This is a genomic window from Janthinobacterium goodfellowi, assembly GCF_051380695.1.
In the GTDB taxonomy this organism is placed as follows: Bacteria; Pseudomonadota; Gammaproteobacteria; order Burkholderiales; family Burkholderiaceae_D; genus Janthinobacterium.
The window spans coordinates 451,240-652,309 of record NZ_JBNYXN010000001.1 but is presented as its reverse complement, the minus strand read 5'-3'; the positions used below and the strand labels follow the sequence as shown (position 1 = coordinate 652,309).

Here is a 201,070-nt window from a genome sequence, read left to right as displayed (position 1 = left end):
CGTCAGGACGTCGCCCTGGACCCGGTCATCGCCAAAGTTCACTTGCGCGCCCGTCGTGCCGTCGTAGGTCTTGTTGATGCCGTTGAAACTTACGTTCAAGGTGCGTGCCGCGATGTCCGCCGTGGTGCTGCCCGCATTGTTGCCCAGCACATAGTTGCCAGCGTCGCCGCCACTCAGCGCCACGTTCGTGACATTGACGGCCTTGCCGACACCCGCGTTCTTGTTGCCAAAGGCAGCATTGCCCGCCACCGTCAGCGCGTCGCCCTGGACGCGGTCGTCGCCAAAATTCACTTGCGCGCCCGTCGTGCCGTCGTAGGTTTTATTGACGCCATTAAAGCTTACGTTCAAGGTGCGTGCCGTGATATCGGCCGTCGTGCTGCCTGTATTTCCATTGAGCACGTAGTTGCCCGCATCGGCGCCCGTCAGGTGGCCCGTCGCCACCTGATAATCGACCACTTTGCCCGTGCCGACATGCTTGTCGCGGAAGCTGCCCTGCAAGCCGGCCATGCCGACCTGGTCGCCCGTCACGAGGCCTTCGAAGTAGCCATTCAGGGCAGCCTGCAAGCTGCCATCGTAGACGCGGTTTTGCGCGCCCGACACGCCATAGTTCAGCACGCGCGCCGTGATGGCCGCCGTGCCATCGGCCGTCGTCGCGGCCAGGCTGTAGTTGCCCAGTTCATTGCCGCCCAGGGCCAGGCCGCTGGCGTGCACGGCCTTGCTGGCGCCCACATTCTTGTCGAGGAAAGCGGCGCTGCCGCTGACGCTGATGTTGTCGCCCGCCAGCACATTACCCAGCACAAAGCTGGCGCCGTCGTAGCCCAGGGTGCCGTCATAGACCTTGCCATTGCCGCCGAGGCTCACCGTCAGCGCGCGCGGCGTGATGGCGAAGGTGGTCGTGCCGCCCATGGTGATGTCGTACTTGGTCGACCACAGGCCCGTCGCTTCGTAGCTGCCCACGTTGCGCGCGTTGCTGCCGTAGCCGAGGCTGCCATTCACGCCAACATCACCGTCGATCAATCCCACATAGCCGATCGAACCGAGGAAGGCGGCCAGCTGGCCATCGTAGACCTTGCCCGTGGCATTGCCCGTAAGGTTCACCTGCAGCGGCTTGAGGAAAGCCTTCAGCATCGGCGTCGTGTAGCCTTCGTAGATGCGCCACACGCTGCTGAAATTGTAGTCGTTGAACATGCCCTGCTGCTGCATCTGCGCCGTGCTGCGGCCGCTGGAGCCGCCGCCATCGGTCTGTACCAGCGACGTTTCATAATTGAAAAAGCCATAGGCGAACGGGGAACCGACGGACACGCGGCCGGCCACCGCGCCCACGGCCGCATAGCCGTTGCCGGTCACGGCGCCGCTGCTGAAGACATGGCTGACGCTGCCCGTGCTTTCACCGACCAGCCCGCCCATATTTTCCTGGGTCAGGATGGGATCGGCAATGCCGGCCCGGCCCACGGCGCCGCTGGCATACGCATCATCGATGCTGCCGCCGTTCAAGCCCACCAGGCCGCCGATGCTGCGCGCGCCGCTGACATTGCCGGTGGCATAAGACTGGCTCAGCGCGCCCTGGTTGTTGCCGACCAGGCCGCCGATCATCTCGCGCGCGCCCGTCACCACGCCGGTGGCGTACGAGGTCGCGATGCTGGCGCCGGACGCATTCGATCCCGCCAGGCCGCCGATGGCGCCGCCGCCATCGGCATTCACGCCGGTGACGGCGCCGCTGCTGGCGGACATGGTGATGGCCCCGCCGTTGCTGCCCACGAGGCCGCCGACATTGCGCTGGCCGCTGACGGCCACGCTGCTGTTCACGCCGGCGATGGTGCCGCTGACGACATTGCCCGCCAGCGCGCCCACGTTGGCCGTGCCGGTGACGCTGCCGCCGCTCAGGGTCAGGTTGCGCAAGGTGCCGCCCTGCACGGTGCCAAACAGGCCTGCCGCCAGGCCAGGCACCAGGCTGCGGTCGATTTTCAAATTGCTGAGCGTAAATCCGCCGCCATCAAACACGCCGGAAAAACCGCTGCCGCCGCCGGCGATCGGCACAAAGCCCTGGCCATCGTTCCAGTTCACGGTGCCGCTGGCGTCGATATTGCCGGCCAGGCGATAGCTGTTGCCAAGACCAAGGCTGGCGACGCCTTGCAAGCCATAGATATCGGCGAGCAGATAAGGTGTCGCGGCACCGTCGCCTCCGGCCACGCGCAGGAAACTGGCGCCGCTGCCGATGGTGAAGTTTCTGGCGCTAAATCCTGGCAGGACCGCCGCGTTTTGCACCCAGCTGCCGCCGTCGAGAGCAAACGTGCCGTCCACCGTCACGGCGCCCGTGGCCGTGATGGCGGAACCGGAATTGAGGTGCAGATCGCCGGTCCTGGCGAGCGCATCCGATATCCGCATGCCGCCCGTATTCGTGCCGTCGCCGATGGTCAGCTTCGCGGCCGAGATGCCAGCGAGCTCAACCGCGCTCAAACTCAGGGCCGTGCCCGATTTGGTGCCCAGGTCGATGTCGCGCGAACTGCTCAGGGGCTTGATGATGACATTCGCGCCGCCGGCCGTGCCGCCGACGTCGATGCCGCCGGCAACGGTGATATTGTCGGCCTGCAGGGTCACCGTCTGGCCGGCGATGCCGCTGCCAGCAAGCTGGCTGGCGCCGCCCGACAGATTGATGCCGCCCAGCGCTTCATTCGCGCGCAAGCTCAGATTGCCGTTGCCAACATGGACCGCGGCGGCGCCCTCGATGCTGGCGCCGGACAGCGAAATATTGCCGCCGTTGCTGGTGATGGCCGCGTTCAGGTTGACGTTCGATCCCAGGCCATAGTTGCCGCCGGTGCTAGCAGGGTCATTCGCCGACAGCGTCACATTGCCGCCGTTGGTGGTGATGGCGGCGTAGACATTGATGGTTTCGCCCGCCTGCGCCGTCAGGCTGACGCCGGAATTGAGCATGTTCACCGAACTGCTGAAATTAATGCGGTGCAGGGCTTGCAAGGTGACATCGCTGGTGGCGCTGGAAATGGTATCGGCGCCGATGCTGGTGCTGCCAGTGGACGGCATGTCGCTGAACTGATCGACATTGGCCAGATTGCCGCCCGCCCCCTGCACCACGTCGATGTCGTACGGATCGAGCAGCCAGTTGCCGCGCTTGCCATGCGCCGCGCCGGTATTGACGCGGATGCCGTCGACGGCCAGGTAATGGCCGGACGTTTCCACGAAGCCGCCGTCGCCCCCTTGCGCGCCGCCGCGCGCGGAAATGCTGCCGTGCACCTGCGCCGATTCATTGCCCCAGGCGATGACCTTGCCGCCGTTGCCGCTGACAATCGCATCGGCATTGACGCTGGCATCCTTGCCGACGAGTACTTGCCGCGCATTCTGCACGGCCGCGTTCTTGCCCTGGTAGTCGCCGCCCAGCAAGACCGTGCCGCCGCCCGTGGCGCCGCTGGCGTCGACCTTCGCATTGCCCAGCAAACCCACTTGCTCGCCGAGCACCTGGATCTGGCCGCCCGTGCCGGCCGCGCCCGTGGCGCTGGTGACGCTGCCCGCTTCGAGCAGCGCCTTGCCGCTGGCCTTGAGCACGATCCTGCCGTTCTCGCCGACGACGGCGCTGTTGGCGTTGAGCATGCCGCGCTGGCTGACCAGCGCGCCGGCCATGCCGATGCTGCCGCCCTGGGCGATGATCTGGCCCAGGTTCAAGGCCTGGTCGGCTGGTGCCGAGACCAGCACGCGCAATTGCGGATTGCCGGCATCGGCCAGCTGCACGCTGCGTCCGGCCGCCAGGATCACTTCGCCATTTGGCGCCGTGATGATGCCCGTGTTTTCCACGTTCGGCGCAATCAGCAGGACTTGCCCGCCCTTGCCCGCGTTGATCAGGCCCGCATTGCTGACGCCGCCGGCCACGCCGCCGGCCGTGAACTGGCGCTTGCCGGCCAGAAAATCCTCATTCGTCATGCCCAGGCTGGAAGCGACCAGCCCGTTCACGTCCACTTTCGCACCCTGGCCGAAGACGATGCCGTTCGGGTTGATCAGGAAGACCTTGCCGTTCGATTCGAGCGCGCCCAGGATCTTGCTGGGGTCTTGTCCCGTGATGCGGTTGAGCACGGCGCTATTGCCGTTTTGCTGGATGAAACGCGTGATTTCGCCCGCATGGATGGAAAAGCTCTGCCAGTTGATGATGGTGTTGGGCGTATTCGTGATCGAGAAGATGTTGCCCTGCTGGTTGAACGTCGCCTGTCCGTTGACCACCTGCGGCAAGGCGGGATTGGCCTGCGCGGCGCCGAAGCAGCCGGCCAGCAGCAGCGCCAGCGCCGTGCGGCGCAGGGGCGGCGCAAGGGGTAATGAAAAGGCAGGCGTCAGGATGAAAATGGAGGCGTGCTGGACGTGGTTGTGCATGGTGTTCATCCTGATGCTAGTAGGCCAAGGCGAGGCGGAAATGCAGGCGGTTGGCGCCCCGCTGTCCCGTGTCGCCGCCATTGACGACATGGGCGTAATCGAGTTGCAGATTGGCGTAGCGGCTCAGCAGCAAACGCAGGCCGAGGCCGCCGCTGCTGATGCCTTGCGACGCGCTTTCGCCGGGCAGCGCATGGTTGCGGCGCAACCAGGCCGTGTCATAGAACGCCAGCGCGCGGCACTGGTAAGCGAGCGCCTGGCCGCACCAGTTCGGCGTGTACAGTTCCAGGTTCAGGTTGACGCCCGAATCGTTCGATACCTCGCGCTCGGCAAAGCCGCGCACGGACGCGGCGCCGCCGGCGCCGAACTGCTCGCCCGGCACCAGCGCGTCCGGCGTCACCTGCGCGTTGGCCAGCGCGCGCCATTGCCAGTCGCCGTCCAGCACGCGGCCCGTGCTGGCGCTCAGGCGCAGCGTGTTGTAGGCGGCCTTGGCATGCGCGCGCACGCGGTCGAAATCGGCTTGCGCGCCGTGCTTGCCGCCAGGGATATTGTGCGCGAACGTCACCGCCACGCTGGTCTCGCCCGTGGGCAAGGTCCAGTTGCCGATGTAGCTGACGCTGAGCGGATGCACGGTGACGTCGGCGCCCAGCTCCATGCCGAACAGCTGCACGCTGTTGCGGTAAGCCTTGAAGTCGACGCCATACACGAGCTTGGGTTCGAAGTCGCCGCTGCGGGCAAAGTTCTGGTTGTAGCGGATGCCGGCCATGCTGCCCTGGCCGCTGACGGCCAGGTCGAAAATGCCGGCCGAGACGCTGCCCGAATCGACGTTCGAATAGCTGGCGAAAAAATCCATCGAGTCGCCCAGCGCATACAGCGGCAAGTGGTAGCCGGCGCCATACACGCTCACCTTGTCCGGCTTTTCCAGACTGCTCGTGTATTGCAGGCTAGCCACATGATCGCGGCCGAACAGGTTCGCATGCTGCAGCACCACGCCCACGTGCGTCTTGCCCGTCTGCGCATTGCCCGTATTGTCCACGTTGAGCATGGCTTTCCAGGGCTTGTCATCGGCTACCGTGACGATGGCGTCGATGGCGCCCGCCGGCTCGTCGGCTTCCAGGCGCACTTCGATCTTGCGCGCCGGGTTTTCATTGGCCAGCTTCAGGCTTTGCGACAGGGCCGGCAAGTTCGGCGTCTCGCCTGCGCGAAGAGACGGCAGGGCGCGCCGCACGTTGGCCTCGTCCACATGCACGTTGCCGCTGATGGCGACCTTGCCCAGCGGCGTCTGCAGCACGCTCAGGCGCACCACGCCCCGCTCCAGTTCCTGCTCGGGCAGTTGCACCTGCACGGCGCTGTAGCCGCGCTCGCGGTAAGCCCCTTCCAGCGCCTCGACGGCGCGGGCGATGTCGGAAAAATCGCGCTGCGCTCCCGTAAAGGGCGCCAGCAAGGCTTGCACCTGCGCGGACGTGAGCAGGGTATTGCCCTGGACGTCGAAGCGGCGGATCTCGAAGCGCGGCACGCCGTCGCCCTGCATGGCAGGAGCAGCTTCATCCATGGAAACAGCGGCGCCGGCGGCGCCGACGGCGAACAGCAGCGCGGAACCCGCAAGCAGGTGCACCAAACGATATGTCATGTGAAGGATTTCTTGTGTAACCGGACAAGCGCGCGGCCCGCAGGCGCCAGCGTGTCCGGCAATGGATTGAAGCCAAATTTTAGACGGCTTTTAGTTTCCAGTCAGAAATTTCTAACATTTCTTCCTGATTTTTATCGCAACGCAACAAACGGCGCGCCGGGAATACTGAAAAATGCCGCCATGGCGGGTATTCCCCGGCGCGATGACAGCTTATTTGCTCTGCAATTCTGTCACGCCATCCCAGTCGGCAGGCGGCGGCAGCTGGCGATACCGCTCCAGGCGCGCCGCGTAGAGCCGGTACAGGCTATCGTCGGGAAAGTCTTCCTGCAGGCGGGCCAGCTGCGCGCCCGCCTGCGCCCAGTCGCGCGCGCGCAGCCGGGCCAGCACCGCGTGCCAGCGTTCCAGCTGCGCCAGCTCTGCGGCTGCGGCGCCGGCCAGCGGGCAGCGCGGCTCGAAGATGGCCACCGCTTCTTGCTTGCCCAGCACCCGGATCCGGTCGAGCTCGCGGTACAGGAAATCCGGTGCGGCCGCGCGCGTGGCCTCGCCCACCACGATGCCCACGCCATACAGTTTGCTGGCGCCTTCCAGGCGCGCGGCCAGGTTGACGCTGTCGCCCATCACGGTATAGGCGCGGCGGATGCGCGAGCCCATGTCGCCCACATGCATGGGCCCCGTATTGATGCCGATGCCGATGCGCAGCGCCGGCCAGCCGCGCGCGCAAAATTGCTGGTTCAGCCGCGCCGCGCTTTGCTGCATCAACAGGGCGCTGGCCACGGCCCGGCTGGCGTGGTCGCCAAAGGCGACGGGCGCGCCCCAGAACGCCATCACGGCGTCGCCGATGTATTTGTCCAAGGTGCCGCCATGGCTGTCGCGGATATCTTCCGACATGGCCGTCAGGTATGCGTTGATGTATTCGCGCAGCGCGGCCGGGGCCAGCTGCTCGGAAATGGCCGTGAAACCGCGCACGTCGGCAAACAGCACCGTCAGTTCGCGGTTCTCGCCTTCCATCGTGTAGCGGCGCGGATCGTCGGCCATCTCGGCCACCAGCTCGGGCGCCACGTATTCGCCGAAGCGCGCCACCAGCGCGCGTCCCTTGCGCACCTCGAAAAAATAACCCCACGCCAGGTTGGCGACGAACAGCGCAAGGATCAGCAACAGCAGCACGGCGCCGCCCAGCACCAGGTCGTGCGCGGCATACAGGTACAGGTTGATGCCGATGGCGGCCGCCAGCGCGCCCACGGTGGCCAGCATCACGCCGGCCGGCGGCAGCACGGCCAGGGCGCCCGCCAGCAGCAGGCCAAACAGCACGATCTGCACCAGTTCGAGCGCCAGCGCGTAGTCGGGCCGCGCCTTGAAGCGCCCGTCGAGCATGGACTTGATCAGGTTGGCGTGCACCTCCACTCCCGGATATTCGGCATTCACGGGCGTGGCGCGGATATCGTTCAAGCCGGGTGCCGTGGTGCCCACCAGCACGATGGCGCCCTTCAGCAGCGCGGGCGGCACCGTGCCGGCCAGCACGTCGGCGGCCGACACGTAGCGGAAGGCGCCGCCATCGGGGCCGCCCGCGCCGCGGTACTGCACCGTGGTCGTCAAGGCTTCGCCGACAGGTATCGCCAGCGCGCCGCGCGGCGTGAACAGCATGATGTGTTCGAGGCCGCCATTGGCCAGTTCGCGTGCCGACAGGGTATCGGCCGTGCCCGTGAAACGGGGGGCGATGGCGCGCGCCTGCAGGTAGACGGCGACGGTGGCCAGCGACAGCGAAGGATAATAGCCGTCGCCGATGCGCTGCAGCAGGGTCGAGGAACGCACGACGCCATCGGCATCGGTCAGCGCCGTGAAGATGCCGGCGCCCTGCGCGGCGTCCTGCAAGGGCGCGATATTGGCTTCGTAGCCGCGCGCCACGTAGGCCGTGACCGTGCGCCCGTTCAAGTCGGCGACGGTGAAGGCGGGTTTGGGCAGCACGCCCTTCCTTTGCTGCCCCGAGACGCTGTAGCCGAGCACCACGGGCTGGCCGCGCATGGCGCCTGCAAACAGGCCGTCGTAGTCCATGGCCGGGCGCAGCTTTTCCAGCTGCGCCGGCAAGCCGGCCACGCCGGCCAGTTCGCCGCGCGCCAAGCCTTGCAGCACGGCGTAACCGGAACTGGTGTCCGCTTCGGGAAACGAGATATCGAAGCCCAGCGCGGCCACGCCGTAATGGCCGGTGAGCTGGCGCACCAGGCGCGCCTGCACGTCGCGGCTCCAGGGAAAACGGCCCACGCGGGCCAGGCTTTGCTCGTCGATGTCGACGATGACGATGCGGCGGTCCAGCTGCGGCGCATCCAGTCGCATGCGCCAGTCGCCCAGCATGGCATCGAGGCGGGCAATATTCTCATTCCCGGCCAGGCACAGCACGGCGGCCGCCACGCTCAGGAGCACGCCCAGCGCGAAACGCGCCCCATGCTTGCGCCAGGCCAGCGACAGCTTCAAGGGGTATAACCCGGAATGGCCGCCTCGTCGACGGCATCGATCTGGCTCGGATGCATGTGCTTTTCAGCGAAGGTCAGATAGACCTTGCTGCGGATGAAAACGTCGAACAGCTCCGGGTCGATATGCCCGTTCAGGCTGAAATTGCCCAGGATGCGCAGCGATTCGGACAGCGACTTGCCCTTTTTATACGGCCGGTCGCGCGCCGTCAGCGCCTCGAAGATGTCGGCAATCGCCATCAGCCGCGCCGGCACCGACATCTGCTCTTTCGTCAGCCCGCGCGGATAGCCCTTGCCATCCATGCGCTCGTGGTGGCCGCCCGCATATTCGGGCACCTTCTGCAGGTGCTTGGGCCACGGCAGCGCTTCGAGCATGCGGATCGACACGCTGATATGGTTGTTGACGATGGCCCGTTCGGCCGCCGTCAGGGTGCCGGCGCGGATGGTCAGGTTTTCCGTCTCGTCGGCATCGAGAAAATCGCGCAGTTCGCCGTCGGCCGCGCGCCAGCGGCGCCGCGCGATCTGCCGCACTCTTTCCTGGTCGGCCTGCGCCATGCTCTCGCCGCCGATGTTGACCCTGCGGATGAAGTCGCGCTCCTCGCGCAGCGCCGCCTGCTCCAGTTCCAGCGCGCGGGCGATGGCATCCTTCTGCTGCGGCTGCGCCGCCTGCTGGCGCAGGGCGGCGATCTCGGCGTCGCGCAGCAGCACTTCGTAGCGCGTGTCGATCAGGGCGATGCGGTCGAAAATCGTTTCCAGCTTGGTGGCCTTGTCGACCACGTGCACGGGCGTGGTGATCTTGCCGCAATCGTGCAGCAGGCCGGCCAGCCACAGCTGCTTGCGCTCGTTGTCGCTGAGCCGGAAATCGGCCAGCGGCCCCGTTTGCGTCGCATGCGCGGCATCGGCCAGCAGCATCGTCAGCTCGGGCACGAACTGGCAGTGCCGCCCCGTGTAGGGCGACTTTTCATCGATGCCGATATTGATCAGGGTAACCAGCGATTCGAGCAGCTCTTCCAGCTGCGCAATGAGCAGCTGGTTCGTCAGCGCCACGCCCGCCTGCGCGGCCAGTGCCTCGATGAAGCGCTGGTCGGTGGAGGAAAAGGCGCGCACCTGGCCCGTCTCGCCATCCTTGGCATTGACCAGCTGCAGCACGCCGATCAAGTCGCCCTCGTGATCGCTCATGGGCACCGTCAGGATCGATTGCGTGTGGTAGCCATGGTGGCGGTCAAACTCGCGCATGCCGGAAAAATTGAAGACCTCGTCGCGGTAGACGTCGGCGATATTCACGCTGCGGCGCATGTTCGCCGCATACGCGGCCACCGACGCCAGGTTGGGCTGGCCCGCGCCATCGAACAGGGCCACGCCCGGCAAGCCCATGTCCGCGCCCTGCGCGATGCCCAGGCTGTCGTTGACGCTGATGTCGAACGCCAGCTGGCGGCCCTCCAGCGCGGGCCGGTACAGGGTCGCGCCATCGGCGCCGCTCATGCTTTTTGCCAGCAGCACGATGCGCTGCAACAGCGCGCCGATATCGTGCCCCTCGCCGCCCAGGCCATGGCCGAGCGCGACACTGAGTTCGGTCAATTGCTCCAGTCTGTGGGCGATTTTCTCAGGGTGCAGCTGAGGCATGTTGGTGGCAATCAGGTAATGGGCAAGCAAAAAAGGGGAAGTCGGCAAGCGCCAGTGTAACGGCCACCCTGCGCACTGTACATTACTTAGTCACAACAAAATGAAATAACTTTCCGTATTGCAACACACACAAATGTTGCCGCCAAACTCATTAATTAGAATAGAATCAACAATAATTACACCGTAACAAGGTACTGAATGAAATTCACGTTCAGGGGCGTGCGCGGCTCCATCCCCTCCCCCGGCCCGCGCACGGCGCGCTATGGCGGCAACACCACGTGCATCGAGGTGCGCACGGACAACGACAGCCTGATCATTCTCGATGCGGGCAGCGGCATCTTCGCGCTGGCGCAGCAGCTGCCGCCGGGCCAGCCCGTCGACGCGCACGTCTTCATCACGCACAGCCACTGGGACCACATCCACGGCCTGCCCATGTTCTCGCCCCTGTTCGTGGCCGGCAACCGCATGCGCCTGCATGGCGCGCTGGACGGCATCAGCGGACGCGGCATCGAGCACGTGATGGCGGTGCAGCTGCAAGGCAGTTATTTTCCCGTCAGCGAAGCGGCCATGGCGGCCAGCATCGAGTACCGCACCCTGGCACCGGGCGAAGCCGTCGACGTGGGCGGCGCGCGCGTGCGCGGCGCGGAAATGAACCATCCCGTGGTCAACCTCGGCTACCGCATCGACTGCGGCGGCGCCTCGCTGTTTTTCAGCGGCGACCATGAACCGTTCTACAACCTGCATCCGCCCGGCCACGCCGAGCACGCGGCCTGCGCGGCGCGCAATGCCCAGCGCCAGGCCGGCATCGATGCGCTGGTCGCCGGCGTCGATGCGCTGATCATGGATTGCTCGTACACGCGCGAAGAATACCCGGGCAAGCAGGGCTGGGGCCACGGCACCTTCGATGCCGCCTTCGACCTGGCCCTGCGCTGCGGCGCGCGGCGCCTGTACTGCACCCACCACGAACCGACCCGCAGCGACGAGCAGCTCGAAGCCGTGTTTGCCGACGTGATGGGCCGCTATGCGAGCCGCCTGGCCGGCCTGCAGGTGTTCCTCGCGTGCGAGGGGCTGACGGTGGAACTGGCCGGCGCATAAAAAAAGGGAGCCGCAAGGCTCCCTTTTTACTGGCGTTGGCTATCCATCACATTATATGGTGGCCAATCCACCAGGCGACCGCGGCGACGAAAGCCGAGGCGGGAATCGTGAAGATCCAGGCCCAGACGATATTGCCCGCCACGCCCCAGCGCACGGCCGACATTTTTTGCGCCGAGCCGACGCCGACGATGGCGCCCGTGATCGTGTGCGTGGTCGACACGGGAATGCCCAGCGCCGTCGAGACGAACAGGGTGATGGCGCCGCCCGTTTCGGCGCAGAAGCCGCCGACCGGTTTCAACTTGGTGATCTTCTGGCCCATGGTCTTGACGATGCGCCAGCCGCCGAACAGGGTGCCGAAGCTGATGGCCGTGTAGCACGAGATGATGACCCACATCGGCGGCATGGCATCGGCCGCGCTCGAGTAGCCGGCGGCGATCAGCAACATCCAGATGATGCCGATGGTTTTTTGCGCATCGTTGCCGCCGTGGCCCAGGCTGTAGGCGGCCGCCGATGCCAGTTGCAGACGGCGGAACCACTTGTCGACCTTGCGTGGCGTCGAACGCACGAAGATCCACGACACGATCAGCATCATGATGGAGCCGAACACGAAGCCCAGCACGGGTGCGATGACGATGAAGGCCACGGTTTTCCACAGGCCGGCCGCGACCAGCGCGCCCGTGCCCGACTTGGCGACGGCGGCGCCCACCAGGCCGCCGATCAGGGCGTGCGAGGACGACGATGGAATGCCGTAGTACCAGGTAAACAAATTCCAGAAGATGGCGCCCATCAGCGCGCCGAAGATCACGTACTGGTCGATCACGGCCGGGTCGATGGTGCCCTTGCCCACCGTGGCGGCCACGGTCAGCTGGTGGAACACGAAGATGGCGACGAAGTTGAACGTGGCGGCCATGGCAACCGCGGTTTGCGGTTTCAAGACGCCCGTCGAGACCACCGTGGCAATCGCGTTGGCGGCATCGTGGAAGCCGTTCATGAAGTCAAACAGCAGCGCCAGGACGATCAACAGGCCTAGCACGTAGATGCTGATTTGTATGGTCATTATAGTTTCTTTTCTGATTCTGGTTCAGGACAGGCCCAACGCTTACGCGTTTTCGACGATGATGCCTTCGATAATATTGGACACATCTTCGCAACGGTCGGTCACGGTTTCCAGAATTTCGTAGATCGCTTTCAGCTTGATCAGGTTGCGCACGTCCGGCTCGTCGCGGAACAGCTTGGACATGGCGGCGCGCATCACGTGGTCGGCGTCCGATTCCAGGCGGTCGATCTCTTCGCAGATGGCGACGATCTTGCGCGAGTTGTCCATGTTGTGCAGCATGGCGACGGCGTCGCGCACTTTCTCGGTACAGGCCAGCACCAGTTCGGCCAGGCGCTTGGCTTCCGGCGTGACGGCCTTCAGGTCGTACAGCGAGACGGTTTGCGCCGCATCTTCCAGCAGGTCGAGGATGTCGTCCTGGCGCGTGATCAGCTGATGGATGTCATCGCGGTCGATCGGCGTGATGAAGGTCTTGTGCAGCATTTCCACGGTGGCGTAGGTGACTTTGTCCGCCTGTTTCTCGATGCTTTCAATCGCGTGCACGCGGTTTTCCAGGTCGTCGAAATTGGTCATCAGGCCGAGCATCTCTTTCGCGCCCTTGACGCACAGTTCCGCGTGCTGGTTAAACAATTCAAAAAACTTGCCCTCAGTGGGCATCAAGCGTCCAAACATGTCATTCTCCGTTAAGCATTGAGTCGTGTTATTTACTACAGAAAGCCGCCCCGTATGAGGGGGCGGCCAATGGAATTGCCAGTGCTGCTGAGTCTTAGTCGCCTTGGTAAAGCGCCAGGCCACCACTGTAATTGCCAAATTTGGTGTACTGCCCCATGAAGGTGAGGCGGATGCTGCCGATTGGGCCGTTACGCTGTTTACCGATGATGATTTCGGCCGTTCCCTTGTCCGGCGAGTCGGGGTTATACACCTCGTCGCGGTAAATGAACAGGATCACGTCGGCATCCTGCTCGATAGCGCCCGATTCGCGCAAGTCGGACATGACGGGACGTTTATTGGGACGTTGTTCCAGCGAGCGGTTCAGCTGGGACAGCGCGATCACGGGACAACCGAGTTCCTTCGCCAGGCCTTTCAAGCCCCGCGAAATCTCGGAAATCTCCGTGGCGCGGTTATCGCCCGGCGTATTGGCCGACATCAGTTGCAAGTAATCGACGATGATCAGGCCCAGCTTGCCGCACTGGCGCGACAGGCGGCGCGAGCGGGCGCGCAATTCGATCGAGTTGAGCGCCGGCGTTTCATCGATGTACAACTGCGCGTCGTTCATCTTCTGGATCGCATTCGTCAGGCGCGGCCAGTCTTCGTCGTTCAGGCGGCCCGTGCGCAGGCGGTGCTGGTCGAGCTGTCCGACGGAGCCGAGCATACGCATGGCCAGCTGGGCGCCGCCCATCTCCATCGAGAACACGGCCACGGGCAAGCCGCTGTCGATGGCCACGTTTTCGCCGATGTTGACGGAAAACGCCGTCTTGCCCATCGACGGACGGCCCGCCACGATCACCAGGTCGCCCGGCTGCAGACCGGAGGTCATGCGGTCGAGGTCGATGAAACCGGTGGGCACGCCCGTGATTTCACTCTGGTTGTCGCGGCTGTACAGCTCGTCAATGCGCTCGACCACCTGCGTCAGCAGGGGCTGGATGGCGGTCCAGCCCTGGGCGCCGCGCGCGCCTTCTTCGGCGATGGCGAAAATCTTCGACTCGGCCTCGTCAAGCATCTGCTTGACTTCCTTGCCTTGCGGGCTGAAGGCCGTGCCGGAGATATCGTCGGCGACGGTGATGAGTTTGCGCAGCACGCCGCGGTCGCGCACGATCTCGGCGTAGCGCCGGATGTTCGCGGCCGATGGCGTGTTTTGCGCCATGGCGTTCAGGTAAGCGAGTCCGCCCACATCATCGGCCTTGCCGAGCTGGGTCAGGGTTTCAAAAACAGTAATGACATCGGCTGGCTTGGAAGCGTTAACCATCTTGACGATTTGCTCGAAGATGATGCGATGGTCATAGCGATAGAAATCCTCCGCATGCATGAAGTCGGCGATGCGGTCATAGGCGGCATTGTCGCGCAGCAGACCACCGATAACGGATTGTTCTGCTTCGATCGAATGCGGCGGAATACGGAGGGAATCCAGTTGCGGATCAGAGGGGGCGTTCATGGCGCGAATTATACCCGCTTCGGCGTGCTGGCAAAAATAAAGGGCTGAAAATGAGCGAAAAAAAGGCCACAAAAAAGCCGGGCGAACCCGGCTTTTCATAGTGCGGCAGCGCTTGCGGGCCAGGCCCGCAGACGATTACGCGTTCGCGTCTGGAACGACAGCGATAACAACTTCCACGACCACGTCGGTGTGCAGAGCAACCGAAACGTTGTGCTCGCCAACGATCTTCAGCGGGCCGGTAGGCATGCGGATTTGTGCTTTTTCAACAGCAAAACCTTGCTTGGTCAGCGCTTCAGCGATGTCGAAGTTGGTGACGGAACCGAACAGACGGCCATCGACGCCAGCTTTTTGAGCGACTTGAACGGTCAGGCCGCTCAGTTTTTCGCCCTGGGCTTGCGATGCGGCCAGTTTGGCGGCAGCAGCTTTTTCCAGTTCGGCGCGCTTGACTTCGAATTCAGCCACAGCGGTTGCCGTAGCACGACGTGCCAGGCGTTGTGGGATCAGGAAGTTACGTGCGTAACCGTCTTTGACTTTGACGACTTCGCCGAGGTTACCGACGTTAACAACTTTTTCTAACAGAATGATTTGCATAGTTCTTCTCCAGGAATATCTGACCGATTAAGCGTGGTGCAGATCGGTGTATGGCAGCAGCGCGAGGAAGCGAGCGCGCTTGATTGCGGTGTCGACTTGGCGCTGGTAGTGCGCTTTGGTACCGGTCAGGCGTGCTGGCATGATCTTGCCGTTTTCCTGGACGAAGTCTTTCAGCGTGTCGACGTCTTTGTAGTCGACTTGCTCAACGTGAGCTGCCGTGAAGCGGCAGAACTTCTTACGTTTGAACAAAGGGTTTTGCTGTTTGCGTTTTTCTTTAAGCTTGAGCTTATTTTTGTCGAACTTTTTACCGAATGCCATGTCAGGCTCCTGTATCTAAAATGCGCTAGTCAGAATTGACTGCACTAAAATCAATGATGTGAAACACCAAACTCTTGCTGTTGCGGCTCTTCCTGGCCAGGAAACCCGTGAACTGATACACCCCGCCCAAGCTTGCCTGGCTGAACCTGCCTGAAATTTCGCCAGCGGCTAGCGCGGCAACATCAAACTCGGTCAAACGGGCAATCCCTGCTTCCATCTGCTGCGAACTGTGTTGCAATACTGCATTCACAATCGGCAGCCCTGCCGGGGTATAGCGCAATATTTCGCGCTCGGCAATGATGGCGGTGACTTGTAGCTGGTTCAGCGCACGATCCTGGTCAAGAATTAAGCTGCTGCTGCGGCTGGAGCGGCTGCTGGTGCTTCGGTGCGGTGGCTTTTGGCCGCGTCTTCGCGTTGTACCGATTTCATCATCGGCGAAGGAGCTGTTTCAGCTTTCTTCATTTTAACGGTCAGGTGACGCAACACGGCATCATTGAATTTGAATGCTGTTTCCAACTCGACCAGGGTCTCGTTGTCGCATTCGATGTTCAGGCAGATGTAGTGTGCTTTAGGCAGCTTTTGGATCGAGTAAGCCATTTGACGGCGGCCCCAATCTTCCACGCGGTGAACCGAACCGCCGCGGGTGGTTACGCTGGCTTTGTAGCGTTCGATCATCGCGGGCACTTGCTCGCTTTGGTCCGGATGGACGATAAAGACTATTTCATAATGACGCATGCAAACTCCTTCAGGTCGGATTGATAATCGCCCACCCCGGCGTCAAGACGGGTGTGGGAAGGTCAGCCGAAGATTATAACCGCCTTTTGCAAACGTTTCAATCATTCCTTCCACCAGCGCGCGAAAAGGCCGCGCGCCACCGCACTTTCCGCCCGTGGACAAGTATTTCTTGCGAAATTCGCCGAAAACACGGAAATCCCCTTGCATAGTGGACGATACTGTACAAAAATACAGACTGTTCATATAGACAGCATTTCAGTATGCACCCACCGCTCATGATCAAGCTGACAGCACGACAAGAACAAATCCTGAACCTGATCAAGGACGCGATTGAAAACACGGGCTTTCCTCCCACCCGTGCCGAAATCGCCAATGAACTGGGTTTCAAATCGGCCAATGCGGCCGAAGAGCATTTGCAGGCCCTGGCCCGCAAGGGCGCCATCGAGATTTCGCCCGGCACCTCGCGCGGCATCCGCCTGATCGGCGCGGCGGCCGAAGCGCCGCCATCGAAAGTGCCGGCGGCGCTGCTGATGTCGCTGCCCCTGATCGGCAGGGTGGCGGCCGGTTCGCCCATCCTGGCCCAGGAAAACCTGGAAGCGAGCTACAACGTGGACCCGGCCCTGTTTTCGGCCAAGCCCGACTTCCTGCTGAAGGTACGCGGCTGGTCCATGCGCGACGCCGGCATCATGGATGGCGATTTACTGGCCGTCAAGAAGGTCGACAGCGCCAAGAACGGCCAGATCGTCGTCGCCCGCATCGGCGACGAAGTCACCGTCAAGCGCTACAAGAAGACGGGCTCCGTCATCGAACTGCTGCCGGAAAACCCGGACTTCAAGGTCATCACCGTGTCGCCGGAAGATGAATTCGCCCTGGAAGGCCTGGCCGTGGGCTTGATGCGCAGCTGGCATTAAACGACTGCACACAAAAAGGGCCGCAACAGCATGACTGTTGCGGCCCTTTTCATTTGTCCGGCGACTTATACATCGAGTGCCTGGCGGAAATCCTCGAGCAGATCCACCTCATCCTCGATGCCGACGGAGACGCGGATCAGCGATTCGGCGATGCCCATGCTGGCGCGCCGCTCGGCACCCATCTCATAGAAGATCGTATGGGCGACTGGAATGACCAGGGTGCGCGTGTCGCCGAGGTTGCTCGCTGGAATGGCCAGATTCAAACGATTGAGGAAATCGAAGCAGTCGATGCCATCCTTCAATTCAAAGCTGAACAGCGAACCATAGCTGCGGAACAAGTCCGTCGCCAGCGCGTGCTGCGGGTGCGACGCCAAGCCCGGGTAATGCACGGCCGCCACGCGCGGGTCGGCGGCCAGCATGGTGGCCAGCGCCAGGGCGTTCGAACAGGTACGGTCCATGCGCAAGGCCATGGTTTCCGCGCCGACGGCGATATGGTGCGCCGCTTCCGGCCCCAGCGAGGCGCCGAAGTCGCGCAAGGCCTTGGCGCGGATTTGCGCGATGCCCCACTGCACGGGCGCCGCCTTCTTGTAATTCTCGAAAATATTCGGATAGCGCGTCCAGTCGAACACGCCCGTGTCCGTCAAGCTGCCGCCCAGCGCATTGCCGTGGCCGCCGATGGATTTCGTCAGCGCATTGACCACGAGGCCCGCGCTCACGGCTTTCGGGCGGAACAAATACGGCGTCGTCATGGTGTTGTCGACGATGTACAAGATGCCCTTCTCGCGGCACAACTCGCCGATCTTTGCCAGGTCGGCGATCTGCGTGCGCGGATTGGCGATGGTTTCCACGAACACGATGCGCGTGGCCGGCGTGATGGCGGCCGCCACGTTGGCCACCTCGGTGGCGTCGACGAAAGACACGCCGATGCCCTGGCCCGTCACCGTTTGCCACAGGCTGTTGGTGTTGCCAAACAAAAAGGCCGACGACACGACATGGTCGCCCGCGCGCAGCAAGGACTGCACCACGGCGCCGATGGCGCCCATGCCGGTGGCGAAGCACAGGGTCGCCACGCCATCTTCCATGTTGTTGACCTTGTCTTCCAGCGCGGACACGGTGGGGTTGCCCTGGCGGCCATAGCGGAAGCCCGGCTCCTTGCCCTGGAATACGGAAGCGAGCTGGCGCGCATCGCCATAGCCGAACGCGACGGAGGTGTGCACGGGCTTGTGCAGCGAGCCATGCTCGATGCCCTTGCGGCGGTCGTTATGCAGGATGGTGGTGGTAAAGCCGTAGTTTTTTTTATCGTTCATGATCGCGGAGCAAAAAAAGCCCGGCGCTAGCCGGGCAAGATGATTACGCTTCTGTCGTTGCCAGGTTCAGGTTCAGCTGGGAACGCGGCGTATCTTCGGGTGCTGCCGCCTTCGGATGGTGGCGCGCATATTCCAGGCGGTCCAGATATTCCTGCGACACGTCGCCCGTCACGTACACGCCGTCGAAGCACGAGGCCTCGAAGTTGGTCAGGGCCGGGTTGACGTCGGCGATCGCCTGCTTGAGCGCGCCGATATCCTGATAGACCAGGTAATCGGCCGTGATTTCGCGGCACACTTCTTCCGTCGTGCGGCCGTAGGCGATCAGCTCGTCGCGCGTCGGCATGTCGATGCCGTACACGTTCGGGAAGATCACCGGTGGCGCGGCCGAGGCGAAGATGACTTTCGTCGCGCCCGCTTCACGCGCCATCTGCACGATTTCACGGCTGGTGGTGCCGCGCACGATGGAATCGTCGACCAGCAAGACCACTTTATCCTTGAATTCGGAGGGAATCGCGTTGAGCTTCTGGCGCACGGATTTCTTGCGCGCCGCCTGGCCCGGCATGATAAAGGTGCGGCCAATGTAGCGGTTCTTGATGAAGCCTTCGCGATACTCGATGTTCAGCGCCATGGCCAGCTGGATGGCGGCCGGACGCGAGGAATCGGGAATCGGCATGACCACGTCGATATGCACGCCAGGCAGTTCGGCGCGGATCTTCTCGGCCAGGTATTCACCCATTTTCAGGCGCGTGGCGTACACGGAGGCGCCGTCGATGACGGAGTCGGGACGGGCCAGGTAGACGAATTCGAACACGCACGGGTTCAGGCTGGCGTTGTCGGCGCACTGGGCGCTGTGCAATTTCTTGTCGGCATCGATAAAGACGGCTTCGCCGGGACCGATGTCGCGCACGAAGCGGAAGCCCATGCCTTCCAGAGCCACGGATTCGGAAGCGATCAGGTATTCGGGACCCTGCTCCGTTTCATTGATGCCCAGGCACAGCGGACGGATGCCGTGCGGGTCGCGGAAGGCCAGCAAGCCCACGCCGGCGATTTGCGCGACGGCCGCGTAACCACCCTTGACGCGGCGGTTCAGCACGGTAACGGCCTTGAAGATGGCTTCCGGGTCCAGGTTCAGGCCCGTCGTCGCTTCCTGGATTTCATGCGCGAGCACGTTGAGCAGCACTTCCGAGTCGGAATCGGTATTGATGTGGCGGCGGTCGTTCTTGAACATTTCCAGCTTCAACTGTTCCCAGTTGGTCAGGTTGCCATTGTGCGCCAGGGTGATGCCGAACGGCGCATTCACATAGAACGGTTGCGCTTCCTCTTCGCTCGACGAACCGGCCGTCGGGTAGCGGCAATGACCGATGCCCGAGTTGCCTTGCAGCGAACGCATGTTGCGCGTACGGAAGACGTCACGTACGAGGCCGTTGGCCTTGTGCATGGAAAACATACTGCTGTGATTGGTCGCAATCCCTGCCGCGTCCTGACCGCGATGTTGCAGAAGCAACAATGCATCATAGAGCAATTGATTGACAGGTTGATGGGAAACGACGCCGACGATGCCACACATGGTGTGCTCCTAAACTGTGCTACTGATTTTAAAAAAAATTCAAAATTTCACATGCTGCGCGTAAGCGGCAGGCAGATAAGGCTTGATGGCGCGCGCGCCCTGCTCCGCGAGCGGGCTGAGCTGCGCGTTTTTCCAGAATGGCTGCTGCGGTATGGACGTCATGCCACACAAGATGACGGCGGTCAGCACGATCACAAGGCCCCGCGCCACGCCGAACAGGCTGCCCAGGGTGCGGTCGGCCAGGCTCAAGCCCGTCACCTTGACGAGCGCGTCGACCGTCATGGACAGCAATCCCATCAAGATGCGCACGCCGATGAACAGCACCACGAAGGCCAGCAATAAACGGATGGCTTCGCCCGGCACGGCTTCCGGCAGGAATTTCGCCAGGGTGGCGCCATAGGCGTTGGCAATGACGAACGCCACGATCCAGCTGACCAGGGACAGTATTTCCTTGACCAGGCCGCGCATCATGCTGATCAGCACGGACGTCACCAGCACGAACAGCACCAGGTAATCGAAGATCGTCACGCGCGTTCAGCCTTGCATCGTCACGCCGGCACCAGCGAGCCGCCCAGGCCCAGCTTTTGCAGCTTGGCGCGCGTCTTTTCCGCGTCTTCGCGGCTGCCGAACGGGCCAACCCGCACGCGGATGCGCTCGCCAGCAGGGCTGGAGACTTTCTGCGTGTACGACTTGATGCCCGCTTCGCGCAGCTTGTCCTGCAATTCATCGACCTTGTCCTGCGTCGCCAGCGCCGCCACCTGCACCACGAACTTGCCGCTGCCGGCATCGTGCGCTTTGTCCTGCACCTTCTCTTGCGGCTTGTCTTGCGGCTTGCCTTCCAGGATCGCCAGCGCGCGCGCGGCATCGTCGGCCGATTGCGCCGGCTTGGCAGGCTTCGGTTCAGGCTTGGCTTCCGGTTTTACCTCATGCTTGGGTTCCGGCTTGGTCTCGGGCTTGGGCTCGTGTTTCGGCTCCGGCTTGGCTTCGTGCTTCGGCTCGGGTTTCGGTTCCGGTTTCGGCTCCACCTTCACCGGCTTGGGCTCAGGCTTAGGCTCGGGTTTCGGTTCCACGTAGGCCGGCTTGAGCGGTGCAGGCTGGGCGGCGGCCAGCACGGGCGCCGGTGTGGGCTTGGCCGCAGGCGGCAACGGCGCGTCGACGATTTCCTCGGACTGGTCCAGGCCATTCGATGCGGCCCGGGCAGGAACGGCCGGCACGGGCGCCGGTGCAGGCGCCGCCTTTTCCTTCGAAGGAATGTCGATGGCGATATCGTTGAACGGCGCTTTCGGCTCGGAATCGAGCAGCATCGGCAAGCCGACAGCCACGCCCAGGGCCAGGGCGATGGCCCCGACCAGACGGCGGCGTGCGCGCTTTTTTTCAGGCAAGACCGGGTCCGGCGCTTCCTTGCCGCCACGGCGCGAACCGCCACCACCGGAGGTGTTGGCGGCGCGTTTGCGGGTCGGCGACTGCGCTTCGCCAGGGACATAAAAGCCGCTGTCTTCGCCAGAGGATTCTTGCTTGTTTTTAAACAGTTTCGAGAACAAGCCCATGCGTGATTTTCAGTCGAGTGCGTTTCAGTGAAGTGAGGATTTTCGGGCCTTCATCACGCCGGCGACGGTGAGGAAAGAACCAAAGACCACAATTCTATCATTCTCACCGGCCCGGCTCATTGCATTTGCAAAAGCTTGTGCCGGATCATCGAAAATAGACACAGTATGTTCGCTGCTGTCGGGCTTATCTTCGAGCATGATCTGCACCTTGGCGGCCAGTTCGGAGGCCGTGGCCGCGCGCGGCGAAGGCAGGCCCGTCAGGCACCAGTGGTCGACGTGCTCGCTCATGGCGGCCAGCACGCCATCGATATCCTTGTCCTGCATGGAACCGAACACGGCATAGGTGTACGGGTGGAACCCCATATTGCCCAGGTTCTGGTTCAGCGCCGACGCCGCGTGGGGGTTGTGCGCCACGTCGAGGATCACGCTGGGGCGGCCAGGCAAGACCTGGAAGCGGCCCGGCAGCTCCACCGTCACGAGGCCCGTGCGCACTTCCTGCGCGCCCACTGGCAGTTTCAGCTTCAGCACTTCCAGCGCGGCCAGCACGGCCGTCGCATTGAGGATCTGGTTGGCGCCGCGCAAGCTCGGGTAGGCCAGCGAATTGCGGCGCTGCTCGCGCCCGCCGTAGTTCCACTGCTGCTTGTCGCCCGAATAGTTGAAATCGCGGCCCATCAGCCACAGGTCGGCGCCGATGGCCTCGGCATGGTCGATCAGCGACTGCGGCGGCACGGGGTCGCTGCAGATGGCTGCCTTGCCCGGACGGAAGATGCCCGCCTTTTCAAAGCCGATCGCTTCGCGCGTGTCGCCCAGGTAATCCGTGTGGTCGATGTCGACGCTGGTGACGATGGCCACGTCGGCATCGATCACGTTGACGGCGTCCAGGCGCCCGCCCAGACCCACTTCCAGGATGGCCACATCGAGCTTGGCCTGCGACAGCAGGTGCAAAATCGCCAGTGTAGTGAATTCGAAATATGTGAGCGGCGTGTCGCCGCGCACGGATTCAACAAAGTTGAAGCTGGCGACAAGCTGTTCGTCGCTGGCCATCTCGCCCAGCACGCGGGCGCGCTCGTTAAAATCGAGGAAATGCGGCTTGATGTACAAGCCCACTTTGTAGCCAGCACGCAACAGCACGGATTCCAGCATGGCGCAGGTGGACCCTTTGCCATTCGTGCCCGCCACCATGATCACGGGGCAAGTAAAAGCGAGCTGCATGCGCGCCTTGACGGCTTGCACGCGGTCCAGGCCCATGTTGATCTGGGTTTCCGAATGGCGGTTTTCCAGCAAGGCGAGCCAGTCCGGCAAGGTGGTGGGGAGGTTTTGCATGGGAGACTTCTTGATGAGGAGACAGTGCGCGAGGCGCGGAGACGGTGTTGCGTGGCAACCGGGCGGGTCCGCAGGACGCCGCCCGGCCTGTTACGTTGGCGTTACGCCAAGACTTCCACAGCCTGGTTTTGCAACAAGGCCAGCAGACGGGCGATTTCTTCGCGCATCTTGCGACGGTCGACGATCATGTCGACGGCGCCCTTGGTGACGAGGAACTCGGCGCGCTGGAAGCCTTCCGGCAGTTTTTCGCGCACGGTGTTTTCAATCACGCGCGGCCCGGCAAAGCCGATCAGCGCTTTCGGTTCGGCGATGACCACGTCGCCCATGAAGGCGAACGAGGCGGACACGCCGCCCATGGTCGGGTCGGTCAGCACGCTGATGAATGGCAATTTCTTTTCCGACAGCTTGGTCAGCATGGCCGTGGTTTTCGCCATCTGCATCAGCGACAGCAAGCCTTCCTGCATGCGCGCGCCGCCGGTGGCGGTGATGCAAATGAACGGCACTTTCTGCTCCAGCGCGATCTGCGCGCCGCGCACGAAGCGCTCGCCCACGACGGAGCCCATGGAGCCGCCCATGAATTCGAATTCGAAGCACGCCACGACCACCGGCAGGCTCATGATGGCGCCGCCCATGACGACCATCGCATCCGTCTCGCCCGTCGCTTCCATGGCGGACTTCAGGCGATCCGGGTATTTCTTGCTGTCCTTGAACTTCAGGGTATCGACGGGCAGGATTTCCTGGCCGATTTCATAGCGGCCGCCCGCGTCGAGCAGGCTGTCGAGACGTTCACGCGCGCGGATGCGCATGTGATGGTCGCATTTCGGGCACACGTGCAAATTCGATTCCAGATCCGTACGGTACAGCACGGCTTCGCACGACGGGCACTTGACCCACAGGCCTTCCGGCATGGTCTTGCGCGCGGCGGCATCAGAACGCTGGATGCGCGGTGGCAGCAGTTTTTCCAACCAACTCATATTTTCTCCTTGGGCCCTTGTAGGGGTAGCGTCGGTGGACGCCCCCGGCAGACGGTCAACGGCGACGCCCTGCGGGGCGCCACCAAAAATTTTATCTATTGCACAATAACAGGCAAATCAGTGGCCGAAGTGTAGCCGTTTATCGCCGGGCTGTCGAACTTTGCCGCCGCCCGAGCTTGCGTAAACAACAAGCTTGCTCAGGCGTCCAGTGCGGCGCGGATGCCTGCCGTAAAGCTGCGCACGGCGTCGACGGCGCCCCCTTCCGGGGCATTTTCAATTTCCTGGATGATGCGGCTGCCGATCACGACGGCATCGGCCACCTTGGCCACGGCCTTGGCCGTGGCGCCATCGCGGATGCCGAAGCCCACGCCGATGGGTAATTTTACATGCTGGCGAATGGCCGCGAGGCGCTCCGCCACCTGTTCCGTATCAATGTTACCGGCACCCGTGACGCCTTTCAGCGACACGTAATAGCTGAAACCGCCGCCAACCTTGGCCACTTGCGCGATGCGCTCTTCGGTCGAAGTGGGTGCCAGCAGGAAAATCAGATCGAGTCCCGCCGCGCGCATGGCGGCCGCGAATTCCTCGCACTCTTCCGGCGGATAGTCGACGACGATAGCGCCATCGGCGCCGGCCGCTTGCGCCGCTGCAATGAAGGCGGCGCTGCCGATGCGCTCGATGGGATTCGCATAGCCCATCAGTACCACGGGCGTCGTCTGGTTCGTTTCACGGAACTGGCGCACGTAGCCGAACACGTCGTGGATGCCGACATTGAATTTCAAGGCCCGTTCGCAGGCGCGCTGGATGACGGGGCCTTCGGCCATGGGGTCGGAAAACGGCACGCCCAACTCGAGCACGTCGGCGCCGCCCTCGACGAGCGCGTGCATCAGGGGTACGGTGGCGTCCGGGCCGGGGTCGCCGGCGGTAATGAAGGTGACCAGGCCGGTCTTGTTATTGGATTTTAATTGGGCGAAGGTGGCGGCGATACGGGACATGGTGAGCTTTCTTTATCGGTGGAGGATGTCGGCTTACGCGCTGGCGCGCTAAGCCGACCTACGTGTTATTGAAAATTGACAGTTGTTTAACTGAAATTCAATCCCATGCGCTCCGCCACGGTATGCATGTCCTTGTCGCCACGGCCCGACAGGTTGGCCAGCACGATCTGGTCTTTCGGCAAGGTAGCCGCCAGCTTGGCCGCATAGGCCAGTGCGTGCGACGATTCCAGGGCCGGGATGATGCCTTCGATATGGCAGCAGTCGTGAAAAGCCTGCAATGCCTCGTCATCGGTGATCGACACGTACTGCGCGCGGCCCGAATCTTTCAGCCACGCATGTTCCGGACCCACGCCGGGATAGTCGAGACCGGCCGAGACGGAATGCGTCTCGATGATCTGGCCGTTGTCATCCTGCAGCAGATAGGTGCGGTTGCCGTGCAGCACGCCCGGGAAGCCGGCCGTCAGCGAAGCCGAGTGCTTGCCCGTGTCCAGTCCCTCGCCGGCCGCTTCCACGCCGATCAGTTTGACCTCTTTCTGGTCGATATACGGGTAAAAGATGCCCATGGCGTTCGAGCCGCCGCCGATGCAGGCCAGCACGTAATCGGGCTGGCGGCCCGTCATTTCCGGCATCTGCACCAGGCATTCCTCGCCGATCACGGACTGGAAGTCGCGCACCATCATCGGGTACGGATGGGGGCCGGCCACGGTGCCGATGATATAAAAGGTGTTTTCGATGTTGGTGACCCAGTCGCGCATGGCTTCGTTCAGCGCATCCTTGAGGGTCTTCGAACCCGACTCGACGGGCACGACGGTCGCGCCCAGCAATTTCATGCGGTACACGTTCTGCGCCTGGCGCTTGACGTCTTCGCTGCCCATGTAGACCACGCATTCGAGGCCGAAGCGCGCGCAGATGGTGGCCGTGGCCACGCCATGCTGGCCCGCGCCCGTCTCGGCGATGATGCGCGGCTTGCCCATGCGCTTGGCTAGCAGGGCCTGGCCGATCACGTTATTGATCTTGTGCGCGCCCGTGTGGTTCAAGTCTTCGCGCTTGAAATAGATTTGCGCGCCGCCCGCCATCTCGGACCAGCGCTTGGCGTGGTAGATGGGCGACGGGCGGCCGACGAAGTGTTTCAGCTCGTAGCGGAATTCTTCGAGGAATTCCGGATCGGCGCTGTAGCGCGCGTAGGCGTCCTTCAGTTCGGCCAAGGCGTGCGTGAGCGTTTCGGCAACGAAGGAGCCGCCATACGGGCCGAAGTGGCCGCGCAGGTCGGGAAACGGGTAATCGGTGGCGTGAAACAATGCGGCGGCTGCGCCGGGCGCTGTGGTACGGTCATTCATGGTGGTTTCCTCTGGCAATGATGGCATCGGCATCCTGCACCGCGGCGATAAACGCGCGGACTCGGGATGCGTCCTTGATGCCCTTGGACGCTTCGACACCACTGCTGATGTCGACGGCGTAAGGGCGCACGCGCACCACTGCGTCAGTCGCGTTTTGTACGCTCAAGCCACCACTTAAAACGACCCGAGGCGCGAGTTCTTCTGGAATGAGGGACCAATCGAATACCTTTCCTGCACCGCCATACGCATCCACATAGGTATCGAGCAAGAGGCTCGAGAACAAGGGACTGGCGGCGCGATAGCGCTGTTCGTATTCTAGCAAATCTTCAAAGCGGGTGTCGGGTTTGACGCGGAACACTTGCGTAAACGGCGTATTCACGGCGCCGGCGAGCGCCGCGCTGTGCTCGGGCGTCTCGTCGCCATGAAATTGCAGCAGAGATAAAGGCGCCACGGCCCTGGCGGCCCGCACTTCGTCCACCGTGGCATTGACGAACAGGCCCACGGTCGTCACGTAGGGCGGCATGGCCGCGATCAGGTCCGCTGCCTGCTGCGGCGTGACGTAACGGGGGCTTTTCGGATAAAACACGAAACCGATGGCGTCGGCGCCCGCCGCCACGACAGCCTGGATGTCTTCGACGCGGGTCAGGCCGCAGATCTTGATGCGTGTGCGTGGCATGTTATTCCTCAAGGTAAAACGTCAGAACCAGGGCAAGGCGCTGCTGCTGTCTTGCGGCAAGGCCCATTTCGGATCGTAATCGATCTGCGCCAGGTACAAGCCGTCCGGCATGAAGGTGGGCGCCGCCGCGTGGCGGTCCTTGCTTTCCAGTAAATGCCCGAGCCAGTCCGGTTTTTCGCGCCCCGTGCCGATGTAGACGAGCGAACCGACGAGGTTGCGCACCATGTGGTGCAGGAAGGCATTGGCCGTAATCGTAAAAATGACGCAATCGCCACGCCGCTCGATGCGGATGTCGTGCATCAGCTTGACGGGTGACTTGGCCTGGCATTGCGCGGCGCGGAAGGCCGTGAAGTCGTGCCAGCCCAAGAGCGGCTGCACGGCCTGGCGCATCAGGTCCACGTCCAGCGGGCGGAAAAAGAAACCGGCGCGCCCCTCCACCAGCGGCGAACGGGTGGCGTTGTTGTACAACACATAATGATAGGTGCGCGCGCGGGCGCTGAAGCGGGCGTGGAAGAAATCGTTGACGGTGGGATCGCCGTCGAGTTCCTTGGCCCAGCGCACGGCGATCGACTTCGGCAGGAAGGCGTTGACGCCGCGCACCCACGAGTGCACGTCGCGGTTCAGTTCCGTATCGAAATGCACGACTTGCTCGAGCGCATGCACGCCCGTATCCGTGCGGCCGGCGCAGGTGGTGGCCAGGCGCACGCGGGCGAACTGTTCCAGCGCGTTTTCCAACTGGTCCTGCACCGTTTGCCCGTCTTCCTGTTTCTGGTATCCATGCCAGGCCGTGCCGTCATACTGCAGGCCGAGGACGATACGCTTCAATGGCGTTGCTGTCGTAATATTTTGCATCGAAGCATTATACCGGCGCAAAGGCGGCCCCGCCTCCCGACGACACCAGCGCCTGAGACGGCGTTCAGGGCCAGGCGCGCGGTCGAAGACAGTACGAATAGTACGGCGAGACCGTGCAACGCCGCCATGGACGTCGTATCAGGTGCTTAGCTCAGAAGTGCCTTCATTGTATTCGCCTTGGCTACTTGCTCTTCGCTACCGCCCTTGATGACCTCATCGATCAACTCACGCGCGCCTTCCTTGTCGCCGATTTCCTGGTAAGCGATCGCCAGGTCCAGCTTGGTATCCATTTCCATGTGGATGGCCGACAGCGGGTCATCCACGCCCACGCTGGCCGTCTTGCCATCGTGGAGGTCCAGGTCGATGCCGGACAGGTCGAACTCCTGTGCGGGCGGTATGGCTTCCGGCAAGGTGGCCGGCGCCTGCGCATCGTCGAACAGGCTGTCGATCGACGGCTCGGCCGCCGCGACGGGCGCGGCTGCCGGCGCCACGGGTTCATCGAGGTCGAAATGGGCCAGATCCACATCCTTCAAGGGATCAGGCAATGGCGTCAAGCCGGCGCCCACGCCATTGACGGGGCCGGCAGGCGGCTCCAGGTCGAGGCCGAAATCCATGCTGGCGTCATATTGCGCATCGTGCGCGGCTGGCTGCGGTTTGCTGTCCGGTCCCGGCATGACGATCGGATCGCTGGTGGAAACGGGCTCGAAATCGAGGCTGTCGAAGTCAAAATCGAGGGGCTCGCGCGCATCGCGGGCCGCCACGGAGGATACCGGCTCGGCCGGCGCCAGGTCGGCCAGCGGCGCAGGCGCCGACAAATCGTCGGGCAAGTCCATGCTGTGGCCATGCACGTCGCCGCCGGCACCCTTGCTCAGGCTGACAACGGCGTCCTCTTCCGTATCGCCATACAGGGGGTTGGTGGGATCGAGCGCCAGGCCCAGCGCGGCGGCCTGCGGCCACTCTTCGCCCTGGCCCCGCGTCAGGCTGTACAGCTCGCTGGCCTGGTCTTCAAACGCGCGCACGTCATTGCGGGCCGAATAGATTTCCAGCAGCTTCAGACGGGCAGCATGACGCTCCGGATGGATGCGCAAGGCTTCCTTGAGGATATCTTCCGCCTGGCCGTCGCGGCCGTAGGCGATATACACGTCCGCTTCGGCGACGGGGTCCGTCTCATTGCCTTCGAACACGCTGGCGCCCGCCGCGGCGGCGACGCCGGCAGCGGCAGCGCCCGTACCGAACAGGTGATTGCTCGCTTCGGACTGCTGCTCTTCCGGCGCCAAGCCGGCCGGCGGCGCGGCGGGCGGCTCCGGCTCGAACACGGGAGCCACGCTCTCCGGCGTGGCCGGCGCATCCTTGCGGCGGCGCGCAACCACCAGCGCGGCCACGGCGGCCAGCAGCGCGGCGATGCCGATGCCGATGGCGCCCAGGTGGTCATTGATCTTGTCCGTAATCGTCGGCTCCAGCGGCGACGGTTTTTTCACCAGCGGCACCGGTTTGGCCTTCGGAACGGGCGGCTGCGCCTCGGCCGGCACGCTGGCGATGGCGCTGGCCGAGGCGCTGGCAGCAGCCTCGGCCGGCTTGGCGGGCGCCGGAGCGCTCTTGTCGGCCATGGCCTTGCTCTTGACCGCCATCAACTTTTCCAGGTCGCTGACGTTCTTTTCCAGCTCCTTGACGCGCGCGGCCGCTTCATCGACCTGTTTCGCCTTGGCGATCTTGTCTTCCTCGCTGGCGACGGCGCTCTTGCCGGCCGACTTGGCTGCCGGCTCCGCTTTCGACAGTTTCAGCTTGTCTTGCGACTCGCTCACGGCCGTCGGCTTTTCCTGCACCTTGGTCGCGCCAATCTTGCCGGCCGTGCTTTGCGTCGCTTGCGCCGCCTTGGCGGGCTTGCTTTGCGACACCTGGCCCGCCAGCTTGTTGCGGTAGGCTTCGAAATCGATGGCGTGCGCCGTCACGATGCCTTTCGCTTCAGCCGCACCGGTGGCACGCACGGCGTCCGCGCCCGGCACGGCCAGGATGCGTCCGGCCTGCATGCGGTTCATGTTCTCGCCCTTGAAGGCATCGGGATTGGCGCGGTACAGGGCGACGAGCATCATGTCGAGCGACACGCCCGAAGGCTTCAGTTCGCTGGCGATGCGGCTCAGGGTATCGCCCGCCTTGACCTTGTATTCACCGGCCGCCTTTTTCGCCGGCGCGGTATCGGCAGCGGCAGCGGCGGCGGCCGGCTTGGCCTTGCCTGGCTCGACTGGCGCCGTCACTTGCGCGCCGCGCGTCTGGCGCGCTTCGGGCGTGTCGAGCACGAATGCGTATTCGCGCACCTGGCGCCCGCTCTTGCCGCTCAGTTCCAGCAGCAGGTCGACCATGGGCTCGGCCACCGGCTGCGCCGAGCTGATGCGGATGAAAGGCTTGCCATTGCGGTTTTCCACAGCAAACGTCAAGGCGTTCAACGCGGGGTTGAATTCCACGTTGGCCTGGCGGTAGGCCTCCGGCGGCGCCAGCTTGGCCAGCAGGCTGGCTGCCTCGCCTGGCTTGATGGCCGATAATTCGACCTCGGCGCGCAGCGGCTGGCCGGCGGCGGACAGCACCGTGATCTTGCCCAGCTCGGCTGCAGATGCCGCCGGTGACAACAACACCGCACAGGCGACAGCGCTGCTGAGTGTTTGAATGGCAAGGGAGGCGACCCGGGGACGAGTGTGTACAGGCATAGTTGGCGGCATCTTAGTTGACATGGGAAAACTGTTACTTTTCCAGAGGTATCAACATATCATCATGCCCAGAGCTATGCAAGCTCCGCATGGTTGAGCCTTGACGGGCTCAGGACGAAAAAAAAGCCGGGAAAACAGCCCCGGCTTGATCTTGATCAGCAATTGATTGCTGATTTATCGCTGTTACGCATCCAACAAAATACGCAGCATGCGGCGCAGCGGCTCGGCCGCGCCCCACAGCAGCTGGTCGCCCACGGTGAACGCGGACAGGTATTCGCCGCCCATGCTCATCTTGCGCACGCGGCCGACGGGAATCGTCAGGCTGCCCGTGACGGCTGCCGGCGACAGGTCGCGCACGGACGCTTCGCGCGTGTTCGGCACGAATTTCACCCATTGATTGTTGCTGGCGATGATGTCGTTGATTTCATCGAGCGGCACGTCTTTCTTCAGCTTGATGGTCAGCGCCTGCGAATGGCAGCGCATGGCGCCGATGCGCACGCACAGGCCGTCGACAGGAATTTCCTTGGTGCCGAAATCGATGCCGCGGCCGAGGATCTTGTTCGTTTCCGCGCCCGCCTTCCACTCTTCCTTCGATTGGCCGTTGCCCAGGTCCTTGTCGATCCACGGGATCAGGTTGCCGGCCAGCGGCGCGCCGAACTGCTTGATCTCGTCCGGGGAATAGCCGTGCTGGGTGGCCAGCACCTGACGGTCGATTTCCAGGATGGCCGAAGCCGGGTTTTCCAGCAGCGCCTTGACGGAGCTGTTGATGGTGCCAAATTGCGTCAGCAGTTCGCGCATGTGCTGCGCGCCGCCGCCCGAGGCCGCCTGGTAGGTCATCGACGTCATCCAGTCGATCAAATCGTGCTGGAACAGGCCGCCCAGGCCCATCATCATGCACGACACGGTGCAATTGCCGCCGATGTAGTTCTTGACGCCCTTGCCCAACGCATCCTTGATGACGTGCAGGTTGACGGGGTCGAGCACGATGACGGCGTCTTTTTCCATGCGCAAGGTCGAGGCCGCATCGATCCAGTAACCGTTCCAGCCGCTAGCGCGCAGCTGCGGGAAGACGGCACTCGTGTAGTCGCCGCCCTGGCAGGAAATGATGATGTCGCATTTGGACAGTTCGGCGATGTTGTTGGCATCCTTGAGGATGGTTTCATTCTTCGCCATGGCAGGCGCCGCGCCGCCCGTGTTCGAAGTGGTGAAAAACACCGGTTCGATGTGGGCGAAATCGCCCTCTTCCTGCATGCGCTGCATCAGGACCGAACCGACCATACCGCGCCAACCTACCAAGCCAACTAATTTCATTACCATTCCTCAAGATGAGACGGCGACTGCCGTCATTGAAATATTTTATCCTAATGCACGCACTACGGCATCGCCCATGGCCTCGGTACCGACCAAAGTGGTGCCTGCCTCGTGGATGTCGGCCGTGCGCAGCCCCTGCGCCAGCACCTTCTTGACGGCACCCTCGATGCGGTTTGCCTGCTCTTCGCGGTTCAGCGAATAGCGCAGCATCATGGCGGCCGACAAGATCGTCGCCAGCGGATTGGCGATGCCCTTGCCCGCGATATCGGGCGCCGAACCGTGCGACGGCTCGTACAGGCCCTTGTTGTTGGCATCGAGCGAGGCGGACGGCAACATGCCGATCGAGCCCGTCAGCATGGCGGCCGCATCCGACAGGATGTCGCCGAACATGTTGCCGGTCACCATGACGTCGAATTTCTTCGGCGCCCGCACCAACTGCATGGCCGCGTTATCGACGTACATATGATCGAGCGCCACATCCGGGTATTCCTTGTGCACGTCGATGACGATGTCTTTCCAGAACTGGAAGGTTTCCAGCACGTTCGCCTTGTCCACGCTGGTCAGGCGCTTGTCGCGCTTTTGCGCCGCCTGGAACGCCACGTGGGCGATGCGGCGGATTTCGCCTTCCGCATAGCGCATGGTGTCAAACCCTTCGCGCTGGCCCTTGAACGGACCGTCCGGGCACTCGCGCACGCCGCGTGGCTGGCCGAAATAAATGTCGCCCGTCAATTCGCGGATGATCAAAATATCCAGGCCGGATACCACTTCCGGCTTCAGGGTCGAGGCGCCCGCCAGTTCCGGGTACAAGATGGCCGGACGCAGGTTGGCGAACAGGCCCAGGTTCTTGCGCAAGCCCAAAATGGCTTGCTCGGGACGGAACTGGCGCTCGAGGTTGTCGTACTGGTAGTCGCCCACGGCGCCGAACAGCACGGCATCGGCCGCTTTCGCCAGCGCCAGGGTGCCTTCCGGCAAAGGATGGCCATGGGCCGCATAGCCGGCGCCGCCCACGGGCGCCGTTTCCAGCTCGAACGATTCGCCCAGCACATTCAAGACCTTGACGGCTTGCGCGACGATTTCTGGACCGATGCCGTCGCCGGGTAAAATTGCAATTTTCATATTTTTATCGATTAAATGACGTTGGCGAGCCACGGTTGGCTATTCAAGTGACGCTCTTCGAAGGCGCGGATATCGTCGGCATGGCGCAGGGTCAGGCCGATATCGTCGAGGCCATTCATCAGGCAATACTTGCGGAAGGCATCGATCTCGAATGGATACGAGACGGAACCATTGCTGGTGCGCACGCACTGCTGTTCCAGGTCCACCACCAGCTTGTAGCCGGGGAAGGCCTTGACTTCATTGAACAGGTGCTCGACCTGGCTTTCCGACAACACGATGGGCAGCAAGCCGTTCTTGTAGCAGTTGTTGAAGAAGATGTCGGCAAACGAGGGCGCGATGATGGCGCGGAAGCCGTATTGATCGAGCGCCCACGGCGCGTGTTCGCGCGAGGAGCCGCAGCCGAAATTCTTGCGCGTGAGCAAGATCGAGGCGCCCTGGTAGCGCGGCTCGTTGAGCACGAACTCGGGGTTCAGCGGGCGGCGGCTGTTGTCCTGGCCCGGTTCGCCATGGTCGAGGTAGCGCCATTCGTCGAACAGGTTGGGGCCGAAGCCGCTGCGGTGGATCGATTTCAGGAATTGCTTCGGGATAATCGCGTCGGTGTCGACGTTGGCGCGGTCCAGCGGGGCGACCAGGCCTTCGTAAATCGTAAATTTATCCATGCTGTTTCTACTCGGTAAGACGCGCGGCGCGGGGCGCCGGCACGTCACGGTTTATTTTCCGCCGGCGCCAGTGACGACCTGGCCGACTTTCTGCACATCGCGGCCGATGCCGGACACGGTGTTGCAGCCGGACAAGATGACGGTGGCGATGAGGAGGGCGAAGAGTTTTTTCATGATGAGTTCTCGATAGGAAATAAGGGACTGGAAACGCTAGTGTAAACCAGCGACGCCAGTCCCAGCCGTCATCGCAATCCCCGCACGTCGACAAAGTGGCCGGCGATGCCTGCCGCCGCCGCCATCGCGGGCGACACCAGGTGCGTGCGTCCGCCCTGCCCTTGCCGGCCCTCGAAGTTGCGGTTCGAGGTCGAAGCGCAGCGTTCGCCCGGTTCCAGGCGGTCCGCATTCATGGCCAGGCACATGGAGCAGCCCGGCTCGCGCCACTCGAAGCCGGCATCCTTGAAGATGCGGTCCAGGCCCTCACGCTCGGCCTGGTCTTTCACCAGGCCGGAACCGGGCACCACCAGCGCCAGGGTGACGTTCGAGGCACGGTACTTGCCGCGTACCACGGCGGCGGCCGCGCGCAAATCCTCGATGCGCGAATTGGTGCAGGAACCGATGAAGACCTTGTCGATGCGGATGTCCGCGATCGGCGTATTCGGTTTCAGGGCCATGTAGACGAGGGCTTTTTCGATGGCGTCGCGCTTGACGCTGTCTTTCTCGTTGTCCGGGTCCGGCACGCGGCCGTCGATGCCGACCACCATCTCGGGCGAAGTGCCCCACGTCACCTGCGGCTCGATCTCGGCCGCGTTGAGCGTGACGACGAGGTCGAAGCGGGCGCCCGGATCCGAATGCAGGGTGCGCCAGTAAGCGACGGCGCGTTCCCAGTGCGGACCTGCCGGCGAAAACGGACGGCCCTTGACGTAATTGATGGTGGTGTCGTCCACGCCGATGATGCCGGCGCGCGCGCCCGCCTCGATGGCCATGTTGCACACCGTCATGCGTCCTTCCATCGACAGGGCGCGGATGGCCGAACCGCCGAACTCGATACAGTAACCGGTGCCGCCGGCCGTGCCGATCTTGCCGATGATGGCCAGCACGATATCCTTGGCCGTCACGCCGGCAGGCAGAGCGCCGTCGACTTGCACCAGCATGGATTTGGATTTCTTTTGCAGCAAGGTTTGCGTGGCCAGCACATGTTCCACTTCGGACGTGCCGATGCCGTGCGCCAGCGCGCCGAACGCGCCGTGCGTCGACGTGTGCGAGTCGCCGCAGACGACCGTCATGCCGGGCAAGGTCGCGCCCTGTTCGGGGCCGATCACGTGCACGATGCCCTGGCGCTTGTCGTTCATGTTGAAGTAGGTCAAGCCGTAGTGCTTGGCGTTCTTGTCCAAGGTTTCCACCTGCAGGCGCGAGACGGGGTCGGCAATGCCGTCGACCCGGCTGGTGGTGGGCACGTTATGGTCGGCCACGGCCAGGTTGGCGGAAATGCGCCACGGCTGGCGGCCCGCCACGCTGAGGCCATCGAAGGCTTGCGGGCTGGTCACTTCGTGCAGCAAGTGCCGGTCGATGTACAAAATTGTCGTGCCATCATCTTCGGCCCGAACAACGTGGGATTCCCAGAGTTTGTCGTAAAGCGTCTTCATCATGATTTATGCAGCGTTGCCACAGCCTGTAGTAAGTGATCAAGTGATACCAGGTCATACGGTGATCCACAAGGATTATGCCATATATTGCGCGACACAGAACCGAAACAGGCAAAAGCGTGGGATTGGCGATACAAAGTTTGGCCACATTGTTGGATATGAGCTGGAAATTGCCGATATCGGCACATTACCGGCATACCGAACCCATCCGCTAACGGACTGCCGAACGAGCCACGGCGGCACCAGAAATTGATATTTTTTCCGCAATCTTTCGTGTATTGTATTTCGACAACAATGACCGGCGCAGCCGCGCCACCACAACTGGGAACTTCGATGACACTGAACTTGTGGGCGCTCGCCGCCCTGACCCTGGCCGGCGCCCATGCGGCGGCGGCCACGCCGGGAGAAACCTGCGTACAGGACTTGCGCGCCATGGCGCCCTTCCTGCTGGAAAACGACACGGGCGCGCGCCAGCACCTGGAGCAAAAGGGACAGGCGTATTTCGACCTGGCGCTGGCCACGGCCGCCACGGCCGCCGCCGGCGCGGCCGACGGCACGGCGTGCGACGCGATCCTGGAAAATTATGCGCGCACGTGGCGCAAGGGCCACCTGCACGTGAAGCCGGGCAGCGCGGTCGATATCGCCAAACCGGGGCCGGCCCGCCCCGCCGCACCGGGGCAGGCGGCGCCATCGAAGGAACCGGCGCTGCGGATATTATCGGACTCGACCGTGCTCCTGACCTTGCCCAGCTTTCACGGCAGCTACCGCGCCGCCGTGGCCAGCCTGCTCGAGACCCACCGCGAGACGCTGGCGGCGCGCCCCAACTGGATACTCGACGTGCGCCGCAACGGCGGCGGCAGCGACAGCACGTATGCGCCGCTGTTGTCCTGGATCAGTTCGGACGAGATAGTGACGATGGGCGCCGAATGGCTGTCCACGCCGGCCAATATCGACGGCCAGGAAAAGGTGTGCGCGCTGCTGGCGCCCGGCGACCAGGCGTGCGCGGCCTTTGCGGCCCAGGCCGTGGCGCAGATGCGTACCGTCAAGCCGGGCCAATACGCGCCGCAGCAAAGCGGCGGCACCATCAGCTATGCGCGCGTGGAGACGCCCCAGCCGCGCCGGCCGGCGCGCGTGGCGGTGCTGGTCGACCGCGACTGCGCCAGTTCCTGCGAAGAATTCCTGCTGGCGGCACGGCAAAGCTTTCACGTGAAATTGATCGGCCGCAACAGTTACGGCGCGCTCGATTATTCGAACATGCGCCTGCACGTCCTGCCGTCGGGCCAGCGCCACCTGCAATACGCCACCTCGCGCTCGGCCCGCCTGCCGCAGCTGCAGGTCGACCTGGGCGGCATCATGCCCGACATCTACCTGCCGCCGCCGAAGGACGAGGCGGAGCGCGCCCAGGAAATCGTGCGCGTGCAGCGCTGGCTGGAAGGCGGCACGCTGCGACCGGACGGCGCATAAAAAAAGCCCGCTGCGCAATCTCCGCAGCGGGCTTGATTTTTCAAGGCAAAGCTTACGCCGCCATGCGTACCGTGCCGCGGCAGCCGTCCATCAGGAAGGACAGTCCCACCACCAGCACCAGTTCGCCTTCTGCCGAACGGGCCGTACCCGTGATGCCTTCCACGGTGATGGCCGTCATCGGCTTGATCACCAGGTCGGCCGTGCCATCGACGGCTGCGACGGCCAGAATATACGGCTGTGGCGCGGCGACGACGATGCCGACGCGCTCGCTGCACGATTCGTAGCCCAGGGCGCCGGCCAGCGACCGCACGGGCAATGGACGGCCCTGGTCTTTCAGCACTGGCGCGCCGCCCACTTCCATGAAGGTTTCCGGCAATTCGACGACGCGCTGCACCACCGCCATCGGCAGCGCCAGCGCGGCGCCCGAGGTCGACACCAGCATGGTCGGCACGATCGACAGTTCGATCGGCAGACGGATGGCGAACTTGGTACCCTTGCCCAGCATGGATTCGATGTGGATGGCGCCGCGGTTTTTCTCCACGGCCGTTTTCACCACGTCCATGCCCACGCCGCGCCCGGAAACGCTGGACGCCACTTCCTTGGTCGAGAAGCCCGGCAAGAATACCAGCTGGAAGCATTCGTCGTTGCTCAACTGGGCGTTTTCGCTGATCAAGCCCTTTTGCTGGGCCTTGCTGCGCAGGAAGACCGGGTCCATGCCCTTGCCGTCATCCTGCAGCACGATCATGACGCTGTTCGCTTCCTGCCAGGCTTTCAGCGAAATATACGATTTGGCGGGCTTGCCGGCGGCCAGGCGCGCTTCCGGCGATTCGACGCCATGGTCGAGCGAGTTGCGCAGCATGTGCACGAGCGGATCGTACAGGCTGTCCACCACGACGCGGTCGACTTCCGTCTCCGCGCCCTCGATGGTCAGCTCGACATCCTTGCCCAGGTCTTTCGCCAGTTCGCGCACCAGGCGCGGGAATTTCTGGAACAGGCGGCCGACAGGCTGCATGCGCGTGGCCAGGGTGGCCCGCTGCAGTTCCGTCGAGTAGCGCGAGGCACGTTCCAGGGTTTCCGCCAGGGTCGCCATCAGGGTGGCGGCCTGGCCTTCGAATTTGAATTGCAGCAGGCGCTCGAGCAGTACGGCAGCCTGGTTGGCAGCCTGCACCGATTCGCCCGCCACTTCCAGCAGCGCGTCGAGCTTGACGGCGTCGACGCGGATGCTGTCTTCCTTGACGGGCGCGGCATGGCGCACTTCCGGACGTTCTTCGCGGCGTTCCGCGCCATCCCAAGCCTTGGCGGCCGGCTTGGCGGCAGCCACGGCAGGCGCGGCGGCCACGGCGGCAGGGGCGGCGACGGCGGACACGGCAGCGATCTGGCTGCCGGCCGGCACGACGGCGTTGTACATGCCCTCCCAGTCCAGGCCATCGGCGCTGGCAGTGGACACGGCGACGGCAGGCGTGGCGACAACAACTTCGGCGACCTCGGCCACGGCCACTTCCGCCACCACGGCGGCGGCAGGCGCCGGGGCGTCCATGCCCTTGCCTTCGATGGCGTTCGTCAGGATGTGTTCCAGCTCTTCCGGCATGGCTGGCAAGCTTTCCGGGGCGGCCCCGTTGGCCAGTTCCGTCAGCTGGTCGGCCACGAAACCGGACGCTTGCAGCGCCGCCTCGATGGCGATCGGGGTGACGGGCGCGGCGCCCGTGCGCAAGGCGTCGAACAGGTTTTCCGTCAGGTGGCAGGCCGCCACCAGCGCGGGCAGACCCATGAAGCCGGCGCCGCCCTTGATGGTATGGAAGGAACGAAACACGGCATTCAGTGTTTCCTTGTTGTCAGGATCGCGCTCGAGGCGCAATAAGTGCTCTTCAACATTAACCGCAAGATCCATCGCCTCAACGACGAAATCCTTGAGCATATCGTCCATTAGAATCCCAAATCCGCAAGAAGGTCGTCTACATTATCCTGGTCCAGCGCCACCGACGGCACGGACGGGCCCTGCATCAGCGGCACCGGCTTTTGCGCCAGTTTCTCGCGCACCTCGGCCGGCGCGTTGTCGCGCAGCAGCTGGGCCAGCTCGTTTTCTACCGTCTTGGTGATGTTGACCACTTTTTTGATCAGCTGGCCCGTGATGTCCTGGAAGTCCTGCGCCATCATGATTTCCAGCAAGCGCGCTTTTTCCGCTTCCGTCGCTTCGGCAACGGCTTGCGCGAACTGACGCGAGTCGCCAGCCAGGGCCTTGAATTCTTCCAGGCTCAGCTTGCCGTCGAACAGGGCCGTCCAGCGGCCATCCATGTCCTTGGCTTTCTTCGACAGCACGTCCTGCGCCGGCATGCCTTCGTCGAGCGTGTTCAAGACCTTGTTGGCGGCCTGTTCCGTCAGGGTGGCAACATATTCCAGGCGGTCCTGGGCGTCGACGATCTGCGACGACGCTTCCGTCAGCGCCTTGTCGTAGCCCAGTTCGCGCAGCGAATCGTGCAGCAGGCGCACGATGCCGCCCAGGCGCTCGAACATCGGCTTGTCGGACTGATCGACGGGGTCGGCCGCGTCGCCGGGCGCGTCGGCGCTGGCGACGGGCGCCGCTTCCGGCGCGGCGGCCACGGGTGCCGCAGCGGCTGCCGGCACGGCGGCGCTGGCCGACACGGAGTCGAACAGCGCGTCGAAATCGTCATCCGCAATCACGGCGGGAGCGGGCGCGGCGGCAGGCGCGGGCTGAGCCGCGGCCGCACTTTGCGCAGATACTTCATCGAATAATGCATCGAAATCATCAGCGGCGTTGGTCATATCCCTGCTTCTCCATAATTTGTCAAAATTCCGCCTGAACTGTGCGTTTTACAGACTGATACCCACAATTTCTCGATTAAGATGATTTGAGGCAATACCGCTGCGATGGTGCGAGTGTAGCAGGGCGCCGCCCTGTTGGTAAATCTCAAAACGCGCTTCCTGGTGCAAAGCAGGTCCACAAGAGCTTTTCCACCAGGAAATAAGTGTTCCTGCTGTTGTATTTTGAAATACTACCATTGGCGTGCGTGCAAGACCACGCGCGGCAGAAGAAATCCTGCCTGCGGGCGCCTGCGCAACAGCTCCACGGACATCGTTGCAGCTAAACACGATCTTTCTGCCAATGTTGTCTATACTGAAGGTGCAGTTGTATTGATAATTATCAAGTCTTTACATGAATACAATGCTGACGCCGCGTCTACAATAAGAGGCGTTGCGCGCGCTGAGTCACCGCCAAAGGACCTGCCATGTATAAGAAAATTCTGATCGCCACGGACGGCTCCACCGTCTCCAACTTGACGGCCTGTGCCGGCGTTGCCTTTGCCGAACAGATGCACGCCGACATCCTTGCCGTGTACGTGGCGCCCGAATACCAGTACCCGGTGTACATCGAGATCATTCCCCCAAGCTATCCCAGCGAAGAGGAATACCGCATCGCCATGCGCAAGGCGGGCGCCGACCACTGGCAGCCCATCCTCGACGCAGCCGCCAAGCGGGGCCTGGAAGCGACGGGCTTGACGGCCTTTTCCGACAGCCCGGCCCTGAAAATCGTGGAAGTGGCGCAATTGCAGCATTGCGACCTGATTTTCATGGGTTCGCATGGCCGCAGCGGCTGGGGGCAGTTGCTGCTGGGCAGCGTGACCAATAAGGTGCTGTCGCACTCGAAATTGCCGGTGCTCGTGCATAGGCTGATCAAGGAACCCGCAACGAAATAGGCGGTCAGATGGCCACGGGGGGCCGCCGCTGCCGGCACATGAAGTAAAAGGCAAACTTGCGGCCATTTCAGTTAAAATGACAACGTTTCTCGTTTCTTAACATTTGCTTGTCCGGCGACGGACATCCTCCAGATTGCCCGCCTATGATACGTATTGTGATTGCCGACGACCACACCATCATGCGAGAAGGATTGAAGCGCATCCTTGACGGCGCGCCGGACATCGATATCGTGGGTGAAGCCATCGACGGTTTTGAAGTACTCAACCACGTACGCCAGGGCGGCTTCGACCTGTTGCTGCTCGACCTGTCGATGCCGGGGCGCAGCGGTGTCGACCTGATCCGGCAAATCCGCAGCGAGGCGCCCAAGCTGGCCATCCTGATCCTCACCATGCACGAGGAAGAGCAATATGCGGTGCGCGCCATCCGCGCCGGCGCGCAAGGCTATCTGACCAAGGAAAGCGCTGGCACCCAGCTCGTGGGCGCCATCCACAAGGTGGCGTCGGGACGTCCCTACATCAGCGCCGAGGTGGCCGAGCAGCTCGTGCTCAACATCATGATGCCGAATGAAAGCCTGTTGCACAAACAGTTGTCGGACCGCGAGTTCGAAGTGTTTTCCCTGCTGGTGGCGGGCAAGTCGATCACGGAAATCGCCAACAACCTGCACCTGAGCGTCAAGACGGTGAGTACGCACAAGACGCGCATCATGCAAAAAATGGGCATGAGTTCGCTGTCGGAAATGGTGCAGTATGCCGTGGCGCACCGCCTGCTCTCCCCCTTCAAGACGTAAGCCCGGCGACGCGCGCCCGCGCGTCCGCTGTAGGAACAATCCTACCTCGCCTACCGTAGCTCTTACTCCCATATTCAGCCACTGCTGATATTAATTGCATACGGTTGTTGGCATACTGAAACCAGTAATCAAGTTGCTGGGAAGTTATTTCATCACACAGCAAGTCGTCAGCGAATTGAGCTTTACCTGCCTGGACGCGCGCCGCCCCTTCCCTGCCCGCCGTCCTGCGCACCCTGTTATTCAACTCTGAACTACCTGTCACCAGGAGATGAACATGCTGTCCACGCAAACGCCTGAAACCCGCGCCGCCGCCCCATCGCTGGCCCCCTCCTCTCCGATGGAAGCAGGGCGCCAGCGCCAGGGGCGGCTATGGTCGAACCTGAAGGAGGTATGCGATCTGCTGCATATCTCCAGCGCCTGCACCATCGCCGCCGACGAACTGCTGTTCCAGCACGTGCAATTCAAGACGGGCCAGCGCGTGCACACCATCGGCCAGCCGTTCGACACCCTGTACATCGTCAATTCGGGCTTCCTGAAAACCGTGCTCATCGACGAATTCGGCAATGAACAGGTACTCAGCTTTCCCATGAAGGGCGACATGCTGGGCGTCGATGGCATCCACTCGCGCCACTACTCCTCGGAAGCGGTGGCCCTGTCCGACTGCGACCTGATCCTGCTGCCGTTCAAGAAGCTGACGGCGCTGGGACGTGTACACCTGGAACTGGAAAACGTCATGTACGGCGTGATGAGCCGCGAACTGGTGCGCGAACAGGCGATGATCGGCATGCTGGGCGCCCTCAGCGCCGAAGCCCGCGTGGCGCGCTTCCTCGTCTCGCTGGCCGACCGCTTCGCGCAGATGGGCTACTCGAGCAAGCTGTTCAACCTGCGCATGACGCGCCATGAGATCGGCAGCTACCTGGGCCTGACCCTGGAAACGGTCAGCCGCACCTTGTCCGCCTTCAATGAAATCGGCCTGATCACGGTTGACCAGCGCACCATCGGCATCAAGGATCCGGACGCCCTGAAAACCCTGCGCCGCCTGCCGCCGTCGCGCTCGCGCGCCAAGCAGCTGGCCGCCGCCAAGCTCAAGGCCGACACCACCGCGGCCGCCACCGCCTCGGCGCAATTGCTGGCCACGATTTAACTCATCCCGATTTCTTCCAGCTTGGCACAGGCTTGACCCGGCCGAGGCGCGCACCGCCTTGGCCGGGTCTTTTTTGCTGCCGCGCCGCGCCCGCGGCCCCCTTTGCGCAGCGCCATCCTCCGCACCGCCATCCCATCGCAAAAAAGCGCGGATTCCGCACAAATAAGCCTTGCTTTTCGGGCCACATTCAACAATAATGCAAATACGAATCATTCTCAACTGAGATAAAGAAAGCCCAACATGCAAAGCTCAAAACCAGCCTTGATCCAGGATGCCGCTACTGCCCACGTCCGTCCTCCCGTCAGCATGGCCCAGCCGGCGCGCCGCATCACCAGCGAAGCGCTGCTGCAGCAGGGCCGCGAAGTGGAGATTGAGCACAGCGGCAAGATCTATCGCCTGCGCGTCACCCAATTGAACAAGCTGATCCTGACTGCCTGAAGCAGCACGGCAGCCAGTCACCACACTCGCCAGCCAGTCGCGCCCCGTGCGCGCAGCCAGCCAAACCACCGCACAGGAGTGTTTGATGGCGAACGACCGACCTTCCCCGATGTTTCCTTCTCCGCAAGGCCAGCAGCCCGAATTGCTGCTGTCGGCCGTGCTGCACCTGATGTCGCACTACCATGCGGACAGTCCCTGCGAGAAACTGGCCGCAGTCATCGAACGCCATCTGCAAGTGCTATCGAATTCGCCCGGCCTGGGCCCCGTGCTGCAAGCAACCTGCCAGCAACTGGCGCAGCAATGGGCCGCCCTCGTGGCGCTGCACCGCCCCGCGCCGCCGAAGGCCACCCTGCTCGAGCGCCTGGCGCGCATGCTGAGCGCCAGGCGCCCCGCCTCGCCGCTGCCGCAATAATCTCTATTGATCTTCCACTGCTGCCCCACCGCCCAACAGGATATCGCCATGTGTGACAAAGACCAGTCCCTGCCCGTCATCAGCAATTGCGCCCACGCCGGCACGGAAACGGCCGCGCTCGCGTCTCGCCGCCGCCGGCTGTGGGAACTGTCGCATACCTGCCATTGTCCGCTGGTTGGCGTGGGCTTGCCATTGGGCTATCTGCGCAAGCTGGTGGGCAAGATGACGGGCGGGCGCGTGCTGGCCGACGACTACGAAGTGCACGTGGGCGCCGTGACGGAATGCGGCGCGCGCAACCGCCTGTCCGAGGCGCTGCAAAAGGAACTCGAACGCCGCTACGCTCCCGTGATCCTGCGCTTTCGCGGCGCCAAGACCACGGAACAGGTAGCGCAACTGTGGCGCACGGCCGTCGCCAACGGCGACGTGTCGGGCGCCTTCTGGGCCGGCCTGACGCACCCGCGCTGCGATGCCGAGCTGGAAGAGCAGATGTGCCGCGACTTGCACATGATCCAGCACCAGGCCGGCGCCTGCGTGCGCGCCGACATGGGCAAGTTTACGGCCTTGCAGGAAGAAAATGCGCGCCTGACGCAGGAACTGGCCAAGCTGCAACAGCGCAGCCAGGCCGCCTTGACGGAAAAGACGGGCGAACTGGAACGCCAGGAGGCCGTGCTGCTACGCACGCGTGCCGAATCGATCGGCAAGGACAGCGTGATCGACGGCTTGCGTTTTGATCTGGCGCAATTGCAGGCCGCCATTCCCGCGCTGGAATCGCGCACGCGCCTGGTCGAGCGCCTGGCGCAAATGGATGAGCGCGAAAAGGAATTGCGCCAGCAAATCGCGGAATTGAAACAGGCCCAGCCGCGCCAGGCCGCCGCCGTGCCGCCACCGGCGCCCAAGCTGGAAGTGCCAACAGGCGGCAAGCTGAAGATGCCGATCCGCCTCGTCGATCAAAGCGTCTTGTGCGTGGGCGGGCGCAGCGGCAATGTCGCCACCTACCGCGCCCTGATCGAGCGCGTGGGCGCGCAGTTCGCCCACCACGACGGCGGCCTGGAAGACAATGCCAACCTGCTCGACTCGAGCCTGGCGGCGGCCGACCTCGTGATTTGCCAGACGGGCTGCATCAGCCACAGCGCCTACTGGCGCGTGAAGGATTATTGCAAGCGCACGGGCAAGCGCTGCGTCTTCATCGACAACCCCAGCATCTCGAGCCTGGCGCGCGGCTTGCAGGAAGTGAGCGGCGAGATGGACACGACGCCGCTGGCCGCAGTCCAGCCGTAAGCCAGCCGTTCCCTATTAATACACGTCGCGCCGGTAACGCCCTTCGGCCGCCAGCGCATCAAGCGCGGGCCGGCCCAGCATCTCCTGCAGGGCCTGGTCAACGCCGCCCGCCATGCCGGCCAGGCTGCCGCAAATATAGATGGCCGCGCCCTGCTCCAGCCACAGCCTGACTTCATCGGCATTGCCGCGCAGGCGGTCCTGCACGTAGGTCCGCTCGGCCTGGTCGCGCGAAAACGCCAGGTCCAGCCGAGGCAAGTCGCCGCTGGCATGCCAGCCTTCAATCTCTTCGCGGTAATGGAAATCGTGGGCCGCATTGCGCTCGCCAAAGATCAGCCAGTTGCGCCGCTGCCCTGCCAGCACGCGGCTTTTCAGATGGCCGCGCAAGCCGGCGATGCCGCTGCCGTTGCCGATCAAAATCAAAGGACGCTGGGCATTGTCTTCCAGGCGGAAGCGTTTGTGCTGGCGCAGGCGCAGCTGCACCACGTCGCCCACCTTGGCCTGCGCCGTGAGCCAGCCCGAGGCCAGGCCCAGGCTGCCGTCGGGATGCGCATGCTGGCGCACCAGCAAGTGCACGCCGCCGTCGCGCGGAATCGAGGCGATCGAATACTCGCGCGGCTGCGAGGGATCGGCGGGCGCCGTCACCTGCACCAGGTCGCCCGACTGCCAGTCAGGCAAGCTGCCCGCTACGGGCGCCAGTTCCACGTGATAGATGGCGCCGCCCGCGCTGCCCGGGTTGAGCAGTTGCCTGTGCGTCAGGCGCCAGTCGCCAAAGGCGGGGGCGCTCCAGTCGGGCGCATCGCTGGTGCCGGCCAGGTGGCTCAGATGCTGGAACCATTGCTCGATGGCAGCGCTGGCGCTGCGGTCCACTTCGATGCGCTCGAACAGGCGCGAGGCGCCCTGCGCCGCCAGCCAGGCATCGAGCGCGCGGCCGAAGCCGCAATAATGGCCATAGCTGCGGTCGCCCAGGGCCAGCACCGCGTAATGCAATTGCGCCAGCGCCAGCCCGCCCGTCATCAGGCGGCCCATGAAGGCGGCTGCATTGTCGGGCGCGTCGCCTTCGCCATACGTGCTGACCAGGAACAAGGCCCGTTCCGCTTGTTGCAGATCAAGAGCCGTAAGTTCGGCCAGCGCACACAGGCGCACGGGGATGCCGGCCAGTTGCAGGCTCTGCGCCGTTTGCGCGGCCAGCTCCTCGGCATTGCCCGTCTGGCTTGCATACGCCACCAGCCAGGCGGGACTGTCGGCCAGCGCCGCCTTGGCAGCGGCGGACGCGCGGCGCCTGGCGCGCGCGCGCAGCCAGGGCGCCAGGCACACGCCCGCGTAACTGAGGGACAGGGCCGCCAGCAAGGCCAGCCGCGTCGTATCGTGCGTAAAAATCATGGAATTAATCGTTCATTCGTCGAGCATGGCCAGCATGTGGCTGCTCAGCGTTTCGTGAAAGCCAGGGCCGTCGCGCTGCAGGAAGCGCGCGGCCAGGCCCTGCTCCTCGGCCAGCGCCATGCCGGCCTCGGTACCGAGCACCGTCAGGGCCGTCGACCAGGCGTCGGCCGCCATGCATTGCTCATGCACGACGGTGACGGAAGCGAGTTGATTGGCGATCGGCATGCCGCTGCGCGGATCGATGGTGTGTGAAAAACGCACCGTGCCGTCCTCGAAGAAACGCCGGTAGTCGCCCGACGTGGCCACGGACAAGCCGTGCAGCGCCAGCAGCATTTCCGGCGGTTGCTGTGCATCGTCGGCACTATCGGCGGCGCCGTCAACCTGCTCCAGCATCACCCACCACGGCTGGCCGTCGGGCTTGCTGCCGGCGCCGCGCAGCTCGCCGCCCACTTCGACCAGGTAATGGCCGATGCCCTGGCTGTCCAGGTAGCGCGCCAGGCGGTCCACGCCATAGCCCTTGGCGATGGCGGATAAATCGAGCTGCAAGCCGCCGGGCTGGCGCGCGCGGCGGGCCGGCAAGTCCAGCTCTAGGCGGCGGCGCTGGCGCTGCGACAGCAGCAAGGCCACCGTATCGTCTTTCGGCGGCAGGAAGCCGGGCTCATCGTAGCGATTGCGGGGGCCGAAGCCCCACCGGTTGACGAGGGCGCCCGCGCACGGGTCGTATGCGCCGCCCGACGCCTGCGAGACGTGCATGGCAAAGCCCAGCACTTCGCAAAACGCGGCGGGCAGGCTGTGCCAGCTGCCGGGTTCGGCCCGGTTGAAGCGGCCCAGGTCGGACTCGTCGTTCCAGTGGCTCATTTGCGCCACGACCAGGTCCAGCTGCTGCTGCAAGCCCTGCTGCAAATCGGCGCTGCCGGCGCGTCCCGGCATGGCGGACTCGAGCAGGCGCACCGACCAGCTGGTGCCCATCGTCAGGCCGCGCACATCCCGGATCGCGGCGCCGGGCGGCGCGACCTGATCGGAAATATGCTGCGGCAGCAGGACCCGGCGCATCAGCGAGCTCGTGACGATGCCGCCGCTTACTGCGGCAGCACTTCCACGGTAGCCGCGTAGGTCATGCGGCGCTCGGGCATGGCTGGCGGCTGGCCGGCCACGGCAGGCGCTGCCGCAGGCCAGGTGCTGCTCAGGTAATACATGCCGGCGGCCGGCACGGTGAACGTGATTTCGCCCTTGGCATCGGTGCTCTGGCGGATTTCACCGAGCACGCCACGGTAGCGCACGCCGCCCGGCACCAGGCTGAAGGCCTGGTTCGCGGCCGGCTTGCCGTCGACCAGGAAGCGCCACGTGGCTTTTTCGCCCGCACGCAAGTCGTTCGGATGGGTCACCGGCACGAATTCCAGGCCCACGCCCGTCGGCTTGAATACTTCCGTGCTGGTTTCGCCATTGCTGAAGAAAGTTTCCAGACGGCTTGCCGTGCGCGTGATTTTCAGCTCTTGCGCATCGGCCGGCACGTCCTTCTTGAACGTCTCTTCGTTGCCGCGGAAACGCTTTTGCTCGCCGTTGAGCTTGTAGCTGGCCATGACGTTCTGCGACACGATGGCGGCCTTGTACGTGCCCGGCTTTTCCATCTTGACATCAAACACGCTGCGCAAGCGGCCCGTGACCGTGTTCGCCGGCGCCACTTTCGCGCCATCCGGGCCGGTCACTTGCAGCGCGTCCAGGCGCAGCGGCTGGTGGTCGATCTCGAACAGGCCGTCGGAGACGGCGGCATCCACCGTTACCCAGGCGTCCTTGCTTTCCACCATCGTGCTCGACGGCACCATCCAGCCGCGGTGGGCGTGGGCGTTCATGGCCAGGCCGGCCAGCGCCAGGGCGATCAGCGGTTTATTCAGTTGCTTCAACATGGTAGAGGCGCCTTAAGGTTTGAGTTGGACGACGACATTGCCGAGTTCTTCCTTGCCCTTGGTCGGTACGGACTGGGCCGATTTCAGCGGCCACTGGAACGGCACGCGCACCAGTTCGCGTCCGCCCGCTTCGCGTGCCGCTTCCACCACCACCTGGTATTCGCCGGCCGGCAGCTTGTCGAGCAAGGCCTTGGCACCGGGGAAAGTCAGCGTATGTTCGCCGGGCGCGCGCGTGGCGCCGCTGACGCCGTCGACAGGCATGGCCAGGTCGCGGCCGCTCTTGCGCCACCACTGGCGCATGTCCTTCAGCCATTTTTCGCCGGCCTTGTCCTTCTTCTTCACGTCATACAGCACCGTCAGATTGCCGACGACCTTTTGATCGGCCGTTTCCAGCCATGCCGCCACGTAGGGACGGTGGTATTCCGCCACGTTCAATTGCGGGATTTCAAGCTTCAGGGTCAGGTCGGCCGCCATCGCCGACGTACCGATCAGGGGAAGGCCAAGCGCCAGGGAGTAGCGTAATTTCATGGTGTGCCTGTAAAAAGGAAAAATAAAAACGATCAGTGAATAAACAGCAAGGCGATCGCGCAGGGTATCAAGATGCCGAGGCCAACCATCGGCCAGGTAAAGGGCCGGTTGGCCGCGTGGAACTTCAAAATCAGCAGGCCCGTCAGGCAAAACACGATGCAGGCGCCGGCAAAGATATCGATGAACCAATTCCAGGCCACGCCCGTGTTGCGGCCCTTGTGCACGTCGTTGAGCCAGGATACCCAGCCCCGGTCCGTCAATTCGTATTCGGCGGCGCCGTCTTCCAGGCCGATGCGCACCCAGGCGTCGCCGCCCGCCTTGGGCAGCGGCAGGTAGACTTCGTCGACGCTCCATTCGGCGGGACGCCCGCCCGCGTTGAGCGACCACTGCTGCTTGAGCCAGGTTTCCGCGGCGGCCGGCATGGGCGCATTCGCGCCATCGTGACTGGCGGCATAGGCGGCCAGTTCCGTGACCAACGGGGCCGGCAACTGCGCCTTCTGGCGCGTAATCGACGGTTTCGACTCGATCTGGCTGGCGTGGTTCAGGGTGATGCCGGTGATGGCGAACAAAAACATGCCCAGCAAACAAAGTGCCGAGCTGATCCAGTGCCATTGATGCAAGTTCTTCAGCCACACGGCGCGGCTGGCGTTGTTCCTGGCCTTGTCGGCGGCGCCCGCACTATGCATGCTCCGCTCCCGGCAAGGGGCGGGCCAGGTGGCGCGACAAGTCAGTGTGCTTCATTCCCATCCTTCAATCAAAGTGCATGCTGATATTTTCAAACAAATGATAATGATTATCATTTATTAAGTCAATACATGGGGCGCCCCGCCAGGCCAGCGTTTTGTAACAGCTTTGAAACAAAGCACCCCCTTGCTACGTAAGCTGCCGTACAGAGCCGCATCCAGCAAGCGCCTATGCTTGTTGTTCAGGACAACCAACAAGGGAGCACCCATGCAATCGTATTCCAGCGAACAACTGGCCAGCATCGCGGCCAAGATCAAGGACGTCAAATTCGGCATGCTGACCACCAGCGACGACATGCGCACCCTCACCAGCCGGCCGCTGACGCAGCAACAGGTCGACAACGACGGGCAGATCTGGTTCTTTGTCTCGGACGAGGCCAGCTACGCGCGCGATTTGCTGAACAATCCGCAAGTCAACGTCAGCTTTGTCGACACGGGCGACAGCCTGTATGTATCCGTCTGCGGCCACGCGCAGCTGCTGAAGGACCGCGCCAAGGCGGAGGAATTGTGGAGTCCGCTGGTAAAAGCCTGGTTCCCGGGCGGGCTCGACGATCCGAAGCTGTCGCTGATCAAGGTGACGATCCAGTCGGCCGAGTATTGGGATAGCAGCGCCAGCAAGATGATGCAATTCTATGAAATGGCCAAGGCCGCCATCACGGGCGAACCGCCGAAAGACATGGGCGAACACGGCCGGGTCGACCTGTAGCAGTCTTGCCCTATTTTATCCGGGTGATATTGACTTTCAATTTAACCCGGGTAAAATTGCCTGCATACTGACTCACTGGAGCAAGCCATGCACGCCCCCATTCAACTGACGGCCTTTGCCGGCCCACACAAAGTGGCCGCCGGCACATTGCATGCCGTGGCGCAAACACTGAAGGAACTGGTGACGCACGATCCCGATGCGCAGATCCTGATCTTCGACGATGCCAGCGGCAGCCAGGTCGACCTGAACCTGCACGGCAGCCTGGCCGAGGTGCTGCAGCGCCTGCCTCGCGTACCGCCCTCCCACGATGACGACGCGCCCCCGGCCATACGCACGGCAGGCCGGCCGAAGCTGGGCGTGGTGGCGCGCGAAATCACCTTGCTGCCCCGTCACTGGGAATGGCTGGCGACGCAGCCGGGCGGCGCTTCCGTCGCCTTGCGCAAGCTGGTGGAACACGCTCAACGGGGCAACAAGGCACACGATGAACAGCGCCAGGCACGCGAAGCGGCGTATAAAGTCATGAGTGCGCTGGCGGGCGATGCGCCAGGCTTCGAGGAAGCGAGCCGCGCCCTGTTCGCCGGCAAGCAGCCAGCGTTCCTGGCGTGCGTGCAGGCATGGCCAGCCGACGTGCGCGAACACGTCTTGCGGCTGGCCCAGCGCGGGTGGTCCGGGAGTGAAGAAAGTTAGGCGACCAGGTCAGACGCCCGTACTGCCCGTGGTGTCGGGCGCATCGTCGGCGCTCTGCCGGCTCTGCCCGGCGGAACCGGACTGGTGATGGGGCAAGCGGTCGGCGCGCCGCACTTCGCCGATGGAAAACAGATCGTCGCCGATATCGAGTCCTTGCCCGCTATCGACCAGCACAAAGTTCTCGGCGGAATCGGCCGTACTTTGCTTGTTGCCTGCCGCGGACGGCGTGCCGCCCTGGCTATTGCCGGCTTGCGGCGTAGTGGAGTTGCCCATCATTCTTCTCCCATCGTGAGTGCGATTTGACTGCGTTGACTGCGCGTGGGCCATGGCCGGCGCAGCTATTTCATCATAGTCCATGCCTGCTGCATTGCATCAAAATTTTGCGCTGACCAGCGCTAGCCATACGCGTGGCCCTGGCCAGCGGCATGCCTGCTTCCCGCCGGCCAGGGCCACTTGCGACTTGCGACTCAGCTAACGCTACTTGTTGCGCGACCCGGAGCTGGAACCGGAACCGCCGCTTTGCTTGTTGCCGCTGTCGCGGTTGCCCTCCTGGTTCATGCTGGCATTGTCGCGCGAAACGCTGGAGCTGGCGGCACTTTGCCGGTTCGCATCGTTCTTGTGGCTTTGGCTGCCTGCGCGGCGTGCCTCTTCCGACGTGAACTCATGCGCCGTGCCCTTTTCATGCGCGGCACGTCCGCCTTCGCTGGCAATTTCGCGCTGCTGGGCCGGGTCCATGGAAGCGAAGCCCCGTTTGCTGGTATCGCTTTGCTTGCTGCCGCCGCTGCCGCCACTGCTGCTGCCGCTACCGGTTTTACTACCTTGCTGTTTATTGTCGCTCGATGTGGCCATGATGATCTCCTTGATCGATAGAATCGAAAACAGTGCAAACCATGCAATTCTTCCCCCTCGCATGGCAAGGGAACAGTCATCTTAGTGCGCGCATGGGGTACAAGAAATAGGAGGATGGCAAGAGCGCATGTAGGATGAGTCCCGCCCACGGTGGCGTAGTTACTTTTAGTTTTACACCAAAAGTACCAGACACTCAGCAGTTGGCGGGGAGCGGAAAAATCGCCGCGTCGGCCGTCACGTACACGCGCTCGCCAGCGGCTGGCCGCACGGCATGGCCGCCCGTAAAGGTGCCAAACGAGGGCAGGATGGCGCGCTGCCGGCCCAGCAGGAAACACGGCAGGCGCAGGCCGCCCCGGTCTGCGCGCAAGTGGAACACGGGATGCACGTGGCCGGCCAGCACATAGCCGGGCGCCACGGTGTCCGGGTGATGGCAGAACGACAGCTTGCCCACCTGGTGCGGCTCGTCGACCATACGGATGCCCAGCGCGGCGGCCGGATCGCCCGCATGCGCGTCATGGTTGCCGCGCACCACCGTCAGGCGCAGGTCGGGATGGCGCGCGCGCCAGGCCAGCATGGCCGCCACGGTGGCCGCCGCATGGGCGGCGCGCGCATGCAGAAAATCGCCGAGAAAGACGATTTCCTCGCAGGCGTAGCTGGCCAGCAAGGCGTCGAGCGCCAGCAGGTTTTGCGTGGTGGTGCCGCGCGGTACGGGCACGCCCAGCGCGCGGAACGCGGCCGCCTTGCCGAAATGGATGTCGGCGATGATCAATATCCTGCGCGCCGGCCAGTACACGGCCTTGTGCGCCAGCAGCCAGACCAGCTCGCCGGCCAGTTCCACCGCGCAATGCGCTTGCTCCTGTCCCGTCATGCGGCCGCCTTTTCCAGCGCCAGCACCAGCCGCGCCACCCGGTCCGACAATTTTTCCGTCGTCAGCTGTTCGCGGAAGCGCTCGACCATCAGGCCGAAAGCAAATGGCGAGGCGCGCTCCAGCGGCTGCAGGCAGATGGTGCGTCCATGCAGCTCGCGCAAGGTGGCGCGCAGGCGCGTCAGTTCCAGTTCCTGCTCCAGCACTTCGCGCTGCGCCTGCGTGAGCAGCAAATTGGCCGCGTCGTGCTTGCGGAACACTTCAAAGAACAGCGAGGACGACGCCTGCAGCTGGCGCGCGCTTTTCGGCTGGCCCGGATAGCCCTGAAACACGAGGCCGGCGATGCGGGCGATCTCGCGGAAGCGCCGCTGCGACAGTTCCGTCGCGTTCAGGCTGGCCAGCACGTCTTCGAGCAGGTTGTCCGTGCTGAACAGGGTAAGATCGGCGCCGCTGGCGGCCGTCAACAGCGGGGCGAAATCGATATCGTCCGCGCCCAGCAATTCAAAGCCGTAATCGTTGACGGCGATCGACAAGGTGGCCGGCTGCACGCGCGCGATGCGGTAGGCCAGCAGGGATGCCAGGCCCAGGTGCACGGAGCGGCCAGCGAACGGATACCCGAACAGGTGATGGCCTTCGCGGCTGGACAAGGTTTCCAGCAAGAGGACAGAGCGCGTGGGCAGGCTGGACCATTTCTGCTGGATGGCCAGCAGCGGCGCCAGCGCGCGCATTTCCGGCCCGCTGGCCTTCCCTTCCTGCGCCAGCTGCAACTGGTCCAGCACGGCGTGCGCCAGTTCCGACGACAGCGGCATCTTGCCGCCCTGCCAGCGCGGCACGGCGCCGCGGCTGCCCGTGGCCCGCCGCACGTACGCCGTCATCTCATGCACGCGCACGAATTCCAGGATGCGCCCGCCAAACAGAAAATGGTCGCCCTGCTTCAGGCGCGCGATAAACGATTCCTCGATGCTGCCGATCCGTCCGCCGCCGAGGAACTTGACCTGGATCGCCGCCTCCGAGACGATGGTGCCGATGCTCATGCGGTGGCGCCGCGCCAGCGCCACATCCGGCACGCGGTAGACGCCTGCATCGTCCGGCAGCACTCTGCGGTATTCCGGGTACACGGTCAGGCTTTGCCCGCCGCGCGCGACGAAATCGAGCGCCCATTGCCACTCGTCCGGCGTCAGCTGGCGATACGACCAGGCCGCGCGCACTTCGCGGTACAGCGCCGGCGAGTCGAAACCGCCGCCCAGCGCGATCGTCACCAGGTGCTGCACCAGCACGTCGAGCGGCTTGTCGGGCACGGGCCGCGCTTCCAGGTGGCCCTGCGCCAGGGCAGCGCGGGCGGCCGCCGCTTCCAGCAATTCCAGGCTGTTGGTCGGTACCAGGGTGACGCGCGAAATGCGCCCCGGCGCGTGGCCGCTGCGCCCGGCCCGCTGCACCAGGCGCGCGATGCCTTTCGCGCTGCCCACCTGCAGCACCCGTTCGACGGGCAGGAAATCGACGCCCAGGTCCAGGCTGGACGTGCACACGACGGCTTTCAGCTCGCCCGTCTTCAGGTGCTGCTCGACCCACTCGCGCACTTCGCGGTCCAGCGAACCGTGGTGCAGGGCGATCAGGCCCGCCCAGTCGGGCCGCGCATCGAGCAGGTGCTGGTACCACAGCTCGGCCTGCGAACGCGTGTTGGTGAACACCAGCGTGGTGGCGCTGCCCTCGATCTCGGCGATCAGCGGCTGCAGCATCTGGATGCCCAAATGCCCGCCCCAGGGAAAGCGCGTGGGATTGACGGGAATCAGGCTGTCGACGAGGATGCGCTTCTTGATTTTGCCTTCGACCAGCACGCCGGCGTTTTCCTCGCCCAGCAAGACGTCCTGCGCCTGCCGCAGATTACCCAGGGTGGCCGACAAGCCCCACGTCATCAAGCTTCCATTCCAGCGGCGCAAACGGGCCAGCGCCAGCTGCACCTGCACGCCGCGCTTGCTGCCCATCAATTCGTGCCACTCGTCGACGATCACCGTTTCCAGCAGGCTGAAGCGTTCCTGCGCGTCCGCCTGGCTCAGCATCAGGGACAGGCTTTCCGGCGTCGTGACGAGCACCTCGGGCCAGGACTTCGCCTGCCGCGCCCGCTGCGCGGCGCTCGTGTCGCCCGTGCGGGCCTCGATGCGCCAGCCGGGCGCCAGCGTTTCGCCGGACGCCTGCAGCGCGCGCACCGTGTCGGCCGCCAGCGCCCGCATCGGCGTGATCCACAGCACGCGCAAGCCCTGCCTTTTCCCCTTGCGCGCCAGCCGCTCGGCGCGCAGCAAGGCGCCGAACCACACGGCGTAGGTCTTGCCGGACCCGGTACTCGCATGCAGCAGGCCGGACTGGCCCTGCGCGCCAGCGCGCCAGACGGCGCGCTGGAAGGGAAAGATCGTCCAGCCGCGCGCGGCAAACCACGCATCGATGCGCTGCGCCAGCATGCTTTTGCTCATGTGGTCTGGGCCAGCATGGCCTTCAGGGTGGCCAGGGTATCGGCGTCGGCGACTGTCTTGTCTTCGCGGCGGCGCAGGATGCGGGGAAAGCGCACGGCGATGCCCGCCTTGTGGCGGCTGGACGCGGCGATGCCCTCGAAGCCGATCTCGAACACCATCGTCGGCTGCACGCTGCGCACGGGACCGAATTTTTCTATCGTCGTCTTGCGGATGGCCGCGTCGACCTGGCCGATTTCCGCATCCGTCAAACCGGAATACGCCTTGGCGAACGGTACCAGCTTACGCTCCCCCTGCTCGCCCTCCTCCACTTCATCCCACACGGCAAACGTGTAGTCCGTGTACAGCGAGGCGCGGCGGCCGTGGCCCGCCTGGGCGTAGATCAGCACGGCATCGATGGCATACGGATCGATCTTCCATTTCCACCACGTGCCCACATCCTTGGTGCGGCCCACACCATACGCGGCCGACACGGCCTTGAGCATCAAGCCTTCCACGCCGCGCGCGCGCGATTCCTCGCGGATGGCGGCCAATGCCTCCCAGCTGGCCGCTTCAACGCGCGGCGACAGGCGCAGCGCGGGAGAGTGCACGCCGGCCACGACGGTTTCCAGCAGCGCGCGGCGCTCCAGCTGGGGCAGTTGGCGCACATCCACGCCATCGAGTTCCAGCACATCGTAGGCCACCAGCACGGCGGGCAGCTCGGCCAGCAACTTGGGCGACACGCTCTTGCGGCCCATGCGTTGCTGCAAATCGGCAAATGGCGCCGGCACGTCGCCCGGCTGCCAGATGAGGATTTCGCCATCGAGCACGGTGCCCTCCGGCAAGGCCAGCTGCGCCAGTTCGGGAAAGCGCTCCGTGATCAATTCCTCGCCGCGCGACCACAGCCAATTCACGCCATCGCGGCGCAGCAGCTGGGCGCGCATGCCGTCGTACTTCCACTCGGCCAGCCAGCCGGCGGGCTCGCCCAGACTCTCCGGCGGCGCCTGCAAGGGGTGCGCGAGGAAGAACGGATACGGCTGGCCGCCGCGCAGCGCATGTTCGCCCTCCGACTGCGCGGCGATCAGTTTCAAGAATCCCGCGCCCGTGGGGTTGACCTTGCCATCGGTCCAGCCCATCAGGCGCTGGGCGATCAGCTTGCTGTCGACGGCGGCGATCGATGCCAGCGCGCGCGTCACCAGCAGTTTCGACACACCCACGCGAAAGCCGCCGCCGATCAGCTTGATCAGCAGAAAGCGTTCGCGCGTTTCCAGCTCGTCCCAGTACCCCAGCAGGGCGGCGCGGATGGCGTCGGGCGCCGCGCCGCGCAACGGTGCGATGCGCTGCTCGATCCACTCTGCCAGGCCGACGTCGCTGCGCCTGGCGGGCGCGGGCAGGATCAGGGCGATGGTTTCGGCCAGGTCGCCCACGGCGTGATAGGCCTCGTCGAACAGCCAGGCATCGAGGCCAGCCCGTTCGGTCGCGTATTCGCGCAGCAATTTGGTGGGCACGGCCTGGCGCGGCTTGCCGCCGGCCAGGAAATACACGGCCCAGGCCGCGTTCTCGGGCGAGGCGCCGCGAAAATAGGCTTGCAGCGCCGCCAGCTTGCGGCTGGTGGAAGTCGTCTCGTCGAGTTCCGCGTACAGCCGGGCAAAGTCACGCATGGCTGACGTCCTCCGCCGCCATGGACGCAACGGGCGCACCGTCATCGGCCTCGTCGTCGCCGTATTCCGTCTCGAAGCCGCCCGCCTGCCAGCCGTTCTGCTGCAGCCAGCGCACCATCACGGGGATCGAGCCATGCGTGACGATGATGCGTTCGGCCTGAGTGGCCGTGATCGCTTGCATCAGGCCGGGCCAGTCGGCATGGTCGGACAGCACGAAACCGCGGTCCACGCCGCGCCGCCGGCGCGCGCCGCGCAGCAGCATCCAGCCGCTGGCGAATGCATCGCTGTAGTCGCCGAAGCGCTTCATCCACGGCGAGCCGGCGGCCGACGGGGGCGCGATCACCAGCGCCGTTTTCAATGCAGCCTTGTCCGTCACCTCGCCCACCATCACGGTGGCGGGCAAGGCCACGCCCGACTCGCGGTAGACCTGCGTCAATGCCTGCGCCGCGCCATGGCAGATGAGGGGGCCGATGCTGGCATCGAGGCCGGCCAGGATGCGCTGCGCCTTGCCGAAGGCATAGCAGAACAGCACGCTGGTGCGCCCTTCGGCCGCATTCCTGCGCCACCACTGATTGATGTCGTCGTAGATTTCCTGCGGCGCCTGCCAGCGGTAGATGGGCAGGCCGAAGGTCGATTCCGTGATGAAAGTGTCGCAGCGCACGGGTTCGAACGGCAGGCAGGTGGGATCTGGCTGCAGCTTGTAGTCGCCCGACGCCACCCACACTTCGCCGCCGTGCTGCATGCGCACCTGGGCCGAGCCGAGCACGTGGCCGGCTGGATGCAGCGACACCTGCACGCCGTGGTGTTCGATGCTGTCGCCATACGCGAGCGCCTGGATGGACACGGGGCCCAGGCGCGCGCGCAGCACTTGCTCGCCGGGAGCGGCGCACAGGTAATGCCGGTGCCCGACGCGCGCATGGTCGGCGTGCGCATGCGTGATGATCGCGCGCTCGACGGGGCGCCACGGGTCGATGTAGAACTGACCCGGCACACAGTACAAGCCTTCCTTGCGCACCACCACCATGTCTGCCATGCCCTGCTCCCTGCGTTAATACGCGTTGGAATGGGCTGATTCTAGCGCTCTTGCGCCAGATCATCTGTCAGACAGCGCACACTGGGTTCACGCCGGTGCGACAAACTCGGCCATGAAGGTGCGCGTGGTGTTTTCCGGAAAGGCAATCGTGACCTGGTCGCCCGCCACCGACAGCACGGTGCCGATCTGGTAACGGGGCACGCGCACGCGGCTGCCGACGGCGATCTGCGGCGCTGGCGGCGGCGATGGCGCTTGGGACGGGACCGGGGGCAACTCGTCGAGGGAAATGGGCGCGGCCAGCGCGGGCGGCGACAGGCAATTGTCGCAGGTGCAGCAGCGCTCGAAATCGCCCGCGTCGCCAAAGTAATCGAGCAGCAGTTTCCAGCGGCACAAGCCGCTTTGCGCATAGCCCACCATTTGTTCGAGCGCCTGCTTGTCGCGCTCCTGCTTGTCGACGTAGATCTGCGCCAGCTGCGCATACGAAGGCGTAGCGACCGAGGGCGCTTTCAGGCTGTAGCCCAGCTTGCGGTCCTGGCGCAGCAGCTTGCCGTCTTTCAACAGTTTCAGGCACACCTTCAGGTGGCCGTCGGAAAACTCGGGCAAGCCCGCTGCCAGCGCGGCAAAAGTGAAGGTGGCCGGCAATTCTTGCGCTGCCGCCACGATGGCGGCCAGTTCTTCCGCCGTCGGGTAATGCTTGACCAGAAAGAATTGCTGGACCCGCTTGTCTTCCTGGAAGTACAGCAAGGTGCAGTCGGCGGGCAAGCCGTCGCGCCCCGCCCGGCCCGATTCCTGGTAGTACGCTTCCAGGTTGGCCGGCACCTGCAAGTGGATGACGAAGCGCGTGTCGGGCTTGTCGATACCCATGCCAAACGCGTTGGTGGCCACCATGATGCGGCGCTCGCCGCCCATGAACAAATCCTGGTTGTGCTTGCGCTCGCGTGCCGCCAGCTTGCCGTGGTAGCAGGTGACGCTCTCGCCCAATTCCTCCAGCCGCGCCGCCAGGTCTTCGACGGCCTTGACGGTGGCCGCATACACGATGCCCACGCCGGCCGTTTCGCGCAGCAGGCGCAGGACCGCATCCTGTTTTTCTCCGGCATTCGTGACCTGGATCACGCGGTAGCGCAGATTGGCGCGGTAGATGCCCGTATTGATGACGTTCAGCTTGCGCGCTTCCAGTTGCGCGTCGATATCGACCATCACTTCCCCGGTGGCCGTGGCCGTCAAGGCCAGCACGGGCGGGCGGCCCAGCGCGCGCAGGGCGGCGGCGATTTCCAGGTAGGCGGGACGGAAGTCGTGGCCCCACTGGGAAATGCAATGGGCTTCATCGATGACGACCAGGCTGGGCGGCGCGCCGGCCAGCAGGGACAGGAAGGCGGTATTGGCGAGGCGTTCCGGCGTGCAAAAGATGATGAGCCGGCCACCTTGGGCGATGCGGGCGATGGCGGCATCCTCGTCGGCGCGCGACAGGCTGCTGTTGAGCTGCACGGCCGTGATGCCCAGTTCGTGCAGCTTTTCCAGCTGGTCTTTCATCAGTGAAATCAGCGGCGACACGACCAAGGTCGCGCCGGGCAGCAGCGCGGCGGGCAACTGGTAGCACAGCGACTTGCCGCTGCCGGTGGGCATGATGGCCAGGGTGTCGCGCCCGGCCAGCACGCTGTCGATGACGTCCTGCTGGCCCGTGCGCAGCCGCGCCACGCCAAACACGGAGCGCAGCAGGCGCTGGATCTTGCGCTGGCGGGCGCTGCCCGTATCTTTCACTGCAGAGGTAGTAATCGCCATCGTCGTCCGGTCCCTGACATGCCGGCGCCAATTGCCAGCTTGCCGCCACTTTACGGCCGGGCCTGGCGCACCGCCATAGGACGGGCACCACCGCTGGCGTAGGAATTCAGGAAGCGAACAGGATGGCCCAGAACAGCATCAGCAGCCCGGCAATCGACACGCACCACACGAGCGTGCGCACGACGGGCACGCCGAATGCGTACAGGGGCAGATACAGCACGCGGGCGGCCAGATACAGGGCCGCGCCGTACAGGGTCAGCGCGCTTTCCTGCGCCGTCACGTGGGCGATCAGCACGGCGGCGGCAAACAGGGGCAGGGTTTCGAACAGGTTCGCCTGGGCACGCTGCAAACGGCCCGTGATCTTGCCCACGGGCGGCCCGTCGCCGTCACGCGCGCTCACGTTATAGGCCGTGCCCGTTTCGCGCGTGCGAAACAGCGCGGGCAGCAGGATTTGCACCAGCGCCAGCACCAGGGTACAGGCCAGCATCGTCAGTTCAGGGGTCATGCCTTACCTCTGCAGGTGAGACGGGCGGGCCGAAGCGGCGCGCGCCCGTCAGGGTTGGTCGAGTGCCGCTTGCAACTCCATCAAATCATAGGGCTTGCGCAAGACGCTGGCGGAAAAGCCCAGCTCATCCATCGATTCCTTGCCATAGCCCGTGGAAAAGATGATGCGCATGCCCGGTTTATCGCGCAGCACCATGCGCGCCAGCGCGATGCCGGACATGCCGGGCAGGCTGACATCCGTAAACAGGATATCGAAGTCTTGCTCGTTAAGCAATTTCCACGCCGCCTCGCCATCGGACACGCCGCTGACCGTATGGCCCAGCATGCCCACCAGTTCGCACACCATCAGCTGCGAATCGAGGTTGTCTTCCACCACGAGTATCTTCATCGATGTCGGCATGTCCCCCTGCGGTTCCGGCACATGGCCCGTCAAGTCCAGCCCCGGCGTGCCGCCTCCCAGCACGCTGGGCGCCAGACTGCCCGTTGCTGGCGTGCCCGTCACGGGCGCGCCGGACCGTTCAAACTGGCGCGCGCGCATTTGCTGCTGGCGGTTGGCCAGCACATGGCGCAGCTTGCGCGCCAGCTCTTCGCGCCGGTATGGCTTGCTGAGCAATTCCACTCCCGCATCAAGACGCCCCTCATGCACGATGACATCCTGCGCGTAGCCCGAGGTAAACAAGACGGCGATATCGGGCTGCAACTCGCGCGCCTGGCGCGCCATCTCCGTGCTGCTGACAGGACCGGGCATGATCACGTCCGTAAACAGCAAGTCGATCTGCGCGCCGCTGTGCAACACGGCCAGCGCGCTTTCGCCATCCTCGGCCTTGAGCACCTTGTAGCCCAGCGCCCCCAGCATATCGACCACGGTGGTGCGCACGCCCACATCGTCTTCCACCACCAGCACGGTTTCCGTGCCGCCCGTGACGACGCCGCTCAATTCCAGTTCCTCGTCCGCCTCGGCCATCAGGGAACGGGGCAAATAGATTTTGACTCCCGTGCCCACGCCAGGTTCACTGTAAATGCGGATATGACCGCGGCTCTGCGTGACGAAGCCATACGCCATCGACAGGCCCAGGCCCGTGCCCGCGCCTTCCGGCTTGGTGGTGAAGAACGGCTCGAACGCGCGCTGCAGCACGGCGCCGCTCATGCCGCGGCCCGTGTCCGTCACCGACAGCATCACGTACTGGCCCGCCGGTACGTCGACCAGGTTGTGCACATACTGTTCGTCGAGCACGACATTGCCCAGCTCGATGGTCAGCTTGCCCACGCCATCCATGGCGTCGCGCGCATTGATGGCCAGGTTCAGGATGACGTTCTCGATCTGGCTGCGGTCGACAAGGGTATTCCACAGCCCGCCGCCGCCCACCAGCACGATGTCGATCGCTTCGCCCAAGGCGCGCCGCAGCAGCGCATCCATGTTGCGCACCACGCGCGCCAAGTCGGCCACCACGGGTTGCAACGGTTGGCGCCGCGCAAAGGCCAGCAGGTGCGACGACAGCTTGGCGCCCCGCTCGACGGCGGCAATCGCCGTATCCAGGCGCTGGCGCATGAGGCCATCCGTGCCCGCCAGGTGCTGCAGCAAATGCAAATTGCCGGAAATGATTTGCAGCACATTGTTGAAATCGTGCGCGATGCCGCCCGTCAGCTGGCCCACGGCTTCCATCTTTTGCGCCTGGCGCAAGGCGTCTTCGGCCTTGGTGCGCTCACCGACTTCCTGTTCGACCCGGTGCTCGAGCGTTTCGTTCAATTCATGCAGCGCTTTTTCCACGCGGCGCCGGTCCGTGATGTCCGTCTTGACGGCGATCAGGGACCGCGTATGACCCTGCTCATCGACGAGGCGGCTGACATTGCTCGACACCCACACTTGCGTGCCGTCGGGCTTCAGGTAGCGCTTTTCCAGCGAGAACGACTCGCCCGTTTCCACCAGACGCTGGAACAGCACGTTGTTGCCAGGCACGTCCGCCGGATGCATGATGTCGTTCATGTTCAGGCTCAGCAGCTCTTCGGCGGAACGCCCCAGCATGCAGCACAGGGCGCCGTTGACCCGCTGGAAACGGCCATCGAGGCCCAGCTCGGACAAGCCCACGGACGCCTGGCCGAAAATGGCCGCCATGCGCTCCTGGCTGGCGTTGAGTTCATCCTCGATCAGGCGCCGCTCCGTCACGTCGAACGACACGCCCACGTAGCGGCGCTGGCCTGGCACGCGGCCGGCCACCACCTCGCCCTGGCGCGCGATCCAGCGCAGCGCGCCATCGGCGGGGCGGCGGATGCGGTACTCCACGTATTCGAGCGGATTGGGCGCCACGTCAAGCTTGCTCGGTCCGACCTTTTGCTGGTCGCGCGCATCGACCAGGCTCACCAGCAGGCGTTCCGTCACTTCCACCTCGTCGGCAATGCCCCACAGGCGGCGGAACGTGGGCGACACCACCATCGCGCCCGTCTCGGGGAACCATTCGAAGGTGCCGATGCCGCCCGCCTGCTGTGCCAGGCGCAACCGCTCCTCGCCTTCCATCCGCTCGGTGACGTCGATGCCTTCGACGAGGATGCCCGTCACCGCGCCCTCGTCATCCTTGATGGGCTGGTAGACGAAGTCGATCTGGCGCTGGCCCGTCTGCCCGTCCGCCGTCTGCAAATCCACCTTCACCTGGCGCCCCTCGAACGGTTCGCCCGTGCGATAGACCTGGTCGAGCAGTTCGATGAAACCTTGCGCCTTAACTTCAGGCAAGGCCGCTTCGACTGTCTTGCCCAGCACATCGCGGTGCCCCACCAGGCGCAGATAATGCTCGTTCGCCAATTCGAACACGTGCTGCGGCCCGCGCAGCAGGGCCATGAAGCTCGGTGCCTGCTGGAACAGGGCGCGCAGCAGCGCGCGCTCCTCGCCCAGGCGGCGGTTGGCTGCGCGCACGGCTTCGCTCTCGGTCTGCAAGGTGGTGTTGAGTTGGCCCAGCTCGGCCGTGGCCAGCTTCAGCTGGCGCCCTTCCTCCATGCGCGCCGTCAATTCCACCGCCGTGCACAGCACGCCGTCCACCTGGCCGTCGGCGCCATGCACGGGCGTGTAAAACAGGTCGAAACAGACGTCCGTGCGCTGTCCGTCGCGCAACAGCGGCAAACAGCACTCGCGGTGCACCTGCGTCTCGCCGCGCAATCCCGCTTCGAGGATGCGCGCGTTCCAGTCCCAGATTTCGGGCCAGACGGCCGGCACCGTGCCACCCAGCGCCGCCGGATGGCGCGCACCGGCGATCTGGATGTAATCGTCGTTGTAAATCATCACGTGCTGCGGGCCCCACATCAGCACCATCGCCATCGGCGAATTGAGCACGATGTCGACGCTGGTGCGCAGGTGGGCGGGCCAGCCATCGATGGCGCCCAGGCTGGTGGCGGACCAGTCGTGCCGGCGCACCAGTTCCCCCATGCCGCCGCCGCGCGGCAAGGCTGGCGCGCTCATGTCGCCCGTCCCGCTTGCACGCACACCTGGCACTGGCGCGGGATGCGCACGGTCGCCAGCGTGCCCTGGGCGGCCGTCGAACTGATCTCGACTGTGCCGCCGTGGGCCTTGACGAACATGTTTACCGTGTACAGGCCCAGTCCCAGGCCCTGCCCCGTCCTGCGCTTCTCGCCCGCCTGCTGGAACGGTTCGAACAGGGTCGGCAACAAGGCGGCGGGGATGACGCCACGATTGGCGATGCGCAACTCAATGCTGTCGGCGGCGCGCCCGTCGAGGGCCAGCTGCACGGGCGAGCCCGCCTCGCCATGCGTGATGGCATTGCTTAACAGATTCGAGATGACTTGCGACAGCAAGCCCGCATCGCATTGCCCGTGCAGCTCGCCCACGCTGCTGACCTCGACCAGCGGCGCCTGGCCGGCCGTCTCGAATTCCTCGACGATGGCGCGCGCCAGCGCCAGGTAGTCGTGCGTGCTGCTGCGCAATTCCATCGTGCCGGAGCGGATGCGCGCCAGGTCCAGCAACTGGTCGACCATGCGCGCCATGCGCTTGGCGCTGCTTTCGATGCGCTGTGCCGTGACAATCACCTTCGGGTGGTCGCTCATCATCGGCAACAGCATGGCGCCATTCATGACCACGGACAAGGGCGTGCGCAAGTCGTGCCCCAGCACGGCCGTGAACAGTTCATTCAAGTGCAGCGCATGCTTGAGCTCGTCGAGCTGGGCCGACAATTCGCGTTTTTGCCGGTACAGCTGGACCAGCACGGCCACCTTGCTTTGCAAGGCTTTCACGTCGATGGGCTTGTACAGGAAATCGACGGCGCCTGCCTCGTAGCCGCGGAAACTGTAGCTCGGTTCGCGCGATGCGGCCGTGAGAAAAATCAGGGGAATGCTGCGCGTGCGCTCGCTGCCGCGTATCAGCTCGGCCAGCTCGAAACCATCCATCTGCGGCATTTGCACGTCGATCAGGGCCAGTGCCACTTCATGCGTCAACAGCAATTCCAGCGCTTCCGCGCCCGAGCTGGCCTTCAGGATGACAATGCCGGGCCGTGCCAGCACGGCTTCGGCGGCGACCAGGTTTTGGGCGATGTCGTCAACGACGAGGATATGAATAGGGGCGGTCACGGATCAGTCTTCAGGCATCGTCAAGGCAGTGCCATAATATTTTGATATGGAAATTAATATTGTTTCAGTCTTTGCATATATTACACGCACTGTCATGCTCCCATTCACTTGTCCCCCGCGTTGTCCAGCAGCGCCAGGCTGGCGGCCATCTGCGGCAAATCGAGCACGCGGTCGGCGCCGGCACGCTTGAGCGCGGCGGCCGGCATGATGCCACAACTGGCCCGCTGCGGGTCTTGCACCCAGGCGCTGCCGCCCAGTTGCCGCACGCGCGCCAGGCCGGCCGCGCCGTCGGCCGAGGCCCCCGTCAGGATGATGGCCAGCATGGCGCGCCGGTAGGCGTACGCGGCCGTTTCCAGCAAGACATCGATGGACGGGCGCGAAAAATACACGGGCTCTTCCTGAGACAGGGAAAAACAGCCATCGGGTTCGACTTGCAGGTGGTAATCGGGCGGCGCGAAATACACGACGCCCGCCTGCAGCGGCTCCTTGTCCTGCGCCTCGCGCAGGGGCAGCTGGCAGCGTTCCGCGTACAGCAGCGGCAACTGGCTCGAGCGGCCCGGCGCCAGGTGCAGCACCACCACCACGGTGGCGCGGCAGGTGGCGGGCAAGGCGCGCAGCACGATGCCCAGCGCTTCCACGCCGCCGGCCGAAGCGCCGATGGCGATGAGGCGCAGGCCGGCCGGCGGCGGCGCCACGTCGCAGCTCGGCAGCATGTCAGGCACGCTGGAAGATGCGTTCGGCCGGGCTCAGCTCGTTAAAGCTGTCCGCATGGCGGCTGAAATGCAGGCTTTCCTTCATGCCCAGGCCCAGGAAGCCCCGGTTCACCAGCGCTTCGTGGAACAGGCCCAGGCTGCGGTCCTGCAAGTCTTTATTGAAGTAAATCATGACGTTACGGCAGGAAACCATGTGCACCTCCGAAAACACGCTGTCCGTCGCCAGGCTGTGGTCGGCGAAGACGAACTGGCGCCGCAGGCGCCGGTCAAAGATGGCGCCCTTGTAGGCGGCCGTGTAATAGTCGGACAGCGAGCGCTTGCCGCCCGCCAGCTGGTAATTCTCGCTGAACTGGGCGATGCGCTCGACCGGATAGATGCCCGCTTCGGCGGCGGCCAGCGCCTCGACATTGATGTCGGTCGCATAAATCATGCTGCGCTCGAGCAAGCCTTCCTCGTCCAGCAAGATGGCCAGCGACCAGACCTCTTCGCCGCTGCTGCAGCCGGCCACCCAGATCTTGATCGAGGGATAGGTGTGCAGGATAGGCACGACTTTTTCGCGCAAGGCGCGGAAATACGCGGGATCGCGGAACATCTCGCTCACTTGCACCGTAAAAAATTGCAGCATCTGCGCGAACATGGCCGGCTCGTGCAAGATGCGGTCCTGCAATTGCGACAGGCTGGCGCAGCCGAAACGCTCCATGGCCTGGCGCATGCGCCGGCGCAGCGACGCCACGGAATAATCGCGGAAATCGTGCTGATAGCGCAGCAGTATTCCCTCAAGCAATAACTTCAGTTCTATATCGAAAATATCGTCATCTAGCACTTGACATCCACCCTTCCATTCATGCTGCATTCCCCGGCCCCGCACCACTTCACGGGTGCATGGGGCCAGCCGGAATGCTAGCAGATCGCCGGGGATTATCCCGCAGGAAAAGCATCAGTTAGGTACGCTGGCGTACGCTAGCACCACTTTTTTCAGGCATCCACGCCCTTCATGCCTTCCTCCGTATAGCGCGCGCCCGCCGCCATGCCCAAAGGAAAGGCCGCGTTCATCGCCGCCAGTTCGGCCCCGTCCAGATGCACGTCCAGCGCGCCGAGGTTGTCGTGCAAATACGCGATGCGCTTGGTGCCGGGAATGGGAATGATGTCGTCGCCTTGCGCCAGCAGCCAGGCCAGCGCCAGCTGGGCCGGCGTGCAATCTTTTGCGCGCGCAATCTCCCTGACCTGCGCGACGATGGCCTGGTTGCGCGCCAGGTTCTCGGCCGCAAAGCGGGGATTGAACTGGCGAAAGTCGCCTGCGTCGAGACTGGCCGCATCGGCGATGGCGCCCGTCAGGAAACCGCGCCCCAGCGGGCTGTAGGCAAAGAAACCGGCGCCCACCTCGCGGCAGGCGGCCAGCACGCCCTGCTCCGGCTCGCGCGTCCACAGCGAGTATTCGCTCTGCACGGCGGCCACGGGGCAGATCGCCGCCGCGCGCCGCAAGGTGGCGGCGCTCACTTCGCACAGGCCCACGGCGCGAATCTTTCCTTCTTGCCGCAATTGCGCCAGCGCCCCCATCGACTCTGCCAGCGGGGTATCGAGGTTCAGCCGGTGCAGGTAAAACAGGTCGATGCTCTCCACGCCCAGGCGCGCCAGCGACGCCTCGCACGCCTGGCGGATGTAGGCGGGGGAATTGTCGACGCGGCGCGCGTAGCTGCCCGCCTCGCGCGCCAGGCCGCACTTGGTGGCGACCAGCGCCTGGCCGCGATGGCCTTGTAAAAAACGTCCCAGCAATTGCTCGTTGTGGCCGAAACCGTAGGCGTCGGCCGTGTCGAACAGGGTCACGCCCGCCGCCAGGGCCGCTTCCAGCGTGGCCAGCGATTGCGCCTCGTCCGTGGCGCCATAGAATTCCGACATGCCCATGCAGCCCAGGCCCAGTGCCGAGCTGCTCAATCCGCTATGGCCGATGCGTCGTTGTTGCAGTTGCATGTTGATCTCCCTTAAGTGTCAATGCGGCCAGTCTAGACCGCGCCGGCTGGCGGGGGAATGCGCAATTTCGTGATACCTTTCTGGTATGAGAGCCCTCGATACCCACGCCCTGACCCTGTTTTGCGCCGTCGCCCGTTGCCTCAATTTCCGCCAGGCGGCAGAGCAATTGCACATGACCCAGCCGCCCCTGTCGCGCGCCATCAAGACACTGGAAGAAAACCTGGGCGCGCGCCTGTTCGAGCGCGACACGCAGGGCGTGGCCCTGACGCAAGCGGGCCGCACCCTGCTGCCGCAGGCGCTGCACATCCTCGACTTGCTGGAGACGGCGCAAACGTCGCTGCAGCGTGATGCCGCCCCGGCACGCCTGCGCCTGGGCCTGACCAGTTCCGTGGCGGCCGGCCTGTTCCGTCCGCTGCTGGCGGCGCTGGAGGCGCAACTGGACAATGTCCGCCTGGAACTGACGGCGGCGCCCTCGCCGCGCCTGGTCGCTAGCGTGCGCAAGGGCCAGCTCGACGCGGCCCTGCTGGCGCTGCCCAGCGCCACGTTCGAACTGGCCGTGCAGCCGCTGGCGCGCCAGCCCATGATGCTGGCCTTGCCCGCCGGGCACCGGCTGGCGAAGAAACGCAAGCTGGGCCTGTCTGATATCGCGCAGGAATCGGTCTACTGGTTCGAACGGGCGCGTCAGCCCGCCTTTTTCGACCATTGCCAGCAAGTGTTTCGCCGCCATGGCTTTGCCCCCGCCTTCCTGCGCGAGGCGCCCGACCACCATGTGCTGCTCGGCGACGTGGCGGCCGGCAAGGGCATGGCCCTGCTGGCCGATTCATTCCGCGCGCTGCGCCTCGCTGGCGTGGCCTACCGGCCATTGGCGGAGGGCGAGGAATTGGCGGCCGGCATCGGCCTGGCCTGGCGGGAAGAGCACGGCCATGCGGCCCTGCCCCTGCTGCGCCGGCTGGCGCAAGAATATCTGACACAGTGAGGGCCGCACGCGGATGCGCCAGACGCGCTACCATAACGCCTTCCCCATTTTGCGCCCGACCACGACCATGACGTTTACTATCAGCGACGCCGCCTACGCCACCGATACCCCCGCCGCCAAGCAAGCCATGTATGCGGACCTGCGTTCGCAGCTGCAAGGCCTGCTGTCGGGCGAAACCGATCTCATCGCCAATACAGCCAACTTCAGCTCGCTGGTCTTCAATACCATGCCCGGTTTGAACTGGGCCGGGTTCTACTTTCTGAAGGGCGAGGAACTGGTACTGGGACCGTTCCAGGGCAAGCCGGCCTGCATCCGCATCAAGAAGGGCCGCGGCGTGTGCGGCACCACCGTGGTCGAAGGCAAGTCCATCGTCGTGCACGATGTGCACGCCTTTCCCGGCCACATCGCCTGCGACGTCAATTCCCGTTCGGAACTGGTGGTGCCCGTGTTTGCGCACGGCCAGATCGTCGGCGTGTTCGACCTCGACAGCCCATTGATCGGCCGCTTCGACGATATCGACGCGCAAGGCGTCGAATCGCTGGTGCGCGTGCTGGAAGCGGCTATCGTCGCAGCGTAATCAATTGCCCGACTTGACGGCGATGAATTCGCCCTTGCCGACAGTCGCCAGGCAGGCCGTGTAGCGGCTGTCGGCACGGATGGCGTCGATAAAGCCAGCCATGTCCGCGTAGTGCGAACTGGCGTTGTCGACCACCAGCACGCCGCCGGCCGCCAGTGCGCGGTCCAGCTGCGGCCACCACTGTTCGTATTGCTGGCGCGCGGAATCGAGGAAGATGAAATCGTAGGCGCCGTCCGCCGCATCGCGCAGCACGTCGCCCGCGTCCGCCAGCAATTGCCCGATCACGCCTTGCAATTGCGCGCGCACAAAGTTGGCATGCGCCATGTCGAACTTGTCCTGCGCCTTTTCCACCGTCACCACGCTGCCGCCCAGCGCCTGCGCCGCGCGCGCCAGCCACAGGGTCGAATAGCCGTTCGAGGTGCCGATTTCCAGCACCCGCCGTGCGCCGCGCGCGTGCACGAGCACGGCCAGCAATTCGCCCGTGTCGCGCGTGATGTTGAGCATGCGGCTGGCGCGTTCCGTGTGCGCCGCATCATTGGTGTTGCCGAATGCTTCGAGTTCGCTCAACAGGGTATCGATGCCATGCATGCTGCCTCCTTATTCAAAGCATCAGCATAGCAAAAAAACTAGGCCGTGGCACGGCGCAAGGGGCGCTTCAGGGTTTGCACCATCACCACGCCCAGCAGCGTGACGCCGCCGCCGATCACATCGTAGCTGTGTAAGGTTTCACCGAGGAACAGCATGGCGATGATCACCGTGAACACGGGCAGCAGATTCATCAGGGTGGTGGCGCGGCTGGGTCCCAGCTTGGCCAGGCCATGCATCCACAGAAACGGCGCGATGATGGACGCGGGGATGCCGGCAAACAGCACCAGCGGCAAGCCGGCGCCGGTGACGGGCGGCGCGGACTGGCTCAGGTAATACACGAACAGCACGGGCACGGCGCACCAGACCTGGATCAGCAAGGAGTGCCAGTTATTCAGGGGAATCTTCCAGCGCTTGAGCAGCACGCCGTAACCGGCATACGACAAACACGCCAGCAGCATCAGCGCGTCGCCCACGGCCGCGCCATGGGCGATCAGGGCGGCCGGGTCGCCATGGCTGAGCAGGTAGCCGAGGCCCAGCAAGGACACGATGCCGCCGAACACGCCGCCCACGGTAGGCGCCTCTTTCAACACCAGCACGGACAGGCCCACGGCCAGCAGCGGCATCATCGACGCCAGAATGCCCATGTTGGTGGCCGTCGTCGTCTGCGCGGCGATGTAGGCGAGACACTGGTACATGACCATGCCCAACATGCCCAGCACAAACAGTTTGCCCAGATACGGTTTCACCAACGAGCGCTGCTTCCACACGGGACGGGCAAACACGAACGCCAGCAGCACGCCGGCCAGCAGCCAGCGGTAGAACGAGATGGCGGCCGGATCGATCACGCCCACGGCCAGCTTGCTGACGATGGTATTGATGGCCCAGATCAGCACGGCGATCACGGGAAACAGATAATGCTTGGCTTGCATGCGGCGGACTCCAGATGTTAATACCGCCATTTTCGCATGGTCCGATTCCATGGATATAATGCATACCGGACAAACGATGCGAAGAACAGGACAAAACAGGAGATACCATGGCCAGCAACCAGCATTTTCCCGCCGTTTCCGACACCCTGCCCTATCCCGTGTACTTTCGCCTCGACGACTATCACGCGCACCAGCAATTCGATTACCAGAGCCATCCGTGGGGCCAGCTCACGTATTGCTCCACGGGCGTGATGGAAATCATGGTGGCGGGCCAGCGCTATCTGTCGCCGCCCCAGTACGCCGTGTGGATACCGCCGGACACCTTGCACGACGGCTATATCCGTCAGGACGTCGTGTTTCACTCGGCCTACATCGATGCCAGTCTGTGCGCGCAGCTGCCGGCGCAGCCGTGCGCGCTGGTCCTCAGTCCCTTGCTCAAAGCCATACTCGGCGACTTCGCCGCAAGGAAAGTCACCACGCCCGCCACCGAAGCCGACCAGCGCCTGGCGCAGGTGCTGGTCGACCAGCTGCAGCTGGCGCCGTGCAGCCGCAACTACCTGCCCGGCAGCGACGACCCCGTCATCGCGGCCTTGCTGGACGCCCTGCAGGCGGAGCCGGGAAGTAAGCACTCGCTGGCCGAGTGGGCCGCGCAATTTCACGTCACCGAGCGCACTCTGGCGCGCCGCTGCCAGCGCGAGCTGGGCATGCCGTTCGGCGAATGGCGCCAGCGCCAGCGTTTCCTGGCCGCCCTGCCCCTGCTGGAACAAGGAGAAACCGTGCAGGCGATCGCGCTGGAACTGGGCTACAGCACGGCCTCCGCCTTCATCGCCATGTTCCGCCGCCAGAGCGGCGGCACGCCCGATCAGTTCCGCCGCGGCCTGCGCTGAAAAAGGGAGCCAGGGGTAGCCGCCTTGTCATATGGGGATGCTAAAATTCAAACATCTTTCCAGAGAGCAAAAGGACGCGCATGAATTCCAGCACCGAAACGGCCCGTGAAACCCCAGGCAGCGAAGATATGCCGCAGGTGACAGAGACGACCGTGACGGCGCCCGCGCCCATCCGCCTCGACAAGGAAGAAACACCCACGGTTCTGGGCAAGCTGCGCACCCTGGTGCAGGACAAGACGCGTTTCGAGCCGCAGGACATCACGCCGCTGGGCGAGGAAGACGTGCTGCAGGATTTTTCGCTGCAGGCCAATTACGCGCTGGAGGCGCGCTTCGAGCAGCGCGTCATCAATGGCTATTTCACGCCCTCGGGCAATGACCGCCACTGCGGGTCCCACGAGGTGGGAGCGCTCGCTCACGCGCAGGAGAAGGAGCGGCTGCGCCGCGCGGCGGGCAAGCTCGACGCTGCCTTGCGCCAGGCGGGCCAGGCCTACAACGGCGTCGAGACGGGCGTCTACCTCCCGCACGCCGTCAAGTACTGGCACCTCGATACCTGCATCCCCTGTTCCGGCAAAGGCCGCATCGGCTGCCACACCTGCCACGGCGCGACGACGGAAACGTGCTGGAACTGCCGTGGCGGGCGCACCGTCAGCTGCGACGCCTATGGCTGCTACGGCAGCGGCAAGGTGTCGTGCGCGTATTGCAGCGGCAGCGGCACGGTGGCCGAGCAAGTCACCGATTACATCACGGTGCAAGTACCCACTACCACCTACAGCAACGGCAGCTCGCACACGAGCTACCACAGCGAAACTCGGCCCCAGTACCGCACCGAACATCGCAATTGCTACCATTGCAGCTACGGCAAGGTCAGCTGCAACAGCTGCCACGGTTCCGGCAACATCAATTGCGGCACTTGCCGCGCCAGCGGCAAGGTCACGTGCCGTACCTGCAGCGGCGTGGGCGACCTGCGCTGCAACCCTTGCGACGGTTCCGGCAAGGTGGGCACGGCGGCCTGGGTCGACGTGCACGTGACGCCCGGCTACAGCGTCAGCCTGCCCAAGCAGGCGCCCGACGACGCTCGCCGCATCCGCGACAAGGAGAGCGTGCACTCACTGGCGGCCATTGCCAGCAGCCTGGCCCTGGCAAAAGTGAGCATTTACAATGAAGACCAGCCGCAGGAAGTCGACGCCCTGTATGCGGCCAAGCTGCGCCTCGTGCGCCTGGACGCATCGTGCAACGCAGAAAAACACCACCTGGTGGCGTACGGCACGGACTTGCGCTGGCTGACCCTGGACTACATCGTGGAAAAACTGCTGCGCGGCGACCTCAAGGCGCTCAGCGACGCGCTGGCCGGCAGCGCCGACGACGGCCTGTTCTCGGCCCACGTGCAGGGTTTGCTTACGCCGCTGCGCGACGTGGCCGCGTCGGAGCTGAATGCGGACGTGATCGAGTCTGTCCTCAGCGGCGACGCGGACCACGCGCACGTCGATGTCGTCTCCGCCGACTATGCAAACAATGTGCGCACCTGTGTGCTCGGTGCCCTGCGCCAGGTCTACACGCGGCTGGCCAAGCAGTTCTGGTGGAAAAGCGCGCTGGCCGCGCTGGCCGCCGCCATCGCCGCCTGGTTCTTCGCCGGGCGCGGGGCGGCCGCCGTCGCCGGCCTGCTCGTCACGGGCGCCGGCTACTGGCTGTTCAACCGCAAGGTCAAAGCCGTGCTGAGCGAAGCGCTGGGCGGCGAGCAGCAAGCCGCACGCGCCATGGGCATCGCCGGCAAGGGCCGCCGCAACCAGCTGGCGCAGGTGCTGATCCTCGCGCCCGCCAGCGTCGCCGTGCTGGCCGCCAGCTATGGCTTGCCCGTGCGCGTGCGCCCCGCTGCGCCGCCGCAGGAGGCCGCCATGGCCTCGGCACCCGTCGCGCCCCATGCGCCGGCCGCCGTGCCGCAGGATGCAAGTGCCGCCAAGGCCGTCAAGCTATATGAAAATGGCGACAAGGCGCAGGCGCTGGCCATGCTGGAGAGCCTGGTCGGCAAGGGCGACGCGGGCGCGTATGGGCTATATGGCTGGATGCTGCTGATGGGTGAAGGCAAGCCCGGCCCCGCCACGGCGCCGACGGCGCAGCAGCGCGAAGCGCGCCAGGTGGCCGCCAAGCCGCTGATCGGCAAGGGCCTGGTGAAGAACGACAGCTATGCCTTGACGGCAAAGGGCGTGATGCTGGCCGAAGGCTGGCAAGAGCCGCGCAACATGGCGCGCGGACTCGACCTGCTGAAACAGGCCGCGAACAAGGGCAATGCGCAAGCCATGCACTTGCTGGGCCTGTACCACGTGCGCGGCTACCAGATCCCCGTCAACCACAAGGAAGCGCGCAAATGGTTCACCCTGGCCGCCGACAAGGGCAGCGCGGGCGACATCTACAATCTGGGACTGATGGACTGGGAAGGCGCGGGCTTGAAACGCCCCGACCGCGCCAGCGCCATGCAGCGCTGGAGGATCGCCGCCGCCATGGGCGAGGAGCGTGCGATCAAGGCGGTCGCCCAGGGACAGCCTTAAGGAGCACCTGAGAAAAAGCCCATGGCGTTGTTGCGTTGCCTGGCCGTACGTTCGTACTGCCTGCGGCAACGCGCCTAGCCCTGAGCATTTTTCAGGCGCTCCAGCATAGCGGCGGAAAAAGTCGCCGCTTTTTGATTTTTACACTGCCGCCAGCGCCTGCAAGGCCATCGGATTCGGCGTCGGCTCGCCGATTTTCGTCAGCAGGTTGCGGTCCGTGTGGTGGAACGGTTCATCCTTGCCGCGAATGAGCATGACCGTGTCTTCGTCGTAGCCCCAGGTGCCGTCGGCGTGGATATCGACCTTGATGCGGTATTCGACCGTGGTGAACGCGTGTTCGAGGAAGGGGTTCGAGCAGATGCCGTAGGCCGTCGAATCGCGCTTGGCCACCAGTTCAAAGCTGGTGGCGTCCGCCGTCGTCGTGCCGGACGCCATGGCGATCTGGCCGCGCGGGATGGCCAGGGTCTGGATCACGGCGCCCGTGGCCGGCTCCCACAGCCAGTAGCCCACCTGCTCATGATAGGTTTTCACTTGGTCCGGCTTGGTGATGTGGATGTAGTAACGCAAGCCGTAGAACAGTTGCGGGCCGTTGGTGACGGGGTCGATCGGCTGCAGTTCGATGCGCTCGACGAAGGCCTGCTTGCGCGGACCATCGGCTTTCGGCTTGACGTCCAGGCCGCGCGTGCCCGTCCAGATGCCGGCCATGCCGGTCAGCGGTCCCAGGTTGTTCAGGGTATGCACGTCGGCGGACGGCTCGGTGTAGATATCTTCGGGAAAATCGCTCATGCGGAAGTCTTCAAAATGGGGCAACAGTGCTTGCCGCCATTGTAAGACGCAGGCCGCTATCTGGGAAAGAGCGCGATGTGGCGTTCGATGAACAGCAAGGCTGCTGCTGCCAACGAAGGGCGCTGCGTTTCGAACACGGCTGCGTCGCGCGTTTGCAGCAGATTGGCGGCCGCCTCGGGCAGCAGCAATTCATCGGCAATGAACGCCGCCACCGCGTCGATATTGACGTACAGGGCGCTGTCGAAGCCTTCCCAGTCCATGTAGGCCAGCCACTCGGCCAGCAGCACCACGCCGGCGACGGGCGGCGCCAGGGCCGCGATGCGTTCAGAACGCAGCACGCTGTCGTCGCGGATGCCTTCCTGCTGCAGGACGGCCAGCGCCACCTGCTGCAGCGCGTCTTCCGGATCGTGCCGGTATTTGTTCAGCAGACGCTGCGTCAGGCTGGCACTGGCCGCATCCATGCTCAGACCAGCGGCTCGGTCGAACCGGTCAGGGTGAAGATTTCAAAGCCCGTTTCCGTCACGGCCAGCGAATGCTCGAACTGCGCCGACAGCGAACGGTCTTTCGTCACCGTCGTCCATTTGTCGGGCAAGACCTTGACCTGGTAGCTGCCCACGTTGAGCATCGGCTCGATCGTAAAGATCATGCCCGGCTCGAGCACGATGCCCGTGCCGGCGCGGCCATAGTGCAGCACTTGCGGCGTGTCGTGGAAGACCTGGCCCACGCCATGGCCGCAGAAGTCGCGCACGGAGGAAAAGCCCTGCGCCTTGGCCACCGCCTCGATGGCGGCGCCGACGTCGCCCAGGGTCGCGCCCGGGCGCACGGTATGGATGCCGGCCATCATGGCGTCATACGCCGTATTGACGAGGCGGTTGGCGAGGATGGACACGGCGCCCACCTTGAAGGTGCGGCTGGTGTCGCCGAACCAGCCGTTGAATTTCGGCGTCACGTCGATGTTCAGGATGTCGCCCACTTTCAGTATCTTCGTTTCGGACGGAATGCCGTGCGTGACGACGTGATTGACGGAGATGCAGCTGGCGTGCTTGTAGCCGTGGTAATCGATGGTGCCGGGGATGGCGCCGGCGGCGCGCATGAATTCCTCGCACAGGGCGTCGAGCTTCGCCGTCGACACGCCCGGTTTGACGAAAGGCGCGATGTAGTCGAGCGTGTCGGCGGCGATGCGGCCGGCGGCGCGCATGCCGATGAAACCTTCTTCGTCGTGCAGGGGGATTTTCTTGCCGTGTTCAAGCTGGGTGGAATAGCGCATGGGGATTCTTTTCTTTGTTAGTGTGTGGTGTGGGCGGCCCAGCCGCGCACGGCATCGTGCGAGGCGCGCAGCATGGCGTCGACGCTGGCCGGTATCGGCCGCTCCTGGGTCAGGTAGGGCTTGACGACGGCCACGGGCGCGTCGATCAGCACGAATTTGAGCAGCATGTGATCGAGGTCCAGCTCCGTGGTGGCGGGCATGGCTTCGGCGCAGCGGACAAAGCAGGCGTCGAGCGCCGCCTGTTCCTCTTCGACGGCGGCCAGCAATTCCTCGCTGAGGCCACTGCTGAAATCGGGACTGTCCGCGCATTGCAGCAGGAAGCGCGCGTACACGGGCTTGCGCCGGCACCAGTCCAGCAGACCGTGCACGCCGGCCCAGGTATCGCCGCCGAGCCAGCGGCTGGCCACCTCCTCGCGGAAGTCGCTTTTCACGCGCAGCCAGGCGCGCGCCAAAATCGCGTTGCGCGAATCGAAGCGGTGATACACGGAGCCGATGGGCGCACCGGCCTTGACGGCGATGGCGGCCATCGACACGGCGCCCACGCCGCACTGGGCGGCGACGGCGATCGCGCTGTCGATGAAGTTGTTTTCGTTGAATTTGGCTAGTCTGACCATTCAAATAGAATACAGATTCTATTTGAATCCGTCAAGCGCCCCCGACATGCGCCAACATGAGTTGCCTTGCTGCCTTACAATGGTATGCACGAACCGCTACAAGGAGAATCCGCTTGCTTACGCCCCCCTTCATCGCCTCCTCCCGCTTCGACGATCCACGCCTGGCGTTGGAACAGGTGCAAGCCATTTACCGCAGCAGCATCGAACACCTGCGCGACGCGCTGCAGCGCTTTGTCGCCGGCGAAGACATGCACGAGCGCGTGCGCGCCTGCTACCCCTTCGTGCGCATCCAGACCGACACCGTGGCGCGCGCCGACTCGCCGCTGGCCTACGGTTTTGTCGCCGGGCCCGGCGTGTTTGAAACCACGCTGACGCGCCCCGACCTGTTCGGCGATTACTACCTGGACCAGTTCACCCTGCTGCTGAAAAACCATAACAGCGGCCAGAAGGTGCACCTGGAAGTGGGCGTGAGCGCCCAGCCCATTCCCGTGCATTTCTCGTTCGCCGAGCATGACCATATCGAAGGCAATATGGATGCGGGCCGCCGCTTGGCCATGCGCGACCTGTTCGACCTGCCCGACCTGTCGGCCATGGACGACGGCATCGCCAACGGCACGCACGAACCGGCGCATGGCGAAGCGCAGCCGCTGTCGCTGTTCACGGGACCGCGCGTCGATTATTCGCTGCAGCGCCTGCGCCACTACAGCGGCACTTCGCCGCAGCATTTCCAGAACTTCGTCCTGTTTACCAATTACCAGTTCTACATCGACGAATTCATCCGCCTGGGCCACGCCATGATGGACCGCGCGCCCGACGCGCAAGCGCCATCGGACGACGACGGCTACGTCGCCTTTGTCGAACCGGGCAACGTGGTCACGCGCCGGGTTGGACAGACAGTCGAGAGCGAGGATGCGCTGGGCGCCGCGCCGCCGCGTTTGCCGCAGATGCCCGCCTACCATTTGCTGCGCGCGGACGGCAGCGGCATCACCATGGTCAATATCGGCGTGGGACCGGCCAACGCGAAGACCATCACCGACCATATCGCCGTGCTGCGCCCGCACGCCTGGCTGATGCTCGGTCATTGCGCGGGCCTGCGCACCACGCAAAGCCTGGGCGACTACGTGCTGGCGCACGCGTATGTGCGCGAAGACCACGTGCTCGACGAAGACTTGCCGCTGTGGGTGCCGATCCCGCCGCTGGCCGAAATCCAGCAGGCGCTGCAAACGGCGGTGGCGGAAATCACCCAGCTCACGGGGCATGACCTGAAACACATCATGCGCACGGGGACCGTGGCCAGCACGGACAACCGCAACTGGGAACTGCTGCCGCAGCGCACGCCGGAGCGCCGCTTCAGCCAGAGCCGCGCCATCGCGCTGGACATGGAAAGCGCGACGATCGCCGCCAACGGCTTCCGTTTCCGCGTCCCCTACGGCACCCTGCTGTGCGTGAGCGACAAGCCGCTGCACGGCGAAATCAAGCTGCCCGGCATGGCCAACCACTTCTACCGCGAACGAGTCGACCAGCATCTGCGCATCGGCATCCGCGCCGTGGAACTGCTGCGCCGCCAGGGCGTGGACCGGCTGCACAGCCGCAAATTGCGCAGCTTTGCCGAGGTGGCGTTCCAGTAAGCTGCGCGACGCCCCACGCCAGCCGCCCTTCCCGGGCGGCTTTTTTTTGCCCGGCGCCCAGTCCAGGCCCATGCCGCGACACCGCCATATACAGTGCAAATGTCGTTACCAAAAAACAACAGCTGTCTAGACAGGCACCAGCCGAACACCGAACTTTCAACGATCATTTTTCCTAATGACAAATTTAATTTATTTAACAATTGAAATTTGGTGCTTTCCTGCCAACCATAAATAAAATTCATCCACGCTCACTCTGGCTTGTCCGGTGCGCATGCACAAATACCCGGCAGTTCTTGACAGTCAAGATCAAAAAATGGTCTGATGAATTGCAAATTTAAAATACTAAATTTGCAAACATGGTCATTTTGAAAATAATTTCAAATAGCTAAATAAAAACCCTAAGGAAACTAAAGTTTCCTAGTTGGAGGATAGACAATGATCGAAAAGAAATTAAGCAAGTCCTTGCGCATGATGTTTGCGGGCACCTTGATGATGGGCGCCGGTTTCATGCACCAGACCGCCCAGGCGCAGGAAGCCAAGGCTGACGAGAAATTGCAGCGCGTGGTCGTCACCGGTTCCGCCATCAAGCGCGTGGATGCCGAAACCGCCGCACCGGTGGAAATTTACAGCAAGAAAGATATCGAGCGCACGGGCGCCACCAGCGTCGCCGAACTGGTGCGCAACCTGGCCTCCATCGACATCAATGACCAGGGTGAACTGAGCGCCAACTCGCCTTCCGGTTCCGGCACCACCAACATCAAGATGCGCGGCTTGAGCGAACGCAACGTGCTGATCCTCCTGAATGGCCGCCGCCTGCCGACCAATGCGCTGGCAGATGGTTCGGGCGCGGGTGCCGCGGTCGACGTCAACGCCATCCCGCTGAGCGCGCTGGAGCGCATTGAAATCCTGAAGGACGGCGGTTCGGCCATTTATGGCGCCGATGCGGTTGCCGGCGTCATGAACTTCATCACCAAAAAGAATTACCAGGGCCTGGAAGCGAAAGCCAGCTATGGCCAAAGCTCGCGCTCGGATGCCAAGGAAAAGACCGCCAACCTCGTGTACGGTTTTGGCGACTATGACACCCAGGGCTTCAACGTGCTGGCCACGGTCGACGTGTTCAAGCGCGATCCGATCTACCGCAAGGACCGCGACCTGACCCGTTCGGCCGACTTCCGCCGCTTTGGCGGTCCGGATGGCCGCAGCGGCTTCCATCCTAGCGGCAATATCGCCGGCGGCGGCACGCTGGTGCCATGCCCGCCGGACGATTTGAGCAACGGCTCCTGCCGTTTCGACGTCAACAAGACCTTGCTGACCTCGACCAACGGCGCCGACCGCGTCAGCGGCATGCTGATCGGCAGCCTGAAAATCAGCGACAACATCCGCGCGTTTGCGGAATTTACCTATTCAGAAAGCAAGGATGACTTCGAAGCCCAGGCCGCACCGGGCAACTTTGTAGTCAATGGCAAGACCGTTGCCGGCCGCTTCATGCAAATGGGTCCGCGCAAGACCAACCGCAAAGGCACGATGACCCAGTTCTCGACGGGTCTGGAAGGCACGACGCGCGGCATCGACTGGGACGTCGCCATCGGCAAAGGCGTGAGCAAGGCCACCAACCGCGATTCGAACTACGCACAGTACGATCTGTTCAACGAAGCGATCGAGAATGGTTCGATCGACCCGACCCGCACCGACAACCCGCAGGCAGCCGTCGACAAGATTCGCCTGACGCCTACGCGCGCCGGCAAGTCGGAACTGACCTTCTTCAACGCCAAGGCATCGGCGCCGATCATGGACCTGGCCGGCGGTTCGCTGGCCTACGCCGTCGGTGTGTCGTACAACAAGGAAACGCTGAGCGACCAGCCCGACCAGAACCAGATCGATGGCCTGGTCTTCGGCAGCATCCAGCAAGCCTCCGTGAAGGCGGACCGCAATTCCAAGGGCATCTTCGGCGAACTGTCGATTCCCTTCCTGAAAAACGTCGAAGCGCAGGTCGCCCTGCGCTATGACGACATCTCGAATGTCGGCAGCAAGACCAGCCCGAAACTGGCCTTGCGCTACCAGCCGCTGAACAACCTGATGTTCCGCGGCTCGTATGCAGGCAGCTACCTGGCGCCATCGCTGAAACAGATGTATGGCGGCGTCGATGCGGGCGCCTATACGACGAACGACAAGGAAATCTGCAATGCCTTCCCTTCGATTTCCGGCAATTGCACCAACTTCTCCTACTACCAGGTCTCCGGTTCCAACAAGGACTTGAAACCTGAAACAGGCAAGACCTACAACCTGGGCATGGTGTTCTCGCCAGTGAACTCGCTGACGGTCAGCATCGACTACTTCAAGATCGACAAGAAGAACGAGATCGGCACCTTGACGGAAACCAAGGCGATCGAGCGCGGCAATGTCGAAATCAAGAATGGCGACGCGCGCATCCTGCTGAACAACCAGAACCTGGCCACCACCGAAGTACGCGGTTTCGATACGGACCTGCGCTACACCTCGCCGCAAACGATGTTCGGCAAATTCACGCTGCGCAATGCGTCCACCGTCTACACCCGCATGGAAACGCAGGATACGGAAACCGATCCGGTGCAAAGCACGCTGAAGACGTTCATGAACCCGAAGTACCGCAACACGTTCACGGCCAGCCTGGAAAAGGACAATATGTCGGGCTCCCTGATCATCCGCACGACGGGCGACATGATCGACTCGGACAAGCGCCGCGAAGAAATCAAGCCGGGCACGCGCACGATTCCTTCGCATACGGAAGTGGATCTGACGGGCCAGTACGTGGCGATGCAAAACCTGACCTTCACGGCCGGCATCAAGAACCTGTTCGACAGGATGCCGCCGTTTAGCGCGATGGGCGCGGGCAACCAGTACGGCACCCTGGGCTTTGCCCAGCTGTACAACGTGCGCGGCCGCTACTTCTACATCGGCGCAGGCTACAAGTTCATGTAATGTAAGCGCAATCGCCGGCAGCCTGAAACGGGTTGCCGGTACTCCCCCCGAAAGCCGCACTCCTGTGCGGCTTTTTTCATGCCCCGCAGACGAAAAAAAAGGCTATGTCACCGTCAGATGTGGGAATGCGCCCAGTGTTGCTTTCAATAACGTTTCGGGTGAGCGGATGCGCCTGGCATCGAGTATCCAGCGCCATCCCAGGTAGTTTGGCAAATAGCGCGTGGCCACGCCGTGAAACGGCCTTAACCATTCTCGCAAGCGGCTGTGATACGCATTGACGTTCTGCACGTGCGCGGCGCCCTGCACGCGGATGCCGGCGCGCAAGTTGACTGCCTGATGACTGAGGCCCGCTTCCCGCGCAAACGCCCGGTAGGCGGCATGGCCATCCGTGACCAGCAAAACATCCTGGTCGATGACGGGCAACAAGCAGCGGTGCAGCTGCGCCTTCGTCAACGCGCCTCTGCCTGTGACGAAATCGAGGGTCTGGCCCGTGCGGTCGCGCGCCACCAGGATGCAGACGTGCTCGTTCGATATGCCGCGCCGTTGCGCATGGCCGCCCCGGCGGCGGGCCGGACGCGTCATCTGCCTGGAGCCCTTTTCCGATTCCAGCACATATAACTCGTCGGCCTCGGCGATGCCATGCAGGCCGTGCGGCCGGTCCGTTTTTGCCAACGATAAAAACCGGTGGCGCCAGCGAAACGTGGTGTTGCGGTGCACGCCCAGTTGTAGTGCCGCCTGGCGCACGGAATCCGATGCCAGCAAGCAATCGGCGTAGTCGAGCCACAACGATTTATGGCGCAGGCGTGCCAGCGGCGTCCCCGTCAAGGCATTGAAGGTGCGCCCGCAAGGCACGCAGCGGTAGCGCTGCAGGCCGTGTGCATGGCCATGCCGGTGCAGGTGGGGCGAGTGGCAGGAGGGACAGGCCAGGCGCGGCTGCGCCACGCCCTCCAGTAGCGCGACGGTCGCGTCGTGTGGCGTGTTGCCACGTAGCAGGGCCATGCCTGCCTGCCGCTGGCGCCGGTTCAACTGCGCAAACTGCGCGATAAAGCGGATCCATTTGGCTGGCTGCATGATCTGCTCCCTGTGTGTGGTGGGTATGCAGAGTCAGACAGCACAGCCAACGGAAGATTCCGGCATGTCCCCTATTTTCCGATGACAGAGCCAAAAAAAACCGCTGCAGGCAGCGGTTTTCAAGACAGGCAAGCGCCTACAGGAAGCGGTCGAGTATCTTGCGCGTCGTCTTGTCGATGTTGAACATGTCGCGGATCAAGAAGTGGATGCCGTGGTTGTCGGCGATCAGCAGCGACGCGGCGCCGATGCGGCGGATGTCTTCCTCGCCTTTCAGCACGAACTGCGTCTCGCCCCGGTCCGTGTCGACATGCCAGGTGCACGGCGTGGCGAAGCTGGAGACGCTTTTCACGCGCGCGATCTCGGGCATGAATTCGCGTCCTTCCAGCTCTTCCCGCAGCAGGCCGCGCGCCGGCTCCGGCATGGCGTCGAGGCGGTCGATCCACGCCACTTCCTTGCCATCGCCCAGCACCAGGGAGATGCCTTCGTCCGGCGACTGGATGGGAAAGGCGCGCACGGGCGCCACGCCTTCAAAGACCTGGCCGTCCGCGTCCGTCATCACCAGCTTGCCGAAAGGGTCGCGGTGCAATGTAAAAGTTGTACTGGCCATGCTTATTCCTTGTCATCCAGGGCGAGTTCGTTGTTGCGCGCCTGTGCTTCGTAGAGGCGGAAATAGGCGCCCTCTTTCGCCATCAGTTCATCGTGACTGCCCACTTCGACGACCTGGCCACGGTCCAGCACCACCAGGCGGTCGGCCCGGTGCAGGGTCGACAGCCTGTGCGCGATGGCGATCGTCGTGCGGCCCTGCACCAGGTTGTCGAGCGCCTTCTGGATCTCTTTTTCCGTTTCCGAGTCCACCGACGATGTCGCTTCATCCATGATCAGGATGCGCGGATCGATCAGCAGCGCGCGGGCAATCGAGATGCGCTGGCGTTCGCCGCCGGACAAGCCCTGGCCACGCTCGCCCACCATCGAATCGTAGCCTTGCGGCAGGCGCAGGATGAATTCGTGCGCATGCGCGGCGCGCGCGGCGGCGATGATCTCCTGGCGCGTCGCATGCGGCTTGCCGTAGGCGATATTTTCCGCGATGGTGCCGAAGAACAGGAACGGCTCCTGCAGCACCAGGCCGATATTGCGGCGGTAATCGGACACGGCGAACGAACGGATATCGACGCCGTCTAGCAGAATCGCCCCTTCCGACACGTCGTAGAAACGGCAGATCAGGTTGACCAGCGTGCTCTTGCCCGAACCGCTGTGGCCCACCAGGCCGATCATCTCGCCCGCCTTGATGTTCAGGGTGATGCCGCGGTTGACGGCCCGGTTGCCATAGCGGAAACCGACTTCGCGCAGGTCGATGCGACCCTCGATCTTGTCCAGTTTGACCGGTTGCGCCGGCTCCGGCACGCTCGACACGTGATCGAGGATGTCGAAGATGCGCTTGGCGGCGGATGCCGATTTCTGCGTCACGGAGACGATGCGGCTCATCGAGTCGAGGCGGCCGTAGAAGCGCGTGCTGTAGGCGATGAAGGCGGTCAGCACGCCGACGGTGATTTCGCCGCGCGACAGTTGCCAGATGCCGAAGCACCAGATGACCAGCAGGCCCATCTCCGTCAGGAAGGAAACCGTGGGCGAGAACAGCGACCAGACTTTATTGAGCTTGTCGTTGACGGCCAGGTTGTGGGCGTTGGCGTCGCGGAAGCGGGCCGCTTCGCGCTTTTCCTGCGCAAACGCTTTCACTACACGAATGCCGGGGATGGTATCGGCCAGCACGTTGGTCACTTCGCTCCACACGCGGTCGATCTTTTCAAAGCCCGTGCGCAAACGGTCGCGCACCAGGTGGATCATCCAGGCGATGAACGGTAGCGGCGCCAGGGTCATGATGGCCAGCCACGGATTCATCGACCACAGGATCACGCCCGTCATGATGATCATCAGCACGTCGGAAGCGAAATCGAGCAAATGCAGCGAGAGGAAGACGCAGATGCGGTCGCTGCCGCTGCCGATGCGCGCCATCAGGTCGCCCGTGCGCTTGCCGCCAAAGAATTCCAGCGACAGCTTCATCAGGTGTTCATACGTGGCCGAGCGCAAGTCGGCACCCATGCGTTCGGATACCAGGGCCAGCACATAGGTCTTGCCCCAGCCCAGCAGCCAGGCCAGCAGGGCCGAACCGAGCAAGCCGCTCATGTAGTACACCACCAGCCACGGGTCGATATGCTTGCCGTTCTGATACGGGATCAGCACATTGTCCATCAGCGGCGCCGTCAGGTAGGGCGGAATCATGTGCGCGGCGGTGCTCAGCAGCATCAGCATGAAGCCCAGGGCCAGCTGGCCACGGTAGGGATGGGCGAAGCGCCACAGGCGGAACAGGGTCCAGGTCGATGGCGGCGTATGCAGCACCTTGGCGCAGATCGGGCATTCTTCCTGCTCCGGGGCCAAAGGCGCCTTGCAGCTGGGGCACACTTCCTGCTCCGCTTCCAGCACGGGCTGGCCCGTCAGGTGGCTGTCGAGGCGCTCGACGAACTGTTCCAGCACGCGGATCGCATGCAGGTTCTGGCCCAAAGTGAAGCGCCACGACGCCAGGCGGCCGTGGTCGTCGAACAGTTCCAGGTGGCCCACACCGGCGTGGTCATGGTGCGTCAGGCGCAGTCCGTGGCGGAAAGACCAACTTTTCCAAGTGGTATCGGCCGGCGAACGAGCCAGTAAACGCTTCTCGGTGACAACAATTATGCCTTTTGTGAAACGTAATCGCGCATCGAGGTCAACCTCAACGCTACTTAAAACGTTCTCCCCTGGAGAAAGGTTGCTCTCCACTTCCGCCAGCCAGTGTTCCGGCAGCGATGTGAGGGGAATAGTTGTTGCAGGAACACTCAGTTCAGTTGTCATCGTAAAGCATACTCCGGCTCGAGGCCAAGCCCTTCAGGGCGGGATTTGGGGGATGGGGCAGACGCCCGATCAATGTTTGTGTACTGCGCGATGGCGAGGTAGATGCACCAGTGGCAATTTCCTGTATTGTATCGAATGGATGCCTGCCGGTAAGAAATGATGGCAAAACGGAGCAAAAAAATGCGCGGCCATCGTACGGAGGCAAGTATACAACAGCCCGCTGTTGCGCAAATGCTCCAGCTTGGCCCGGAGTCGGTATCTTTATAACAAGTAAGGCAACAATTAGTAACAATTAGAATGACAACACCAGCAGAATACGAGAAGCAAACGCGACAAGAGGCCGCTAAAAGTGGCACACTGCGCATACCCGGGATAAAGAACCAAGCACGAGCCTGAAAAGACTCTGTAAAGCCAACATAAAGTATCTGGCGCCCAGACGCCTGGCTTGTTATCAAGAAACCACTTACATGATCAAGAAGAAGAACATCGAATTCGTCCGCGTCACCCACTTGCGCGGCCCCAACATCTGGACTTACCGCCCGGTGATTGAAGCCTGGGTCGACATCGGCGAACTGGAAGATTACCCATCGAACACCCTGCCCGGCCTGTACGAGCGCCTGGTGGCATGGCTGCCCGGCATGATCGAGCACCGCTGCGGCGTGGGCGAACGGGGCGGCTTTTTCGAGCGCCTGCGCGAAGGCACATGGTCTGCCCACATCCTCGAACACGTGGTGCTGGAACTGCAAAACCTGGCAGGCATGCGCACGGGCTTCGGCCAGACGCGCTCGACCAGCCAGCGCGGCGTCTACAAGATGGCCTTCCGCACGCGCGAAGAGCATGTGGGCCGCGCCGCCCTGGCCGCCGCGCGCGAACTGCTGATGGCCGCCATCAACGATGAAGCCTACGACCTGGAAGCGGCCCTGGCGCCCCTGCGCGACATGGTCGATTCGCGCTGTCTGGGCCCGAGCACGGCCAGCATCGTCGATGCCGCCACCGAGCGCCGCATCCCGTCGCTGCGCCTGAACGACGGCAACTTGGTGCAGCTGGGCCACGGCGCCGCGCAGCGCCGCATCTGGACGGCCGAAACGGACCGCACCAGCGCGATTGCCGAAGGCATCGCCAGCGACAAGGACCTGACCAAATTCCTGCTCAAATCGTGCGGCGTGCGCGTGCCAGAAGGCAGCCTGGTGCGCAGTGCCGAAGCGGCCTGGGAAGAAGCGCAGGACATCGGCGTGCCCGTCGTCGTCAAGCCGTATGACGGCAACCACGGCCGCGGCGTGTCGCTGAACCTGATGACGGAAGCGGACGTCAAGGCGGCCTATGAACTGGCCGCGCGCAAGGGCGACAGCTCGGCCGTGCTGGTGGAAAGCTTCATCACGGGCGACGAACACCGTCTGCTCGTCGTCGGCAACAAGCTGATCGCGGCCGCCAAGGGCGAATCCCTGTGGGTCGACGGCGACGGCGTGTCGACCGTGCTGGAACTGGTGAACACGCAGATCAACATCGACCCGCGCCGCGGCGAAGGCGAGGATTTCCCGCTGGGCACCGTCAAGCCGCATGAATCGGGCGAAATCGTGCTGGAACTGCAGCGCCAGGGCATGACCGCCCTGTCCGTGCCGCAGGCGGGCCAGAAAGTGCTGATCCAACCGAACGGCAACGTGGCCATCGACGTCACGGACGACGTGCACCCGTCCGTCGTGCATGCGGCCCTGCTGGCCGCGCGCGTGGTCGGCCTCGATATCGCCGGCATCGACCTGGTCACCACCGACATCACGCGTCCGCTGGATGAGCAGCGCGGCGCCATCATCGAAGTCAATGCCAGCCCCGGCCTGCTGGCGCACATCAAGCCGGGCGTGGGCCAGCCCCGCCCTGTCGGCACGGCCATCGTCGACCACCTGTTCGCCGCCGAGGAAACGGGCCGCATTCCGCTGATCGGCGTGACGGGCACGCGCGGCGCCAGCCTGATCGTGCGCATGCTGTGCAAACTGCTCAACCTGTCGGGCCTGCATACTGGCGCCGTCTGCAGCGAAGGCATGTACCTGGACCAGCGCCGCGTCGTCAGCAACGATTGCGTAAACTGGGACGCGGGCCAGCGCCTGCTGCTCAACCGCACCGTGCAGACGGCCCTGTTCGAAAGCAATCCGCGCATGATCCTGGCCGAAGGCCTGGCCTACGACAAGTGCCAGGTCGGCATCGTCACGGACATGGGCAGCCTCGATAGCGTCAAGGATTTCGACGTGCTGGACGAAGCGGGCCTGTACAAGGCCGTGCGCAGCCAGGTCGACGTGGTCGTGCCGACCGGCGTGGCCGTGCTCAACGCCGCCAACGCGCACGTGCTGGAACTGGCCGAACTGTGCGATGGCACGGTGACTCTGTATGCGCAGGATGGCAGCTTGCCCGCCATCGCGGCGCAACTGGCCGCCGGCCAGCGCGCCGTGTTCGTGCGCGGCAACCACATCGTGCTGGCCGAAGGCGGCATCGAAACGGTCCTGCTGTGCCTGGACCTGCTGAAACCGGCCACGGCCGGCAATGTCGACAGCGTGCTGGCCGTCGCGGCGGCCGCCTGGGCCATGAACCTGCCTGTCGATCTGATTTGCGCCGGCCTGCGCACCTTCGACGCGGCCCCCGGCTGCATCGGCAACTAAGGCAAAGCAGCACTCAAGCCCGGCCAGGACGGCCGGGCCCACAAGAACACAACAGGATTACGGTTTAATTATGGAAGTATATCGCGTACGGGCCTTGCGGGGCCCTAACCTCTGGAGCCACGACACCGCCGTGGAAGCCATTGTTTCCTGCACCACGCAGGAACTCGACATCGCCCAGCTGCCCGGCTTCGAAGCCCGCCTGCGCGCACTCTTTCCGCAACTGAGCCCGCTGCAACCGCTGGGCAACTACAACGCCGCGCCGATGGCGCAGGTGCTGGAACTGGCGGCGCTGGGCCTGCAGGCGCAAGCCGGCTGCCCCGTCACCTTCAGCCGCACCACGCCGACGCTGGAAACGGGCATCTTCCAGGTCGTCGTCGAATACTCGGAAGAAGCCGTCGGCCGCCTGGCCCTGGAACTGGCGCAGCAGCTGTGCCGCGCCGCGCTCGACGACGCGCCGTTCGACCTGGCCGGCGCCCTGCACCAGCTGCAGGAACTCGATGAAGACGTGCGCCTGGGCCCATCGACGGGCGCCATCGTCAACGCCGCCGTGGCGCGCAACATCCCGTTCCGCCGCCTGACCGAAGGCAGCCTGGTGACGTTCGGCTGGGGCAGCAAGCAGCGCAAGATCCAGGCCGCCGAAATGGACGGCACCAGCGCGATCGCCGAAGCCATCGCGCAGGACAAGGAACTGACGAAAAAACTGCTCGATTCGGCCGGCGTGCCCGTGCCGCAAGGCCGCGTCGCCATCGACGTGGACGACGCCTGGGCCGCCGCCTGCGAGATCGGCCTGCCCGTCGTCGTGAAACCCAAAGATGGCAACCAGGGCAAGGGCGTCACCGTCAATGTCACCACGCGCGAGCAGCTGACGGCCGGCTTCATCGCGGCGCAGGAATTCCGCGACGACATCCTCGTCGAACGGTATCTGCCGGGCCACGATTTCCGCTTGCTCGTCATCGGCAACAAGATGGTGGCAGCGGCCCGCCGCGATCCGCCGCAAGTGGTGGGCGACGGCCAGCACACGGTGCGCGAACTGGTCGACCAGGTCAACCTGGACCCGCGCCGCGGCAGCGGCCATGCCACCTCGCTGACGAAGATCCGCTTCGACGACATCGCCCTGGCCAGCCTGGCCAAGCAAGGCTACGTGGCCGAATCCGTGCCGCCCGTGGGCCAGCGCGTGATCTTGCGCAATAACGCCAACCTGTCGACGGGCGGCTCGGCCACCGACGTCACCGTCGACGTGCACCCGGAAGTGGCGGCGCGCGCCGTCGCGGCCGCGCACATGGTGGGCCTCGATATCTGCGGCGTGGACGTGGTGTCCGACAGCATCCTGAAACCGCTGGAAGAGCAGAACGCCGGCATCGTCGAAGTCAACGCAGCACCAGGTTTGCGCATGCACCTGGCGCCCTCGTTCGGCAAGCCGCGTCCCGTCGGCGAAGCCATCATCGCCGCCATGTTCGCCGAGGGCGACGATGGCCGCATCCCCGTCGTCGCCGTCACCGGCACCAACGGCAAGACCACCACCGTGCGCCTGATCGCCCACCTGCTGACCACCTCCGGCCTGCGCACGGGCATGACGAACACGGATGGCGTGTACATCGAAGGACGCCAGATCGACAGCGGCGACTGCAGCGGCCCGCGCAGCGCGCGCAACGTGCTGCTGCACCCGGACGTCGACGCGGCCGTGTTCGAGACGGCGCGCGGCGGCATGCTGCGCGAAGGCCTGGCCTTCGACCGCTGCCAGGTCGCCGTGGTGACGAATATCGGCGCCGGCGACCACCTGGGCCTGAACTACATCACCACCGTGGAAGACCTGGCGGTATTGAAGCGCGTGATCGTGCAGAACGTGGCCGACAGCGGCGTAGCCGTGTTGAACGCCACCGACCCGGCCGTGGCCCGCATGGCCAAGAATTGCAGCGGCACGGTGACCTTCTTCGCCGCCGACAAGACGCATCCCGTGATGGCCACGCACCGCGCGCAGGGCAACCGCGTCGTGTACGTGGAAGACGGCAAGCTGGTCGCGGCGCAGGGCAAGGAACGCCACGAAATCGCCCTGTCGCAAGTGCCCATCACGCGCAACGGCGCCATCGGCTTCCAGGTCGACAACGTCATGGCCTCCCTGGCCGCCGCCTGGGCCGTGGGCCTGGACTGGAAAACCATCGCGCTGGGCCTGAAAACCTTTGCCAATGAAGCCGACAACGCGCCGGGCCGCTTCAACGTGTTCGACTATCGTGGCGCCACGCTGATCGCCGACTACGGCCACAATCCGGACGCCATCCTTGCGCTGGTGCAGGCCGTCGAAAGCATGCCGGCCAAGCGCCGCTCGGTGGTCATCAGCGGCGCCGGCGACCGCCGCGACGAAGACATCCGCCAGCAGACGGAAATCCTCGGCGCTGCCTTCGACGACGTGCTGCTGTACCAGGACCAGTGCCAGCGCGGCCGCGCCGACGGCGAAGTGGTGGCATTGCTGCGCCAGGGCCTGGACGGCGCCAAGCGCACCAGCCATATCGATGAAATCAACGGCGAATTCGTCGCCATCGACAAGGCCCTGGCGCGCCTCGCTGAAGGCGACCTGTGCCTGATCCTGATCGACCAGGTGGAAGAAGCGCTGGCGCACATCGCCAAGCGCGTCGCCGAAGCGTAAGCGCGCCAACTGCGCACAAGGGCGGCCTGCGGGCCGCCTTTTTTTTCGCCCCTGCGCGGCCGGTGCAGCGGCGCGCATGTCGTTGGCAGCGAACAGCGATGCCTGGGTGCGCCGCCAGGGCGCATGAATCCAGCAGGGATACCGGAAATGATATGGACATCGCAAAAGAAGTCATTTGTGGGGCAAAGTCATTCCCCATACCATATTTCTTGAGCAAGTTTCAGCTCTGGCGGCGACTGCCGCAGCGTTCTCAACATAACTAAAATACAGGTGGAGACAAGATGAAGCAATCGATGGCAACGGGCACCCGCACGTCCCGGCAAAACACACGGCTGACCTTGAAGGCCACGGTGGCCGCGCTGGCCGGCGCCGGCCTGCTGAGCAGCGCCTCCGTCTGGGCGCAGCAGGCGCCCGCCCCAGAAACACCGGTGGAAGAAACGGCACCGGCGGCAACGCCAGCCGACAGCGGCATCGCCGTCGTCGCCGTCACGGGCGTGCGCCGGGCAGCGCAAAGCGCGCAGACGATCAAGAAGAACAGCGACCAGGTGGTCGACTCCATCGTCGCCGATGAAATCGGCAAATTCCCCGACAAGAACGTGGCCGAAATCCTCGGCCGCGTGACGGGCGTGCAGATCCGCCGCGAAGGCGGCGAAGCGGGTACCGTCATCATCCGCGGCTTGCCCGGCGTGGTGACCCTGCTCAACGGCCGCGAAATGTTTACGTCCGTGGGCCGCAGCCTGTACCTGGCCGACATTCCGACGGCCATGCTGCAGCGCGTGGACGTCTACAAATCGCAGGGCGCCGACATGGTCGAAGGCGGCACGGCCGGCGTGGTCGACGTGCGCACCAACCGCCCGTTCGACTTCAAGGGCTTTACGGCATCGGGCAATGTGCGCGCCGAGCACCGCGACAAGGCCGGCTCGACGGACCCGAACGTCAGCGGCATGGTCTCGAACCGCTGGAAGACCCCATACGGCGAATTCGGCGCCCTGCTCGGCCTGTCCTACCAGCGCGGCAGATACTATGACGAGACGATCTGGAACGCCGAACCCGTCAAGCGCCCCGAAGCGGGCAATATCACGGGCCCCGATTCCGTCGGCATGATCCCGACCGTGGGTGACCGCAAGCGCTACGCGGCGAATGCCGCCTTCCAGTGGCGCCCGAACTCGCAGGTGGAAGTGTATGCGGAAGGCATGTCGACCCTGATCAAGCATGCGTTCGACAGCCAGTTCTTCGTCGGCTCGCTGCCCTGGGGCCAGAATCCGGACATCACCCTGATCCCCGGCACCAGCCAGGCGGCCACGGTGGGCAAGATCGACGGCCCGTGGTCGCCGTTCACGCTGGGCTCGACGCAGGCGCGGCGCGACCGCTCGATCGGTTCGCAAGGCGCCATCGGCGCGCGCTGGGACATCACGCCGCAGCTGCGCGCGACCACGGAACTGGCGCGCACGGTGAGCGACTTCGAGCGCGAATTCCCCATCCTCGACTTCCTCGCCCACCCGACCAGCGTGATCGGCAGCACGAACGTCAACGGCGGCGCGCAGATCAGCTACCCCGGCTACAACATGCTCGATCCGAAGAACTACACGCTGCTCGGTTTCTACGATAACCACAGCCACGACGAAGGCAGCTCGACCGACTGGCGCGGCGACGTCACCTACGACATGGACAGCACGGGCTTCTTCCGCGAATTTTCGGGCGGCGTGCGCCTGGCCAAGCGCAAGGCCGAATCGATCCGCGAAAAAAATGGCCAGGGCGGATTGACGTCGACCATGTATGCGGACGCAATTCCCGGCCTGGCGTGCGCCTCGCACGACAACACGGGCAACTTCGGCCTGCAAAGCTGGCTCACGCCCTGCCGCGACTTCATGCTCAACAACACGGCCGTGCTGCGCCAGCTGTTTACGGGCAGCAGCGAACGCAGCCCGGACGATCCGATGACCCATTACAAGGACGTGGAAAAAACCAATGCCGTCTACGGCAAGGCGCGCATCGGCTTTGACCTGGCACAAGTGCCGGTCGATGGCACCCTGGGCGTGCGCGTGGTGCAAACCAAGCAGGACTTGCAGGGCAATTCCTCGCAAAACGGCATCGTCACGCCGGTGCGCGTGAAGACGTCGGATACGGACGTGCTGCCCAGCCTGACCCTGAAAGCCATGCTGCGCCAGGACCTGATCGCCCGCCTGACCGCCGGCAAGGCCGTGCAGCGCCCGAACTTCGCCGACTTCAACCCCGGCGTGAGCCTGGGACAGAGCCTGGAGATGGTGCGCCCGACTGGCAGCGGCGGCAATCCCGACCTCAAACCCGTGGAAGGCAAGAACCTCGACGTGGCGGTGGAATGGTATTTCGCCCAGACGGGTTCCGTCACGGCCACCGTGTTCCGCCACAACTTCAAGAATTACATCCTGTCCGGTTCGGCCAAGGAAACGTACGGCGGCATCGAGTACGACATCACGCGTCCGCGCAACACGTCGAAGGGCCACCTGCAAGGCATGGAAATGGCCTACCAGCAGTTCTACGACAAGCTGCCCGGCTGGATGAGCGGCTTGGGCTTGCAGGCCAACGCCACCTACATGACGGGCGAACTGGAAGAACTCAATGGCAGTGCGCACCCGTTCACGGGCATGTCGAAGTGGTCGGCCAATATCGTCGGCCTGTACGAACAGGGACCGTGGTCGGCGCGCCTGGCCTACAGCTGGCGCGACAAGTACGTCGATGACTACAACTATCGCGGCAAGGGCATCCACCTGACCGTGGCGCCGACGAAGACCCTGGACGCGTCGGTCTCGTACAAGCTCAACCCGCACACCACGGTGACGCTGGACGCGAACAACCTGCTCGACTCGACCTACCGCGACTACCACGACACGCCGGACTATGTGCGCGATGTGCGGCGCTATGACAAGGTCGTCGGTTTATCGATACGCTGGAGCTACTAACTCATATCCCCCCTTTCTTCCTTGCGAGGGTTTTCAGCGCCAGCCGGCAACGGTTGGCGTTTTTTTGCCTTGTGGAATCTATCCGACATAGGAATTGATCTGGCGCAAAGTGGCGCCGCCGGGGCGCTTTTATGCTGGCAGCTTGACTAGCGAACCCGGCGGGGACAGCATGCGCGATGCACGGCACGTCGATATACAGTTATTCCAACCCGACATCCCGGTGCGGCTCGACATGCGCACGGCGGCGCTGGTCGAGCATGCGCTGGCCTTGCAGGAAATGGCCGGCACGGGCGCCGCCGCCCTGTTCCTGCATTGCCACGATGTGCCGCTGCGCACCGCCCTGCGCGTGCTGACGACGGGACCGCGCCGCCAGCCGGCCGGGCCGCACCTGTTTGCCCGCCTGCGTCCGCGCACGGCCGCCCTGCCGCTACCGGCGCGCTGACGAATCCTGTACCATCGCCGCAACCTACTACATGAGGCACGGCGATGCAGGCAGCGACACCCCACGATTCCTATGCGGCACTGATGGACCTGATCAAGGCGCGCCATGCGGAGCTGAGCCCGCAATTCCAGGCCGGCGCCCGCTACTTGGCCGACCATCCGGACGAAGTGGCCGTGTCATCGATGCGCAGCATCGCCGCGCGCGCGCAGGTGCAATCGGCCGCCCTGGTGCGCCTGGCGCAGCAGCTGGGCTTTGCCGGCTGGCCGGAACTGAAAGCCATCTTCGTCGAACGCCTGCGCGCAGGACCCGTCGGCTATGCGGCAAAGGCGGGCACGCTGGCCGGCAAGGACGGGGACCTAGTCACCGAAGTGTTCTCGGTGCAGCAACGCAACCTGGCCGCCACGGAAAGTGCCAACCACGCCGCCCTGGACGCGGCCGCCAGCCTGCTGCAGGCGGCGCCCCGCGTGCACGTGGCCGGCTTTCGCGCCGCCCACCCGATCGCCTACACCCTGCACTACCTGTACCGGCTGCTGCGCCCCAGCGTGCAGCTGCTGAGCGGCCAGGGCGGCACCCTGGAAATGGACTTGCGCGCCCTGCAGGCGGGCGAAGCCGTCGTCGTCGTCAGCTTCGCGCCGTATTCGAGCGAAGCGCTGCTGGTGGCGCAAACGGCGCGCCAGGCCGGCTGCCAGGTGCTCGCCATCAGCGACAGCGCCATGTCGCCGCTGGCCCTGCAGGCCGACGCCAGCATCGTCATCGCCGTCGACAGTCCCTCGTTCTTCCCTTCCATCGTTGCCGGCATCGCGGCCGTGGAGAGCCTGGTGGAACTGCTGGTGGCGCGCGCGGGACCGGACGCAGTGCACGCCATCGGCGCAGCGGAAACCCAGCTGCGGGCGCTGGGCGCCTACGCAAAAACATCAAATGATGTAAATTAAAAACAAATACACCAATCGTTGCAACACGGCTCCACGCATCCTATAATCGGCCATTCTCCCTTGCCGATAAGAAAGCGATACCATGAGCCATGTCTTCCACCGCAGCCTGACCGCCACCTACCCTGTCGCCACGGGCGGCGATGGGCCTTACCTGATCGATGCGGACGGCAAGCGCTACCTGGACGCCTGCGGCGGCGCGGCCGTCTCCTGCCTCGGCCATTCGGATGCGGCCGTGAGCGCCGCCGTGCAGCGGCAGATTGCGACGATGGCATACGCGCACAGCTCGTTTTTCACCAGCGAGCCGATGGAGCAGCTGGCCGATTTTCTCGTCGAGCGGGCACCAGACGGCATCGACAGCGTGTATTTCGTCTCTGGCGGCTCGGAGGCGGTGGAGAGCGCGCTCAAGCTGGCGCGCCAGTATTTCGTCGAGCGGGGCCAGCCCCAGCGCCGCCACGTCATCGCCCGCCGCCAGAGCTATCACGGCAACACCCTGGGCGCGCTGGCCACGGGCGGCAACGCCTGGCGCCGCCAGCAGTTCGAGCCGCTTCTCATTGGCGTGACCCACGTGTCGCCCTGCTACGCCTGGCGCGACCAGGCGCCCCATGAAACGGATGCCGACTACGTGGCGCGCCTGGGCCAGGAACTGGAAGACCATATCGCCGCACTGGGCGCGGAGAACGTCATGGCCTTCATCGCCGAGCCCGTCGTCGGCGCCACGGCCGGCGCCCTGCCCGCCGTGGCCGGCTATTTTGCGCGCATGCGCGCCATCTGCCAGCGCCACGGCATCCTCCTGATCCTCGACGAAGTCATGTGCGGCATGGGGCGCACGGGCAGCCTGTTCGCCTGCGAGCAGGAAGGCATCACTGCCGACCTGATCTGCATCGCCAAGGGCCTGGGCGCCGGCTACCAGCCCATCGGCGCCGTGATGGTGTCGCAGGATATCCGCGAGACCATCCGCGCCGGCACGGGCTTCTTCCAGCACGGCCACACGTATATCGGCCACGCCACGGCCTGCGCCGCCGCGCTGGCCGTGCAGCGGCAGATCGAGGAACGCGGTTTGCTGGCCAACGTGCGCGCCATGGGCGGCTTGCTGCAGGAGCGGCTGCGCCAGCGTTTCGGCGAGCACCCGCACGTGGGCGACATCCGCGGCCGCGGCCTGTTCCTGGGCCTGGAACTGGTGCAGGACCGCGCGGGCAAGCAGCCGTTCGACCCCGCCCGCCGCCTGCACGCGCGCATCAAGGCGCAAGCCATGCAAAACGGACTGATGTGCTACCCCATGGGCGGCACCATCGACGGCCTGCACGGCGACCACATCCTGCTGGCGCCGCCCTACATCATCGACGCCAGCCACGTCGATGAGATCGTCGACAAACTGGGTACGGCCATCGACGCCTGCGTGGCGTAGCCGCGCATGCCTGCGGCAGAAGCGCGCAAAGGCGACTGCCAGCAACTTTTGTTCACTCCTTGTCAATACTAATTGACTTATTCGAAACAATCGTTTTAAATCAGGAAGTTACTCAAAATCAATCATTTTGCGCACATAGGCATCGCAATTCCCTCTCCGATGCCTGATGCGCACCTTGATGCACTCTGAAGCCAAGGTATATGGAACTGCTCGACTCCCTGCGTCAGACCCCGTCGCAAGACGACACGATCAGCGGGCACTACGAAGTGCGCCGCTTGCTGGGCGAGGGCGGTTTCGGCCATGTCTTCGAAGCCTGGGATGCCAAGCTGTGCCGTAGCGTGGCGCTGAAACGCCTGAAACCGCAAGCCGACGTGCTGCATCCGGAAAAACTCATCAATGAAGCGCGCCTGGCCGCCTCGCTCAAGCACGCGGCCTTCGTGCGCATCTTCGCCATCGAAGGCCAGGGCACGGGCCAGTCCATCGTCATGGAACTGGTCGAAGGCCAGACCCTGGGCCAGTTCATGCACGGCGGCCAGGCTGACCTGCGGTCGGCGCTCGACATCGCCTACCAGATCGCCGACGCGATGGACGAGGCGCACGCCATGGACCTCGTCCATGGCGACCTGAAACCGTCGAACCTGATGCTGGAGGCAAACGGCAAGGTGCGCATCCTCGACTTCGGCCTGGCCCGCCACATCGACCCGCAAGCGACGCAGACGACCACCCTGTGCGACTTGCAGGGCACCATCGCCTACATGGCGCCCGAGCGCCTGATGGGCCGCCCGCCCGACACGCGCGGCGACGTGTATGCCTTGGGCGCCATGCTGTACGAAATGCTGGCCGGCCAGCGCCACTTCGCCCACCTGAACGGCCTGGCCCTGGCCGCCGCCCACATGCAGGCGACGCAGCCGTGGCCCGACCTGCCGGAAACGGTGCCGCCCGCCATCAACGCCCTCGTGCGCGCGATGACGGCGCACGACCCGTCCCAGCGGCCGCGCACCATGCGCGACGTGCGCGAGGCGATTGGGGCGCAGCGCGGGGAACCTGCCACCTTGGCCGCGCCTCTTGCCGACGCGACGCCCGCGAAGGAAGAACCACCCGCCAGCGTCTCCATCCGCCTGCCCCTGCCCCGCAAGCGCACGCTGCAATGGGGCGCGGGCGTGGCGCTGCTGGCGGTACTGGCGGGATGGCAGATGCCCAATATAGCTCCTGCCATCAAATCGTTCGTCACGGGCGAGAAGGCGCCCGCGCCGTATTCGGAAATGGCCAGCATGGCGGCGGGGATGGAGGCGTTGCGGGTGTTTGATCGCGACACGAGCCAGGCGCAGGCGATCGGACATTTCATGACAGTGCTGCAACATAATCCAGGTAATGCGGCGGCGGCGGCAGGCCTGTCACTGGCGTCGAGCTTCCGCTATACGGGAAATGGCCGCGATGCCACTTGGTTGCAAAGAGCCGATGTCAGCGCAAAGCAAGCATTGGCAGCGGATAATCAGTTAGCGCTCGCCCATGTCGCGCAAGCATGGGTACTGGAATTCCAGGGCAAGAATGACGAAGCGCTGCACGAAGCAAACATCTCATTAAATTTGGAACCAAACAATATGCTGGCGTTGTATGGCAAGGCACGCTTGCATATCGCCGCTCACAATTTTGATCTAGCGCACGCAGTACTGAAACAAGCTGTTGCGGCATATCCAAATGAACGCATGTTCGATATGTCACTCGGTGTGATGAACTACAGAAAGGGTGACTACGCGGCCGCAGAACAAATTTTTCGCAAGTGTATACATATGGACCCGCAATCACCCGGAGCCTATGCCTATTTGAATGCAACTTTGCTGCGCCAGAACCGCGAAGACGAGGCACTTGCGGTTCTCCAGCAAGGTCTTCTGGTACGTCCACACTGGGAACTCTACACCAACTTGGGCACGTCGCTGTTTGCCAAGGGCGACTACCTTGGTGCGGTACAAGCATTTGAAAATGCCGTTTCCGAGAAAAAAGGCAGCCCCGGCACCTATTTGCTTTGGGCCAACCTAGCCGATGCGCAACGCTGGGTTCCCGCATTGGCTCAGGCATCGAAACAATCGTACCTGCGCGCGATCGCGCTTTTGCAGCCCATGCTGGTGCGCATGCCCAGTGACATTACGCTCAATTCCCGCATGGCTTTATACAAAGCCTACGCCGGAGAAAAAGAAGGCGCCCTGGTAGCCGTGCGACATGCGCTCGACCTGGCACCACAGATCGCAGACGTCCAGTTTCGCGCAGCCCTAACATATGAACTGATAGGCAACCGCAGCGCGGCACTGGCCGCGCTATTCCAAGCAAGCAAGCTAGGCTATCCCTTCAATCTCATCGAATCAGCGCCAGATCTGCTGAACCTCCGACGCGATTCCCGCTACCAACAATTTCTCATCAACTTAGAAAGAGACAGTAAAAAATGACGCCTGTAAGCCCTTGGATGAAGTTATCCGTGCACTTTGATGCGGATCAGATCACCAACCAGCTCGACTACAACTTTACCTCTTGCGACGGCACGGCCGATCCCCGCCATGGCCCCTACATGGGCGGCGTGCATTTCCAGAAGGGCCAGCATGTCTATCTCGACGTCACCTGCTGCGGCTCCAAGGACAGCGGCTTCACATCGTTTCAGATCATCGATTGCTGCATCGTCACCGTACCGCAGCTGACTCAGATTGGACCGAAAGTACCCACCATTTATTCACCGCCTTCGCCATTCCTTCAGTCGGTAGGTGCCACCTACCATTTCCCGCTGGACTTCGAAATCCAGCAACTGTTGGGCGAACCAGAGCAAACGCCCCTGCACCGCATCCGCCAGGAGTGGAAACATAACCTGGATGTCGGCTATACCGCCGGTCGTTGGGAACTCTCCTTCGTGATGACGGTACGCATCATGCGCGGCGAAGATGTACAACCGGAATTGCGCGTCTTTTCCTTCGATCCGGAAAGCTCGGTGGGCGGCGACGGCAACTTATAGAATCAACTATGCATAGCGCTGCCTTTCGGTCTGCGCATACCCAAGGCCGTATCGACTTTGTCGATGCGGCTTTTTCATCTGCGCACGCAATACGCCGCCCCGCCCGCCGAAAGCGGTAAAATGACGGCCTTGAACCCAAGCTCCGCCCACTGGCGCGGCCTGGCACGCACACAGCACCACCCACAGCCCGGCAGGCATGCGTCTCCTGCCGCCGGACCAACGACAAAGAACACATGACCACCGTCCCAAAAGAAATCAACGCCGCCGCGGCAAAGAAGAATTCGGCTGAAAAGCTTACGCCCATGATGACCCAATATATGGGCATCAAGGAAAACCACCCGACGATGTTGGTCTTCTACCGCATGGGCGATTTCTACGAGCTGTTTTTCGAGGATGCGGAAAAAGCCTCGCGCCTGCTGGGCATTACCCTGACGGCGCGCGGCGTGGCCAGCGGCAACCCCATTAAAATGTGCGGCGTGCCGTTTCATTCGCTGGACGGCTACCTGGCCAAGCTGGTCAAGCTGGGCGAGTCGGTGGCCATTTGCGAACAGATCGGCGACCCGGCCACCAGCAAGGGCCCCGTCGAGCGCAAGGTCATGCGCGTGGTCACGCCCGGCACCCTGACGGATGCGGACTTGCTGCCAGAAAAGGCCGAGCGCCCGCTGCTGGCCATGTGCAGCATCACGCAGCGCAAGACGGTCACCACGGGCCTGGCCTGGCTGTCGCTGGCCAGCGGCGCGCTGAAACTGATGGAATTCTCCGGCGACAGCGCCACCGTGGCCGCGCGCCTGCAGCAGGAGCTCGAGCGCATCGTGCCGGCGGAAATTCTCAGCGGCGACAATGGCAACCTGTTCGACGACTACGCGGGCACGCACATCAACCGCGTGCCGGACTGGCATTTCGACGTGGTGGGCGGCCACAAGGCCCTGCTCGACCAGTTGGGCGTGGCGACCCTGACGGGCTTTGGCGCCGATGGCCTCGGCGCCGCATTTGGCGCGGCCGGCGCGCTGCTGCGCTATGCGCAGTCGACGCAGGGACGCGGCTTGCAGCACGTGCGCTCCTTGACGACGGAAACGGAAAGCGAATTCATCGGCCTGGACGCGGCCACGCGGCGCAACCTGGAACTGACGGAAACCATCCGCGGCCAGGAATCGCCGACGCTGTTTTCCCTGCTGGATCATTGCCGCACGGCCATGGGTTCGCGCATGCTGCGCCACTGGCTGCACCATGCGCGGCGCGACCAGAACGTGGCCCGCGCGCGCCATGAAGCCATCGCCGCGCTGGCGCAAAGCGAGGCGGCCGGTCCGCTCGCCGCCACGCTGGCGCAAGTGCCCGATATCGAACGCATCACCACGCGCATCGCGCTGCTGTCGGCGCGTCCGCGCGACCTGGCCGCCCTGCGCGACGGCTTGCTGCAACTGCCGGCCCTGCGCGGCGACGTAGTCCATTGTTACGGCCCTGGCCAGGGCGGCGAAAGCGGTTTGCTGGCCGCCATCCACGCGGCGCTGGCGACACCGACGGCCTGCCTGGACTTGCTGGTGCGCGCCGTGGCGCAGGAACCGGCCGCCATGGTGCGCGACGGCGGCGTGTTCGCCACCGGCTTCGACGCGGAACTCGATGAACTGCGCGCCCTGTCGGAAAACGCGGGCCAGTTCCTGCTCGACCTGGAAACGCGCGAACGCGCGCGCACGGGCATCGCCAACCTGCGCGTCGAATACAACAAGGTGCACGGCTTCTATATTGAAGTCACGCACGGCCAGACGGACAAGGTGCCGGACGACTACCGCCGCCGCCAGACCCTGAAAAACGCCGAGCGCTACATCACGCCGGAACTCAAAGTGTTCGAAGACAAGGCCCTGTCGGCGCAAGACAAGGCCCTCGTGCGCGAAAAACTGCTGTACGACCTGCTGCTGGCCGAGCTGGCGCCGCACATCGGCACCTTGCAGACCATTTCGCAGGGCCTGGCCCAGCTCGACACCCTGAACGCGCTGACGGAACATGCGCAGCAGCATAACTGGGCCGCGCCGCAGCTGGTCGACGAGCCGTGCATCAACATCGTCGAAGGTCGCCACCCCGTGGTGGAAAAGCAGATCGAACGCTTCATCGCCAACGATTGCCGCCTCGTCAACGAGCGCCGGCTGCTCTTGATTACCGGTCCGAACATGGGCGGTAAATCGACCTTCATGCGCCAGGTGGCATTGATCACCCTGCTGGCTTACGTGGGCAGCTACGTGCCGGCCGCGTCCGCCACCATCGGCCCCATCGACCGCATCTTCACGCGCATCGGCGCCACCGACGACCTGGCGGGCGGACGCTCGACCTTCATGGTCGAAATGACGGAGTCGGCAGCGATTTTGAACGGCGCCACCGAGCATTCGCTGGTGCTGATGGATGAAGTGGGCCGCGGCACTTCGACTTTCGACGGCCTGGCCCTGGCGTGGGCCATCGCGCGCCACCTGATCGACAGCAGCCGCAGCTTCACCCTGTTCGCCACGCATTACTTTGAGCTGACGCAATTGCCAGACAGCCATCCGAGCGCAGCCAACGTGCATCTGTCCGCCGTCGAGCACAAGGACAGCATCGTCTTCCTGCACGCCGTGCAGGCCGGCCCCGCCTCGCAAAGCTACGGCTTGCAGGTGGCGCAGCTGGCCGGCGTGCCGCAGCCCGTGATCAAGGCGGCGCGCAAGCACCTGGCGCGCCTGGAAGCGCAGGCGCTGGACGCCACGCCGCAGCGCGACCTGTTCGCGCTGCCCTCCGCCGATCCGTATGCGCAAGAGGAAGAAGAGGCAGCGGCGGCGCCGCTGGCAGCGCTGAATGCGGCGCAGCAAGCCTTGCTCGACGCCATCACCGACCTCGATCCCGATGCGCTCACGCCGCGCGATGCGCTGGAGCAGCTGTATCAATTGAAACGGCTGGCCGCCGCATGACCTGCCGGCGCAGCGCGATACGCCTGCTGGCCGCCGGCTTGCTGGCTGCCAGCCTGCCATGGCAAGCGGCGCTGGCCGCCCCGGGCGACCAGGCCGGCTTCGAGTTTGCCGTGCTGGGCCATTCCTTCAACGCAGGGCCGGACGATGGCCCCCTGAAAAAAGCCATCGCCGACACCAGCGCCTTCAATGCCTCCTTCGTGGTGGCCACCGGCATCAAGGCAGCCAGCGAACCGTGCAGCGACAAACTGTACGGCCAGCGCAAGGACTTGCTGGACGCCAGCGGACCGCCGCTGATCGTCTCGCTGTCGGCCAGCGACTGGGCCAACTGCCGCAATTCGCGCGGCCGCATCAACGCCATCGAGCGCCTGAACCGCCTGCGCGACGTGTATTTCGCCGACGACCAGAGTCTGGGCCAGCGCAAGCTGACCCTGTCGCGGCTGTCATCGACGGCGAAATTCCGCAGCTATGCGGAAAATGCCCATTGGGAATACGGCGGCGTGCTGTTTGCCACCATCAACCTGCCCGCGAATAACAACCATTTTCTGCCGGAAGCAGGCCGCAACAGCGAGTTCGAAGACCGCCTGGTGGCCAACCGCTCCTGGCTGCAGCGCCTGTTCGCCATGGCGCAACGCAAGCAGCTCGACGGCATCGTGCTGTTCTCGGACGGCGACGTGGGCGTGCTGGAAGAAGACGACAATTCACTGCTGCCCAGCTTCAGTTCGAAACAGGATGGCTTTGCGGGACCGCGCAAGCAGATCCGTACGCTGGCGAAAAAGTTCAGCGGCAAGGTGTTATTGGTCGATACGCAGCGCGATGGCGACGCGGACGGCAAGGAAGGCAAGAACAAAAAGGCTGCGGCCAGGGCTGGCGGGCCGAAAATCAGCTGGAAAGGCAACCTGGGCCACGTCAGCATCGACAACGACTGGTCCGCCATCGCCGTACGGCCCGGTAAAACCCCATTCTTTGAGGTGCGTCAACGCGCCGTCAGACCATCGGCGCAAGCCAGGGCCAGGGCGTCGACCGTGCGCCGTTAGCGCATAAGCAAACAGGCCGGCATGTAGCCGGCCTGTTTTCATTCAAGCAGCGTCACGCCCAGCAGACGTCACGACGCCTGACAAAACCGTAGCGAGCAGCTGCGCGGCGCGGCCGAGAAGCGCAACCGTACTCTAGTACGGTGAGCATCGCCGGCCGCGCCCCGCTGCGCGCAGTAGGTTTGGTCAGGTGTTAATGAATAGGGTGGGTGCGGAAGTGATCGCCCTCTTCGCCTTCATCATCTTCATCGCCATGGTCATGACCGTGTGCGCCATGCACGTGGCCATGGGCGATTTCTTCGTCGGTGGCTGCGCGCACGTCAGCGACGGTCAGCGAGAAGCGCAGCGCGATGCCGGCCAGTGGATGGTTACCATCCAGCACGACCTTGTCGTCGGCGATATCGGTGACGGTGAAGATCATCGCTTCTTCGTCCGGCGAATCGCTTTCCGGCATGCCTTCGAACTGCATGCCCACTTCCAGCGGCTCAGGCAGACGGTTGCGCGGCTCGACCTTGACCAGGGCTGGATCGTATTCACCGAAAGCATCATCCGGTTCGATCTGGATCGTGTTGGAATAGCCAACTTCCTTGCCGTCGAGCTCTTCTTCGATCTTCGGCAGGGTGTTTTCATAATCACCGTGCAGGTAGACCATCGGCTGACGGCCGTCTTCGATCAGATTGTCTTGCGCGTCTGACAGTTTGTAGTTGACAGTCACGACCGTATTTTTGGCAATCTTCATTATGCTTCCTTTCATTGTATAAGCTGGCAAATTATACCTTCACGCCGCCAACGGCAGGCGCATTCCTGCATTTCCGGTTGTTATAATGGGCGCATGAAAAAATTAACTCTCCTCGGCGATATTACGCCGGCGCAATTCCTGCGCGACTACTGGCATAAAAAACCCTTGTTGATCCGTCAAGCCGTGCCTGGCTTCAAGGCGCTGTTCGATTTCAAGGCCCTGGCCGAACTGGCGACCCTCGATCACGTCGAATCGCGCCTGGTCAGCCATGCGGATGGCCACTGGAACATGCAGCAAGGTCCGCTGACCAGCCTGCCCTCGCTGAAACAGAAGGAATGGACCCTGCTGGTGCAGGGCGCCAACCTGCACAGCGCCAAGGCCGACGCCCTGCTGCGCCAGTTCCGCTTCCTGCCGGACGCGCGCCTGGACGACCTGATGGTCAGCTTTGCCACCGACGGCGGCGGCGTGGGCCCGCATTTCGATTCCTATGACGTATTCCTGCTGCAAGGCCAGGGCAAGCGCCACTGGCGCATCGGCGCGCAAAAGGACCTGAGCTTGATCGACGGCCTGCCGCTGAAAATCCTCAGCAACTTCACGCCCGACGAAGAATTCACGCTGGAACCGGGCGACATGCTGTACTTGCCGCCCCACTACGCGCACGACGGCGTGGCCATCGGCGACTGCCAGACGTATTCGATCGGCTTCCGCTCGCCATCGTTCCAGGAACTGGGCGAAGCGTTCCTGCAATTCATGGCCGACTCGATCGACTTGCCGGGCATCTACAGCGACCCGGACCTGAAAGCATCGGGCAAGCCGGCGGAAATTCCCCGCGAAATGCTCAGCACGATCACGGAAGAAATGAACAAGGTGCGCTTCACGGAAGAAGACGTGACCATTTTCCTGGGCGAACACCTGTCGGAACCGAAGCACAACGTGTTTTTCACGCCGCTGTCCAAGCCGCTGACGGTGGGCCGCTTCGCGGACGCGGCACAGAAAAAGGGTGTCGTGTTGTCGCGCAAGACCTTGATGCTGTATCGTGGCAAGAATGTCTTCATCAATGGCGAATCGTTTGCCATTGGCAAGGCCGATAAAACGGCCCTGGAAACCCTGGCCAATGAACGCGCCCTCGATGGCGCCGCCGTGGCCCAGGCTTCCGATGACGTGATGGATGCCTTATATACCTGGTATCAGGATGGCTGGATCGAACTGGCCTGAATGACGCGGCGTAGCAAAGTGGTATTACAGTAGGTAAAATAGCAGCTTCTGCGCCAGCGCAATGAAACATAATATTTTTATATCGTTTTGTCGCGCTTTCGCAAAACACTTACACTTGCTTGCAATTTGCTTCGGCAAATATTGCGATATCACAAAATAGTTGCGAATTTGCCTCTTGCTCCTATTGCGACGCACCAAAAATCGCTATAATATTCGGTTAGGAAGTTTCCGTTGTCTGGCAGGCACCACCTGGTACGAAAAGCCTTCGAAGACGACCTAACGAGCGATAATTACCGGTAATTATTCATCGCAACAATATTGATTTATTTTTTGAAATAATTAAGGAAAACAAATGAAAAAATCCCTGCTGATCGCCTCCCTGATGGTTGTTGCTCTGGCTGCTTGCAGCAAAAAAGAAGAAGCTCCTGCACCAGCACCAGTAGTTGAAACCCCAGCACCAGCACCAGCAGTTGAAGCTGCTCCAGCTGCTGCTGCTGACGCTGCTGCTTCGGCCGCTACCGACGCTGCTGCTGCTGCTTCGAGCGCTGCTTCGGCCGCTTCGGACGCTGCTGCTGCCGCTTCGGCTGCTGCATCGGCTGCTAAGTAATTAGCACCCAGCACTAGAGAAAGCCGGCCTTCGGGCCGGCTTTTTTGCGTCCGGCGTTTTATCCTGCGGATAAAACGCCGGACGCAAGCAATAAAAAAGGCTGACCCGGTTTCCCGGGCCAGCCTTTTTAATGCACGGCAGGTTCTGATGCCTGCCGCGAATGTAGCGCTTATTTCAACTGGTCATTCAGCAGACCCAGGATCTTCTCGGCCACTGGCGAGGTATCGGGCTTGCCTTCGTTGCTGAGGATGCTGACCAGGCTGGTCGAACCGGTGCCGGCCTTGACCAGGACGCGGTAGCGCTGCGCTTCCTTGTCCTTGTCGGACGACGAGCCCCAGCTGAACAGTTTCGAGAAGAAGCCATCTTTCTTGACCGCGTCCGGATCGACGTAGCGCACGAAATACGTGCCCTGCGTGCGGTCGCGGTCTTCCACGGTGAAGCCGACGCGGTCCAGCGCCAGGCCGACACGGCGCCAGGCGCGGTCGAAACCTTCATCGACTTCGATGCCGCGCGTCTGCGTGGCAGCGTCGCCCACCAGCTTGGCGTGCTGCGGCTGCACGATGGCGGCATCGACGGCCGTCTTCGCTTGCGCATCGTCGCTGGCCGCGCCCAGGCGCGTCATCAGCTTGGCCAGGAATTGCGCTTCCAGGCCAGGGTCGTTCGGGCGAGCGGTCCAGGTGGTGGTTTCCTTGTCGCGGCCCGTGACGACCTCTTCCACGCCGCGGTGGCTGATGTAGATCTCGGTCGAACCGTCGGCCAGGCGCTCCACGCGGGTGCGGAACTTGTCTTTTTCACCAGTCGAATACAGCGAATCGAAGGCCTTGCCGATGGTGCTGCGGATAAAGTCTTGCGGCACCTTGGCGCGGTTTTCGTTCCACTCGGTTTCCATGATGCCAGCCGTCGGCTGGTCGACGGCAATGGTAAAGCCCGAATCTTCCCAGAACTGCTTGAGCTGCGGCCACAGCACTTCAGGCGACTGCTTGACGACCAGCCAGCGCTGGTTGCCCGCGCGCTCGACCTTCACGCCGCCTGCCGTGACCGGCACGACACCGACCACGCCATCGGCGCCCACGACGACCGGGGTACCGGCCGTGGCGTTGCGCTGCGCGTTGTAGCCGGAAGCCGTGGCCACGCCGTTTTTCGCATCGGGCAAGGAGTAGCGGTTATCCTGCTGCAATTGCGTCAGGTCAGGCGGCACGTCCAGGGTGCCGGCTTTCTTGACCGACTTGTAGTCGACCTTGTCGCCGCCGACTACCGAACTGATCATGCCGCAGCCCGCGAGGCTGGCTGCGACGGCGCCGATGACGATGCCGCGGACGGCGATGGTGGCAGGCGCCGGTTTGGTTTTCTTGCAATTAGTCATGTCGTAACTGGATAAGAAGCTAAGTAGCAGCTGGAATCAGGAAAGGTCCGGACTGGTCAAGTCCGGGCTTGAAGTTCGGCCTTAAGACAGGACACCGGCGTCGCGCAAGGCGTCGCGCACGGTGGCATGGCAGTTTTCAGCCAGCGGCACCAGCGGCAAGCGTATGCCGGCCGGCATCAGGCCCATTTCGGCCATCGCCCATTTGACGGGCACCGGATTGGGCTCGACAAACAATTTCTGGTGCAGAGGGAAAACTTTGTTATTGATGGCGATCGCCGTGGCACGCTCGCCCGCCATGGCCGCGACGCACAGTTCGTGCATGGCGCGCGGCGCGACGTTGGCCGTCACGGAAATGTTGCCGTGGCCGCCGCAGAACATCAGCGCCATGGCCGTCGGATCGTCGCCCGAGTACACGGCGAAGTCGGCCGGCACCAGGCGCAGCAGGTCGATGCCGCGGCCGATATTGCCGGTCGCATCTTTCACGCCGACGATATTCGGGATGGCGGACAGGCGCACGATGGTCTCGTTGCTCATGTCGGCAACCGTGCGGCCCGGCACGTTGTACAGGATGACGGGGATGTCGACGGCTTCGGCGATGGCCTTGAAGTGCTGGTACATGCCTTCCTGGGTAGGACGGTTGTAATACGGCACCACTTGCAAGACAGCATCGGCGCCCGCTTCTTTCGCGTAACGCGTCAGTTTGATGGCCTCGGCCGTGGAGTTGCCTCCGGCGCCGGCGATGATAGGAATGCGCCCCTTGGCGTGCTCGACGGTCAATTGGATCAGTTCGCAGTGTTCTTCCACGCTGACTGTTGCCGATTCGCCCGTCGTGCCAACGATGACGATGCCGTCCGTACCCTCGGCGATATGCCAGTCGATCAGCTTGCGCAGACCTGGAAAGTCCAGACTGCCGTCTGTGTGCATCGGGGTGACGATTGCTACAATGCTGCCCTTGATCATAGTAAGTTTATAGCGCCGATAAATAAAACAACGATTGTAGCGGATAGCCCGCGCCTGTGGTGCATTCTGACATAGTATGGCCGCTCAAAACGTCGGCAGCAGCGCTGCCAACCGTGGAAAATCCGGCCGGACGGCACAAATTCGTTGCACCAGAGCAGCTTTTGGCTGTTCCACTCTTCCATCCTCATACGCTACCACACGCAAGCCCTGCTGCACCGCCCAGGCCAGCATTTCGCCTTCCTTCAGCAGGAATTTCGGATTCGACGGCTTGCCGAACTGCTCATTGCCCTCGGCAAACGTTTCATACAGCAGCACGCCATCGGGCGCCAGGCTGGCCAGCATGGCTTCCAGCAGCGGCCGGTGCAGATAATTGGTGACGACGATGCCGGCAAAGCGGCCGGGAGCGAAAGGCCACACGGCGCCCGGCGCTTCGAGGTCCACCAGCGAGGTGGTGATGCCCGTGCCGGCCGCCTTTTCCAGCATTTCCGGATCATGGTCGAGCGCGATCACGGGATGGCCCAGGCTCACCAGGTGGCGCGCGTGGCGGCCTGCGCCGCAGGCCAGGTCCAGCACTTCGCCGCCCGGAATCAGGGGCGCCCAGCGGCGCAGCCAGCCGGAAATCGCTTCGGTTTCTACTGTCGGTTCAATTACTTGCATCGGTACTTCCATCAATTATTTGCAACCATCAAGGTGCTTGTATCACGTCAACAGGGCCGTCAGAGGCGTGACCACCGTGACAAAAATGCCTATGACAAATTCAATCGCCGCCAGCAGGGCGCGGTTCAAGATGCCCGTGTACATCAGCAGCACCAGGGCGCCGAACACATACAGACTGTAGCGCTCGATGCTGGCGTACGGGCGCGCCAGTTGCATCGGCAGCAAGCCCGTCATGATGCGCCCGCCATCGAGGGGCGGCACGGGAATCAGGTTAAAGACGAACATGGCCGCATTGACGCTGACGCCGGCGCCCGCCATCTTGCGGAAAAACATGCCCATTTCCGTCGGCGGCAGCACGCTGAGCACGACAAAGGCAATCATCCAGCCCAGGCCCATGACAAAATTGGCGCCAGGTCCGGCAAACGCCACCCAGGCCATCTGTTTCTTCGGATTGCGCAGGCGGCTGAAATCGACGGGCACGGGCTTGGCATAGCCGAACGGCACCTGGATCGTGAAATACAGCATCAAGGGCAACAAGATCGTGCCGAAAGGATCGATATGCCGGATCGGATTGAGGCTCAGGCGGCCCGCGTCGGAGGCGGTCGGATCGCCGAAATAACGGGCGGCATAGCCATGCGCCGCCTCATGCAGGGAAATGGCAAACAGCACCGGCACCAGGTACACCGCAACGGTCTGGACTATCGTATTGAAATCGCTCATGACCGCGATTCTACCAGAGGCACCCCGGCCCCTTTCTTATGTTGTCATTAAGAACAGATGAAGAGCGGCGGCGCAACGGGTACGCGATGCCCCTCTACAAGCCCAGCACGGCCGGGTCGCCGCGTCCCACGCGCACCACTTCCGGCTCCGGTCCCGTCAGGTCGATCACGGTGCTGGGACCATGCGCGCAGACACCGCCGTCGATGATCAGGTCAACCAGTTTTTCCAGGCGTTCGCGGATGGTGTCGGCATCCGTCAGGCTCTCTTCGTCGCCGGGCAAGGTCAATGTCGCACCGAGCAGGGGCTGGCCCAGTTCTTCCAGCAAACATTGCACGATGCGGTGCTGCGGCACGCGCAGGCCGATGGTCTTGCGCGAAGGATGGCTGAGGCGGCGCGGCACTTCCTTGGTCGCTTCCAGGATGAAGGTGTAGGCGCCCGGCGTGGCCGCCTTGAGCAGGCGGAACTGGCGGTTGTCGACCCGGGCGTACACGCCCAGCTCGCTCAAGTCGCGGCACAGCAAGGTCAGATGGTGCTTTTCATCCACGCCACGGATGCGGCGCAGGCGCTCGACGGCGCCCTTGTCGTCGAGCTGGCACACCAGCGCGTAGCAGGAATCCGTGGGCAAGGCCACGACGCCGCCGGACTGGATGATCTGGGCCGCCTGCTTGATCAGGCGCAATTGCGGATTGTCGGGGTGAATCTGGAAAAATTGACTCATGTGTAAGCGTTCTGGCGAACCAGCTTGTTAAGTTAGCATTATTGTACGCTGCGCAGCGCGGCGATGCGTTGTTCGATGGGTGGATGGGTGGCGAACAGCGCGCCCCAGCCGCCATTGCCGCCGCTGATGCCCAGCGCCTGCATCGATTGCGGCAGCTCGCCCGGCGGCACGCCGCCCAGGCGGGCCAGCGCATGCATCATCGGCGTGGGGCTGCCCAGCAGCTTGGCGGAACCGGCGTCGGCGCGGAATTCGCGCTGGCGCGAGAACCAGGCGACGATGATGGAAGCGAGCAGGCCGAAGATCACTTCGCACACCATGACGGTCACAAAGTAACCGATGCCGCGCCCGCCCCCTTCGCGGTTGTTATTTTTCAGCAACACGTTATCGACAAAGAACCCCACCACGCGGGCCATGAAGACGACAAAGGTATTGACCACGCCCTGGATCAGGGTCAAGGTGACCATGTCGCCGTTGGCGACGTGGGCGATCTCGTGGCCCAGCACGGCTTCCACTTCATCGCGGTTCATGCTTTGCAGCAAACCGGTGGACACGGCCACCAGCGCCGAATTCTTGAAGGCGCCCGTGGCAAACGCATTCGCGTCGCCCTCGTACACGGCCACTTCCGGCATGGCAATGCCGGCCCGCTCGGACAGCGCGCGCACGGTATTGACCAGCCACAATTCCGTCGACGAAGTCGGATTGTCGATCACGCGCGCGCCCGTGCTCCACTTGGCCATGGGCTTGCTGATCAACAGGGAAAAGATGGACCCGGTGAAACCCACCACCAGCGAGAACACCATCAGGCTGCCCAGGTTCAGGGTACTGCCCCGCGCCGGATTGCCCACGCCCAACAAGCTGAGGACGAGCGACAGCACCAGCATCACGGCCAGGTTGGTTGCTATAAACAGGACGATACGTTTCATGGGCGATGGCTCCAGATGACTATGTATAACAAGAATAACTAAAAGATAAGTATAGGGCGGCGAATTTCAAGCCCGCGCACATCCTGCACTTAATGTCTAAAAAAATCGTCGCGAGCGGATGGGAATTGTGGCCGAGAAGCGCAGCTGTACTTTAGTACAGCGAGCATCGCCGGCCGCAAAGCGCGCCGCGCAGCAGATTTGCCTGGCTGTCAGCTAAAACCAGTCGTGCCAGATCGGTGTCACGTTGGCGGGCAACGGCGGCAGCATGGCGAAATCCACGCGCGACTCGCCCGGCGCATGGAAATCCGTGCCGCGTGAGGCGAGGAAGCCGTAGGCGTTGGCCAGCTGCGCGTATTCCGGATACTGGTCCGGACTGTGGCTGCCCGTGACGACTTCGATGGCCACGCCGCCGAGTTGCTTGAACTCATCGAACAGCACGCCTTGCGCCATGTCGCTGAAGCGGTAGCGGCCAGGATGGGCGATGACGGCCACGCCGCCCGCGCCGCGTATCCAGCCCACGGCTTCGGCCAGGGTGGCCCAGCGGTGCTCGACGTAGCCCGGCTTGCCTTCCGACAGGTACTTCTTGAACACGTCGGGGATATTCGCGCATTTCCCCGTTTCCACGATGTAGCGGGCAAAGTGCGTGCGCGACATCAGGTCCGGGTTGCCGACGAATTTCAAGGCCCCTTCATAGGCGTCGGGGATGCCGGCCAGGTCCAGCTGGCGGGCGATCTCGCGGCCGCGCGCGTCGCGCCCCGAGCGCGTCTGGTGCAAGCCCTGCACGAGACCCGGATTGTTTTCATCGACTTGCAAGCCCACGATGTGTACGGTTTCACCGGCCCACGTGATCGAGATTTCCACGCCGGCCACGAAACGCATGCCCAGGTCCAGCGCGGCCGTGCGCGCGGCGGCGACGCCGGACACTTCGTCGTGGTCTGTCAGCGCCCATACATCGACGCCCGCCTTGCGCGCGTGCGCAGCCACGGCGGCAGGCGCGAGCACGCCGTCGGAGATATTCGAATGACAATGCAGGTCGACTTTAAGCATGTGAAAACAATACCCTGCACGGGCTCAGCATGGAAGAAGTTTTCATTGTACGCTGCTTGTCAAATTGCGCTGCAGCGTTCCAGACACACATCAGGCCAAAAATGCTTCCACCAGCCGCGCCAATGCCGCCGGTTGATCATGATGCAGCATGTGGCCCGCATCCGCCATCATCTCGCAGCGCACATCCTTGATGCAGGCCAAACGCCGGTCGATCTCGATGCGCGCCTGTTCCTTGGGTCCCATCCACTGCCACATATTTGTGTCGTCGGCCTCCACCCACAGCACGGGCGCCGTGATGCGGCGCCAGCACGCCATCACTTCTTCCACCTGGTACAGGATGGGATTGACGCGCTTGTGCTGCGGGTCGCCGAGGATATCCCACTCGCCTGCCTCGTTCTGCGCCGACCAGTGTTCGGCCAGGAAGGCCGCGCGCGCGTCCGGCAGGCGGGGATTGGTCTTTTGCAGGCGCTCGGCCACGGCGCGCTGCGAAGGATAGCTGCGCATGGCGGGCGGCTCGCGCAATTCGTCCAGCCACTTGGCGTAGCGGCCCGGCGCCTGCTCCGGCTTCGTTGCCATCATGCCGAAGCCTTCCAGATTGATGAAGCGGCTGATGCGTTCCGGGCGCACGCCCGCGTACAGGCCCGCCACGTTGGCGCCCATGCTGTGACCGAGCAGCTTGACGGGCGCGTCCGGCGAATAGTGCAGCAGCATGGCGTCCAGGTCGGCCAGGTAGTCGGGGAACCAGTAAGTGTCCGATTGCGTGTAGTCGCTCAGGCCAAAGCCGCGCCAGTCGGGCGCGATCACGTGCCAGTCGCCCGCCAGCTCGTCGACGACGAACTGGAACGAGGCGGCCACGTCCATCCAGCCGTGCACCATGAACAGGATGGGCGCGCCTTCGCGGCCCCAGTGGCGCACATGCGTGCGGGCGCCGCGGATGCTGATGAATTCGGAACGGGAAAGTTTCATGGGTTTCATCTCATTGCCTGCCTTGAAAGTGGCGCGGATGGCGCCACATGCTGTGTCTGTAGATAGTGCGCATATAAAAGTACGACCGTTCGATAATTATACCGGATTGGCGGTCGGCGGCAGGACTTGTCCTGCAACAGCGTAAAATAGCGTACGCAGCACCGTAAACTTCCGCGTCCGGCCCTGCCCGGCGCTTCCACCACAGCCACAGGCTAACGATGACACTCTACCAATTGGGCGCCGATGCGCCGCAGATTGATGCTTCCGCTTTTGTTGCCGACACGGCCAACGTGATCGGCAAGGTGACGCTGGAAGCGAATACCTCCGTATGGTTCGGCGCCACGATTCGCGGCGACAACGAACGCATCACCGTGGGCGCCAACAGCAATGTGCAGGAAGGCGCCGTGCTGCACACGGACCCGGGCTACCCGCTGGACATCGGCCGGAACGTGACCATTGGCCACCAAGCAATGTTGCATGGCTGCACGATCGGCGATGGTGCCCTGATCGGCATCCAGGCCGTGATCCTGAACGGCGCGAAGATCGGCAAAAACTGTCTGGTCGGCGCGGGCGCGCTGGTCACGGAAGGCAAGGAATTTCCCGACAATATGCTGATCATCGGCTCACCGGCGAAGGCCGTGCGGGCCCTGACGGCAGACGATATCACCAGGCTACAAGGCAACGCCGTGAACTATGTGCAGCGCGGCCAGCTATTTAATACGCAACTCAAGAAGATTGGATAAGAGAATGACGACTGAAACCACGGGCGCCGTCAGCGCCGCCATCCCGGGCCAGGATACCCTGCAAAAATTTATTTTCGACAATGCCGCCGTGCGCGGCCAGTTCATCGACGTATCGACCACCTGGCAGGAAGTGGTGTCGCGCCACGCCTACCCGACGGCCGTGAAAAAAGTGCTGGGCGAAATGGTGGCCGCCGGCGCCCTGCTGTCGGCCAACCTGAAATTCAACGGTTCCATCATCATGCAAATCCATGGTGACGGTCCCGTGCGCCTGATGGTCGTCGAGTGCGATTCCGACCTGCGCCTGCGCGCCACGGCCAAGCTGGACCCGGACGCTGCCATCCCCGACGTGGCCACCGTGCCGCAATTGCTCAACGCCACGGGCAAGGGCCGCTTCATCATCACCCTGGACCCGGCCGACAAGGTGCCGGGCCAGCAACCGTACCAGGGCATCGTGCCGCTGGACGGCGACGACATGGCGACCGTGATCGAAAACTACATGTTGCGTTCGGAACAGCTCGACACCCGTCTGTGGCTGGCCACCGACGACACCGTCTCGCGCGGCCTGCTGCTGCAAAAGCTGCCCCACCATGGCGGCAAGGCCGAAGCGACGCCCGTCTCGGAAGAAGACGCGCTCGACACGTGGAATCGCGCCGTGATGCTGGCGTCGACCCTGAAAGAGACGGAAATCCTGTCGACCGACATCGATACCCTGATGCAGCGTTTGTTCTGGGAAGAAACGATCCGCGTCTTCGACCCGCTGCACCCGAGCTTCCATTGCAGCTGCACGCGCGAAAAAGTCGGCAACATGCTCAAGATGCTGGGCGAGGAAGAAGTCAACAGCACCCTGGACGAAGTAGGGCAAGTGGGCGTGAACTGCGATTTCTGCGGCCAGCACTACGAGTTCGACAAGGTCGATTGCGCGCAGCTGTTCATCACGGATGCGCCGGCCGAGGTCTTGATTCCGCCAGCCGCCAGCATCAACTAAGCATTACAGTTTCGCAATGCATCTGCCGCGCCGCCCTTGAGGCGGCGCAATTGTTTCCACTGTCATCGTTCCGTCATCAGTTCGTCATCAGCCCGTCACGCGCCGCCGTTACGCTGCGCAGCTTGTATTACTTCCCACTTTCCACAGGCTGATGATGACCACCCACTTGACGCTGGCCCTGCGCCGCCATTCCTTCCATGTTTTGCTGGGCGCCTGCGCCGCGGGCTTGAGTTTGCCGGCGCTGGCGCAAACGGCCGTGGCCGCCGCCGTGGCGTCCGCCACTACCGACATGGCAGCCGCTGCCGCCCCGGCTGCCGACGACAACGCCCCCATGGCCACCGTGGAGATTTCCTCGCGCAAGACGCGCTCTTCCGTTGCCCTGAGCAAGAATGAAATCCAGAAAATCCTGCCCGGCACGAATCCCCTGAAAGCCCTGCAAACCTTGCCTGGCGTCAGCTTCCAGACGGCCGATCCATGGGGCAACAACGAGCAAAACCTGTCGCTGTTCGTGCATGGCTTTTCCGGCCAGCAACTCGGCTACACCATGGATGGCGTGCCGCTGGGCGACCAGCAGTACGGCAACTACAACGGCCTGTCGCCGCAGCGCGCCGTCATCAGCGAAAACGTGCGCAGCGTCGTGCTGTCCTCGGGCGCGGGCGACCTGGCCACAGCCTCGACCAGCAACCTGGGCGGCACCATCGAGACGTATTCCAGCGATCCGCTGGCCACGCAGGGCGCCAGCCTGCAGCAAACGGTGGGCAGCCACCGCACCTCGCGCACGTTTGCCCGCTACGACACGGGCGCCTTCGGCGACGGCAGCAGCGCCTACTTTTCCATCCTGCACCACGAAGCGCGCGCCTGGGATTTCGATGCGCGCCAGGGCGGCGACCAGTTCAATGCCAAATACGTCAACCGCAGCGAGGCGGGCAAGCTGACCCTGTTCTTCAATTACTCGGACAAGATCGAGCCGAACGAAGACAGCACCGTGCACGTGGCGGGCGAAACGAGCGCACCGTACACGCGCCCCTTCCTGTATCCGGACTTCAAGGCGGCCCTCAATTACCTGTCGCCCACGGGCGCGACGCCTGCCGCCGACGGCAACAATTACCGCAATTACTACAGCGATGCGCAGCGCACCGATTACCTGGCATATGCCAAGTTCGACGCCAACTTGTCCGAAGGCATGACCTGGTCCAACCAGGTGTATTACCACAAGGATGACGGCGCGGGCGTGGTGGCCGGCCCCATCGGCGTGGCCGGCTTGCCGGGCCTGTTCAGCGTGTACTATCCGAAACAGAACCTGAAACAGGTGTTCGGCAACTCGGGCTACGCCGTGCGCACGACGGAATACGACATCAAGCGCGGCGGCTTCATTTCCACCGTGCGCAAGGAAATCGGCGAGCACCAGCTGGAAGCGGGCCTGTGGCTGGAACAGAACCGCTCGTCCGCCTACCGCCGCTGGTATGCGCTCGACGTCAACAACCCGACTTCGCCCTACGACCGCCCCAGCAATCCTTTGATCACGCAGTACGGCAGCGAGATCGACAACAAGGTGGTGCAGCTGCACTTGCAGGATGAATGGCGCATCCGCCCCGATATCGCCCTGCAGGCCGGCTTCAAGTCCAGCCTGCAGTTTGCCGACGGCCAATTCCCCGTGCAGCCGGCCCTGGGCGCCATTGCGGGCGGCTCGACGGCCTTGCCGGTGGGCACCATCAACACGAAAAAATGGTTCTTGCCGCAAGTGGGCGCGCGCTGGGACTTCACGCCGCAAGACCAGCTGTATTTCAACATCCAGAAAAACATGCGCCAGTTCGTCACCTATGGCGGCGGCGGCGCCTCGCCATGGAGCTTGTCGAGCCAGGCCGCTTTTGATTTGTTCAAGCGCGACGCCAAACCGGAAACAGCCCTCACCTATGAAGTGGGCGTGCGCGGCAGCCATCCATTGAACCTGGGCGCCATCACGGCCATCGATGGCCAGGTCAACGTCTACCACGTCGATTTCAGCAACCGTTTACTGCAGATCAGCCCCACGCCCGTGATTTCCTCCATCATCGGCGGCAATCCCGTGCTGGCCAACGTGGGCAGCGTGCGCACGGACGGCATCGATATCGCCGGTACTATCCACTTCGGCAACAATTTTTCGTTCTACAATGCCCTGTCGTACAACCGCTCGCAGTACGCGGACAATTACAACAATGGCGCCGCGCTGGTCTTGACCGCTGGCAAGAACGTGCCGGGCTCGCCGGAATGGCTGAACAAGTTCGTCGCTTCCGCCACGTTTGGCGATATCGAAGTGCAACTGACGGGAGACTATGTGGGCAAGCGCTACGCGACGTACACCAACGATTTGTCCGTGCCCAGCTATTTCCTGATGGGCCTGGGCGTGTCGGGCAAGCTGCCGGCCATGGCCGGCTGGCTGAAAAACCCGCGCTGGCGCGTGAACGTCAGCAACCTGGCCAACCGCGAAGGTGCGCTGAACGTGGTGGTGGGCGCGGCCGACAAGACGTACAACACCTTCCCCATCGCCCCGCGCCAGGGCTTCCTGACCCTGACGGCGGACTTCTGATGCGCTCCCCCATCCTCCCGCAACGGCACTTTTCGCGCCGCAACTTCGTCCAGGCGGCCGTAGGCGGCCTGGCCCTGGCGGCAGCACCGGGCTTTGCCGCCGGCCTGCTGGCCACGCCCCCAAGCCGTCCGCTCGTGTTCGCCCACCGGGGCGCCAGCGCCCTGCGCCCCGAACATACCCTGGCGTCGTACGCCAAGGCCATCGCCGATGGCGCCGACTACGTGGAACCGGACCTGGTGGCCACGCGCGACGGCATCCTCGTGGCACGCCACGAAAGCAACCTGATCGACACCACCGACGTGGCGCGCCGGCCCGAGTTTGCCAGCCGGCGCGGCAAGAAGATGGTCGATGGCGAATGGCACGAAGGCTGGTTCGTCGACGACTTCACCCTGGCGGAACTGAAAACCCTGCGCGCCATCGAACGGCTGCCGAAAGTGCGCACCGGCAACACCTTGTACGATGGACAATTCCAGATCCCGACCTGGGAAGAAATCATCGATTTTGTTGCAGCGCAATCAGCCGCCAGCGGCCGCGTCATCGGCCTCGTGCCCGAACTGAAAAGCTCCACGTATTTCCGCGATGCGGGCCTGGCACTGGAAGACCGTTTCCTGTCGACCATGCTGGCGCACGAATACACGCGCCGCGCGCCGATCGAAATCCAGTCCTTCGAAGTGGCGAATCTGAAGTACCTGCGCGAGAAGCTGGGACGGCGCGCCAACGTGCGCCTGATGCAGCTGGTGGTGGGCGGCGACGTGCGCCCGATGGACGTCGTCAAGGCGGGCGGAAAGCTGACGTTTGGACAAATGACCACACCGGCCGGCCTGCGCGACATCGCCGCCTACGCGGACGTGGTGGCGCCGCCGACGCGTGGCGTCATCGCGCTGGGCGCCGACCAGCGCCTGGCAAAACCCTCGTCCATCGTCGACGATGCGCACCAGGCGGGCTTGCTGCTGCACACGTGGACCTTCCGCCCGGAAAACCGTTTCCTGGCGGCCGATTTCCGCGACGGCAATGGCGAGAATGCGCGCAACGAAGCCGGATCCGTGGCGGAAATGCGGCGTTACATCGAGACGGGACTGGACGGCTTTTTCAGCGACGATCCGGGCCTGGGACGCATCGCCGCCGGATAAACATTTGGTAACAAATTCTTTTTCAGGGCGTGGCCGGCGGCTACGCCCTTATTATTCGTTTCTTGAATTTCTGAAATTGGAATTTGAAATTAGACATATATCGCCAACTCCATTATTGTGCAATGCAACAACAGACCATTCATGGAGGGCATATGTCCACTTTTACCAACACCTACAGCAACGACAACGACAACTACTTCAGCAACCTGGGCCGCGCCACGCGCGCCTTCCTGGGCGCCCTGCTCGCTTCCAAGCCGTACAGCGAACTGGCCCAGAAGGAAGTCATCGCCACCGCGACGACCAGCGCCGACGACGAGCGCTATGTGCGCCCAAGCAAGCGCGATTTCGCCCTGCTGAACTCGGAAGCGAACCGCTACGAAAAGCTGATGCCGAATCTGGCAGCCGAACTGCGTTTCCTCGCTTCGCGCGGCTAACTCAATACTCTGAAAGGATCTTTATATGATGTTTCTCGAAACCGCACTGATCGCCGTAGCCGTCGTCGTTACCGGCATCCATTTCTACCTGATCTCGACCGGCAAGGCGCGTTTCTGATCAGCAAGCAGCAAGCAGCAAGGCAATAGTGTGCAGCAGTACAAGGTAACAAGGTAACAATATGACATGTCAGCCTGGCAATCGGTCCAGGCTGGCAAGCGGGAAGTGAGCAGGACTTAGTGCGGCGCGGCAGCGTCCACCGGCGTTTCCAGCAGTGGCGGGGTTTGTCCCTTGCGCACGATCTGCACGAAAATCTCATTCTGTTTGACCATGCCCAGCTCATAGCGGGCACGCTCCTCGACGGCGCCCGTACCATCTTTCAGGTCGCGCACTTCGGATTCGAGCTTGGCGTTTCGCGCCTTCAATTCCATATTCTTTTTATTGGCCACCGCCACCTGGGCTTCCATGTCGGCAACGCGCAGCCAGCCGCCTTTACCCAGCCAGAGGGGAAATTGGATCAGCAGCAGCAGGGCTGCCAGGGCGAGCGTAATCAGGCGCATGGGGTAGTCGGTTAACAAACCGGCCGGATATCTCCGGCCGGCCAGTGGGTTTTACATCAGCTTACTTCAGATTATAGAACGCATCGCGGCCAGGGTAGCTGGCGATGTCGCCCAGGTCTTCCTCGATACGCAGCAGCTGGTTGTACTTGGCCATGCGGTCCGAACGCGACATCGAGCCGGTCTTGATCTGCAGGGCGTTCGTGGCAACGGCGATATCGGCGATGGTCGAATCTTCCGTTTCGCCCGAGCGGTGCGAAATGACGGCCGTGTAGCCGGCGCGCTTGGCCATTTCGATGGCGGCGAAGGTTTCCGTCAGGGTACCGATCTGGTTGATCTTGATCAGGATCGAGTTGGCGATGCCTTTCGAGATGCCTTCTTTCAGGATCTTGGTGTTGGTGACATACAGGTCGTCGCCGACCAGCTGCACTTTCTTGCCCAGTTCCTTGGTGAGGATCGCCCAGCCGTCCCAGTCGCCTTCGTGCATCGCGTCTTCGATCGAGATGATCGGGTACTTGTCGCACCAGGTCGCCAGCAGGTTGGTGAACTCGGTGGCCGTCAGGCTCAGGCCTTCGCCTTCCATTTCGTACTTGCCGTTCTTGTAGAACTCGGACGCGGCGCAATCGAGGCCGATGGCGATCTGCGTGCCTGGCTCGTAGCCCGCTTCTTCGATGGCCTGGATGATCAGCTTGATGGCTTCTTCATGGTTGGCCAGCGATGGCGCGAAACCGCCTTCGTCGCCCACGTTGGTGTTCAGGCCCTTCTTGTGCAGGATCTTTTTCAGCGTGTGGAACACTTCCGCGCCGTAACGGACGGCTTCCTTGAACGACGGGGCGCCCACGGGAATGATCATGAATTCCTGGATGTCCAGGTTGTTGTCGGCGTGCGCGCCGCCGTTGATGACGTTCATCATCGGCACTGGCATCTGCATGGCGCCCGAACCGCCGAAATAGCGGTACAGCGGCAAGCCCGCTTCTTCGGCGGCCGCCTTGGCGACGGCCATGGAGACGGCCAGGATGGCGTTGGCGCCCAGGCGCGATTTGTTTTCCGTGCCGTCCAGGTCGATCAGGGTACGGTCCAGGAAAGCCTGTTCATTGGCGTCCAGGCCCATGATGGCTTCGGAGATTTCGGTATTGATGTTTTCGCATGCTTGCAGCACGCCCTTGCCGAAGTAGCGCTTGGCATCGCCATCGCGCAATTCCACGGCTTCGCGCGAACCGGTCGAGGCACCCGACGGCACGGCCGCACGGCCCATCACGCCCGATTCCAGCAACACATCGCATTCGACGGTCGGGTTACCGCGCGAGTCCAGGATTTCGCGACCGATAATATCAACAATAGCACTCATGTCATTCTCCAAAGTTAAGCGTAACAGGGGCTGCACACTGCGTTCTGATGCGCAATTGCACAAAGGGGGCAAAGAAACTCCCGGCGGAAACCATCTGGCCGGGAGCTGTCTTACGGGTAATACTGTCGCGATCGACCGCGTTATTCCGCAGCGGCGTTGGCTTCTTTGTGCGCCAGCGCTGCCTTGATGAACGAGGTAAACAACGGATGGCCGGTGCGTGGCGTCGACTTGAACTCAGGATGGTATTGCACGCCCATATACCATGGGTGGGCATTCTCACCCGTGCGTGGCAATTCCATGATTTCGCACAAATCTTCGCTCGGCGTGCGGGCCGAGACGATCAGGCCAGCCGCTTCGACACGGGCCAGGTAGTGATTATTGGCTTCGTAGCGATGACGGTGACGCTCGGTCACCACGCTGCCGTAGATCTCGGCGGCGAGGGTGCCCGGATTGACGGCGCAGGTCTGCGCGCCCAGGCGCATGGTACCGCCCAGGTCCGAGTTTTCATCGCGCAACTCGACTTTACCATCGTGGTTTTGCCACTCATTGATCAGTGCAACAACGGGTTGATCCGTATCAAGGTCGAACTCGGTCGAATTCGCGTTCGGCATGCCAGCCTTGTTGCGCGCGTATTCGATCAGGGCCACTTGCATGCCCAGGCAGATGCCCAGGTAAGGGATCTTGTGCTCACGGGCAAACTGGGCCGCCTTGATCTTGCCTTCCACGCCGCGCTTGCCGAAGCCGCCCGGTACCAGGATGGCATCGTACTTGGCCAGGTTCTCGCAACCGGTCGTTTCGATTTCTTCCGAATCGATGTACTCGATGTTGACGCGGCTTTCCGTGTGGATGCCGGCGTGGCGCAGCGCTTCGATCAGCGACTTGTACGACTCGGTCAGCTCGACATACTTGCCGACCATGCCGACGGTCACTTCCGCCTTCGGGTGCTCCATCGTGTAGATCAGCTTGCTCCAGATCGACAGGTCGGCCGGTGCGGGATCGAGGTCCAGCGCGTCGCAGATGATCTTGTCGAGGCCCTGGTCGTGCAGCATTTGCGGCACTTTGTAGATGGTGTCGACGTCCCACACGGAAATGACGGCGTCTTCCTCGATGTTCGAGAACAGCGAGATCTTCGCGCGCTCGTCTTCCGGGATGGCGCGGTCGGCGCGGCACAGCAGCGCGTTGGGCAAGATGCCGATTTCGCGCAGCTTTTGCACCGAGTGCTGGGTCGGCTTGGTCTTCAGTTCACCGGCCGAGGCGATGTAAGGCACCAGGGTCAGGTGGACGAAGGCCGTGTTCTTGCGGCCGGCGCGCAGGCTCAGCTGACGCGCCGCTTCCAGGAAGGGCAAGGATTCGATATCGCCGACGGTGCCGCCGATTTCGCACAGGGCCACGTCGTAGCCTTCGGCGCCACGGCGGATGTAATCCTGGATTTCATTGGTGATATGCGGAATCACCTGCACGGTCTTGCCCAGATATTCGCCCCGGCGTTCCTTGCGGATCACCGATTCATAGATCTGGCCGGTGGTGAAGTTATTCACCTTTTTCATGCGGGTGGAGATGAAGCGCTCGTAGTGACCGAGGTCGAGGTCGGTTTCGGCCCCGTCATCGGTGACAAAGACTTCACCGTGTTGCATAGGACTCATCGTGCCAGGATCGACGTTGATATACGGGTCGAGCTTGAGCATGGTGACTTTAAGGCCGCGCGATTCGAGGATCGCGGCGAGGGAGGCGGCGGCAATCCCTTTTCCAAGGGAAGACACAACGCCACCAGTGACGAAGACAAATTTGGTCATTGCAGATGGTGCCGAACGGCACGTGCGGGAAATTGAAATTATACACTAAAGCCCGCCTGCGTCGCCCCCTGCGCGCGGAAATTTGCGCCAAATACCGACTATCCGTCCCCCTCCTGCTGTCTACGCACAACAAAATTACCCGATAGCAAGAATTGAAATATTTCCAATTCCATACTTTGTGTGGGCGAGCGAACAGACCCTGCCGCGCCCTGGCCGCAGACTGGGATTTTTCAACAGGAGGTCCACCATGAGCTACGAAGAACGCGACGCCTACGGCATGTATGTCAACCGCGGCCACAAAGGCCCCGGCCCTGAACTGATGGGTGCCGACACCCTGATCGGCGACCATGTGCACAACGCCAAGGATGAACACCTGGGCGAAATCAAGGAAATCATGATCGACATGCGCAGCGGCAAGATCGCCTATGCCGTCATGTCGCACGGCGGTGTCTTCACCATCGGCGAAAAGCTGTTCGCCGTGCCCTGGGAAGCGCTGCTGCTCGATACCGTCAACAAGCGCTTCACCCTGAACGTCGACAAGGAACGCATCGAAAACGCGCCCGGCTTCGATACCGATAACTGGCCGAACATGGCGGACCAGACGTGGGCGAATTCCATCCACAGCTACTACGGCACCACGCCACGCGAGTATTAATTAACCCCTAAGCGGAGGGCTGGGGTGCACCTTAAAACCGGTACTCCAGCCCCGCCACATACGTCCTGCCACGCGCCGTGCTCAGCGGCATGTTGTCCTGCGACTGCGACGGCATCGAGTTCAGCCGGTTCAGCGCTTCCGAGAAATCCTTGTTCATGGCGTTCTGCACGGACAGGCGCAGGAACAGGTTTTTCGTCACCTGCCAGCTCGCATACAAGTCGATCACGGCCGGGATCTTCGGATTGTCCACCTTCGTCACTTCACCCGTTGCTTCATCGGCTTCGTTGTCCGGCGACAGGCGGCGGTTCGACCCCGTGTGCTTGATGATGGCGCCGATCTCCATTTTATTGTCCAGCAAACGCGTGCCCACGTCGAGGTTGTAATAGGTGCTGGGCAGCTCGCTGATGTCGGCCGCGCCAAACCACGCGCTGGCGATCGAGGTGGGCTGGCTGGTCTTTTCACGCGTGTACGACAGGCGCGCATACATGGCCCCCAGTTGGTACTGCGCTTCCAGCTCCCAGCCGCGCGTGCGCACGAGCGTGGCCGAGTTGATGTAGATGTACATATTCGTCACATACTCATCGACCGTCTCCCAGTCCGTGGCGATGACTTCCGACATATTGCACTTGCGCCCGTTATCGCAGACGAGGAAGGACTGGCTGGTGATATAGCCGTCGATCTTGCTCTTGAAATACAGGGCCTTGAAGTTCAGCACGTCGTTCTTGCTCAGCAAGCCATGCAGGCTGGAATTGAAGCCCAGCTGGTAGGTCGTCGCTTTCTCGCCCTTCAGGAACGGATTCATCGAGGCCCCGCCGTCATTCGAGAAAAACACTTCCTGCGGATTCGGCCCGCGCATCGTGCGTTCGGCGCTGGCAAACGGCTGGAACCACGGCGCGACCTGGGCCGACAGCAGCAGCGACGGATTGATGCCATGTTCCTTCAGCGCGATATTGCTCGCCCCTTGCGGGAAACATTTCACGCGTTCGTCGCAGGCCGGCTTGTGGCCCGTCAGCTCGAAGCTGGTGTAGTTCAGTCCCGCGTTGATCTGGACAATGCCGCGGTTGTATTGCAGGCCCGTGTACAGACTGTCGATCTTTTGCTTGCCCTCGGGGCCAAAGGTATTGTTTTCAATCGACTGCTGGTTCGCATCCGGATTGTCCGGGTCTTCGACGAGGCTTTCCACGTGCTTGCTGTACTTGTTGCGCATCAGCTTGCCACCCACCGTCACCAGCGCATCGCCGCCGGCCAGCCTGAAGCCGCTGGTATTGTTGATGTCGATGGCGTCGGCGCGGTTGGCCGTATTCGTGTTGATGAAATTGGTCAGCGCCCCGGGCATGTATTTCTGATTGCCACGGCTGCTGCTGGCCACCACATTGAGGTCGATCAATTCCGAAAATGGCGTGTAGTGATATTTCACATAGTAATCATCGCTCTGGATATCGCGGCGCGTGAACGTATTGCGGTAATCGCGCGCCGACAGTTCCAGTGCGTGGAAGTCGCTCAATGCAAGGTCCAGCTTGAGCAGTTGCGACTTGGGCTTTTGCTTGTAATAGCGGTTGTAGCCGAAACCGAATTCTTCGCTGTTGACGCCTTTCGCATTCGTGTAGTTGTTGCCGATCACGCTAGCGCTGGTAGCGGCCAGAAAGCCTACGCTGCCGCCATCGAAGGCGGGGTTTTTCATGGCCACGGCCAGCATGGCGCTGCGTCCGACACCGTTGTTCCCTGCCGACAGCTTCGTGCGCGCCCCCACCTTATCACCGGCGAAGACGACGTCATCGACGCCGATGGTGCGGAAATTGGCGCTGCCAGCCAGCGCATTGACGCCGTCGCCGCCGGCGACATTGCCGCGTGACACATCCACGCCGATGATGAAGTTCGGATCGATCAGGGCGCCGAACTGACTGCTGGGCACGCCGCCGTGCGACACGGACGAAGGCGCGCTGCCGTAGTAATTCTGGCTCACGCCATCGACCATCATGTTCACGCGCCCCAGGCCCGACAAGCCACGGATGTTGACGCTGACGGCGCCCTGCGCCGGATCGATCTGCGTGAACGTGCCCGGCATGCTGCGCACGATCTGGTCCACGCTCTGCAAGCGCGTGTCCGCGCCGCGCGCGCTGACGGCGCCCGGTTTTTCCAGCGCCTGCTGTTCCAATGAAACCGTTTCACCGGACACATTCAGCGGCGAAAACTCCACCTTGCCGCTTTCCTGTGACTGCGCCCCAGCTTGTTGCGCCAGCAAGGCCAGGCAAACGCCCACGGCCTGCGTCATTGTCTTGATATGCATACACCCTCGATTTGTTATGTGATTGAAATAATGTGAAAAAATCAGCTGGCGCCGTGGCCGCTCCCGGCATCAAGCTTGAACGACACGGGCAAGGTGACGGTCACCGTGCCCTGGCGTAAGACGCTGGCGGGCGGCGCCGGCAGCGGCTGCGCGCGCTCCAGCACTTGCAGCGCTTCGCGGTCGAGCAGCACCGTGCCCGATGAAGTGATCAGCTCGCTGGCCAGCAGCTTGCCGTCGCGGTCCACCTGGAAGCGCACCCAGGCGGCGCCGGCCCGCTTGCGCTGGCGCGCGTCGCCCGGATAGCGCTTGAAGCGGGCCAGGTGGCCGAGTACCCGGCTTTGCCAGCTGGCCGGCGCCGCGCTGGCGGGCGGCGTGTCGCTGTCGAACGGCGCCGCCTGCGGACCGCGCACCGAACTTGGCGCCGGCGTGGCGCTGCTGCTGGCCTGCGCGGGCACGGCAGCTTCCTTGGCGGCATCCTTGCCGGGATCTGGCGACGGACTGGTTTCTGCCTTCGTCTCTTTTTCCGCCGCGACGATGTCCGGCGCGGCGGCACGCGCCAGCACGGGCAGCGCTTCTTGCTTGGTCGTACTCTTTTTCGGCCGGGCGGCACTGGAGGCGGCCGACTGGCGCGCCCCGACCGCTGCCGCCTGTTGTGTCTCCGGCGACATCGCTTGCGCGGCGAATACGACCATCACGCTGGCGGGCGGCTGCACGGGCGCAATGGCGACGGGCTGCCAGGCCGCCCCCAGCAGCAGCGCCAGCGCCGTGGCCGCCACCAGAGAAGTCGCGATGCCCCAGTTCAATACCGGACGCGGACTCACCCGCCCTCCCTACCCACCAGGCCCACTTTCAGGTAGCCGGCCCGGCGCAGGGCATCCATCACGCCCAGCACGTCTTCATATGCGGCTTGCTTGTCGGCCTGGAAAAACAGGGTGCGCTGACGGTCGCCGCCCGTCTGTGCATCGAGCAGGCTGCCCAGCTGCCCGCGCGCCACGGGCGATTCGCCCAGGTACAGGCTGCGGTCCGTTTTCAGGGAAACGAACAGGGGCTTGTCGGGGCGCGGCTCGGGCTTGGCCGTGGCGGCCGGCAAGTCGATCTTCAGGTCGACGGTGGCCAGCGGCGAGACCACCATGAAGATGATCAAGAGCACCAGCATCACGTCGATGAAGGGCGTGACATTGATCTCACTCAATTCCGGCATGTCGGCCGTGTCGTCGTCCTGCGATGGGAAAAGGCTGGCCATGGTTCAGGCCTGCTTGCGTGTGTCGAGGTCGCGGCTCAGCATCAGCAGCACTTGCGCCGAGGCGGCGCGCAGCAGCGCCTTGTACTGGTTGATGCCACGGCTGAGCAGGTTATAAATGACGACGGCGGGTATCGCCGCCACCAGACCCAAGGCGGTGGCCAGCAAGGCTTCCGCGATACCGGGCGCGACGGTTGCCAGATTCGTGCTCTGGCTGACGGCGATACCGATAAAACTGTTCATGATGCCCCACACGGTGCCGAACAGGCCGACGAAGGGCGCCACGGCGCCTATGCTCGCCAGCAAGCCGATGCCTTGCGTCAGGCTGCGTACCTTGTGCGCGATCAATTGCTCCTGGCGAAAACCGGCCCGCTCCTTCAGGGCCGCCGCCGACGCGCTGGCATGCGACAGATGCAATTCCTGCTGCACATCGTCGAGCAACCGTTGCGCCAGCACAGACGCCCCGCTCTTTACTGCCGCGTCCGGCAAGGACGTGGCCGTCTTCAGCACGGCAACGGCTTGCGCCGCTTCGCGCCGCGCTTGCAGCAAGCTGGCGCCCTTCACCAGCAAGACCACCCAGGTGGCCAGCGCGGCGATCAATAAACCGATGAGCACGCTTTTGACGACCTGGTCGGCGGCGACGAACATGCCCAGCGGCGACATGTCATGCGGCAAAACGGACGCTTGTGCGCCGGCATGCAACAGGGAAAGAGATACACCGCCGGCGGCGGCTTTGATACAGGAAATACGCATGGAAGCTTCAACAGGTAAGAAAAAATCGGACGAACTACCTGGCTGCTGCGAAGAAGCTTGCTGGGGGAGAATGCCGGGCTGAACGCCCGGCGGAGTTACAACAGATTACTTGGCGCTGGCGACGGCAGGCGCCGCCACCGGCGTGTACCACACAAAATCCGCCTGCGGCACCAGCACCGTGGCGCCCTGCTGCGCCAGCACCAGCACCAGCGGCGCGGGGCCGCCCGTCAAGTCCTGCACGTGCAGCGGCACGCCCAGGTCCTTGTGCGCATGGTAGGCGCCGGCGATCAGCACGGCGGGCGCGGGCGCGGCCAGCAGACGCTCGGCCATGCGGCGGTCGCGCTGCTGCTGCACCGACAGCATGGCGGCCAGGCGCGGCGCATCGATCTGGTTGTCATGCATGACGCGGATGATGTCCTTCAATTTGTCATGCACCTTGCCCTCGTTGGCCAGGTTCGAGTGCTTGCCCTGCACGGCAGGCTGATCGACAAACAGTTGCTTGATCTCGCTGCGGTCCAGGTTGGCCGACCAGACGGGATACGGCGCGCGCATCGCGGTCATGACCAGGTCGCCATATTGCTCCCACTTCCAGCTCGGCTGCCAGGCCAGCAGCTCGGCCACATGTTCCGGGCGCACGACGGGGTCCGTCTGCAGCCACGGCTTGACCTTGTCCACCCTGGCTTGCTGGTCCGGGTTCAGCATTTCCAGCAGCACGCTGCCTTGCGGACGCTGACCCTGCAATTGCTGCAGCAGCCACTGCTCGATCCGGTGGTGGCTGAGCTGGTCATGCTGCTCGCCCACGATGACGCGCGGGGCGGCGGCCAGCTGGGCCAGCAATTGCTCGGCAGTCAAGCGCTGGCCGCTGCGCAGGTCGACGATCTCGCCCAGCTGGCGCACGTCGTGCGCAGAAGCGGACGCGGCTGTCGCGGCGGCCGGCGGAGCGATGCTGCTGCAGGCGCTCAGGGCCAGCACGCAGGCGGGCAGGACGGCGGCGAAGGACAGGGGAAATTTCATGGCATGGCCTTTCGGGTGGAAGCACGCATTGCAAAATAACTACTGGCGGGCATTTTAATAGAAATGATTCTCATTTACAACCAATGCGCAGCCCGCCATGCGGATTTTTTTACAACTGGCAAAAAATCAATCTGCTGCTTCGGTGAAATCCCCGGGCGCGGAGTAGAATAAAAAAAACGGAGGACTTGCGTGAATCAAACTGACCAGTTGGCGGTACTGAAAAAACCGCTGCCCGTATCCCTTGCTGCCGTACTTTCCCTGATCTTTGCCGACCGCTTTTCCATGACGCAAGCCATGCGCGCACACCATGGCCGCGACGAGTCGAGCTATCCCCCCATGCTGCCCGATGCCGTCATCTTCGCCCATTCCACCGAGGAAGTGGCGGCCGCCGTCAAGCTGTGCAGCGCGCACGACGTGCCCGTCATCGCCTACGGCAGCGGCACCTCGCTCGAAGGCCACGTGCTGGCCCTGCATGGCGGCGTGACGATTGATCTGTCGCAAATGAACGCCATGGTAGCCGTGCATAGTGAAGACTTGACGGCCACCGTGCAGGCGGGCGTGACGCGCAAGCAGCTGAACGAGGAGCTCCGCGACACGGGCCTGTTCTTCCCCATCGACCCGGGCGCCAATGCGTCGCTGGGCGGCATGGCGGCCACGCGCGCCTCGGGCACGAACGCCGTGCGCTACGGTACCATGCGCGAAAACGTGCTGGCCCTGACGGTGGTCACGGCCGACGGGCGCATCATCAAGACGGGGACCAGGGCGAAAAAATCGTCGGCCGGTTACGACCTGACGCGCTTGTTCGTCGGCAGCGAAGGCACCTTGGGCATCATCACGGAAGTGACCGTGAAACTGTATCCGCTGCCCGAAGCGATCTCGGCGGCTGTCTGTTCGTTCCCCGGCACGGGCGAAGCCGTCAGCGCCGTGATCCAGACCATCCAGATGGGTATTCCCGTGGCACGGGTCGAGTTTCTCGATGAAAACGGCGTCAAGGCCATCAATGCCTACGACAAGATGGCGCTGCCGGAAAAGCCGCTGCTGCTGTTTGAATTCCACGGCACGCCAGCCAGCGTGGCCGAGCAGGCGCAGCTGGTGCAAGCCATCACGGCGGAACACGGCGCCAGCGATTTCGAGTGGGCCAGCCGCCCCGAAGACCGCTCGCGCCTGTGGGCCGCGCGCCACAACGCGTATTTCGCCCTGCTGCAGATGCGCCCCGGCAGCCGCGCCATTTCCACCGACTGCTGCGTGCCCATTTCGCGCCTGGCCGAATGCATCCTCGCCACCAAGGCCGATTGCGAGGCGCAGGGCCTCGTCTATGCCATCATCGGCCACGTGGGCGACGGCAATTTCCACGTGCAGATGCTGGTCGACCCCGACGACCCGGCCGACATCGCGCGCGCGGAAAAGGTCAACAGCGACATGGTCACGCGCGCCATCGGCATGGACGGCACCTGCACCGGAGAACATGGCGTGGGCATGCACAAGATGGCTTTCCTCGTGGAAGAACATGGCGAGGGCGCCATCGACACCATGCGCGCCCTCAAACACGCGCTGGACCCGAAGAACATCATGAATCCGGGCAAGATCGTACGCTGGTAATCAGGCCGTCCATTCCATGCGCATCGGCACGAAGGCGATGCCGCCCGTTTCCACTTTCGGCCCCGTGGCGACAAAGCCCAGGCTTTCATACAGGGGCAAGGCGTAGGCCGAGGAGTTGACGGTAAACGCCGTCACACCGCCCCTGGCCAGCGACGCATCGCGCGCTGCCTGCCACAGGCGGCGCGCCATGCCGCGCCGGTGCAGGGCGCGCGGCACGAACATGTGGAACAGATGCGTGTTGTCGCGCATGGCCACCACGCCGGCCAGTTCGCCGTCGATATGCGCGAGCTGGTAGGCGTAATTGGGCAGCGACAGATAGCCTTCGATGGCGGGCTGGCGGCAGTTCTCGATGAACTTTTCCGCCCCCGCGCCGTCCGGGTGCAGGGTCAAGAAGGGCATCAGGTCGTCGATCAGGGCGACGATGGCGGGCGCGTCGGCGACCAGGGCGGGACGCAGTGTCGGTTCGGGTAATGTTGTCATATTCAAATAATGCCATGCCCTCCGCCCCGCCGGCAACTCTCAACAAAAATCGCGGCTGCTGGTCCGCAAGCGCCCCAGCAAATGCGACATATCGACCAGGTGCTTGGCCACCAGGTTGCGCACGATGCCCTCCCTTTGCCACACGCCGTACACGCCCAGCAGCGGCGCGCTCAGCACTTCGCGCCGCTGGCTTGCCACCAGATCGGGCCAGACGATGACGTTGACGGTGCCCGTCTCGTCTTCCAGGGTCATGAAGATGACGCCCTTGGCCGTGCCGGGACGCTGGCGCACGGTGACGATGCCGCAGGCGCGCGCCACTTGCCCGCTCGTGTACGTCATCAGCGTGGACGCCGGCATGAAACGCTGTTCCAGCAATTGCCTGCGCAGCAGCGCCAGCGGGTGGCGGCCCAGGGTCAGGCCTTGCGCGCGATAGTCGCTGACGATGCTCTCGCCTTCCGTCGGCGCGGCCAGCATGGGCAAGTCTTCCTCTTGCGTGGTGTCGCGCAGCAAGTCCCTGTCTGGCACGGCGCCCACCGCCTGCCACAGCGCTTCGCGCCGGTGCCCGGCCAGCGCATGCAGCGCGTTGCCGGCAGCGAGCACCTGCAAGTCATGGCGGTCCAGACCGCCACGCCGGGCCAGGTCGGCCACGTCGATGAAGGCGGCAATGGCGCGCGCATCCTCGATGCGCCGGGCGGCCTCCGCGCGCATGCCGAACAGGCTGTTCAAGCCCAGGCGCACGGCCGGTGCATCGCCCTGCCCGCCCGGCTCCTCCAGCGCCGCTTCCCAGCCGCTGACGGCCACGTCGACGGGCAGCACCTGTACGCCATGCCGGCGCGCATCCTGCACCAGTTGCGAAGGACTGTAAAAACCCATGGGCTGGCTGTTGAGCAAGGCACACAGGAAGGCGGCCGGTTCGTGGCATTTCAGCCAGGAACTGGCGTAGGTCAGCAGCGCGAAGCTGGCCGCGTGCGACTCGGGAAAACCGTATTCGCCAAAGCCCTCGATCTGGCTGAAGATGGCCTCCGCGAACTCCCGTTTATACTCATTTTTGACCATCGTTTCGACGATGCGTTCCTTGTAATTGTTCATGCCGCCCTTGCGTTTCCAGGCCGCCATGGCGCGCCGCAACTGGTCGGCCTCGCCGGGCGTGAAATCGGCCGCGATGATGGCTACCTGCATCACCTGCTCCTGGAAGATGGGAATACCCAGGGTACGCCCCAGCGCCTTGTCCAGGCCCTTCGGATACTCGACCGGCTCTTTTTTCTGGCGCCGCTGCAGATACGGATGCACCATGCCGCCCTGGATGGGGCCGGGGCGCACCAGCGCCACCTCGATGACGAGGTCGTAGAATTCTCGGGGACGCAGCCGGGGCAGCATGCTCATCTGCGCGCGCGACTCAATCTGGAATACGCCGATGGTGTCCGCCTGGCACATCATGTCGTAGGTGGCGGGGTCTTCGGCGGGAATATCCTGCAGGCGAAATTCCTCGCCGCGCCGCGCCCCCACCAGTTCCAGCGCGCGGCGCAGGGCCGACAGCATACCCAGCGCCAGCACGTCGACCTTCATCAAGCCCAGCTCTTCCAGGTCGTTCTTGTCCCACTCGATGACACTGCGCTCGGCCATGGTGGCGTTTTCGATCGGCACCAGGCGCGACAATTTTCCTTGCGCGATGACAAAGCCGCCCGGATGCTGGGACAGGTGGCGGGGAAAGCCCAGCAGCAGCTGCGCCAGGCCCGCCCACTGCTGCGACAGTTCCGCTTCCGGGTCCAGCCCGCATTCGGCCAGGCGCTCCAGCAGATCGCGCTTGCCGTCGAACCAGCGGTGCGCCTTGGCCACCTTTTCCACGATGGCCAGGTCGATCCCCAGCGCCCGCCCGCTGTCGCGCAAGGCGCTTTTCGGCCGGTAGCTGATCACCACGGCGGCCAGCGCGGCCCGTTCGCGCCCATATTTGCCGTAGATATATTGAATCACCTCTTCGCGCCGCTGGTGCTCGAAATCGACGTCGATGTCGGGCGGCTCGTTGCGCTCGCGCGACATGAAGCGCCCGACCAGGCAATTGCCGCGCGCAGGGTCCACTTCCGTGATGTGCAGGCAATAACAGACGGCCGAATTGGCGGCCGATCCCCTGCCCTGGCACAGGATGTTTTGCGAGCGCGCAAAGCGCACGATATCGTAGACGGTCAAAAAATACGCTTCGTAGGAAAGGTCCCGGATCAGCTCCAGCTCCTGCTCGATCTGTTCCTGCACGTTGGCCGGGATACCGAGCGGAAAGCGCAGGCGCGCGCCCGCATACGTTTCCTCGCGCAGATACGTCGCCGGCGTGTGGCCGTGCGGCACCAGCTCGACGGGATAGTCATAGCGCAGGCTGTCGAGCGAAAACGTGCACTGACCGGCGATACGCACGGTTTCCGCCAGCGCTTGCGGCGGATACACATTGGCCAGGCGCAAGCGCGCGCGCAGATGCTGCTCCGCATTTTGCGCCAGCGCATAGCCGCACTCGCCCACCGGTTTGCCCACGCGTATCGCGCACAGGGTGTCGAGCAGGGGCTTGCGCGACCGCACGTGCATGCACACATGGCCGACGGCCGCCACGGACAAGCCCAGCGCCTGCGCCGCCTCCTGCACGGCGCCGCGGTGCGCGTCATCCTGTGCCCGCTGCAGCAGGTTCAGGCCGATCCAGCTGCGCTCGCGGCCAAAGGTGGACGCCATCCACGCGCCCTGCGCGCACACGGTTTCCGCCTGGGCCGGATAGCCGGGCAGCAAGATCATCAGACAACCGGGCAAGCCCCGCAAATGGACAAACTCCGCCGCAGGCGCGGCGAAATCATCGGGTGTCAGCACATAGCGCCCCTTGGCCGCCCGCGTGCGCGCCATGGTGATCAGTTCCGACAAGTTGCCGTAGCCATCGATATCGCGCACCAGCGCCAGCAGGGACAGCGCCGGGCTGCCATCGGCCTGCGTCAAATGGAAATGCGCGCCGATAATCAGGGGAAAACAGGCCCGCTTGGCCACCGCATGGGCGCGCACGACACCGGCCAGCGAACACTCGTCCGTGATGGCCAGCGCCTTGTAGCCGAGCTGCATGGAGCGCGCGACCAGCTCTTCCGCATGCGAGGCCCCATGCAGGAAGCTGAAATTGCTCAGGCAGTACAACTCAGCATACTCGGGTAAGACGGCGCCCCACATGATCTACCTCAATACTGTATATAAACACAGTATATTATACTCATCTGAAAACGGCCATCTCAGTTATGCTGGGGTTTTACCTTTTGTCTCGACCGCCATGATCGTCCACTTATTAAAATGTTTCGGCGCCGCACCCGGTGGCGGCAATGCGGCACTGGTCGTGGAAAACGACGGCAGCAGCGAAACGGCGCGCCAGCAATTCGCCCACGAGCGGCAAGTGAGCGCCTGCGTCTTCCTCGACCGGCAGGCGGACGGCGCGGAGGGATGCCTCGTGCTCGACTATTTTTATCCGCACACGCGCAGCCCCCTGTGCCTGCACGCCACCCTGGCGGCCGCGCATGTGCTGCTGACGGGGCCCGGCGCGCCGGCAACCTTGACGGTGACCACGGCCATGCGCGGGCAAGCCTTGCAGCTGGTGCGGCGTGAAGGGGGCTTGTTCATCGGCCTGGCGCCGCAGCCGGCGCCGGCCGTCACGGTGGAAAAATATGTGCCGTCCGAACTCATGGGTCAGCACATGCACTTGCTGTCGCCACCCGTGATCGCCTCCGTCGGCAGCCCGAAGCTGCTGCTGGAAGTGGCCGACCGCACCACCCTGCGCGCGCTGCGGCCGAACCTGGAACTGATCGCCGACTGGAGCGCCTTGCATCAAGTCAACGGCTGCTATGCGTATTGCCGCACGGGCGAGAGCGAATATGAAGGGCGCAACTTCAACCACCGCGACCCGGCGCTGGAAGACAGCGCCACGGGCGTGGCGGCGGGCGCGCTGGCAGCGCACCGACAACAGTCGCTGCGCCTGCATCAGGGCCACGTGACGCAGCAGCCCTGTTTGATCGAGGTGCAATACAGCACGCAGGCAATCTGGGTGGGCGGCCTGGTGCAGCGCAGCACCTGAACGGGGCATCGCGCACCAGTACAAGGCAAGCCCGGCAGCGGCAAAAAGAGAATCAACCAGGAAACAACAGTTACAGCAAATTTGTAATAACAAAACAAAGTATCGCTGGTGAATGCTGAAATGATGGCACTAGAATCAAGTCACGAATCTTGCTCATCAGCCACTTGGAGATACTGCGTGCCGACCCTCACCACCTTGCGTAAAGCCATCCTCATCAGCCTGTACGGCAGCGCCGCCATGGCCGCCTTCAGTCCCGCCGCCATGGCCCAGAGCACTGAAGCGGCCGCCACGGACGGTCCCGTGCAAACGGTCAGCGTGGTCGGCTCGCGCCGGGTCGCCAGTTCCGCCACCGACACCATGGTGCCGGTCGATATCATCCCCATTTCCCGGGTGGCCGAGCAAGGCGGCCAGTTTGACCTGGCGCAATCGCTGCAATACATCTCGCCCTCGTTCAACTCCACGCGCCAGACGGGGGCCGACGGGGCCGACCTGATCGATTCGGCCGCCCTGCGCGGCCTCGGCTCCGACCAGACCCTGGTGCTGGTGAACGGCAAGCGGCGCCACACGACGGCCCTGGTCAACCTGTTCGGCGCGCGCAACCGCGGCAACACGGGCACGGACATGAATGCGATTCCTTTGCTGGCGATCAAGAACGTGCAAGTGCTGCGCGACGGCGCCGCCGCCCAGTACGGCTCGGACGCCATTGCCGGCGTGATCGACATCGAACTGAAGAAAAGCCTGGGCTGCGAAGCGGTGGCCGGCTACAGCCAGTATTCCGAAGGCGACGGCAAGAATTACATGACCTCCGCCTACTGCGGCATCGCGCTGGGCGACAAGGGCACCCTGGCCATCACGGGCGAATACCTGGACCGGGGCCGCTCGAACCGGGCCGACGCGGACAGCATGCGCATCATCGGCGACACCAAATCGCAAAACAAGACGCTGTACATCAATGGCGACTACGCCACCAGCAGCACGGGCAAGCTGTACTTCACGGCCGGCGCGCAGACGCGCGACGCATCCAGCGCCGCGTTCGGCCGGGGCGGCATCGGCAGCGACGACATTCCGTCGCGCAATTCGGCCGCCATGTACCCGAATGGTTTCGTGCCTTTTATTAATGGCAAGATCGACGACCAGTACGCCACCATCGGCCACCGCAGCCAGATCGGCGAATGGCATGCTGACTTTTCGCAAACCTATGGCTACAACAAGATGCGCTATGACATCAGCCATACCTTGAACGCCTCGATCGCCAACCTCGACCTGATGAACGGCGGCAAGGGCGTCAGCGCCAGCAACTTTGACGCGGGCGGCTTCTCGTTCCAGCAGCTGACCAGCAACGCCGATTTCAGCCGCTATTACGATACGGTAATGAGCGGCATGAACGTGGCTTTCGGCGCCGAGTACCGCAGCGAGGAATACAAGATCATGGCCGGCGAGCCGAACTCCTACATCGATGCCGACGGCGTGGGCGTGGGCGGCAACGCGGGCAGCCAGGGCTTTCCCGGCTTCCAGCCCGGCGACGCCACCAAAGCCAAGCGCCACAGCATCGCCGCGTATGCCGACGTGGAACTGGACTGGACGGAACGCCTGAAAACCCAGGCGGCCCTGCGCTACGAAAAATTCAGCGATTTCGGCTCCACCGTGACGGGCAAGCTGGCCGCCAGCTATAAAGTGGCGCCGAACGTGCTGCTGCGCGGCTCGGCCAGCACGGGTTTCCGCGCGCCATCGTTGCAGCAAGTGTATTTCTCGTCCACCTTCACCGACTTCATCGGCGGCGTGCCCACCGACGTGGTGCTGGCGCCGAACGGCGGCACCGTCGCCAATGCGGCCGGCATTCCCAAGCTGAAAGAGGAAAAATCCACCAGCTTTACGTTCGGCACCACCTGGACGCCGACGCAAGCCATTTCCGTCACGGCCGACCTGTACAACATCAAGATCAAGGACCGTATCGTGCTGTCGGGCCGCTTCAATGCCGATAACTACCCGGACCTGGCCGCGCGCCTGGCCCTGCTGGGCGTGGGCGAGGCGCAATTCTTCGTCAACTCCATCGATACGCGCACGCGCGGCCTGGACCTGACGGCCTCGCACAAGGGTGAACTGGCCGGCAACCGCCTGACCACCTTCCTGGCCTTGAACTTGAGTAAAACGGAAGTGACGAAAGTCAAGACGCCCGCCTCGCTGACGGGCTTCGAGGATGTCTTGCTGTCCGAACGCGAACGCCTGTTCATCGAACAGGGCGGCCCCCGTTCGAAAGCCACCCTGGGCTTCGACTACGTCACTGGCAAGCTGGAGTCGGACTTGCGCATCATCTACTTTGGCCCGCAAACCCTGGGCACCTTCAGCGGCACGGCCGCCGGCGTACCGAATGCCCATTACGCGGCCAAGACCTCGGCCGACCTGAGCTTCACCTACAGCATCAACAAAAATACCAAGCTGACCTTTGGCGGCAACAACATCTTCAACGTCAAGCCCACCACGCAAAACGCGGACGAGACGGACAACGGCTTCAAGTACGACAGCGTGCAGTTCGGCCTGAACGGCGCCTCGTATTTCGGCCGGCTGTGGGTGAAGTTCTGATCGCCGTGTCCACCTGAAAAACAGCGGCTGCGCCAGCATGGGCAGCCGCTGTGTCTGCCTCAAAACGACTCAGATGGCAGGAGCTTGACGAGAGATGGCTTACCCCCTCGTCCAGGGTAATTCAGGCCGAACAGTTCAGCATCCACTGCACCCCGAACTGGTCCGTCAATTTACCGTAATAATCGCCCCATACCTGTATAGCGAGCGGTGTCGTGACCACCCCTCGATACGCCAACTTGTCAAAAAGCTGTTTCGTTAACTGCCTGTCATGCATTTGCAAAATATGTGCGGAACCGCGCATGGGTTCTGCATCCTCATTGTCAGAAGCAAAGAACAACACGCCTGGCCCTTCAAATCGGGCATGCATGATTTTCCCGCGCATGGATTCATTACTGACCGGCATGCCATCTACGCCAAAGCGCAATACATCGCTTATCTTGCCCAGCCCGCATTGCGTATAGAACGCCAATGCTTGTTCGCAAGTGGTAGTAAAAAAAAGATAATTGGATAATTGCATCAACTCATCCTTGCATCAAGTTAGACGAAGCGAAAGGACGGAGCGGTGACGTGCATGAGATTCAGATGCCATCAACCGTCCAGTATTGGCTGCAGACAGCCCCCATGAAGGATAGCCAATTATCAATCCGAAAAACGCATGCATTGTCACGAAAACACCGATGACCGCCGATGGATGCTGCCCCCGTACACACGGATATCGCTTCAGCGCCCCTGCGTCTCCAGTTTTCGCACAAAATCGCTTTTCCGGCCATCCCACAGGCATTTCCGGCATCGACCGTCATTGAAGACGTGCTCGCACCGTGGCAAGCCATAGATGACCGAGGCGCATTCGGGACACAGGCTGGCCATGCCTTCGGCCTCGTCACGGTATCGGCTGCCGCATTCGTCACAGGTTTTCACAGTTCACTTTCACAATTCATACACTCCCATGCTCCAGTACCGGCTGCCTTGCCTGTCGCGGGCACGCCAACCCAATGCCTGCAGCTCCTTGCCGATCAATCGATTCATGATGCCATGCCCGACCAGCAGCACCGGCCCCTGGGCCGCAAGCGCAACCAGCCGCTCGGCGGCGGCCCTGGCGCGCCGCCGGGTGAGCGTGAGCGAGTCCGCACCGCGCGCATAACCGAACAGCCAGAGCAGGCGAAAAATCACTGCCCAGGCTTCCGCCGGCAGCCAAGGGGCCCTCCAGAGCGCAAAGGGCAGCCTGGCCTCAGTGAACATCGCCTCTTGCATGAACGGCAAGTCGCCCAGTGCCCTGGCCGACGAGCATGCCCTCGGTGCCGTGCTGGCTACGATGGTCGAGGCGGAAAGTGCCGCCGCACAGCACTGCGCCGGTACGTCACCTTCTTTGATGAGCGATTGATTGTAGAGCTCAATCCACTGCCCCATTTGCATCGGAGCTATCCAGCGCCCCCTGGCGAGTCGGGGCTCGCCGTGTCTCATTAATGTTATTCGCATATTCAGTCAGATCGCCTCGCCCATTTATCCGTCCGCCTCATGGGGGGAACGTCCCCCTCGCCTGCCCTGCCGGCCTGGTCCGGCGGCTGCCGGCGGACACGGCCGCAGTGAACAATCTTTGCCCCGCAGCGGAAAGCACGGATAATAGCGCCTAACTCATAAGCACAGTATTGGATTACCTCATGGAAATTAAAGTCAACTTTCTCGACAAGCTGCGTCTCGAAGCCAAGTTCGACGATTTTACGGTCATCGCCGACCAGCCCATCCGCTATAAAGGCGATGGCTCGGCGCCTGGCCCGTTCGATTACTTTTTGGCATCGTCGGCACTGTGCGCCGCGTACTTCGTGAAGTTGTATTGCGATACGCGCAATATTTCCACGGAAAATATCCGTCTGTCGCAAAACAATATTGTCGATCCGGAAAACCGTTACCAGCAAATCTTCAAGATCCAGGTCGAGCTGCCGGCCGATATCTCGGCCAAGGACCGCCAGGGCATCCTGCGCTCAATCGACCGTTGCACGGTCAAGAAAGTGGTGCAGACGGGCCCCGAGTTCGTCATTGAAGAGGTGGAAAACCTGGACGCCGATGCCCAGGCCTTGCTGGCCCTGAATCCGGCCCCGGGCGCGAGCACCTATATCCTCGGCAAGGATTTGCCGCTGGAACAAACCATCGCCAATATGTCGGGCCTGCTGGCGGGCCTGGGCATCAAGATCGAAATCGCCTCGTGGCGCAACATCATTCCGAATGTGTGGTCGCTGCATATCCGCGACGCGCATTCGCCCATGTGTTTCACCAACGGCAAGGGCGCGACCAAGGAAAGCGCGCTGGCCTCGGCCCTGGGCGAGTATATCGAGCGCCTCAGCAACAACCATTTCTACGCCGGTTCGTTCTGGGGCGAGGACATCGCCAACGCGGATTTTGTCCATTATCCGAACGAACGCTGGTTCAAGCCGGGCCGCAAGGATGCGCTGCCGAAGGAGATTCTCGACGCATATTGCCTCGACATCTACAACCCCGATGGCGAACTGCGCGGCTCGCACCTGGTCGACACCAACTCCGGCAATGCCGAGCGCGGCATCTGCTCGCTGCCGTATGTGCGCCACTCCGATGGCGAGGTCGTGTATTTCCCGTCGAACCTGGTTGAAAACTTGTATGTCAGCAATGGCATGAGCGCCGGCAATACTTTGGTTGAAGCCCAGGTGCAATGTCTGTCGGAAATTTTCGAACGGGCCGTCAAGCGCGAAATCATCGAAGGCGAGATCGCCCTGCCCGACGTGCCGCAGGAAGTGCTGGCGAAATACCCGGGCATCCTGGCGGGCATACAGGGGCTGGAAGAACAGGGTTTCCCCGTGCTGGTGAAAGATGCGTCGCTGGGCGGCGTGTACCCGGTGATGTGCGTCACCCTGATGAACCCGCGCACGGGCGGCGTGTTTGCCTCGTTCGGCGCGCATCCGAGCCTGGAAGTGGCGCTCGAGCGCAGCCTGACGGAATTGCTGCAGGGCCGCAGCTTCGAAGGCTTGAACGACTTGCCGCAGCCGACGTTTGCCAGCGAAGCCGTCACCGAGCCGAACAACTTCGTCGAACACTTCATCGATTCGAGCGGCATCGTCTCGTGGCGCTTTTTCAGCGCCAGGGCCGATTACGATTTTGTCGAGTGGGACTTTTCCGGCCACGGCGAAAACTCGAATGCCGAGGAAGCGGCGACCCTGTTCGGCATCCTCTCCGACATGGGCAAGGAAGTGTACACGGCCGTGTATGACCAGCTGGGCGCCACCGCCTGCCGCATCCTCGTGCCAGGTTATTCGGAAGTATATCCGGTCGAAGATTTGATATGGGACAACACCAACAAGGCGCTGCTGTTCCGCGCCGACATCCTGAACCTGCATAAGCTGGACGATGCCAGCCTGGAAGACTTGCTCGACCGCCTGGAAAACAGCGAGCTCGACGAGTACGGCGACATCGCCACCCTGATCGGCATCGAGTTTGACGAAAACACGGTCTGGGGCCAGCTGACGACCCTGGAATTGAAGCTGCTGATTCATCTCGCCTTGCAGCAGTTCGAGGAAGCGAAAGAGCTGGTGGAAACCTTCCTGCAGTACAACGACAACACGCTCGAGCGCAAACTGTTCTATCAAGCCTTGAACGTGGTGCTGGAAGTGGAACTCGACGATGAGCTGGCGCTGGACGACTACGTCGTCAATTTCCGCCGCATGTTTGGCGACGACCGCATGGATGCGGTGCTGGGCTCGGTGGACGGCAGCGTGCGCTTCTTCGGCCTGACCCCGACCAGCATGCAGCTGGAAGGCCTCGACAGGCACCAGCGCCTGATCGACAGCTTCAAGAAACTGCACGCGGCGCGCGCCAAGGCGGCTGCCTGACCTGGGAGCGCTACCATGGCCGCACTGGAATTCTGGTTCGATTTCGGCAGCAACTACAGCTACCTGAGCGCCATGCGCATCGAAGCGCTGGCGCGTGAAAAGCAGGTCCATCTGATCTGGAAACCCTTCCTGCTGGGCGTCGTCTTCAAGGCGCTGGGCTGGGAGACGTCGCCCTTCATCCTGCAAAAACTCAAGGGCGATTACATGTGGCGCGACATGGCGCGCCAGTGCGAAAAGTACGGCTTGCCATGGCGGCAACCGGGCGCCTTTCCCCGCACGGCCCTGCTGCCCATGCGCGTGGCGCTGATCGGCGCGGACCAGGGCTGGATTGCGCCCTTTTGCGCGCCGCATGATGGCGATGAATTTCGCCGCGGACCGCGATATCGACAACACCGAGGCCGTCAGCGAGGCCTTGCAGGAACTAGGCCTCGATGCAGGCGCCATCCTGGCGCTGGCTTTGACACAGGACAACAAGCTACGCCTGCGCCGCCAGACTGAGCAGGCACAAGCACTCAAGCTGTTCGGCGCCCCCAGCTTCATCAGTGGCGGTGAACTGTTCTGGGGCAATGACCGGCTCGAGGATGCGCTGCAGCATGCGGCAGCCAGCCGCTCGTAAACTCAGCCACCCGCCAGCGCCGCGATCTCCTTCTGCATGTTGTCAATGGCCCGCTCGTTGTACTGGTCGGCGAAATACGCATCGCCGAACAGCTGGCCCGCCTGCGCCTTGGCGCACAGGTGCTGCAGGGCCAGGCCCCGCTGTTGGTTGAAACGCGCGGGGTCCACGTGCGCGTATTCTCTTCCGATGGCTTGCGTGTAAGCCTGGTACACCTCTTCATCCTGCCCGAGGATGGCCAGGTCGGCGCTGAGCATGGCGTCTTTCAGCGCGTGGCTGATGCCGGGGCCCTGGAAATGGTCGGTGGCGCGTATCAATTGCGCCACATCCTGGTTGTCGCCCGCATCGAGGCCGCTGGCCAGCCACAGCTGGGCACTGGCCTCTTCACTCGAATACAGGGCATCGTCGTCGTGACTGTAGACGGCATCGTGGAACCAGAATGCCTTCTTCACCAGCGCGCTGTCGCGCTTGGGCGCATAGGTATTGTCGGCCCACACGCGGATCTCGGACAGGCCGTGCACCAGGTGGTCGAGGTTGTGATAGTGGCGGTCCGGGCCGCCATACGCCTGCGGTCCCGTCAGGTGCGCGAACCAGTGATCCGCCAGCGCGATGTCGGCTTGCGAGGCGGTGGCGTAGTTCCACAGCGCTTCCCACTCTTTGCGCAGGCAGTCGAGTATCCATGCCTGGTAGGCCGGGCCGGGGACGAATTTCTTCATGGTCCAGTTCCAGCCGACAGGCCCTTCCAGCGCCTTGACGAAGCTCGAACTGACGGAACCGAGGTCGCGCGGCGGCATGACAAAGATGGTCTTGGCGCCCTGCAGCACATCCACGTTCGTTTGCTGGATCAGGTTTTCATAGTCGAAGTCGGCCGTCGTGCGGATGCCGCGGATCAGGTAGTCGCAGCCATGCTTTTTCGCCGCGCGCGCAGTGTAGTCGCCCTTGACGATGACCACCTGCACATTGTCCCAGCCGCACTCGCGCGCGCTCTGCTCGATGATGCGCTTGCGGTCTTCGGCGGGGAATTGCGGCTTCTTGGCGGGGTTTTGCGACAGGAACACGATCACCTCGTCGGCGAGCGAACGCGCTTCGCCGATCACCCACATGTGGCCGTTGGTGATGGGGTCGAGGGTTCCTGAAAATCCGATTCTCTGCATGCTGCGCTCCGTGGTCTGGTTCTGCTTGTTTCGCAGACAATATAGGGCCACGGCGCGCGCGTCAATGCAACATGCCAAAGATGATGGTTAAAACGCTCATTTCACGGCTTGCGGGAATTCCACGCGCACGCACAGGCCGCCCAGACGCTCGGATTTGTCCAGCACCAGGCGCGCGCCATGGCGCTCGGCGATAGCCTTGATGATGGCCAGCCCCAGGCCGCTGCCATTGGCGTCCGTGCCGGGCACGCGGTAGAAGCGGCTGAAGACGCGCTCGCGCTCTTCAGGCGGGATGCCGGGGCCGCTGTCTTCCACGGACAAGGTCACGCCGACGGGGCTGGCGCGCAGGTCGATGTCGACCGTGCCGCCCTGCGGCGTGTACTTGATGGCGTTGTCGACCAGGTTGCGCAGCATGATGTTGAGCGCATCGGCCTGCCCTGCCACCTTGGCCGGGTCCATGTGATGCAGGCCCAGGTCGATCTTGCGCGCCTGCGCGATGCCGGCCATGTCGCCCAGCGCGCGCTTGACGACGTCGTTCAAGTCCACGGCCTGCAGCTGGTCGCCGCTGGCGGCGCTCGCTTCCTGGCGCGCCAGCACCAGCAGCTGCTCGACCAGGCGCGTGGCCCGTTCGATGCCCGAGCTGACGCGACTGATCGCCAGGCTGCGCTTTTCTTCCGATTCCGCCCGCTCCAGGCTCAATACCTGCAGTTTCAATGCCGCCAGCGGCGTGCGCAATTCATGCGCCGCGTCGGCAACGAAATGCTGCTGCGCGTCGAACGCCGTTTTGACACGCCCGAACAGCAGGTTCAATTCATGCACCAGGGGCCGCACTTCGTCGGGCAAGCCCGCTTCCGAGACGGGCGACAGGTCGTCCGCCTGGCGCGCCGCCACCTGCTTGCGCACGCGCGAGACGGGCGCCAGCGAACCGCTGACGACCCACCACACGACGAGCATCAGGATAGGCGCCATCAGCGCAATCGGTCCGACCGTGCGCAGCGCCAGGCTGCCGGCCATGCGCTTGCGCACGGCCATGTCCTGGGCAATCTGCACGGTCTGGGAACTGGTTTGCACGGAAAAGATGCGGTAGGTGGTGCCGTTGGCTTTCACGTTCGAAAAGCCCAGCACGGCGCGCTGCGGCAGTTCCGCGCGCGTGATCGAGCGGAACACCTGCACGCCGTCCGGCGTCCATACCTGCACCACCATGTCGTTGTTGACGGGGTCGGCTGGCAAGGCTTCCGCATGGTTGGCCAGCGGCGCGCCGGAGCGCAGCGACAGGGCCATCTGCTGCATGTGATAGTCGAAAATCTGGTCGGCGTCGTACAGGGCGCTGCGGTAGGCGATCGACGCCTGCGCCAGGGCCGCCATGATGATGGCCGCCAGCAAAAACCACAGCAGGCGCCCGCGCAGCGAGTGCGTCACCATGACCTTCATCCTCATGCCTTCGGCACCATGTAGCCGAGGCCGCGCACGTTCTGGATCAAGTCGCTGCCGAGTTTCTTGCGCAAGCCGTGGATATACACTTCCACGGCATTGCTGTTGACTTCATCTTTCCAGCTGTACAGTTTTTCTTCCAGCTGCGCGCGCGACAGCACGATGCCGGGGCGCGCGATCAAGGCTTCCAGCACGGCCCATTCGCGCGCCGACAGGTTCACGGGATGGCCTTCGGCGATCACTTCGCGCGTCAGCGGATTGATGGAGACGCCCTGGTGTTCGAAGACCGGTTCCGGCCGTCCCGAGGCGCGCCGCAGCAAGGCGCGGATGCGCGCCAGCAGTTCGTCGAGGTCATACGGTTTTAATACGTAATCGTCGGCACCCGCGTCGAGACCGGCGATGCGCTGCTCGACGGCGTCGCGCGCCGTGGCCACGAGTACCGGCGTGTCGAGCTTGCGCAAGCGCATCGAGCGCAGCACGTCGAGGCCATCCTTGCGGGGCAAGCCCAGGTCCAGCAGCACCAGGTCATAGGTCTGCGTCTGCAGGGCCGTATCGGCCATGTCGCCATCCTTGACCCAGTCCACCGCGTAATGCTCGGCGCGCAGCAAGTCGAGCACCACCTCGCCGATCATCGTGTCGTCTTCTACCAGCAATAAGCGCATGGCTTGCCTCTCTATCTCGTTATTCTTGTACTCAACCCAAACGCACGGGGATGAAGATCTTGTCCGGGCCGCGCTGTATCAGCAAGGCCACCGACTTGGCGGATTTTTCCACCACGTCGCGCACTTGCTCGACCGTGTTGACGGGACGGCCATTGACCGACAATAGCACGTCGCCCGGCTGCACTCCGGCATTCGCGGCGGCGCCGCCCGCGTCTTCCACCAGCAGGCCGGCGCTGATGCCCGCCTCGCGTTTTTCATCCGATTGTAACGGACGCAGGGCCAGGCCCAGTTTTACCTTGCCGGCGGCGCTGTCGCTCTTCGCCACTTCGGCCACCTTGTCGGCCGCATTGCCCAGGGTTGCCGTCAGGCTGACGATCTTGCCGTCACGCCAGACATCCATGGTGATCTTGTCACCTGGCAAGGACGTGCCCACCAGCGCCGGCAAGTCGGCCGAGCCGATGATGCGCTGGCCATTCACCTTGCGCACGACGTCGCCCGATTTCAGGCCCGCCTTGTCGGCCGGGCTGCCCCGCTCCACGTTGGCCACCAGCGCGCCTTCCGGCGTGGCCAGCTTGAACGAATCGGCGAAGCCCTGGTTGACTTCCTGCACCGTCACGCCCAGCTTGGCATGGCTGGCCTTGCCCGTGGCGACGATCTGGTCCTTGATGCGGCCGGCCAGGTCGATCGGGATGGCGAACGACAAGCCCTGGAAGCCGCCCGTCTGGCTGTAGATCTGCGAATTGATGCCGACCACTTCGCCGCGCGTGTTGAACAGGGGGCCGCCCGAGTTGCCGGGGTTCACCGCCACGTCCGTCTGGATGAACGGTACATTGCTGTCGTCGGGCAGGGAACGGCCCTTGGCGCTGACCACGCCGGCCGTCACCGTGCTGTCGAAGCCGTAGGGCGAACCGATGGCCAGCACCCATTCGCCCACTTTCAGGTCGCTCGAATGGCCGAGCGGCACGACGGGCAGGTTGTTGGCGTCGATCTTCAGCACGGCGATGTCGGTCTTCGGATCCGTGCCGAGCACCTTGGCGCGAAATTCGCGGCGGTCGTTGAGCTTGACGGTCACTTCGCGCGCATCGCGCACCACATGAGCATTCGTCATGATGACGCCGTCGGGGCTGACGATGAAGCCGGAACCGAGGCCGTGCGTGGGCACGTCGCGCCCGCCGCGCTGCCCGCCTTGCGGCCCCTGGAAGCGGCGGAAGAATTCGAAGAAGGGGTCGTTGCCGAAATCGTCATTGCCGGCCTGGGCCGATGGGTCGTAGGCCACCTTGGTGCTGCCCGTGACGCTGATGTTCACCACGGCCGGGCTGTTGCGCGCGGCGATCTGGCTAAAGTCGGGCAAGGCCACCAGCGGCGCGCTGGCGGCGGGCGCCACGGCGGCAGCCACTGGGGCGGCAGGGGCGCCAGCGGCGGCGGCATTCGCGCCGGCATTGTTCTGATGCACCACCATGGCGCCGCCGGCGCCCAGCACACCGATCGCGGCCAGCGCGGCTACGGTGCGTTTGATTTTCAGGGATGCGGTATTCGTTTGCTGTTCCATGAATTGCTCCTCATTCAATGAGATTTTGATGTATGCAATAGTGGGCTACGAGTCTTAGGCGGTGCTTAACATTTTTCTATTTGGAAACAGGCATTTGCGCCTTTAAGCAGGGTTTAATCTTGCGTGCCGCGTGACAATCAATGGAAGCCCGAACGGGCTCCGGACGTGACACTGGCCGGATCAACCGGCCAGTATTTTACTGCATGGGAGAGGCTAGCCCGGGCGCCCGAGGGGCGCCGCGATCAGATCAGGCTGCCTGGCGCTGTTCCAGCGCATTCACGTTAGCGGCCGTGGTAATGGTGTCGCCGCCGGTGCCGATCTCGATCTTGCGCGGTTTCAGCGCTTCCGGCACTTCACGCACCAGGTCGATGGTCAGCATGCCGTTTTCAAACGTGGCGCCCGTGACCTTCACGTGGTTGGCCAGCTGGAAACGCTGTTCGAAATCGCGGGCAGCGATGCCGCGGTGCAAGAACGTGCGCTCGACGCCATCTTTCTGCTTGCGGCCCGTGACGTGCAGCGAGTCGCGTTCAGTGATGATGTCGATTTCTTCGCGCGAGAAGCCGGCCAATGCCATCACGATGCGGTATTTATCTTCCGACACCAGTTCGATGTTGTAGGGAGGATAGCTCGGTTGCGCATCGGCGCGTTGTTCGTTGAGCAGCTGTGCCAGGCGATCGAAGCCAATGGCGGAACGATACAGAGGAGCAAGGTCAAAAGTACGCATGATAAATATCCTTTTCAAATGAAGCGATAAGAGGGGCGGACCTCACCGTGAGCATCCGCCTGTTACCGATATACGGCCTCTCCAGTCCCTTTCAAGGCCTTGAAATTGGCGTAAAACGCCCCAGACGGCCTCGAATTTGTAAGAAATTTTTACAGAATGCTAGACTTCCCGTTTGCCATTCCCGCCGCCGCCCCGTCCCATGCCCTATTCCCGTGCCGTCCTGTCCCTGTCCTTCTCGCTTCTCGTTTTCACTGGCGCCCAGGCCGCCTCGCCTGGCGCAGCGCCCATCATGCTGCATGTCGATGCCAGCAACGTGGCGCAGCAACTGTTCAGCATCCGCGCAAGCATCCCCACCGCGCCCGGCAAGCTGACCTTGCTGTATCCGCAATGGGTGCCGGGCAACCACGGCCCCAGCGGCCCCTTGAACCAGCTGGCCGGCCTGCGCCTGTCCGCCAACGGCGCGCCCCTGGAGTGGCGGCGAGACCCCGTCAACATGTTCGCCTTTCACGTGGACGTGCCGGCCGGCGCCACGGCCGTGGAAGCGCAATACCAGTTCCTCTCGCCCGTCGATACGAGCCAGGGCCGCATCACCATGACGAGCGCCATGCTGGGCGTGCAATGGCATGCGATGACACTGTATCCGGCCGGGCGCGCCGCGCGCGACATCCTCGTGCAGCCATCGTTGACCTTGCCGGCCGGCTGGGAATTTGCCAGCGCCCTGGAAGTGCGCGCGCGGGCGGCCACGCCGGCCAGCCAGCAAGTCGATTTCGAGCCGCTGGACCTCGACACCCTGGTCGACTCGCCCGTCTTTGCCGGACGCCATTTCGAGCGCATCGACCTCGATCCCGGCGCCAAGGTGCCCGTGCTGCTGAACGTGATGGCCGACAGCGCCGACAGCCTGGAAGCGTCGCCGCAACAAGTCGAGCAACACCGCGCCATGCTGCAGCAAGCCTACAAATTGTTCGGCGCGCGCCATTACCGCCACTATGATTTCCTGCTGGCCTTGAGCGACGAGTTCGGCGGCATCGGCCGCGAACACATGCAGTCAAGCGAAAACGGCGTCAAGCCCGGTTATTTCAGCGAGTGGGACAAGAACGAGGCGGGCCGCGTGCTGCTGCCGCACGAGCTGGTGCACTCGTGGAACGGCAAGTTCCGCCGCCCCGCCGGCCAGGACACGCCGGACTTCAACACGCCGCTGCAAAACAGCCTGCTGTGGGTCTACGAAGGCCAGACGCAGTACTGGGGCAATGTGCTGGCGGCCCGCTCCGGCCTGGTGGCCCCGGCCCACATGCGCGACCTGTTCGCTGCGACGGTAGCCCATTACGACATGATGCCCGGGCGCAGCTGGCGCACCATGCAGGACACGACGAACGACCCCATCATCAATGGCCGGCGCCCCATCGCCTGGAGCAGCTGGCAGCGCGACGAGGATTACTATATGGAAGGCGCGCTGGTCTGGCTCGACGTCGACACCACCATCCGCGCACTGTCGGGCGAGCGCCGCTCGCTGGACGACTTCGCGCGCGCCTTCTTCGGCATGCAGGATGGCGATACAAGGCCCCTGCCCTACACCTTCGAGGACGTGGTCGCGGCCCTGAACGCCGTGCAGCCGCACGACTGGGCCGCCTTTTTGCGCACGCGCCTGGAGAGCCACGGCCCCGGCGCACCGCTCGATGGCCTGGCCCGCGCCGGCTGGAAACTGGTCTACCGCGACACGCCGACGCCGTTCATGAAGGCCAATGAAGAGCGCAGCAAGAGCACGGACCTGACGTACTCGCTGGGTTTGACGATCGACAAGGACGGCAAGCTGGGCAAGCTGCTGTGGGACGGCCCCGCCTTCCAGGCGGGTTTGTCGGGCAACACGACCTTGCTCGCCGTGAATGGCACGGCTTACACGCCCAAGCTGCTGAAGGCGGCCATCCAGGCGGCCAGGACGAGCCCGCAGCCGATCAACCTGCTGGTCAAAAAGGGCAAGCAATTCCAGACGGTAGCGCTCGACTACCACGGCGGCTTGCGCTACCCGCAACTGGAACGCATCGCCGGCACGCGCGACCGCCTGTCGGCCATCCTGCAGGCGCGCTGAGGCGGAGATTGCCCGGCGATTTTGCGCCGCGCCCCCCATGCGGGGCCGGCTTTTGGTGTATGCTGGCGACATGAACAATGACACCGACATCCAGCTCAGCGGCCCCTTCAAGGCCACCGACGGCTCCGGCCGTGCCCACGACATCAAGGCCATCCGCATCTTCGACGAAGGCTACGGCATCATCGACGTCTACGTCGATTTCGCCGCCCCGCTCGAAGCGGGCGCCTACAAGGACAAGACCCTGGTCGGCCACATCCTGGCCCGCCTGCGCAGCCTCGGCTACGTAGGCCCCGACTTCGGCCACGGCGACCTGGGCCTGCAAGACAAGAAACTGATCGTCCTGGAAGCGCCCGAGGAATTTTCCGCCTTTGCAGTCAGCAAGGGCTGGAAGGATCTATCCGCCGAATTTGACGAAGACTGAGAACACCTGACCAAATCTACTGCGCGTCGCGCTTTGCGGCCGGCGATGCTCACCGTGCTTTAGCACGGCTGCGCTTCTCGGCCACAAATCACTGCCGCTCGCTACGATTTTGTCAGGTGTTGTAAAGTACCAATAGTATCCGCGCCGCGCCAGCTTCTGCTGACGCGGCGTTTTTCATGGGCGACCGCTTAGTTCAGCTTAGTTGATATAACGCGCGCTCCAGGCGGCGATCACGTTGGCGACATAGGCGGCATCATCGCGCCCCGTCAATAAGTGGTCTGCATCGTCGAGCGAGACGAAGCTTTTCGGGTGCTTCGCGGCCGTGAAAATATCCATGGCGTTCGACAGGCTCACCGTCGTGTCGTTCGGCGCGTGCATCACCAGCAGGGCGCGGCGCAGGCCGGCGATGTGCTCCTTCAAACTGTGGCTGCCCGCGTCGTCGACGAATTGCTGGCGGATGCGGAAGGGCCGCCCTTCCAGCTGCACCAGCGCTTCGCCTTCGGCGGCGATTCGCTCCAGATGCTCGCTGAACATGCGCGTCACGTAGGCGGGCGTGCTCGGCGCGGCCAGGGTGGCGATGGCGGTCGCTTCCGGCACGTGCGCGGCGGCGGCCAGCACGGCGGCGCCGCCCAGGCTATGGCCGATCAGCAATTGCGGCGCAGCATGTTTTGTCCGCAGGAAATCGGCGGCGGCGACCAGGTCGTCCACGTTCGACGAAAAATTGGTGGCGGCAAACTCGCCTTCGCTGGCGCCCAGTCCCGTGAAGTCGAAGCGCAGCACGGCGATGCCGTGTTCCGTCAAGCCTTGCGCGATGCGCCGCGCGGCCAGCACGTCCTTGCCGCAAGTAAAACAGTGGGCGAACAGCGCGTAGGCGCGGATGGCGCCGTCGGGCGCGTCGAGGCGCGCCGCCAGCACATGGCCGTGCGCGCCGGGAAAATCTTGCCGGGTGGATTTCATTGTCTCAGATCAAAGCTGCCGCGCAGGGCGGCCGATGGCGCATTGTAGCGCCGCCCGGCCGCCGCCTGTTTTAACCACGCTTGGGAATATCCACGCCCCTGGCAACGGCGGGCCTGGCAAGGAACGCGTCCAGCGCGCGCTGCACGTTCGGGAAATTGCTAAACCCGACGAGGTCGCCGGCGCCATAGAAGCCCACCAGGCAGCGCACCCACGGGAAGATGGCGATGTCGGCAATCGTGTACTGGCTGCCCATGATCCAGTCGCGGCCCTGCAGGCGCTGCTCGAGCACGCCCAGCAAACGCTTCGCTTCGCCCAGATAGCGTTCGAGCGGACGCTTGTCTTCGTACTCCTTGCCGGCGAATTTGTGGAAGAAGCCCACCTGGCCGAACATGGGACCGATACCGCCCATCTGGAACATCAGCCATTGGATGGTTTCGTAGCGCAGGCCCGCATCCTGGGGGATGAACTTGCCCGTCTTTTCCGCCAGGTACAGCAGGATGGCGCCCGACTCGAACAGAGCCAGCGGCTTGCCGTCGGGACCGTTCGGGTCGAGGATGGCGGGAATCTTGTTGTTGGGATTGAGGGACAGGAAGGCGGGCGACAGCTGGTCGTTCTGCTCGAAGCTGACCAGGTGCGGCTCGTACGCCAGGCCCAGCTCTTCCAGCAGGATCGAGACCTTGATGCCGTTCGGCGTGGGCAGCGAGTACAGCTGCAGGCGCTCGGGATGCCGGGCAGGCCATTTTTGGGTGATGGGAAAGTCGGAAAGCGGTGTCATGGATATCCTTCATTTCAATTAAAGACGCGACGCAAGAAAGCAAGTATAGCCAAGCATGGCCGTTTCAGCAGGACAGCCCTTTCAGCCAAACAAACCATGCAAAAACCAGCGCGGTGCGGCGTCCTCTCCGCTGCCGGCGATGCGTTCGCGATAGACCCAGTAGTGGGCGTGGTCGAGGCCTTCCGCAATAAAATAATCGCGCGCCTGCGACTGGCCCCACCAGCCTGCTTCGATGCGCTCGGCAACGGACACCATTTTCAAGGGCGAGCCATAGAAGGGCCGGTGCTCGCGCATCAACAGGGCGATGGGCTGGGCCAGCAGCCAGCCGGGACGGGGCATGCCGGGCAAGCCGGGCGGCAAGTCGGGTGGCGCGCTTTTCCCGCTGGCCCTGGCCGGCAGCGGCAGCCACTGGTTGGCCGCCTCGGGGCGGTAATCGGCGCGCGGCACTGCCTGCAAGACATTTTCCATGCCCAGGCGCGCCACCAGCAATTCCAGCAGACGCTGGCGCTCCTGCGGCGTGCCGCCCGGCTCGGGGAACAGGGTCTCGCTGGGCGGCGTCATCGGCTGCACCTGCAGCGCTTCCAGGGTCAGGCCGATCACGGGCGCCTCCAGCACCAGCTGCGCCAGGCGCTCCTTGAGCAGGCGCACCAGATGCTCGTCGCGCCAGACGGCTGTACCCAGCGCCAGGTCGATGACGGTGGGCGGGCGCGCCACCCTGCCCCGCTCGTGCGCCAGCAGCAGCTGTATGCGCTCGACGGCAAATTGCCGCGCGCACAGCCAGCCCGTCATTTGCTGCAGCAGACGGCGCGCGCCGAACAGCAGCGCGTCGGCGTGCTCCACGCGGTCGAACAGTTCCAGGCTGGCGCGGAACGTGGGCGGCGCCTCGATCCAGACGAACAGTTCCGTGCTGTGGCCATGCGCGTCGTCGAGCATGTCCAGCAAGGCCCCGCCGCAGCGGCGCTGCAAGCCGGGCCGGGGCAAGTGGCGCAGCTGCCCCAGGGTGCGGCAGCCGATGCCCTCGAACCAGTCGAGCCAGGGGCGCGCGGGCGGCAGCAAGGCGCACGGCAGGCGGTCGAGGCGGCGCACGAGGCTGGCCATGCTCAAGGTACGGCCCCGGCGCGTGGCGGCACGCGCCAGCAGCCAGGCACCGCGTGCCGTGGGGGCGCACGACAGCTGGGCCGTATAGCCCAGTGCGCGCAAGCTGGCCGCGATGTGCCGGCACAGGGCGCGCACGCCGCCGAACAGGCGCAGGCTGGCGCCCGCATCGACGAGCAGGGTCGCTTCCTCGCCCTGCGCCACCAGCGGCGAATATTGCAGCAGCGCCAGCGCCACCGCCTGCAGGGCCTGCGCTTCCAGCTCGGGCGAACGCTCGTGCAGGCGCGCCTGCGGCGCCAGCATCAGCGCGCCCGCGCGGCGCATGCCCGGCCGGATGCCGGCGGCCAATGCCAGCGGCGACACGGCCATCACTTGCTCCTGCTCCAGCACCACGCCGAGGCTGTCAGCCGACCAGCGCGGGCAAAACACTTCGAGCGGAAGCCGGGGCAGGCACAGGCCGATCCAGAGTCGCATGGCGTAGCAATAATGAAGGAGGTTGCAGGGGCAGGAACAGGGGCGCGTCACGCTGCGGTCCCCGGCGCTTGATGAAGCCGATCTCGATGCCGCCGGCGGCCGGGCGCACGGACAGGCGCAGCGGCGCGGGCGACGCATCCTGCGCGCCGTGCAGCGGGCGCAGCATGCAGAACAGGGTGTTGCCCGACTGCGCCGCCAGATGCAGCCGGCGCAGGCTGTCGGCGCGCACGTGCGATTGCCAGAACAGCAGGGCGCCGCACGTGCCGCTGCGCAAGATGTTCTCGGCCGCCCACAAGGCATCCTTGCTGCCGGCGCTTTTGAGCCACAGCAGCTGCGACGGCGCCAGCCCCTGCGCGGCAAGGGCCAGCGCCTGCGGCGGATGGGGCGGCTGCAGCAGCACGATGGGCAAGCCCGGCAGCTGCGCCAGCGCGGGCGCCAGCAGCCGCAATTCGCCGCTGCCCGGTTGCTGTACCAGCAGATCGATGAGGCTGCCGCTGGGCCAGCCGCCGCCGGGCAGCTGCGCGGACAGGGCGGCAAAGCCCGTGTCCAGGCAGCGCGCGGCGCCCTGGCCCAGCTGCGATGCGCGCCACAGGGACGGGTGCAAAGCTTCCGGCGACGCCATCAATTGGGAATGTTGCATAATTGAATATTAAGATGAGTACTGTATGCATATACAGTACTATCCGGACCCGCTTTTGGCAAGGCTTATCTGCGCAGCGCCTGCCCGCAGGCCGCTCCGCCATGTCCGAAAAACCCCGTTTCTGGCATCGATTGCTGTACCATAAGCACTCTCCTTACCGCTCGGCAATGCACCGGGCGGCTTCCTCCGTCCATAAGGAAACGCATTTGACCACCATCCAAATCATCAGCGCCATCGTCTTCGGCCTTGCGCTCATCCACACCTTCGCCGCCAAGTCGTTTGAAACATTATCGCGGCGCCACCCCCGCCATGCGGGCTTGCTGCACTTGCTGGGCGAAGTGGAAGTCGTGTTCGGCTTCTGGGCCTTCATCCTGATCATCATCATGGCCTTTGTCTCGGGCAGCGATGCGGCCATCGAGTATGCCGAGTCGCGCCATTACACGGAACCGCTGTTCGTCTTCGTCGTCATGGTCGTGGCCGCCTCGCGCCCCGTGCTCGACGCCGTGCAGCGCCTGCTGAAAGGCGTGGCGCGCGTGATGCCGCTGCGCACGGAACTGGCCCTCGTCTGGCTGGGCCTGGCGCTCGTGCCCCTGACGGGCTCCCTGATCACGGAACCGGCCGCCATGACCCTGGCCGCGCTGATGCTGGCGCCGCAAATCTTCCGTCCCGGCATCCCAGAATGGCTGAAATACGGCGCCTTGGGCGTGCTATTCGTCAACGTTTCCATCGGCGGCACCCTCACCTCGTATGCGGCGCCGCCCGTGCTGATGGTGGCCACCACGTGGAACTGGGACAGCGCCTTCATGGCCACCCATTTCGGCTGGAAAGCCGCCATCGCCGTGCTGGTCAACGCCACGGGCGTGAGCATCTTGCTGCGCAAATATCTGCACAGCAACACGTCCGACATCAAGCCGAAAGCCGGTGAAGTCGAAGCGCCGAAAGTGCCGCTGGCCGTCAGCCTCGTGCACATGATCGTGCTGGCCGGCGTCGTCACCCTGGCGCATCATCCCGTGCTGTTCATCGGCCTGTTCCTGTTCTTCCTCGGCTTCGTGCAGGCGTATGAGCGCTATCAAAGCCCGCTGATCCTGAAGGAAGGCTTGTTGGTCGGCTTCTTCCTCGGCGGCCTGGTGGTTCTGGGCGGCATGCAGCAATGGTGGCTGCAGCCCATCGTCTCGAGCCTGAAGCCGCTGGCCCTGTTCTTCGGCGCCCTGGGCTTGACGGCGATCACGGACAATGCGGCCCTCACTTACCTCGGTTCGCTGATCGTCGGCATGACGGACGAAGCGAAATACATGCTGATGGCGGGCGCCGTGGCCGGCGGCGGCCTGACCGTCATCGCCAATGCGCCGAACCCGGCCGGCGTGGCCCTGCTGCGCCGCGGCTTCAAGGATGAATCGATCGGCGCCGTCGGCCTGCTGGCCGGCGCCCTGCTGCCGACGGCCGTGGCGGGCCTGGCCTTCCTGGCTTTGTAGCCACCCCAGTGCGGCGGCCACCCGGCCGCCGCTTTAATTGCCTTCGTAGACGAGGAAATGCAGCCGGTCATAGAACAGGCTGTAGGCATAGTCGAACGTGCCCACGCTGCGAAAACCCTTGTGCAGATACACTTGCAGCGCTTCGCTCTTTTCCCACACCGTCAAGGTGATGCGCGCACAGCCCTTGCGGCTGGCCAGGTCGCGGATTTCATGGAACATTTGCCGGAACAGGCCCTGCCCCCGATATTTCTCGTCGATGGCCAGGCTGCTGACGAAACAGTCGTCGGCGCGCGCATGCGCCAGCACGAAGGCGTCATACGCATCGTCGAGCGCCTTCATGTCATCGCGGTAATATGACACGGCGCCGCAGGCCTGGAATTCGGCCATCGTCGCGGCCGTGAAAAAGCCGATGAAGCGCTCGTCCTCGTCATGCAGGCCGTGGATGTGCGCCAGATACGGATCGATGTTCTGCCGCCGCTGCAATTCGACGAACTGCAGATTGAGTTTATTTCCAAAAGAGCAGTATTCCAGATAACTGGTGGCAAACAGCAATTTGGCCATGCGGTTCTTCGTCTCGTCGCCCAGCAGTTCGCCCGCCACCAGCTTGAGCGGCGCATGCGACAGCAAGCCCGCCTGCGCCTCGTCACCGGGCGGGGCGGCATCGCCGGCGGCCGGCATGCGGCTGCCGTGGCGGCCGACGGTAGGGCGCCAGAAATTGCCGGCGGCAATATGCTGCGAACGGTGGGCCAGCAGGTAGCGGCAAAAGACGTCATTTACGCGGTCGAGCTGCGGATCGTCCGACAGCACCGAGTAATAGTGGAAGTGATCGATGTCCGCCCGCAGCTGGGCCGCATACGCCATGCGCGGCACTTCCTCGATGTCGAACACGTCGACGATGTCGGGCAGGCGCAACGGATCGTCGAGCCGCCAGTCGATCTCGTCCAGCCGCGCCACGCAGCGCGCATACGCGCGCCGCTCCTCGTCGCTCAGGGGGATGTGCATGCCGGTAATGATATCGTCCAGCAAGCGCATGCCGCGGATGCCGCCCGCCACCGCTTCGCGCACGCCGTCATACAGCACGCAATAGCGCTGGTAGAACTCGGCATGACTGAGCAGGGTCACGCCCAGGTTTTTCTTCCATTCGGCATAGAACTGGCCGAACAGCTGCGCCTCGAATTGCGGGCAGGAACGGGGAATCTGCGCATCGATGCCCGCATAGGCGAGGTTCACATTGCGCTGGATCACGCGCAGCGCGGCGTCATTCTTCTTGGCGATCAGCATGCCCGTTTCATCGAGAAACAGATTCATCCAGCTGACGTGCCGGCGCTCTTCGCTGTCATCGCCCCCGCGCTGGAAATAATCGGGCACTTCCGGCTTCATCAGGAAAATCGTCGCCGGATTGTGCGGGATCGTATCGACATCCATGTACATGCCGCCGTATTCGCACATGATGAGGATGCGGAAATAATCGGACAGGGTGGCGAAGTAGCGCTGCGTATGCAGGATATCGAGAATGTCGAAGCGCGCGGGCGCGAAGTCGAGCGCCAGCGCGCGCAGCGAGTTGATGTGCAGGGTCGTGCCGCCGATGGCATAGCGGCCTATCGTGTAGCGCCCGGCGCCGCCCGTGGGGCTGAAGCGCTCGTCATTGCGCAGCTGCTGCGCATCCCACACCCACAGGATGGAGACATACGGCGCGCCGCCGTTGTACCGCACTTCTTCCAGCGCCGCGCCCCACTGCCCGATCGCGTCAAATGCGATGGCGGGCAACGGTCCGCCCATCCAGATGCGGTGCAGGTAGCGCTCGTCGTCGCCGAGCGCGCGCGTGGGGATGCAGCTGAGCGAGGAACAGCTTGCCGCATTGAAATGATTAAAGTTCAGGGCGACGAAGCTGCGCAGGTCGGCGATGCCCGCCTGGTGCTCCGCGGCCAGTTGTTCCAGATCAATGCCTGGGGGCCGCACATCGGCCAGGGTGATGTAATCGAGTTTCAGCCGGTTGATGCGGAACTCGTATTCCAGGTTGAAAATCTTTGCTTGATCGTGTTTTGAGGCCAGGTCATCTATTTTCATGGGCGCACCATTTTCCGCAGGAGAGTGTCAGTAAACTTCGCAGGAGGTAAAACAAGATCGACAACACGCGCATCGTTGCGCCATCAGTGCCGGGCCAGCCGCACCTCGCTTTCCCGGCGCCCCGCCATGCCCCGCGTAAACAACAGCAGGCAGACGGCGATGACCACGATGACGGGAATATTCAGCAGCGCATACGTCTCGAGCGCATAGCCGAAGCGCTGGCACAGCACGTTGTACAGCTGCAGCCAGGCGGACAAATAAATGCAATACAGCAAGCTCATGGCAGCCGTCGTCAATGTCATCGACTCCTTGCTGGCCGTGATCGCGCTGCGGATCAGGGCGCCATTGAACAGGCCGAAGCCGATGGAATAGACAAACATGCAGGCCGCAAACACATCGACGTGATGGCGGCCCGCGCCGGCGCCCAGCATGCCGGCCGCCGCGATCAGCCCGCCCATGCGCAGCAGATGGACGAGCGGGAAATCCTGGCGCAGGCGCTGGATGGCGATGCTGCTGAGGACGAAGCCCGACAGAATCACGCATTGCAGCGCGATATAGGTGGCATAGGACGCGCCCATTTCCTGCAGCACGAAGATGGGTGAAAAGCCGATCCAGGCCGTCAGGGGCACGGTGGCCAGCCCGGCCGTGAACATGCCGAACATGAAGCGCCCGTTGCTGAAAATGGCGGCATAGCTGCGCACGACGGCGGCAAGGTCCAGGCGCGTGACCGTGGGCGCCGTGCGCGGCATGGTCTTGAACAGGCCCAGCAGGGACAGCAGCGCCAGCAGGCCCGAGAGGAAAAACACGTAGCGCCAGTCCAGCCGGCTGATGATGGCGCTGCCGAGGATCGGGCCGGCCAGGGGCGCGAGGATGGTGGTGCTCGAGAGAATGCTGCTGAGCTTGACGGCGGCCATGTCGTCGAACAGTTCATGGATCATGGCATAGCCGACAAAGATGAAGCAGCAGCCCATGCCCTGGATGAAGCGCACGGCGAGAAATTGCTCGATCGAGGCGGTCAATGGCACGGCCAAGGTGGCCAGCAGGAACAAGGCATTGCCCGTGAGCACCAGCTTGCGCTTGCCGATCGTGTCGGCCAATGGTCCCAGGAAAATCTGCAGGGAACTGCCGCCCAGCAGATACAGGCTCAGGGACAGGGGGACGAACTTTTTCTCCGCCTGGAACTCCTCGACGATGCCCAGCATCGCCGGCATGATCATGTCATTGGACAGATAGATATTCAGTTCGAAGACGAGAAAAAACGCAAAAAACCACAGCAACTGCTTGGACTTGATGGACATGGCGCGTTCCGTAACGTGGGTGGCTGCCGTCAGTGCATGCCGGCCGTCGGGGCATGGGACGGCGAACACGATTTACACTGAAAACGTGTACCAATTGTATACCAGTTCGTATTTTTAACGCCGATTTTTGTATTTTTTAAATACCGCAGCAATACCACTTACAGTAACTCCATGGCATTGCGGCAATGGCGCCTGCCCTGAAAAGGGCGCGGCCAGCATGCCGGCGCGCGGGCGCGGGCATATCGAGGAGGGAAGAACGATGCGTACCAGTCGGCGCGCGGCGCGGCCGCTTACCGGCGGCGGTGGCTGGCGAAGAAATCGAGCAGCATCTTGCTGGCGTCGGGCTTGGCCTTGTCGTTGAACGGCAGGCTGGCATCGCCGCCGCTCCAGGCGTGCTCGAGGTGTTCGACCTGCGCCACGCGCAGCAGCACCTCCTTGCCCACCTGATAATCGTGCAGCGCATAGGCATGGGCCGGATTGCGTCCGCCCGCCGCCCCGCCCGGCAGGCGCTGCGCCGTCACCAGCGTCTCGGCGGGCATGCGGTTCACGCGCACGCTCTGGCGCACCAGCTGCGTCTGGTTAATGGGCCGCACCACCTTGTCGGCCAGCCCTTGCAGCAGGATGGTGGGCAGGCGGGGGAACGCGGGCTGGCGCGCCAGCACTTCATCGATGGCCGCATCGGCACGGGCGGCTGCGCCATGCTGCATCACGCCCAGCGCGCCGATCAGGTTATGGCCGGCGCCAAACACGGGGCCCGAATGCAGGCCCAGCGCCGCGAACAGATGCGGGTGGTTCAGGGCCACGATATGCGCCATGCCGGCGCCGGCGGAAATGCCGCAGATATAGATGCGCGCGCGGTCGATCGCATAGCGGGCCGCCACCTGCTCGATGGCGCCGACGATCAGGCGCACGTCGCCGCCGCCCTCCTGCGTCAGCTTGTCGTACCACTTCCAGCAACGGCGCGCATGCGAGCGCAGCGATTGCTGCGGATACAGCACGGCATAGCCCTTGCGCTCGGCCAGGCGGTTCATGCGCGTGCCGTCGGCAAACTGCGTGGCGCTCTGTTCGCAACCATGCAGCATCACCAGCAGCGGCCGGCCCCGGCTGCGCATGGCGGCGCTGGGCGCCTTCTCGGGCAGGTACAGGAAATATGGCAGGCGCCGGCCCGGCAACTGTCCCAGTTCCGGCAACGGCGCATAGTGGGCGGCCAGCCACTTGCCCGGCGGGGGCGCCGTTCGCTTGCGCACGCGCGAGGGCGACAGGGGCGTGGCAAACGGCGCCAGCGAGGGCAGCGCATCGCTGGCGGGCCTGGCGCGCGGCGTCACCCTGGTCTTGGCCTTGGTGTTGACCACGGTCTTGACCCCGGTCTTGACCACGGGCTTGCTGCGGGGTTTGGCCCTGGGCTTGGCCGGCACGGGGCCGAACAGCACCTTGGCCAGCTTGGTCGCCGTGCGCTGCTGCGCCTTACCTGCGCGCAATAGCCCACGCAGCCATTTGGTGGCGGGCTTTACCATGGCGCGCGGCGCGCATGTCGTGGTGGAGCGTACCGCAAGTTCATCCCTCTGCATCGTTGCATCGTCAGCATGCGCGGCCTCCTCCGTAGAATGCATAGAGTACCGCAATTGGGCCACGGCACCGTACGTTTGCGCACGAATAAAAGTGCCCCAGGCACCATTGAGGCAGATCAAACGCGACCAAGTGCGTATGCTTAATCTGGATGTTCGATCAGCATTTCACCAGAGGAGAGAACACCATGAGCTACCTGGACCGCGACATCCTGGGCATGTACCGCAACCACGACGGCCCCGGGCCAGCCCTGATGGGGGCCGACACCCTGATCGGGGACGAAGTCTACAATCACAACGACGAGGAATTGGGCGACATCAAGGAAATCATGCTCGACATGCGCACGGGCCAGATCGCCTATGCCGTGCTGTCCTTCGGCGGCATCCTGGGCATGGGCGACAAGCTGTTTGCCGTGCCCTGGGAACGCCTGACCCTGGACACCGTCAACAAGCGCTTCCTGCTGAACGTCGACAAAGAGCTGCTGAAAAACGCTCCCGGCTTCGACAAGAACAACTGGCCCGACATGGGCAGCGATGCCTGGAACCAGCAGATGGAAGCGTTCTATGGCAGCGGCACGCGCTACGGCAGCATGGCGGGCAGCCGCACACCATCGGGCAGCGACCTGCGCGGCGGCGCCAGCCTGCAATCGGGCAGCGAAGGCAGCCTGTCCGGCAGCTCCATGAGCGGCAGCCGCGCCGGCACCAGCAGCCAGAGCGGCTCGCGCTCATCGCTCAGCGATGATGATCTCAATAAAGATAGAACGTAAGTCGGGCAGACCGGACAGGTCGCACTGGTCGGGTAGGTCGGATGAGCGGCGCAGCCGCGTAATCCGACACCACCAGCGACACCGTTAACAGCAGCGCACCATCCAGCGCCCCATCGCCCGGCCCAACGATGACGTCGGATGACGCGCGCCCTGCGGACGCGCTAATCCGACCTACCGCTGCATCGATTCCCACACCTTCTGCAAACGCTTGGCAGAAACAGGCATCGGCGTGCGCAGTTCCTGCGCAAACAGGGACACGCGCAGCTCTTCCAGCATCCAGCGGAACTCGACCAGCTTCGGGTCCGTGTTCTTGCCTGCCTGGCGGTCCTTGGCCTGGCGCAGATACGGCGCGGCGGCCGATTGCCACTCGGCCATCAACTTGGTGTCGCGGGCGGGGTCGGCGCGCAGTTTTTCCAGGCGCACATTGATCGCCTTCAAATAGCGGGGGAAATGCGCGAGCTGCGTGTACTCGTTTTCCGTCAGGAAGCGTTTATGCACGAGTCCCTGCAGCTGCGCCTGGATATCGGTGGCCGCCGCTGCGGGAATGTTTTGTAGCCGCTTGGGCAAGCCGTGGAATTCCGTCAGCACTTGCGACAGCAAACGGGCGATTTCATTGACCAGCAAAACCAGGCGCGACTTGCCTTCCGCCTGGCGCTTGGCGAACGAGGCGGCGTCCAGCGGCAGCGGATCTTGCAGGCAGGCGATGTCGAGCGCCTTGTTGATGATTTGCTCGCGCAACTCTTCCTGCGAACCCAGGGCCATGAATTGCATGCCCATCTGCTGCAGGCCGGGAATGCTTTTCTCGACGTACTTGATCTGCTCCTTCATTTGCAGCGCAAATAAACGGCGCAAACCGACCTTGTGCGTGCGGGCGGCCACGGTCGGGTCGTCAAACACTTCCAGGTCGCAATGCGTGCCCTTGTCGACGAGGGCAGGAAAGCCGATCAAGGTCAGCTTGCCCTGCACGATTTCGAGCAGCTCCGGCAATTCGCCGAAGGTCCAGGCCGTCAAGCCCATGTGCTGCGAGACGGTGGCGTTCGGAGGCGCCGGCGCGGCCGCGGATGCGCCCTTGCCTGCTGCAACGGTAGCACCCTGCGCCTGCAGCCGCGACGCCACTTGCGCGCCCGCCACCTTGGCACCGGGCGTGCCCGTGCCCGAGACGCCCGACACTTCGGCCAGCTTCTGGAAACTCTGGCGCGCCTGGCCGCCGAATTCCGCCTGCAGGGTGGCCAGGTTGCGCCCCATGTCCAGCTGGCGGCCATGCTCGTCGATCACCTTGAAATTCATGAAGTGATGGGCAGGCAGGGTTTCCGGCTTGAAGTCCGTCGTCAGCACGTTGATGGTGATCTGCGTGCGGATATCGAGGATGATGGCGTCGATCAAATCGCCGCGGCCGAACACGCCCGCTTCATGCACGCGCTCGCAGAACTTCGCCGCATAGTCAGGCAGCGGCACGCAGTGGCGGCGCAGCTTTTGCGGCAGGGATTTGAGCAGCAGATGCACTTTTTCCTTCAGCATGCCCGGCACCAGCCATTCGCAGCGCTCGCGCGGCAACTGGTTCAGCGCGTACAGGGGCACGCTCAAGGTCACGCCATCGCGCACGCTGCCCGGCTCGAAGTGATAGGTCAAACCCATTTCCAGGCCCGTCACGGACATGGTTTTCGGGAACAGGTCCGTCGTCACGCCGGCCGCCTCGTGGCGCATCAGCTCTTCGCGGTTCAAATACAGCAGCTTCGGGTTCTCGCGTGTGGCTTCCTTGTGCCACTTTTCGAAACCGGCGCCATTGCACACGTCCGCCGGCAGCAGCTTGTCGTAGAAGGCGGCGATCAGTTCATCGTCGACCAGCACGTCCAGGCGGCGCGACTTGTGCTCGAGGTTTTCAATATCCTTGATCAGCTTGTGGTTGTGCGCAAAGAATGGCGCGCGCGTGTCGAAGTCGCCCCCGACGAGCGCGTCGCGGATGAATATCTCTCGCGCTTCCGGCAAGTTGAAATTGCCGTAGTTGATGCGGCGCTGGCTGTACACCACCAGCCCGTACAAGGTCGCGCGTTCGGACGCCGTCACCTGCGCCGAACGTTTTTCCCAGCGCGGTTCGCCCCACGATTTCTTCAGCAGGTGCTCGCCCACTTTTTCCAGCCACTCGGGCTGGATCTGCGCCACGCAGCGCGCGTAGAGCCGCGTCGTGTCGACCAGTTCGGCCGCCATGATCCACTTGCCCGGCTTTTTCAGCAGCGAAGAACCGGGCCAGATATGGAACTTGATGCCGCGCGCGCCCAAGTAGCCCGCGCCCGGCTCGTCCTCGCCCTTGAAACCGATATTGCCCAGCAAGCCAGTCAGCAAAGCCATGTGCAGATTGTCGTAGGTGGCGGGCGCTTCGTTCAGGCGCCAGCCCTGCTCCTTGACGATGGTCAGCAGCTGCGAGTGCACGTCGCGCCATTCGCGCAAGCGCATCTGCGACAGGAAATTCGTGCGGCAATTGTCCTGCAACTGGCGGTTGGTTTTCTTGTGCTCGATGGCGGACTCGAACCAGCGCCAGATCTTCAGGTAGCTGAGGAACTCCGACTTTTCATCGGCGAATTTCTTGTGCGCCTCGTCGGCTGCCTGCTGGTGCTCCATCGGGCGGTCGCGCGGGTCTTGCACGGACAGGGCGGAGGCGACGATCAGCACTTCCGTCAGACACGCATTATCGAGCGCGGCCAAAATCATGCGGCCCACGCGCGGGTCCAGCGGCAGCTTGGCCAGCTTGTTGCCCAGCGGCGTGAGTTTATTGACTTCATCGACGGCACCGAGCTCCTGCAACAGCTGGTAGCCGTCGGCCACCGCGCGCGCCAGCGGCGGCTCGATGAAGGGGAAGGTTTCCACGTCTGTCAGGTGCAGGGACTTCATGCGCAGGATGACGGCGGCCAGCGAGGAGCGCAGGATTTCCGGCTCCGTGAACTTCGGGCGCAGCAGATAATCCTGCTCTTCGTACAGACGGATGCAGACGCCATCGGCCACGCGGCCGCAGCGGCCGGCGCGCTGGTTGGCGGCCGACTGGGCGATCGGCTCGACCTGCAGCTGCTCGACCTTGTTGCGATAACTGTAGCGCTTTACCCTCGCCAGGCCCGCATCGACCACGTAGCGGATGCCGGGCACCGTCAGCGAGGTTTCCGCCACGTTGGTGGCCAGCACGATGCGGCGCGCATTGCTGGTTTTAAACACGCGTTCCTGCTCTTCGGCCGACAGGCGGGCGAACAGGGGCAAGATTTCCACATGCGGCGGATGGTGCTTGCGCAGCGCCTCGGCGCAGTCGCGGATTTCGCGCTCGCCCGGCAAGAACACGAGCACGTCGCCCGAGCCGATGCGGCACAGCTCTTCCACGCCATCGACGACGGCATCCATCAGGTCGCGCTTTTCGCGCGCCGCGGCGGTGCGCTGGCCCGGCTTGTCGGCGTTCGCGCCGGCACCCGGCATGGCCACCTGTTCGCGCTCCACGGGACGGTAGCGCACTTCCACCTGGTACAAACGGCCCGACACTTCGATCACGGGCGCCGGCTTTTCCGGCGTGCCGAAATGGCGCGAGAAGCGCTCGGCATCGATGGTGGCCGAGGTGATGATGATCTTCAGGTCGGGCCGGCGCGGCAGCAGCTGCTTCAGATAACCAAGCAGGAAGTCGATGTTCAGGCTGCGTTCGTGCGCTTCATCGATGATGATGGTGTCGTAGTTTTTCAACAACGGGTCGGTCTGCGTCTCGGCCAGCAGGATACCGTCCGTCATCAGCTTGACGGATGCGCCACGGCTCAGGGTATCGGTAAAGCGCACCTTGAAACCCACGGTTTCGCCCAGCGGCGTGCCCAGTTCCTGCGCGATGCGCTTGGCCGTCGACGAGGCGGCGATGCGGCGCGGCTGCGTGTGGCCGATCATGCCCTTCTGTCCCCGTCCCAGTTCCAGGCAAATCTTCGGCAACTGCGTCGTCTTGCCGGACCCCGTCTCGCCCGAGACGATGATGACCTGGTTTTCCATCAGGGCCTTGGCGATTTCTTCGCGCCGGCCCGAGACGGGCAAGTCTTCCGGATAGGTAATCGGTGGCAGCGGATTGCGGAAGGCCTTTTCCGCCTCGCGCGCGGCGCGCGCCGCGTCGCGGCTCTCGCGCTCTGCGCGGCTGGCCTGGTCATTGCGCGGCGCCTGCCCCTCGCGCGGCGGACGCGGCGCGCGCTGCTGCTGTTGCTGTCGCTGTTGCTCTTTCTGCTGCTCCGTGCGCGGCGCCTGCGGCCTTTGCTGGCTCACGGGCGGGCGCTGGCGGCCCTGCGCAGGCGCGGCGGCGGGCGTGGCAACACCCCCGCTGGCGGGCGCATTTGCAACGTTGGAAGGAGGGGAAGACTTATTGCTGGCTGAAGACATTGTTTTTTTACAGGTATTTTAAGCGCGCACATCGCGCAGCGAATTATAATGCGCTTAATGGAAAACCCTACCCAATTCGTCCAATGGCTGCGCTCCGTCGCGCCCTACATCCACGCCTTTCGCGGCAAGACCTTCGTGGTCGCCTTCCCCGGTGAACTCGTCAGCGCCGGGGCGCTGCAGGTGCTGGCCCATGATTTGTCCCTGCTGCATGCGCTGGACATCAATGTCACCGTCGTCTACGGCTCGCGGCCGCAGGTGGCGGAACAACTGGCCTTGCGTAACGTCGAAGGCCGCTTCCACAACGGCGTGCGCATTACGGACATCGCCGCGCTGGAATGCGCGAAGGAAGCGGCCGGCGAGCTGCGCCTCGATATCGAGGCCGCGTTCAGCCAGGGCTTGCCGAACACGCCCATGTCGCATGCGGCCATCCGCATCATTTCCGGCAACTTCATCACGGCGCGCCCGCTGGGCGTGATCGATGGCGTGGACCTGGAACTGACGGGCATCACGCGCAAGGTCGACGCCGAAACCATCCATTCCATCCTCGGTTCGGACGGCCTGGTGCTGCTCTCGCCGCTGGGCTTCTCGCCCACGGGCGAAGCGTTCAACCTGACCATGGAAGACGTGGCCTGCAGCGCCGCCATCGCCCTGCACGCGGACAAACTGATCTTTATTACCGAAACGCCGATGATGGAAGACGCCACGGGCGTGGAAATCCGTGAACTGTCGTCGCACCAGGCCGAAGCCGTGCTGATGGCGGGCTTCCTGCCCGACGCCACGGCGTTTTATCTGAAGCATTGCGTCAAGGCTTGCCACAACGGCGTCGAGCGCTCGCACATCGTGCCCTTCTCGATGGACGGTTCCGCCCTGCTGGAATTGTTTACCCATGATGGCGTGGGCACCATGATCAGCCATGAAAACCTGGAAAGCCTGCGCCAGGCCACCATCGAAGACGTTGGCGGCATCATCAAACTGATCGAGCCGCTGGAAGCGGACGGCACTTTGGTAAAGCGGGGCCGCGAGCTGATCGAGCGCGAAATCGATTATTTCTCCGTCATCGAGCATGACGGCGTGATCTTCGGCTGCGCCGCCCTGTACCCGTTCCCCGCGCAAAAGATGGCGGAAATGGCATGCTTGACGGTCAACCCGGAAGTGCAAGCCCAAGGCGACGGCGAGCGCATCCTGAAACACATGGAAAACCGCGCGCGCGCCGCCGGCCTGAACAAACTGTTCGTGCTGACCACGCGCACCTCGCACTGGTTCAAGAAGCGGGGCTTCGTGCCCGCCACCGTCGACGATCTGCCGAAGGACCGCCAGCATATGTATAACTGGCAGCGCAAGTCGCAAGTCCTAATTAAAACCCTGTAACACGTGAAAAAGCCCGGCATGCCGGGCTTTTTCTTTACTTACCTACCATTTACTTGATATTCAGCGGAGCAAACGATTTCACCAGGTCGTCGAGCGCCTTCAACTGCGCCAGGAACGGTTCCAGCTGGTCCAGCGGCAAGGCGCTGGGGCCGTCGCAGCGGGCGTTGTCCGGGTCCGGATGGGCTTCCAGGAACAGGCCGGCGATGCCGACGGCCAGACCGGCGCGCGCCAGGTCCGCCACTTGCTGGCGGCGGCCGCCCGACGCGGCGCCGCCGGGATCGCGCTGCTGCAGGGCGTGCGTGACGTCGAAGATGATGGGCAAGTCGTCGCAGGTCTTTTTCATGACGCCAAAGCCCAGCATGTCGACCACCAGGTTGTCATAGCCGAGGCAAGTGCCGCGATCGCACAGGATCAACTGATCGTTGCCCGCTTCCTTGAATTTCTCGACGATATTGGCCATCTGGCCTGGGCTCAAAAATTGCGGCTTCTTGATGTTGATGACTTTGCCCGTTTTCGCCAGGGCCACGACGAGGTCCGTCTGGCGCGCCAGGAAGGCCGGCAGTTGCAGCACGTCGACCACTTCGGCCACCTGCTGCGCCTGCCATGGCTCATGCACGTCGGTAATCACGGGCACGCCGAACGCCGCCTTGACGTCCTGGAAGATGCGCATGCCTTCTTCCAGGCCCGGTCCCCGGTAGGAATGGATCGATGAACGGTTGGCCTTGTCGAAACTGGCCTTGAACACATAGGGAATGCCCAGTTTTTGCGTCACGCGCACATATTCTTCGCACGCGCGCATGGCGAGATCGCGCGATTCGAGCACGTTGATGCCGCCAAACAGCGCAAAGCTGCCGGTATTGCTGACATCGATGCCATGGACTTTCACTGAGGTCATAGGGATTCCATATTGGTTAATTGTTACTACTTGCTTGGAAGAGGCGCCGCCAGCGGCTGGCGCGATAAGGCATCTTACTAGCTAGGGCGGCGCAGATCAAATTTGATCCAGCGCAAGCGCCCGGCAAACGGCGCGCGGCCAGGCCGCGACGGCCTCGCGAGGCGACACGCAAAGTGCCTTATAATCACGCTTTATCTCTACACTGATTCAGGAGCACAGATGGCCCGCACGATCCACTGCATCAAACTCAACAAGGAAGCCGAAGGACTGGACTTCCCGCCGTACCCGGGCGAACTGGGCAAGAAGATTTACGAATCGGTGTCGAAAGAAGCGTGGGCCGCCTGGCTCAAGCACCAGACCATGCTGGTCAATGAAAACCGTTTGAACCTGGCCGACGCGCGCGCCCGCAAATACCTGGCCACGCAGATGGAAAAGCATTTCTTCGGCGATGGCGCCGATGCCGCCATGGGTTACGTACCCCCTACCGAGTAAGTTTCAAGCATTCCCGCCCGTGGCCGCCGCGCCGCGGGCAGTTTCACCTGCGTTTCACGCCCTCCCCCGCCGTTTCACGGCAGCGCCTCCCCGTTTCGTCGCACCCCGCTCGCCGCCCGCGCCGCTTGCAGGCACAGTACGTCCATCGACAACCTCACACCAAAGGCGGACACCATGTTGCAGCAAATCTTCAGCCACACTCCCCTCTACGTCTGGGCCATCCTGGGCTTTCTCGTCTACCGGGGCGTGCTGGCCAGCCGCGCACGCGAAGTGACCTTGCGCAAGCTGTGCATCATTCCCCTGGTCATGCTGGCCCTGTCGCTGAGCGGCGTGCAGGGCAGCTTCGGCCTGGCCGGCGTGGCGCCGTTCGCCTGGGCAATCGGCGCCCTGGCCGGGGCGGCGCTGGCGTGGACCTTGACCGATGCGCGCAAGATCGTCGCCATACCCGCGCGGGCCAGCGTGCAGCGTCCCGGCAGCTGGGTGCCGTTGATGTTGATGATGAGTATCTTTTGCATGAAATATGCGGTGGCCGTGACGCTGGCGATCGCGCCGGCCTACGCCCATGCGACCGGCTTCATCGTGCCCGTCTGCCTCGCCTACGGTTGCTTCAGCGGCATCTTCCTCGGCGGCTTGCTGCGCACCGTGGCCGTGTACCGCCAGGCACACATGACAAGCGGCCCGCAAGGGGCCGCCGTGTAAGACAAGTGCAAATGCCGGCGCACGCCGGCTATCACCTTAGTAGGCCAAGGTGCGCACGCCTTCCGGCATGCCCAGCAGGCAGACATTGGCGCCGCGCACGGCGAACAGGCCGACGGCGATGACGCCGACGATCTGGTTGATCTGCTGTTCCAGCGCCACCGGGTCGGCAATTTTCAAGCCCAGCACGTCGATGATCTCGCCGCCATTGTCGGTGATAAATGCTTCGGTGCTGCCCGCCTTCAGGCGCAAGCGGGGCGTGCCGCCCAGCGCGGCCAGCTGGCGCGCAACGGCGGCGCGCGCCATCGGCACCACTTCCACCGGCAGCGGGAAGGCGCCCAGGGTCTCGACGAGCTTGGAGCCGTCGGCGATGCAGACGAACTGTTTCGCGACGGAAGCAACGATCTTCTCGCGCGTCAATGCCGCGCCGCCGCCCTTGATCATGGCGCCGCTGGCCGTGATCTCGTCGGCGCCGTCGATGTAGACGGCGATCGACTCGACGTCGTTCAGGTCGAAGACGGGAATGCCATGGCCTGCCAGGCGGGCGGCCGTCGCTTCGGACGACGCGACCGTCCCCTTGATGCGGTCCTTGATCTTGGCCAGTTCATCGATGAAAAAGTTGGCGGTGGAACCGGTGCCGACACCGATGATTTCACCGTCCACCACATAGGCTATGGCGGCGCGGGCTACGGCTTGCTTCAATTCGTCTTGGGTCATGGCAAAAAAAGGCTAAAGTGAGGAATGCCGCTATTTTAACGGATTGCCAGCCCGGCCAGCCGGCCATGATGACGGGCCATGCGATTGAATACAACAGGCAAGCGAAAAAGCTTTGCCCCAGGGCAATTCCCCAGCCAATTACTCTCTATGCCCTTTAAAATATGCGAAAATGGCACGATAGCCCCGATATGACGTTCCAGGAATAGCACATGAATCACAGTAAACAGGTACTTGTTGTCGATGACAGCCGGGTTTCACGTTTGATGTCGCACCAGTTCATCCTCAGCAAACATGCCGACTGGCAAGTGATTGAGGCGGCGACGGGTGAAGAAGCCCTGGAAAAAGTCAAGACAGTCAGCCCTGTCCTGATATTACTGGATGTCAATATGCCCGGCATGGGCGGCGTAGCGGCGGCGGAACAATTGCGCGCGCTATGCCCGCAAACGCGCATCGTTCTCGTCACGGCGAATGTGCAAAACGCCATCCGCAACCGCGCCAGCGAACTGGGTGTCGGCTTCATGGAAAAACCGATCACGGAAACCCGCATCCACCAGCTGATCGAGTCACTGGGACTGTGAGCATGGTCAATCTCTCCGAACTGGAAAACGATGCCCTCGTGGAGATATTCAACATCGGGGTGGGCCATGCGGCCGCCGCGATGAGCGAGATCGTCAATGAAGAAGTCACCATGTCGGTGCCGTCGATCACTTTCCTGAACCGTGCCGACGCGGCTGCCCTGCTGGGCAGCAAGAAGGATGGCGAACGCATCTGTGGCGTCAGCCAGCATTATGACGGCGCTTTCGCCACCGAAGCCATCCTGATGTTTCCGGAAGACAAGAGCCTGGAAATCGTGCGCCTGATGGTGGGCGACGCCATGCCGCTGCAGGAACTGACGGAAATGGAACAGGAGGCGATGAGCGAGATCGGCAACATCATCCTGAACTCCTGCGTGGGCACCCTGGCCAACCTGTTCGACAGCGAACTGCATGGCTCGCTGCCCCTGTACCACGTGGGCACCAGCGCGGAAATCCTGTCCTCGTTCGGCGGCCACGATGACGACGCCGTCGTGCTGATGCTGCATATCGACTTCGTGCTGTCCAAGCACCAGATCCACGGCTACGTGGCGTTTGTGCTCGACCTGTCCGCCTTGCACGACCTGAAACAGCAGGTCAGCCGCTACCTGGCCAAGGTCCTGGGACAGGCGTGACGATCATGCCGGATGCATTACACCGACTGGCCTTGCTCGAAAGCATACTCGGTGCCGTCAACCTGGGCGCCATCGTGCTCGACGAGCAGCACCGCATCGTGCTGTGGAACCACTGGATGGCGCGCCATTCGGCCCGCCAGGCCGACGCCGTGCTGGGCCAGGATTTCTTCGCCGTCTATCCGGAACTGCGCCACAAGCGCATCGATTCGGCCATCACCCAGGCCCTGCGCGACAATTTCCAGTCGCTGCTGTCGCAAACCCTGCACAAGGCGCCGTTTGCCCTGTACACGCATGGCGCGGCCGCAGGCGGCAACGACGGCGAGGAGCGCATGCAGCAGGCGATCGCCGTCACGCCGATCAATTTGCCCGGTTCGCCGCGCCACTGCCTGATCCAGATCAATGACGTCACCATCGCCGTGGGACGTGAAAAGCTGCTGCGCGAACAAACCATGGTGTTGCGTTCGCAAACCTTTTCCGACGGCCTGACGGGCATCGCCAACCGCCGCCACTTCGACGTGGCGATCGAAAAGGAAACGCGGCGCGCCATGCGCACGAGCAGCCCCCTGTCGCTGCTGATGATCGACATCGACCATTTCAAGGATTACAACGACCATTACGGCCACCAGCAAGGTGACGGCTGCCTGATCCGCGTGGCCGCCGAACTGGCCGCCATGCTGCAGCGTCCCACCGACCTGCTGGCGCGCTATGGCGGCGAGGAATTTGCCGCCATCCTGCCCGACACGGACGCGGCGCAGGCGCTGCGCATGGCCGAGGCGATCCGCGAGCACGTGGCCGGGCTGCGCATTGCGCATGCCAGGACGGGCAATGCAGTCAAGCACATCACGATCAGCATCGGCATCGCCACCCAGCACCCGCAGCAGCAGCCGACCATCTCCGCCCTGATCGGCGCCGCCGACCGCGCCCTGTACCTGGCCAAGGGCGCCGGGCGCAACCGCGTGATGGTACAGTCGCTGTAAAAAAAGCAACGCAGGGCAAAGGATTCCAGTAGACATCTTTACGGCAGGTGCGTAGACTCGTCATTGATTGCAGCAACAATAACAAGAATTTATCTGTGGTATCTATCCCTGCGCATGGCGCCCCCATGCGGGACATGGCCAGGAGCGCTTGTGAATCTCGATCCTCCCCTCAGATCCGGCTTGCCGGGTGCCGGCATGGATACGACCATGGTCAACGGCATGCGCCTGCTGCTGTCGAGCGCCACCTTGCTGACCCTGTTCATCGATCCCGAAAGCGCCGGCAAGCTGAGCAAGATTACCTGGCTGATCTTTTCCGCCTACACCATGCACAGCCTGCTGCTCTACGCACTGGCCCTGCTGGGCTTCAGCCTGCCCCAGGACATCCTGCTGTACTGGCTCGACGTGGCCTGGTATGCGCTGATCGTGTTTTCCACCAGCAGCCACAACAATTTATTCTTCCTGTTTTTTTTCTTTGCCATCCTGACCTCGTCGTTCCAGCGGGGCTTCGAGGAAGGCGCGCGCGTCACCCTGGCCTCGGCCGGCCTGTTCGCCGCCACGGCCCTGTTCGGCGAATCGGATGCGGAAATGTCGCGCCTGCTGCTGCGCACTACCTTCCTGCTGGCGCTCGGCTACATGATCGCCTACTGGGGCGGTTCGGCCATCACGCAGCGCAGCCACCTGGCGCTGCTGCGCGATGTCAGCCAGCTGTCCAATCCGCGCTTCGGCGTCGACCAGACCATTACCTCGGTGCTGGAAAAAACCCGCAGTTATTTCAACGGCCGCAGTTGCCTGCTGGTCATGCAGGACAAGGGCACGCGGGTCTGGTCGCTGCGCAGCGTGCTGCAGACGGCAACGGGCGTCGTGCACACCAGCTCGCTACTCAGCGACGATGCGGCCAGTCCCCTGCTCGCTTTCCCGCACGATAAAATCGCGCTGTACAACCAGCCCGCCGGCCCCTGGCTGCCGTGGATAGGCGGCGCGCGCATGCTCGATCCCGACAGCGGACGCTGGCTGCGGCACGACGATGCGGCCGGCGCCCGCCTGGCCGAACTGCTCGAAGCGCACGCCTTCATCAGCGCCCCCCTGCCCTTGCGCAATGGCAAAGGCCGCATCTTTATCGTGTCCGCCACCAGCATGAGCAAGACGGACGCCCTGTTTCTCAGCCATATCGGCGCGCAGGCGTTTCCCGTCATTGAAAACATCGACCTGCTCGACCGCCTGGCGTCGCAGGCGGCCTCGCGCGAGCGCGAAAAGATCGCGCGCGACCTGCATGACACGGCCGTCCAGCCGTATATCGGCTTGCGCCACGGCCTGGCCGCCTTGCGCAACGAAGCCACGCCGGGCAACCCGCTGCTGCCCGAACTGGAAAAACTGATCATCATGTCGGGCCAGGTGATCGCCGACCTGCGCAGCTACGCGCGCACGTTTAAGAACGGCCAGGTGCAGAGCGAGCCGGAACTGCTGGTCGCGCTGCGCCGCCAGGCCACGCAGATCCGCGAATTCTATGGCATCGACATCGCCCTGCATATCGAAGGCGACCTTCACATCAACGACCGCCTGGCGGCCGAGGTGTTCCAGATCGTCAACGAAGGCATGAGCAATATCCGCAAGCATACGTCGGCGCGCCACGGCGCCGTCAAGCTGACCTGCGTGCAGGGCGCGCTGCACATCAGCATCGACAACGAATGCGCCGCCGCGCACGTCCCCGACTTCCTGCCCGACTCGCTGGCCGAGCGCGCCGCCGCCCTGGGCGGCACGGCCCGCGTCACGCATGGCATGCTGGGCAACACCTCCGTACAGATCGAGATCCCCATATGAACGACTTACGCCACATGCCACCGGCCAGCCATGTCATCAGCGTCATGCTGGTGGACGATCACAAGACCATGCTGTGGGGCCTGGAGCGGCTGATCGGCGGCGAGCACTCGGGCATGCGCGTGGTCGCCACGGCCTCCGACGGCGCCGAGGCGCTGGAGCAGGCGAAGGCGCTGCAACCGGATGTGATCGTGCTGGACCTGGACCTGGGCGGCATCAGTTCGCTGGCCATCCTGCCCGCGCTGGCGCAGTGCGGCGGCACGCGCGTGCTGGTGCTGACGGCCAGCCACGACCAGGCCATCCTGGACCAGACGGTACTGAAAGGCGCGCGCGGCATCGTCAGCAAGGATGCGCCGGCGGAGATGGTCCTGAAGGCCATCGAAAAGGTGTACCAGGGCGAACTGTGGCTGGAACACGCGATGCTGGGACGCATGCTGACGCAGCTGACCCAGCCCGGCGGCGGCTCGGCGCAAGCCATCGCCATCGCCAGCCTGACCCTCAAGGAAAGAAAGATCATCGCCGCGCTGGTGCACGGCAGCGGCACGCCGGCCAAGCTGCTGGCGGACCAGCTGTTTATCTCCGAGCACACCTTGCGCAATCACCTGACGTCGATCTACCGCAAGCTGGGCGTGTACAACCGCCTGGAACTGTACGCCTACGCCACCAAGCACCAGCTGGGCCAATTGCCGCCCGGCGCCTGACGCCACTGTCCTCCTGCACGGCCACCGCACGGCCGCGCCTTCCCTCCTCTCCCCCTTGCCAGCCACCGGCGCGGCCTGCGCCCCTGCGCCCACGCGCGCGCCAGACTCGACCATGACAATTGTCACGAAAAAAATAAGCAGTTCCTCCTTGCAATAAAAGGATGTTCTTCTGATGTAGATCAAGCTGCCGACTTCTATAGTGGTTTTACCGGAGTGCAAATCACCGCGCGGCCCACCACGATACGGAGCACAGCATGCGCATTGACAAGTTTCTTCCGACAGCCCTGATCACCTATTTGCAGGGCAAGGAAAAGGCTGCGTTCTACCGCTATGCCCTGGTGGCGGCCCTCGTGGCGGTGGTGTGCATCATCGGACTGCTGGCACTGGGTGAAAGCCCATGAAGGCGCCAGATCGTAGTACCAGGAAGCAATACCGCCATGCCGTTTTACCCACCGCTGTACCTTAACCACCACCAGGAGTTGTCATGAACCTCATCAAAAACTTTATCCGCGAAGAAGATGGCGTCACCGCAATCGAGTACGGCCTGATCGCCGCCCTGATCGCCGTGGTAATCATCGCTGCCATCACCATCGTCGGCACGCAGCTGAAAAAGACCTTCAGCACCATCGGCACCAAACTCACCACCGCCAATGGCTGATGCTGTGCTGTCCGGGCCGGCCCAGCGCCAGCCCGGACTACGCTTCCCGACTTTCCCGGCATGCCCACCTTGATACCGCCTAGCGAGGCCCATCGTGAAATCTCTCTTCAGCCGTTTATCCGACGAGTCCGCCGTCACAGCGATCGAATACGCGTTGCTGGCGGGCCTGATCGCGGCAGTGCTGGTGATCACGATCACCTTGCTTGGCGACCAGGTCAAGCAGCTGTTTGTCTACGTCAAGGACCAAGTGGTCCTGGCCCTGTCATGAACACCCTGCGCGCCTCGCTGCGCACCCACCGCGCCCTGCTGCTGATCGTGCTGCCGTACGCCGCCGCCGCGACCTTGCTGGCCGGCGGCCTGCCCAGCGCATCGGAGATCCTCAACGTGCTGGCCGGCTTCCTCGTGGCCATCCTCACGGGTCCCATCTTCATCCTGTGCGGCTATACCATCCACGTCATGGTGGTGCACCGCCCGCACCGCCTGTGCCATTATCTGTACCACGATCTGCGCCGTTACCTGAGCAACGAACGCCTGCTGCACGCGCTGCCGGCACTGCTGCTGATCCCCGTCTTCGCCTCCAGCTTCACCGTCTTCAAGGGCGCCATCCCGCGCCTGCATCCCTACACCTGGGATGTCACCCTGTCCGCCTGGGATGTCGCGCTGCATGGCGGCATGGCCCCATGGGAAAGGCTGCAGCCGCTGCTGGGCCATCCGCTCGTCACGGGCTTGCTCAACTTCAGCTACCACTTCTGGTTCTTCCTGTTCTACGCCATCCTGTACTGGCTGATCCTCGACACCCGCCGCCCGCTGCTGCGCATGCAGTTCCTGCTCAGCTTTGCGCTGACCTGGATCGTCCTGGGCAGCATCCTGGCCGTGCTGTTTGCCTCGGTCGGCCCCTGCTACTACGGCCACTTCCACAGCAACGACCCCTATGCGCCGCTGATGGCGTACCTGCATGAGGCCAACCAGCACATCCCCGTCTGGGCCCTGCAGGTGCAGGACATGCTGTGGCAAGGCTATCAAAGCAAGGGCGCGAACGGCGAACTGGGGATCTCCGCCATGCCCAGCATGCATGTGGCCACGGCCGTGCTGATGGCCATCATGGGCTGGAAGGTCAGCCGCGCCGCAGGGATCGCCCTGTCCGCCTTCGCCGTGCTGATCCTGCTCGGCTCCATCCACCTGGGCTGGCACTATGCGCTCGACGGCTATGTAGGTGCGGCTGGCGCGGCGCTGGTGTGGCGCCTGGTGGGCCGGCTGCTGGGCAGCCAGGCTACAGCGCCGGCCATGCACGTGGCCACGGCGCCCTGCATGAGCAAGGAAGGACTGACGTCATGAACGCCCACCTGCCCATGCTGCTGTGCCTGACCGTCCTGGCCACCCTGCTCGCTAGCGCCCTGTGGCACGACCTGCGCACGCGCCGCATCCCGAACCGGCTGGTGCTGTGGGGCACGCTGGCGGGCTTGATCCTCAACGGCTTCGTGCCATCGGGCGCCGGCCTGTTCGATGCCTCCTTCGGCGGCCTGGGACTGCTGCAGGCGCTGGCCGGCGCCGCCGCCGGACTGGCCCTGCTGCTGCCCATGTACCTGCTGCGCGCCCTGGGCGCCGGCGACGTCAAGCTGATGGCCATGTGCGGCGCCTTCCTCGGTCCCGACGCCGTGCTCGAAGCGGCCCTGCTGACCTTCCTGTGCGGCGGCGTGCTGGCCCTGGCCGCCGCGCTGGCCGGCCAGCGCCTGCGCCAGGTGCTGAAAAACACCTATCACATGATGCTGGGCGCGCTGCTGCACAGCCTTGCCGGCGGCGCCGCCACGATCGCCGAACCGCCGCCGGCCACCGGCAAGCTGGCCTACGCCTTCGCCATCGCCAGCGGCACCGGCTTGCAGATCTTCCTGCAGTACACCCACCTGTGGAGCCTGCGCTGAAACGAGCCGCCTGCCCGCCACCCTAGGACACGACCATGAACACCATCGCCACCCTCTGCCACTCCCGCGGCGCCAGCCTGTTCACCAGCATCACCATGGCCTGCCTGTGGGCGTTCTTCGCCAGCGCCCACGTGATGGGATTCCTGCACAGCGGCGACTGGAGCTATCTGCTGTTCTGCGCCGCCGAAACCCTGGCCGCCCTGTTCTTCATCGTGCGTTCGGCCCCCGTCAGCGTCTCCACCGATGCGGGCGACTGGCTGCTGGCCATCGGCGCCACCTTCGCCCCCTTCCTCCTGTCCCCCGCCGACATGGCCATCTGGCCCGGCGCGCGCTACCTGCTGGCCGTCGGCAGCCTGCTGCAGATCGCCGGCCTGCTGTCGCTGAACCGCAGCTTCGGCCTGGTGGCGGCGCAACGCGAGATCAAGACGGGCGGCGTCTACCGCGTGATACGCCATCCGCTGTATGCCAGCTACCTGATTTCCCTGAGCGGCTACCTGCTGGCCAATACCTCGTCCGCCAACGCCGTCACCTATGTCGCGACGATGAGCATGATGGTGGCGCGCCTGCTGCGCGAAGAGCGTTTCCTGTCCACCGACGTGCGCTATCGCGTCTACATGCGCCAGGTGAAGTACCGCCTGCTGCCCTTCATCTTCTGATATCCGGCCACCCGAGCGAGGAGTACCCATCATGCCTGACACCTATCCAGAACGCAGCGACGGCGGCGGCGTCGAACCGGCGGCCAAGCGCGCGCCACGCACGGTCGAGGAAACGGGATTGCCCTTCCTGTTCCTGGTCGAACTGCTGGTCAAGATACTCTTCCTGCGCGGCCAGATCGGCCTGCCCGCCCTGTCGACGCACGTCAAGCTGGGCGCCGGTGTGCTCGAACCGCTGCTCACCTTCATGCGCGCCGAAAAACTGTGCGAAGCGCGCCGCAACGGCGGCAGCGGCACCGACGCCGACCTGTATTACCTGCTGGGCGACCAGGGCCGCCTGCGCGCCGCCGAGTACATGCGCCGCAACGCCTACAGCGGTCCCGCGCCCGTCACCCTGGCCGATTACAGCAACCAGGTGCTGGCGCAAAGCGTGGCCGACATGCATGTCACGCGCGACGACGTGCAGCGCGAATTCCGCGACGTGGTCGCCAGTTCGTCCGTGCTCGACCAGCTGGGCGCGGCCATGAATTCCGGGCGCGCCCTGTTCTTCCACGGCCCCGCCGGCAGCGGCAAGAGCTACCTGGCCGAGCGCCTGAACGGCTTGCTCAGCGGCGCCATCGCCCTGCCCCATGCCGTGATGGTCGACGGCGAAGTGCTGCCCTTCCTCGATCCCATGCTGCACACCCTGTCAAGCAAAGGCCTCGTGCCATCCGACCCCCGCTGGGTGCGCGCCGAACGCCCCGCCGTGCTGACGGGCGGCGAGCTGACGCTCGACATGCTGGACCTGCAGTTCGACCAGGGCACCCGCCTGTATCAGGCGCCGCCGCACCTGAAGGCCAACAACGGCATCTTCATCATCGACGACCTGGGTCGCCAGCGCTGCTCGCCCGTGGAACTGATGAACCGCTGGATCGTGCCGATGGCGCGCCACATCGATTACCTGTCGCTGCACACGGGCTACAAATTCCCCGTGCCCTTCGACGTCATCGTCGTATTCTCGTCGAACCTGGCGCCGCAGCAGCTGGCCGACGACTCCTTCCTGCGCCGCATCGGCTACAAGATCCATGTGGGTCCCCTGAGCGCCTACCACTACCTGGCCGTGTTCCGCAGCACCTGCGCCCAGCTGGGCATCAATTTCGACGAAGCCTCCTACACCTATCTGCTGCACCTGCATAGCCTCTACAAGCGGCCCTTGCTGGCCTGCTATCCGCGCGACATCCTCGCGCAGGTCTGCGACCAGGCGCGCTATGAAGACCACCCGGCGCAACTGTCCCCGGAAGTCCTGTTCTGGGCATGGGAAAACTATTTCGGCAGCGATAACGACCTCGCAAGCACACATAACGGACCGGCAGCGGTCCAGCACAAAGGGGAAGCAAAATGAGAAACGCACGCGCTCTGACGATGATGGCCATCGCGGTCATCCTGGCGTTCGCCGCGGTCATCGTGGCCGCGCGCTGGATCAATGCCCAAGCCTCGGGCAACATCAACAAGGTGGCCGTGGCCCAGGTCGACATCAGCCTGGGCGCGCGCCTCACGCCCGACATGGTGCGCATGGTCGACTGGCCATCGAACGCGCTGCCGCCGGGCGCCGTCAACGATCCGAAACTGCTGGAAACGCGCGTCACGCGCACCAGCATCCAGCACGGCGAACCGATCATGGAAGGCAAGCTGGCGCCTCCCGGCACGCAAGGCGGCCTGTCGGCCGTCGTCGCCGAGGGCAAGCGCGCCATGACCGTGCGCGTCAACGACGTGGTGGGCGTGGCCGGCTTCGCCCTGCCCGGCAACTTCGTCGACATCCTCGTCAACACCCAGGGCGAAGGCGCCCGCAAGACGCCGGACCGCGATCCGAACATTTCCAAGATCGTGCTCGAACGCATCCTCGTGCTGGCCATCGCCCAGGAATCGAGCCGCGACGACACCAAGCCCAAGGTGGTCAACGCCGTGACCCTGGAGCTGACGCCGGACCAGGCGGAAAAACTCGACCTGGCGCGCAGCGTGGGCACCCTGTCGCTGGTGCTGCGCAACCAGATCGAGGACAAGCCCGTCAACACCGAAGGCGCCACCAAGTCCAGCTTGCTCGATGAAAAGGTCGCCATGGCCGCCCCCGCCGCCATGGTGCAAGCCAAGCCGCTGCCACGCCGCCGTCCCGCCGCCGCACCGGCGCCACAGGCCGGTCCCCGCGTCGATGTCATCAAGGGGCTGGAACGCAGCTCCCAACAATTCTAACCTGCACCAGAGGAGTCATGCCATGAGCACATATTGCACAGCAAGCGAAAGCCGGGTACTCAGCCTGGCGCTTGCCCTCGCCATGATCGGCGCCCTGGCGCCCCAGGCACGCGGCGAACCCGTCGCCGCTGCCGCCACCGCCGTTGCCGCCGAGACGGGCGCCGCCAGGAGCAGCCGGGCCGCCGCCCGGCCCAGGGCCACGCCGCCGCAAAGCGAGTCGCGCGCCGGCCGCACCGAGATGGCGCCGCAAATGAGCCTGGCCGAAGGCAAGTCGACCCTGATGCGCCTGCCGTTTGCCGCCAGCCGCATGTCCGTCGGCGACCCGCGCATCGCCGACGTCATCCTGCTCAACCCCAGCGAGGTGTACCTGCTGGGCCGCTCCGTCGGCACCACCAACCTGATCCTGTGGAACAAGAGCAATGACGCCACCATCATCGACCTGGCCGTCGGCATCGACAGCAGCAGCCTGCAGGCACGCATGGCCGAACTGCTGCCGAACGAAAAGATCCACGTCACGGTGGCAGGCGACACCCTGATCCTGTCGGGCATGGTCAGCGATGTCGTCAAGGCCGACCAGGCCCTGTCGCTGGCGAACGCCTACGTGCAGCGCAGCGCCCGCAGCAGCTCCGCCAGCTCCGGCGCCGCGCCTGCCGTCCCTGCCGCCGGCGCCGCGGCCGCCCCCGCAGCCACGCCCGATGCGGCCGCACCGCGCGTGATCAACCTGCTGTCGATCGCCGCGCCGCAGCAGGTGATGCTGGAAGTGAAGGTGGCCGAAGTGTCGAAGGTGCTGGTCGACCAGCTGGGCGCCAGCCTGGGCATCAACAAGACCATCGGCAGCTGGTCGTATTCGTTGCTGTCCAGCCTGCTCAGCAACAATCCCAGCGGCTTGAGCGGCGCCAGCAAGAACAACTTCTTCAACCTCGACGCGCAAAAGCGCGATGGCCTGATCAAGGTGCTGGCCGAGCCGAACATCATGGCCATCAGCGGCCAGGAGGCCAGCTTCCTGGCCGGCGGCAAGATCTTCATCCCCGTCAGCCAGACCAACAATGGCGGCGTGCCCACCATCACGCTGGAAGAGAAGGAGTTCGGCGTGGCCGTGAAATTCACGCCCACCGTGCTCGATGGGGGGCGCATCAACCTGAAGGTGGCGCCGGAAGTGTCGGACCTGAACAAGGACGGCATCGGCATCACCGCCACCGGCATCTCGGCCACGGCCGTGCTGCCTTCGTTCACGACGCGGCGCGCCACCACCACGGTGCAGCTGTTCGACGGCCAGAGCTTCGCCATCGGCGGCCTGATCAAGAACAACGTGACCAGCAATATCAAGGCCCTGCCAGGCCTGGGCGAAGTGCCCGTGCTGGGCGCCCTGTTCCGCAGCACGGACTTCCAGACGGACCGCTCGGAACTGGTCTTCATCATCACGCCGCACCTGGTCAAGCCGCTGCCAGCCGACTACAAGCTGCCCACCGACGGCTACATCCAGCCGACGCGCGGCGACATGTTCATGCAGGGAAAAATGGAAGGCAGCGCACCGGCGCCCGCCCCCGCAGCGCCGGCAGCACCGATGCAGCCGCAAGCGGCCGCGCCCCAGCCCGCCGCCGGCTTCGACCTCAAATAGGAGAACACCATGAAAACCGCACATTGCCTGCCTTGCGCCGCCCTGTTATGCCTGCTGGCCGGCTGCGCCGCCACCACCACGCCCGTGCTCGATTCCCACTTCGGCGAATCGGTGGCCCTGCTCAAGGCGCAGCAGATCATGTATCCGGACGCCTACCGCAACATGGACCCCGTCAGCGGCATCGACGGCAAGGCCGGCGCCAGCGCCTACCAGCGCTACCAGAAATCGTTCGCCGCACCGGAACCGCAACCGAATGTCTTCACCATCGGCGTGGGCGGACGCCAGTAGGCGCCACTCCCCCGATGCACTTCCACCAGGCCACCAGGAGACAGCCATGAACAGCGCATTTCGCAGGCACGACAGGCAGCAGGGCGCGATCGCCATCGTGCTGGGGCTGACCCTGGTGGTGCTGTTTGCCATGGGCGGCCTGGTGCTGGACCTGGGCCACCTGTACATCGCCAAGACGGAACTGCAGAACGGCGCCGACAGCGCCGCCCTGGCAGGCGCCGTGGAACTCAATCAAAGCGCCACCGGCATCGACAACGCGCAGGCCAAGGCCATCGCCATCGCGCAAAAGAACCGCTATGACTTTTCCACCACGCTGACCATCACGGCCGCCAACATCAGCTTCGGTCCCAGCCCGGACGGTCCCTGGTCGTCCGGCGCCAGCGCCCGCACCAGCCCGCAGGGAATGACCTTCATCCAGGTCGACACGGGCAGCAAGACCTTCGCCACCTACCTGATGGGCATTGCCGGCATCGCCAGCACCAGCACCTCGGGCGTGGCCGTGGCGGGCCGCTTCGTCAACGACGTCACGCCGATCGGCGTGTGCGCCGTCGATCCGGCCAACAAGACGGCGCAATACACGTATCCGGCCGCGCCGGCCGGCACGGGCCTGACGGAACTGGTCGAATTCGGCTTTCGCCGCGGCGTCACCTACAACCTGTTCGGCCTCAATCCGCTGGGCGGTCCGTCCGACCCCTATCTGATCAACCCCGTCGACGCGCCGCCCGGCAGTTGCAGCGCCTCGCACGCGAGCGCCGCCTCCACCGCGCCATTCATGTGCACGGGCAGCAGCGCCGTCATCACCAGCGGCACGGGCCAGGTCTACACGAACACGGGCATGACGGCCTCGCTGGCCGCCTCGCTCAATTCGCGCTTCGACGACTACGGCGGACCTTCCGTGTGCGACCCCGCGTCGGCGCCGCCCGATACCAATATCAAGGAATATCCGTGCGTGGGCGCCGCCTCGCCCTGCGCCGCCACTGCCGCCAACTCGCCGCCCACCGGCTGGATGCAGCCGGGCGGCAGCACCTTGCCCAGCCAGCAGCCGGTCAGCCTGGCCGGCAACAAGCCGAATTACCAGCTGCCGTCGGCCGGCCCCGTCCCGGCGCCCTCGGCCACGTTCGCCCAGTTCGCCGGCTACGGCGTGCTGTGGTCCTACGGCCCCGCCTACCAAAGCAACGGCGCCACGCCAGTCAAGGCCGGCACGGCCTACAGTGTCACGGACGGCAACGCCAATCCCATGTACAGCACGGCCAAGGCAAATTACTTCGACACGGCAAGCTACCCCGTCAGCGCGGGCGCCGGCTTCCCCGCCGGCACGCCGCCATCGCCGTACAACCAGACCAGCGGCCCCACGTTCCAGGCGCCGTCGGTGGCGCATCCCGGCCAGCGCAACCGGCGCATCCTGAACGTGGTGCTGGTCGACTGCCGCACGGCGCCCGTCGGGCCAGCCTCGTGCGGCACCATGAACGCGGTGGGCATCGGCAAATTCTTCATGACGATGAAGGCCGATTTCAGCGGCGGCACCAAGCGCCTCGACGTCGAGTTCGCGGGCCTGATCGAGCCCGTGCCGAATTCCGAAATCAAACTCTACAAGTGAGGCGGCCATGCGCATCCACCTTTCCCCTCTCAAACAGCGCGGCGGCGCCGCCGTCGAATTCGGCATCGTGCTGGCCCTGCTGATCACCTTGCTGGCCGGCATCTTCGGCTTCGGCCGCGCCTTCTGGTACTACGATGCGCTGAACAAGGCCACGCGCGACGCGGCGCGCAATATGTCCGTCAAGGCCAAGGCAGCCATTGCCTCGCAGGGCGTGCCTGCCGCCAAGCAGACGGTGGCCGACGCGGCCGTCAGCGCAGGCATCAGCGACTTCACCACGGCCAACGTGACGGTCACCTGCCTGGACGCGGCATTCAACGACAGCAGTTGCACCGATGGCACGGCGCCGGGCGGTATCCGCGTCGAGGTCGTCAACTACACGCTGTCGGTAGGCCAGTACCTGCCCTTCGTGATCGGCGCGGCCAGCACCTATGCCACGCCGCTCTCGCCGCGCACCACCATGCGCTACATGCTGTAAGGAGAACGCCATGCACCACCGCCTTTCATCGTCTCCTCCAGCCGGGCGCCAGCGCGGTGCCGCCGCCGTCGAATTCGCCCTGGTGTCGCTGCTGTTTTTCACCCTGCTGTTCGGCATCCTCGAATTCGGCCGCATGCTGTACCTGTACAACACGGTGCAGGAAGTGAGCCGCCGCGCCGCGCGCGAAGCGGTGGTGCGCTGGATCGACCAGACCGACGCCGTCAAGACCCTGGCCCTGTTCGGCGGCACGGCCCTGCCGGCCGCCCCGGAACTGACGGCCGCCAATATCACCATCAGCTACCTGAACAAGAGCGGCGCCGAAGTGACCGTGCCGCCGACTGACCCGGGCGACAACCTGTCGGCCTGCGGCGACAACACGCGCACGGCCAGCTGCATCGACAGCGTGCGCGTGTCGATCGACAACGTCAGCTATACGCCGATGGTCAGCCTGTTCGGTTTTCTGAATATCGCCGTGCCCGCCTCGGTGGTGGTCATGCACGCCGAAAGCCTGGGCTTCCAGATCAACTGAACGCTTTTACCGGGGAGTACCAAGTGAATATCGTCATCGTCTCGAAGAATGAAGTCCAGCTCAAGCGGCTCACGCGCCTGCTGCGCGAACGCAGCGCGGCCGACCGCGTCTCCCTGCTGGCGAGCATACCGGATGTGTTCGACAACGGCGTCACGCCGGACCTGCTGCTGCTGGAGCAGGAACAGACGGGCGAGGCGGAGCTGGAACGGCTCGAACTGCTGGGCGGGCACCATCCGACCCTGGCCATCATCGTGCAATGTCCGCAGCAAAGTCCGCAATTCCTGCTGCGCTCGATGCGCGCCGGCGTGCGCGAAGTACTGCAGCCCGACGACGACGCGGCCCTGTGCGCCGCCCTGCGCCGCATCGAGGAGAAGCTGCAAAAGCAGGTCACGCGCAAGGGCCAGGTGCTGGCCTTCGTCTCGTGCAAGGGCGGCAGCGGCGCCACCTTCATCGCCGCCAACCTCGGCTACGCGCTGGCCGCCGGCGAACAGCGCAAGGTGGCGCTGTTCGACCTGAACCTGCAATTCGGCGACGCCGCCCTGTTCGTCTCGGACCACAAGCCGGCCGCCACCCTGTCGCAGCTGTCGCAGCAGATCGTGCGCCTCGACGCTTCGCTGCTGACGGCCAGCATGATCCAGATCACGCCCGCCTACAGCGTGCTGGCCGCCGCCGACGACCCGGCCCATGCGGCCGACGTCGAGGCCGACCATATCGACCGGCTGCTGACCCTGGCGCGCAGCCAGTACGACTACATCCTGCTCGACGTGGGACGCGGGCTCGACCCCGTCAGCGTGCGCGCGCTGGACCGGGCCGACCTGATCTTCCCCGTGCTGCAGGCAACCTTGCCGTATGTACGCGACGGCAAGCGCCTGCTCGACGTGTTCCGCGGCCTCGGCTACCGCGAAGACAAGATCCGCCTGATCCTGAACCGCTATGCCAGCAGCGACAGCATCCGCGTGGCCGACCTGGAAGCGGCGTATGGCAAGCACGTCTACAAGTCCATCCCCAACCACTACGAAGCGGTGGCGGCCTCCGTCAGCCAGGGCGTGCCCATCCTCAAGCTGACGCCGCACAACGCCGTCTCGCGCGCCCTGCAGGAACTGGCCGCCAGCCTGGCCGGCGAAACCCCGCCCGCCGCGCAGGGCTGGGTGGCGCGGCTGCTGGCGCGCGCCTGATCCTCGAGCCTGATACCGCCCCACTCACCGGAGACCGATCATGACTGCCGAAAAACTCACCCTGCGGGACCGCCTGGGCTATGCCCAGGATGACGCCAGCCTGAATGACGATGCCGCGCACCAGGGCGCGGCCAGCCACAGCTACCAGCAGCTCAAGCACCGCACCCACCAGGCGCTGCTCGACCGCGTCGACCTGGAGGGCATGCAGCGCCTGTCGCGCGAGCAGATCCGCGAAGAGCTGAAAATCCTCGTCAGCGAGGTGCTCACGGAAGACAATGTGGTGATCAACGAGCTGGAACGGCGCTCGCTGATCCGCGACATCCAGGACGAGGTACTCGGCTTCGGCCCGCTCGAACCGCTGCTGGCCGACCCCGGCGTGTCCGACATCCTCGTCAACACCTACCGCCAGGTGTATGTCGAGCGCCATGGCCGGCTGGAGCTGAGCGACGTCTGCTTCACCGACGACGCCCACCTGATGAAGATCATCGACAAGATCGTCTCGCGCGTGGGCCGGCGCATCGACGAATCGAGTCCCATGGTCGATGCGCGCCTGCCCGACGGTTCGCGTGTGAACGCCATCATCCCGCCGCTGGCCATCGACGGCCCCGTGATGTCGATCCGGCGCTTCTCGGCCCAGCCCCTGCGCCTGGCCGACCTGCTGCTCAAGCACAGCCTGACCGAGGAAATGAGCACCACCCTGCAGGCGCTGGGCAAGGCCAAGGTCAACATCCTGATCTCGGGCGGCACGGGCAGCGGCAAGACCACCATGCTCAATGCGATTTCCGGCTTCATCAGCACGGCCGAACGCATCGTCACCATCGAGGACGCGGCCGAACTGCAGATGCAGCAGCCGCACGTGGTACGCCTGGAAACACGCCCGCCGAACATCGAGGGCAAGGGCGAGGTGACGCAGCGGGCGCTGGTGCGCAACGCGCTGCGCATGCGCCCCGACCGCATCATCCTGGGCGAGGTGCGCGGCGCCGAGGCGCTCGACATGCTGGGCGCCATGAACACGGGCCACGAAGGCTCGATGGCCACCATCCACGCGAACACGCCGCGCGACGCGCTGACGCGGCTGGAAAACATGATCAGCATGGCCTCGGCGGCCCTGCCCGTGAAAGCCATGCGCCAGCAAATCAGTTCGGCCATCAGCGTGGTGGTACAGGTGTCGCGCCTGACGGACGGCAAGCGCAAGGTCACGTCGATCCAGGAAATCACGGGCATGGAGGGCGAGATGATCACCATGCAGGAAATCTTCACCTTCCGCCAGACGGGCATCGGCGAGGACGGCACGGTGCAGGGGCATTTCCATGCCAGCGGCGTGCGGCCGCGTTTCCTGGAACGCCTGCGCGCCTTCGGCATCAGCCTGCCGGAAACCCTGTTCGATCCCGCCCGCCAGTACCATTAAGGGGAGCATCATGGACTATCTCTATTACGTATTCGCCATCCTCACCTTCATCGCCGTGGTGCTGCTGATCGAGGGGGTGTACCTGGCGTGGAACACCTCGCGCGGCCCGGAAGCGGAAAGGGTCGCGCGCCGCCTGCGCATCATGTCGGCCGGCGCGCATGGCGACACGGGCAGCTCGATGATCAAGAAGCGCCTGCTGAGCGACACCCCGGCCCTGCAGCGCGTGCTGCTCAGCGTGCCCCGCGTGCATGCGCTCGACCGCCTGCTGGAACAGTCGGGCCTGAGCTGGAGCGTGGCCAGCTTCGCCGGCGTGATGCTGGCCACGGCCGGCACCGCATTTCTGCTGCTCAGTTACTTCGGCCTGCCGTGGATGCTGCGCCTGCCGCTGGTGGCCGGCGCGGCCCTGCTGCCGCTGCTGGTGGTCTTCCGCGCCAAGGCCAAGCGCCTGCAGCGCATCGAGCAGCAATTGCCCGACGCGCTCGACCTGATGGCGCGCGCGCTGCGCGCCGGCCATGCCTTCCCCACCGCCCTGAAAATGGTCGGCGATGAAATGAACGCGCCCCTGGCCGTGGAATTTCGCGCCACCTTCGACGAAGTCAATTTCGGCATCGCCATGCAGGACGCCCTGATGAACCTGGCCACGCGCGTGCCCAGCACGGACTTGCGCTACTTCGTCATCGCCGTGCTGATCCAGCGCGAAACGGGCGGCAACCTGGCCGAACTGCTCGACAGCATCAGCCGTATCATCCGCGAGCGCATCAAGCTGCTGGGACAGGTGCGCGTGCTGTCGGCCGAAGGCAAGCTGTCGGCCTGGATCCTGTCGCTGCTGCCGTTCGGCGCGGCGGCCATGATCCACCTGACCAATCCGCAGTTCCTGGAAATGCTGTTCGTCGACCCGGGTGGACGCAAGATGCTCGCCGGCGCCCTGGTGATGATGGTGTGCGGCATCCTGGTCATGCGCAATATCATCCGCATCCGCGTCTGAGCCCGCAAGGAGAACCCTCATGAATCCCGTGCATATCGCCTTTCTCGCCCTGCTCTTCATCGCCGTCTTCGGCACCGTGCTGGTGGCCATGCGCAGCTTTGCGCCCGATCCCTTGCGCCAGCGTATGGACAACGCCGCCGGCAAGAGCGCAGCGGCGCCTGGCGCATCATCGGCGCCCAGCCCCTGGCTGGCGCGCATGGTGCGCCTGAGCGGCCCGCTGGCCAAACTGTCGCTGCCCGACCAGGGCTGGGAAGGCTCCGTGATGCGTCGGCGCTTCATGAATGCCGGCCTGCGCCAGGCGTCCGCGCCCATCCTGTTCTTTTCCGCCAAGACCATGCTGGCCATCGGCCTGCCCCTGATGCTGTTCCTGGGACTGAGCGCCTCGGGCAGCCAGATGGCGGGCAAGGCACTGCTCTTCTGGCTGCTGATCGTGGCCGCCATCGGCTACTACCTGCCCAATATCGTGCTGGCGCAAATGATCAAGCGGCGCCAGCGCGATATCTTCGAAAGCTTTCCCGATGCGCTGGACCTGATGACGGTGTGCGTCGAAGCGGGCCTGGCCATGGATGCGGCGCTGGCACGCGTGGCAGCGGAAATTTCCCTGAAAAGCGCGGTGCTGGCCGAGGAGTTGCACCTGGTGATGCTGGAACTGCGCGCCGGCAACACCAAGGAGCGGGCCCTGCGCAACCTGGCCCTGCGCACGGGCGTCGAGGATGTCGACGCGCTGGTGGCCATGCTGATCCAGGCCGAGCGCTTCGGCACCAGCATCGCCGCCTCGCTGCGCGTGCAGTCGGACCAGCTGCGCACCAAGCGCCGCCAGATGGCCGAGGAAGAAGCGGCGAAGATCGCCCTCAAGCTGCTGTTCCCGCTGATCTTTTTCATCTTCCCTTCGCTGCTGGTCGTCCTGATGGGACCAGCCTTCCTGCAAATCTACCGCGTGCTCCTGCCCAGCATGGGCAGCGGCAGCTGACCGGAGAACCGCCATGTCACAGCACACCACCCTGATGCTCATGCTCGCCTGCGCCGGCCTGCTGCCCGCCTGCGGCCACCTGCCCGGCCCCGCCAGCCAGCACAGCCAGGACAATCACGCCGCCCCGCCCCAGGCGCGCATCGATGACAGCCCCGCCGCCCGCACCGCCGCGTTCTGCAAGCTGGGCAAGCGCATGCAGGAACTGGGCGATCCGCGCGCGGCGATGGCGGCCTACCGCGAAGCGATGCTGCTGACGCCCGATTCGGCCGACGCGCGCAATGGCGCCGCCGTGCTGCACGCGCAGCTGGGCCAGCTGGAAACGGCGCGCGCCATGTTGGAGGCGCTGGCGCACGAGGCGCCGACGGCCAGGACCTACAACAACCTCGGCTACGTGCTGTACCTGCAGGGCGACTACGCCCAGGCAGCCACCGTGCTGCGCCAGTCGCTGCAGCTCGACAACGGCCAGCAGCCGGCGCGCGCCAACCTGGATCTCACCATCGCGGCGCTGGCGCGCAGCGTCAGCACAGTCGATGCCATCGATGCCACCGCGGACGCCATCGCGCCCGACCTGGCGTCCGCGCCCATGCCGGCGGCGCCCGCCAGCCGCCTGCAGCTGACGCAATTGCAGCCGAATATCTTTGCGCTGAGCTGGCGCGACGCTCCCGTGGCGGCGCGCACCACCGTGCCAGTCCCGGCAAAACGGGTGGCGCCGGCGGCACCTCTGCCACGGCTGGAAGTCATCAACGGCAATGGCGAAACCGGGATGGCGGCGCGCATGCGCGGCATGCTGGGCGGCATGGGCATCAGCGTGCTGCGGCTGGGCAACCAGCGGCCGTACGGCGTCCAGGCCAGCAGCATCGTCTACCGCCCCGGCCATGCGCAGGCCGCCGCCGCCCTGGCGCTGGCCTTGGGCGGCATGCCGCAGCTGCAAGCGGCCGACGACAGCGGCATCGGCGCGGGCGCCGATCTGCGTTTATTGCTGGGCAAGGATGCGGCGGCCAGCCTGCGCGCGCCGGACGTGCGCCTGGCATCGAACGCGACACCGTGACGCAGGCATCAGCGCGGCAGCAGGCGGCGGTCGGCTGGGTCGATCAGGAAGCCCTGCAGTATCTCCTGCAGCTGCGGCAGCTGCGCCACGTAGGCGGGAATGCCCAGCTGTCGCGCACCGAAGTAGTGGGCGATGATGTCGCCCTGCTGCTCCATGTTAAAGTCGGACAGCACGCCGCCGGCCTGCGCGTCGTAGCGGTAGGCGCGCTGGGCGATATAGCCGCCGCGCAGCGCCAGCAGCACGCCATGCAGCAGCACGCTGTAGCCGAGCTGGTACTGCCACACGTGCACCATTTCGTGGATGAAGAACAGCTTGCCGCTGTTGCCTTCGCGGGAAAAGTCGTCGCGGTACTGGGCCGGCATGAAGTGCAGGCTGCCGCGCGGCGTCATGGCCGTGTTCTGGTCCTGCAGGCCGAACGGTAGAAAGGAGCCGAGCACGACGCGCACGCGCGCGTAGTCGATGGCGCCCTGGAAGACGCTGCGGGCCATGGCGGTTTCGCCGATGGTCAGGGGACGGCGCAGAGCTCGCATGAAGAGAAGGGAGGAAAGCGCGGCAAGCGTAAAGCCTGCCGCGCCAGTACCGCTTAAGCCAATCGAAGACCGCTGGCAGCCTTGGCGATTTCCGTGATGCGGTCCCAGTTGCCGGCCGCGATCGCGTCTTTCGGCGTCAGCCACGAGCCGCCCACGCAGGCGACGTTCTTGCACGCCAGGAACTGCGACGCCGTCTCTTGCGAGATGCCGCCCGTCGGGCAGAACGTGATGTCCGGCAGCGGGCCGTAGATGGCGTTGAGCATGCCGATGCCGCCCGCCGGCACGGCCGGGAACAGTTTCAGCTGCTGGAAGCCGTTTTCACGCGCCGCCATCACTTCGCCTGGCGTCATCACGCCGGGCAACAAGGGCAGGCCGCTGCTTTTCGCCGCCGCCACCAGGGCCGACGTCAGGCCCGGCGAAACGCCGAAGACGGCGCCCGCATCGCGCGCCTGGACGAATTCCTCGGGACGGGTGAGCGTACCGACGCCGACGATGGCGCCCGGCACGGCCGACATGGCGCGGATCGCTTCGAGGCCGTGCTTGGTGCGCAGCGTCACTTCCAGCACGCGGATGCCGCCCGCCACCAGCGCGCGCGCCAGCGGTACGGCGTGTTCAGGATCGTCGATCGCAATCACGGGGATCACGCTCGAGGTGCGCATAATTTCCAGTAGTGTCATGGTCATCTCTTATTTCCTAGCCAAAAAGTCTTCATCGGAACCCGGTACGGTATCGCCGACATTGTCGGCGTCGTGCAAGGCGACGGTGGTGGGAATCGGCGACGGCAGGCCGAAGGTGGTGGCACCTTCTTCCGCCGCGCTGACGGTGGAACGGAACATGGAAAACAGCTCGCGGCCCATGCCGACGTGGTTCGGCGACAGGTCGGCCGTGACCAGCGAACGGGCGTGCCAGACGTCGGCCGGCACCAGCGCCTCCAGTACGCCCGTGAAGGCGTCGAGGCGGATGATGTCGCCGTCGCGCACCAGGCCCAGCGGGCCGCCGGCGAGGATTTCAGGCGAGACGTGGATGGCGGCCGGCACCTTGCCCGACGCACCCGACATGCGGCCATCGGTGACCAGCGCCACGTGGCGGCCCGCATCCTGCAGGTTGGCCAGCGCCGGCGTCAACGCATGCAGTTCCGGCATGCCGTTGGCGCGCGGGCCCTGGAAGCGCAGCACGGCGACGAAATCGCGGTCCAGCGATCCCGCCTTGTAGGCGGCCATGAATTCTTCCTGCGAATTGAACACCAGGGCAGGCGCTTCGACCGTGCGGTGCTGCGGCTTGACGGCCGACACTTTCATGACGGCGCGGCCCAGATTGCCCGCCACCAGGACCATGCCGCCGTCCGGCGCGAACGGGTTCGAGGCCGGGCGCAGCACGTTTTCGTCGGCGCTGGTCGCCGGCGCATCTTTCCAGAAGACCTTGCCGTCTTCGCCGAGGAACGGCTCCATGCAGTGCGCGCGCAAGCCGTGGCCCAGGATGGTGTTGACGTCCTCGTGCAGCAGGCCCGCGTCCAGCAGTTCACGGATCAGATAACCGGTGCCGCCGGCCGCGTGGAAATGGTTCACGTCGGCGTCGCCATTCGGGTAGATGCGCGTGAGCATCGGCACGATGGCCGACAGTTCGTTGAAATCGTTCCAGTCGATGACGATGCCGGCCGCCTTGGCGATCGCCACCAGATGCAGGGTGTGGTTGGTCGAGCCGCCCGTGGCCAGCAAGCCCACGACGGCGTTGACGATACATTTCTCGTCGACGATATGGCCGACTGGCAGGTAGCTGCCGCTTTGCGCCGTGATGACGGCGGCGCGCTGGGCGGCCGCCTTGGTCAGCGCATCGCGCAGCGGCGTGTTCGGCGTGATGAAGGCGGCGCCCGGCAAATGCAGGCCCATCACTTCCATCAGCATCTGGTTGCTGTTCGCCGTGCCGTAGAAGGTACAGGTGCCGGCGCCATGGTAGGCTTTCGACTCGCCTTCGAGCAAGTCTTCGCGCGTGGCCTTGCCTTGTGCATACAGCTGGCGCACCTTGGCTTTTTCCTGGTTCGACAGGCCCGACGTCATCGGACCGGCCGGCACGAAGACGGCCGGCAAGTGGCCGAAGTGCAGCGCGCCGATCAGCAGGCCCGGCACGATCTTGTCGCACACGCCCAGGTACAGGGCAGCGTCGAACATATTGTGCGACAGCGCCACGGCCGTCGACATGGCGATGGTGTCGCGCGAGAACAGCGACAATTCCATGCCCGGCTGGCCTTGCGTCACGCCATCGCACATGGCGGGCACGCCGCCGGCGAACTGGGCGACGGCGCCCACTTCGCGCACGGCTTGCTTGATGATCTGCGGGAAGCCTTCGAAGGGCTGGTGCGCCGACAGCATGTCGTTGTACGAGGACACGATGGCCACGGACGGCTTCTTGTATTCCTTCAGCGACAGCTTGTCGTTGGCGGGAAAGGCGGCAAAGCCGTGCGCCAGGTTGGTGCACGACAGGGCGCCGCGCTGCACGCCCTGGATGCGGGCCGCATCCAGATGCGCCAGATAGGCGCCGCGCGATGGCCGGCTGCGCGCGATGATGCGCGCTGTTACGGATTCGACTACTGGATGCAGCGCCATATGGATTTCCTTAAAAATGAGTATTTCGTGAAATTTTACTACAAAACGGTGAAGAAGAAGCACTCTTGCATGGGCCGACAACACAAATAAGCCACGGATTGCGGCGTATCAAGGCAAGCCCGGCAAATATCGCGTAGCAGCAGCTGTCAACACAGCCCTTATATGGCACGGGCGCAATCGCTAAAAAAAGCACAACAAAAATCGGCTTCACGTCACAAACTGTAGTGAAATTACGTTTTTCTGTTGTATTATTCCCATACCAACGCCGGATCCGCTGTTCGCCACCACGAACGCACCGCGCCCCTTTCAACCGAGACAAGCACCCAAGCCGACCGCCATGCGCCAGCCAGCACCTACTCCTGCCATCACCGCCACCGCCAGTTTCCAGTCCCTGCAAGCGCATAGCGCCAGCCTGCGCGAAGTGCATCTGCGCCAGCTGTTCGCGGCCGACCCCGCACGTTTCTCGACGATGACGGTCGATGCGGCCGGCCTGCTGCTCGATTACTCGAAGAACAGGGTCGACGCCACCGCCATGGCGCTGCTGATGGACCTGGCCCGCGAACGCGGCGTGGAAGCGCAGCGCGAAGCCATGTTCACTGGCGAGAAAATCAATCTTACCGAACATCGGGCCGTTCTGCATACTGCCTTGCGCGCGCCGCGCGGCACGCAGCTGGTGGTCGATGGCCAGGATATCGATGCCGACGTGCAAGATGTACTGCAGCGCGTCAAGGCATTTACGGACAAGGTCCGCAATGGCAGCTGGCTCGGCTACACGGGCAAGCCCATCTGCGACATCGTCAACATCGGCATCGGCGGCTCGGACCTGGGCCCGAAGATGGCGTGCCTGGCGCTGCGCTCGTATGCCAACCCGGGCCTGGAAATGCACTTCGTTTCCAACGTCGACGGTCACGACATGGAAGCGACCCTGTCGAAAGTCGATCCGGAAACGACCTTGTTCATCGTGGCCTCGAAAACTTTTGTTACGGCTGAAACCATGCTCAACGCCAACACGGCGCGTGCCTGGTTCCTGCTCGAAGGCGAAGAAAAGGATCTGGCCCAACACTTCGTGGCCGTGTCGACCAACACGCAAGCCATCGTCGACTTCGGCATTTCGCCGGACAATATGTTCCCGTTCTGGGACTGGGTCGGCGGCCGTTATTCCGTCTGGTCCTCGATCGGCCTGGCCGTGGCACTGTCCGTGGGCTTTGAGTATTTCAGCGATTTCCTCGCCGGCGCGCATGCGATGGACCAGCATTTCCGCCAAGCGCCACTGGAACAGAACATGCCCGTCGTGCTGGCCATGGTGGGCTTCTGGAACCGCCAGTTCCTCGATTGCGGCTCCGTTTCCATCGCCCCGTACCACCAGGACCTGAGCCGTTTTGCCGCCTATTTGCAACAGCTGGACATGGAAAGCAACGGCAAGCGCGTCACCAAGGATGGCGTGCCCGTCGACGTGCCCACCGGTCCCGTCATCTGGGGCGATTGCGGCACGAATGCGCAGCATGCGTATTTCCAGCTGCTGCACCAGGGCACGGACATCACGCCCATCGACTTCATCGCCGCCCTGCGCGCCACGCACGACTTGCCTGGCCACCACGACGCCCTGCTGGCGAACTGCTTCGCCCAGTCGGAAGCCTTCATGACAGGCAAGACGGGCGAGGAAGTACGCCTTGATTTGCAGGCGCAAGGCTTGCCGGAAAGCGAGATCGAAACGCTGGTGCCGCACAAGACCTTCCCCGGCAACCGCCCCAGCAACACCATTTTGATGGACCAGCTGACCCCGACCACCCTGGGCGCCCTGATCGCGCTGTACGAACACAAGACCTTCGTGCAGGGCGTCTTGTGGAACGTCAACAGTTTCGACCAGTGGGGCGTGGAACTGGGCAAGGTGCTGGCCAAGAAAATCCAGGCCGAACTGACGGGCGAAGCCCGTCCCGACCACCACGACAGCTCGACCAATGGCTTGATTGCCCTGGCGAAAGCCGCAAAAGCCGCATACTAAAGAGATAGATGAATATTTACGAAATCAAGGTAGTGAGCGACCAAGCCATGCAAGTGGGCGAATGCCCGCTATGGCATGGCAAGGAAGCGGCCCTGTACTGGGTCGATATCGATGGCCGCGCCGTGCACCGACTGCACCCGGCCAGCGGCAAGCATGCGCAGTGGAACATGCCGACGGAACCGTCGGCGCTGGCCATCAACGCCGGCGGCGGCCTGATCGTGGCCCTGCGCAGCGGCTTTGCCCACCTCGACACGAAGACGGGCAGCCTGACGGAAATCGCCCCGGCGCCGTTCGACATGGCCACCACGCGCTTCAACGATGGCAAGGTCGACCCGGCGGGACGCTTCTGGGTCGGCACGATTTTCGAGCCGCGCAACGCCGATGCGGCGGAAATGTTCGTGCTGGAAAAGGGTCAAGTACGCAAGGTCTGGTCGGGCGGCATGACCGTGTCGAACGGCCTGGGCTTCAGTCCCGACGGGCGCACCATGTATCACTCGGATACCACCACGCACCGCATCGACCGCTTCGACTTCGACGCGGCCACGGGAGCCATTTCCGCGCCGCAACCGTTCCAGCGCTTTTCCACGGACAAGAAGGCGTTGGATTACGGCGGACGCCCCGATGGCGCGGCCGTCGACAGCGAAGGCAACTACTGGTCGGCCATGTTTGAAGGCGGCAAGATCTTGCGCTTCGCGCCCGATGGCCATTTGCTGGGCGAAATTACCGTGCCCGTGCGCTGCCCCACCATGGTGACGTTCGGCGGCCCCGACCTGCGTACCCTGTACATCACCAGCGCCAGCCACAACCGCTCGGCAGCAGAAATCGCCGACTACCCGTTGACGGGCCACGTGCTGTCCGTGCGCGTGGACGTGGCGGGCCAGCCGGAAACGGCTTACCAGGCGTAATCGTTTGCCAACATGAAAAAGCGCCGGACCCTCGCGGGTGCCGGCGCTTTTTTTTTACGCTCACGCAGGTCGGATTAGCGGGGCAGGCCCCGCGTAATCCGACCTACAGTTGCTTCAGCTTACCGCGCCAATACCTTGCGGATCGTTTCCGCCAATTCGGCCGCCACGAATTTCGCCACATAACCGTCGGCGCCCACGCCCTTGACGTGGTCTTCGTTGGTCGAGCCCGTCAGCGACGAGTGAATCACCACGGGGATGCTGGAGAAGCGGCCATCGTTCTTGATGTTGCGCGTCAGTGTAAAACCATCCATTTCCGGCATTTCCAGGTCGGTCAGCACCAGCGCGACCTTGTCTTTCGCCGTCTTGCCTTCCGTTGCCGCCTGGGCCGAGATCGCCTGCAGGCGTTCCCACGCTTCCTTGCCCGTTTTGGTCATGATGAAGGGCACGCCCATCGCTTCGAGGCCCTTTTCGATCAGCGAGCGGGCCAGCGAGGAATCGTCGGCCGCGAGGATCACGGCGCCGGCCGGCAAGCGCACTTGCGGGCCGATGCTGTTCTCGTCCACGTCCGGATCGCCCGATGGCAGCACGTTGCGCAGGATTTGCTCCACGTCCAGCACTTGCGCCAGGCGCGTCTTGTCCGTATCGCCATCGAGGCGCGCGATACTGGTGACGAGGCCGCCGCCGACACTCGATTCGGCCGACAGGACCTGGTTCCATTCCAGGCGCACGATTTCATCGACCTCTTCCACGGCAAACGCCTGTGTCGAGCGGGCGAACTCCGTCACCATCAGGATCTTCAAGCCACTGCTCTTGCAGCCGACCGCCATCGGCAAGTCGATTACGGGCACGATCTGGCCACGGATATTGACCACGCCCAGCATGTGCGGATGCGAACCGGCCACCGCAGTGATGGCCGGCATTTCCATGATTTCACGGACTTTGAACACATTGATGCCGAATAGTTCGCGGCTGGTCGAGTGATCACTGGTGCCCAGCTTGAACAGGAAAAGTTCGAATTTGTTATTGCCTGTCAGGCTGGTGCGTTCATCGACATCTTGCTGCATTGAATTCATTGTGTCCCCTTGAGCCGTCTTGTAAAGTTAAGCTGCCTGCCCGTGATGCGGGCAGTGCTGACTGCACGTCGCATGGACGTCGGATGGCGGGTTCGGGGCATGGCCGGCGCTAGCGGTGCAGTGTATGTCGAACAATTTCTTACAACCAATAGTTGCTATCGATTCGAGCTTGAATTATACGGTTTTTTACTTTCCTCAAAGCTACTTTACGCTGCCAACGGCGATCCTGACAGCATTTCTTGATTTGCTTGTTGCTACAGCGCAAATGATGACGGAAGGAATCGAAAATTTCCCTGGCAACCATGGTTGCTTTGAAAAGCCGATGACCAGCATGCTGCTGCGCCGACACCAGCGAACGGCATATAATGGCCATGCCGGCGTCGCTGGCAAGCATGCGGGGCAAAATGGCGACGGCAGCGGATGGAATGTAGTAAAATTTCTTGCAATTGCCTGTTCTACGTAGTAAATTTACACCATCGATTATAGTAGCGACAGACTGGCACTTCCGGTCGGCTTTCTCCCCGCTCCGGCCCTTTTACTTTTGCGACGACACTCACTTATGGCACTTACCGATTTTGACCTGGTCCTGTTTGGCGGCAGCGGCGATTTAGCAATGCGCAAGTTGTTGCCTGCAATGTATGCGCGCGACGTCGCGAACGATTTGCCGCCGACGGCGCGCATCATCTGTGTGGGCCGCCAGGACAGCGGCCAGGACGCCTTCTTGAAAATGGTGGAGACCAACTCGCGTCCCCACATCAAGGCCAGCACCCTGAACGCCGCCACCTGGAGCAAGTTCTGCGCGCGCATCGTGTATGTATCGCTCAACGCCAGCGATGCGGCCACGTACGCGCCGCTGGTCGAAGCGCTGCGCGGCGATGCCGACCTGACGCGCGTGTACTACCTGGCCACGCCGCCGCACCTGTTCGCCTTGATCTGCGACAACCTCGAAGACAACGGCCTGGTCACGCCGAATTCGCGCGTGGTGCTGGAAAAGCCGCTGGGCCGCGACCTGGCCAGTGCCAAGCAGATCAATGCCGAAGTGGGCAAGGTCTTCCAGGAATCGCAGATCTACCGTATCGACCATTACCTGGGCAAGGAAACCGTGCAGAACTTGCTGGCCCTGCGCTTCGGCAATATCCTGTTCGAGCCGCTGTGGCGCCGCGAATGGATTTCCGACGTGCAGATCACCATCGCCGAAAAACTGGGCGTGGGCAACCGCATGGGTTACTACGACACCTCGGGCGCGCTGCGCGACATGCTGCAAAACCATTTGCTGCAACTGCTGTGCATCGTCGCCATGGAACCGCCGACCTCGATCGCGCCGGATGCCGTGCGCGATGAAAAGCTGCAAGTGCTGCGTTCGCTCAAGAAATTCACGCCCACCACCCTGGCGCAAAACATCGTGCGCGGCCAGTACCGCGCCGGCCACGTCGACGGCGCCACCGTGCCGAGCTACCGCGACGAGCCCGATGCGCCGGAACATTCGCGCACCGAAACCTTCGTGGCGCTGAAGGCGGAAATCGACACCTGGCGCTGGGCCGGCGTGCCGTTCTACCTGCGCACGGGCAAGCGCATGGCCGACAGCCTGGCCGAGATCGTCGTGCGCTTCAAGCAGATTCCGCACTCGATCTTCAACCAGCCGACGTCGAGCTTCCAGCCGAACTGCCTGGTGATCCGCTTGCAGCCCGACGAAGGCTTGCGCATGAACCTGATGGCGAAAACCCCGGGCGACGGCATGCGTTTGAAACCGGCGGAACTGGAACTCGATTTCCGCGAATCGTTCAAGACCCCGCGCATGGACGCCTACGAGCGATTGCTGCTCGACGTCCTGCGCGGCCAGCTGACCCTGTTCATGCGCGGCGACGAACTGGAAGCGGCCTGGGAATGGGTCGAGCCGATTCTCGACAACTGGGAACAGAACGACAGCGCGCCGATTCCGTACACGGCCGGCACCTGGGGCCCGGCCGCAGCCAGCGCCCTGATCGGCCGCGACGGCTTGCAGTGGCGTGAAGAAGCCTTACCGGAAGATTAGCAGGCAAGACAAGGGTCTGTCCGCATATGGGCAGGCCCTTTATCTATTATCCCCACACTCCCGAACACCTACCAGAAGACTACCCTGATGCTGCTTGACTCCATCCGCACCCAGCTCGATTCGCTCTCCAAGTCGGAGAAGAAGGTCGCGCTGGCCGTGCTTGACCAGCCGAACCAGACGGTCAGCCAGAACATCACGGCGCTGGCGAAGAGCGCGCAGGTGTCGGAACCGACCGTGGTGCGCTTTTGCCGCACGCTGGGCTACGACGGCTGGCATGAATTCAAGCTGAAGCTGGCGCAGGGCCTGGCCCTGGCCATGCCGGGCGCGAACGAGCAGCCGGCGCAGGACGACTTGGCCGCCGACCTGGTGAACAAAATCTGCAGCCGCTCAATCAACACCCTGCTCGACCTGCGCAACAACCTGAATCCGGAAGCGATCCAGCGCGCGCTTGACATCCTGTCGCGCGCCAGCAAGATCGAATTCTATGGCCAGGGCACGTCGGGCATCGTGGCGGCCGACGCGCAGCACAAGTTCTTCCGCTCGGGCGTGCCGACGGTGGCCTACAGCGACCCGAACATCCACAGCATCGCGGCAGCCCTGCTGCGCGGCGGCGACTGCCTGGTGGCCATCTCGCAGCGCGGCAACAGCCCCGCCCTGGTCCGCTCCGTGAAGCTGGCGCGCCGCGGCGGCGCCGACGTGATCGTACTCGCGCCATCGGGCACGCCGCTGGCCGACCTGGCGACCGTGCTGATCCCGATCGACCTGGTCTTCAACACCGACCCGTACACCCCGATTTCCGCCCGCCTGGCCTACCTGGTGGTGATCGACGTGCTGGCCGTGGGCCTGGCCCTGCAGCGCGGGCCGGAATTCCGCAAGAAGATGCAGAATGCGCAGAAGGCCTTGCAGGAATTCGACATGCAGTTCGATTCCTTCATCGGCTGAGGCGATAAAGAGCACAGGCGGACTTGCCGGATTAGGTACAATACTTCGGCAAGCCCATTCACTCTTTCCCGTGCAGCCATGAACCAACTCGAACAACTGAAGCAATTTACTACCGTGGTGGCCGACACCGGCGACTTCCAATCGATCCAGGCTTACACGCCGCGCGATGCGACGACGAATCCGTCGCTGATCCTGAAGGCCGTGCAAAAGGATGAATACAAGCCGCTGCTGGAAAAGGCCGTGCGCGACCATCCGAACGCCTCGACCGCCGAAATCATCGACCGCCTGCTGATCGCGTTTGGCGTGGAAATCCTGCAAACCATCCCCGGCCGCGTCTCCACCGAAGTCGATGCGCGCCTGTCGTTCGATACGGAAGGCACCGTGGCCAAGGGCCGCGACCTGATCGCCCTGTATTCGAACGCGGGCATTGCCCGCGAGCGCGTGCTGATCAAGATCGCCTCCACCTGGGAAGGCATCCGCGCCGCCGCCATCCTGGAAAAGGAAGGCATCCGCTGCAACATGACCCTGCTGTTCTCGCTGGCCCAGGCCATCGCCTGCGCCGAAGCGGGCGCGCAGCTGATTTCGCCGTTCGTCGGCCGCATCTACGACTGGTACAAGAAATCGACGGGCATCGACTACGTCGGCGCGGAAGACCCGGGCGTGCAGTCGGTACGCCGCATCTACAATTACTACCGCAAGTTCGGCTACAAGACCGAGGTGATGGGCGCGAGCTTCCGCAACACCTCGCAAATCCTCGAACTGGCCGGCTGCGACCTGCTCACCATCAGCCCCGACCTGCTGCAAAAGCTGGCCGACAGCGATGCGCCGGTGGAGCGCAAGCTGAGCGCCGAAGCGGCGCCATCGACCAACATCGTGCAGATGTCGCTGAACGAAGAAGCCTTCCGCTTCATGATGAATGAAGACGCGATGGCGACGGAAAAACTGGCCGAAGGCATCCGCGCCTTCTGCGTCGATTCCGGCAAGCTGAAACAGATGATCGCCGCCCTGCGTTAATTCCGGCCGGCGTAAAAAAAGCGGCGTCCGTGCAGTGCACGGCGCCGCTTTTCTATTTTTAGCCGTCCTCGCTGGCCTCACGACGACTGACGGCACCATTGCGAGCGGCCGCACCTCACGACGCGCAGCAGGTGCCGTCAGGCGTCATCAGGAACAGCGGAAGGTGGCGACGCCCTGGTAATTGGCGCCATTGGCCAGGGTCGTCTTGTAGCCGACCACCAGCAGATAGCGTCCCGGACCGCCGTCGCCCAGCATCAGCTGCATGCCATTGCCGCTCGCCAGATACATGCCGGTGAAGCCCATCGCAGTCGGCATGGACGGGCTGAACACGGTACTGCCCTTCAGCTGGCCGCTGCTGCCGCCCGCCTGCGTATCGATGGTCACGTTCACCTTGGCGCCGGAGGCATCGAAAGCGAGGCTGCCGCTGCCGCTGGCAGTGCCGAAATAGGTCGTCTGCCAGCCGCTCAAGCCCCCCGCGTAGTTGGGCGCGGTGAAGACGCCCGCGTCGCAGCTGACCGTGCCGCTCGCGGGCAATGCCGTCAGGGTGTTGTAGACGACATAATGGGTGCTGGCGTTGACGGCCTCGAAGTTATAGTTGCCGGACGCCGACGTGACCGTGCCCTTGATCCAGCGCCCCTGGGCAAAGCTGGCATCGCCGCTAATGTTGCGCGTGGCGGCATCGGCCCCCGTCAAGGCGATGCCGGAAATTTCGCTGAGCGCGCCGGAGCTGTCCTGCACCACGCTGCGCAGCACGCCGCTGTTCTGGCCGCCGGTCGTATTGACCATGTAGCGTGCAACATTGGCCTTGACGAAAGGCGCGCTGACGGCGCCGAGATCCGGTATGGCGACGGGAGGCACCACCGGCGGCGTGACGGGAGTCACCGGCGGCGTCACTGGCGGCGTCGCCGGCGGAGTAACAGGCGGAGTCACCGGCGGAGTGACAGCCGTCCCGGGCGGATTCACGGCGACTGCCGGGTCAGCTGGGGAGGACGAGCCACCACCGCAGGCAACGAGAGAGCCGGCGATCAGGGTCAAAACAAAAGCGTGATTCAGTTGCATACGATTCCAATAAAAAAAGCAGGACATAGGGAATCCTTGGCACATGCCAAAAATTCAACGTCCAATATTATGCAATATTTCTCAATAGAATGGTTGCCTTAAAGAAATTTATTAATGCTAACAATGTGACTGTAGCGAGCACGACTGTGTCGCGGCGCCGCGCTGGCGGTAAAATACCTGGCCACAGGCCGCCCAC

General features: G+C 63.8%; 172 protein-coding genes and 1 pseudogene. 76 read left to right on the top strand and 97 right to left on the bottom strand.

What is annotated here, in order from left to right:
- From ACQ4WQ_RS02940 to ACQ4WQ_RS02925, 4 genes are all read right to left on the bottom strand, one after another.
- A partial coding sequence (locus tag ACQ4WQ_RS02940; protein WP_436494554.1) for a beta strand repeat-containing protein occupies positions 1-4,371 on the bottom strand: 4,371 nt, incomplete at its 3' end.
- 16 nt (positions 4,372-4,387) lie between these two features.
- Entirely contained in the window at positions 4,388-5,998 is a 1,611-nt protein-coding gene (locus ACQ4WQ_RS02935) for a ShlB/FhaC/HecB family hemolysin secretion/activation protein (RefSeq protein ID WP_436494552.1), read from the bottom strand.
- A 210-nt stretch (positions 5,999-6,208) separates the two neighbouring features.
- Positions 6,209-8,464: a CHASE2 domain-containing protein gene (locus ACQ4WQ_RS02930; protein ID WP_436494550.1), complete on the bottom strand. Its 2,256-nt coding sequence runs from the start codon at positions 8,462-8,464 to the stop codon at positions 6,209-6,211.
- The gene (locus ACQ4WQ_RS02925; protein ID WP_436494548.1) at positions 8,461-10,083 is read right to left on the bottom strand and encodes a GAF and HD-GYP domain-containing protein; all 1,623 of its coding nucleotides are present in this window, start codon (positions 10,081-10,083) and stop codon (positions 8,461-8,463) included. The genes ACQ4WQ_RS02930 and ACQ4WQ_RS02925 overlap by 4 nt, the downstream gene beginning before the upstream one ends.
- A 198-nt stretch (positions 10,084-10,281) precedes the next feature.
- Here ACQ4WQ_RS02925 and ACQ4WQ_RS02920 point away from each other — a divergent pair, with 198 nt between their 5' ends.
- Positions 10,282-11,178, top strand: coding sequence for an MBL fold metallo-hydrolase (locus ACQ4WQ_RS02920; protein ID WP_436494546.1), 897 nt, complete (start codon positions 10,282-10,284; stop codon positions 11,176-11,178).
- Between the two features lie 46 nt (positions 11,179-11,224).
- Here the strand turns inward: ACQ4WQ_RS02920 and ACQ4WQ_RS02915 are convergent, their stop codons facing one another.
- The 7 genes from ACQ4WQ_RS02915 to rpsF form a co-directional block, all read right to left on the bottom strand.
- Positions 11,225-12,238 (bottom strand): inorganic phosphate transporter, encoded by a 1,014-nt coding sequence (locus ACQ4WQ_RS02915; protein ID WP_099410056.1) that lies wholly within the window; start codon positions 12,236-12,238, stop codon positions 11,225-11,227.
- Between the two features lie 39 nt (positions 12,239-12,277).
- Positions 12,278-12,904 carry a DUF47 domain-containing protein gene (locus ACQ4WQ_RS02910; protein ID WP_010400015.1) on the bottom strand — a complete coding sequence of 209 codons (627 nt, stop codon included), beginning with the start codon at positions 12,902-12,904 and terminating at the stop codon, positions 12,278-12,280.
- 94 nt (positions 12,905-12,998) lie between these two features.
- Positions 12,999-14,384, bottom strand: coding sequence for a replicative DNA helicase (locus ACQ4WQ_RS02905; RefSeq protein WP_034750488.1), 1,386 nt, complete (start codon positions 14,382-14,384; stop codon positions 12,999-13,001).
- Positions 14,385-14,519: 135 nt separating this feature from the next.
- On the bottom strand, positions 14,520-14,975 hold the full coding sequence (rplI, locus tag ACQ4WQ_RS02900; protein WP_034783456.1) for a 50S ribosomal protein L9: 456 nt from the start codon (positions 14,973-14,975) through the stop codon (positions 14,520-14,522).
- 27 nt (positions 14,976-15,002) lie between these two features.
- Positions 15,003-15,293 (bottom strand): 30S ribosomal protein S18, encoded by a 291-nt coding sequence (gene rpsR / locus ACQ4WQ_RS02895; RefSeq protein ID WP_010400024.1) that lies wholly within the window; start codon positions 15,291-15,293, stop codon positions 15,003-15,005.
- Between the two features lie 25 nt (positions 15,294-15,318).
- Entirely contained in the window at positions 15,319-15,618 is a 300-nt protein-coding gene (gene priB, locus ACQ4WQ_RS02890) for a primosomal replication protein N (protein WP_034783455.1), read from the bottom strand.
- A 20-nt stretch (positions 15,619-15,638) separates the two neighbouring features.
- The gene (gene rpsF, locus ACQ4WQ_RS02885; RefSeq protein WP_034750499.1) at positions 15,639-16,028 is read right to left on the bottom strand and encodes a 30S ribosomal protein S6; all 390 of its coding nucleotides are present in this window, start codon (positions 16,026-16,028) and stop codon (positions 15,639-15,641) included.
- 275 nt (positions 16,029-16,303) lie between these two features.
- Here rpsF and lexA point away from each other — a divergent pair, with 275 nt between their 5' ends.
- The gene (gene lexA, locus ACQ4WQ_RS02880) at positions 16,304-16,939 is read left to right on the top strand and encodes a transcriptional repressor LexA (RefSeq protein ID WP_034750502.1); all 636 of its coding nucleotides are present in this window, start codon (positions 16,304-16,306) and stop codon (positions 16,937-16,939) included.
- A 65-nt stretch (positions 16,940-17,004) separates the two neighbouring features.
- Here the strand turns inward: lexA and ACQ4WQ_RS02875 are convergent, their stop codons facing one another.
- The 16 genes from ACQ4WQ_RS02875 to leuC form a co-directional block, all read right to left on the bottom strand.
- A complete protein-coding gene (locus ACQ4WQ_RS02875; protein WP_436494544.1) occupies positions 17,005-18,246 on the bottom strand; it encodes a cystathionine gamma-synthase family protein in 1,242 nt (413 codons plus the stop codon).
- A gap of 43 nt (positions 18,247-18,289) precedes the next feature.
- The gene (gene purF / locus ACQ4WQ_RS02870; protein WP_326457186.1) at positions 18,290-19,813 is read right to left on the bottom strand and encodes an amidophosphoribosyltransferase; all 1,524 of its coding nucleotides are present in this window, start codon (positions 19,811-19,813) and stop codon (positions 18,290-18,292) included.
- A gap of 39 nt (positions 19,814-19,852) precedes the next feature.
- Complete coding sequence (locus ACQ4WQ_RS02865) at positions 19,853-20,341, bottom strand: CvpA family protein (RefSeq protein ID WP_077407525.1); 489 nt, start codon at positions 20,339-20,341, stop codon at positions 19,853-19,855.
- 20 nt (positions 20,342-20,361) lie between these two features.
- Positions 20,362-21,360 carry an SPOR domain-containing protein gene (locus ACQ4WQ_RS02860; protein ID WP_436494541.1) on the bottom strand — a complete coding sequence of 333 codons (999 nt, stop codon included), beginning with the start codon at positions 21,358-21,360 and terminating at the stop codon, positions 20,362-20,364.
- Between the two features lie 24 nt (positions 21,361-21,384).
- A complete protein-coding gene (folC, locus tag ACQ4WQ_RS02855; RefSeq protein WP_436494539.1) occupies positions 21,385-22,683 on the bottom strand; it encodes a bifunctional tetrahydrofolate synthase/dihydrofolate synthase in 1,299 nt (432 codons plus the stop codon).
- A 101-nt stretch (positions 22,684-22,784) separates the two neighbouring features.
- Positions 22,785-23,657: an acetyl-CoA carboxylase, carboxyltransferase subunit beta gene (accD, locus tag ACQ4WQ_RS02850; RefSeq protein ID WP_010400390.1), complete on the bottom strand. Its 873-nt coding sequence runs from the start codon at positions 23,655-23,657 to the stop codon at positions 22,785-22,787.
- Positions 23,658-23,854: 197 nt separating this feature from the next.
- A complete protein-coding gene (gene trpA / locus ACQ4WQ_RS02845; protein WP_326457189.1) occupies positions 23,855-24,652 on the bottom strand; it encodes a tryptophan synthase subunit alpha in 798 nt (265 codons plus the stop codon).
- A gap of 86 nt (positions 24,653-24,738) precedes the next feature.
- Positions 24,739-25,989, bottom strand: a complete 1,251-nt coding sequence (gene trpB, locus ACQ4WQ_RS02840) for a tryptophan synthase subunit beta (RefSeq protein ID WP_436494537.1) — start codon at positions 25,987-25,989, stop codon at positions 24,739-24,741.
- On the bottom strand, positions 25,982-26,665 hold the full coding sequence (locus tag ACQ4WQ_RS02835; protein WP_436494535.1) for a phosphoribosylanthranilate isomerase: 684 nt from the start codon (positions 26,663-26,665) through the stop codon (positions 25,982-25,984). Before ACQ4WQ_RS02835 ends, trpB begins: the two co-directional genes overlap by 8 nt.
- A 21-nt stretch (positions 26,666-26,686) precedes the next feature.
- The gene (gene truA / locus ACQ4WQ_RS02830) at positions 26,687-27,490 is read right to left on the bottom strand and encodes a tRNA pseudouridine(38-40) synthase TruA (RefSeq protein ID WP_436494533.1); all 804 of its coding nucleotides are present in this window, start codon (positions 27,488-27,490) and stop codon (positions 26,687-26,689) included.
- Between the two features lie 173 nt (positions 27,491-27,663).
- Positions 27,664-30,144 carry a motility hub landmark protein FimV gene (locus ACQ4WQ_RS02825; RefSeq protein ID WP_436494531.1) on the bottom strand — a complete coding sequence of 827 codons (2,481 nt, stop codon included), beginning with the start codon at positions 30,142-30,144 and terminating at the stop codon, positions 27,664-27,666.
- Between the two features lie 255 nt (positions 30,145-30,399).
- Positions 30,400-31,527, bottom strand: coding sequence for an aspartate-semialdehyde dehydrogenase (gene asd / locus ACQ4WQ_RS02820; protein WP_071653796.1), 1,128 nt, complete (start codon positions 31,525-31,527; stop codon positions 30,400-30,402).
- Between the two features lie 45 nt (positions 31,528-31,572).
- A complete protein-coding gene (leuB, locus tag ACQ4WQ_RS02815; protein WP_436494528.1) occupies positions 31,573-32,643 on the bottom strand; it encodes a 3-isopropylmalate dehydrogenase in 1,071 nt (356 codons plus the stop codon).
- 11 nt (positions 32,644-32,654) lie between these two features.
- The gene (leuD, locus tag ACQ4WQ_RS02810; RefSeq protein ID WP_099410045.1) at positions 32,655-33,302 is read right to left on the bottom strand and encodes a 3-isopropylmalate dehydratase small subunit; all 648 of its coding nucleotides are present in this window, start codon (positions 33,300-33,302) and stop codon (positions 32,655-32,657) included.
- 51 nt (positions 33,303-33,353) lie between these two features.
- On the bottom strand, positions 33,354-33,476 hold the full coding sequence (locus tag ACQ4WQ_RS02805; protein ID WP_010400408.1) for an entericidin A/B family lipoprotein: 123 nt from the start codon (positions 33,474-33,476) through the stop codon (positions 33,354-33,356).
- Positions 33,477-33,544: 68 nt separating this feature from the next.
- The gene (leuC, locus tag ACQ4WQ_RS02800; protein ID WP_436494526.1) at positions 33,545-34,948 is read right to left on the bottom strand and encodes a 3-isopropylmalate dehydratase large subunit; all 1,404 of its coding nucleotides are present in this window, start codon (positions 34,946-34,948) and stop codon (positions 33,545-33,547) included.
- A 330-nt stretch (positions 34,949-35,278) separates the two neighbouring features.
- Between leuC and ACQ4WQ_RS02795 the strand changes: the two genes are divergently transcribed.
- Positions 35,279-36,409 (top strand): S41 family peptidase, encoded by a 1,131-nt coding sequence (locus ACQ4WQ_RS02795; protein ID WP_436494524.1) that lies wholly within the window; start codon positions 35,279-35,281, stop codon positions 36,407-36,409.
- Between the two features lie 52 nt (positions 36,410-36,461).
- Here ACQ4WQ_RS02795 and ACQ4WQ_RS02790 read toward each other — a convergent pair whose 3' ends face one another.
- Both ACQ4WQ_RS02790 and ACQ4WQ_RS02785 read right to left on the bottom strand, forming a co-directional pair.
- Complete coding sequence (locus tag ACQ4WQ_RS02790) at positions 36,462-38,333, bottom strand: chemotaxis protein CheA (protein ID WP_436494522.1); 1,872 nt, start codon at positions 38,331-38,333, stop codon at positions 36,462-36,464.
- A complete protein-coding gene (locus tag ACQ4WQ_RS02785) occupies positions 38,333-39,190 on the bottom strand; it encodes a protein phosphatase CheZ (RefSeq protein ID WP_326457198.1) in 858 nt (285 codons plus the stop codon). Before ACQ4WQ_RS02785 ends, ACQ4WQ_RS02790 begins: the two co-directional genes overlap by 1 nt.
- Before the next feature lie 464 nt (positions 39,191-39,654).
- Here ACQ4WQ_RS02785 and ACQ4WQ_RS02780 point away from each other — a divergent pair, with 464 nt between their 5' ends.
- From ACQ4WQ_RS02780 to ACQ4WQ_RS02755, 6 genes are all read left to right on the top strand, one after another.
- Positions 39,655-40,122, top strand: coding sequence for a universal stress protein (locus ACQ4WQ_RS02780; RefSeq protein ID WP_436494519.1), 468 nt, complete (start codon positions 39,655-39,657; stop codon positions 40,120-40,122).
- A gap of 143 nt (positions 40,123-40,265) precedes the next feature.
- Positions 40,266-40,910 (top strand): response regulator, encoded by a 645-nt coding sequence (locus ACQ4WQ_RS02775; protein ID WP_034750556.1) that lies wholly within the window; start codon positions 40,266-40,268, stop codon positions 40,908-40,910.
- Positions 40,911-41,247: 337 nt separating this feature from the next.
- Positions 41,248-42,054, top strand: a complete 807-nt coding sequence (locus ACQ4WQ_RS02770; RefSeq protein WP_034783488.1) for a Crp/Fnr family transcriptional regulator — start codon at positions 41,248-41,250, stop codon at positions 42,052-42,054.
- 240 nt (positions 42,055-42,294) lie between these two features.
- Complete coding sequence (gene hemP, locus ACQ4WQ_RS02765) at positions 42,295-42,492, top strand: hemin uptake protein HemP (RefSeq protein WP_034750559.1); 198 nt, start codon at positions 42,295-42,297, stop codon at positions 42,490-42,492.
- A gap of 85 nt (positions 42,493-42,577) precedes the next feature.
- The gene (locus ACQ4WQ_RS02760) at positions 42,578-42,904 is read left to right on the top strand and encodes a hypothetical protein (protein WP_326457201.1); all 327 of its coding nucleotides are present in this window, start codon (positions 42,578-42,580) and stop codon (positions 42,902-42,904) included.
- A gap of 48 nt (positions 42,905-42,952) precedes the next feature.
- Entirely contained in the window at positions 42,953-44,182 is a 1,230-nt protein-coding gene (locus tag ACQ4WQ_RS02755) for a DUF2325 domain-containing protein (RefSeq protein ID WP_436494517.1), read from the top strand.
- Between the two features lie 15 nt (positions 44,183-44,197).
- On the opposite strand, the gene ACQ4WQ_RS02750 is transcribed toward ACQ4WQ_RS02755, so the two are convergent.
- The 5 genes from ACQ4WQ_RS02750 to ACQ4WQ_RS02730 are packed head-to-tail and all read right to left on the bottom strand — an operon-like array spanning position 44,198 to position 48,680.
- Positions 44,198-45,562 carry a sulfite reductase subunit alpha gene (locus ACQ4WQ_RS02750; protein WP_436494515.1) on the bottom strand — a complete coding sequence of 455 codons (1,365 nt, stop codon included), beginning with the start codon at positions 45,560-45,562 and terminating at the stop codon, positions 44,198-44,200.
- Positions 45,563-45,574: 12 nt separating this feature from the next.
- Positions 45,575-46,615 (bottom strand): FAD:protein FMN transferase, encoded by a 1,041-nt coding sequence (locus ACQ4WQ_RS02745; protein ID WP_436494514.1) that lies wholly within the window; start codon positions 46,613-46,615, stop codon positions 45,575-45,577.
- A gap of 26 nt (positions 46,616-46,641) precedes the next feature.
- Positions 46,642-47,466, bottom strand: coding sequence for a DUF4198 domain-containing protein (locus tag ACQ4WQ_RS02740; protein WP_326457205.1), 825 nt, complete (start codon positions 47,464-47,466; stop codon positions 46,642-46,644).
- Positions 47,467-47,478: 12 nt separating this feature from the next.
- The gene (locus tag ACQ4WQ_RS02735; RefSeq protein ID WP_436494512.1) at positions 47,479-47,994 is read right to left on the bottom strand and encodes a DUF2271 domain-containing protein; all 516 of its coding nucleotides are present in this window, start codon (positions 47,992-47,994) and stop codon (positions 47,479-47,481) included.
- A gap of 32 nt (positions 47,995-48,026) precedes the next feature.
- The gene (locus ACQ4WQ_RS02730; protein ID WP_436494510.1) at positions 48,027-48,680 is read right to left on the bottom strand and encodes a PepSY-associated TM helix domain-containing protein; all 654 of its coding nucleotides are present in this window, start codon (positions 48,678-48,680) and stop codon (positions 48,027-48,029) included.
- Positions 48,681-48,945: 265 nt separating this feature from the next.
- Here ACQ4WQ_RS02730 and ACQ4WQ_RS02725 point away from each other — a divergent pair, with 265 nt between their 5' ends.
- On the top strand, positions 48,946-49,443 hold the full coding sequence (locus ACQ4WQ_RS02725; RefSeq protein ID WP_436494508.1) for a pyridoxamine 5'-phosphate oxidase family protein: 498 nt from the start codon (positions 48,946-48,948) through the stop codon (positions 49,441-49,443).
- Between the two features lie 87 nt (positions 49,444-49,530).
- Complete coding sequence (locus ACQ4WQ_RS02720; RefSeq protein ID WP_436494506.1) at positions 49,531-50,130, top strand: DUF2239 family protein; 600 nt, start codon at positions 49,531-49,533, stop codon at positions 50,128-50,130.
- A gap of 9 nt (positions 50,131-50,139) precedes the next feature.
- Here ACQ4WQ_RS02720 and ACQ4WQ_RS02715 read toward each other — a convergent pair whose 3' ends face one another.
- The 13 genes from ACQ4WQ_RS02715 to ACQ4WQ_RS02655 form a co-directional block, all read right to left on the bottom strand.
- Entirely contained in the window at positions 50,140-50,406 is a 267-nt protein-coding gene (locus ACQ4WQ_RS02715) for a hypothetical protein (protein ID WP_326457210.1), read from the bottom strand.
- A 201-nt stretch (positions 50,407-50,607) separates the two neighbouring features.
- Positions 50,608-50,979, bottom strand: coding sequence for a KGG domain-containing protein (locus tag ACQ4WQ_RS02710; protein WP_436494504.1), 372 nt, complete (start codon positions 50,977-50,979; stop codon positions 50,608-50,610).
- A gap of 193 nt (positions 50,980-51,172) precedes the next feature.
- Positions 51,173-51,847, bottom strand: a complete 675-nt coding sequence (pdeM, locus tag ACQ4WQ_RS02705) for a ligase-associated DNA damage response endonuclease PdeM (RefSeq protein ID WP_436494502.1) — start codon at positions 51,845-51,847, stop codon at positions 51,173-51,175.
- Complete coding sequence (locus ACQ4WQ_RS02700; RefSeq protein ID WP_436494500.1) at positions 51,844-54,309, bottom strand: ligase-associated DNA damage response DEXH box helicase; 2,466 nt, start codon at positions 54,307-54,309, stop codon at positions 51,844-51,846. The genes pdeM and ACQ4WQ_RS02700 overlap by 4 nt, the downstream gene beginning before the upstream one ends.
- The gene (locus tag ACQ4WQ_RS02695) at positions 54,306-55,946 is read right to left on the bottom strand and encodes an ATP-dependent DNA ligase (protein ID WP_436494498.1); all 1,641 of its coding nucleotides are present in this window, start codon (positions 55,944-55,946) and stop codon (positions 54,306-54,308) included. Before ACQ4WQ_RS02695 ends, ACQ4WQ_RS02700 begins: the two co-directional genes overlap by 4 nt.
- Complete coding sequence (locus ACQ4WQ_RS02690) at positions 55,939-56,979, bottom strand: ligase-associated DNA damage response exonuclease (RefSeq protein ID WP_436494496.1); 1,041 nt, start codon at positions 56,977-56,979, stop codon at positions 55,939-55,941. Before ACQ4WQ_RS02690 ends, ACQ4WQ_RS02695 begins: the two co-directional genes overlap by 8 nt.
- A gap of 87 nt (positions 56,980-57,066) precedes the next feature.
- Positions 57,067-58,758 (bottom strand): RecQ family ATP-dependent DNA helicase, encoded by a 1,692-nt coding sequence (locus ACQ4WQ_RS02685; RefSeq protein WP_436494494.1) that lies wholly within the window; start codon positions 58,756-58,758, stop codon positions 57,067-57,069.
- 106 nt (positions 58,759-58,864) lie between these two features.
- Positions 58,865-59,263, bottom strand: coding sequence for an MAPEG family protein (locus tag ACQ4WQ_RS02680; protein WP_326457217.1), 399 nt, complete (start codon positions 59,261-59,263; stop codon positions 58,865-58,867).
- A gap of 48 nt (positions 59,264-59,311) precedes the next feature.
- Complete coding sequence (locus ACQ4WQ_RS02675) at positions 59,312-62,707, bottom strand: hybrid sensor histidine kinase/response regulator (RefSeq protein WP_436494492.1); 3,396 nt, start codon at positions 62,705-62,707, stop codon at positions 59,312-59,314.
- A complete protein-coding gene (locus ACQ4WQ_RS02670) occupies positions 62,704-63,828 on the bottom strand; it encodes a hybrid sensor histidine kinase/response regulator (protein ID WP_436494490.1) in 1,125 nt (374 codons plus the stop codon). Before ACQ4WQ_RS02670 ends, ACQ4WQ_RS02675 begins: the two co-directional genes overlap by 4 nt.
- A gap of 104 nt (positions 63,829-63,932) precedes the next feature.
- A complete protein-coding gene (locus ACQ4WQ_RS02665) occupies positions 63,933-64,541 on the bottom strand; it encodes a chemotaxis protein CheB (protein WP_436494488.1) in 609 nt (202 codons plus the stop codon).
- Between the two features lies 1 nt (position 64,542).
- Entirely contained in the window at positions 64,543-65,394 is an 852-nt protein-coding gene (locus tag ACQ4WQ_RS02660; protein ID WP_436494486.1) for a CheR family methyltransferase, read from the bottom strand.
- Positions 65,395-65,516: 122 nt separating this feature from the next.
- Positions 65,517-66,509: an aldo/keto reductase gene (locus ACQ4WQ_RS02655; RefSeq protein ID WP_436494484.1), complete on the bottom strand. Its 993-nt coding sequence runs from the start codon at positions 66,507-66,509 to the stop codon at positions 65,517-65,519.
- An 85-nt stretch (positions 66,510-66,594) separates the two neighbouring features.
- Here ACQ4WQ_RS02655 and ACQ4WQ_RS02650 point away from each other — a divergent pair, with 85 nt between their 5' ends.
- Both ACQ4WQ_RS02650 and ACQ4WQ_RS02645 read left to right on the top strand, forming a co-directional pair.
- Complete coding sequence (locus ACQ4WQ_RS02650) at positions 66,595-67,485, top strand: LysR family transcriptional regulator (RefSeq protein ID WP_436494482.1); 891 nt, start codon at positions 66,595-66,597, stop codon at positions 67,483-67,485.
- A 67-nt stretch (positions 67,486-67,552) separates the two neighbouring features.
- Positions 67,553-68,062 (top strand): GAF domain-containing protein, encoded by a 510-nt coding sequence (locus ACQ4WQ_RS02645; protein WP_436494481.1) that lies wholly within the window; start codon positions 67,553-67,555, stop codon positions 68,060-68,062.
- On the opposite strand, the gene ACQ4WQ_RS02640 is transcribed toward ACQ4WQ_RS02645, so the two are convergent.
- Complete coding sequence (locus ACQ4WQ_RS02640; protein WP_436494480.1) at positions 68,063-68,650, bottom strand: O-methyltransferase; 588 nt, start codon at positions 68,648-68,650, stop codon at positions 68,063-68,065.
- A 38-nt stretch (positions 68,651-68,688) separates the two neighbouring features.
- Entirely contained in the window at positions 68,689-69,579 is an 891-nt protein-coding gene (locus ACQ4WQ_RS02635; protein WP_436494478.1) for a DMT family transporter, read from the bottom strand.
- A gap of 107 nt (positions 69,580-69,686) precedes the next feature.
- On the opposite strand from ACQ4WQ_RS02635, the gene ACQ4WQ_RS02630 reads away from it, so the two are divergent.
- Positions 69,687-70,466 (top strand): AraC family transcriptional regulator, encoded by a 780-nt coding sequence (locus ACQ4WQ_RS02630; RefSeq protein WP_326457227.1) that lies wholly within the window; start codon positions 69,687-69,689, stop codon positions 70,464-70,466.
- A gap of 80 nt (positions 70,467-70,546) precedes the next feature.
- Positions 70,547-73,009 carry a tetratricopeptide repeat protein gene (locus ACQ4WQ_RS02625; RefSeq protein ID WP_436494475.1) on the top strand — a complete coding sequence of 821 codons (2,463 nt, stop codon included), beginning with the start codon at positions 70,547-70,549 and terminating at the stop codon, positions 73,007-73,009.
- A gap of 138 nt (positions 73,010-73,147) precedes the next feature.
- Here ACQ4WQ_RS02625 and ACQ4WQ_RS02620 read toward each other — a convergent pair whose 3' ends face one another.
- The 4 genes from ACQ4WQ_RS02620 to ACQ4WQ_RS02605 are packed head-to-tail and all read right to left on the bottom strand — an operon-like array spanning position 73,148 to position 75,673.
- Positions 73,148-73,792, bottom strand: a complete 645-nt coding sequence (locus tag ACQ4WQ_RS02620) for an FABP family protein (RefSeq protein ID WP_034783389.1) — start codon at positions 73,790-73,792, stop codon at positions 73,148-73,150.
- Positions 73,793-73,848: 56 nt separating this feature from the next.
- Positions 73,849-74,253 (bottom strand): hypothetical protein, encoded by a 405-nt coding sequence (locus ACQ4WQ_RS02615; protein WP_436494473.1) that lies wholly within the window; start codon positions 74,251-74,253, stop codon positions 73,849-73,851.
- A gap of 2 nt (positions 74,254-74,255) precedes the next feature.
- On the bottom strand, positions 74,256-75,059 hold the full coding sequence (gene map, locus ACQ4WQ_RS02610) for a type I methionyl aminopeptidase (RefSeq protein ID WP_070260327.1): 804 nt from the start codon (positions 75,057-75,059) through the stop codon (positions 74,256-74,258).
- Between the two features lie 17 nt (positions 75,060-75,076).
- A complete protein-coding gene (locus ACQ4WQ_RS02605; protein ID WP_034783384.1) occupies positions 75,077-75,673 on the bottom strand; it encodes a TetR/AcrR family transcriptional regulator in 597 nt (198 codons plus the stop codon).
- A 113-nt stretch (positions 75,674-75,786) separates the two neighbouring features.
- On the opposite strand from ACQ4WQ_RS02605, the gene ACQ4WQ_RS02600 reads away from it, so the two are divergent.
- Positions 75,787-77,301 carry an AMP nucleosidase gene (locus ACQ4WQ_RS02600; RefSeq protein ID WP_152281250.1) on the top strand — a complete coding sequence of 505 codons (1,515 nt, stop codon included), beginning with the start codon at positions 75,787-75,789 and terminating at the stop codon, positions 77,299-77,301.
- Positions 77,302-77,736: 435 nt separating this feature from the next.
- Positions 77,737-80,259 (top strand): TonB-dependent receptor, encoded by a 2,523-nt coding sequence (locus tag ACQ4WQ_RS02595; RefSeq protein WP_326457230.1) that lies wholly within the window; start codon positions 77,737-77,739, stop codon positions 80,257-80,259.
- Positions 80,260-80,361: 102 nt separating this feature from the next.
- Here ACQ4WQ_RS02595 and ACQ4WQ_RS02590 read toward each other — a convergent pair whose 3' ends face one another.
- The 3 genes from ACQ4WQ_RS02590 to ACQ4WQ_RS02580 all read right to left on the bottom strand — a co-directional run bounded on the left by ACQ4WQ_RS02590 (position 80,362) and on the right by ACQ4WQ_RS02580 (position 84,210).
- Positions 80,362-81,330, bottom strand: a complete 969-nt coding sequence (locus ACQ4WQ_RS02590; protein WP_436494470.1) for an IS1595 family transposase — start codon at positions 81,328-81,330, stop codon at positions 80,362-80,364.
- Positions 81,331-81,466: 136 nt separating this feature from the next.
- The gene (locus ACQ4WQ_RS02585) at positions 81,467-81,937 is read right to left on the bottom strand and encodes a cyanophycin metabolism-associated DUF1854 family protein (protein WP_326459989.1); all 471 of its coding nucleotides are present in this window, start codon (positions 81,935-81,937) and stop codon (positions 81,467-81,469) included.
- Positions 81,938-81,939: 2 nt separating this feature from the next.
- Entirely contained in the window at positions 81,940-84,210 is a 2,271-nt protein-coding gene (locus tag ACQ4WQ_RS02580) for a cyanophycin metabolism-associated ABC transporter (protein ID WP_436494467.1), read from the bottom strand.
- 467 nt (positions 84,211-84,677) lie between these two features.
- Here ACQ4WQ_RS02580 and ACQ4WQ_RS02575 point away from each other — a divergent pair, with 467 nt between their 5' ends.
- From ACQ4WQ_RS02575 to ACQ4WQ_RS02530, 10 genes are all read left to right on the top strand, one after another.
- Entirely contained in the window at positions 84,678-86,855 is a 2,178-nt protein-coding gene (locus ACQ4WQ_RS02575) for a cyanophycin synthetase (protein WP_436494465.1), read from the top strand.
- Positions 86,856-86,925: 70 nt separating this feature from the next.
- Positions 86,926-89,496, top strand: a complete 2,571-nt coding sequence (cphA, locus tag ACQ4WQ_RS02570) for a cyanophycin synthetase (RefSeq protein ID WP_436494463.1) — start codon at positions 86,926-86,928, stop codon at positions 89,494-89,496.
- Positions 89,497-89,777: 281 nt separating this feature from the next.
- Entirely contained in the window at positions 89,778-92,435 is a 2,658-nt protein-coding gene (locus ACQ4WQ_RS02565) for a TonB-dependent receptor (RefSeq protein WP_436494461.1), read from the top strand.
- A gap of 169 nt (positions 92,436-92,604) precedes the next feature.
- On the top strand, positions 92,605-92,877 hold the full coding sequence (locus ACQ4WQ_RS02560; RefSeq protein ID WP_436494459.1) for a hypothetical protein: 273 nt from the start codon (positions 92,605-92,607) through the stop codon (positions 92,875-92,877).
- Between the two features lie 44 nt (positions 92,878-92,921).
- A complete protein-coding gene (locus tag ACQ4WQ_RS02555; RefSeq protein WP_436494457.1) occupies positions 92,922-93,809 on the top strand; it encodes a MurR/RpiR family transcriptional regulator in 888 nt (295 codons plus the stop codon).
- 82 nt (positions 93,810-93,891) lie between these two features.
- Complete coding sequence (locus tag ACQ4WQ_RS02550; protein ID WP_436494455.1) at positions 93,892-95,214, top strand: aspartate aminotransferase family protein; 1,323 nt, start codon at positions 93,892-93,894, stop codon at positions 95,212-95,214.
- Positions 95,215-95,414: 200 nt separating this feature from the next.
- Positions 95,415-97,655: a protein kinase domain-containing protein gene (locus ACQ4WQ_RS02545; protein WP_436494453.1), complete on the top strand. Its 2,241-nt coding sequence runs from the start codon at positions 95,415-95,417 to the stop codon at positions 97,653-97,655.
- Positions 97,652-98,209, top strand: a complete 558-nt coding sequence (locus tag ACQ4WQ_RS02540) for a hypothetical protein (RefSeq protein WP_436494451.1) — start codon at positions 97,652-97,654, stop codon at positions 98,207-98,209. The genes ACQ4WQ_RS02545 and ACQ4WQ_RS02540 overlap by 4 nt, the downstream gene beginning before the upstream one ends.
- A 233-nt stretch (positions 98,210-98,442) precedes the next feature.
- Positions 98,443-101,136, top strand: a complete 2,694-nt coding sequence (gene mutS, locus ACQ4WQ_RS02535) for a DNA mismatch repair protein MutS (protein ID WP_436494449.1) — start codon at positions 98,443-98,445, stop codon at positions 101,134-101,136.
- The gene (locus tag ACQ4WQ_RS02530) at positions 101,133-102,170 is read left to right on the top strand and encodes a hypothetical protein (protein ID WP_436494447.1); all 1,038 of its coding nucleotides are present in this window, start codon (positions 101,133-101,135) and stop codon (positions 102,168-102,170) included. Before mutS ends, ACQ4WQ_RS02530 begins: the two co-directional genes overlap by 4 nt.
- A 190-nt stretch (positions 102,171-102,360) precedes the next feature.
- On the opposite strand, the gene ACQ4WQ_RS02525 is transcribed toward ACQ4WQ_RS02530, so the two are convergent.
- A complete protein-coding gene (locus ACQ4WQ_RS02525; protein WP_034783360.1) occupies positions 102,361-102,906 on the bottom strand; it encodes an FKBP-type peptidyl-prolyl cis-trans isomerase in 546 nt (181 codons plus the stop codon).
- A 93-nt stretch (positions 102,907-102,999) separates the two neighbouring features.
- On the opposite strand from ACQ4WQ_RS02525, the gene ACQ4WQ_RS02520 reads away from it, so the two are divergent.
- Both ACQ4WQ_RS02520 and ACQ4WQ_RS02515 read left to right on the top strand, forming a co-directional pair.
- Positions 103,000-104,121 (top strand): cupin domain-containing protein, encoded by a 1,122-nt coding sequence (locus ACQ4WQ_RS02520; RefSeq protein WP_287779030.1) that lies wholly within the window; start codon positions 103,000-103,002, stop codon positions 104,119-104,121.
- 352 nt (positions 104,122-104,473) lie between these two features.
- Positions 104,474-104,728 carry a hypothetical protein gene (locus ACQ4WQ_RS02515; RefSeq protein WP_071650198.1) on the top strand — a complete coding sequence of 85 codons (255 nt, stop codon included), beginning with the start codon at positions 104,474-104,476 and terminating at the stop codon, positions 104,726-104,728.
- 169 nt (positions 104,729-104,897) lie between these two features.
- On the opposite strand, the gene bamC is transcribed toward ACQ4WQ_RS02515, so the two are convergent.
- From bamC to ACQ4WQ_RS02475, 8 genes are all read right to left on the bottom strand, one after another.
- On the bottom strand, positions 104,898-106,091 hold the full coding sequence (bamC, locus tag ACQ4WQ_RS02510; protein ID WP_326456785.1) for an NlpB/DapX family lipoprotein: 1,194 nt from the start codon (positions 106,089-106,091) through the stop codon (positions 104,898-104,900).
- An 81-nt stretch (positions 106,092-106,172) separates the two neighbouring features.
- A complete protein-coding gene (gene dapA / locus ACQ4WQ_RS02505; RefSeq protein ID WP_436494443.1) occupies positions 106,173-107,051 on the bottom strand; it encodes a 4-hydroxy-tetrahydrodipicolinate synthase in 879 nt (292 codons plus the stop codon).
- 84 nt (positions 107,052-107,135) lie between these two features.
- On the bottom strand, positions 107,136-107,708 hold the full coding sequence (locus ACQ4WQ_RS02500) for a class I SAM-dependent methyltransferase (RefSeq protein WP_326456784.1): 573 nt from the start codon (positions 107,706-107,708) through the stop codon (positions 107,136-107,138).
- Between the two features lie 42 nt (positions 107,709-107,750).
- Positions 107,751-108,428: a site-2 protease family protein gene (locus ACQ4WQ_RS02495; protein WP_326456783.1), complete on the bottom strand. Its 678-nt coding sequence runs from the start codon at positions 108,426-108,428 to the stop codon at positions 107,751-107,753.
- Between the two features lie 94 nt (positions 108,429-108,522).
- On the bottom strand, positions 108,523-109,146 hold the full coding sequence (locus tag ACQ4WQ_RS02490) for an L-threonylcarbamoyladenylate synthase (RefSeq protein ID WP_046685844.1): 624 nt from the start codon (positions 109,144-109,146) through the stop codon (positions 108,523-108,525).
- 38 nt (positions 109,147-109,184) lie between these two features.
- The gene (gene htpX, locus ACQ4WQ_RS02485; protein WP_326456781.1) at positions 109,185-110,069 is read right to left on the bottom strand and encodes a protease HtpX; all 885 of its coding nucleotides are present in this window, start codon (positions 110,067-110,069) and stop codon (positions 109,185-109,187) included.
- A gap of 213 nt (positions 110,070-110,282) precedes the next feature.
- Positions 110,283-111,116, bottom strand: coding sequence for a 3',5'-nucleoside bisphosphate phosphatase (locus ACQ4WQ_RS02480; RefSeq protein ID WP_436494440.1), 834 nt, complete (start codon positions 111,114-111,116; stop codon positions 110,283-110,285).
- A gap of 90 nt (positions 111,117-111,206) precedes the next feature.
- Positions 111,207-112,082 carry an alpha/beta fold hydrolase gene (locus ACQ4WQ_RS02475; protein ID WP_436494438.1) on the bottom strand — a complete coding sequence of 292 codons (876 nt, stop codon included), beginning with the start codon at positions 112,080-112,082 and terminating at the stop codon, positions 111,207-111,209.
- 218 nt (positions 112,083-112,300) lie between these two features.
- Here ACQ4WQ_RS02475 and ACQ4WQ_RS02470 point away from each other — a divergent pair, with 218 nt between their 5' ends.
- From ACQ4WQ_RS02470 to ACQ4WQ_RS02450, 5 genes are all read left to right on the top strand, one after another.
- A complete protein-coding gene (locus ACQ4WQ_RS02470; RefSeq protein WP_070291789.1) occupies positions 112,301-112,825 on the top strand; it encodes a gamma carbonic anhydrase family protein in 525 nt (174 codons plus the stop codon).
- 4 nt (positions 112,826-112,829) lie between these two features.
- Positions 112,830-113,810, top strand: a complete 981-nt coding sequence (hslO, locus tag ACQ4WQ_RS02465) for an Hsp33 family molecular chaperone HslO (protein WP_436494435.1) — start codon at positions 112,830-112,832, stop codon at positions 113,808-113,810.
- A 151-nt stretch (positions 113,811-113,961) separates the two neighbouring features.
- Positions 113,962-116,376 (top strand): TonB-dependent receptor, encoded by a 2,415-nt coding sequence (locus tag ACQ4WQ_RS02460; protein WP_436494433.1) that lies wholly within the window; start codon positions 113,962-113,964, stop codon positions 116,374-116,376.
- Positions 116,376-117,506, top strand: a complete 1,131-nt coding sequence (locus ACQ4WQ_RS02455; RefSeq protein WP_436494431.1) for a glycerophosphodiester phosphodiesterase — start codon at positions 116,376-116,378, stop codon at positions 117,504-117,506. The genes ACQ4WQ_RS02460 and ACQ4WQ_RS02455 overlap by 1 nt, the downstream gene beginning before the upstream one ends.
- 152 nt (positions 117,507-117,658) lie before the next feature.
- Entirely contained in the window at positions 117,659-117,940 is a 282-nt protein-coding gene (locus ACQ4WQ_RS02450) for a hypothetical protein (protein WP_058049567.1), read from the top strand.
- 234 nt (positions 117,941-118,174) lie between these two features.
- On the opposite strand, the gene ftsB is transcribed toward ACQ4WQ_RS02450, so the two are convergent.
- The 3 genes from ftsB to pyrG all read right to left on the bottom strand — a co-directional run bounded on the left by ftsB (position 118,175) and on the right by pyrG (position 121,636).
- Positions 118,175-118,498 carry a cell division protein FtsB gene (gene ftsB / locus ACQ4WQ_RS02445; RefSeq protein WP_035821182.1) on the bottom strand — a complete coding sequence of 108 codons (324 nt, stop codon included), beginning with the start codon at positions 118,496-118,498 and terminating at the stop codon, positions 118,175-118,177.
- A gap of 61 nt (positions 118,499-118,559) precedes the next feature.
- On the bottom strand, positions 118,560-119,843 hold the full coding sequence (gene eno / locus ACQ4WQ_RS02440; protein WP_070260371.1) for a phosphopyruvate hydratase: 1,284 nt from the start codon (positions 119,841-119,843) through the stop codon (positions 118,560-118,562).
- 140 nt (positions 119,844-119,983) lie between these two features.
- On the bottom strand, positions 119,984-121,636 hold the full coding sequence (pyrG, locus tag ACQ4WQ_RS02435; RefSeq protein ID WP_326456315.1) for a CTP synthase: 1,653 nt from the start codon (positions 121,634-121,636) through the stop codon (positions 119,984-119,986).
- Positions 121,637-121,883: 247 nt separating this feature from the next.
- On the opposite strand from pyrG, the gene ACQ4WQ_RS02430 reads away from it, so the two are divergent.
- Positions 121,884-122,291 (top strand): PRC-barrel domain-containing protein, encoded by a 408-nt coding sequence (locus ACQ4WQ_RS02430; RefSeq protein WP_070221439.1) that lies wholly within the window; start codon positions 121,884-121,886, stop codon positions 122,289-122,291.
- Positions 122,292-122,322: 31 nt separating this feature from the next.
- Here the strand turns inward: ACQ4WQ_RS02430 and ACQ4WQ_RS02425 are convergent, their stop codons facing one another.
- From ACQ4WQ_RS02425 to ACQ4WQ_RS02405, 5 genes are all read right to left on the bottom strand, one after another.
- Complete coding sequence (locus ACQ4WQ_RS02425) at positions 122,323-124,578, bottom strand: TonB-dependent receptor domain-containing protein (RefSeq protein ID WP_436494428.1); 2,256 nt, start codon at positions 124,576-124,578, stop codon at positions 122,323-122,325.
- 41 nt (positions 124,579-124,619) lie between these two features.
- Positions 124,620-125,399, bottom strand: a complete 780-nt coding sequence (locus ACQ4WQ_RS02420; protein WP_326456313.1) for an energy transducer TonB family protein — start codon at positions 125,397-125,399, stop codon at positions 124,620-124,622.
- Complete coding sequence (exbD, locus tag ACQ4WQ_RS02415) at positions 125,396-125,821, bottom strand: TonB system transport protein ExbD (protein WP_436494426.1); 426 nt, start codon at positions 125,819-125,821, stop codon at positions 125,396-125,398. Before exbD ends, ACQ4WQ_RS02420 begins: the two co-directional genes overlap by 4 nt.
- 3 nt (positions 125,822-125,824) lie before the next feature.
- Positions 125,825-126,571 (bottom strand): tonB-system energizer ExbB, encoded by a 747-nt coding sequence (gene exbB / locus ACQ4WQ_RS02410; protein ID WP_436494424.1) that lies wholly within the window; start codon positions 126,569-126,571, stop codon positions 125,825-125,827.
- Positions 126,572-126,676: 105 nt separating this feature from the next.
- A complete protein-coding gene (locus ACQ4WQ_RS02405) occupies positions 126,677-127,585 on the bottom strand; it encodes a ChaN family lipoprotein (RefSeq protein ID WP_436494422.1) in 909 nt (302 codons plus the stop codon).
- Positions 127,586-127,774: 189 nt separating this feature from the next.
- Here ACQ4WQ_RS02405 and ACQ4WQ_RS02400 point away from each other — a divergent pair, with 189 nt between their 5' ends.
- Positions 127,775-129,184 carry an FAD-binding oxidoreductase gene (locus ACQ4WQ_RS02400; RefSeq protein WP_414654680.1) on the top strand — a complete coding sequence of 470 codons (1,410 nt, stop codon included), beginning with the start codon at positions 127,775-127,777 and terminating at the stop codon, positions 129,182-129,184.
- Here ACQ4WQ_RS02400 and ACQ4WQ_RS02395 read toward each other — a convergent pair whose 3' ends face one another.
- Together ACQ4WQ_RS02395 and ACQ4WQ_RS02390 are read right to left on the bottom strand one after the other, a co-directional pair.
- Positions 129,185-129,664 carry a GNAT family N-acetyltransferase gene (locus tag ACQ4WQ_RS02395; protein ID WP_436494419.1) on the bottom strand — a complete coding sequence of 160 codons (480 nt, stop codon included), beginning with the start codon at positions 129,662-129,664 and terminating at the stop codon, positions 129,185-129,187.
- Between the two features lie 39 nt (positions 129,665-129,703).
- Complete coding sequence (locus tag ACQ4WQ_RS02390) at positions 129,704-132,850, bottom strand: error-prone DNA polymerase (RefSeq protein WP_436494417.1); 3,147 nt, start codon at positions 132,848-132,850, stop codon at positions 129,704-129,706.
- A gap of 97 nt (positions 132,851-132,947) precedes the next feature.
- Here ACQ4WQ_RS02390 and ACQ4WQ_RS02385 point away from each other — a divergent pair, with 97 nt between their 5' ends.
- Together ACQ4WQ_RS02385 and ACQ4WQ_RS02380 are read left to right on the top strand one after the other, a co-directional pair.
- Positions 132,948-133,742 carry a PhzF family phenazine biosynthesis protein gene (locus ACQ4WQ_RS02385; protein ID WP_436494415.1) on the top strand — a complete coding sequence of 265 codons (795 nt, stop codon included), beginning with the start codon at positions 132,948-132,950 and terminating at the stop codon, positions 133,740-133,742.
- Between the two features lie 177 nt (positions 133,743-133,919).
- Positions 133,920-136,322, top strand: coding sequence for a TonB-dependent receptor plug domain-containing protein (locus tag ACQ4WQ_RS02380; protein WP_326456306.1), 2,403 nt, complete (start codon positions 133,920-133,922; stop codon positions 136,320-136,322).
- Positions 136,323-136,443: 121 nt separating this feature from the next.
- Here the strand turns inward: ACQ4WQ_RS02380 and ACQ4WQ_RS02375 are convergent, their stop codons facing one another.
- Together ACQ4WQ_RS02375 and ACQ4WQ_RS02370 are read right to left on the bottom strand one after the other, a co-directional pair.
- Entirely contained in the window at positions 136,444-136,839 is a 396-nt protein-coding gene (locus ACQ4WQ_RS02375; protein WP_326456305.1) for a glyoxalase/bleomycin resistance/extradiol dioxygenase family protein, read from the bottom strand.
- Between the two features lie 410 nt (positions 136,840-137,249).
- Positions 137,250-137,783, bottom strand: a complete 534-nt coding sequence (locus ACQ4WQ_RS02370) for a histidine phosphatase family protein (protein ID WP_436494412.1) — start codon at positions 137,781-137,783, stop codon at positions 137,250-137,252.
- 197 nt (positions 137,784-137,980) lie between these two features.
- Between ACQ4WQ_RS02370 and ACQ4WQ_RS02365 the strand changes: the two genes are divergently transcribed.
- Together ACQ4WQ_RS02365 and ACQ4WQ_RS02360 are read left to right on the top strand one after the other, a co-directional pair.
- Positions 137,981-140,176, top strand: coding sequence for an OsmC domain/YcaO domain-containing protein (locus ACQ4WQ_RS02365; protein WP_436494410.1), 2,196 nt, complete (start codon positions 137,981-137,983; stop codon positions 140,174-140,176).
- A 15-nt stretch (positions 140,177-140,191) separates the two neighbouring features.
- Positions 140,192-140,792, top strand: a pseudogene (locus ACQ4WQ_RS02360) (2-hydroxychromene-2-carboxylate isomerase).
- Positions 140,793-140,794: 2 nt separating this feature from the next.
- Here the strand turns inward: ACQ4WQ_RS02360 and coaD are convergent.
- The 5 genes from coaD to ACQ4WQ_RS02335 all read right to left on the bottom strand — a co-directional run bounded on the left by coaD (position 140,795) and on the right by ACQ4WQ_RS02335 (position 146,306).
- Positions 140,795-141,943, bottom strand: a complete 1,149-nt coding sequence (gene coaD, locus ACQ4WQ_RS02355) for a pantetheine-phosphate adenylyltransferase (RefSeq protein WP_436494408.1) — start codon at positions 141,941-141,943, stop codon at positions 140,795-140,797.
- 96 nt (positions 141,944-142,039) lie between these two features.
- Positions 142,040-143,371, bottom strand: coding sequence for an ATP-binding protein (locus tag ACQ4WQ_RS02350; RefSeq protein WP_436495945.1), 1,332 nt, complete (start codon positions 143,369-143,371; stop codon positions 142,040-142,042).
- A 2-nt stretch (positions 143,372-143,373) separates the two neighbouring features.
- The gene (locus tag ACQ4WQ_RS02345) at positions 143,374-144,033 is read right to left on the bottom strand and encodes a response regulator (protein WP_070221454.1); all 660 of its coding nucleotides are present in this window, start codon (positions 144,031-144,033) and stop codon (positions 143,374-143,376) included.
- A 31-nt stretch (positions 144,034-144,064) separates the two neighbouring features.
- Positions 144,065-145,582: a Do family serine endopeptidase gene (locus tag ACQ4WQ_RS02340; protein ID WP_070221472.1), complete on the bottom strand. Its 1,518-nt coding sequence runs from the start codon at positions 145,580-145,582 to the stop codon at positions 144,065-144,067.
- Positions 145,583-145,829: 247 nt separating this feature from the next.
- Positions 145,830-146,306, bottom strand: a complete 477-nt coding sequence (locus ACQ4WQ_RS02335; protein WP_326456300.1) for an Hsp20 family protein — start codon at positions 146,304-146,306, stop codon at positions 145,830-145,832.
- 199 nt (positions 146,307-146,505) lie between these two features.
- Here ACQ4WQ_RS02335 and ACQ4WQ_RS02330 point away from each other — a divergent pair, with 199 nt between their 5' ends.
- On the top strand, positions 146,506-148,389 hold the full coding sequence (locus ACQ4WQ_RS02330) for a M61 family metallopeptidase (RefSeq protein ID WP_436494405.1): 1,884 nt from the start codon (positions 146,506-146,508) through the stop codon (positions 148,387-148,389).
- A gap of 70 nt (positions 148,390-148,459) precedes the next feature.
- A complete protein-coding gene (locus ACQ4WQ_RS02325; RefSeq protein ID WP_034783462.1) occupies positions 148,460-148,810 on the top strand; it encodes a hypothetical protein in 351 nt (116 codons plus the stop codon).
- Between the two features lie 198 nt (positions 148,811-149,008).
- On the opposite strand, the gene ACQ4WQ_RS02320 is transcribed toward ACQ4WQ_RS02325, so the two are convergent.
- From ACQ4WQ_RS02320 to imuA, 4 genes are all read right to left on the bottom strand, one after another.
- Complete coding sequence (locus ACQ4WQ_RS02320; protein WP_436494403.1) at positions 149,009-149,767, bottom strand: alpha/beta hydrolase family protein; 759 nt, start codon at positions 149,765-149,767, stop codon at positions 149,009-149,011.
- Between the two features lie 70 nt (positions 149,768-149,837).
- Entirely contained in the window at positions 149,838-150,542 is a 705-nt protein-coding gene (locus ACQ4WQ_RS02315) for a glutathione S-transferase N-terminal domain-containing protein (RefSeq protein ID WP_436494401.1), read from the bottom strand.
- A gap of 81 nt (positions 150,543-150,623) precedes the next feature.
- Complete coding sequence (locus tag ACQ4WQ_RS02310) at positions 150,624-152,111, bottom strand: Y-family DNA polymerase (protein WP_436494399.1); 1,488 nt, start codon at positions 152,109-152,111, stop codon at positions 150,624-150,626.
- Positions 152,041-152,751: a translesion DNA synthesis-associated protein ImuA gene (gene imuA / locus ACQ4WQ_RS02305; RefSeq protein WP_326457989.1), complete on the bottom strand. Its 711-nt coding sequence runs from the start codon at positions 152,749-152,751 to the stop codon at positions 152,041-152,043. The genes ACQ4WQ_RS02310 and imuA overlap by 71 nt, the downstream gene beginning before the upstream one ends.
- Positions 152,752-152,957: 206 nt before the next feature.
- Between imuA and ACQ4WQ_RS02300 the strand changes: the two genes are divergently transcribed.
- Positions 152,958-154,223, top strand: a complete 1,266-nt coding sequence (locus ACQ4WQ_RS02300) for a putative Na+/H+ antiporter (protein ID WP_070310952.1) — start codon at positions 152,958-152,960, stop codon at positions 154,221-154,223.
- Between the two features lie 33 nt (positions 154,224-154,256).
- On the opposite strand, the gene ACQ4WQ_RS02295 is transcribed toward ACQ4WQ_RS02300, so the two are convergent.
- From ACQ4WQ_RS02295 to ACQ4WQ_RS02285, 3 genes are all read right to left on the bottom strand, one after another.
- Complete coding sequence (locus tag ACQ4WQ_RS02295; RefSeq protein WP_436494397.1) at positions 154,257-156,290, bottom strand: GNAT family N-acetyltransferase; 2,034 nt, start codon at positions 156,288-156,290, stop codon at positions 154,257-154,259.
- 83 nt (positions 156,291-156,373) lie between these two features.
- Entirely contained in the window at positions 156,374-157,588 is a 1,215-nt protein-coding gene (locus ACQ4WQ_RS02290; RefSeq protein ID WP_436494395.1) for an MFS transporter, read from the bottom strand.
- A 290-nt stretch (positions 157,589-157,878) separates the two neighbouring features.
- Entirely contained in the window at positions 157,879-159,102 is a 1,224-nt protein-coding gene (locus ACQ4WQ_RS02285) for an extracellular catalytic domain type 1 short-chain-length polyhydroxyalkanoate depolymerase (protein WP_436494393.1), read from the bottom strand.
- Between the two features lie 239 nt (positions 159,103-159,341).
- Between ACQ4WQ_RS02285 and ACQ4WQ_RS02280 the strand changes: the two genes are divergently transcribed.
- A complete protein-coding gene (locus tag ACQ4WQ_RS02280; protein WP_326457985.1) occupies positions 159,342-159,920 on the top strand; it encodes a PRC-barrel domain-containing protein in 579 nt (192 codons plus the stop codon).
- A gap of 171 nt (positions 159,921-160,091) precedes the next feature.
- Here ACQ4WQ_RS02280 and hrpA read toward each other — a convergent pair whose 3' ends face one another.
- Entirely contained in the window at positions 160,092-164,300 is a 4,209-nt protein-coding gene (hrpA, locus tag ACQ4WQ_RS02275; protein WP_436494390.1) for an ATP-dependent RNA helicase HrpA, read from the bottom strand.
- A gap of 57 nt (positions 164,301-164,357) precedes the next feature.
- Here hrpA and argA point away from each other — a divergent pair, with 57 nt between their 5' ends.
- Positions 164,358-165,668, top strand: coding sequence for an amino-acid N-acetyltransferase (gene argA / locus ACQ4WQ_RS02270; RefSeq protein WP_046685875.1), 1,311 nt, complete (start codon positions 164,358-164,360; stop codon positions 165,666-165,668).
- Positions 165,669-165,717: 49 nt separating this feature from the next.
- Here the strand turns inward: argA and kdsA are convergent, their stop codons facing one another.
- Positions 165,718-166,563 carry a 3-deoxy-8-phosphooctulonate synthase gene (gene kdsA / locus ACQ4WQ_RS02265; protein WP_034750794.1) on the bottom strand — a complete coding sequence of 282 codons (846 nt, stop codon included), beginning with the start codon at positions 166,561-166,563 and terminating at the stop codon, positions 165,718-165,720.
- A gap of 219 nt (positions 166,564-166,782) precedes the next feature.
- Between kdsA and ACQ4WQ_RS02260 the strand changes: the two genes are divergently transcribed.
- Positions 166,783-167,055 (top strand): oxidative damage protection protein, encoded by a 273-nt coding sequence (locus ACQ4WQ_RS02260; protein ID WP_034750797.1) that lies wholly within the window; start codon positions 166,783-166,785, stop codon positions 167,053-167,055.
- A gap of 174 nt (positions 167,056-167,229) precedes the next feature.
- Positions 167,230-167,754 carry a DUF6622 family protein gene (locus ACQ4WQ_RS02255; RefSeq protein ID WP_326457983.1) on the top strand — a complete coding sequence of 175 codons (525 nt, stop codon included), beginning with the start codon at positions 167,230-167,232 and terminating at the stop codon, positions 167,752-167,754.
- Between the two features lie 36 nt (positions 167,755-167,790).
- Here the strand turns inward: ACQ4WQ_RS02255 and rpiA are convergent, their stop codons facing one another.
- Positions 167,791-168,468 (bottom strand): ribose-5-phosphate isomerase RpiA, encoded by a 678-nt coding sequence (rpiA, locus tag ACQ4WQ_RS02250; RefSeq protein WP_436494388.1) that lies wholly within the window; start codon positions 168,466-168,468, stop codon positions 167,791-167,793.
- Between the two features lie 209 nt (positions 168,469-168,677).
- On the opposite strand from rpiA, the gene ACQ4WQ_RS02245 reads away from it, so the two are divergent.
- The 23 genes from ACQ4WQ_RS02245 (at position 168,678) to ACQ4WQ_RS02135 (ending at position 188,717) form a co-directional block, all read left to right on the top strand.
- Positions 168,678-169,046 (top strand): response regulator, encoded by a 369-nt coding sequence (locus tag ACQ4WQ_RS02245; protein WP_436494386.1) that lies wholly within the window; start codon positions 168,678-168,680, stop codon positions 169,044-169,046.
- A gap of 2 nt (positions 169,047-169,048) precedes the next feature.
- A complete protein-coding gene (locus ACQ4WQ_RS02240; protein ID WP_092711326.1) occupies positions 169,049-169,675 on the top strand; it encodes a chemotaxis protein CheC in 627 nt (208 codons plus the stop codon).
- Between the two features lie 5 nt (positions 169,676-169,680).
- Positions 169,681-170,652: a GGDEF domain-containing protein gene (locus ACQ4WQ_RS02235; protein WP_436494384.1), complete on the top strand. Its 972-nt coding sequence runs from the start codon at positions 169,681-169,683 to the stop codon at positions 170,650-170,652.
- A 150-nt stretch (positions 170,653-170,802) separates the two neighbouring features.
- Positions 170,803-172,470 carry a sensor histidine kinase gene (locus ACQ4WQ_RS02230; protein ID WP_326457980.1) on the top strand — a complete coding sequence of 556 codons (1,668 nt, stop codon included), beginning with the start codon at positions 170,803-170,805 and terminating at the stop codon, positions 172,468-172,470.
- Positions 172,467-173,168, top strand: coding sequence for a response regulator transcription factor (locus tag ACQ4WQ_RS02225; RefSeq protein ID WP_326457979.1), 702 nt, complete (start codon positions 172,467-172,469; stop codon positions 173,166-173,168). Before ACQ4WQ_RS02230 ends, ACQ4WQ_RS02225 begins: the two co-directional genes overlap by 4 nt.
- A 254-nt stretch (positions 173,169-173,422) precedes the next feature.
- Positions 173,423-173,569 carry a hypothetical protein gene (locus tag ACQ4WQ_RS02220; protein WP_436494381.1) on the top strand — a complete coding sequence of 49 codons (147 nt, stop codon included), beginning with the start codon at positions 173,423-173,425 and terminating at the stop codon, positions 173,567-173,569.
- A gap of 83 nt (positions 173,570-173,652) precedes the next feature.
- Positions 173,653-173,826, top strand: a complete 174-nt coding sequence (locus ACQ4WQ_RS02215) for a Flp family type IVb pilin (RefSeq protein WP_071322445.1) — start codon at positions 173,653-173,655, stop codon at positions 173,824-173,826.
- Positions 173,827-173,920: 94 nt separating this feature from the next.
- Complete coding sequence (locus ACQ4WQ_RS02210) at positions 173,921-174,094, top strand: Flp family type IVb pilin (RefSeq protein ID WP_326457977.1); 174 nt, start codon at positions 173,921-173,923, stop codon at positions 174,092-174,094.
- Complete coding sequence (locus ACQ4WQ_RS02205) at positions 174,091-175,161, top strand: phosphatase PAP2 family protein (protein WP_436494378.1); 1,071 nt, start codon at positions 174,091-174,093, stop codon at positions 175,159-175,161. Before ACQ4WQ_RS02210 ends, ACQ4WQ_RS02205 begins: the two co-directional genes overlap by 4 nt.
- Complete coding sequence (locus ACQ4WQ_RS02200) at positions 175,158-175,745, top strand: A24 family peptidase (protein WP_326457975.1); 588 nt, start codon at positions 175,158-175,160, stop codon at positions 175,743-175,745. Before ACQ4WQ_RS02205 ends, ACQ4WQ_RS02200 begins: the two co-directional genes overlap by 4 nt.
- Before the next feature lie 35 nt (positions 175,746-175,780).
- Positions 175,781-176,401, top strand: coding sequence for a methyltransferase family protein (locus tag ACQ4WQ_RS02195; RefSeq protein WP_326457974.1), 621 nt, complete (start codon positions 175,781-175,783; stop codon positions 176,399-176,401).
- A 31-nt stretch (positions 176,402-176,432) separates the two neighbouring features.
- Positions 176,433-177,779, top strand: a complete 1,347-nt coding sequence (locus ACQ4WQ_RS02190; protein WP_326457973.1) for a DUF8689 domain-containing protein — start codon at positions 176,433-176,435, stop codon at positions 177,777-177,779.
- Positions 177,776-178,624, top strand: a complete 849-nt coding sequence (gene cpaB / locus ACQ4WQ_RS02185) for a Flp pilus assembly protein CpaB (RefSeq protein ID WP_326457972.1) — start codon at positions 177,776-177,778, stop codon at positions 178,622-178,624. The genes ACQ4WQ_RS02190 and cpaB overlap by 4 nt, the downstream gene beginning before the upstream one ends.
- Before the next feature lie 22 nt (positions 178,625-178,646).
- On the top strand, positions 178,647-180,242 hold the full coding sequence (locus tag ACQ4WQ_RS02180; protein ID WP_436494375.1) for a type II and III secretion system protein family protein: 1,596 nt from the start codon (positions 178,647-178,649) through the stop codon (positions 180,240-180,242).
- Between the two features lie 9 nt (positions 180,243-180,251).
- Positions 180,252-180,530, top strand: coding sequence for a hypothetical protein (locus tag ACQ4WQ_RS02175; RefSeq protein ID WP_326457970.1), 279 nt, complete (start codon positions 180,252-180,254; stop codon positions 180,528-180,530).
- Between the two features lie 46 nt (positions 180,531-180,576).
- Positions 180,577-182,127 (top strand): pilus assembly protein TadG-related protein, encoded by a 1,551-nt coding sequence (locus ACQ4WQ_RS02170; protein WP_436494373.1) that lies wholly within the window; start codon positions 180,577-180,579, stop codon positions 182,125-182,127.
- Positions 182,128-182,134: 7 nt separating this feature from the next.
- Complete coding sequence (locus tag ACQ4WQ_RS02165) at positions 182,135-182,602, top strand: TadE/TadG family type IV pilus assembly protein (protein ID WP_436494371.1); 468 nt, start codon at positions 182,135-182,137, stop codon at positions 182,600-182,602.
- Between the two features lie 10 nt (positions 182,603-182,612).
- Positions 182,613-183,131 carry a TadE/TadG family type IV pilus assembly protein gene (locus ACQ4WQ_RS02160; protein WP_436494369.1) on the top strand — a complete coding sequence of 173 codons (519 nt, stop codon included), beginning with the start codon at positions 182,613-182,615 and terminating at the stop codon, positions 183,129-183,131.
- Positions 183,132-183,154: 23 nt separating this feature from the next.
- A complete protein-coding gene (locus tag ACQ4WQ_RS02155; RefSeq protein ID WP_436494367.1) occupies positions 183,155-184,306 on the top strand; it encodes a CpaE/TadZ family protein in 1,152 nt (383 codons plus the stop codon).
- Between the two features lie 40 nt (positions 184,307-184,346).
- Positions 184,347-185,714 carry a TadA family conjugal transfer-associated ATPase gene (locus ACQ4WQ_RS02150; protein ID WP_436494365.1) on the top strand — a complete coding sequence of 456 codons (1,368 nt, stop codon included), beginning with the start codon at positions 184,347-184,349 and terminating at the stop codon, positions 185,712-185,714.
- A 10-nt stretch (positions 185,715-185,724) separates the two neighbouring features.
- The gene (locus tag ACQ4WQ_RS02145; RefSeq protein WP_436494363.1) at positions 185,725-186,699 is read left to right on the top strand and encodes a type II secretion system F family protein; all 975 of its coding nucleotides are present in this window, start codon (positions 185,725-185,727) and stop codon (positions 186,697-186,699) included.
- A gap of 19 nt (positions 186,700-186,718) precedes the next feature.
- Entirely contained in the window at positions 186,719-187,669 is a 951-nt protein-coding gene (locus ACQ4WQ_RS02140) for a type II secretion system F family protein (RefSeq protein WP_436494361.1), read from the top strand.
- A gap of 13 nt (positions 187,670-187,682) precedes the next feature.
- Positions 187,683-188,717, top strand: a complete 1,035-nt coding sequence (locus ACQ4WQ_RS02135) for a LytR C-terminal domain-containing protein (protein ID WP_436494359.1) — start codon at positions 187,683-187,685, stop codon at positions 188,715-188,717.
- 8 nt (positions 188,718-188,725) lie between these two features.
- Here the strand turns inward: ACQ4WQ_RS02135 and ACQ4WQ_RS02130 are convergent, their stop codons facing one another.
- The 3 genes from ACQ4WQ_RS02130 to edd are packed head-to-tail and all read right to left on the bottom strand — an operon-like array spanning position 188,726 to position 191,847.
- A complete protein-coding gene (locus ACQ4WQ_RS02130; protein WP_436494357.1) occupies positions 188,726-189,247 on the bottom strand; it encodes a Rhs element Vgr protein in 522 nt (173 codons plus the stop codon).
- Positions 189,248-189,300: 53 nt separating this feature from the next.
- Positions 189,301-189,930, bottom strand: a complete 630-nt coding sequence (eda, locus tag ACQ4WQ_RS02125) for a bifunctional 4-hydroxy-2-oxoglutarate aldolase/2-dehydro-3-deoxy-phosphogluconate aldolase (RefSeq protein WP_070222407.1) — start codon at positions 189,928-189,930, stop codon at positions 189,301-189,303.
- 3 nt (positions 189,931-189,933) lie between these two features.
- Entirely contained in the window at positions 189,934-191,847 is a 1,914-nt protein-coding gene (gene edd, locus ACQ4WQ_RS02120; protein ID WP_436494355.1) for a phosphogluconate dehydratase, read from the bottom strand.
- Positions 191,848-192,184: 337 nt separating this feature from the next.
- Here edd and pgi point away from each other — a divergent pair, with 337 nt between their 5' ends.
- Both pgi and ACQ4WQ_RS02110 read left to right on the top strand, forming a co-directional pair.
- Positions 192,185-193,849, top strand: coding sequence for a glucose-6-phosphate isomerase (gene pgi / locus ACQ4WQ_RS02115; RefSeq protein WP_436494353.1), 1,665 nt, complete (start codon positions 192,185-192,187; stop codon positions 193,847-193,849).
- Positions 193,850-193,857: 8 nt separating this feature from the next.
- Positions 193,858-194,754 (top strand): SMP-30/gluconolactonase/LRE family protein, encoded by an 897-nt coding sequence (locus ACQ4WQ_RS02110; RefSeq protein ID WP_436494351.1) that lies wholly within the window; start codon positions 193,858-193,860, stop codon positions 194,752-194,754.
- Between the two features lie 119 nt (positions 194,755-194,873).
- On the opposite strand, the gene ACQ4WQ_RS02105 is transcribed toward ACQ4WQ_RS02110, so the two are convergent.
- The gene (locus ACQ4WQ_RS02105) at positions 194,874-195,827 is read right to left on the bottom strand and encodes a chemotaxis protein (protein ID WP_326457957.1); all 954 of its coding nucleotides are present in this window, start codon (positions 195,825-195,827) and stop codon (positions 194,874-194,876) included.
- A 124-nt stretch (positions 195,828-195,951) separates the two neighbouring features.
- On the opposite strand from ACQ4WQ_RS02105, the gene ACQ4WQ_RS02100 reads away from it, so the two are divergent.
- The 4 genes from ACQ4WQ_RS02100 to tal all read left to right on the top strand — a co-directional run bounded on the left by ACQ4WQ_RS02100 (position 195,952) and on the right by tal (position 199,815).
- Positions 195,952-196,290 carry a hypothetical protein gene (locus ACQ4WQ_RS02100; RefSeq protein ID WP_436494349.1) on the top strand — a complete coding sequence of 113 codons (339 nt, stop codon included), beginning with the start codon at positions 195,952-195,954 and terminating at the stop codon, positions 196,288-196,290.
- Between the two features lie 96 nt (positions 196,291-196,386).
- Positions 196,387-197,859, top strand: coding sequence for a glucose-6-phosphate dehydrogenase (zwf, locus tag ACQ4WQ_RS02095; protein WP_034750861.1), 1,473 nt, complete (start codon positions 196,387-196,389; stop codon positions 197,857-197,859).
- A gap of 87 nt (positions 197,860-197,946) precedes the next feature.
- Positions 197,947-198,801, top strand: a complete 855-nt coding sequence (locus ACQ4WQ_RS02090) for an SIS domain-containing protein (protein ID WP_071075885.1) — start codon at positions 197,947-197,949, stop codon at positions 198,799-198,801.
- Positions 198,802-198,879: 78 nt separating this feature from the next.
- Positions 198,880-199,815 (top strand): transaldolase, encoded by a 936-nt coding sequence (gene tal, locus ACQ4WQ_RS02085; RefSeq protein ID WP_099666887.1) that lies wholly within the window; start codon positions 198,880-198,882, stop codon positions 199,813-199,815.
- Positions 199,816-199,962: 147 nt separating this feature from the next.
- Here tal and ACQ4WQ_RS02080 read toward each other — a convergent pair whose 3' ends face one another.
- A complete protein-coding gene (locus ACQ4WQ_RS02080) occupies positions 199,963-200,709 on the bottom strand; it encodes a hypothetical protein (protein WP_436494346.1) in 747 nt (248 codons plus the stop codon).
- Positions 200,710-201,070: the final 361 nt, after the last annotated feature.

Bases quoted from the DNA above. Each gene is read 5' to 3' on its own strand.
- ACQ4WQ_RS02375 (WP_326456305.1), bottom strand. From the start codon at position 136,839: ATGCAATTATCCAATTATCTTTTTTTTACTACCACTTGCGAACAAGCA.
- ACQ4WQ_RS02310 (WP_436494399.1), bottom strand. From the start codon at position 152,111: ATGCGACTCTGGATCGGCCTGTGCCTGCCCCGGCTTCCGCTCGAAGTG.
- ACQ4WQ_RS02315 (WP_436494401.1), bottom strand. From the start codon at position 150,542: ATGACACCGCTTTCCGACTTTCCCATCACCCAAAAATGGCCTGCCCGG.
- ACQ4WQ_RS02740 (WP_326457205.1), bottom strand. From the start codon at position 47,466: ATGTTGAAGCAACTGAATAAACCGCTGATCGCCCTGGCGCTGGCCGGC.
- ACQ4WQ_RS02760 (WP_326457201.1), top strand. From the start codon at position 42,578: ATGGCGAACGACCGACCTTCCCCGATGTTTCCTTCTCCGCAAGGCCAG.
- leuC (WP_436494526.1), bottom strand. From the start codon at position 34,948: ATGATGAAGACGCTTTACGACAAACTCTGGGAATCCCACGTTGTTCGG.
- ACQ4WQ_RS02330 (WP_436494405.1), top strand. From the start codon at position 146,506: ATGCCCTATTCCCGTGCCGTCCTGTCCCTGTCCTTCTCGCTTCTCGTT.
- ACQ4WQ_RS02455 (WP_436494431.1), top strand. From the start codon at position 116,376: ATGCGCTCCCCCATCCTCCCGCAACGGCACTTTTCGCGCCGCAACTTC.
- ACQ4WQ_RS02860 (WP_436494541.1), bottom strand. From the start codon at position 21,360: ATGGGCTTGTTCTCGAAACTGTTTAAAAACAAGCAAGAATCCTCTGGC.
- ACQ4WQ_RS02630 (WP_326457227.1), top strand. From the start codon at position 69,687: ATGGCCAGCAACCAGCATTTTCCCGCCGTTTCCGACACCCTGCCCTAT.
- zwf (WP_034750861.1), top strand. From the start codon at position 196,387: ATGGCACTTACCGATTTTGACCTGGTCCTGTTTGGCGGCAGCGGCGAT.
- ACQ4WQ_RS02225 (WP_326457979.1), top strand. From the start codon at position 172,467: ATGAACGACTTACGCCACATGCCACCGGCCAGCCATGTCATCAGCGTC.
- ACQ4WQ_RS02730 (WP_436494510.1), bottom strand. From the start codon at position 48,680: ATGCATAGTGCGGGCGCCGCCGACAAGGCCAGGAACAACGCCAGCCGC.
- ACQ4WQ_RS02875 (WP_436494544.1), bottom strand. From the start codon at position 18,246: ATGAACGATAAAAAAAACTACGGCTTTACCACCACCATCCTGCATAAC.
- ACQ4WQ_RS02385 (WP_436494415.1), top strand. From the start codon at position 132,948: ATGATCGTCCACTTATTAAAATGTTTCGGCGCCGCACCCGGTGGCGGC.
- ACQ4WQ_RS02700 (WP_436494500.1), bottom strand. From the start codon at position 54,309: ATGAGCAAAAGCATGCTGGCGCAGCGCATCGATGCGTGGTTTGCCGCG.
- eno (WP_070260371.1), bottom strand. From the start codon at position 119,843: ATGAGTGCTATTGTTGATATTATCGGTCGCGAAATCCTGGACTCGCGC.
- ACQ4WQ_RS02425 (WP_436494428.1), bottom strand. From the start codon at position 124,578: ATGCATATCAAGACAATGACGCAGGCCGTGGGCGTTTGCCTGGCCTTG.
- ACQ4WQ_RS02920 (WP_436494546.1), top strand. From the start codon at position 10,282: ATGAAATTCACGTTCAGGGGCGTGCGCGGCTCCATCCCCTCCCCCGGC.
- ACQ4WQ_RS02325 (WP_034783462.1), top strand. From the start codon at position 148,460: ATGAACAATGACACCGACATCCAGCTCAGCGGCCCCTTCAAGGCCACC.
- ACQ4WQ_RS02790 (WP_436494522.1), bottom strand. From the start codon at position 38,333: ATGGACGATATGCTCAAGGATTTCGTCGTTGAGGCGATGGATCTTGCG.
- ACQ4WQ_RS02530 (WP_436494447.1), top strand. From the start codon at position 101,133: ATGACCTGCCGGCGCAGCGCGATACGCCTGCTGGCCGCCGGCTTGCTG.
- ACQ4WQ_RS02370 (WP_436494412.1), bottom strand. From the start codon at position 137,783: ATGAGACACGGCGAGCCCCGACTCGCCAGGGGGCGCTGGATAGCTCCG.
- ACQ4WQ_RS02235 (WP_436494384.1), top strand. From the start codon at position 169,681: ATGCCGGATGCATTACACCGACTGGCCTTGCTCGAAAGCATACTCGGT.
- ACQ4WQ_RS02910 (WP_010400015.1), bottom strand. From the start codon at position 12,904: ATGTTTGGACGCTTGATGCCCACTGAGGGCAAGTTTTTTGAATTGTTT.
- ACQ4WQ_RS02320 (WP_436494403.1), bottom strand. From the start codon at position 149,767: ATGAAATCCACCCGGCAAGATTTTCCCGGCGCGCACGGCCATGTGCTG.
- rpsF (WP_034750499.1), bottom strand. From the start codon at position 16,028: ATGCGTCATTATGAAATAGTCTTTATCGTCCATCCGGACCAAAGCGAG.
- ACQ4WQ_RS02090 (WP_071075885.1), top strand. From the start codon at position 197,947: ATGCTGCTTGACTCCATCCGCACCCAGCTCGATTCGCTCTCCAAGTCG.
- tal (WP_099666887.1), top strand. From the start codon at position 198,880: ATGAACCAACTCGAACAACTGAAGCAATTTACTACCGTGGTGGCCGAC.
- ACQ4WQ_RS02720 (WP_436494506.1), top strand. From the start codon at position 49,531: ATGCACGCCCCCATTCAACTGACGGCCTTTGCCGGCCCACACAAAGTG.
- ACQ4WQ_RS02545 (WP_436494453.1), top strand. From the start codon at position 95,415: ATGGAACTGCTCGACTCCCTGCGTCAGACCCCGTCGCAAGACGACACG.
- ftsB (WP_035821182.1), bottom strand. From the start codon at position 118,498: ATGCGCCTGATTACGCTCGCCCTGGCAGCCCTGCTGCTGCTGATCCAA.
- ACQ4WQ_RS02150 (WP_436494365.1), top strand. From the start codon at position 184,347: ATGACTGCCGAAAAACTCACCCTGCGGGACCGCCTGGGCTATGCCCAG.
- cphA (WP_436494463.1), top strand. From the start codon at position 86,926: ATGGAAGTATATCGCGTACGGGCCTTGCGGGGCCCTAACCTCTGGAGC.
- ACQ4WQ_RS02620 (WP_034783389.1), bottom strand. From the start codon at position 73,792: ATGAGCGATTTTCCCGAAGATATCTACACCGAGCCGTCCGCCGACGTG.
- ACQ4WQ_RS02690 (WP_436494496.1), bottom strand. From the start codon at position 56,979: ATGGCAGACATGGTGGTGGTGCGCAAGGAAGGCTTGTACTGTGTGCCG.
- ACQ4WQ_RS02340 (WP_070221472.1), bottom strand. From the start codon at position 145,582: ATGGAACAGCAAACGAATACCGCATCCCTGAAAATCAAACGCACCGTA.
- ACQ4WQ_RS02105 (WP_326457957.1), bottom strand. From the start codon at position 195,827: ATGAATTCAATGCAGCAAGATGTCGATGAACGCACCAGCCTGACAGGC.
- folC (WP_436494539.1), bottom strand. From the start codon at position 22,683: ATGCAAAACCTCCCCACCACCTTGCCGGACTGGCTCGCCTTGCTGGAA.
- ACQ4WQ_RS02555 (WP_436494457.1), top strand. From the start codon at position 92,922: ATGCAGGCAGCGACACCCCACGATTCCTATGCGGCACTGATGGACCTG.
- ACQ4WQ_RS02835 (WP_436494535.1), bottom strand. From the start codon at position 26,665: ATGCCACGCACACGCATCAAGATCTGCGGCCTGACCCGCGTCGAAGAC.
- ACQ4WQ_RS02905 (WP_034750488.1), bottom strand. From the start codon at position 14,384: ATGAACGCCCCCTCTGATCCGCAACTGGATTCCCTCCGTATTCCGCCG.
- ACQ4WQ_RS02755 (WP_436494517.1), top strand. From the start codon at position 42,953: ATGTGTGACAAAGACCAGTCCCTGCCCGTCATCAGCAATTGCGCCCAC.
- pdeM (WP_436494502.1), bottom strand. From the start codon at position 51,847: ATGACGGGACAGGAGCAAGCGCATTGCGCGGTGGAACTGGCCGGCGAG.
- ACQ4WQ_RS02500 (WP_326456784.1), bottom strand. From the start codon at position 107,708: ATGCAAGTAATTGAACCGACAGTAGAAACCGAAGCGATTTCCGGCTGG.
- ACQ4WQ_RS02200 (WP_326457975.1), top strand. From the start codon at position 175,158: ATGAACGCCCACCTGCCCATGCTGCTGTGCCTGACCGTCCTGGCCACC.
- ACQ4WQ_RS02575 (WP_436494465.1), top strand. From the start codon at position 84,678: ATGATCAAGAAGAAGAACATCGAATTCGTCCGCGTCACCCACTTGCGC.
- rplI (WP_034783456.1), bottom strand. From the start codon at position 14,975: ATGCAAATCATTCTGTTAGAAAAAGTTGTTAACGTCGGTAACCTCGGC.
- ACQ4WQ_RS02680 (WP_326457217.1), bottom strand. From the start codon at position 59,263: ATGACCCCTGAACTGACGATGCTGGCCTGTACCCTGGTGCTGGCGCTG.
- ACQ4WQ_RS02685 (WP_436494494.1), bottom strand. From the start codon at position 58,758: ATGGCGATTACTACCTCTGCAGTGAAAGATACGGGCAGCGCCCGCCAG.
- hrpA (WP_436494390.1), bottom strand. From the start codon at position 164,300: ATGTCTTCAGCCAGCAATAAGTCTTCCCCTCCTTCCAACGTTGCAAAT.
- ACQ4WQ_RS02795 (WP_436494524.1), top strand. From the start codon at position 35,279: ATGACACTGAACTTGTGGGCGCTCGCCGCCCTGACCCTGGCCGGCGCC.
- ACQ4WQ_RS02655 (WP_436494484.1), bottom strand. From the start codon at position 66,509: ATGCAACTGCAACAACGACGCATCGGCCATAGCGGATTGAGCAGCTCG.
- ACQ4WQ_RS02805 (WP_010400408.1), bottom strand. From the start codon at position 33,476: ATGAAAAAACTCTTCGCCCTCCTCATCGCCACCGTCATCTTGTCCGGC.
- ACQ4WQ_RS02725 (WP_436494508.1), top strand. From the start codon at position 48,946: ATGCAATCGTATTCCAGCGAACAACTGGCCAGCATCGCGGCCAAGATC.
- ACQ4WQ_RS02165 (WP_436494371.1), top strand. From the start codon at position 182,135: ATGCGCATCCACCTTTCCCCTCTCAAACAGCGCGGCGGCGCCGCCGTC.
- pgi (WP_436494353.1), top strand. From the start codon at position 192,185: ATGCGCCAGCCAGCACCTACTCCTGCCATCACCGCCACCGCCAGTTTC.
- ACQ4WQ_RS02195 (WP_326457974.1), top strand. From the start codon at position 175,781: ATGAACACCATCGCCACCCTCTGCCACTCCCGCGGCGCCAGCCTGTTC.
- ACQ4WQ_RS02775 (WP_034750556.1), top strand. From the start codon at position 40,266: ATGATACGTATTGTGATTGCCGACGACCACACCATCATGCGAGAAGGA.
- ACQ4WQ_RS02750 (WP_436494515.1), bottom strand. From the start codon at position 45,562: ATGATTTTTACGCACGATACGACGCGGCTGGCCTTGCTGGCGGCCCTG.
- ACQ4WQ_RS02475 (WP_436494438.1), bottom strand. From the start codon at position 112,082: ATGAAACTTTCCCGTTCCGAATTCATCAGCATCCGCGGCGCCCGCACG.
- ACQ4WQ_RS02290 (WP_436494395.1), bottom strand. From the start codon at position 157,588: ATGTCCATCAAGTCCAAGCAGTTGCTGTGGTTTTTTGCGTTTTTTCTC.
- ACQ4WQ_RS02615 (WP_436494473.1), bottom strand. From the start codon at position 74,253: ATGGATGCGGCCAGTGCCAGCCTGACGCAGCGTCTGCTGAACAAATAC.
- leuD (WP_099410045.1), bottom strand. From the start codon at position 33,302: ATGGATAAATTTACGATTTACGAAGGCCTGGTCGCCCCGCTGGACCGC.
- bamC (WP_326456785.1), bottom strand. From the start codon at position 106,091: ATGACTAATTGCAAGAAAACCAAACCGGCGCCTGCCACCATCGCCGTC.
- ACQ4WQ_RS02205 (WP_436494378.1), top strand. From the start codon at position 174,091: ATGAACACCCTGCGCGCCTCGCTGCGCACCCACCGCGCCCTGCTGCTG.
- dapA (WP_436494443.1), bottom strand. From the start codon at position 107,051: ATGATCAAGGGCAGCATTGTAGCAATCGTCACCCCGATGCACACAGAC.
- ACQ4WQ_RS02335 (WP_326456300.1), bottom strand. From the start codon at position 146,306: ATGCGTACTTTTGACCTTGCTCCTCTGTATCGTTCCGCCATTGGCTTC.
- ACQ4WQ_RS02170 (WP_436494373.1), top strand. From the start codon at position 180,577: ATGAACAGCGCATTTCGCAGGCACGACAGGCAGCAGGGCGCGATCGCC.
- ACQ4WQ_RS02625 (WP_436494475.1), top strand. From the start codon at position 70,547: ATGAATTCCAGCACCGAAACGGCCCGTGAAACCCCAGGCAGCGAAGAT.
- cpaB (WP_326457972.1), top strand. From the start codon at position 177,776: ATGAGAAACGCACGCGCTCTGACGATGATGGCCATCGCGGTCATCCTG.
- map (WP_070260327.1), bottom strand. From the start codon at position 75,059: ATGCGCTATTCCACCCAGCTTGAACACGGCAAGAAAATCCCCCTGCAC.
- ACQ4WQ_RS02460 (WP_436494433.1), top strand. From the start codon at position 113,962: ATGATGACCACCCACTTGACGCTGGCCCTGCGCCGCCATTCCTTCCAT.
- exbD (WP_436494426.1), bottom strand. From the start codon at position 125,821: ATGGCCAGCCTTTTCCCATCGCAGGACGACGACACGGCCGACATGCCG.
- exbB (WP_436494424.1), bottom strand. From the start codon at position 126,571: ATGCGTATTTCCTGTATCAAAGCCGCCGCCGGCGGTGTATCTCTTTCC.
- kdsA (WP_034750794.1), bottom strand. From the start codon at position 166,563: ATGACCTCAGTGAAAGTCCATGGCATCGATGTCAGCAATACCGGCAGC.
- ACQ4WQ_RS02645 (WP_436494481.1), top strand. From the start codon at position 67,553: ATGACGTTTACTATCAGCGACGCCGCCTACGCCACCGATACCCCCGCC.
- ACQ4WQ_RS02365 (WP_436494410.1), top strand. From the start codon at position 137,981: ATGGAAATTAAAGTCAACTTTCTCGACAAGCTGCGTCTCGAAGCCAAG.
- ACQ4WQ_RS02345 (WP_070221454.1), bottom strand. From the start codon at position 144,033: ATGCGCTTATTGCTGGTAGAAGACGACACGATGATCGGCGAGGTGGTG.
- ACQ4WQ_RS02515 (WP_071650198.1), top strand. From the start codon at position 104,474: ATGAAAAAATCCCTGCTGATCGCCTCCCTGATGGTTGTTGCTCTGGCT.
- ACQ4WQ_RS02145 (WP_436494363.1), top strand. From the start codon at position 185,725: ATGGACTATCTCTATTACGTATTCGCCATCCTCACCTTCATCGCCGTG.
- ACQ4WQ_RS02175 (WP_326457970.1), top strand. From the start codon at position 180,252: ATGAAAACCGCACATTGCCTGCCTTGCGCCGCCCTGTTATGCCTGCTG.
- trpB (WP_436494537.1), bottom strand. From the start codon at position 25,989: ATGAATGACCGTACCACAGCGCCCGGCGCAGCCGCCGCATTGTTTCAC.
- purF (WP_326457186.1), bottom strand. From the start codon at position 19,813: ATGTGTGGCATCGTCGGCGTCGTTTCCCATCAACCTGTCAATCAATTG.
- ACQ4WQ_RS02640 (WP_436494480.1), bottom strand. From the start codon at position 68,650: ATGCATGGCATCGATACCCTGTTGAGCGAACTCGAAGCATTCGGCAAC.
- ACQ4WQ_RS02710 (WP_436494504.1), bottom strand. From the start codon at position 50,979: ATGGCCACATCGAGCGACAATAAACAGCAAGGTAGTAAAACCGGTAGC.
- rpsR (WP_010400024.1), bottom strand. From the start codon at position 15,293: ATGGCATTCGGTAAAAAGTTCGACAAAAATAAGCTCAAGCTTAAAGAA.
- ACQ4WQ_RS02590 (WP_436494470.1), bottom strand. From the start codon at position 81,330: ATGCAGCCAGCCAAATGGATCCGCTTTATCGCGCAGTTTGCGCAGTTG.
- ACQ4WQ_RS02770 (WP_034783488.1), top strand. From the start codon at position 41,248: ATGGAAGCAGGGCGCCAGCGCCAGGGGCGGCTATGGTCGAACCTGAAG.
- ACQ4WQ_RS02280 (WP_326457985.1), top strand. From the start codon at position 159,342: ATGAGCTACCTGGACCGCGACATCCTGGGCATGTACCGCAACCACGAC.
- hemP (WP_034750559.1), top strand. From the start codon at position 42,295: ATGCAAAGCTCAAAACCAGCCTTGATCCAGGATGCCGCTACTGCCCAC.
- ACQ4WQ_RS02135 (WP_436494359.1), top strand. From the start codon at position 187,683: ATGTCACAGCACACCACCCTGATGCTCATGCTCGCCTGCGCCGGCCTG.
- ACQ4WQ_RS02595 (WP_326457230.1), top strand. From the start codon at position 77,737: ATGATCGAAAAGAAATTAAGCAAGTCCTTGCGCATGATGTTTGCGGGC.
- ACQ4WQ_RS02255 (WP_326457983.1), top strand. From the start codon at position 167,230: ATGTTGCAGCAAATCTTCAGCCACACTCCCCTCTACGTCTGGGCCATC.
- ACQ4WQ_RS02190 (WP_326457973.1), top strand. From the start codon at position 176,433: ATGCCTGACACCTATCCAGAACGCAGCGACGGCGGCGGCGTCGAACCG.
- htpX (WP_326456781.1), bottom strand. From the start codon at position 110,069: ATGAAACGTATCGTCCTGTTTATAGCAACCAACCTGGCCGTGATGCTG.
- trpA (WP_326457189.1), bottom strand. From the start codon at position 24,652: ATGTCCCGTATCGCCGCCACCTTCGCCCAATTAAAATCCAATAACAAG.
- ACQ4WQ_RS02785 (WP_326457198.1), bottom strand. From the start codon at position 39,190: ATGACCAACGCCGCTGATGATTTCGATGCATTATTCGATGAAGTATCT.
- ACQ4WQ_RS02745 (WP_436494514.1), bottom strand. From the start codon at position 46,615: ATGCGCCGGGTCCTGCTGCCGCAGCATATTTCCGATCAGGTCGCGCCG.
- ACQ4WQ_RS02470 (WP_070291789.1), top strand. From the start codon at position 112,301: ATGACACTCTACCAATTGGGCGCCGATGCGCCGCAGATTGATGCTTCC.
- ACQ4WQ_RS02215 (WP_071322445.1), top strand. From the start codon at position 173,653: ATGAACCTCATCAAAAACTTTATCCGCGAAGAAGATGGCGTCACCGCA.
- imuA (WP_326457989.1), bottom strand. From the start codon at position 152,751: ATGCAACATTCCCAATTGATGGCGTCGCCGGAAGCTTTGCACCCGTCC.
- ACQ4WQ_RS02480 (WP_436494440.1), bottom strand. From the start codon at position 111,116: ATGCTTAAAGTCGACCTGCATTGTCATTCGAATATCTCCGACGGCGTG.
- mutS (WP_436494449.1), top strand. From the start codon at position 98,443: ATGACCACCGTCCCAAAAGAAATCAACGCCGCCGCGGCAAAGAAGAAT.
- argA (WP_046685875.1), top strand. From the start codon at position 164,358: ATGGAAAACCCTACCCAATTCGTCCAATGGCTGCGCTCCGTCGCGCCC.
- ACQ4WQ_RS02665 (WP_436494488.1), bottom strand. From the start codon at position 64,541: ATGCTGCCGAGCTGCGACGTGGCGCCGCCGCCGGCCGGCCTGCGCCTC.
- ACQ4WQ_RS02285 (WP_436494393.1), bottom strand. From the start codon at position 159,102: ATGGTAAAGCCCGCCACCAAATGGCTGCGTGGGCTATTGCGCGCAGGT.
- ACQ4WQ_RS02780 (WP_436494519.1), top strand. From the start codon at position 39,655: ATGTATAAGAAAATTCTGATCGCCACGGACGGCTCCACCGTCTCCAAC.
- ACQ4WQ_RS02695 (WP_436494498.1), bottom strand. From the start codon at position 55,946: ATGCGTGACTTTGCCCGGCTGTACGCGGAACTCGACGAGACGACTTCC.
- ACQ4WQ_RS02495 (WP_326456783.1), bottom strand. From the start codon at position 108,428: ATGAGCGATTTCAATACGATAGTCCAGACCGTTGCGGTGTACCTGGTG.
- ACQ4WQ_RS02430 (WP_070221439.1), top strand. From the start codon at position 121,884: ATGAGCTACGAAGAACGCGACGCCTACGGCATGTATGTCAACCGCGGC.
- ACQ4WQ_RS02925 (WP_436494548.1), bottom strand. From the start codon at position 10,083: ATGCCTCAGCTGCACCCTGAGAAAATCGCCCACAGACTGGAGCAATTG.
- ACQ4WQ_RS02180 (WP_436494375.1), top strand. From the start codon at position 178,647: ATGAGCACATATTGCACAGCAAGCGAAAGCCGGGTACTCAGCCTGGCG.
- ACQ4WQ_RS02660 (WP_436494486.1), bottom strand. From the start codon at position 65,394: ATGCAGCATGAATGGAAGGGTGGATGTCAAGTGCTAGATGACGATATT.
- ACQ4WQ_RS02585 (WP_326459989.1), bottom strand. From the start codon at position 81,937: ATGGCCAGTACAACTTTTACATTGCACCGCGACCCTTTCGGCAAGCTG.
- ACQ4WQ_RS02715 (WP_326457210.1), bottom strand. From the start codon at position 50,406: ATGATGGGCAACTCCACTACGCCGCAAGCCGGCAATAGCCAGGGCGGC.
- hslO (WP_436494435.1), top strand. From the start codon at position 112,830: ATGACGACTGAAACCACGGGCGCCGTCAGCGCCGCCATCCCGGGCCAG.
- ACQ4WQ_RS02490 (WP_046685844.1), bottom strand. From the start codon at position 109,146: ATGAGTCAATTTTTCCAGATTCACCCCGACAATCCGCAATTGCGCCTG.
- ACQ4WQ_RS02350 (WP_436495945.1), bottom strand. From the start codon at position 143,371: ATGAAGGTCATGGTGACGCACTCGCTGCGCGGGCGCCTGCTGTGGTTT.
- leuB (WP_436494528.1), bottom strand. From the start codon at position 32,643: ATGAAAATTGCAATTTTACCCGGCGACGGCATCGGTCCAGAAATCGTC.
- ACQ4WQ_RS02525 (WP_034783360.1), bottom strand. From the start codon at position 102,906: ATGAAGATTGCCAAAAATACGGTCGTGACTGTCAACTACAAACTGTCA.
- ACQ4WQ_RS02245 (WP_436494386.1), top strand. From the start codon at position 168,678: ATGAATCACAGTAAACAGGTACTTGTTGTCGATGACAGCCGGGTTTCA.
- ACQ4WQ_RS02635 (WP_436494478.1), bottom strand. From the start codon at position 69,579: ATGCAAGCCAAGCATTATCTGTTTCCCGTGATCGCCGTGCTGATCTGG.
- ACQ4WQ_RS02550 (WP_436494455.1), top strand. From the start codon at position 93,892: ATGAGCCATGTCTTCCACCGCAGCCTGACCGCCACCTACCCTGTCGCC.
- pyrG (WP_326456315.1), bottom strand. From the start codon at position 121,636: ATGACCAAATTTGTCTTCGTCACTGGTGGCGTTGTGTCTTCCCTTGGA.
- ACQ4WQ_RS02520 (WP_287779030.1), top strand. From the start codon at position 103,000: ATGAAAAAATTAACTCTCCTCGGCGATATTACGCCGGCGCAATTCCTG.
- ACQ4WQ_RS02450 (WP_058049567.1), top strand. From the start codon at position 117,659: ATGTCCACTTTTACCAACACCTACAGCAACGACAACGACAACTACTTC.
- ACQ4WQ_RS02405 (WP_436494422.1), bottom strand. From the start codon at position 127,585: ATGAAATTTCCCCTGTCCTTCGCCGCCGTCCTGCCCGCCTGCGTGCTG.
- lexA (WP_034750502.1), top strand. From the start codon at position 16,304: ATGATCAAGCTGACAGCACGACAAGAACAAATCCTGAACCTGATCAAG.
- coaD (WP_436494408.1), bottom strand. From the start codon at position 141,943: ATGCAGAGAATCGGATTTTCAGGAACCCTCGACCCCATCACCAACGGC.
- ACQ4WQ_RS02220 (WP_436494381.1), top strand. From the start codon at position 173,423: ATGCGCATTGACAAGTTTCTTCCGACAGCCCTGATCACCTATTTGCAG.
- ACQ4WQ_RS02735 (WP_436494512.1), bottom strand. From the start codon at position 47,994: ATGAAATTACGCTACTCCCTGGCGCTTGGCCTTCCCCTGATCGGTACG.
- asd (WP_071653796.1), bottom strand. From the start codon at position 31,527: ATGAAATTAGTTGGCTTGGTAGGTTGGCGCGGTATGGTCGGTTCGGTC.
- edd (WP_436494355.1), bottom strand. From the start codon at position 191,847: ATGGCGCTGCATCCAGTAGTCGAATCCGTAACAGCGCGCATCATCGCG.
- ACQ4WQ_RS02295 (WP_436494397.1), bottom strand. From the start codon at position 156,290: ATGAAAATAGATGACCTGGCCTCAAAACACGATCAAGCAAAGATTTTC.
- ACQ4WQ_RS02395 (WP_436494419.1), bottom strand. From the start codon at position 129,664: ATGACAACATTACCCGAACCGACACTGCGTCCCGCCCTGGTCGCCGAC.
- ACQ4WQ_RS02560 (WP_436494459.1), top strand. From the start codon at position 92,605: ATGCGCGATGCACGGCACGTCGATATACAGTTATTCCAACCCGACATC.
- ACQ4WQ_RS02580 (WP_436494467.1), bottom strand. From the start codon at position 84,210: ATGACAACTGAACTGAGTGTTCCTGCAACAACTATTCCCCTCACATCG.
- ACQ4WQ_RS02100 (WP_436494349.1), top strand. From the start codon at position 195,952: ATGTCGAACAATTTCTTACAACCAATAGTTGCTATCGATTCGAGCTTG.
- ACQ4WQ_RS02565 (WP_436494461.1), top strand. From the start codon at position 89,778: ATGAAGCAATCGATGGCAACGGGCACCCGCACGTCCCGGCAAAACACA.
- eda (WP_070222407.1), bottom strand. From the start codon at position 189,930: ATGACCATGACACTACTGGAAATTATGCGCACCTCGAGCGTGATCCCC.
- accD (WP_010400390.1), bottom strand. From the start codon at position 23,657: ATGAGTTGGTTGGAAAAACTGCTGCCACCGCGCATCCAGCGTTCTGAT.
- ACQ4WQ_RS02540 (WP_436494451.1), top strand. From the start codon at position 97,652: ATGACGCCTGTAAGCCCTTGGATGAAGTTATCCGTGCACTTTGATGCG.
- ACQ4WQ_RS02140 (WP_436494361.1), top strand. From the start codon at position 186,719: ATGAATCCCGTGCATATCGCCTTTCTCGCCCTGCTCTTCATCGCCGTC.
- ACQ4WQ_RS02390 (WP_436494417.1), bottom strand. From the start codon at position 132,850: ATGTGGGGCGCCGTCTTACCCGAGTATGCTGAGTTGTACTGCCTGAGC.
- ACQ4WQ_RS02240 (WP_092711326.1), top strand. From the start codon at position 169,049: ATGGTCAATCTCTCCGAACTGGAAAACGATGCCCTCGTGGAGATATTC.
- ACQ4WQ_RS02130 (WP_436494357.1), bottom strand. From the start codon at position 189,247: ATGCGAGCTCTGCGCCGTCCCCTGACCATCGGCGAAACCGCCATGGCC.
- ACQ4WQ_RS02260 (WP_034750797.1), top strand. From the start codon at position 166,783: ATGGCCCGCACGATCCACTGCATCAAACTCAACAAGGAAGCCGAAGGA.
- ACQ4WQ_RS02110 (WP_436494351.1), top strand. From the start codon at position 193,858: ATGAATATTTACGAAATCAAGGTAGTGAGCGACCAAGCCATGCAAGTG.
- rpiA (WP_436494388.1), bottom strand. From the start codon at position 168,468: ATGACCCAAGACGAATTGAAGCAAGCCGTAGCCCGCGCCGCCATAGCC.
- ACQ4WQ_RS02935 (WP_436494552.1), bottom strand. From the start codon at position 5,998: ATGACATATCGTTTGGTGCACCTGCTTGCGGGTTCCGCGCTGCTGTTC.
- ACQ4WQ_RS02675 (WP_436494492.1), bottom strand. From the start codon at position 62,707: ATGAGCGCGCCAGCCTTGCCGCGCGGCGGCGGCATGGGGGAACTGGTG.
- ACQ4WQ_RS02160 (WP_436494369.1), top strand. From the start codon at position 182,613: ATGCACCACCGCCTTTCATCGTCTCCTCCAGCCGGGCGCCAGCGCGGT.
- ACQ4WQ_RS02605 (WP_034783384.1), bottom strand. From the start codon at position 75,673: ATGGTCAGACTAGCCAAATTCAACGAAAACAACTTCATCGACAGCGCG.
- ACQ4WQ_RS02650 (WP_436494482.1), top strand. From the start codon at position 66,595: ATGAGAGCCCTCGATACCCACGCCCTGACCCTGTTTTGCGCCGTCGCC.